Source organism: Enterobacter sp. J49, from assembly GCF_002148625.1.
GTDB lineage: Bacteria > Pseudomonadota > Gammaproteobacteria > Enterobacterales > Enterobacteriaceae > Enterobacter > Enterobacter ludwigii.
Map to the genome: position 1 here is coordinate 1 of NZ_MWPY01000019.1, position 178,398 is coordinate 178,398.

166 protein-coding genes, 5 tRNA genes, 1 rRNA gene and 2 pseudogenes are annotated in these 178,398 nt (G+C 54.4%); 95 read left to right on the forward strand and 79 right to left on the reverse strand.

The annotated features are described in order from the left end of the window. Positions 1–6: 6 nt before the first annotated feature. Positions 7–122: ribosomal RNA gene (gene rrf / locus BJP35_RS02340) — 5S ribosomal RNA — on the forward strand. A gap of 315 nt (positions 123–437) precedes the next feature. Here the strand turns inward: rrf and BJP35_RS02345 are convergent. From BJP35_RS02345 to aspA, 6 genes are all read right to left on the reverse strand, one after another. Then, positions 438–513, reverse strand: a tRNA-Phe gene (locus BJP35_RS02345). A gap of 126 nt (positions 514–639) precedes the next feature. Continuing rightward, positions 640–1,215, reverse strand: a complete 576-nt coding sequence (locus tag BJP35_RS02350) for a transcriptional regulator (protein WP_020882970.1) — start codon at positions 1,213–1,215, stop codon at positions 640–642. 49 nt (positions 1,216–1,264) lie between these two features. Then, a complete protein-coding gene (locus tag BJP35_RS02355) occupies positions 1,265–2,968 on the reverse strand; it encodes a protein-disulfide reductase DsbD (protein WP_086462884.1) in 1,704 nt (567 codons plus the stop codon). Then, positions 2,944–3,267 carry a divalent cation tolerance protein CutA gene (cutA, locus tag BJP35_RS02360; RefSeq protein WP_014168278.1) on the reverse strand — a complete coding sequence of 108 codons (324 nt, stop codon included), beginning with the start codon at positions 3,265–3,267 and terminating at the stop codon, positions 2,944–2,946. Before cutA ends, BJP35_RS02355 begins: the two co-directional genes overlap by 25 nt. A 113-nt stretch (positions 3,268–3,380) precedes the next feature. Next, positions 3,381–4,682, reverse strand: a complete 1,302-nt coding sequence (locus BJP35_RS02365; RefSeq protein ID WP_006178930.1) for an anaerobic C4-dicarboxylate transporter — start codon at positions 4,680–4,682, stop codon at positions 3,381–3,383. Positions 4,683–4,798: 116 nt separating this feature from the next. Beyond that, positions 4,799–6,235, reverse strand: coding sequence for an aspartate ammonia-lyase (aspA, locus tag BJP35_RS02370; protein ID WP_020882968.1), 1,437 nt, complete (start codon positions 6,233–6,235; stop codon positions 4,799–4,801). Between the two features lie 335 nt (positions 6,236–6,570). Here aspA and BJP35_RS02380 point away from each other — a divergent pair, with 335 nt between their 5' ends. Beyond that, positions 6,571–7,035 (forward strand): FxsA family protein, encoded by a 465-nt coding sequence (locus BJP35_RS02380; protein ID WP_032679407.1) that lies wholly within the window; start codon positions 6,571–6,573, stop codon positions 7,033–7,035. Between the two features lie 42 nt (positions 7,036–7,077). On the opposite strand, the gene yjeH is transcribed toward BJP35_RS02380, so the two are convergent. After that, complete coding sequence (gene yjeH, locus BJP35_RS02385; protein ID WP_025206269.1) at positions 7,078–8,316, reverse strand: L-methionine/branched-chain amino acid transporter; 1,239 nt, start codon at positions 8,314–8,316, stop codon at positions 7,078–7,080. 178 nt (positions 8,317–8,494) lie between these two features. Between yjeH and BJP35_RS02390 the strand changes: the two genes are divergently transcribed. The 3 genes from BJP35_RS02390 (at position 8,495) to BJP35_RS02400 (ending at position 10,955) form a co-directional block, all read left to right on the forward strand. After that, on the forward strand, positions 8,495–8,788 hold the full coding sequence (locus BJP35_RS02390) for a co-chaperone GroES (protein ID WP_003855929.1): 294 nt from the start codon (positions 8,495–8,497) through the stop codon (positions 8,786–8,788). Positions 8,789–8,820: 32 nt separating this feature from the next. Further along, on the forward strand, positions 8,821–10,464 hold the full coding sequence (groL, locus tag BJP35_RS02395; RefSeq protein WP_014168284.1) for a chaperonin GroEL: 1,644 nt from the start codon (positions 8,821–8,823) through the stop codon (positions 10,462–10,464). Between the two features lie 137 nt (positions 10,465–10,601). After that, positions 10,602–10,955, forward strand: a complete 354-nt coding sequence (locus BJP35_RS02400) for a DUF4156 domain-containing protein (protein ID WP_020882965.1) — start codon at positions 10,602–10,604, stop codon at positions 10,953–10,955. A gap of 63 nt (positions 10,956–11,018) precedes the next feature. Here BJP35_RS02400 and epmB read toward each other — a convergent pair whose 3' ends face one another. Beyond that, entirely contained in the window at positions 11,019–12,047 is a 1,029-nt protein-coding gene (epmB, locus tag BJP35_RS02405; RefSeq protein WP_086462885.1) for an EF-P beta-lysylation protein EpmB, read from the reverse strand. Between the two features lie 40 nt (positions 12,048–12,087). Between epmB and efp the strand changes: the two genes are divergently transcribed. From efp to ecnB, 3 genes are all read left to right on the forward strand, one after another. Beyond that, the gene (efp, locus tag BJP35_RS02410; RefSeq protein ID WP_014882207.1) at positions 12,088–12,654 is read left to right on the forward strand and encodes an elongation factor P; all 567 of its coding nucleotides are present in this window, start codon (positions 12,088–12,090) and stop codon (positions 12,652–12,654) included. A 58-nt stretch (positions 12,655–12,712) separates the two neighbouring features. Next, entirely contained in the window at positions 12,713–12,844 is a 132-nt protein-coding gene (locus BJP35_RS02415; RefSeq protein ID WP_025206267.1) for an entericidin A/B family lipoprotein, read from the forward strand. Positions 12,845–12,952: 108 nt separating this feature from the next. After that, positions 12,953–13,099: a lipoprotein toxin entericidin B gene (ecnB, locus tag BJP35_RS02420; RefSeq protein ID WP_014168289.1), complete on the forward strand. Its 147-nt coding sequence runs from the start codon at positions 12,953–12,955 to the stop codon at positions 13,097–13,099. Positions 13,100–13,137: 38 nt separating this feature from the next. On the opposite strand, the gene BJP35_RS02425 is transcribed toward ecnB, so the two are convergent. Next, on the reverse strand, positions 13,138–13,737 hold the full coding sequence (locus BJP35_RS02425) for a LuxR C-terminal-related transcriptional regulator (protein ID WP_014168290.1): 600 nt from the start codon (positions 13,735–13,737) through the stop codon (positions 13,138–13,140). A 262-nt stretch (positions 13,738–13,999) separates the two neighbouring features. Here BJP35_RS02425 and sugE point away from each other — a divergent pair, with 262 nt between their 5' ends. Further along, complete coding sequence (gene sugE / locus BJP35_RS02430; RefSeq protein WP_032681885.1) at positions 14,000–14,317, forward strand: quaternary ammonium compound efflux SMR transporter SugE; 318 nt, start codon at positions 14,000–14,002, stop codon at positions 14,315–14,317. Here the strand turns inward: sugE and BJP35_RS02435 are convergent. After that, positions 14,314–14,844, reverse strand: a complete 531-nt coding sequence (locus BJP35_RS02435; RefSeq protein WP_032679411.1) for a lipocalin family protein — start codon at positions 14,842–14,844, stop codon at positions 14,314–14,316. The genes sugE and BJP35_RS02435 overlap by 4 nt on opposite strands. A 98-nt stretch (positions 14,845–14,942) precedes the next feature. Further along, positions 14,943–16,088: an ACT family cephalosporin-hydrolyzing class C beta-lactamase gene (gene blaACT, locus BJP35_RS02440; RefSeq protein ID WP_086462886.1), complete on the reverse strand. Its 1,146-nt coding sequence runs from the start codon at positions 16,086–16,088 to the stop codon at positions 14,943–14,945. A 132-nt stretch (positions 16,089–16,220) separates the two neighbouring features. Here blaACT and ampR point away from each other — a divergent pair, with 132 nt between their 5' ends. Continuing rightward, positions 16,221–17,096 carry a LysR family transcriptional regulator AmpR gene (gene ampR / locus BJP35_RS02445; protein WP_086462887.1) on the forward strand — a complete coding sequence of 292 codons (876 nt, stop codon included), beginning with the start codon at positions 16,221–16,223 and terminating at the stop codon, positions 17,094–17,096. A 29-nt stretch (positions 17,097–17,125) separates the two neighbouring features. Here the strand turns inward: ampR and frdD are convergent, their stop codons facing one another. From frdD to frdA, 4 genes are read right to left on the reverse strand one after another with little or no spacing between them, the layout of a single operon-like run. Further along, on the reverse strand, positions 17,126–17,485 hold the full coding sequence (frdD, locus tag BJP35_RS02450; RefSeq protein WP_020882959.1) for a fumarate reductase subunit FrdD: 360 nt from the start codon (positions 17,483–17,485) through the stop codon (positions 17,126–17,128). Positions 17,486–17,495: 10 nt separating this feature from the next. After that, complete coding sequence (frdC, locus tag BJP35_RS02455) at positions 17,496–17,891, reverse strand: fumarate reductase subunit FrdC (protein ID WP_014168296.1); 396 nt, start codon at positions 17,889–17,891, stop codon at positions 17,496–17,498. Between the two features lie 10 nt (positions 17,892–17,901). Beyond that, on the reverse strand, positions 17,902–18,636 hold the full coding sequence (gene frdB, locus BJP35_RS02460) for a fumarate reductase iron-sulfur protein (protein ID WP_020882957.1): 735 nt from the start codon (positions 18,634–18,636) through the stop codon (positions 17,902–17,904). After that, positions 18,629–20,419, reverse strand: coding sequence for a fumarate reductase (quinol) flavoprotein subunit (gene frdA, locus BJP35_RS02465; protein ID WP_014168298.1), 1,791 nt, complete (start codon positions 20,417–20,419; stop codon positions 18,629–18,631). The genes frdB and frdA overlap by 8 nt, the downstream gene beginning before the upstream one ends. Before the next feature lie 310 nt (positions 20,420–20,729). Between frdA and epmA the strand changes: the two genes are divergently transcribed. Together epmA and yjeM are read left to right on the forward strand one after the other, a co-directional pair. After that, entirely contained in the window at positions 20,730–21,707 is a 978-nt protein-coding gene (gene epmA / locus BJP35_RS02470) for an elongation factor P--(R)-beta-lysine ligase (protein WP_020882955.1), read from the forward strand. Between the two features lie 200 nt (positions 21,708–21,907). Further along, on the forward strand, positions 21,908–23,407 hold the full coding sequence (gene yjeM / locus BJP35_RS02475) for a glutamate/gamma-aminobutyrate family transporter YjeM (RefSeq protein ID WP_047743142.1): 1,500 nt from the start codon (positions 21,908–21,910) through the stop codon (positions 23,405–23,407). Positions 23,408–23,446: 39 nt separating this feature from the next. Here the strand turns inward: yjeM and mscM are convergent, their stop codons facing one another. The 3 genes from mscM to rsgA all read right to left on the reverse strand — a co-directional run bounded on the left by mscM (position 23,447) and on the right by rsgA (position 28,908). Further along, positions 23,447–26,770, reverse strand: a complete 3,324-nt coding sequence (gene mscM, locus BJP35_RS02480; protein ID WP_025206261.1) for a miniconductance mechanosensitive channel MscM — start codon at positions 26,768–26,770, stop codon at positions 23,447–23,449. Between the two features lie 19 nt (positions 26,771–26,789). Next, entirely contained in the window at positions 26,790–27,758 is a 969-nt protein-coding gene (gene asd / locus BJP35_RS02485) for an archaetidylserine decarboxylase (RefSeq protein ID WP_047355587.1), read from the reverse strand. 97 nt (positions 27,759–27,855) lie between these two features. Beyond that, on the reverse strand, positions 27,856–28,908 hold the full coding sequence (gene rsgA, locus BJP35_RS02490; RefSeq protein ID WP_020882951.1) for a small ribosomal subunit biogenesis GTPase RsgA: 1,053 nt from the start codon (positions 28,906–28,908) through the stop codon (positions 27,856–27,858). 107 nt (positions 28,909–29,015) lie between these two features. Here rsgA and orn point away from each other — a divergent pair, with 107 nt between their 5' ends. The 4 genes from orn to BJP35_RS02510 all read left to right on the forward strand — a co-directional run bounded on the left by orn (position 29,016) and on the right by BJP35_RS02510 (position 30,076). Next, complete coding sequence (orn, locus tag BJP35_RS02495) at positions 29,016–29,561, forward strand: oligoribonuclease (RefSeq protein ID WP_025206260.1); 546 nt, start codon at positions 29,016–29,018, stop codon at positions 29,559–29,561. 215 nt (positions 29,562–29,776) lie between these two features. Next, positions 29,777–29,852 (forward strand) — tRNA-Gly (locus BJP35_RS02500). Positions 29,853–29,888: 36 nt separating this feature from the next. Next, positions 29,889–29,964 (forward strand) — tRNA-Gly (locus tag BJP35_RS02505). A gap of 36 nt (positions 29,965–30,000) precedes the next feature. Then, positions 30,001–30,076: transfer RNA gene (locus BJP35_RS02510), tRNA-Gly, on the forward strand. 269 nt (positions 30,077–30,345) lie between these two features. Here BJP35_RS02510 and queG read toward each other — a convergent pair. Further along, positions 30,346–31,485: a tRNA epoxyqueuosine(34) reductase QueG gene (gene queG, locus BJP35_RS02515; RefSeq protein WP_047743145.1), complete on the reverse strand. Its 1,140-nt coding sequence runs from the start codon at positions 31,483–31,485 to the stop codon at positions 30,346–30,348. On the opposite strand from queG, the gene nnr reads away from it, so the two are divergent. The 14 genes from nnr to rlmB all read left to right on the forward strand — a co-directional run bounded on the left by nnr (position 31,484) and on the right by rlmB (position 47,264). Further along, positions 31,484–33,007 (forward strand): bifunctional ADP-dependent NAD(P)H-hydrate dehydratase/NAD(P)H-hydrate epimerase, encoded by a 1,524-nt coding sequence (gene nnr, locus BJP35_RS02520; RefSeq protein WP_047743147.1) that lies wholly within the window; start codon positions 31,484–31,486, stop codon positions 33,005–33,007. The genes queG and nnr overlap by 2 nt on opposite strands. After that, positions 33,000–33,461: a tRNA (adenosine(37)-N6)-threonylcarbamoyltransferase complex ATPase subunit type 1 TsaE gene (gene tsaE, locus BJP35_RS02525; protein WP_020882947.1), complete on the forward strand. Its 462-nt coding sequence runs from the start codon at positions 33,000–33,002 to the stop codon at positions 33,459–33,461. Before nnr ends, tsaE begins: the two co-directional genes overlap by 8 nt. Positions 33,462–33,477: 16 nt before the next feature. Then, positions 33,478–34,815, forward strand: coding sequence for an N-acetylmuramoyl-L-alanine amidase AmiB (amiB, locus tag BJP35_RS02530; protein ID WP_014168308.1), 1,338 nt, complete (start codon positions 33,478–33,480; stop codon positions 34,813–34,815). 9 nt (positions 34,816–34,824) lie between these two features. After that, positions 34,825–36,669: a DNA mismatch repair endonuclease MutL gene (gene mutL / locus BJP35_RS02535; protein WP_047743149.1), complete on the forward strand. Its 1,845-nt coding sequence runs from the start codon at positions 34,825–34,827 to the stop codon at positions 36,667–36,669. Then, a complete protein-coding gene (gene miaA, locus BJP35_RS02540; protein ID WP_014168310.1) occupies positions 36,662–37,612 on the forward strand; it encodes a tRNA (adenosine(37)-N6)-dimethylallyltransferase MiaA in 951 nt (316 codons plus the stop codon). The genes mutL and miaA overlap by 8 nt, the downstream gene beginning before the upstream one ends. An 85-nt stretch (positions 37,613–37,697) precedes the next feature. Beyond that, complete coding sequence (hfq, locus tag BJP35_RS02545) at positions 37,698–38,009, forward strand: RNA chaperone Hfq (RefSeq protein WP_014168311.1); 312 nt, start codon at positions 37,698–37,700, stop codon at positions 38,007–38,009. 74 nt (positions 38,010–38,083) lie between these two features. Beyond that, entirely contained in the window at positions 38,084–39,364 is a 1,281-nt protein-coding gene (hflX, locus tag BJP35_RS02550) for a ribosome rescue GTPase HflX (RefSeq protein ID WP_020882944.1), read from the forward strand. Between the two features lie 56 nt (positions 39,365–39,420). Next, positions 39,421–40,683 carry an FtsH protease activity modulator HflK gene (gene hflK / locus BJP35_RS02555; protein ID WP_014168313.1) on the forward strand — a complete coding sequence of 421 codons (1,263 nt, stop codon included), beginning with the start codon at positions 39,421–39,423 and terminating at the stop codon, positions 40,681–40,683. Between the two features lie 2 nt (positions 40,684–40,685). Continuing rightward, positions 40,686–41,690 (forward strand): protease modulator HflC, encoded by a 1,005-nt coding sequence (hflC, locus tag BJP35_RS02560; RefSeq protein WP_014168314.1) that lies wholly within the window; start codon positions 40,686–40,688, stop codon positions 41,688–41,690. Positions 41,691–41,761: 71 nt separating this feature from the next. Beyond that, positions 41,762–41,959, forward strand: coding sequence for a DUF2065 domain-containing protein (locus BJP35_RS02565; protein ID WP_014168315.1), 198 nt, complete (start codon positions 41,762–41,764; stop codon positions 41,957–41,959). A 104-nt stretch (positions 41,960–42,063) separates the two neighbouring features. After that, positions 42,064–43,362, forward strand: coding sequence for an adenylosuccinate synthase (locus BJP35_RS02570; RefSeq protein WP_025206256.1), 1,299 nt, complete (start codon positions 42,064–42,066; stop codon positions 43,360–43,362). A gap of 192 nt (positions 43,363–43,554) precedes the next feature. Then, on the forward strand, positions 43,555–43,980 hold the full coding sequence (gene nsrR, locus BJP35_RS02575; protein WP_014168317.1) for a nitric oxide-sensing transcriptional repressor NsrR: 426 nt from the start codon (positions 43,555–43,557) through the stop codon (positions 43,978–43,980). Between the two features lie 38 nt (positions 43,981–44,018). Continuing rightward, positions 44,019–46,460 carry a ribonuclease R gene (rnr, locus tag BJP35_RS02580; protein WP_047743152.1) on the forward strand — a complete coding sequence of 814 codons (2,442 nt, stop codon included), beginning with the start codon at positions 44,019–44,021 and terminating at the stop codon, positions 46,458–46,460. Between the two features lie 69 nt (positions 46,461–46,529). After that, positions 46,530–47,264, forward strand: a complete 735-nt coding sequence (rlmB, locus tag BJP35_RS02585) for a 23S rRNA (guanosine(2251)-2'-O)-methyltransferase RlmB (protein WP_014168319.1) — start codon at positions 46,530–46,532, stop codon at positions 47,262–47,264. A 67-nt stretch (positions 47,265–47,331) separates the two neighbouring features. Here the strand turns inward: rlmB and BJP35_RS02590 are convergent, their stop codons facing one another. Next, positions 47,332–48,606, reverse strand: a complete 1,275-nt coding sequence (locus tag BJP35_RS02590) for an MFS transporter (protein WP_040018462.1) — start codon at positions 48,604–48,606, stop codon at positions 47,332–47,334. A gap of 194 nt (positions 48,607–48,800) precedes the next feature. Between BJP35_RS02590 and BJP35_RS02595 the strand changes: the two genes are divergently transcribed. Further along, positions 48,801–50,423 carry an isovaleryl-CoA dehydrogenase gene (locus BJP35_RS02595; protein ID WP_086462888.1) on the forward strand — a complete coding sequence of 541 codons (1,623 nt, stop codon included), beginning with the start codon at positions 48,801–48,803 and terminating at the stop codon, positions 50,421–50,423. Here the strand turns inward: BJP35_RS02595 and BJP35_RS02600 are convergent. From BJP35_RS02600 to bsmA, 3 genes are all read right to left on the reverse strand, one after another. Then, a complete protein-coding gene (locus tag BJP35_RS02600; protein ID WP_047743158.1) occupies positions 50,420–52,351 on the reverse strand; it encodes a methyl-accepting chemotaxis protein in 1,932 nt (643 codons plus the stop codon). The genes BJP35_RS02595 and BJP35_RS02600 overlap by 4 nt on opposite strands. A gap of 171 nt (positions 52,352–52,522) precedes the next feature. After that, positions 52,523–52,798: a DUF1471 family protease activator YjfN gene (yjfN, locus tag BJP35_RS02605; RefSeq protein ID WP_025206250.1), complete on the reverse strand. Its 276-nt coding sequence runs from the start codon at positions 52,796–52,798 to the stop codon at positions 52,523–52,525. Between the two features lie 148 nt (positions 52,799–52,946). After that, positions 52,947–53,276: a biofilm peroxide resistance protein BsmA gene (gene bsmA / locus BJP35_RS02610; protein ID WP_025206249.1), complete on the reverse strand. Its 330-nt coding sequence runs from the start codon at positions 53,274–53,276 to the stop codon at positions 52,947–52,949. 137 nt (positions 53,277–53,413) lie between these two features. On the opposite strand from bsmA, the gene yjfP reads away from it, so the two are divergent. Then, entirely contained in the window at positions 53,414–54,136 is a 723-nt protein-coding gene (gene yjfP, locus BJP35_RS02615) for an esterase (RefSeq protein WP_025206248.1), read from the forward strand. Here the strand turns inward: yjfP and ulaR are convergent. Together ulaR and ulaG are read right to left on the reverse strand one after the other, a co-directional pair. Next, positions 54,133–54,888 (reverse strand): HTH-type transcriptional regulator UlaR, encoded by a 756-nt coding sequence (gene ulaR / locus BJP35_RS02620; protein WP_014168326.1) that lies wholly within the window; start codon positions 54,886–54,888, stop codon positions 54,133–54,135. The genes yjfP and ulaR overlap by 4 nt on opposite strands. Positions 54,889–54,999: 111 nt before the next feature. Then, positions 55,000–56,064, reverse strand: a complete 1,065-nt coding sequence (gene ulaG / locus BJP35_RS02625) for an L-ascorbate 6-phosphate lactonase (protein ID WP_086462889.1) — start codon at positions 56,062–56,064, stop codon at positions 55,000–55,002. Between the two features lie 358 nt (positions 56,065–56,422). On the opposite strand from ulaG, the gene ulaA reads away from it, so the two are divergent. From ulaA to BJP35_RS02655, 6 genes are read left to right on the forward strand one after another with little or no spacing between them, the layout of a single operon-like run. After that, positions 56,423–57,823, forward strand: a complete 1,401-nt coding sequence (gene ulaA / locus BJP35_RS02630; RefSeq protein WP_025206247.1) for a PTS ascorbate transporter subunit IIC — start codon at positions 56,423–56,425, stop codon at positions 57,821–57,823. Positions 57,824–57,835: 12 nt separating this feature from the next. Continuing rightward, on the forward strand, positions 57,836–58,141 hold the full coding sequence (gene ulaB, locus BJP35_RS02635) for a PTS ascorbate transporter subunit IIB (RefSeq protein WP_014168329.1): 306 nt from the start codon (positions 57,836–57,838) through the stop codon (positions 58,139–58,141). 9 nt (positions 58,142–58,150) lie between these two features. Next, a complete protein-coding gene (ulaC, locus tag BJP35_RS02640) occupies positions 58,151–58,618 on the forward strand; it encodes a PTS ascorbate transporter subunit IIA (RefSeq protein WP_047743159.1) in 468 nt (155 codons plus the stop codon). A 13-nt stretch (positions 58,619–58,631) separates the two neighbouring features. After that, positions 58,632–59,282 carry a 3-keto-L-gulonate-6-phosphate decarboxylase UlaD gene (gene ulaD, locus BJP35_RS02645; RefSeq protein WP_008502901.1) on the forward strand — a complete coding sequence of 217 codons (651 nt, stop codon included), beginning with the start codon at positions 58,632–58,634 and terminating at the stop codon, positions 59,280–59,282. A 9-nt stretch (positions 59,283–59,291) separates the two neighbouring features. After that, positions 59,292–60,152: an L-ribulose-5-phosphate 3-epimerase gene (locus BJP35_RS02650; RefSeq protein ID WP_047743161.1), complete on the forward strand. Its 861-nt coding sequence runs from the start codon at positions 59,292–59,294 to the stop codon at positions 60,150–60,152. Beyond that, positions 60,145–60,831 (forward strand): L-ribulose-5-phosphate 4-epimerase, encoded by a 687-nt coding sequence (locus BJP35_RS02655; RefSeq protein WP_047743163.1) that lies wholly within the window; start codon positions 60,145–60,147, stop codon positions 60,829–60,831. The genes BJP35_RS02650 and BJP35_RS02655 overlap by 8 nt, the downstream gene beginning before the upstream one ends. Before the next feature lie 141 nt (positions 60,832–60,972). On the opposite strand, the gene yjfY is transcribed toward BJP35_RS02655, so the two are convergent. Beyond that, positions 60,973–61,248 carry a DUF1471 family protein YjfY gene (gene yjfY, locus BJP35_RS02660; protein WP_025206244.1) on the reverse strand — a complete coding sequence of 92 codons (276 nt, stop codon included), beginning with the start codon at positions 61,246–61,248 and terminating at the stop codon, positions 60,973–60,975. A gap of 341 nt (positions 61,249–61,589) precedes the next feature. On the opposite strand from yjfY, the gene rpsF reads away from it, so the two are divergent. From rpsF to BJP35_RS02685, 5 genes are all read left to right on the forward strand, one after another. After that, positions 61,590–61,985, forward strand: a complete 396-nt coding sequence (rpsF, locus tag BJP35_RS02665; RefSeq protein ID WP_014068637.1) for a 30S ribosomal protein S6 — start codon at positions 61,590–61,592, stop codon at positions 61,983–61,985. A gap of 6 nt (positions 61,986–61,991) precedes the next feature. Next, positions 61,992–62,306: a primosomal replication protein N gene (gene priB / locus BJP35_RS02670; protein WP_014068638.1), complete on the forward strand. Its 315-nt coding sequence runs from the start codon at positions 61,992–61,994 to the stop codon at positions 62,304–62,306. Positions 62,307–62,310: 4 nt separating this feature from the next. Next, positions 62,311–62,538 (forward strand): 30S ribosomal protein S18, encoded by a 228-nt coding sequence (gene rpsR, locus BJP35_RS02675; protein WP_000135199.1) that lies wholly within the window; start codon positions 62,311–62,313, stop codon positions 62,536–62,538. Positions 62,539–62,579: 41 nt separating this feature from the next. Next, positions 62,580–63,029: a 50S ribosomal protein L9 gene (gene rplI, locus BJP35_RS02680; RefSeq protein ID WP_014168334.1), complete on the forward strand. Its 450-nt coding sequence runs from the start codon at positions 62,580–62,582 to the stop codon at positions 63,027–63,029. A 150-nt stretch (positions 63,030–63,179) separates the two neighbouring features. Further along, positions 63,180–64,109 carry a DMT family transporter gene (locus BJP35_RS02685; protein WP_025205818.1) on the forward strand — a complete coding sequence of 310 codons (930 nt, stop codon included), beginning with the start codon at positions 63,180–63,182 and terminating at the stop codon, positions 64,107–64,109. Between the two features lie 45 nt (positions 64,110–64,154). On the opposite strand, the gene BJP35_RS02690 is transcribed toward BJP35_RS02685, so the two are convergent. Further along, complete coding sequence (locus BJP35_RS02690; RefSeq protein ID WP_032679427.1) at positions 64,155–64,799, reverse strand: OapA family protein; 645 nt, start codon at positions 64,797–64,799, stop codon at positions 64,155–64,157. Between the two features lie 233 nt (positions 64,800–65,032). On the opposite strand from BJP35_RS02690, the gene fklB reads away from it, so the two are divergent. Continuing rightward, on the forward strand, positions 65,033–65,653 hold the full coding sequence (fklB, locus tag BJP35_RS02695) for an FKBP-type peptidyl-prolyl cis-trans isomerase (RefSeq protein ID WP_025205816.1): 621 nt from the start codon (positions 65,033–65,035) through the stop codon (positions 65,651–65,653). A 313-nt stretch (positions 65,654–65,966) separates the two neighbouring features. Continuing rightward, positions 65,967–67,376 (forward strand): D-serine/D-alanine/glycine transporter, encoded by a 1,410-nt coding sequence (gene cycA / locus BJP35_RS02700; protein ID WP_014168338.1) that lies wholly within the window; start codon positions 65,967–65,969, stop codon positions 67,374–67,376. Between the two features lie 64 nt (positions 67,377–67,440). Here cycA and ytfE read toward each other — a convergent pair whose 3' ends face one another. Next, a complete protein-coding gene (gene ytfE, locus BJP35_RS02705; RefSeq protein WP_014168339.1) occupies positions 67,441–68,103 on the reverse strand; it encodes an iron-sulfur cluster repair protein YtfE in 663 nt (220 codons plus the stop codon). A 244-nt stretch (positions 68,104–68,347) separates the two neighbouring features. On the opposite strand from ytfE, the gene BJP35_RS02710 reads away from it, so the two are divergent. Continuing rightward, positions 68,348–69,997: a methyl-accepting chemotaxis protein gene (locus BJP35_RS02710; RefSeq protein ID WP_014168340.1), complete on the forward strand. Its 1,650-nt coding sequence runs from the start codon at positions 68,348–68,350 to the stop codon at positions 69,995–69,997. On the opposite strand, the gene BJP35_RS02715 is transcribed toward BJP35_RS02710, so the two are convergent. The 3 genes from BJP35_RS02715 to BJP35_RS02725 all read right to left on the reverse strand — a co-directional run bounded on the left by BJP35_RS02715 (position 69,994) and on the right by BJP35_RS02725 (position 72,789). Continuing rightward, positions 69,994–70,959, reverse strand: a complete 966-nt coding sequence (locus BJP35_RS02715; RefSeq protein WP_086462890.1) for a DMT family transporter — start codon at positions 70,957–70,959, stop codon at positions 69,994–69,996. The two genes, BJP35_RS02710 and BJP35_RS02715, sit on opposite strands and share 4 nt — an antisense overlap. A gap of 75 nt (positions 70,960–71,034) precedes the next feature. Further along, a complete protein-coding gene (locus BJP35_RS02720; RefSeq protein WP_047743178.1) occupies positions 71,035–71,859 on the reverse strand; it encodes an AraC family transcriptional regulator in 825 nt (274 codons plus the stop codon). 81 nt (positions 71,860–71,940) lie between these two features. Further along, the gene (locus BJP35_RS02725; RefSeq protein ID WP_047743180.1) at positions 71,941–72,789 is read right to left on the reverse strand and encodes an SDR family oxidoreductase; all 849 of its coding nucleotides are present in this window, start codon (positions 72,787–72,789) and stop codon (positions 71,941–71,943) included. An 84-nt stretch (positions 72,790–72,873) separates the two neighbouring features. Here BJP35_RS02725 and BJP35_RS02730 point away from each other — a divergent pair, with 84 nt between their 5' ends. Then, on the forward strand, positions 72,874–73,260 hold the full coding sequence (locus BJP35_RS02730; RefSeq protein ID WP_014168344.1) for a helix-turn-helix domain-containing protein: 387 nt from the start codon (positions 72,874–72,876) through the stop codon (positions 73,258–73,260). 44 nt (positions 73,261–73,304) lie between these two features. On the opposite strand, the gene BJP35_RS02735 is transcribed toward BJP35_RS02730, so the two are convergent. Beyond that, positions 73,305–75,248 carry a bifunctional 2',3'-cyclic-nucleotide 2'-phosphodiesterase/3'-nucleotidase gene (locus BJP35_RS02735; protein WP_047743182.1) on the reverse strand — a complete coding sequence of 648 codons (1,944 nt, stop codon included), beginning with the start codon at positions 75,246–75,248 and terminating at the stop codon, positions 73,305–73,307. Between the two features lie 190 nt (positions 75,249–75,438). Here BJP35_RS02735 and cysQ point away from each other — a divergent pair, with 190 nt between their 5' ends. Next, positions 75,439–76,179: a 3'(2'),5'-bisphosphate nucleotidase CysQ gene (gene cysQ, locus BJP35_RS02740; protein WP_014168346.1), complete on the forward strand. Its 741-nt coding sequence runs from the start codon at positions 75,439–75,441 to the stop codon at positions 76,177–76,179. On the opposite strand, the gene BJP35_RS02745 is transcribed toward cysQ, so the two are convergent. Beyond that, positions 76,173–76,730 (reverse strand): YtfJ family protein, encoded by a 558-nt coding sequence (locus BJP35_RS02745; RefSeq protein ID WP_014168347.1) that lies wholly within the window; start codon positions 76,728–76,730, stop codon positions 76,173–76,175. The two genes, cysQ and BJP35_RS02745, sit on opposite strands and share 7 nt — an antisense overlap. Positions 76,731–77,054: 324 nt before the next feature. Here BJP35_RS02745 and BJP35_RS02750 point away from each other — a divergent pair, with 324 nt between their 5' ends. Then, on the forward strand, positions 77,055–77,261 hold the full coding sequence (locus BJP35_RS02750; protein WP_003856054.1) for a DUF1107 domain-containing protein: 207 nt from the start codon (positions 77,055–77,057) through the stop codon (positions 77,259–77,261). Between the two features lie 78 nt (positions 77,262–77,339). Here the strand turns inward: BJP35_RS02750 and BJP35_RS02755 are convergent, their stop codons facing one another. The 6 genes from BJP35_RS02755 to BJP35_RS02780 form a co-directional block, all read right to left on the reverse strand. After that, positions 77,340–78,677 carry a hemolysin family protein gene (locus tag BJP35_RS02755; protein ID WP_047743184.1) on the reverse strand — a complete coding sequence of 446 codons (1,338 nt, stop codon included), beginning with the start codon at positions 78,675–78,677 and terminating at the stop codon, positions 77,340–77,342. Between the two features lie 193 nt (positions 78,678–78,870). Continuing rightward, on the reverse strand, positions 78,871–80,418 hold the full coding sequence (locus BJP35_RS02760) for an MFS transporter (RefSeq protein WP_047743186.1): 1,548 nt from the start codon (positions 80,416–80,418) through the stop codon (positions 78,871–78,873). A gap of 67 nt (positions 80,419–80,485) precedes the next feature. Next, positions 80,486–81,520, reverse strand: coding sequence for a Gfo/Idh/MocA family protein (locus tag BJP35_RS02765; protein ID WP_047743188.1), 1,035 nt, complete (start codon positions 81,518–81,520; stop codon positions 80,486–80,488). A gap of 12 nt (positions 81,521–81,532) precedes the next feature. After that, the gene (locus BJP35_RS02770; RefSeq protein ID WP_047743191.1) at positions 81,533–82,600 is read right to left on the reverse strand and encodes a Gfo/Idh/MocA family protein; all 1,068 of its coding nucleotides are present in this window, start codon (positions 82,598–82,600) and stop codon (positions 81,533–81,535) included. Between the two features lie 2 nt (positions 82,601–82,602). Further along, positions 82,603–83,781 (reverse strand): Gfo/Idh/MocA family protein, encoded by a 1,179-nt coding sequence (locus tag BJP35_RS02775; RefSeq protein WP_047743193.1) that lies wholly within the window; start codon positions 83,779–83,781, stop codon positions 82,603–82,605. A 16-nt stretch (positions 83,782–83,797) separates the two neighbouring features. Beyond that, the gene (locus BJP35_RS02780; RefSeq protein WP_047743194.1) at positions 83,798–84,949 is read right to left on the reverse strand and encodes a Gfo/Idh/MocA family protein; all 1,152 of its coding nucleotides are present in this window, start codon (positions 84,947–84,949) and stop codon (positions 83,798–83,800) included. Between the two features lie 193 nt (positions 84,950–85,142). Here BJP35_RS02780 and BJP35_RS02785 point away from each other — a divergent pair, with 193 nt between their 5' ends. Next, entirely contained in the window at positions 85,143–86,201 is a 1,059-nt protein-coding gene (locus BJP35_RS02785) for a LacI family DNA-binding transcriptional regulator (protein WP_047743197.1), read from the forward strand. Here BJP35_RS02785 and msrA read toward each other — a convergent pair whose 3' ends face one another. Continuing rightward, a complete protein-coding gene (gene msrA / locus BJP35_RS02790) occupies positions 86,202–86,843 on the reverse strand; it encodes a peptide-methionine (S)-S-oxide reductase MsrA (RefSeq protein WP_020882919.1) in 642 nt (213 codons plus the stop codon). A gap of 225 nt (positions 86,844–87,068) precedes the next feature. On the opposite strand from msrA, the gene tamA reads away from it, so the two are divergent. From tamA to BJP35_RS02805, 3 genes are read left to right on the forward strand one after another with little or no spacing between them, the layout of a single operon-like run. Then, a complete protein-coding gene (gene tamA / locus BJP35_RS02795; protein ID WP_020882918.1) occupies positions 87,069–88,802 on the forward strand; it encodes an autotransporter assembly complex protein TamA in 1,734 nt (577 codons plus the stop codon). Next, entirely contained in the window at positions 88,799–92,575 is a 3,777-nt protein-coding gene (gene tamB, locus BJP35_RS02800; RefSeq protein ID WP_014168359.1) for an autotransporter assembly complex protein TamB, read from the forward strand. The genes tamA and tamB overlap by 4 nt, the downstream gene beginning before the upstream one ends. A gap of 2 nt (positions 92,576–92,577) precedes the next feature. Then, positions 92,578–92,922, forward strand: coding sequence for a gamma-glutamylcyclotransferase (locus tag BJP35_RS02805; protein ID WP_014168360.1), 345 nt, complete (start codon positions 92,578–92,580; stop codon positions 92,920–92,922). 42 nt (positions 92,923–92,964) lie between these two features. Here BJP35_RS02805 and BJP35_RS02810 read toward each other — a convergent pair whose 3' ends face one another. Both BJP35_RS02810 and ppa read right to left on the reverse strand, forming a co-directional pair. Then, positions 92,965–93,258 (reverse strand): hypothetical protein, encoded by a 294-nt coding sequence (locus BJP35_RS02810; RefSeq protein WP_047743199.1) that lies wholly within the window; start codon positions 93,256–93,258, stop codon positions 92,965–92,967. A 511-nt stretch (positions 93,259–93,769) separates the two neighbouring features. Beyond that, positions 93,770–94,300, reverse strand: a complete 531-nt coding sequence (gene ppa, locus BJP35_RS02820) for an inorganic diphosphatase (RefSeq protein ID WP_020882913.1) — start codon at positions 94,298–94,300, stop codon at positions 93,770–93,772. A gap of 309 nt (positions 94,301–94,609) precedes the next feature. On the opposite strand from ppa, the gene ytfQ reads away from it, so the two are divergent. The 5 genes from ytfQ to BJP35_RS02850 all read left to right on the forward strand — a co-directional run bounded on the left by ytfQ (position 94,610) and on the right by BJP35_RS02850 (position 100,882). Then, positions 94,610–95,566, forward strand: a complete 957-nt coding sequence (gene ytfQ / locus BJP35_RS02830) for a galactofuranose ABC transporter substrate-binding protein YtfQ (RefSeq protein ID WP_020882912.1) — start codon at positions 94,610–94,612, stop codon at positions 95,564–95,566. A 124-nt stretch (positions 95,567–95,690) separates the two neighbouring features. After that, entirely contained in the window at positions 95,691–97,193 is a 1,503-nt protein-coding gene (ytfR, locus tag BJP35_RS02835) for a galactofuranose ABC transporter, ATP-binding protein YtfR (RefSeq protein WP_020882911.1), read from the forward strand. 10 nt (positions 97,194–97,203) lie between these two features. Beyond that, entirely contained in the window at positions 97,204–98,229 is a 1,026-nt protein-coding gene (gene ytfT, locus BJP35_RS02840) for a galactofuranose ABC transporter, ATP-binding protein YtfT (RefSeq protein WP_086462891.1), read from the forward strand. Then, positions 98,216–99,217 (forward strand): galactofuranose ABC transporter, permease protein YjfF, encoded by a 1,002-nt coding sequence (gene yjfF / locus BJP35_RS02845; RefSeq protein WP_020882909.1) that lies wholly within the window; start codon positions 98,216–98,218, stop codon positions 99,215–99,217. The genes ytfT and yjfF overlap by 14 nt, the downstream gene beginning before the upstream one ends. Positions 99,218–99,310: 93 nt before the next feature. Continuing rightward, a complete protein-coding gene (locus BJP35_RS02850) occupies positions 99,311–100,882 on the forward strand; it encodes a methyl-accepting chemotaxis protein (protein ID WP_047743203.1) in 1,572 nt (523 codons plus the stop codon). On the opposite strand, the gene BJP35_RS02855 is transcribed toward BJP35_RS02850, so the two are convergent. Further along, complete coding sequence (locus BJP35_RS02855; RefSeq protein WP_025205788.1) at positions 100,854–101,210, reverse strand: LysR family transcriptional regulator; 357 nt, start codon at positions 101,208–101,210, stop codon at positions 100,854–100,856. The genes BJP35_RS02850 and BJP35_RS02855 overlap by 29 nt on opposite strands. A gap of 148 nt (positions 101,211–101,358) precedes the next feature. Next, complete coding sequence (gene fbp / locus BJP35_RS02860; protein WP_020882906.1) at positions 101,359–102,357, reverse strand: class 1 fructose-bisphosphatase; 999 nt, start codon at positions 102,355–102,357, stop codon at positions 101,359–101,361. A 197-nt stretch (positions 102,358–102,554) separates the two neighbouring features. Between fbp and mpl the strand changes: the two genes are divergently transcribed. Further along, a complete protein-coding gene (gene mpl / locus BJP35_RS02865) occupies positions 102,555–103,931 on the forward strand; it encodes a UDP-N-acetylmuramate:L-alanyl-gamma-D-glutamyl-meso-diaminopimelate ligase (RefSeq protein WP_014168372.1) in 1,377 nt (458 codons plus the stop codon). 92 nt (positions 103,932–104,023) lie between these two features. On the opposite strand, the gene yjgA is transcribed toward mpl, so the two are convergent. Next, positions 104,024–104,575: a ribosome biogenesis factor YjgA gene (gene yjgA / locus BJP35_RS02870; protein WP_014168373.1), complete on the reverse strand. Its 552-nt coding sequence runs from the start codon at positions 104,573–104,575 to the stop codon at positions 104,024–104,026. Positions 104,576–104,670: 95 nt separating this feature from the next. On the opposite strand from yjgA, the gene pmbA reads away from it, so the two are divergent. The 14 genes from pmbA to BJP35_RS02940 all read left to right on the forward strand — a co-directional run bounded on the left by pmbA (position 104,671) and on the right by BJP35_RS02940 (position 116,031). Next, positions 104,671–106,023: a metalloprotease PmbA gene (pmbA, locus tag BJP35_RS02875; protein ID WP_020882904.1), complete on the forward strand. Its 1,353-nt coding sequence runs from the start codon at positions 104,671–104,673 to the stop codon at positions 106,021–106,023. 41 nt (positions 106,024–106,064) lie between these two features. Further along, a complete protein-coding gene (gene cybC / locus BJP35_RS02880; RefSeq protein WP_014168375.1) occupies positions 106,065–106,451 on the forward strand; it encodes a cytochrome b562 in 387 nt (128 codons plus the stop codon). 318 nt (positions 106,452–106,769) lie between these two features. Continuing rightward, positions 106,770–107,108, forward strand: coding sequence for a glycine dehydrogenase (locus BJP35_RS02885; protein WP_014168376.1), 339 nt, complete (start codon positions 106,770–106,772; stop codon positions 107,106–107,108). A 10-nt stretch (positions 107,109–107,118) separates the two neighbouring features. After that, positions 107,119–107,481 carry an SFCGS family glycine-rich protein gene (locus BJP35_RS02890; protein WP_003830384.1) on the forward strand — a complete coding sequence of 121 codons (363 nt, stop codon included), beginning with the start codon at positions 107,119–107,121 and terminating at the stop codon, positions 107,479–107,481. Positions 107,482–107,483: 2 nt separating this feature from the next. Then, positions 107,484–107,783: a DUF4312 family protein gene (locus BJP35_RS02895; RefSeq protein ID WP_006810338.1), complete on the forward strand. Its 300-nt coding sequence runs from the start codon at positions 107,484–107,486 to the stop codon at positions 107,781–107,783. 22 nt (positions 107,784–107,805) lie between these two features. Next, positions 107,806–108,582 carry a DUF4311 domain-containing protein gene (locus BJP35_RS02900; protein WP_086462892.1) on the forward strand — a complete coding sequence of 259 codons (777 nt, stop codon included), beginning with the start codon at positions 107,806–107,808 and terminating at the stop codon, positions 108,580–108,582. Positions 108,583–108,595: 13 nt separating this feature from the next. Then, a complete protein-coding gene (locus BJP35_RS02905) occupies positions 108,596–109,237 on the forward strand; it encodes a DUF4310 family protein (protein ID WP_014882285.1) in 642 nt (213 codons plus the stop codon). Between the two features lie 42 nt (positions 109,238–109,279). Continuing rightward, positions 109,280–110,413: an amidohydrolase/deacetylase family metallohydrolase gene (locus BJP35_RS02910; protein ID WP_047743208.1), complete on the forward strand. Its 1,134-nt coding sequence runs from the start codon at positions 109,280–109,282 to the stop codon at positions 110,411–110,413. Then, the gene (locus BJP35_RS02915; RefSeq protein WP_014168381.1) at positions 110,397–111,515 is read left to right on the forward strand and encodes a DgaE family pyridoxal phosphate-dependent ammonia lyase; all 1,119 of its coding nucleotides are present in this window, start codon (positions 110,397–110,399) and stop codon (positions 111,513–111,515) included. The genes BJP35_RS02910 and BJP35_RS02915 overlap by 17 nt, the downstream gene beginning before the upstream one ends. Further along, positions 111,512–112,252 (forward strand): KDGP aldolase family protein, encoded by a 741-nt coding sequence (locus BJP35_RS02920; RefSeq protein ID WP_047743210.1) that lies wholly within the window; start codon positions 111,512–111,514, stop codon positions 112,250–112,252. The genes BJP35_RS02915 and BJP35_RS02920 overlap by 4 nt, the downstream gene beginning before the upstream one ends. A 118-nt stretch (positions 112,253–112,370) precedes the next feature. Further along, entirely contained in the window at positions 112,371–113,507 is a 1,137-nt protein-coding gene (locus BJP35_RS02925; RefSeq protein WP_047743212.1) for a lactonase family protein, read from the forward strand. 19 nt (positions 113,508–113,526) lie between these two features. Continuing rightward, complete coding sequence (locus BJP35_RS02930; RefSeq protein ID WP_047743214.1) at positions 113,527–115,437, forward strand: transcription antiterminator; 1,911 nt, start codon at positions 113,527–113,529, stop codon at positions 115,435–115,437. Positions 115,438–115,514: 77 nt separating this feature from the next. Then, on the forward strand, positions 115,515–115,757 hold the full coding sequence (locus tag BJP35_RS02935) for a type II toxin-antitoxin system RelB/DinJ family antitoxin (protein WP_047743215.1): 243 nt from the start codon (positions 115,515–115,517) through the stop codon (positions 115,755–115,757). After that, entirely contained in the window at positions 115,747–116,031 is a 285-nt protein-coding gene (locus BJP35_RS02940) for a type II toxin-antitoxin system RelE/ParE family toxin (RefSeq protein ID WP_047743217.1), read from the forward strand. Before BJP35_RS02935 ends, BJP35_RS02940 begins: the two co-directional genes overlap by 11 nt. 3 nt (positions 116,032–116,034) lie before the next feature. Here the strand turns inward: BJP35_RS02940 and nrdG are convergent, their stop codons facing one another. The 5 genes from nrdG to BJP35_RS02970 form a co-directional block, all read right to left on the reverse strand. After that, on the reverse strand, positions 116,035–116,499 hold the full coding sequence (nrdG, locus tag BJP35_RS02945; protein WP_032679514.1) for an anaerobic ribonucleoside-triphosphate reductase-activating protein: 465 nt from the start codon (positions 116,497–116,499) through the stop codon (positions 116,035–116,037). Between the two features lie 138 nt (positions 116,500–116,637). Next, complete coding sequence (gene nrdD, locus BJP35_RS02950) at positions 116,638–118,776, reverse strand: anaerobic ribonucleoside-triphosphate reductase (RefSeq protein ID WP_020885401.1); 2,139 nt, start codon at positions 118,774–118,776, stop codon at positions 116,638–116,640. A gap of 367 nt (positions 118,777–119,143) precedes the next feature. Continuing rightward, positions 119,144–119,716, reverse strand: a complete 573-nt coding sequence (locus BJP35_RS02960; RefSeq protein WP_032679517.1) for a PTS sugar transporter subunit IIA — start codon at positions 119,714–119,716, stop codon at positions 119,144–119,146. Position 119,717: 1 nt separating this feature from the next. After that, a complete protein-coding gene (locus tag BJP35_RS02965) occupies positions 119,718–122,315 on the reverse strand; it encodes a glycoside hydrolase family 38 C-terminal domain-containing protein (protein WP_086462893.1) in 2,598 nt (865 codons plus the stop codon). 10 nt (positions 122,316–122,325) lie between these two features. Then, positions 122,326–123,723: a PTS fructose transporter subunit IIC gene (locus tag BJP35_RS02970; protein WP_071993116.1), complete on the reverse strand. Its 1,398-nt coding sequence runs from the start codon at positions 123,721–123,723 to the stop codon at positions 122,326–122,328. A gap of 179 nt (positions 123,724–123,902) precedes the next feature. Between BJP35_RS02970 and BJP35_RS02975 the strand changes: the two genes are divergently transcribed. Beyond that, a complete protein-coding gene (locus BJP35_RS02975) occupies positions 123,903–124,562 on the forward strand; it encodes a MurR/RpiR family transcriptional regulator (protein WP_014168392.1) in 660 nt (219 codons plus the stop codon). Positions 124,563–124,570: 8 nt separating this feature from the next. Here BJP35_RS02975 and BJP35_RS02980 read toward each other — a convergent pair whose 3' ends face one another. The 4 genes from BJP35_RS02980 to treR all read right to left on the reverse strand — a co-directional run bounded on the left by BJP35_RS02980 (position 124,571) and on the right by treR (position 129,653). After that, positions 124,571–125,317 (reverse strand): oligogalacturonate-specific porin KdgM family protein, encoded by a 747-nt coding sequence (locus tag BJP35_RS02980; RefSeq protein ID WP_025205757.1) that lies wholly within the window; start codon positions 125,315–125,317, stop codon positions 124,571–124,573. 134 nt (positions 125,318–125,451) lie between these two features. Beyond that, positions 125,452–127,107: an alpha,alpha-phosphotrehalase gene (treC, locus tag BJP35_RS02985; RefSeq protein WP_020885396.1), complete on the reverse strand. Its 1,656-nt coding sequence runs from the start codon at positions 127,105–127,107 to the stop codon at positions 125,452–125,454. Positions 127,108–127,158: 51 nt separating this feature from the next. Further along, positions 127,159–128,577: a PTS trehalose transporter subunit IIBC gene (gene treB / locus BJP35_RS02990; RefSeq protein ID WP_025205752.1), complete on the reverse strand. Its 1,419-nt coding sequence runs from the start codon at positions 128,575–128,577 to the stop codon at positions 127,159–127,161. Between the two features lie 128 nt (positions 128,578–128,705). After that, positions 128,706–129,653 (reverse strand): trehalose operon repressor TreR, encoded by a 948-nt coding sequence (gene treR, locus BJP35_RS02995; RefSeq protein WP_014168396.1) that lies wholly within the window; start codon positions 129,651–129,653, stop codon positions 128,706–128,708. A gap of 392 nt (positions 129,654–130,045) precedes the next feature. On the opposite strand from treR, the gene mgtA reads away from it, so the two are divergent. Both mgtA and BJP35_RS03005 read left to right on the forward strand, forming a co-directional pair. Beyond that, positions 130,046–132,754 (forward strand): magnesium-translocating P-type ATPase, encoded by a 2,709-nt coding sequence (gene mgtA / locus BJP35_RS03000; RefSeq protein ID WP_086462901.1) that lies wholly within the window; start codon positions 130,046–130,048, stop codon positions 132,752–132,754. 150 nt (positions 132,755–132,904) lie between these two features. After that, positions 132,905–135,289: a beta-N-acetylhexosaminidase gene (locus tag BJP35_RS03005; RefSeq protein ID WP_086462894.1), complete on the forward strand. Its 2,385-nt coding sequence runs from the start codon at positions 132,905–132,907 to the stop codon at positions 135,287–135,289. Between the two features lie 65 nt (positions 135,290–135,354). Here BJP35_RS03005 and ridA read toward each other — a convergent pair whose 3' ends face one another. From ridA to BJP35_RS03025, 4 genes are all read right to left on the reverse strand, one after another. Then, positions 135,355–135,741, reverse strand: a complete 387-nt coding sequence (gene ridA / locus BJP35_RS03010) for a 2-iminobutanoate/2-iminopropanoate deaminase (RefSeq protein WP_014168399.1) — start codon at positions 135,739–135,741, stop codon at positions 135,355–135,357. Positions 135,742–135,815: 74 nt separating this feature from the next. Beyond that, the gene (gene pyrI / locus BJP35_RS03015) at positions 135,816–136,277 is read right to left on the reverse strand and encodes an aspartate carbamoyltransferase regulatory subunit (protein WP_025205744.1); all 462 of its coding nucleotides are present in this window, start codon (positions 136,275–136,277) and stop codon (positions 135,816–135,818) included. A gap of 12 nt (positions 136,278–136,289) precedes the next feature. Then, the gene (gene pyrB, locus BJP35_RS03020; protein WP_014168402.1) at positions 136,290–137,222 is read right to left on the reverse strand and encodes an aspartate carbamoyltransferase; all 933 of its coding nucleotides are present in this window, start codon (positions 137,220–137,222) and stop codon (positions 136,290–136,292) included. Between the two features lie 34 nt (positions 137,223–137,256). Beyond that, positions 137,257–137,361, reverse strand: a complete 105-nt coding sequence (locus BJP35_RS03025) for a pyrBI operon leader peptide (RefSeq protein ID WP_168769597.1) — start codon at positions 137,359–137,361, stop codon at positions 137,257–137,259. On the opposite strand from BJP35_RS03025, the pseudogene BJP35_RS24800 reads away from it, so the two are divergent. Continuing rightward, positions 137,341–137,458 (forward strand): annotated as a pseudogene (locus tag BJP35_RS24800) (hypothetical protein). The gene BJP35_RS03025 and the pseudogene BJP35_RS24800 sit on opposite strands and share 21 nt — an antisense overlap. 3 nt (positions 137,459–137,461) lie before the next feature. Here BJP35_RS24800 and BJP35_RS03030 read toward each other — a convergent pair. From BJP35_RS03030 to arcA, 5 genes are all read right to left on the reverse strand, one after another. Continuing rightward, on the reverse strand, positions 137,462–137,941 hold the full coding sequence (locus BJP35_RS03030) for an arginine repressor (RefSeq protein WP_086462902.1): 480 nt from the start codon (positions 137,939–137,941) through the stop codon (positions 137,462–137,464). 80 nt (positions 137,942–138,021) lie between these two features. Beyond that, entirely contained in the window at positions 138,022–139,425 is a 1,404-nt protein-coding gene (locus BJP35_RS03035) for a YfcC family protein (protein WP_020885390.1), read from the reverse strand. Positions 139,426–139,471: 46 nt separating this feature from the next. Beyond that, a complete protein-coding gene (argF, locus tag BJP35_RS03040; protein ID WP_020885389.1) occupies positions 139,472–140,476 on the reverse strand; it encodes an ornithine carbamoyltransferase in 1,005 nt (334 codons plus the stop codon). Positions 140,477–140,566: 90 nt separating this feature from the next. After that, positions 140,567–141,478 (reverse strand): carbamate kinase, encoded by a 912-nt coding sequence (gene arcC, locus BJP35_RS03045; protein WP_086462895.1) that lies wholly within the window; start codon positions 141,476–141,478, stop codon positions 140,567–140,569. 10 nt (positions 141,479–141,488) lie between these two features. Beyond that, on the reverse strand, positions 141,489–142,709 hold the full coding sequence (gene arcA, locus BJP35_RS03050) for an arginine deiminase (protein ID WP_020885388.1): 1,221 nt from the start codon (positions 142,707–142,709) through the stop codon (positions 141,489–141,491). A 675-nt stretch (positions 142,710–143,384) separates the two neighbouring features. Here arcA and BJP35_RS03055 point away from each other — a divergent pair. The 5 genes from BJP35_RS03055 (at position 143,385) to BJP35_RS03075 (ending at position 150,295) form a co-directional block, all read left to right on the forward strand. Then, entirely contained in the window at positions 143,385–143,837 is a 453-nt protein-coding gene (locus BJP35_RS03055) for a YhcH/YjgK/YiaL family protein (protein WP_014168409.1), read from the forward strand. Positions 143,838–144,055: 218 nt separating this feature from the next. Beyond that, entirely contained in the window at positions 144,056–144,964 is a 909-nt protein-coding gene (yagE, locus tag BJP35_RS03060; RefSeq protein WP_014168410.1) for a 2-keto-3-deoxygluconate aldolase, read from the forward strand. A gap of 14 nt (positions 144,965–144,978) precedes the next feature. Further along, positions 144,979–146,946, forward strand: coding sequence for a xylonate dehydratase YagF (gene yagF, locus BJP35_RS03065; RefSeq protein WP_086462896.1), 1,968 nt, complete (start codon positions 144,979–144,981; stop codon positions 146,944–146,946). A gap of 335 nt (positions 146,947–147,281) precedes the next feature. Then, positions 147,282–148,664 (forward strand): MFS transporter, encoded by a 1,383-nt coding sequence (locus tag BJP35_RS03070; protein WP_072126504.1) that lies wholly within the window; start codon positions 147,282–147,284, stop codon positions 148,662–148,664. An 11-nt stretch (positions 148,665–148,675) separates the two neighbouring features. Further along, on the forward strand, positions 148,676–150,295 hold the full coding sequence (locus BJP35_RS03075) for a glycoside hydrolase family 43 protein (protein WP_086462897.1): 1,620 nt from the start codon (positions 148,676–148,678) through the stop codon (positions 150,293–150,295). A gap of 4 nt (positions 150,296–150,299) precedes the next feature. Here the strand turns inward: BJP35_RS03075 and xynR are convergent, their stop codons facing one another. From xynR to BJP35_RS24510, 3 genes are all read right to left on the reverse strand, one after another. Further along, positions 150,300–151,058 (reverse strand): DNA-binding transcriptional repressor XynR, encoded by a 759-nt coding sequence (gene xynR / locus BJP35_RS03080; RefSeq protein WP_025205733.1) that lies wholly within the window; start codon positions 151,056–151,058, stop codon positions 150,300–150,302. Between the two features lie 133 nt (positions 151,059–151,191). After that, positions 151,192–152,196, reverse strand: a complete 1,005-nt coding sequence (gene argF, locus BJP35_RS03085) for an ornithine carbamoyltransferase (RefSeq protein ID WP_032679528.1) — start codon at positions 152,194–152,196, stop codon at positions 151,192–151,194. Continuing rightward, positions 152,166–152,240 carry a hypothetical protein gene (locus BJP35_RS24510; protein WP_228176691.1) on the reverse strand — a complete coding sequence of 25 codons (75 nt, stop codon included), beginning with the start codon at positions 152,238–152,240 and terminating at the stop codon, positions 152,166–152,168. The genes argF (BJP35_RS03085) and BJP35_RS24510 overlap by 31 nt, the downstream gene beginning before the upstream one ends. Before the next feature lie 120 nt (positions 152,241–152,360). On the opposite strand from BJP35_RS24510, the gene rraB reads away from it, so the two are divergent. From rraB to BJP35_RS03110, 5 genes are all read left to right on the forward strand, one after another. Then, a complete protein-coding gene (rraB, locus tag BJP35_RS03090; RefSeq protein ID WP_014168417.1) occupies positions 152,361–152,786 on the forward strand; it encodes a ribonuclease E inhibitor RraB in 426 nt (141 codons plus the stop codon). A 46-nt stretch (positions 152,787–152,832) separates the two neighbouring features. After that, positions 152,833–153,591, forward strand: a complete 759-nt coding sequence (miaE, locus tag BJP35_RS03095) for a tRNA isopentenyl-2-thiomethyl-A-37 hydroxylase MiaE (protein ID WP_047356911.1) — start codon at positions 152,833–152,835, stop codon at positions 153,589–153,591. A 30-nt stretch (positions 153,592–153,621) separates the two neighbouring features. Continuing rightward, positions 153,622–154,350 (forward strand): hypothetical protein, encoded by a 729-nt coding sequence (locus BJP35_RS03100; protein ID WP_014168419.1) that lies wholly within the window; start codon positions 153,622–153,624, stop codon positions 154,348–154,350. 104 nt (positions 154,351–154,454) lie between these two features. Continuing rightward, positions 154,455–154,539 (forward strand) — tRNA-Leu (locus BJP35_RS03105). A 198-nt stretch (positions 154,540–154,737) separates the two neighbouring features. After that, positions 154,738–156,024 (forward strand): integrase arm-type DNA-binding domain-containing protein, encoded by a 1,287-nt coding sequence (locus BJP35_RS03110; protein WP_057101748.1) that lies wholly within the window; start codon positions 154,738–154,740, stop codon positions 156,022–156,024. A 391-nt stretch (positions 156,025–156,415) separates the two neighbouring features. Here the strand turns inward: BJP35_RS03110 and BJP35_RS03115 are convergent, their stop codons facing one another. The 11 genes and pseudogenes from BJP35_RS03115 to BJP35_RS03160 form a co-directional block, all read right to left on the reverse strand. Next, positions 156,416–158,434 carry an ATP-binding protein gene (locus tag BJP35_RS03115; RefSeq protein WP_057101749.1) on the reverse strand — a complete coding sequence of 673 codons (2,019 nt, stop codon included), beginning with the start codon at positions 158,432–158,434 and terminating at the stop codon, positions 156,416–156,418. Between the two features lie 15 nt (positions 158,435–158,449). Beyond that, positions 158,450–159,811, reverse strand: coding sequence for a Shedu immune nuclease family protein (locus tag BJP35_RS03120; protein WP_057101750.1), 1,362 nt, complete (start codon positions 159,809–159,811; stop codon positions 158,450–158,452). A gap of 9 nt (positions 159,812–159,820) precedes the next feature. Beyond that, on the reverse strand, positions 159,821–161,029 hold the full coding sequence (locus BJP35_RS03125; RefSeq protein ID WP_057101751.1) for a restriction endonuclease subunit S: 1,209 nt from the start codon (positions 161,027–161,029) through the stop codon (positions 159,821–159,823). A 2-nt stretch (positions 161,030–161,031) separates the two neighbouring features. Next, positions 161,032–162,510: an N-6 DNA methylase gene (locus BJP35_RS03130; protein WP_057101752.1), complete on the reverse strand. Its 1,479-nt coding sequence runs from the start codon at positions 162,508–162,510 to the stop codon at positions 161,032–161,034. 2 nt (positions 162,511–162,512) lie between these two features. Continuing rightward, entirely contained in the window at positions 162,513–164,303 is a 1,791-nt protein-coding gene (locus BJP35_RS03135) for an AAA family ATPase (RefSeq protein WP_057101753.1), read from the reverse strand. Positions 164,304–164,306: 3 nt separating this feature from the next. After that, positions 164,307–166,622: an EcoAI/FtnUII family type I restriction enzme subunit R gene (hsdR, locus tag BJP35_RS03140; RefSeq protein ID WP_057101754.1), complete on the reverse strand. Its 2,316-nt coding sequence runs from the start codon at positions 166,620–166,622 to the stop codon at positions 164,307–164,309. Then, positions 166,622–166,846 carry a helix-turn-helix transcriptional regulator gene (locus BJP35_RS03145; protein ID WP_057101755.1) on the reverse strand — a complete coding sequence of 75 codons (225 nt, stop codon included), beginning with the start codon at positions 166,844–166,846 and terminating at the stop codon, positions 166,622–166,624. The genes hsdR and BJP35_RS03145 overlap by 1 nt, the downstream gene beginning before the upstream one ends. 350 nt (positions 166,847–167,196) lie before the next feature. Further along, positions 167,197–167,607, reverse strand: coding sequence for a putative zinc ribbon protein (locus tag BJP35_RS24805; protein WP_143349614.1), 411 nt, complete (start codon positions 167,605–167,607; stop codon positions 167,197–167,199). A 7-nt stretch (positions 167,608–167,614) separates the two neighbouring features. After that, positions 167,615–167,998 (reverse strand): annotated as a pseudogene (locus BJP35_RS24810) (putative zinc ribbon protein); the annotation flags it as partial. Positions 167,999–168,232: 234 nt separating this feature from the next. Beyond that, positions 168,233–168,874, reverse strand: coding sequence for an inovirus Gp2 family protein (locus BJP35_RS03155; protein WP_057101756.1), 642 nt, complete (start codon positions 168,872–168,874; stop codon positions 168,233–168,235). 257 nt (positions 168,875–169,131) lie between these two features. Beyond that, the gene (locus BJP35_RS03160) at positions 169,132–169,365 is read right to left on the reverse strand and encodes an AlpA family transcriptional regulator (RefSeq protein ID WP_057101757.1); all 234 of its coding nucleotides are present in this window, start codon (positions 169,363–169,365) and stop codon (positions 169,132–169,134) included. A 380-nt stretch (positions 169,366–169,745) separates the two neighbouring features. Here BJP35_RS03160 and BJP35_RS03165 point away from each other — a divergent pair, with 380 nt between their 5' ends. The 6 genes from BJP35_RS03165 (at position 169,746) to BJP35_RS03190 (ending at position 174,156) form a co-directional block, all read left to right on the forward strand. Beyond that, positions 169,746–170,975, forward strand: coding sequence for a hypothetical protein (locus BJP35_RS03165; RefSeq protein ID WP_057101758.1), 1,230 nt, complete (start codon positions 169,746–169,748; stop codon positions 170,973–170,975). A 169-nt stretch (positions 170,976–171,144) separates the two neighbouring features. Then, the gene (locus BJP35_RS03170; RefSeq protein WP_057101759.1) at positions 171,145–171,723 is read left to right on the forward strand and encodes a hypothetical protein; all 579 of its coding nucleotides are present in this window, start codon (positions 171,145–171,147) and stop codon (positions 171,721–171,723) included. A gap of 138 nt (positions 171,724–171,861) precedes the next feature. After that, a complete protein-coding gene (locus BJP35_RS03175) occupies positions 171,862–172,599 on the forward strand; it encodes a DUF3944 domain-containing protein (RefSeq protein ID WP_057101760.1) in 738 nt (245 codons plus the stop codon). A gap of 19 nt (positions 172,600–172,618) precedes the next feature. After that, positions 172,619–173,305, forward strand: coding sequence for a WYL domain-containing protein (locus BJP35_RS03180; protein ID WP_086462898.1), 687 nt, complete (start codon positions 172,619–172,621; stop codon positions 173,303–173,305). A gap of 12 nt (positions 173,306–173,317) precedes the next feature. Continuing rightward, positions 173,318–173,758: a hypothetical protein gene (locus tag BJP35_RS03185; RefSeq protein ID WP_057101762.1), complete on the forward strand. Its 441-nt coding sequence runs from the start codon at positions 173,318–173,320 to the stop codon at positions 173,756–173,758. Positions 173,759–173,793: 35 nt separating this feature from the next. Beyond that, positions 173,794–174,156, forward strand: a complete 363-nt coding sequence (locus BJP35_RS03190; protein WP_057101763.1) for a hypothetical protein — start codon at positions 173,794–173,796, stop codon at positions 174,154–174,156. 244 nt (positions 174,157–174,400) lie between these two features. Here BJP35_RS03190 and BJP35_RS24515 read toward each other — a convergent pair whose 3' ends face one another. After that, positions 174,401–176,218, reverse strand: coding sequence for a hypothetical protein (locus tag BJP35_RS24515; RefSeq protein ID WP_204375255.1), 1,818 nt, complete (start codon positions 176,216–176,218; stop codon positions 174,401–174,403). Between the two features lie 272 nt (positions 176,219–176,490). Between BJP35_RS24515 and BJP35_RS03200 the strand changes: the two genes are divergently transcribed. Continuing rightward, the gene (locus BJP35_RS03200; RefSeq protein ID WP_057101764.1) at positions 176,491–177,111 is read left to right on the forward strand and encodes a hypothetical protein; all 621 of its coding nucleotides are present in this window, start codon (positions 176,491–176,493) and stop codon (positions 177,109–177,111) included. Between the two features lie 359 nt (positions 177,112–177,470). Further along, the gene (locus tag BJP35_RS03205; protein ID WP_086462899.1) at positions 177,471–178,274 is read left to right on the forward strand and encodes a hypothetical protein; all 804 of its coding nucleotides are present in this window, start codon (positions 177,471–177,473) and stop codon (positions 178,272–178,274) included. Positions 178,275–178,289: 15 nt separating this feature from the next. Here the strand turns inward: BJP35_RS03205 and BJP35_RS03210 are convergent. After that, positions 178,290–178,398, reverse strand: a 109-nt coding sequence (locus BJP35_RS03210) for an IS3 family transposase (RefSeq protein WP_143349615.1), incomplete at its 5' end; no start/stop codon positions are given.

Sequence of the window (178,398 nt, forward strand, 5' to 3'; positions counted from 1 at the left end):
AATTTGCCTGGCGGCTTTAGCGCGGTGGTCCCACCTGACCCCATGCCGAACTCAGAAGTGAAACGCCGTAGCGCCGATGGTAGTGTGGGGTCTCCCCATGTGAGAGTAGGGAACTGCCAGGCATCAATTAAAAGAACCCCGTACCGTATGGTGCGGGGTTTTTTGCTTTGGGACGCGAAATACACATCTGAATTCCCCAAAGAGTGCCGCCAGACAAGGCGAAGCCACGATACGGTAACCCCAACCCCCATCATCTCTCTTCAGGATCCCCCAAACACTTCAGATCAGTACGGAATTTAGCGTGCACAGGACCACTTTAAGCGACATGAAATACTGCAGGAACAGGTTTACGAGGATGTGACCAGAGAGTGGTTACAGGAGAGTTTATCAGACGCAGAAAAGCAAAAACCCAGCCATAGGCTGGGTTCTTTAAATAGTGGTGCCCGGACTCGGAATCGAACCAAGGACACGGGGATTTTCAATCCCCTGCTCTACCGACTGAGCTATCCGGGCAACGGAGCGCATTAAACCGCAATCGCGCCTGATCGTCAACACTATTTCGGGAAAAGCCGTTCAACTGCTTAACTTTGCGGCAATCTGACGGTTTACGCGCCGAACAGGTCAAATTCTTCAGACAGATTACGTCAGCGCACCACCCATACGACACTGTGCAAAACGCAGGATATCTTCGGCCAGACGGTGTGCTGTATCCACATCGGCCTGGCTACGGTTTACCAGCATGCGGCTCAGGCAACCTTCCAGTACCAGCTCCATCTGCTTAGCGACCATCGCCGGGTCATCCACTTCGAGCGTGGTCAGGAGTTCGTGCGTGAAATCATGCGCCGCCCGCTTTTGCTGATCCGCCAGTTGATGGATAGGATGGCCGGGGTCAGGGTAGAAGGTGCAGGCGGCAATAAACAGGCAACCCGGATAACGGTTGTTGCTTACGCATTCGCTCAGGGCGGTATAACGCGCCAGCAGCTTTTGCTCCGCAGTCAGTTCTTCATTTAACATCAGCTGCCTGCGCCAGACATCAACCTGCTGGCTGAGATAACGCAGGGCATCGTAAAGCAGCGCCTCTTTATCCGGCCAGAAGCGCATGAGTTCATCCAGAGGATAATCAATACGGTCGGCTACCATCTCAAGCGTGGTGCTGGCGATCCCTTGAATCTCAAGTAATTGCAGGGCTTGTCCCAGTACGTCTTCGCGTTGCACGGTTATCTCCTCCGTTATTCCCAACGGTTTGTCCCGTTTCAAGTGTTGTTTACGGTTGGCGATTGCGCAAATGCGCGCTGAATGCCGTCGCGTCCATAAACCCGGTTACACGCTGTGCAGGCTGCTCCTGGCCCTGTTCGTTGAAGAACAGAATGGTTGGCAGACCCAGCACGTTAAGTTGCTTCAGCAGTGCCTTATCCGCTGTACTGTTGGCGGTGACGTTTGCCTGGAGCAGAACCGTCTCTTTCAGCGCACCTTGCACCTGCGGATCGCTAAACGTGTACTTTTCGAATTCTTTACAGGCGACACACCAGTCCGCATACAGATCCAGCATGACCGGTTTGCCTTTCGCCTGCGCCAGTGCGCTGTTGAGTTCATCCACGTTCTTTATCTGGATGAAGTTCAAATGCGCCTGCGTTTGTCCCGCGGGTGTGCCAAATGCCCAGTCCTGCAGTGGCCGTACGCTCACCAGCGCGGCGGCGAGCAGGAGGATTTGCACAAGACGCATCCACGGCTTTTTCGCTGCCAGGCTTGTGATAAACGCCCAACAGAAGAAAGCAACACCGAGCATTGCCCACAGGCGCATCCCCCAGACGTCGCCGATAATACGCTCGAGCAAGAACACCGGCAGCGCCAGAATGACAAAACCAAACGCGGTTTTCACCGTCTCCATCCACGGGCCGCTCTTGGGCAGCAGACGGTTGCCAAATACCGTTACCAGAATCAATGGCAGACCCATTCCCAGCGCGTAGAGATACAACGTCCCACCGCCGAGCCACAGGTTACCGCTCTGGGCAATATACAGCAGGATCGCGCTCAGTGGCGCGGTAGTGCACGGTGAGCAAATCAACCCGGCGATGGCACCCATCACGAACACGCCGCCCGGGGAGCCACCCTGCTGACGGTTACTCATCAGCGTTAAGCGAGTCTGCAACGCGGACGGCAGCTGTAAGCTGAACAAACCAAACATCGACAGCGCCAGCACAATAAATACGATCGACAGGCCAGTCAGCACATAAGGGTGCTGAAGTGCAGCCTGGAACTGCAGTCCGGCAGCAGCAACCACGAGGCCCAGTGCGGTGTAGGTCAACGCCATACCCTGCACGTAGATAAAGGCCAGCAGCAGGGCGCGTGCGGTTGAAAGGCGTTGCTTACCGCCTAGGACAATCCCGGAGATAAGCGGATACATGGGCAGCACGCACGGCGTGAAGGCGATACCGATACCAATCAGTAAAGCCCACAAGGCGGAGAAGGGCAGCGCTGTGTGACTGTCGTCCTTCATTCCGGCGCTCTCATCTGCGGGAGGCGCAGGCATACTGTCGGCCGCTTTAACTTCGCTCAGCGGAATGACTTTGGTTTCCGGCGGATAGCAGAAGCCCGCGTCGGCACAGCCCTGATACGTGACGGTCACGGTGGCGCCTTTATCGGCCTGATTGACCGCCACGGGCACGCTTAACCGCTGGCGATAGATTTCACTTTTACCGAAAAACTCGTCTTCATGCCACTCGCCCGCAGGCATCTGAAGTGGGCCTACCTTTGCCTGAGCAGGCGTGATGCTGACCTGCTTGCGATAGAGGTAATACCCCTCTTTTATCTGCCAGGTAAGATTCAGGTCATGCTGATCTTGTTGAAAATCGAAAACAAAGGCCTGGTCGGCAGAAATAGCGTTCGAACGGCCGGGAGCGTCAAATAACCCGGCAAAAACTGATGTGCTGCACAGCAGCAGGATCAGCGTAAGGAAGCGTTGAGCCATGAGAGATAATCGTTGTCGCCGTGGACCACTGGCAATACCAGCAGTTCGGGGGTTTGATAAGGATGATGAGATTTGAGGCAGTCCAGGAGTGCCTGCTGGTTCGCCAGATTGGTTTTGAGCAACATCTGGACTTCGTACTCCTGCTCCAGTTTACCTTCCCAGTAGTAAAGGGAGGTGGCGCCAGGAAGGAGCGTCACGCAGGCTGCCAGTTTTTCGGCCAGCACTTTGGCGGCGAGATCCTGGGCAGAGGCTTCATCAGGGGCGGTACAAAGGACAACAACAGCATCAGGCGTGTTCACAAGTCGACCTCCTCATCACGAAAGTCTTCACTATATCACGCAAGGCTATTGGTCATTAATGAAACGGGCCGCAGAGCGGCCCGTTTTTAACTATTTTTACAACCCATCATTGTTTACAGCACGATGCCGCCAATGATAAAGCCGAGGATCACGCACAGCGAGATAGCCACCACGCCCGGGATCAGGAACGCATGGTTAAACACGTACTTACCGATGCGAGTCGAGCCAGTGTCATCCATCTCAACCGCCGCCAGCAGGGTTGGGTAGGTGGGTAAAACGAACAGTGCAGAAACGGCAGCAAACGAGGCAATAGCCGTCAGCGGGGTAACACCCAGCATCAGCGCCGCAGGCATCAGGGCTTTGGTGGTGGCCGCCTGAGAGTAAAGCAGGGTTGCGGCAAAGAACAGCACCACAGCCAGGAGCCACGGATAGTTGTGCAGCAGGTCGCCCGCAACGGTCTGGATATCGCTGATGTGAGCTTTCACGAAGGTATCACCAAGCCAGGCCACACCCAGTACACACACGCAGGCGCTCATACCGGATTTAAAGGTGCTGGCGTTGAGCACTTCGCTGGTGTCGATTTTACAGGTGATGCTGATCAGCGTAGCGATAGTCAGCATGAATACCACAATCGCTTCGTTACGCGGCAGGACCGGGTTTTGGATCAGACCCACGGTGTCACTGATGGCGGTTGCGTAGAACATGACCGCAACGATACCGATCAGGAACAGCAAGACAGAGCGTTTTGCATGCGGCTTCAGTTCGAAGACCTGGCTACCACGCAGTTTCACTTCACCTTTTGCCAGACGCTCCTGATAAACCGGATCGTCTTTCAGTTCGGCGCCGAGGAAGTTACACAGCACGGCGGTGATCATCACTGCAATCAGCGTCACCGGAATACAGATGGCCAGCAGCGTCAGGTAACTCACGCCCATAGGCTCAAGGATACCGGCGAAGAAGACCACCGCAGCGGAGATAGGTGATGCGGTAATCGCAATCTGGGACGCGACCACGGCAATCGAGAGTGGACGAGACGGACGGATGCCCTGCTCTTTCGCCACTTCGGTAATGACCGGCAGCGTGGAGAAGGCGGTGTGGCCAGTACCGGCGAGAATGGTCATAAACCACGTCACCAGCGGGGCAAGGAAGGTAATGTATTTTGGATGGCGGCGTAACATACGCTCCGCCAGGCTCACCAGGTAGTCCATACCGCCTGCCACTTGCATGGCTGCGATAGCGGCAATAACCGCCATGATGATTTCGATAACGTCAAAAGGGATTGCGCCGGGTTTAATCTGAAAGATAAGGGTAAGTACGAGCACCCCGAGACCGCCGGCAAAACCAATGCCGATACCCCCGAGTCTTGCTCCCAAATAAATCGCCAACAGGACGATGACGAGTTCTGCTCCAAACATAAGGACCTGCCTTGCTTATTAACAAGTTGATATTGAATTGTTGTATTTTGGTAACGCCTATAAAGAAAAAAGGCACGTCACAAGTGACGTGCCTTAAGGAAGCCTAGCCTGAACTGCTACTGTTCGCTTTCATCGGTATATCGTTTCGCTTTGTATGCCGGGTGCATCAGGTTCTGGGCCGAGAAGATATCGTCCAGCTCGGCTTCGGTCAACAGTCCACGCTCCAGAACGACTTCACGCACGCTCTTACCTGTTTCGGCGCAAATCTTACCGACGATGTCGCCGTTATGGTGGCCGATGAACGGGTTGAGGTAGGTGACGATGCCGATAGAGTTGTAGACATACCCTTCACAAACTTCTTTGTTCGCGGTGATGCCGTTAACGCATTTCTCCAGCAGGTTGTAGCAGGCGTTGGTCAGAATGTGGATGGATTCAAACATTGCCTGGCCGATGACCGGCTCCATGACGTTCAGCTGCAGCTGGCCGGCTTCAGAGGCCATGGTCACGGTTGTATCGTTACCGATGACTTTAAAGCAGACCTGGTTCACCACTTCTGGCACTACCGGGTTCACTTTCGCCGGCATGATGGACGAACCGGCCTGCAGCTCTGGCAGGTTGATTTCATTCAGACCAGCGCGTGGACCGGAAGAGAGCAGGCGCAGGTCATTACAGATTTTGGAGAGTTTCACCGCCAGACGTTTCAGGGCGCTGTGAACCATAACGTACGCGCCGCAGTCGGAGGTGGCTTCAATCAGATCTTCTGCAGGCACAACCGGCAGGTTAGAGACTTCAGCCAGCTTCTGTACCGCCAGCTGCTGGTAACCGTCCGGCGTATTCAGACGCGTGCCGATGGCGGTTGCGCCCAGGTTCACTTCCAGCAGCAGCTCGGAGGTGCGCAGCAGGTTTTTAGTTTCTTCGTTAAGCAGCACGTTAAACGCGTGGAATTCCTGACCGAGGGTCATCGGAACCGCGTCCTGCAGCTGGGTACGACCCATTTTCAGGATGTCCTGGAACTCAACGGCTTTGCGCTGGAAGCCATCACCCAGCTGATTAATGGCGTCCACCAGTTTCACCACGGAGGCATACACCGCGATACGGAAGCCGGTTGGGTAGGCGTCGTTAGTGGATTGACATTTATTAACGTGGTCGTTCGGATTCAGATACTGGTATTCACCTTTCTGATGACCCATCAGCTCCAGGCCGATGTTTGCCAGTACTTCATTGGTGTTCATGTTGACGGAGGTACCCGCGCCGCCCTGATAGACATCGACCGGGAACTGATCCATGCATTTGCCGTTGTTCAGCACTTCATCGCAGGCAGCGATAATCGCATTTGCCGCGCTTTTCGGAATGGTTTGCAGCTCTTTATTGGCCAGTGCTGCGGCTTTTTTCACCATCACCATGCCACGTACAAATTCAGGGATGTCGCTGATTTTGTTGTTGCTGATGTAGAAGTTTTCAATCGCTCTCAGAGTGTGAACACCATAGTAGGCATCCGCTGGAACTTCCCTGGTACCCAACAAGTCTTCTTCGATACGAATGTTGTTTAACATGTGAACCTTCTTTTCAAGCTGCCGATGGATTGTACTAAACACACAGTATTTATGTGGTTTTGAATATTTTCTGACCGACGATTATTCCCTCAATCAGCCAGATGTTCGAGATCATATGCTGATGATAGCGAATTGCCGTAATCTGGATCACTTATTATCGACCCGATTCCATGATAATTATTAATCTGTGAAATGAGTCACCGCTTTAAAATTTCCAGAAAAAATATCCGTGCAAACCGATTGAATTTTGGCTAACCGTCACCATTTCTTACAGACGCGTTTCGCGAACACATTCAGACAGGGGCCTGAGGGCACCTGCCACACAGGAGATGCCAGTGCGCTGGATACCATTTATTGCTTTCTTTCTCTATGTTTACATCGAGATTTCAATTTTTATCCAGGTCGCCCATGTATTGGGTGTCCTGTTAACGCTGATTCTGGTGATTTTCACTTCGGTGATCGGCATGTCGCTGGTGCGTAATCAGGGTTTCAAAAATTTCCTGATAATGCAGCAGAAGATGGCCGCAGGCGAAAGCCCGGCCGCAGAGATGATCAAAAGCGTCTCGCTGATTATTGCTGGCCTGCTGCTGATCCTGCCGGGATTCTTCACTGACTTCCTCGGCCTGCTGCTGCTTCTGCCGCCGGTGCAAAAACACCTGACCATGAAGCTACTGCCGCATCTGCGTTTTAGCCGTATGCCGGGCGGTGGATTCAGCACAGGGCCGGGTGATACTTTCGAAGGGGAGTATCAGCGTAAAGATGAACAGCGCGACCGTTTAGACCATAAAGACGATCGGTAAAAGAGGCCAGGCCCGGTAAGCGAATCGCGACCGGGCTTTGTTTTACAGGGTGCCGCGTTTCGGTAAAAACAGCCACAGCCCCGCCAGCATGCTAATCGCATACAGGCTTTTCCACCCCACCATCGCCAGCAACAGCAGGCAAAGCACGCCACCAACCACTGCCAGCGCTTTATAGCGACCTTTCAGCAGACGACAACCCGCCAGCATGCACAGCAGGTAGATCATGATGAAAATCCCGTTGGCGTACACGATCAGGGCATCAAGATTGATATTCAGCGCGTAAATACATAGCGAACTCAAGACGCAGCAGCCCAGCACGGTATTAAGCGCATTCAACGGCAGCTGACGTTTAGACAGGCGCGCAAGGCGGCTCTCTGGTTTATCAAGCGCCTGCGACCACACCAGACGCGCAAAGCTCTGGATGTAGATATTGAGGCTGGCGAAACAGGCCAGATAGCCAATAACACAGGCGACCCACAGCGCTTTCAGACCAAACAGTTGCACCACAATGCCCGGCAGCGAGGCAGCGGCCGCTTTATCCGCGGCGAACGCGTTGAAATGCAGTACCAGCACGGTACAGGCCCAGTAAACGGTACCTGCTAACAGCAGGCCAATCATCAGGGCGCGCGGGAAATCCCGTTCCGGTTGTTTAAACTCAGAGGCCAGATGGGCGAACGCCTCCAGCCCGACAAAACACCAGAACATTACCGACAGCGCAGCGAACAGCTGCGAATGGTTGACGTCACTTACCGCGGGGAAGGGGATCTCCTTCAGCGTAATATCCCCTTTCCACCAGATGGCGACAATGAGGGCCACAATCAGTATTGCAACGACGGTTTGCAGGTTGGCACTCGAGCTGGCACCCCGTGAGCCGACCCACCAGACGATGGCCAGCGTACCCAGCTCGGCCAGCAGCAGTTGCTCGTTATGCCAGCCAAACAGCGCCTGGCCAAAACCGGTCGCGATATGCAACGCTGCCGGTAGACCGACGGGAATAACAGAAAGAAATAGCCAGCCGGTGACCCGCTCCAGTCGCGGACCAAACGCCATACCGACAAAGTGCGCTACGCCGCCCGCGCTGGGGAAATGCCGTCCGAGGATGGCAAACACGACCGCGACCGGAAACACCAGCACAATCAGCACTGGCCACGCCCACAGGCTATTATTGCCGGCCACCAGAGCTGCCAGCGCGGGTACCGCAAACACACCCGTACCTAACAAGGAGGTCGACAGCAGACCCACGCCCTGCGCCAGTCCCAACTCCTGTTTTAGTCCACTCATTGACATCGCCCTGCCACGATCAAAAGAGAGGCGATGGTAACACTTTCGCAAATTTTTTTTCGTCTGCCCCTTGAAGGGGGAAAAAGCTATCCCCATCTCTCAGGGCACTAGTCGGAAAACCGCGTGCGGACCGGCGTCATCCATAACTGATAATGACTTTCTCAAAGGAGAGCTATCAATGAGTATTCGTCCGTTACATGATCGTGTGATCGTCAAACGTAAAGAAGTTGAAACCAAGTCTGCTGGCGGCATCGTTCTGACTGGTTCTGCAGCAGCAAAATCAACGCGTGGCGAAATCATCGCTGTCGGTAAGGGCCGCATTCTGGAAAACGGAACTGTGCAGCCACTGGACGTTAAAGTTGGTGACATCGTAATTTTCAACGATGGCTACGGCGTGAAATCCGAGAAGATCGACAATGAAGAAGTGTTGATCATGTCCGAAAGCGACATTCTGGCAATTGTTGAAGCGTAATTTTACGCACGAGAATTTGAGGAAATAAGAACATGGCAGCTAAAGACGTAAAATTCGGTAACGACGCTCGTGTAAAAATGCTCCGCGGCGTAAACGTACTGGCAGATGCAGTTAAAGTGACCCTGGGCCCGAAAGGCCGTAACGTAGTGCTGGATAAATCCTTCGGCGCGCCAACCATCACTAAAGACGGTGTTTCTGTAGCACGTGAAATCGAGCTGGAAGACAAGTTCGAAAACATGGGCGCGCAGATGGTGAAAGAAGTTGCCTCTAAAGCGAACGACGCTGCAGGCGACGGCACCACCACCGCAACCGTACTGGCACAGGCTATCATCACCGAAGGTCTGAAAGCCGTTGCTGCGGGTATGAACCCAATGGATCTGAAGCGCGGTATCGACAAAGCGGTTACTGCGGCGGTTGAAGAGCTGAAAGCGCTGTCCGTTCCATGCTCCGACTCTAAAGCGATTGCTCAGGTTGGTACTATCTCCGCTAACTCCGACGAAACCGTAGGTAAACTGATCGCGGAAGCGATGGACAAAGTCGGTAAAGAAGGCGTGATCACCGTTGAAGACGGTACCGGTCTGGAAGACGAACTGGACGTGGTTGAAGGTATGCAGTTCGACCGCGGTTACCTGTCCCCATACTTCATCAACAAGCCAGAAACGGGCGCTGTTGAGCTGGAAAGCCCATTCATCCTGCTGGCTGACAAGAAAATCTCCAACATCCGTGAAATGCTGCCAGTGCTGGAAGCCGTTGCGAAAGCAGGCAAGCCGCTGGTTATCATTGCTGAAGACGTTGAAGGTGAAGCACTGGCGACCCTGGTGGTTAACACCATGCGTGGCATCGTGAAAGTGGCTGCGGTTAAAGCACCTGGCTTCGGCGACCGCCGTAAAGCGATGCTGCAGGATATCGCTACCCTGACTGGCGGTACCGTAATCTCTGAAGAGATCGGTATGGAGCTGGAAAAAGCTACCCTGGAAGACCTGGGCCAGGCTAAACGCGTTGTGATCAACAAAGACACCACCACCATCATCGATGGCGTGGGTGAAGAAGCGGCTATTCAGGGCCGTGTTGCTCAGATCCGTAAGCAGATTGAAGAAGCAACCTCTGATTATGACCGTGAAAAACTGCAGGAGCGCGTAGCGAAACTGGCAGGCGGCGTGGCAGTAATCAAAGTGGGCGCGGCAACTGAAGTTGAAATGAAAGAGAAGAAAGCACGCGTTGACGATGCTCTGCACGCGACCCGTGCAGCAGTAGAAGAAGGCGTGGTAGCTGGTGGTGGTGTCGCGCTGGTGCGTGTTGCCGCTAAACTGGCTGGCCTGACTGCTCAGAACGAAGATCAGAACGTGGGTATCAAAGTTGCGCTGCGCGCAATGGAAGCACCACTGCGTCAGATCGTTTCCAACGCCGGTGAAGAGCCATCCGTGGTTGCGAACATGGTGAAAGCGGGCGAAGGTAACTACGGTTACAACGCTGCAACTGAAGAATACGGCAACATGATCGACTTCGGTATCCTGGATCCAACCAAAGTGACCCGTTCTGCACTGCAGTACGCGGCCTCTGTAGCGGGTCTGATGATCACTACCGAGTGCATGGTGACCGACATGCCTAAAGGCGACGCACCTGACTTAGGTGCTGCGGGTATGGGCGGCATGGGTGGTATGGGCGGCATGATGTAATCGTGCGCTTTACCGCTTAGAATGAGAAAAACCCCCGGGCAGAAATGCTCGGGGGTTTTTCTTTTGGTCATCTTTTTAGTATAAGGTTTACACACGGACAACATCTGCTGTCCAGCTTATTGAAAACGAGGAATAACATGCGCGTAAAAGTCTGTGCAGGGATCGTAGGAGCAGCATTGCTGCTGGCGGGTTGTAGCTCCAGCAATGAGCTGTCTGCTGCAGGTCAGGGCGTTCGCTTTGTTGAAGATAAGCCGGGTAACGAGTGCCAGTTTTTAGGCACGGCAACCGGTGAGCAAAGCAACTGGATGTCGGGTCAGCACGGTGAAGAAGGTGGATCTATGCGCGGTGCCGCTAACGCGCTGCGTAACCAGGCTGCAGAGATGGGTGGCAACGTGATTTACGGTGTGAGCAGCCCGTCGCAAGGGATGTTGTCCAGCTTCGTGCCAACGGCCAGCCAGATGAATGGCCAGGTCTATAAGTGCCCTAACTGATCTACATTGCTGATGGCGCTGCGCCCAACCCCACCGGGCGGATAAGCGTAGCGCCACCTGCCGTTATTGTTGCCGCAGTTGCAAATCCAGCGGCGTCTTACTCGGCTCACCGCCAATCTCTCGCGCCAGCTTCGGCACCATATAGCCTGAAATCAGCGTTAACAGTTCGCGCATAATCTGCCGGGCCTCTTCATCCGTGACCATGAAATGCGCCGCGCCTTGCACACGATCCAGTACGTGCAGGTAGTAGGGCATCACGCCCGCATCGAATAACGCATTACTGAGCTCCGCCAGAACCCGGGCATTATCATTCACACCGCGCAGCAACACGCTCTGGTTCAACAGCGTCACACCCGCTTTGCGCAGACGCGCCATCGCCGCACGGAATGCCTCATCGATTTCATTCGCATGGTTGATATGGTTCACCAGCAGAACCTGTAAACGAGACTGCTCAAGGCGAGATACCAGACCGTCCGTGATGCGTGCCGGAATAACAATCGGTAAACGGCTGTGGATGCGCAAACGCTTGATGTGTGGAATGGCTTCAAGCTGGGTCAACAGCCAGTCCAGTTCATGATCTTTTGCCATCAGCGGATCGCCACCTGAAAAAATGATCTCATCCAATTCCGGATGGGCGGCGATATAGTCCAGGGCGACCTGCCAGTTGCGTTTATTACCCTGATTTTCGGCATACGGGAAGTGGCGACGGAAACAATAACGGCAGTTTACCGCGCAACCGCCTTTCACCAGCAGAAGAGCACGGTTGAGATATTTGTGCAGTAAACCCGGTACCACACTGTTCTGCTCTTCCAGAGGATCGGTGCTGTATCCTGGCGCCGATATAAACTCTTCCTGCGCAGTAAGCGTTTGTTTTAATAATGGATCGTCAGGGTTTCCTTTCTCCATACGGGCAACAAACGCGCGGGGAACACGCAGGGCAAAAAGTCGCTTAGCCTCGCGGCCTGCAAGCAACTCTGGGTGCTGATCGAGGTCTAACAGACGCAGCAATTCATCAGGACTGGTGATTACATCGGCAAGTTGCGATAACCAATCTTCTCTGGACGGGGTGTTTAGGGTTACAATATGCGCCATTTTGTGGCTTAGCTACCAGTTAACAAATTTAGAGGGCCTTATGGCAACGTACTATAGCAACGATTTTCGTGCTGGTCTTAAAATCATGATGGACGGCGAACCGTACGCGGTTGAAGCCAGCGAATTCGTTAAACCAGGTAAAGGCCAGGCATTCGCGCGCGTTAAGCTGCGTCGCCTGCTGACCGGTACCCGTGTTGAGAAAACCTTCAAGTCTACTGACTCCGCTGAAGGCGCTGATGTTGTCGATATGAACCTGACTTACCTGTACAACGACGGTGAGTTCTGGCACTTCATGAACAACGAAACGTTCGAGCAGCTGTCTGCGGATGCTAAAGCGATTGGCGATAGCGAAAAATGGCTGCTGGACCAGGCTGAGTGCATCGTGACCCTGTGGAACGGCCAGCCTATCGCTGTTACCCCACCAAACTTCGTAGAGCTGGAAATCGTTGAAACCGACCCAGGTCTGAAAGGTGATACCGCAGGTACTGGCGGCAAGCCAGCTACGCTGTCCACCGGTGCAGTGGTTAAAGTTCCACTGTTCGTACAGACTGGTGAAGTGATCAAAGTAGATACCCGCTCCGGCGAATACGTATCTCGCGTGAAGTAATTTACGTCAAGACTGAAGGCGCAGCGCCCGCTGCGCCTGTTTTTTGCAGGCAGGGATGATGAACCGTACCGTTAAAATTCTGCTTCTGTTAGCGCTGTCCAGCGCGTTGCTTTCCGGCTGTAACACCACGCGTGGAATGGGGGAAGATATCCAGGATCTCGGCCATATCATTTCTCACGCGGCCAGCTAACCCCGTCTAATTTTCCTAAAAATGCGTCCTTTTCCGTCAAACGACGGGATATTGTCTATTCTTAAGTTGCTATACACAAAACAACTTTGGCTATAAAAGGAAGATATTATGGTTAAGAAGACAATTGCAGCGATCTTTTCAGTCCTGGTACTTTCTTCAGTATTAACAGCCTGTAATACCACGCGTGGCGTTGGTCAGGATATTTCTGAAGGTGGTAGCGCAATCTCTGGTGCGGCAAGTAAAGCACAGCAGTAATTGAATAAACGGTACGGAACCAGACGGGTTTCGTACCGTCAGCTTTCTGATTCCTGCAGGGATAAAAACGGTGAATAACGCGTATCCATATGCAACTTCATGCGGATATTTCGTTTATAGGTATAGACCGTTTTACCGTTAATACTCAGGTGAGCCGCAATTTTTTGATTGCTGGCACCCTCCATCCACAACGTCAGCACTTTCTCTTCCTGGCGCGTCAGCAAAGGCGCGGTTACCTTTGGCTTTTCACTGTTCGCGTGCGAAATGAGTGCGTCGTGGATAACTGTCCCCAGTTGTTCAAGACGGGCATTTTTCAACAGCGATGACCAGACCGGGAATTGCTTCAGCCAGGCGGTCATTTCACTATCCTCACCCGATTGCAGCAAAATAAAGGGCACTCTTTCGCTGGCGTTCAGTAAAGATGAGAGTGACTGAAAGGGATGTACATCCTGTCTGAACCCATGCAGGTCAGCAATAACCAGCGTCGGTTTCCATTGCAGAATGTGCTCTCTGGCGAGGAAAAGATTATTCAGGCCGGTCACAACGACGTTTTCCGGAAATAAACCGGAATGATTGAGCCATGCTTCAAACCCGGTGCGGGTGAAGTGACAACGGTCAATCAAAAGAATTTTGAACATATTATATTCGCAGTCGGCTAGTGGTTTGGCTTCCTGCCATCAGAAAGCACATCATCATAGAGAAGTCGGATGAGTGATAAATGCCTGAACTGCGCGGCATACTGCGGCTATTTCTTGCCTTAACATGTTCAGCACAAAAGGATTGAAAAAAAATCGCACGCTAACCAAAATATGAGGCGTAATCTTTGCCTTGCGGGACGACCCGTAAGCGCTTCCTTCATCGGGGACGGCCCCAACTTGCATTTAAGTTAAGGAGCCTGAAATGTCCTGGATCATTCTTGTTATTGCTGGCCTGCTCGAAGTGGTATGGGCGATAGGTCTGAAGTACACCCACGGTTTTACCCGCCTGACACCCAGCGTCATTACCCTTACCGCGATGATTGTGAGTATCGTTTTGCTCTCGTGGGCGATGCGTTCTTTACCGGTGGGGACAGCGTATGCCGTCTGGACGGGAATTGGCGCCGTGGGGGCAGCCATCACGGGGATCCTGCTGTTGGGGGAGTCAGCGAGTCTGGCGCGTATCGCCAGTCTCGCCCTGATTGTGGCCGGTATTATTGGGTTGAAGCTCAGCACCCATTAATGGGGTTGTTCTACCCAGATGAGTTTCGACACATCAAACCCTTGCCGGGTCGCGACGTCCAGCATCTGCTGTTTCATCTCAGGTGAAAGGGTTGGGGTGCGAGAGAGGATCCACAGATAGTTACGATCCGGCCCGCAGACCAGCGCGTGACGGTACTCTCTGTCGAGCGCGATCACGTTATATCCGCCATAGAACGGGCCGAAGAAGGAGACTTTGAGCGCGGCCCGTCGCGGGTCGCCGGTAAAGTACGCTTGTCCAATCGACTGCTGCCACATCTCCCGAGCCGGATTATAGCCCCGGTTGATAACCTGAATACCGCCGTCATCCATCGGGCTGTAATTTGCCGTGACCTTCTCTAAACCCCGTTCAAAACGGTGGTCAAGGCGCGCGATTTCATACCATGTTCCAAGAAAACGTTGTGCGTCGAAATTGCTGACAACGGTGACGCCGGGAGGGGGAGTAGGGGAGCTGCAGGCAACCACTAAAAACGCGGCTGTCACTGCGGCGATAACAGGCAAAATGCGCATAGGAGTTTCCTTACTGTTTTTTGTTAAGTGTAGATGACAGCAAGGAAAATGCGGGAATTTTGCAGGCCGGGTGGGCATCAGCATCACCCGGCAAGATGTTACTGCAGAGCGCTCAGAATACGGTATGCCGCTTCCACGCGTGCCGGGTTCGGGTAGCTCTTGTTCGCCAGCATAACGATGCCGAGTTCCTTCTCAGGAATAAATGCCACGTAGCTGCCAAATCCGCCCGTCGAGCCTGTTTTATGTACCCATGACGCTTTTACCGGTGGTGCAGGAGGGTTCACTTCTGCCACGGGCAACGGTGCAAGCGCTACTTTGTTGTCGCTGCCCTCCACCACGGTTTTGGCTTCTACCGGCCAGTTGAGCATCTCCCAGCCCAGGCCCTGGTACATCGAGCCTGTGCGCCAGTAGCGAGACTGTGCAAGCACCATGCCCTGCTTCAGTGAGGCATCCTGTATGCCATCGGGGGCCATGTTAGCCACCACCCAGCTCGCCATATCCTTCACGTTGGTTTTCACGCCATACGCTTCGGCGTCGAGCATGCCCGGCGAAACGTGAACCGCTTTACCGTCACGATAACCCCAGGCGTAATGCGGTTCTTCTGACTTCGGAACGTTAATCCACGTATGGTTCAGGTTAAGCGGCTTCAGGACCCGCTCTGTCATCGCCTGCTCAAAGCGCATGCCAGAAGGTTTCACCGCCAGAGCCCCAAACAGACCGATGCTGGCATTTGCATAAAGACGCGTGGTGCCTGGCGCCCACTGTGGTTGCCAGGACTGGTAAAAACGCAGCAGCGAGGCATTATCGGTAACCTCATCGGGCACCTGTAACGGCAGGCCACCGGCAGTATAGGTTGCCAGGTCCAGCATGCGAACGCCCTGCCACTGTTTGCCGGTCAGCTCAGGCCAGTATTTGGTCACCGGATCGCCCAGCGAAATTTCACCGCGAGCAATAGCATCGCCACCCAGAACGCCGGTGAAAGTTTTGCTGATTGAGCCCAGCTCAAACAGCGTTTGTGCAGTGACGGGTATGTTCGCGGCGACATCGGCCTTGCCGAAGGTGAAGTAGTGCGGCTGGCCCTGATAGATCACGGCGACCGCCATACCCGGAATAGACTGCGCTTTCATCAGGGGCGTAACGGTACGTGCCACGACCTTCGCCAGCTGTGTTTCTGACAGAGGTGCGGCTAATGCAGCGCAGGAGGTGCTGAGCAGCAGGGCGCAGCACAGGGATTTTTTCATCATCAGTTATCTTCCGTAATAGCGAGTCAAGGGAGTGTCCGGGCCCGTCAGACATACCCAGTCTGTTGGATTTGACTGTGGCTGACAAACGGTTAAATTTAGCATTAGCTGTTAATTTTTCTAACGGATGGGTCGATGACACGCAGCTATTTACCGCTTAATTCGCTTCGTGCCTTCGAAGCCGCCGCAAGGCACCTCAGTTTTACTAATGCTGCCATTGAGCTGAATGTCACCCATTCAGCCATCAGTCAGCACGTTAAGACGCTGGAACAACATCTGAACTGTCAGCTGTTTGTCCGGGTTTCGCGCGGTTTGATGCTGACGACAGAGGGCGAGAATCTGCTGCCGGTGCTGAACGATTCGTTTGATCGTATCGCCGGCATGCTGGATCGCTTTGCCAGTCATCGCGCGCTGGAGAAGCTTAAAATTGGCGTGGTGGGGACTTTTGCGACCGGGGTGTTATTCGCGCAGCTGGATGATTTCCGTCGCCGCTATCCGCATATCGATCTGCATCTTTCGACCCATAATAATCGCGTCGATCCGGCCACCGAAGGGCTTGATTACACGATCCGCTACGGTGGAGGGGCGTGGCATGGCACTGAAGCGACGTTTCTGTGTTCTGCGCCGCTGGCTCCGCTGTGCACGCCTGAAATTGCCGTCGGGCTACAAGCACCGGCGGACATGCTGAAGTTTACGCTGCTGCGCTCCTACCGACGCGACGAATGGTCGGCGTGGATGCAGGCCGCGGGCGAACTCTCGCCGTCACCAACGCATCGGGTGATGGTGTTTGATTCATCCGTTACCATGCTGGAAGCCGCGCAGGCCGGCGTGGGAATTGCTATCGCACCTGTGGGTATGTTCACTCATCTGCTGAACAGCGAACGTATCATTCAGCCGTTTGCGACACAGATTGAGCTGGGCAGTTACTGGTTAACCCGATTGCAGTCACGGACAGAAACCCCTGCAATGCGTGAGTTTGCGCAGTGGCTGGTGGGGAAAATGCAGAAATGAAAGGCCCGCCGGGAGGCGGGCCTGATGTATCAGATAGTAACCACGGCAATCAGCGTAACCACCGTCAGGATGGTTGCCAGGCCGTAGAACACCCATTTCCCGCTCGGGACATGGATTTTCAGGTCATGCATCGCGTGGTGAATACGGTGCAGGCCACACCACAGCGGCAGGACGATCATCAGGAAGATGAACACACGGCCAATAAAGCTGCTGGCAAAGGCCAGTACTCGCTCGTAACCCAGCGCATCGCCCGGAAACAGCCCCAGTGGCAGCATAATACCGACCAGCAGGATGATGACCGGCGCGATGATGGCGCTCCACATCCCCCCTGCGCCAAACAGTCCCCAGAAGACCGGCTCGTCAGAACGTTTTGGATTTGGATTAATCACAGTAGTCTCCTTACCAGAACAGTGCGACAAACAGAATGACCACAGTGACGAGGATCGTCACTCCCCATAGCCCTTTAATGACAGGCTCTGGCCCCATTTTCTCGTCTTTAATGATGATGTTCGCCGCTTTTGGCGCCAGTTCAAACCAGGTTTTGGTATGAAGCAGCGCTGCCGCGAGCACAATCAGGTTCAGGATCACGATGATGGGGTTTTGCAGGAAGCCGACAAAGCTGGCCCAGGTTTCAGGGCCATGTTTGAGGGCATAAACGCCGTACATCAGCTCCAGGCTGAACCAGACCGCCGGCACCGCGGTGCCTTCACGCAGCATATAGAAGCGATAAAACGGCAGTTTCTTCCACCAGGTGGACGGCATTGGCCGCACGTAGGCTTTGCGTTTAGTCGTCATTATGCACTCCTTAGCGTGGTTTCAGGGTGGCGATAAGAAAGTCTTTCGAGCTTTCCACTTTACCCTGCTGAATAGCGGCGGCCGGGTCGACGTGCTTTGGACAGACTTCGGAGCAGTAGCCCACAAAAGTACAGCTCCAGACGCCGTTCTGGCTGTTAAGCTGCGCCATACGTTCTTTTTTACCGTGGTCGCGGCTGTCCTCGTTATAGCGGTGCGCCAGGGTAATGGCCGCCGGGCCAATAAACTCTGGATTCAGGCCAAACTGTGGACACGCGGCGTAGCACAGACCACAGTTGATGCAGCCGGAGAACTGATGGTATTTCGCCATCTGAGCTGGCGTCTGGGTGTTCGTCCCCTGATCCGGCGTACGTGGATTGCCGATGATGTACGGCTTAATCGCTTCCAGACTTTCGATAAAGTGGGTCATATCGACCACCAGATCGCGTTCAATCGGGAAGTTACCCAGCGCTTCTACTTTGATGCCTTTGGTGTATTCACGCAGGAAAGTTTTACAGGCCAGTTTCGGCACTTTGTTGACCATCATGCCGCAGGAGCCGCAGATTGCCATACGGCACGACCAGCGGTAGCTCAGGTCCGGCGCAAGGTTATCTTTGATATAGCCGAGCGCATCCAGCAGAGAGGTTTGCTCGTCATAAGGGACTTCATAGAATGCGCTGTGCGGTGCGGTGTCCACTTCCGGATTGTAGCGCACCACTTCGATTTTCAGTTTCTGCATCTCAGCCATTCGCCTTCTCCTTCTTCTCGGCGGCTTCTGCTTCTGCGCCATACACGCGTTTAGCCGGTGGCAACGTCGTGATTTTCACGTCGCTGTAGTCCAGACGGGTGGTGCCATCCGCATCGCGCCAGGCGAGAGTGTGTTTCAGGAAATTGACGTCATCACGTTCGGTGCAGCCTTCATCAAGACGCTGATGCGCGCCGCGTGACTCTTTACGTGCCAGCGCAGAGTGCGCCATACATTCCGCCACGTTCAGGCCGTGACCCAGCTCGATGGTATAGAGCAGGTCTGTGTTGAACACGCTGGAGGTATCGGTAATGCGCACGCGCTTGAAGCGCTCCTGCAGCTCTGCCAGCTTATCCACGGTTTTTTGCATCAGCTCAGGGGTACGGTAGATACCGCAGCCTTCTTCCATCGACAGGCCCATCTCGTCGCGGATTTTCGACCAGTTTTCATTTCCTTCCTGGTTCACCAGGTTTTTCAGCCGTTTTTCGACGTCAACGACCTGGGCATCCAGCGCCGCGCTGTTCGCCTCGCCCGCGGTGGCAGCACGCTCCATCGCGCGTTCGCCCGCCATGCGGCCAAAGACCACCAGCTCCGCCAGTGAGTTTGACCCCAGACGGTTAGCACCGTGCAGGCCGACAGAGGAGCACTCGCCCACGGCAAACAGTCCTTTAATGCGGGTTTCGCACTGCTGATCGGTTTCGATACCGCCCATGGTGTAGTGGGCCGTTGGACGTACCGGAATCGGCTCTTTCACCGGATCGACGCCAACATAGGCTTTTGCCAGTTCGCAAATGAACGGCAGACGTTCCAGCAGTTTCTTCTCGCCAAGATGACGCAGGTCGAGGTAGACCACATCGCCGCGTGGCGTGGAGATGGTGTTGCCTTTGCGCCATTCGTGCCAGAAGGCCTGAGACACTTTGTCGCGCGGGCCCAGTTCCATGTATTTGTTTTTCGGCTCGCCGAGCGGGGTTTCCGGGCCCATGCCGTAATCCTGCAGATAGCGGTAGCCATTTTTATTGACCAGGATACCGCCTTCACCACGGCAGCCTTCCGTCATCAGAATGCCGGAGCCCGGCAGGCCAGTAGGGTGATACTGCACGAACTCCATATCCCGCAGCGGCACGCCGTGGCTGAGCGCCATGCCCATGCCGTCACCGGTGACGATACCGCCGTTGGTGTTGTAGCGGTAAACACGCCCCGCACCGCCGGTAGCCATGACCACTGCGTTGGCGCGGATCTGGACGAGGGTGCCTTCCATCATGTTCATCGCCACCAGACCGCGCGCCTGACCGTCATCAACCAGAATGTCGAGGACGAAATGTTCGTCAAAGCGCTGAATCTGTGGGAACTGAAGGGAGGTCTGGAACAGGGTGTGCAACATGTGGAAGCCGGTTTTATCGGCAGCGAACCAGGTGCGTTCGATCTTCATCCCGCCGAAGCGGCGAACGTTGACGCTGCCGTCCGGACGACGGCTCCACGGACATCCCCACTGTTCAAGCTGGGTCATCTCCGTAGGACAATGGTGTACAAAGTAGTCAACGACATCCTGCTCGCAAAGCCAGTCGCCCCCTGCAACCGTGTCGTGGAAATGGTATTCGAAGCTGTCATGATCCTGCGCAACGGCGGCGGATCCTCCTTCTGCGGCAACCGTATGGCTGCGCATCGGATAGACTTTTGAAATCAATGCGATTTTAGCGTTGGGATTAGCTTGTGCTGCAGCAATCGCAGCACGTAATCCAGCCCCGCCAGCGCCTATAACGGCAAGATCGGCTTGAAAAGTTTGCACGACATTCCTCCAGATTTTTGTTATTTCGCAACGCGATAAACTAAAGGTAGTTCACCCGTCCAAAAGGACGATTGCGAAAGCGTTTCCACTGCTCCTTTATGGGTAAAGCAGTATAACCGCGTGGATGTCAGGGAAATTTGACGTGTTCGATTTTTTTGCTGTTCTGTGCGGCGATTTATCGCGGTGAGTAATGAATTTCGTCGCGCAATTGTTCACCTAAATGAAATGCGCTTTTTTACTGCGCAAAATTTGTCTCCGTCCCTGGTAACGAGTAGACTTCGTGCCCTTGTCTGAAATCGGAGAAAAACTCATGAGCGAAACGGCCACCTGGCAGCCGAGCGCATCCATCCCCAACCTGCTAAAACGCGCTGCAATTATGGCGGAGATCCGCCGCTTCTTTGCCGACCGCGGCGTCCTTGAGGTGGAAACCCCGTGCATGAGTCAGGCAACGGTAACGGATATTCATCTGGTCCCGTTTGAAACCCGTTTTGTTGGTCCTGGCCACTCACAGGGCATGAATTTGTATCTGATGACCAGTCCGGAATACCACATGAAACGCCTGCTGGCGGCAGGGTGTGGCCCGGTCTATCAGCTGTGCCGCAGTTTCCGTAATGAAGAGATGGGGCGTCACCACAATCCGGAATTCACCATGCTGGAGTGGTACCGTCCGCATTATGATATGTACCGCCTGATGAACGAGGTGGACGATCTGCTGCAGCAGGTGCTGGAGTGCTCAGAAGCGGAAACGCTCTCTTATCAGCAGGTTTTCCAGCGTTACCTGGAAATTGATCCGCTCTCTGCGGATAAAGCGCAGCTGCGCGAAGTGGCGGCAAAACTGGATCTGAGCAACGTGGCAGATACCGAAGAAGACCGCGACACGCTGCTGCAACTGCTCTTCACCTTTGGCGTTGAGCCGCAAATTGGCAAAGACCGGCCGACGTTTGTATATCACTTCCCGGCAAGCCAGGCTTCGCTGGCGCAGATCAGCACCGAAGATCACCGCGTGGCGGAGCGTTTTGAGGTCTATTACAAAGGTATCGAGCTGGCGAACGGCTTCCACGAACTGACCGACGCACGCGAACAGCAGCAGCGTTTTGAGCAGGATAACCGCAAGCGCGCGGCACGTGGTCTGCCGCAGCAGCCTATTGATACCCATCTGCTGGAAGCATTGAAAGCGGGCCTGCCGGACTGCTCCGGCGTGGCGCTGGGCGTTGATCGTCTGGTGATGCTGGCGCTGGGTGCAGAACAGCTGGGCGAAGTGATCGCGTTTACGGTCGATCGCGCATAACGCATCGCATTGCCGGGTAGCGCTGTCGCTTACCCGGCTCACCTCTGATGTCAATTAACCTTTCCATTTCCGCACGACAACATTAAAAACTGCCACATTCTCTGTACGCAGGTCTTTTTCTTAATTTGCCCCTAATAGCCACAATATTAGTCTGGTCTTCTGCTACCATCCGCGCAGTTTAACTTCCTTTGGATGGCGCTATGTCCCAGTCACTTAAAAAGATGACCCTCACCGGGCTCATCCTGATGATTTTCACCTCCGTCTTTGGCTTTGCCAACAGCCCGTCGGCTTTCTATCTGATGGGCTACAGCGCAACGCCGTTCTACATCGTCTCGGCCCTGTTTTTCTTCATACCGTTTGCGCTGATGATGGCGGAAATGGGAGCGGCCTACCGCAAAGAAGAGGGCGGGATCTATTCCTGGATGAACAACAGCATCGGCCCGCGCTACGCATTTATCGGCACGTTTATGTGGTTCTCCTCGTATGTGGTCTGGATGGTCAGTACGGCGGCCAAGGTCTGGGTACCGTTTTCGACGTTTGTTTTCGGCAGCGATCATACTCAGGTCTGGTCTTTGGCCGGTCTGAGCTCCACGCAGGTGGTCGGGATTCTGGCCGTCTGCTGGATGGTGGTTGTAACGCTGGTGGCGTCTAAGGGCATCAACAAAATTGCCCGCATTACCGCCGTGGGCGGGATTTCGGTGATGTGTCTGAACCTGGTGCTGCTGCTGGTCAGCATTGCCATTCTGTGCCTGAACGGCGGACACTTCGCTCAGGAGGTGAATTTCGTTTCCTCACCCAACCCGAGCTATCAGTCCGGGCTCGCTATGCTCTCCTTTGTGGTGTTTGCCATTTTTGCGTACGGCGGTATTGAGGCAGTGGGCGGCCTGGTCGACAAGACCGAGAACCCGGAAAAGAACTTTGCGAAAGGCATTATTTTTGCCGCGATAGTTATCTCCATTGGCTATTCGCTGGCAATTTTCCTCTGGGGCGTCAGCACCAACTGGCAGCAGGTACTCAGCAACAACACCACTAACCTGGGCAACATTACCTATGTGCTGATGAAAAGCCTGGGGATGACGCTGGGACAAGCGATGAATCTGACACCGGAAGCGGCGGCAACGATGGGCGTCTGGTTTGCACGCATCACCGGCTTGTCCATGTTCCTTGCCTATACCGGCGCGTTTTTCACGCTGATTTACTCTCCGTTGAAAGCGATAATTCAGGGCACGCCAAAAGCGCTGTGGCCTGCACGCATGACGCAACTGAATACCGCAGGTATGCCCGCCAACGCCATGTGGATGCAGTGCCTGCTGGTCAGCGTGTTCATTTTGCTGGTGTCGTTTGGTGGGGATACCGCGTCAGCGTTTTATAACAAGCTGACCCTGATGGCGAACGTGTCGATGACGCTGCCTTATCTCTTTCTGAGCCTGGCCTTCCCGTTCTTTAAGGCGAAGCAGGATCTTGAGCGTCCGTTTGTGATTTTCAAAACGCGCGCCGCCACGCTGCTGGCAACCACGGTGGTGGTGCTGGTAGTGGCATTCGCCAACATCTTTACCGTTATTCAGCCGGTGATTGAGGCGAATGACTGGAGTAGCGCACTGTGGATGGTGGGCGGTCCAGTCTTCTTCTCACTGCTGGCGATGGGGATTTATGAGAATTACCGCCGACGTTCTGTGGCGTTGCTGACGGAAGTGGCGTAGCGGTCAAACATTCCCCTCCCGGAAGGGAGGGGAGAAGGGTTACAGACTTCCTGCCGGGCGTGTGCGCGCCGCTGACGTTAACGTTCTTCCCGTTTTGCGCCCGTCCAGGCTTTCCAGACGCATCTGGAACGGTGGGAACGGCATATCAATGCCGTGCTCACGGAACCCTGCCAGAATCAGCTGGTGGATCTCATGACGCAGTGGCATACGGTGTCCCATTTCGGCAGCGTAAATACGCAGTTCGAAAATCTGGATCCCCTGTTGTAGATCCACGAGGAACACTTCCGGCGCCGGGTTGTCGATCACAAAGGAACAGCGCTCCGCGGCGGTGTAGAGGATCTGAGTGACCTCTTCGCTGTTGGCATCCGACGGCGCAGGTACCGTCAGCACCACACGCGTGACGGAGTCTGACAGCGACCAGTTGATAAACTGCTCGGTAATAAACGCCTTGTTCGGCACGATGATTTCTTTACGGTCCCAGTCGCTGATGGTGGTGGCGCGCGTGTTGATCCTGGTGATGCTGCCGGTCAAATCGCGGATCGTTACCGTATCGCCAATACGAATCGGTTTTTCGAACAGAATAATCAGGCCAGAGATAAAGTTGGCGAAGATCTCCTGTAAGCCAAACCCTAACCCCACACCAAGTGCCGCCACCAGCCACTGCAGTTTCGACCATTCAATACCAATCATTGAGAAGCCGACCAGCCCGCCAAATAGCATGATCAGATATTTGGTGATGGTGGTAATTGCATATCCCGTCCCCGGGGTTAAATCGAGATGCTGCAGCAGGGCCAGCTCCAGCAGCGCCGGGAAGTTACGCACCAGCTGGGTGGTGATGATCAACACCAGAATGGCAATCAACACCGCGCCTAAGGTAATCGGCTCCAGGCTCTCCACACCTTGTACCGTGGACGTTACGTCCCACAGGGAGATGTTTTCCAGGAAGCCAAACGCGGAGTGAATTTCCGACCACAGGAAGATCACCGACAGCAGGGCAATCAGCATCAGGATGGAGCGTACCAGTCGCAGGGATTGGGTACTGATGGCATCCAGATCCAGCTCGACTTCGTCAGCTTCCGTCGTGCCTTCTGTGCTGTTGACATGGTTTGGCTCTTCCTCGCCACGCGCACGCTGGGCGAGGATCTCTGCCCGTCGGTGCTTGGCACGGTCGAACGCCAGACGGCGGCGCTGGATCAGCATCCAGCGGCGTATCACGTGATACACCACCAGAAGCAGGAACCAGATCGCCACCGAGGTTTCAAGCCTCGCCAGCAGCGCCTTGGCGGTCGCCAGGTAACCCACCGTCGCTGCCAGCATGGCAATCAGCGGTGCGCTCAGCAGCAGGTTCCAGAGCAGCCGGTTGAACATGTTGTCGCCGTTACCGGATTTATCCAGATAGAGCGGGATACCGGCGCGTTTCAGGCTGAGCGTGACAATTGCCAACGCCCCGCATATCAGCATAAAGCAGAGGCGGCCCAGCGACCCTGAGAATTCCCGGTCGTTAAGTTTATCGAACATGATCAGCGCCATAATCAGCGGCACAATCAGTCCGATGCTCATCAGGTAGTAACGCATGGCGCGTGCAACGCGATTACGCGGCCAGCCGAAGTGAGCGATGAACAAACCGTTGGGCCGCGCGAACGTGGCGCAAATCATTACCACCCACAGCAGTGGCACCGTGGCAGTGACGCCATCGCCAATGGCCACCGCGAGCGGGTAGGGCCAGGCTTCCCGCAGGCCATATCCAAGCGTCATCCACAGGACCGGTAGCGGTGAGGCGACGAGAATCGACCAGAAGACGGTGCGTAACGTCAGCCAGAAGTGATCCTGCGTAACTTTCCCCACCCGGGCGCTGGAGCGTTCCAGGAATCGGGTGAAATACCGGCGCGAGTAAATGCTGAAGCCCACCAGAATCAGTGCGGCCAGCAGCGGGAAAATGGTCTCTTTACTGGTGAGCATCATCACGCTGGCCTGGCCCAGCTGGCTGAAGGTATCCAGCGAAATAAGGCGGCGCAGATCCTGAACAATCTCAATCGGCCACGAGAAGGTCATCGGCCGCACGTCGGAGGTCCAGAAGAGATAACGGTGCGTTGCCTCATTCACCTCTTTCAGCGCATCTTCCAGTTGGCTATTAGAGACCTTGAGCTTGGTCAGTTCCAGAATCAGCGTATCCCCGCCCTGGAGCAGGGAGTTCAGTAGTTCACGCTGGGTACGCAACTGGGCTTCCAGAATGCGGTTCTGCTCGCTGGTCAGCGGCTGTCCGTCAGCCTGACGGATCTGGCGGATTTGCGGCTGTTTGTTGAGCAGATCCTCAAAGTGCAGTCGCTGCACGCGCAGCTGAGCCATTTCGGTATCCAGCTGCTGCGGTTTGGGCATTTCCGGCAGGCGTGAGACCTGCGCGCGTAACGCTTCACCCAGCAGGTTTGATGACCCCAGCCATTGGGACTGCTCACGCAGTGTGTTAAGCGCCTGGCGGACCTGCAGGGTTTGATTGGTAGCCTGGCGCTGTTGCGAGGCTACCAGATCCATACGCTGCGCCTGTTGGTTCAGCGCCGCAGAGAGCTCGCGGTTGACCTTAAACTGCTCAACGATGCCGCTGGGCAGGTTCGCGCTGTTTTCCGCCAGCAGTTCGGTGCTTTCAAGCGCACGCTCGGCTTCGCGCTGCCTCTGGCTGTTAAGCTGATTACGCAGGGCCTGCAGATATGCATCCAGCTGTTCGCTCTGCTTCTGCGCCAGCTCAGAGCGCATCCGCGACAGCTCCTGGCGGTTATTGGCGGACAGCTGCGCCAGCTCCAGTTCATCGACAAGGGCTTTGAGGCGAGCAGATTCGGCCTGCAGCCCCAGATTCTGCGCCTGCGCTTGCGGCGTGTTGCCGCTTTGCGTGCCAACGCGACGCTCAACTTCATTAAGCTGGCGGCGGGCATCGGTTTGCTGCTGGGGAAGCTGGCTGAGCGAGTCGGCAATTTCACGCGCCCGCTCCTGCTCCTGCTGAGCCAGACGGCTCTTTTCCAGAAGCTGGCTGCTGACCTGGAGGATCTCCTGATTCAGCGCATCAGAAGACATGTCCGCCGGTATATCGCGCGGTTCATCGCGCAGATTACTGAGCTGCGAGCGCAGCGTTTGCGAGAGTTTCGGGAAGTTGTCGATAACCTGCTGATATTGCTGCGCACGCTCAAGGGAGCCTTTTCGCTCCGCAAGCGCGTTCAGGGCGGACTGGAGCGACTCAACGGTCTCTGGCTGAGCGGGTTTTGCCGCTTTTGCCTGCTCCAGTTCCTGGGTTATCTGTTTTGCGTCGGGGGCTGTCGCTGCGTACGCCCCCATGCTGAGGCACCAGGCCATCAGTAGAACGATAATCGGGCGCACGTCAGCGATCCTTCTGTTATTAGCCTTCGTCTTTTTTGTCGTCAACCAGCGGGCTGGCGTCGTGCTCGGCGTCGATCTCTTCTTGGGACAACGGTGCAGGTTCTGCCACCGGCGTTACGAAGGTTTCGGTAGAGACGGCCAGCGGCTGACCCAGTTTGGTAACCGACAGGCTTTCAAGCTGTTCGGCCAGCTTAACTTTACCCGGTGCAAACAGGTTGATAACGGTTGAGCCCAGCTTGAAGCGACCCATCTCCTGACCTTTCAGCAGGGCGACAGAGCCTTCTTCTTCACCGGCAGGCCACGTCCAGCGCTTGATCACGCCTTCACGCGGTGGGGTGATGGTGCCAGCCCAGACGGTTTCAATGCTGCCGACAATGGTCGCGCCCACCAGAATCTGCGCCATAGGGCCGAATTCAGTATCAAACAGGCAGATGACGCGTTCGTTACGGGCGAACAAGTTAGGTACGTTCTGCGCCGTGAGGTGGTTCACGGAGAACAGATCGCCCGGAACGTAGATCATTTCACGCAGGATGCCGTTGCACGGCATGTGCACGCGGTGATAGTCGCGCGGTGAGAGATAGGTGGTCGCGAAGGTCCCGTTACGGAACAGATCCGCCATCAGGTAGTTACCTGCCAGCAACGCTTCCAGGCTGTAGTTATGGCCTTTCGCCTGCAGGATTTTGTCGTCTTCGATGTTACCCAGTTGGCTAATCACGCCATCTGCAGGCATCACCAGCACGTTAGGGTCCGTATTCAGCGGGCGCACGTCGTCGCGCAGTGGGCGGACGAAAAACTCGTTGAAGGTGCGGTAGCTGGCGGTATCCGGCTTCTGCGCCTCTTTCATGTCGACCTTGTAATATTTTACGAAAAGGTCGATGACCAGTTTGGTCAGCCAGCCCGCTCGTTTGCTCGCGCCCCAGCCCGCCAGGCGAGTGAGCCACAGTTTCGGCAGAATGTATTGAAGCGAAAGTTTAAATGAGTTTAACAAGGTAGCCTCCAGGCCATTGTTTTGTCGTTCCTGATCCGGCCGCAAAGCGCCGGAACCTGAAAAAAGGGGACGATTTTAGCGATGCTTAGCTTAGTTGTCAGTTATCAGAATCAGAAAAGTTTTTACGCGTTTTTACCTGATCCATGCTCTCGAGAATGCGGTGGTAGTTTTCAAAGCGGGTCTCCGCTATTTCGCCTTTCTCGACCGCTTCACGGATAGCGCAGCCCGGGTCATTGTCATGTTTACAGTCGCGGTATTTGCAAGCACCTAAATAATCATGGAATTCGACAAATCCGTTGAAGATTTGTTCCGGCTCAAGGTGCCACAAACCGAATTCACGCACGCCCGGGGAGTCAATGACATCGCCGCCGTGCGGGAAGTGATACAGGCGTGACGCGGTGGTAGTGTGCTGGCCCAGGCCAGAAACATCAGATACATCGTTGGTCACGATCTCTTGCTGGAGGCCGAGAAGGTTGTTCAGCAGGCTTGATTTGCCCACACCGGACTGTCCCGCAAAGATGCTGATGCGATCGGTAAGCGCCTCTTCAAGCGGTTTCAGACCATCTTTGGTATAGCTGGAAACCATCAGAACGCGATACCCGATGTTGCGGTAGATATCCATCTGCTCGTTGACGAAGTTCATACCGTCTTCATCGAGCAGATCGATTTTGTTGAGTACGATGATCGGTTCAACCTGCAGCGTTTCACAGGCGACAAGGTATCGGTCGATAATATTGAGCGAAAGTTCGGGCAAAATCGCCGAGACGATAACGATCTGGTTAATGTTGGCTGCGATAGGTTTAACCCCGTCGTAGAAATCGGGACGGGTCAGTACCGACGTACGCGCGTGGACCGCCTCAACGATGCCTTTTACCGTGACGCCTTCCGCCGCTTCTTTACCCGGGCGCCAGACCACGCGATCGCCGGTTACCAGAGAACGAATCGTCCGGCGGATGTTGCAGCGGTGAATCTCACCGTTGGCGGATTCCACGTCGGCGTGCATACCGAAACGGCTGATGACGATGCCTTCCATCGGTTCGCCAAACAGGTTGTCGTCGTAATCGACCTTCTCCGAAGTGGTTTTAAGACGGCGCTGGTGATTGGCATTCACACGGCGCTGCTGCCCTTTGGAGAGTTTATTTTTACTCAATCGCGCTGGCTCCTGGTCGCCCGTAAGGGGCAAAACCTCTATGATACACTCTAATTAATACTAGTTAACCTGCTACAGCCGGTTATGCGAGAAGGGTGGAAAATAACATGAGCGCGGATGAAAACAACCTGATTTGGATCGATCTTGAAATGACCGGGCTGGATCCCGAGCGCGATCGCATTATTGAGATTGCAACCCTGGTGACCGATGCCAACCTGAATATTCTGGCGGAAGGGCCGACTATCGCGGTTCATCAGTCCGACGACCAGCTTGCGTTAATGGATGAGTGGAACGTGCGCACCCACACGGGGAGCGGGCTGGTGGAACGCGTAAAGGCCAGCACCATGGGCGATCGCGAGGCGGAGCTGGCAACGCTTGCGTTTCTGAAACAGTGGGTTCCGGCGGGCAAATCACCTATCTGCGGTAACAGCATCGGTCAGGATCGCCGTTTTCTGTTTAAGTACATGCCGGAGCTGGAGTCTTACTTCCATTACCGCTATCTGGATGTGAGCACCCTGAAAGAGCTGGCGCGTCGCTGGAAACCGGAAATCCTGGATGGCTTTAAAAAGCAGGGAACGCATCAGGCCATGGACGATATCCGTGAGTCCGTGGCCGAACTGGCGTATTATCGCGAGAACTTTATTAAGCTGTAATTCAGGCGGTTGCCGGGGGCGTTGCGCGTTACCCGGCCTACAGAACGCATGAATGGTGTAAAAACGTGCAAAGCGATGAATATTCCATCACTTGAACTGAATTTCACAAAAAACGCTTTTAGGGGGGTTGCAGCTAAACGGATTTCTCGTATAATGCGCCTCCCGTAACGACAGAGAAATACACGTTACGACAGCAACAAAAGCAGTGCAAATTTGCGGGAATAGCTCAGTTGGTAGAGCACGACCTTGCCAAGGTCGGGGTCGCGAGTTCGAGTCTCGTTTCCCGCTCCAAAATTTGAAGGTGCTTCTAAAGCACAGACCACCCAAGCGGGAATAGCTCAGTTGGTAGAGCACGACCTTGCCAAGGTCGGGGTCGCGAGTTCGAGTCTCGTTTCCCGCTCCAAAATTTGAAAGTGCTTCCACAGCACGGACCACCCAAGCGGGAATAGCTCAGTTGGTAGAGCACGACCTTGCCAAGGTCGGGGTCGCGAGTTCGAGTCTCGTTTCCCGCTCCAAATTCTTATCATCTCCAGATTATCCACAGCGGAATGCTTCGTTGGGGACATTTTCTATTGCATCTGAAATACTCTTGTGAACAGAGTTATCCACAGAAGCCCTACTCAGTTACAGACCAGAAGAAAATTAGCAGGGTGAATAATATCTTCGTAACATACTGAATTTAATTAAGTAAATTTCATTTCAAAATGTTATTTAGATCACTTGACCTCATTGCCAGCCCCGATGGCGCTTGAGTTTTTATTTTTATTCACAGGCTGTGAATATATCAAGCATCCCGTACAAGCCCTTTTTCAATCACTCTCACCAGCCGTTGTTTCTTCGGCAGCTGCACCTCGACAACGCAGGCATTACGCTTCTCGATTTGCTGCGCAATCGCCCATTCTATGTGTTCATCAAGAAGTGGGTGCTCACCTCTGCGACTTTCGAGCGCCTGAATATTGGCTTCATCCCAGGGCGCATTGCCCAGCGCAACGGCGACATTTCGTAGCCAGCGCAGATGCCCAATACGCCGAATGGCGGATCCTTCGGTGACTTTCAGGAACCAGGCCTCACTCCAGGCGAAGAGCTCGATAAGCTGAGGCGCATGAAGCGCTTTACGAGGAGTGAAATCGTCTTCATCCGTAAGCTGCGAGTAACGATTCCAGGGGCAGATCAGCTGGCAGTCATCGCAGCCGTAGATACGGTTCCCGATAAGCGGACGGAATTCTTCCGGTATCGCCCCTTCGAGTTCAATGGTGAGATAGGAGATGCAGCGGCGCGCATCCACCGTATAAGGCTCAACGATGGCACCCGTCGGGCAGATGGTCATGCAGGCCACGCAGCGCCCGCAACCTTCCTCTACCGGACCATCTACCGGCAGCGGCAAATCTATGAGCAGTTCACCGAGGAAAAAGAACGATCCGGCGTCGCGGCTAAGGATAAGTGAGTGCTTACCTGTCCAGCCAAGCCCGGCTTTTTCTGCTATCGGGCGCTCAAGAACAGGCGCAGAGTCTACAAACGGTCTAAAATTCAGCGACACACAGTGCTGCTGAATAGTTTCCCCAAGTTTTTTTAAACGGTTACGCAGAAGCTTATGGTAATCACGGCCCAGGGCGTACCGGCTGACGTAACCGAGAGCGGGATTTTTTAACGTGCGAGCAAACGCCGCGTTGGCGGGCAGGTAGTTCATGCGTACGCTGATGACGCGTAATGTACCGGGCAACAGCTCGTGTGGGCGGGCACGCATCATGCCATGACGCGCCATCCACTCCATTTCGCCATGGTATTGTTTATCCAGCCATGCCTGCAGTTTCGGCTCGCTGGCGGAGAGGTCGGTATCGGTGATACCCACCTTCTGGAAGCCAAGCTCAGCACCCCACTGTTTAATTTTTTGCGCTAATTCATTGAGATCGAGGGGCTGTGACATGACGGACCATACTGTGAAGAAAAACCCCGAAAGTATACCACATTCCATCTGGCATGCGGATGACCTCCGGCACGCCGAAAAAGAGGCCGCAGACAGCCTCGGCATTACCCTGTATGAACTGATGCAACGCGCGGGCGAAGCGGCGTTTAACGTTACCCGCACGGCTTACCCTGAATCGTCGCACTGGCTGATTTTATGCGGACACGGCAATAACGGCGGTGACGGTTATGTCGTTGCCCGCCTGGCGGTTGCCGCCGGGATCCACGTGACGTTGCTGGCGCTGGAGAGCGATAAACCGCTGCCAGAAGAGGCCAGTGCGGCGCGGGAAGCCTGGCTGAACGCGGGCGGTGTTATTCATGCCACCGATATCGTCTGGCCGGAAGAGATTGATGTGATTATTGATGGCCTGCTGGGCACCGGGCTTCGCAGTGCGCCGCGCGACCCGGTTGCCACCCTGATTGCACGTGCCAATGCCCACAGCGCGCCGGTGGTGGCCCTGGATATACCTTCTGGACTGATGGCGCAAACCGGCACGACGCCTGGCGCGGTGATTCAGGCCGCGCACACCGTTGCCTTTATCGCCCTGAAACCGGGGCTGCTTACCGGTAAAGCACGGGATGTCACGGGAACGATGCACCATAACGCACTGGGGCTGGAGAGCTGGCTTGCCGGGCAGGAAACTCACGTTTCGCGCGTTGATGCTTCGCTGCTGGCACAGTGGCTACCGCCGCGCCGCCCGACGTCCCATAAAGGCGATCACGGCAGGCTGGTGATCATTGGAGGTGACCACGGCACGGCGGGGGCTATCCGCATGACGGGGGAAGCGGCATTGCGTTGCGGTGCTGGCTTAGTGCGGGTGCTGACGCGCATCGAAAATAGTGCGCCAATTATTACGGCCCGTCCGGAGCTGATGGTGCATGAATTGACGCCGCAGTCGCTTGAAGAGAGTCTCGAATGGGCGGATGTCGTGGTCATTGGCCCGGGGCTTGGGCAGCAGGCCTGGGGGAAACAGGCCCTGCAGAAGGTCGAGAATTTTCGTAAACCGATGCTGTGGGATGCCGACGCGCTGAACCTTCTGGCAATCAATCCTGATAAGCGTCACAATCGCATTCTGACACCGCACCCCGGCGAAGCCGCGCGCCTGCTTAACTGCAGCGTGGCAGAAATTGAAAGCGATCGCTTACTTTCTGCCCGGCGTCTGGTAAAACGTTACGGAGGTGTTGCCGTTCTGAAAGGGGCAGGAACCGTTGTCGCCAGCGACGAGGCACTGGGCATTGTCGATGCCGGAAATGCGGGCATGGCGAGCGGCGGAATGGGCGATGTGCTTTCCGGCATCATTGGCGCATTGCTTGGACAGAAACTTCCCCTTTATGATGCAGCCTGCGCTGGCTGCGTGGCCCATGGTGTCGCGGCGGATAAGCTGGCGGCACGTTACGGTACACGCGGAATGCTGGCCACCGATCTTTTTTGTACGCTACGGCGTGTTGTTAACCCGGATGTGATTGACGTAGAAAATGACTAATCGAGCGATTTCTTTACCTGATGAACAAGCCACGTTAGATCTTGGCAAACGCGTGGCACAGGCCTGTCAGGGGGCAACCGTCATTTATCTGTATGGTGATTTAGGTGCGGGTAAAACCACCTTCAGCCGGGGTTTTCTGCAGGCGTTAGGCCATAAAGGCAATGTGAAAAGCCCAACCTACACGCTGGTAGAACCGTACACCCTTGAAAATCTCATGGTGTACCACTTTGATTTATACCGCCTTGCGGATCCCGAGGAGCTGGAATTTATGGGGATCCGTGATTATTTTGCCAATGATGCCATCTGCCTGGTGGAGTGGCCGCAACAAGGTGCGGGTGTGTTGCCTGACCCGGATGTCGAAATTCACTTAGATTACCAGGCACAAGGGCGTGAGGCACGCATCAGTGCTGTTTCCTCATCAGGTAGTTCCTTACTGGCGCGTCTGGCCGGTTAAGCGTAGGGATGACGGGATGATTAGTCGCGTTAAAGGTTGGTTATTGGCTGCCACGGTGCTGCTGTGCGCGCAGGCCGGGGCGGCAAGCCTGTCGGATATTCAGGTGTCGAACGGCGAAAGCCAGGCCAGGATCACGTTCAGCTTTATGGGCGATCCGGAATATGCTTTTTCACAGCCAGACAGCCACAGCGTGGCGCTGGATATCAAACAAACCGGGGTTATCCAGGGGTTACCGCTCCAGTTCAGCGGCAATAATCTGGTTAAAAGCATTCGTTCCGGCTCGCCAAAAGATAGCCAGTCATTGCGTCTGGTGGTCGACCTAACCGAAAAGGGTAAAACCAGAGCGGTTAAGCAGCAAAACGGTGCGAATTATACGGTGGTCTTTACCATCAACGCTGACGCCCCTCCGCCGCCTCCGCCTCCACCTGTGGTGGCGAAACGCGTGGAAGAGCCGGTATATACCCCGCGCCCATCTGAACCGGCACGTAATCCGTTTAAAACGGACAGCGACCGCATTACCAGCGTTACCAGCAGCAATACCGTGACGCGGCCGGCGGCCAGCGCACGTCGCGCGGTCAGCGGTGATAAAGTGATTATCGCCATTGATGCGGGGCACGGCGGTCAGGATCCCGGCGCAATTGGCCCGGGCGGTACGCGGGAGAAAAATGTCACCATCGCGGTTGCCCGTAAGCTGCGGACGCTGTTAAACGACGATCCTATGTTTAAAGGCGTGCTGACGCGCGACGGCGATTACTTTATCTCGGTGATGGGCCGTTCGGATGTAGCACGTAAGCAAAATGCCAATTTCCTGGTGTCCATTCATGCGGATGCCGCGCCAAACCGTAACGCCACGGGAGCCTCAGTGTGGGTGCTGTCAAACCGTCGGGCGAACAGTGAAATGGCAAACTGGCTTGAAGAGCACGAGAAACAGTCCGAACTGTTAGGTGGCGCGGGTGATGTGCTGGCAAACAGCCAGGCCGATCCCTATCTCAGCCAGGCGGTGCTGGATTTACAATTCGGTCATTCCCAGCGCGTCGGGTATGATGTCGCCACAAATGTATTGAACCAGCTGCAGGGCATCGGGTCATTGCACAAGCGCCGTCCGGAGCATGCGAGCCTTGGCGTTCTGCGATCGCCGGATATTCCATCGATTCTGGTGGAAACGGGCTTTATCAGTAATAACGCTGAAGAACGCCTGCTGGGCAGCGACAGCTATCAGCAGCAAATTGCCGAAGCGATCTATAACGGTCTGCGTAAATACTTTGATGCGCATCCGCTGCAGTCCGCGCCACAGGGCGGTGCCGCCCAGACGGCCAGCGCAGCGCAGCCAGGTGAGATGACCGCGACCAACTAAGGAGAATTCATGCCGATTCAGGTTCTACCGCCGCAGCTCGCGAACCAAATCGCCGCCGGTGAGGTGGTGGAGCGCCCTGCATCGGTGGTGAAGGAGCTGGTAGAAAACAGCCTTGATGCGGGGGCCACCCGCATTGATATTGATATCGAACGCGGCGGCGCAAAGCTGATTCGCATTCGTGACAACGGCTGTGGAATTAAAAAAGACGAGCTGGCGTTAGCGCTGGCGCGTCATGCCACCAGTAAAATTGCCTCTCTTGATGACCTGGAAGCGATCATCAGCCTCGGTTTTCGCGGGGAAGCGCTGGCCAGTATCAGCTCCGTTTCCCGTCTCACGCTCACCTCCCGTACCGCTGAACAGCAGGAAGCCTGGCAGGCGTACGCCGAAGGGCGTGATATGGACGTGACGATTAAACCAGCGGCGCACCCGGTCGGTACGACGCTGGAAGTGCTGGATCTGTTTTATAACACCCCCGCCCGACGCAAGTTTATGCGTACCGAAAAAACCGAGTTTGGGCATATCGATGAGATCATTCGTCGCATTGCCCTGGCGCGGTTTGACGTGACCATTAACCTTAGCCATAACGGCAAAGTCATGCGCCAGTACCGCGCCGTGGCGGAAGGTGGGCAAAAAGAGCGCCGCTTGGGCGCTATCTGCGGCGTACCGTTCCTCGAGCACGCGCTGGCCATTGAGTGGCAGCATGGCGATTTGGCCATGCGCGGCTGGGTGGCTGACCCCAACGCGAGCAGCGCCGCCTTCGCTGAGATCCAGTATTGCTACGTGAACGGTCGTATGATGCGTGACCGCCTCATCAATCACGCCATTCGTCAGGCCTGTGAAGATAAACTGGGTGCAGATCAGCAACCGGCGTTTGTGCTCTATCTAGAAATCGATCCACACCAGGTGGACGTTAACGTCCATCCTGCCAAGCATGAAGTGCGGTTCCACCAGTCACGTCTGGTGCATGATTTTATCTATCAGGGCGTGCTGAGCGTATTGCAACAGCAGGCTGAACCGACGCTGCCGCTGGAAAAAGAAGAACCCGCCCCGCGCGCGTTTCCGGAAAACCGTGTTGCAGCGGGCCGGAACCATTTTGCTGAACCTGCCGTGGCGCGTGAGCCGGATGCCCCGCGTTTCTCTGCTGCGGGTAGCACACCGCGCCCAACGGGAGCGAACTATCCAAACGCCCAACCTGGCTATCAAAAACAGCAGGGAGCGTTGTACCGGAAATTGCTGGAAACTCCCGCGGTGGAGCGCAAAGCGCCTGTCGCGGTGCCAGCGCCTTCGCTGGATGGCCACAGCCAGAGTTTTGGCCGGGTTCTGACGATTATCGCACCGGATATGGCGCTGCTGGAGCGCGAAGGCCACGTGATGCTTCTGGCATTGCCGGTGGCGGAACGCTGGCTTAAACAAGTGCAGCTTACGCCGGGTGAAAACGCGGCCTGTGCACAACCGCTGCTGATCCCCGTTCGGCTAAAAATATCCCCTGAAGAAACAGGGGTACTGCGTCGCGCAGAGGCCCTGTTGGCGCAGATGGGCATTGAAATGGTGCTCGAACCACAACATGTGACCATTCGCGCAGTGCCTTTACCCTTACGCCAACAAAATTTACAAAACTTGATTCCTGAACTGATAGGCTACCTGGCGCAGCAAACGTCGTTTGATGCCGCCAACACCGCGCAGTGGATCGCCCGCCATCTGGCAAGCGAACATACGCCGTGGAGTATGGCGCAGGCCATTAGCGTGCTGGCGGAGGTTGAACGCCTTTGTCCGCATCTGGTGAAGACACCGCCAGGTGGGTTATTACAACCTGTTGATTTACAAACGGCGATGAATGCCCTGAAACATGATTGACGTAAGCAAGGCGAGCCTGCCAAAGGCGATTTTTTTAATGGGCCCCACGGCCTCCGGCAAAACGGCACTGGCCATTGAGTTGCGTAAAGTTTTGCCTGTAGAGTTGATTAGTGTCGATTCTGCCCTTATCTACCGAGGGATGGACATCGGCACGGCGAAGCCTGACGCAGACGAACTGCGTGCGGCACCGCATCGTTTGCTGGATATTCTCGACCCGGCTCAGGCATACTCCGCAGCGGATTTCCGCCGCGATGCGTTAGCCGAGATGGCCGAGATAACGGCGGCGGGACGTATACCGCTGTTGGTTGGCGGAACCATGCTTTATTTCAAGGCGTTACTGGAGGGGCTTTCACCTCTGCCATCAGCGGATCCGGAAGTAAGAGCAAAAATTGAGCAGCAGGCGGCAGAGCAGGGATGGGACGTTTTGCATAAGCAACTGGCCGAGATTGACCCGGTTGCCGCAGCACGGATCCATCCAAATGATCCGCAAAGGCTTTCCCGGGCACTGGAAGTTTTTTTCATTTCGGGTAAAACTTTAACGGAACTGACGCAAACGTCAGGAGACGCTCTGCCGTATCAGGTGCATCAGTTCGCCATCGCCCCGGCGAGCCGTGAACTGCTCCATCAACGAATTGAGCAGCGTTTTCATCAGATGTTAGCTTCAGATTTTGAAGCAGAAGTGCGGGCGCTATTTGCCCGTGGAGATTTGCATACGGATATGCCTTCCGTTCGTTGTGTGGGATACCGCCAGATGTGGTCATATCTTGAAGGCGAGATTTCATATGATGAAATGGTTTATCGAGGTGTTTGCGCCACGAGACAGTTAGCGAAGCGCCAGATCACCTGGTTGCGCGGTTGGGACGGTGTTCACTGGTTAGACAGTGAAAAACCGCAACAGGCGTTAAACGAAGTGATTGAGGTTGTTGGTGATATCGCTCACTGAATGTGTACAATTGAGTCGTATCGTGCGCAATTTTTCAGAATCGCAAGGTTCTAAGTACAAAACAAGCATATAAGGAAAAGATAGAATGGCTAAGGGGCAATCTTTACAAGATCCGTTCCTGAACGCATTGCGTCGGGAACGTGTTCCAGTTTCTATTTATTTGGTGAATGGTATTAAGCTGCAAGGTCAGATTGAATCTTTCGATCAGTTCGTGATCCTGTTGAAAAACACGGTCAGTCAGATGGTCTATAAGCACGCTATTTCTACAGTTGTTCCGTCTCGTCCGGTATCCCATCACAGCAATAACACTGGCGGCGGCACGGGTAGTAACTACCATCATGGCAGCAGCGCGCAGGGTTCTTCTTCTCCTGCGCAGGACAGCGAAGATACCGAATAAGGTTTCGGGCTGTTATCCACACGGGGAGCCAGGGATCCTGCGTTCCCCGCTGATCTTTTTTGAGGAATTTACGCTTGTTTGACCGTTATGATGCCGGTGAGCAGGCGGTGCTGGTACACATCTATTTTACGCAAGACAAAGATATGGAAGACCTCCAGGAGTTTGAATCTCTGGTCTCTTCCGCCGGTGTCGAAGCAATGCAGGTGATTACCGGTAGCCGTAAAGCGCCGCACCCAAAGTATTTTGTTGGTGAAGGTAAAGCAGTTGAAATTGCGGATGCCGTAAAAGCAACCGGCGCGTCAGTCGTGTTGTTTGATCATGCGCTGTCTCCGGCTCAGGAACGTAACCTGGAACGTCTTTGCGAATGCCGTGTTATCGATCGCACGGGTTTGATTTTAGATATTTTCGCTCAACGTGCGCGTACTCACGAAGGTAAGCTGCAGGTTGAGCTGGCGCAGTTGCGCCATCTGGCAACGCGGCTTGTGCGTGGCTGGACCCACCTTGAAAGACAAAAGGGCGGGATTGGTTTGCGCGGTCCGGGTGAGACCCAGCTTGAAACCGACCGCCGTCTGTTGCGTGGCCGTATTACCCAGATCCTTTCACGTCTGGAACGCGTTGAAAAACAGCGTGAGCAAGGACGTCGGGCGCGATCAAAAGCTGACATCCCGACGGTGTCGCTGGTGGGGTATACCAACGCCGGTAAATCCACCCTGTTTAACCAGATTACTGAGGCCCAGGTCTATGCCGCAGACCAGCTGTTTGCGACCCTGGACCCCACATTGCGTCGTATTGACGTCGCCGACGTCGGTGAAACGGTGCTGGCGGATACCGTAGGGTTTATCCGCCACCTGCCGCATGACCTGGTGGCTGCGTTTAAAGCCACCCTGCAGGAGACGCGTCAGGCGACCCTGCTACTGCACGTCATTGATGCTGCAGACGTTCGCTTGCAGGAGAACATCGACGCGGTAAACGTGGTGCTCGACGAGATCGACGCCGACGACATCCCAACGCTGTTGGTGATGAACAAGATCGATATGCTGGAGGATTTTGAGCCGCGTATCGACCGAGATGAAGAGAACAAACCGATTCGGGTCTGGCTTTCCGCTCAGACCGGTATTGGTGTGCCACTGCTTTTCCAGGCTTTGACAGAACGTCTTTCCGGTGAGGTAGCCCAGCACACGCTGCGATTGCCGCCACAGGAAGGCAGGCTGCGCAGCCGGTTTTATCAGCTTCAGGCGATAGAAAAAGAGTGGATGGAGGATGACGGCAGCGTGGGGATGCAGGTGCGTTTGCCGATCGTTGACTGGCGTCGCCTCTGTAAACAAGAACCTGCGCTGGTCGACTATATCGTCTGATCAGAAAGGGGATGCCTGAATAATTCGCCCTTGCATAACAAATATGGAGCATATACATGGCGTGGAATCAGCCCGGTAATAACGGACAAGACCGCGACCCGTGGGGAAGCAGCAATAATCAAGGCGGCAACTCTGGGGGAAATGGCAACAAAGGTGGTCGCGAGCAGGGGCCGCCGGATCTGGATGATATCTTCCGCAAGCTAAGCAAGAAGCTTGGTGGCCTTGGCGGAGGTAAAGGTTCTGGCTCTGGTGGAGGTTCCACTCAGGGGCCGCGCCCGCAGTTAGGGGGCCGCGTGGTGGGCATTGTTGCCGCTGCCGTGGTGATCATCTGGGCTGCCAGCGGGTTCTACACCATTAAAGAAGCGGAACGCGGTGTGGTCACCCGTTTCGGGAAGTTCAGCCATCTGGTTGAGCCAGGTCTGAACTGGAAACCGACTTTCATTGACGACGTGACCGCGGTGAACGTGGAGTCTGTGCGTGAACTGGCGGCCTCCGGCGTGATGCTGACCTCCGACGAGAACGTTGTGCGCGTTGAGATGAACGTCCAGTACCGCGTCACCGATCCGCAGCACTACCTGTTTAGCGTGACCAGTGCAGATGACAGTCTGCGTCAGGCCACAGACAGTGCGCTGCGCGGTGTGATCGGTAAGTACACCATGGACCGCATTCTGACCGAAGGTCGTACCGTTATTCGTAGCGATACCCAGCGTGAGCTGGAAGAGACCATTCGCCCGTACAACATGGGTATCACCCTGCTGGACGTCAACTTCCAGGCTGCTCGTCCGCCGGAAGAGGTGAAGGCCGCGTTTGATGACGCGATTGCCGCCCGTGAAAACGAACAACAGTACATCCGTGAAGCGGAAGCGTACACCAACGAAGTTCAGCCACGTGCTAACGGTCAGGCGCAGCGTATTCTTGAAGAAGCGCGTGCGTATAAAACCCAGACCGTCCTGGAAGCTCAGGGTGAAGTGGCGCGTTTCGCGAAGATTTTGCCAGAATATAAAGCGGCTCCGGAGATTACCCGTGAACGTCTTTATATTGAGACCATGGAAAAAGTGCTGAGCCATACGCGTAAGGTACTGGTTAACGACAGCAAAGGTGGAAATCTGATGGTACTGCCGTTGGATCAGATGCTGAAAGGCGGTTCGGCGCCGGCGGCAAAGGCGGATACCAGCGGTGCCAACAACCTGCTGCGTCTGCCACCTGCGGCATCCGGTAGCTCAAGCGCCACAACCACGCCTTCTTCGAACGATGGTGACATTATGGACCAACGCCGTGCTAACGCGCAGCGTAACGACTACCAGCGTCAGGGGGAATAAGGATGCGTAAGTCAGTTATTGCGATCATCATCATCGTATTGGTCGTGCTTTATACCTCTATCTTTGTGGTGAAAGAGGGCGAGCGTGGAATTACCCTGCGTTTTGGTAAAGTTCTGCGCGACAGCGAGAACAAGCCGCTGGTGTTTGAGCCGGGCCTGCACTTTAAAATGCCACTGATTGAATCGGTGAAAACGCTCGACGCCCGTATCCAGACCATGGATAACCAGGCCGACCGTTTCGTGACCAAAGAGAAGAAAGACCTGATCGTTGATTCCTACATCAAATGGCGTATCAGTGATTTCAGCCGCTACTACCTGGCAACGGGCGGTGGCGACGTTTCTCAGGCGGAAGTGCTGTTGAAACGTAAGTTCTCTGACCGTCTGCGCTCTGAGATTGGTCGTCTGGATGTGAAAGACATCGTCACCGACTCCCGTGGTCGTCTGACGCTGGAAGTGCGTGATGCGCTGAACTCCGGCTCTGCAGGAACCGAAGACGAAGTCACCACCCCGGCAGCGGATGATGCCATTGCCAAAGCGGCAGAACGCGTTCAGGCTGAAACCAACGGCAAAGTGCCGGTGATCAACCCGAACAGTATGGCTGCTCTGGGTATCGAAGTGGTCGATGTCCGTATCAAGCAGATCAACCTGCCAGCGGAAGTGTCCGAGGCGATTTACAACCGTATGCGCGCCGAGCGTGAAGCGGTAGCCCGTCGTCATCGTTCACAAGGTCAGGAAGAGGCGGAGAAACTGCGTGCGGCAGCGGATTACGAAGTGACCAAGACGCTGGCAGAATCTGAGCGTCAGGGCCGTATTCTGCGCGGTGAAGGGGATGCCGAAGCAGCAAAACTGTTTGCCGATGCCTTCAGCCAGGATCCCGACTTCTACGCCTTTATCCGTAGCCTGCGAGCTTACGAGAACAGCTTCCAGAGCAACCAGGATGTGATGGTGCTCAGCCCGGACAGCGATTTCTTCCGTTACATGAAGACGCCGGCTAACGCAACGCGATAAACTCAGGCCAGTTTGAGTATTCAAACCACCGCTCTCAACGGAGCGGTGGTTTTCTTTTATAAGGATGAAAAATGAATTCAACGATTTGGCTTGCGCTGGCCCTGGTTCTGGTGCTGGAAGGCCTTGGACCGATGCTTTATCCGCGTGCATGGCGTCGGATGATAGCCTCTCTGAGCCAGTTGCCGGATAATATTTTGCGTCGATTTGGGGGCGGACTTGTGGTTGCCGGCATCGTTATCTACTACATGTTGAGGAAAACGATTGGCTGATCAAAAAGTAATCTGGTTTGGCGTATTTTGAGGTCAAAAAGTGCTGTATATCTGAAAAAGCGATGGTAGAATCCATTTTTAAGCAAACGGTGATTTTGAAAAAAATGGGTAACAACGTCGTCGTACTGGGCACCCAATGGGGTGACGAAGGTAAAGGGAAGATTGTTGATCTTCTGACTGAACGGGCTAAATATGTTGTACGCTACCAGGGCGGTCACAACGCAGGCCATACTCTCGTAATCAACGGTGAAAAAACCGTCCTCCATCTTATTCCATCAGGCATTCTTCGCGAAAACGTCACCAGCATCATCGGTAACGGCGTTGTGCTGTCTCCGGCTGCTCTGATGAAAGAGATGAAAGGTCTGGAAGACCGTGGTATCCCCGTTCGCGAGCGTCTGCTGCTCTCCGAAGCCTGCCCGCTGATCCTTGATTATCACGTGGCGCTGGACGTAGCGCGTGAAAAAGCGCGTGGCGCGAAAGCGATCGGCACGACCGGTCGTGGTATCGGCCCGGCTTATGAAGACAAAGTTGCTCGTCGCGGTCTGCGCGTGGGCGATCTGTTTGATAAAGAGACGTTCGCTGAAAAACTGAAAGAAGTGATGGAATATCACAACTTCCAGCTGGTAAACTTCTATAAAGCTGACGCTGTTGACTACCAGAAAGTGCTGGATGACGTCATGGCGATTGCTGACATTCTGACCGGTATGGTTGTTGATGTGTCCGATCTGCTGGACCAGGCGCGCAAGCGTGGCGATTTCGTCATGTTCGAAGGTGCGCAGGGTACGCTGCTGGACATCGACCACGGTACCTATCCGTACGTCACCTCCTCTAACACCACCGCGGGTGGCGTTGCGACCGGTTCTGGTCTGGGTCCACGTTATGTGGATTACGTTCTGGGCATCATCAAAGCTTACTCCACTCGCGTGGGTGCGGGTCCATTCCCGACTGAACTGTTTGATGAAACCGGCGAGTTCCTGTGCAAGCAGGGTAACGAGTTTGGCGCGACCACCGGTCGTCGTCGTCGTACCGGCTGGCTGGACGTGGTAGCCGTGCGTCGCGCAGTACAGATTAACTCCCTGTCTGGTTTCTGCCTGACCAAACTGGACGTGCTGGACGGTCTGAAAGAGGTGAAACTCTGCGTAGGCTACCGTATGCCTGATGGTCGCGAAGTGACCACCACTCCGCTGGCTGCGGATGACTGGAAAGGCATCGAGCCAATCTACGAAACCATGCCAGGCTGGTCTGAAACGACGTTCGGTGTGAAAGAGCGTAGCGGTCTGCCACAGGCAGCACTGAATTACATCAAGCGTATTGAAGAACTGACCGAAGTGCCGATCGACATTATCTCTACCGGCCCTGATCGTACTGAAACGATGATCCTGCGCGACCCGTTCGACGCATAATCTTCGTGACTGCTGGCCTGCGGGACAACCCGCAGGCTGGATACGCGTCGCGCCATCCGGCGAACGCTCCTCGATCTCCGCTTTTTCTCCCCGTCTGTCAAATAAATTAGCCGCTTACTATCTGGCTGGTTTATCATCATTAATGAATATCTGTGCGGTTTATCCGCGTTTTCCCTTTTTCCTGAGGTTGATGTGCAGTTAACAAGTTTCACCGATTACGGCTTACGCGCGCTGATTTACATGGCGTCGTTACCCGATGGGAAAATGACCAGTATCTCTGAGGTTACAGAGGTATACGGTGTGTCCCGTAATCATATGGTCAAAATAATCAATCAACTTAGTCGTGCCGGATACGTTGCTGCCGTCCGCGGGAAGAATGGTGGGATCCGTCTCGGTAAACCGGCGCAGAGTATTCGTGTTGGGGATGTGGTACGTGAACTAGAGCCATTGTCTCTGGTGAACTGCAGCAGCGCATTCTGCCACATTACGCCCGCTTGTCGCCTTAAACAGGCACTTTCTCTGGCCGTGCAAAGTTTTCTCAAGGAACTGGATAACTACACGCTGGCCGATTTGGTTGAAGAGAATCAACCACTTTATAAATTATTGCTGGTGGAATGAAGAAAATTTCCACCGGAGCTGACAACGGAGGAACCGATATGTCACATGATCCTTTCCAGGAACGCGAAGCCGAAAAATACGCGAATCCTATCCCCAGCCGCGAGTTCATCATTGAACACTTAACAAAACGCGAAAAACCCGCCAATCGTGAAGAACTTGCCGTTGAATTAAACATTGAAGGTGAAGAGCAAATTGAAGCCCTTCGCCGCCGCCTGCGCGCGATGGAGCGCGACGGGCAACTGGTCTTTACCCGCCGTCAGTGCTATGCGCTTCCCGAACGTCTTGACCTGCTGAAAGGCACCGTCATCGGCCACCGTGATGGCTATGGCTTCCTGCGCGTAGAAGGCCGTAAAGACGATCTTTATCTTTCCTCTGAGCAGATGAAGATGTGCATTCACGGTGACCAGATCCTGGCGCAGCCGCTGGGCGCGGACCGTAAAGGTCGCCGCGAAGCGCGCGTGGTGCGTGTCCTGGTCCCTAAAACCAGCCAGATTGTTGGCCGCTACTTTACCGATGCAGGCGTGGGCTTTGTGGTGCCGGACGACAGCCGCCTGAGCTTCGATATCCTGATCCCGCCTGAAGAGGTGATGGGCGCCCGTATGGGCTTTGTCGTGGTGGTTGAACTCACCCAGCGTCCTACCCGCCGCACCAAGGCGGTCGGGAAAATCGTCGAAGTGTTGGGCGATAACATGGGCACCGGCATGGCCGTTGATATGGCGCTGCGTACTCATGAAATTCCTTACATCTGGCCGAAAGCGGTTGAAGAGCAGGTTGTCGGTCTGAAAGAAGACGTGCCGGAAGAGTCCAAAGTGGGCCGCGTGGATTTGCGCGATCTGCCGCTGGTGACTATTGATGGTGAAGATGCCCGCGACTTCGATGATGCCGTTTATTGCGAGAAAAAACGCGGCGGCGGCTGGCGTCTGTGGGTTGCCATCGCTGACGTAAGCTATTACGTGCGCCCGCATACTCCGCTGGATAACGAAGCGCGCAGCCGTGGAACGTCGGTCTACTTCCCGTCGCAGGTAATCCCGATGCTGCCGGAAGTCTTGTCTAACGGCCTGTGCTCCCTGAACCCGCAGGTTGACCGCCTGTGCATGGTCTGCGAGATGACCATCTCCACCAAAGGGCGCTTAACGGGTTATAAATTCTACGAAGCGGTAATGAGCTCCCATGCGCGCCTGACCTACACCAAGGTCTGGCATATGCTGCAGGGCGATCAGGATCTACGTGAGCAGTATGCGCCGCTGGTGAAACACATCGAAGAGCTGCATAACCTCTACAAAACGCTGGATCAGGCGCGTGAAGAGCGCGGCGGGATCTCGTTTGAGAGCGAAGAGGCGAAGTTCATCTTTAACGCTGAACGCCGCATTGAACGTATTGAGCAGACCCAGCGTAACGATGCCCATAAGCTGATTGAAGAGTGTATGATTCTGGCAAACATCTCGGCGGCACGTTTCGTTGAGAAAGCCAAAGAACCTGCGCTTTTCCGTATTCACGATAAACCGTCGACCGAAGCCATCACTGCGTTCCGCTCCGTGCTGGCTGAACTGGGTCTGGAACTGCCTGGCGGTAACAAGCCAGAGCCGCGTGATTACGCTGAATTGCTGGAGTCGATTGGCGATCGCCCGGATGCGGAAATGCTGCAGACCATGCTGCTGCGTTCCATGAAGCAGGCGATTTACGATCCGGAAAACCGCGGTCACTTCGGCCTGGCGCTGCAGTCTTATGCCCACTTTACCTCGCCGATCCGTCGTTATCCGGACCTTTCCCTGCACCGCGCGATCAAGTATCTGCTGGCGCAGGAGCAGGGTCATAAAGGTAATACGACCGAAACCGGTGGCTACCATTATTCAATGGAAGAGATGCTGCAACTCGGTCAGCACTGTTCCATGGCCGAACGTCGTGCAGATGAAGCGACGCGCGACGTGGCAGACTGGCTGAAGTGTGACTTTATGCTGGACCAGGTGGGTAACGTCTTTAAAGGCGTGATTGCCAGCGTCACCGGCTTTGGTTTCTTCGTCCGTCTGGATGAACTGTTTATCGACGGTCTGGTGCATGTCTCCAGCCTGGATAACGACTATTACCGTTTCGACCAGGTCGGGCAGCGCCTGATTGGTGAATCTGGCGGCCAGACCTATCGTCTTGGCGATCGCGTGGAAGTGAAGGTCGAAGCCGTTAATATGGACGACCGTAAAATCGACTTTAGCCTGATCTCCAGCGAGCGTGCCCCGCGTAATGTGGGTAAAACGGCGCGTGAAAAGACGAAAAAAGGGGGCAACGGCAACAGCGGTGGCAAACGTCGTCAGGCGGGTAAGAAGGTAAACTTCGAGCCAGACAGCGCGTTCCGCGGTGAGAAGAAACAGAAGCCGAAGGCCGCGAAGAAAGAGGCCCGGAAGGCGAAAAAGCCGTCCACCAAAACGCAGAAAATCGCGGCTGCCACCAGGGCAAAGCGCGCAGCGAAGAAACAGCAGGCGGAGTAATTCTCCCCCTCAACCTGACCCTCTCTCCTGCGGAGAGAGGGAAAAGAAAAGACAGAACGAGAACCATCAATGAGTGAAATGATTTACGGCATCCACGCGGTGCAGGCCCTGCTGGAGCGCGCACCGGAGCGTTTTCAGGAAGTGTTTATTCTGAAAGGGCGTGAAGACAAACGTCTGATGCCGCTGATCCACGCCCTGGAAGCACAAGGTGTCGTGATCCAGCTGGCGAACCGCCAGTTCCTGGATGAGAAAAGTGAAGGTGCCGTTCACCAGGGCATTATTGCCCGCGTTAAGCCAGGCCGTCAGTATCAGGAAAACGATCTGCCGGATCTTATCGCCGGGCTGGAAAATCCATTCTTCTTGATCCTTGACGGCGTGACCGACCCGCACAACCTTGGCGCATGTCTGCGAAGCGCAGATGCGGCAGGTGTTCATGCCGTTATCGTGCCGAGGGATCGCTCTGCACAGCTTAACGCGACGGCGAAGAAAGTGGCCTGTGGCGCAGCGGAAAACGTACCGTTGATCCGCGTCACCAACCTGGCGCGCACCATGCGTATGCTGCAGGAAGAGAATATCTGGATCGTCGGTACCGCGGGTGAAGCGGATCATACTCTTTATCAGAGCAAGATGACCGGCCGTCTGGCACTGGTAATGGGTGCCGAGGGCGAAGGTATGCGCCGTCTGACCCGTGAGCATTGCGATGAGCTGATCAGCATTCCAATGGCGGGCAGCGTGTCGTCTCTGAACGTCTCCGTGGCAACAGGTATCTGCCTGTTTGAAGCGGTACGTCAGCGCGGGGAATAAACAGCAAGGCCGTCCTGAGGACGGCCTTTCATATTTTCTGTGGGAGGGTCACCAGACGGTGAAAAACTCACTCCTCCAGTGACCGCAAATGGTCATCCTTCCTGAGCGTCATTAGCGCGAAGATACTCACTACCGCCGTCGCCATGACGTAATAAGCCGGAATATCCAGGTTGCCCGTCTCTTTAATCAGCCCGGTAATAATCAACCCCGCGCAGCCCGAGAAAAGGGCGTTCGACAGGGAATAAGCCAGCCCAAGCCCGGTATACCGTACGCGCGTCGGGAACATCTCTGAGAGCATCGCCGGCCCGGGGCCTGCCAGCATCCCCACCAGACCACCCGCAATCAGCACCACCAGCGCTTTGATGGCCAGCGTGCTGGACTCCGCCTGTAAAACCTTCAGCAGCGGCAGGGCAAGGAGCAGCAGCAACGTGGTGGCGACGATCATCACCGTGCGGCGTCCGATTTTGTCGCTCAGGATCCCGGACGGAATAATCGTCAGCGCAAAACCGATATTCGAAATCACCGCAATCAACAGCGCCTGATTAAACCCGGTATGCAGCGCCGACTGCAGATAGGTGGGCATAATCACCAGATAGGTATAACCCGCCGCTGACCAGACCATCACCCGGCCAATGCCCATCGCAATGGCGTTGAGCGTGGCGACGGTATCAGCCTGAGCGGCAACCGGCTTTTCCTGCTGCTGCACAAAGCTTGGCGTCTCTTCCATACTCACCCGCAGCCACAGCGCCACCACGCCCATCGGTAATGCCAAAAAGAACGGGATGCGCCAGCCCCAGTCATGCAGGGCTTCCGGTGTCAAAAGGGCGGAGAGCAGTGCGACAATGCCAGCGCCTGCTAACAGGCCCAGCGCGACGGTAAATGACTGCCATGCACCGTAGAGGCCCCGCTTGCCGCGTGGGGCAAACTCGGTCATCAGCGAGACGGCGCCACCATACTCACCACCGGCGAACAATCCCTGCAGGATGCGCAGCAGCGTGATAATCAGCGGGGCGGCAATACCTATGCTGGCATAGACCGGCACAATACCGATTGCGGCTGTAGCCAGCGTCATCAGCACCAGTACAATAATCAGCGTCGGTTTTCGGCCTATCCGGTCACCTATTCTGCCAAACACCACCGCGCCCAGCGGGCGGAAGAAGAAGGCGATGGCAAAAGAAGCGTAGGTGAGGATCAGGCTGGTCAGCCCCGCGTCCCCCTCAAGCTGGAAGAAGTTCTTCGCAATTACGGTCGCCAGAAAACCATAGACCGCAAACTCATACCACTCGATAAAGTTACCAATGGAGCCTGCAATTAATGCACGCTTGTGCGCGTCCGGTTGCATAACGTTCCTCACTGAAAGGGGGTAAGAATAAATTATTCAACAAAAGTGAATGCGCGAAATAGTTTATTCTTATGTTCTGTGAGCTATTTCACGAATGATATCAGCGGGATCGTCATCGTGTGACCTCACTCCCATGCAGCGTGCACGTGGCCTGTCCATACTTATCTTCATTGCCACTGAAGGAGGGAGACAGCATGCACTGGCAGACCCATACCGTTTTTAATCAACCTGCACCGCTCTCAAACAGCAACCTTTTCCTCTCTGATTGCGCTCTGCGTGACGCGGTTGTTCGCGAAGGCGCCGAGTGGGATATCGAGCTTCTTGCCAGCATCGGCCAGCAGTTAGGAACCGCGGAATCGCTGGAGCTGGGCAGGCTGGCGAACGTTAATCCGCCGGAGTTATTACGCTATGACGCCACCGGGGAGCGACTGGATGACGTTCGCTTTCATCCCGCATGGCACCTCTTAATGCAGGGACTTTGCGCCAACCGTGTCCATAACCTGGCGTGGGAAGAGGAGGCGCGCAAAGGCGCGTTTGTCGCCAGAGCTGCACGTTTTGTCCTGCACGCTCAGGTAGAAGCGGGCACGCTTTGCCCTGTCACCATGACCTTTGCTGCTACACCGCTGCTGCAACAGGCGCTGCCCGAGCCGTTCCGTGACTGGATCACGCCGTTAATGAGCGATCGTTACGATCCTCATCTTGCCCCAGGGGCGCAAAAGCGCGGCCTGCTGATTGGCATGGGGATGACAGAAAAACAGGGCGGCTCGGACGTACTCAGCAATACCACCAAAGCGGAAAAGTGCAGTGACGGCAGCTACCGGCTTATCGGGCATAAATGGTTTTTCTCTGTGCCGCAAAGCGATGCGCATCTGGTGCTGGCCCAGGCGAAAGGGGGGCTGTCCTGCTTTTTTGTTCCACGCTTTTTGCCTGACGGGCAACGCAATGCCGTACGTCTGGAGCGGCTGAAAGAGAAGCTCGGCAACCGCTCTAACGCCAGCAGCGAAGCGGAATTCCTGGATGCGTCCGGCTGGCTGCTGGGGGAAGAAGGAGAAGGGGTACGCCAGATCCTCCGAATGGGTGGGCTGACGCGGTTTGACTGCGCGCTGGGCAGCCATGGGCTGATGCGTCGGGCTTTATCCGTGGCACTTTACCATGCGCATCAACGACAGACGTTTGGTAAAAACCTTATCGACCAGCCGCTCATGCGCGATGTGCTGAGCCGCATGGCGCTGATGCTGGAGGGCCAGACGGCACTGTTGTTCCGTCTGGCCCGGGCGTGGGACAAGCGTGCCGATCCTCAGGAGGCAGCCTGGGCGCGGCTTTTCACCCCCGCGGCGAAATACAGCGTCTGCAAAGCGAGTATCCCGTTTGTGGCGGAAGCCATGGAAGTGCTCGGCGGCACAGGCTACTGCGAGGAGAGTGAGCTCCCCCGTTTGTACCGTGAGATGCCCGTGAACAGCATCTGGGAAGGGTCCGGCAATATTATGTGCCTGGACGTTCTGCGTGTACTGACGAAGCAATCCGGCATTCTCGACCTGCTTGTGGATGATTTTGCCCAGGTAAAAGGGCAGGACAGGCACTTCGATCGCAGCTGGCGTCAGCTTCAGCAAAAACTGCGAAAACCGCAGGAGGCGCAGGGACGGGAGATCACGCAACAGCTTTTCCTGCTGGGGGCCGGAAGTCAGATGCTGCGGCACGCATCGCCACCCGTGGCGCAGGCGTGGTGCCGCATGATGCTTGATACCCGTGGCGGTACGCTGATGAGCGAGCAGGTGCAAAATGACCTGCTGTTGCGTGCCACGGGCAGGGTTGGCTAACTCTTTAGCTGGAACAGGCTCACCAGTTGGGTGAGGTGTGAGCCTTTCTCACGCAGCGTGTGTGCGGTTTGTTCGCTGCGTAGGACGCGGTCGGCGTTGATGTGCGACGCTTCGCCAATGTGGGTCATGGCCAGATTAACCTGGCCTATTCCCGCGGATTGCTCGCGGGACGCATGGTTAATCTCCGTGACCAGCTTGTTGATGTTATCGATGTGCACGATGATGGAATCCATCGCCAAACGCGTTTGTTCAGACAGCGCATGGCCTTCGCTGACTTTTCTAAGCGTATCGCCGATGAGCTGTTCAATCTCCTTCACCGCGTTGGCGCTGCGTCCTGCCAGCGCGCGTACTTCCTGCGCCACCACCGCAAAACCTTTTCCGTGCTCGCCTGCGCGGGCTGCTTCAACCGCTGCGTTAAGCGCCAGAATGTTGGTCTGAAAAGCGATGGATTCAATCACGCGCGTGATGTCTTCGATTCGCTTTGATGCTTCGCGAATATCATCCATGGTAGCGACAGCGTGGGTGACCGTCTCACCACCCTGGTGTACCGCGCGCGACGTTTCGCCTACCAGCTGCTGCGTTTGCTCCATGTTGGCGGCATTTTGCTGCACGGTCGCGGCCAGTTGCTCCATGCTGGCAGACGTCTCTTCTACACTGCTAGCCTGCTTGTTAATCTGCCCGGAGATTTCTTCGCTATCGGATGCCAGCGCGTTGGTGCCCATATGGATCTCCGCTGCGGCCTCGCGCACCTGAAGAACAATTTTCTGCAGTCCCCCTCCAATACCGTTAATGGCATCGATGAGCTGACCGACCTCATCCTGGCGGGTCACGCGCAGGCTGGAGCGCAGATCGCCTGCGGCATACTGTCGGGCCAGGTGGATCACATTGCGCAATGGGCGTGTCAGTATGCGTCGTATAATGACCACAAACAGACCTGCGAAGAGCACTGACAGCACCACCCCTGCCAGCAGGAAGCGGTCGCGCATGGCGGTCACGCTTGAGAGCAGTACCGATTTATCCACTTCGCCGACAATGGCCCAGTTCCAGCCTGGCAGCGGCGTATACGCCATGGTCAGCGTGCGACCATCGGCACTGACGCGCTCCAGCGTGCCGGATTTATCACTCAACAGCTGTTGCTGGATAGCGCTATCCCACTCCGGTACTTTTCCCTCCGCGCTGGTGTGGAACAGATACTGCCCGCGCGTTTTGCCGTGGCTGCGATCCAGAACAAAGAAGTGACCGCTCTCGCCCAGTCGACGGTTGAGGATTTTCTCGCGCATGACGTTCCAGGAGTGAGTGATGTCCACACCAACAAAGATGATTGCAATGACCTGGCCGTCCGCGTTTTTAACCGGCTGGTATTGGGTGATATAGCGCTTGCCGAACAGCAGCGCCAGACCGCGATAAACCTCGCCCCGGGTGACGGCGGCAAAGGCCGGGCTAGTGGTATCCAGAACGGTGCCCATTGCCCGCTCGCCGTTCTCTTTGCGCAGCGATGTGGCGACGCGCACAAAGTCGTTACCGCTACGCACAAACAGGGTCGAGATTGCCCCTGTCCGGCTCAGAAAATCGTCTGAAAGGGTATTGTTTTCATGTAGCCCGGTTTCCCCTCCTTTCAGGAGCGGAACGTTAATCCCGTTAATCGTCTGGGTTTGAGTGTTATCAACGCTCAGTGGCTGGGGCAAAAAGGTAGTAAACAGCCGGGTATACCTCTCGACCTCTTCACTCAGGCTGGTGTTAAACATCTGCACCATATCGACCATGCCGGTGGACTGATTATGCAGGTCTTCTATCGCGAGGGCTTCAAGCTGCTGGCTGGCTTTTTGGCTGAGCAGAAAAGTGAAAAACAGAAACAGGATGGCGACACTGGCACCGGTAAGCAGCGACAGCTTTGCACCCAGACCTGCACGACGGAAAAAGTTGATCATAAATTGCTCATCATTGAAAAGGTATGGCTTTTCAACGGCAGAGCAGAGATAACGTTTACTGGTTTAGTGTAACAAAATGTTATTTAATTGTTTTTAATTGGTTTACTAAAAGATAAAAAATTTGCAAAAACGAAAAGCCACTAGAAGTAAGTGGCTTTTATCGGAGGGGGATTACGCGTAGAGAATGGCCTGTACCCGCCAGTGATCGATGTACTGATCTTCCTGCATCTGGATAATGCGATACCATGAAGCACCCTGCTCATCGGCCTTTAATGCAACGACACGTTCAACGTCCTGCGGGCTCCCCGAGATATTATTCACGGAGATCTGGCCAATTTCATTCAGGCCAGTCACACAATCAGCACTGGCAAATTCAGCTGACTGCGCGGTTGTGCTCACAAGACCTGCTGAGAGCAACAGTGTGGTCAAAGCAAGAGTTCGTTTCATCGTCAGCTCCATTTCACATGTCTCCGGTATCCGCCGGGCAATCCTTCGCGAATAAACTCACTTCCATTGTTGCGGGCATGGAGTTTATTGTGGACAGGAAAGTGTCTATGGACGCAAAGCAGTGTAAATGTCGTTCAAATGAAGACGATCATTGACGATACAGAATGGCCTGTGAGTACCACTGTCCCGTAATGATGGTTTCGTCGATCATAATGATGACGTAATAATCTGCTTTGGCGGCGACGGCTTGTGCCTTTATTGCTTCTTCCGCGTCATCCGGGGAGCCGCGAACCAGCGCAGAAACGGTACCCATACGCTGTAATCCTTCCGTCTGATTACGACGGATTTCCTGCGGGTGATCGGCCACCGGGGGAGCGGGTTGTGGCGTTCCCTGCAGCGCGCTACAGCCACTGAGCAGTAACATCAGCAATAAAGCAGCAAACCTGCGCATAACCATATCTCGTTTCCTGATAGCCATAGTGTAGTTGTCTGTGAATTTAGTTTTGGGGGAATGTTCCCGAAGTGTTAGCTGGGGCGTAATTTTCGAATGAAAATAGCGTGAAATCGTAACCCAGTTCTCAACATTATGAATCATTCATCATTACAGGGTCGACAATGATTGAAATTGAAATACGCCATCTGGGTGATCGTGAAATATTACACGCAACACCCGCCGGAAAACGTGAGGAACCACTGCCTGTTATAGTGTTTTATCATGGATTTACCTCATCGAAGCTGGTCTACAGCTATTTTGCGGTGGCACTCGCGCAGGCCGGTTTTCGTGTGGTCATGCCGGATGCACCTGACCACGGCGCACGTTTTACCGGCAACGAACAGGCGCGACTTGGGCAGTTCTGGCACATTTTGCATGGTAGCCTGACCGAGTTTGCCGGGCTGCGCGATGCGCTTTACCAGGCAGGGCTGGTGGCTGATAATCGGCTGGCCGTGGCTGGGGCATCGATGGGCGGGATGGCGGCGCTGGGGATCATGACGCACCATCCAGAAGTGAAGTCAGTGGCTTGTCTGATGGGCTCGGGCTACTTTACCTCACTGGCGAAGACGCTTTTTCCACCTCAGGCACTCACAGAGGTTGAGGCGGCGCTTGCAGAGTGGGAGGTTACCCGGGCGTTACCGCGTCTGGCCGATCGTCCTTTGCTGTTATGGCATGGTGATGCGGACGATGTGGTTCCACCCGGAGAAACGTTCCGGCTTCAGCAGGCGCTACAGCACGAGGGGCTGGATGGCAACCTGACCTGCCTGTGGGAAGCGGGCGTTCGCCACCGCATTACGCCAACGGCGCTGGACGCCACGGTGGACTTCTTCCGCCAGCACCTTTAAACGCACAGGACGTTGACACCCTGATCTTTCAGTTTCTGGAGGATCTCAGGGTTGGCACCTTTGCCGGTGATCACCATGTCTATCTGTTCAGCACGGCTGAACAGCATTCCTGCGCGTTCGCCCACTTTACTGCTGTCGACCAGCACAACGAGCTTGCCCACCACGTTAAGCATGTTTTGTTCTGCCATGGCGGTCAACATATCGGTTTTGTAGAGGCCATCCGCGGTCAGGCCTTTGCCACTGGTAAACATCCAGTGTCCGGCATAAAGACTGTTTTCGCTGTCCTGCGGGCTGAGTGTGATGGACTGGCTCTTGTTATACTGGCCGCCCATGATCACCACGCTCTCATGCTCCTGATCGATAAGATAGTTGGCGAGCGGCAAATAGTTCGTGATGATTTGTACCGGCTTTCCGCACATCTCCCGACCTAACAGAAACGCCGTGGAGCCGCAGTTGATCACCACGCTCTCGCCGGGGTTCACCAGCTGCGATGCCGCTCTGGCAATACGGACTTTTTCATCATGATTTTGCGCCTGATGAATGTTCATCGGCGTCCAGCGTGGACGCTGCTGGCTAATCGCTTCCGCACCGTTGCGGACTTTTTTCAGCTTACCGCTTTCATCCAGCTTATTAATATCCCGCCGCGCTGTTGCCGGGGAAATCCCTAAACGTTCGATCACTTTCTCAACGGTGACAAACCCTGTTTGCGCCAGGAGTTCCAGTAATATTTGATGCCGTTGCGCTTCCGTCATGAGCTATTCCGATAAGAATTGATTTTAAAAGATGATATTTGAAATAGCGTGAAATTACTAAAAGAAATATGAAACCGCCAGACACACGGGTCTGGCGATGGGCCTTAATAATCAGAGGAATGACTTGAACGGCAGGTCTGGCTCAAGAGTAAAGCAATCATCAAAGCCGCGTGGGTAGTGATACTCGAGATTGTCTTTGTCCAGCGGCCAGGTGAACTTGCCTCCTACCTGCCAGATGAACGGCTTAAAGCCATACTTCAGGCGGTCTTTTTTCATTTCCCACAGTACGCGTATCTCCTGCGGGTTGGCCTGGAAGTTTGACCAGATATCGTGGTGGAAAGGGATCACTACTTTGGTGTTCAGCGCTTCCGCCATGCGCAGCATATCGGCGCTGGTCATTTTGTCTGTAATGCCGCGTGGGTTCTCCCCGTATGAGCCGAGCGCCACATCAATCTGATGCTCATTGCCGTGCTTTGCATAGTAGTTTGAGTAGTGAGAGTCACCGCTGTGGTACAGGGAACCGCCGGGCGTTTTAAACAGGTAGTTCACCGCACGTTCGTCCATACCGTCTGGCAGTACGCCTGCGGCTTTCTGATCGGCCGGAAGGGTAATCAGTGCAGTGCGGTCAAAGGCATCCAGCGCGTGGATCTCAACGTCTTTAATTTTGACCACATCGCCCGGTTTCATGACGATGCAGCGCTCTTTCGGTACGCCCCAGCCGATCCATAAATCCACGCAGGTTTGCGGCCCGATGAACGGTACGTCATCGGCACAGTTTTGCATGACCGCTGCCGCTACGTTGACATCAATATGATCGTTATGATCGTGCGTAGAGAGAACGGCATCGATCTGGCGAATGGCGAACGGATCAAGAACAAACGGTGTGGTACGCAGGTTTGGCTGAAGTTTTTCCACGCCCGCCATGCGTTGCATCTGATGGCCTTTTTTCATCAGCGGGTTACCGTGACTCTGTTTGCCGGTGCCGCACCAGAAATCGACGCAAATATTCGCGCCACCTTCTGATTTCAGCCAGATCCCCGTGCACCCCAGCCACCACATTGCAAAGGTACCAGGAGCAACCTGTTCCTGCTCAATCTCTTCATTCAGCCAGCTACCCCATTCCGGGAAAGTGCTCAGAATCCATGATTCACGGGTAATGGTGTTCACTTTACTCATCGTTTTGACTCCTGGTTTAATCAAAAGTAATCAACTGGTGATTTGTTGTGATTAATGCTGGCACCATTTCACGCGCATTGCAACGATCAAAATGTGTAATTTTAGCTGCCTGGCATCACGGATGCTCTTCTCGCTTCTTGTTATCTTTTACCGTATTAATCATTAATTGAATGAATTATATGGAAATAATTTTATATAGCATGCCGAAGTGAAAATCATTACTAACACCAGGGAAATAATTTGCGTGATGCGTCACAAATAATCAGATTTAATCTTGTGGTGATTATTTGTGATTAATAGAGTGTTGTCACCAACCGCACAGGGATTGCCCCTCGTGTTCTCATTTCTGGAGAGAGTTATGGAGATCCTCTACAACGTCTTTACCGTGTTCTTTAATCAGGTAATGACTAATGCCCCGCTGTTGTTGGGCATCGTGACGTGCCTTGGCTATATCCTGCTGCGTAAAAGCGTCAGCGTTATTATTAAAGGCACCATTAAAACCATCATCGGTTTCATGCTGTTGCAGGCGGGTTCAGGCATTTTGACCGGCACCTTCAAACCGGTAGTGGCCAAAATGTCGGAAGTCTATGGCATCAACGGCGCCATCTCTGACACCTACGCCTCGATGATGGCCACCATCGATCGCATGGGCGATGCCTACAGTTGGGTAGGGTATGCGGTTCTGCTCGCGCTGGCGCTGAACATCATTTACGTTCTGTTGCGCCGCATTACCGGTATTCGCACCATCATGCTGACTGGCCATATCATGTTCCAGCAGGCGGGGCTGATTGCGGTTTCCTTCTTTATCTTCGGCTACCCAATGTGGACGACCATTATCTGCACCGCGGTGCTGGTCTCGCTCTACTGGGGTATCACCTCCAACATGATGTACAAGCCCACGCAGGACGTCACCGACGGTTGCGGCTTCTCCATCGGCCACCAGCAGCAGTTTGCCTCCTGGATTGCCTATAAAGTCGCGCCGTATCTGGGTAAAAAAGAAGAAAGCGTCGAAGATCTTAAACTGCCGGGCTGGCTGAATATTTTCCACGACAATATCGTCTCTACGGCGATTGTGATGACCCTCTTCTTCGGTGCCATTCTGCTCTCCTTTGGCATTGACGTCGTGCAGGCGATGGCGGGTAAAACCCACTGGACTGTCTATATCCTGCAGACCGGTTTCTCCTTCGCGGTGGCGATTTTCATTATCACCCAAGGCGTGCGTATGTTCGTTGCCGAGCTGTCCGAAGCCTTCAACGGTATCTCTCAGCGTCTGATTCCAGGTGCGGTACTGGCGATTGACTGCGCGGCTATCTACAGCTTCGCGCCAAACGCGGTGGTCTGGGGCTTCATGTGGGGCACCATCGGCCAACTGATTGCGGTGGGTATCCTGGTGGGCTGCGGCTCTTCCATTCTGATCATTCCTGGCTTTATCCCGATGTTCTTCTCCAACGCCACCATCGGCGTCTTTGCGAACCACTTTGGTGGCTGGCGCGCGGCGCTCAAGATCTGCCTGGTGATGGGGATGGTGGAAATCTTCGGGTGTGTGTGGGCAGTCAAGCTCACCGGTATGAGCGCCTGGATGGGCATGGCCGACTGGTCAATTCTGGCACCACCGATGATGCAGGGCTTCGCCTCCGTTGGCCTGATCTTTATGGCTGTCATCATCCTCATTGCCCTGGCTTATATGTTCTTCGCTGGTCGCTCTCTGCGGGCTGAAGAAGATGCAGAAAAACAAACAGCAGAAGTTTCTGCTCATTAAGGAGTTTCGATTATGACCGTACGTATCCTGGCTGTGTGTGGCAATGGGCAAGGGAGTTCCATGATCATGAAGATGAAAGTGGACCAGTTTTTAACCCAGTCAAACATCGACCACACGGTGAACAGCTGCGCAGTGGGCGAATACAAAAGTGAACTGAACGGCGCGGACATCATCATCGCCTCTACCCACATCGCCGGTGAGATCACCGTGACAGGCAACAAATATGTGGTAGGCGTGCGCAACATGCTGTCGCCAGCCGATTTTGGGCCAAAGCTGCTGGAAGTGATCAACGCGCATTTCCCACAAGATGTGAAGTAAGGACGCAACATGAAACTACGTGATTCGCTGGCAGAGAATAGCTCCATCCTTTTACAGGCCGACGCCAGCACCTGGCAGGAAGCGGTGAAACTTAGCGTAGATCTGCTGGTAAAAGCCGATGTTGTCGAGCCGCGTTATTACCAGGCCATTCTGGATGGTGTTGCAGAGCACGGCCCTTACTTCGTGATTGCACCAGGGCTGGCGATGCCGCATGGCCGCCCGGAAGAGGGCGTTAAAAAAACCGGCTTTGCGCTGGTTACGCTGAAAACACCACTGGCTTTCAACCACGACGATAACGACCCGGTCGACATCCTCATCACCATGGCGGCTGTTGATGCCAACACCCACCAGGAGGTGGGCATTATGCAGATCGTGAATCTGTTTGATGATGAGGCCAACTTCGACCGTTTACGCGCCTGCCGCACCGAGCAGGATGTGCTGGATTTAATTGATAACGCCACTGCGGCGGCAGTTTAAGAGGGAATTGAAAATGTCATTACCAATGTTGCAGGTCGCGCTGGATAACCAGACTCTGTCTCACGCTTACGAAACCACCCGCCTGATTGCGGAAGAAGTGGACATCATCGAAGTCGGTACCATTCTGTGCGTGGGTGAAGGCGTTCGCGCCGTCCGCGACCTGAAGGCACTGTATCCGCATAAAATCGTGCTGGCGGATGCCAAGATTGCCGATGCGGGCAAAATTCTTTCCCGTATGTGTTTTGAAGCCAATGCCGACTGGGTCACCGTTATTTGCTGTGCGGATATCAACACGGCTAAAGGTGCGCTGGATGTGGCAAAAGAGTTCAACGGTGATGTGCAGATTGAGCTGACCGGGTTCTGGACCTGGGAGCAGGCGCAGGAGTGGCGTGACGCGGGCATTCAACAGGTGGTTTATCACCGCAGCCGTGATGCGCAGGCCGCTGGGGTAGCGTGGGGGGAAGCGGATATCAGCGCGATTAAGCGTCTGGCCGATATGGGCTTCAAAGTGACCGTGACCGGAGGCCTGGCGCTGGAAGATCTGCCGCTCTTCAAAGGTATCCCAATTCATGTCTTTATCGCAGGCCGTAGCATCCGTGATGCCGCCTCTCCGGTAGAAGCCGCGCGTCAGTTCAAACGCTCAATCGCTCAGCTTTGGGGCTAAGGAGCGGGTATGTTGTCTAAACAAGTCCCGCTCGGCATCTATGAAAAGGCACTCCCTGCGGGGGAGTGTTGGCTGGAGCGGCTGCAACTGGCGAAACAACTCGGCTTCGATTTTGTCGAAATGTCAGTGGATGAGACAGACGAACGCCTGTCTCGCCTTGACTGGAGCCGCGAACAGCGTCTGGCACTGGTTAGCGCCATCGCTGAAACGGGGGTACGTGTGCCTTCCCTGTGCCTCAGCGCCCACCGTCGTTTTCCGCTTGGCAGTGAAGATGATGCTGTGCGTGCTCAGGGGCTGGAGATCATGCGTAAAGCCATTCGCTTTGCCCAGGATGTCGGCATCCGTGTGATCCAGCTGGCGGGGTATGACGTTTACTATCAGGACGCCAACAATGAAACGCGCCGTCGTTTTCGTGACGGCCTGAAAGAGAGCGTCGACATGGCAAGCCGTGCTCAGGTGACGCTGGCGATGGAGATCATGGATTATCCGTTAATGAACTCCATCAGCAAGGCGCTGGGTTACGCGCACTACCTGAATAATCCGTGGTTCCAGCTCTACCCTGATATCGGCAATCTGTCAGCCTGGGATAACGACGTGCAGATGGAACTGCAGGCGGGTATTGGTCATATCGTGGCGGTTCATGTCAAAGATACCCGGCCTGGTGTATTCAAAAATGTTCCGTTCGGCACCGGGGTGGTGGATTTCGAACGGTGCTTCCAGACGCTCAAACAGACAGGGTATTGCGGGCCTTACCTGATTGAGATGTGGAGTGAAACGTCGGACGACCCGGCAGCCGAAGTGGCGAAGGCGCGGGCCTGGGTCCGTGAACGTATGGCGCGGGCTGGGTTGCTGGAGGCTGAGTATGCATAAGCTTAAGCAGCAGGTCTTTGAGGCCAATATGGATCTACCTCGCTACGGTCTGGTGACGTTTACCTGGGGTAACGTCAGCGCCATCGACCGTGTGCAGGGGCGGGTCGTGATTAAGCCCAGCGGTGTGCCCTATGAGTCCATGACCGCCGACGACATGGTGGTTGTGGATCTCCATGGCAACGTGGTTGACGGAAAGTGGCGTCCTTCTTCTGATACCGCCACCCATCTGGCACTGTATCAGCGTTATCCCTCCCTGGGCGGCGTTGTGCATACACACTCGACTCATGCCACGGCCTGGGCGCAGGCAGGGCTGCCCATTCCGGCTCTTGGCACCACGCATGCAGACTACTTCTTTGGCGATATTCCCTGCACGCGGGCATTAACGCAGGCCGAAGTGGAAGGGGAGTATGAACTCAACACCGGTCGCGTCATTATCGACACGCTGGCTGAGCGTGAGCCGCTGCATACGCCGGGTATTGTGGTGTATCAGCACGGTCCATTCTCGTGGGGAAAAGACGCTCACGATGCCGTGCATAACGCGGTGGTGATGGAGGAAGTGGCGCGAATGGCGTGGATCGCCCGCGGCATCAATCCGCAGCTTCAGGGCATTGATGATTACCTTATGAATAAACATTTCATGCGTAAACATGGGCCCAACGCCTATTACGGGCAGAAGTGAATAAGTGCTCTGGAATACCGAAAAACAGTTGTAACCGGTGGTATTTCAGAGCCATTAGCAAAAAAAAGCCCCCGGGCAGGGGGCAAGTTAAACTATGGCTATGTTCTCTTTGTTGGCTTTCCTGGTGCTAGCGTTAAAGCGTTATCGGTAGATATCTGCACTGGCGTGCATATTGCCGTTGCTGCCGGGCTCACGCATCAGTATGACGTGATAATATTGTGCACCCTGAGCATCGGTCTCTTGATTGAGTGCCTGATCTGCTTCACTTTCAGTGGCGAAATTATGATTGATGTAGATTACGCCTAAGCTCTGCACATCATCCATGTTTTGGGCCTGCCGGCCGTCTATCTTGATGGCTGCCATCGCGTTTGCACTGAGCAAAAGTGCAGCCATTACGGCAAATGCGATTTTTTTCATGATATGCGCTCCACGACTGCGTGCTGTGAAAGGGGGTGTTGCTCTCCTTTTATAAATAAGGTCTCTGATTAAAGTGTAATCACTTATCCGGCGGGGATGCGTGACCATTTCTGATGCTGTTGTTCAAAAAAACAACGCTTCCTGATGTGATTAATTTTAAATCACCCACTTAGACCAGCTTTACGCTTTGTGCGAATTATTTGTGCAATCAGCTTGAGTTTCCAGGGGCGCGCAAGTATTATGACGCGTCAATTTTTCAGCCGACCTTTAACACGTTCCTTGCCTCCCCGGGCCTCGGCTGACCCAGACAGGAGGCTGAATAATCCGTAAGGAGCAATTCGATGCGTCATTACGAAATCGTTTTTATGGTCCATCCTGACCAGAGCGAACAGGTTCCGGGCATGATCGAGCGCTACTCTGCTGCCATCACTGGTGCAGAAGGTACGATCCACCGTCTGGAAGACTGGGGCCGCCGTCAGCTGGCTTACCCGATCAACAAACTGCACAAAGCACACTACGTTCTGATGAACGTTGAAGCGCCGCAGGAAGTGATCGATGAGCTGGAAACTACCTTCCGCTTCAACGATGCCGTTATCCGCAGCATGGTTATGCGTACCAAAAACGCAGTGACCGAAGCATCTCCGATGGTTAAAGCGAAAGACGAGCGCCGTGAGCGTCGCGATGATTTCGCAAACGAAACCGCAGATGATTCTGATGCTGGGGATTCTGAAGAGTAATTTCTGATGACCAACCGTCTGGTGTTGTCCGGTACCGTGTGCAGGACCCCCCTTCGTAAGGTCAGTCCATCAGGAATTCCGCATTGCCAGTTCGTGCTTGAGCATCGTTCTGTGCAAGAGGAAGCCGGCTTTCACCGGCAGGCGTGGTGCCAAATGCCCGTTATTATTAGCGGACACGAAAACCAGGCCATTACTCACAGTATAACGGTCGGTAGCGCAGTAATCGTTCAGGGGTTCATTTCTTGCCACAAGGCAAAGAACGGCCTGAGCAAAATGGTTCTGCATGCCGAGCAGATTGATTTGATAGATTCTGGAGACTAGCCATATGGCACGTTATTTCCGTCGTCGCAAGTTCTGCCGTTTCACCGCGGAAGGCGTTCAAGAGATCGACTATAAAGATATCGCAACGCTGAAAAACTACATCACCGAAAGCGGTAAGATTGTCCCAAGCCGTATCACCGGTACTCGTGCAAAATACCAGCGTCAGCTGGCTCGCGCTATCAAACGCGCTCGCTACCTGTCCCTGCTGCCGTACACTGATCGTCATCAGTAATCGGGCACGGTCCATTAATACGACTTTAAGAGGATAAGGTAATGCAAGTTATTCTGCTTGATAAAGTAGCAAACCTGGGCAGCCTGGGTGATCAGGTAAACGTTAAAGCGGGCTACGCTCGTAACTTCCTGGTTCCACAGGGTAAAGCTGTTCCAGCTACCAAGAAAAACGTAGAGTTTTTCGAAGCACGTCGCGCTGAACTGGAAGCCAAACTGGCTGACGTTCTGGCGGCTGCTAATGCTCGCGCTGAGTCAATCAACGCACTGGGCACTGTTACCATCGTTTCCAAAGCTGGCGACGAAGGTAAACTGTTCGGTTCCATCGGTACCCGCGATATCGCTGATGCAGTAACTGCAGCTGGCGTTAAAGTGGCTAAGAGCGAAGTTCGTCTGCCGAACGGTGTTCTGCGTACCACTGGTGAGCACGAAGTGGACTTCCAGGTTCACAGCGAAGTGTTCGCTAAACTGGTTGTTAACGTTGTAGCTGAGTAATTTTACTCTGCTCACGTCGAAGCGCCGGCCTTGTGCCGGCGTTTTGCTTTTTAAGGGACCAGACTCGCGCTTTTAATGCTTGTAGGGTCGCTATTCCTGGCGCATTCTCTGATAATAAAATGAAACGCAATTTTATTTATGAGATTCGACATGGAAACCGCTCTGCCCACGCCCGTATTTGCCCGTCGAAAGGTGGCCTATGCCTGCGCCACGCTCTGCTGTCTGCTTTGGGGTAGCTCTTACCCGGCCATAAAAAGCGGCTATGAACTCTTCCAGATTGCCACTGATGATATTCCCTCAAAGGTCGTGTTCGCCGGTTACCGTTTTCTGTTTGCGGGTGTGCTGCTGCTTCTCTTTGCGTTAGCACAGCGTAAGCCCATCGGCAGGTTCACGCCCGGGCAGTTTGGCCAATTGACCGTCCTGGGACTGACGCAGACGAGCATTCAGTACACCTTCTTTTATATCGGACTGGCCTACACGACAGGCGTGAACGGCTCAATCATGAACGCCACCGGCACTTTCTTCAGCGTGCTGCTGGCGCACTTCATCTACCACAACGACAAGCTCAGCTATAACAAAACGCTTGGCTGTATTCTGGGCTTTGCCGGAGTGATGCTGGTTAACTTCCACGGCGGGTTAAGCGAATTCAGCTTCGTCTGGAAGGGAGACGGGTTTGTGGTGCTGGCAGCCTTTATCCTTTCTGCCGCCACGCTTTACGGAAAACGCATCTCCCAGACCGTCGACCCGACGGTGATGACCGGCTGGCAGCTCGCTATCGGCGGCGCGGCGCTGGTGGCGGGTGGCTATCTCACGGGAGGGACGCTGGAAGTGCATAGCATGACGGCCGTCGCGGTGCTGGGGTATCTGACGTTACTCTCTTCGGTAGCGTTCGCCCTCTGGAGCGCGCTGCTGAAAGTGAACCGCGTAAGTATGATTGCCCCGTTCAACTTTGTGATCCCCGTTGCCGGGACGGTGCTGTCCGCCATTTTCCTCGGTGAAAACATTCTGGACATCAAATATGCGATTGCGCTGGTGCTGGTCTGCTCGGGAATCTGGTGGGTCAATAAGCGGAGTCACTAAGAAGGGCATTGCCGGGAGGCTGACTCGCCTTACCCGGCCGGAACATTAACGTGCTCTGATAAAACTGCCGTCAGGCTGGCGGGTAAACAGCACCTGCTGGCCATTTCCCGTATCAATCGTGAGCCCGGTGACGACGCCGCTGGCATTCTGACGTATCTGCACCAGCTGGCCGTTCTGCAAATTACTGAGCGGCTTGCCCGCGCCTTCCACCTGCGCCATGGCATACACATCGGTTGGCGGCAGATTATGGTCGCGGAACAGCTGCGCAAGGGTTTTACCCGGCTCTACGCGATAGGAACGCCACTGCTGCTCAATGCCGGTTGGCTGCTGAGCCTGTGGCTCTGCCGGGGCCGCGGCCTGTTCCTGTGGCTGTTCATCCTGAATGGGTTCCGGTTCAACAGGCGCAACCTGTCCCGGATCGTTCGTCGGGGTGACCAGTTGCGTCTGCACAGGCTGTGTGTCCGGCTGCGGTCGCGTTTGCGACTGAATATCCAGCTGGGCATTGCGGGTCACCGTCGCGGTGTCGGCGTCATCGCCACCGGAAGGAAGCAGGAAGCCCACGATCACCATCAGCGCGCCAATGATGATCCCTCTGCGATGCAGAGGCGGCAGCGGGTCCATGATGCGAAAATTGTCCGGCGCCTGCCAGATTTTCGCCAGGGTAGGTTTCAGTTCAAATCGCCCGGGCATGGCTCTCCTCCTGCTCCGCGTCTTTTTTATCCTGTGCTCCGAAGTATAGTTTGCTAACTGCCTGAACGGCGTAGCAAACCCGACATCCGTGACATTCGTTCGGGATTAATCCTGGTTCTCTCTATTGTTTCTGTTTCGTCGCGGTTTGTCACCTTAACTTCAGACAAAGTTTTACCCATAAGGGCATGGCTGATATGCTGCCCGCTACTTTAAATGTGATGGAAGGAAAACCCATGACCACCCCGACTTTTGACACTATCGAAGCGCAGGCAAGTTACGGTATCGGCTTGCAGGTAGGACAGCAGCTGAGCGAATCCGGCCTGGAAGGTCTGTTACCCGAAGCGCTGGTGGCGGGTATCGCTGATGCGCTGGAAGGCAACAACCCGGCAGTTCCGGTTGATGTTGTGCACCGTGCGCTGCGTGAAATCCACGAACGTGCTGACGCCGTGCGTCGCGCGCGTTTCGAAGAGATGGCTGCAGAAGGCGTGAAATATCTGGAAGAGAACCGTGAGCGTGAAGGCGTGAACAGCACTGAGTCTGGCCTGCAGTTCCGCGTGATCAACCAGGGCGACGGCGCAATCCCGGCGCGTACTGACCACGTTCGCGTGCACTACACCGGTAAACTGATCGACGGTACGGTGTTCGACAGCTCTGTAGCACGTGGCGAACCGGCTGAATTCCCGGTTAACGGCGTTATCGCGGGCTGGATCGAAGCGCTGACCCTGATGCCAGTGGGTTCCAAATGGGAACTGACTATCCCGCACAACCTGGCGTACGGCGAGCGTGGCGCTGGTGCGTCCATCCCGCCATTCAGCACCCTGGTGTTTGAAGTCGAGCTGCTGGAAATTCTGTAATCAGCTTTTCTTATTTCCTCTCTCCTTCGGGGGAGAGGAATATAGTGATAAAACCTATAGTTACGACGGAATCAACATTTTATCTTGCAAACGAAACTGTTGCGTGTATTTTTGTGAGCTGTTTCGCGTTGTATGAGTGATATGACACTCACTTTAAACATATTATTAACATAATATCCAAATCATAGTATTCATCCCGCCGATTCTTACCTAATATCGATGAGTCCTTTCATGGGGACCGTTATTTTTTTGACGTATTTAAAGGCCAGAAGAGCCTTAACAACACAGACAGGCATAAACAGGAAAATATCACATGGTAGATCAGGTTAAAGTCGTCGCCGACGAAGAGGCGTCGTCTGAACAGTCGCTACGGCGCAATCTCACAAACCGTCATATTCAGCTCATTGCCATCGGGGGTGCCATCGGTACCGGGCTGTTTATGGGGTCAGGTAAAACCATCAGTCTTGCCGGGCCGTCGATCATTTTCGTTTATATGATCATCGGTTTTATGCTCTTCTTCGTGATGCGTGCAATGGGTGAATTGCTGCTCTCGAACCTCGAATACAAGTCCTTTAGCGATTTCGCTTCCGACCTGCTTGGCCCCTGGGCGGGCTACTTCACCGGCTGGACCTACTGGTTCTGCTGGGTGGTGACCGGCATGGCGGATGTGGTCGCCATCACGGCCTACGCGCAGTTCTGGTTCCCTGGGTTATCGGACTGGGTGGCCTCGCTGGCGGTGATTGTTCTGCTGCTGAGCCTTAACCTCGCCACCGTTAAAATGTTCGGTGAGATGGAGTTCTGGTTTGCGATGATCAAAATCGTGGCGATTATCGCCCTGATTGTTGTCGGCCTGGTGATGGTACTGACGCACTTCCAGTCTCCAACCGGCGTTCAGGCTTCGTTCGCGCATCTGTGGAATGACGGCGGCTGGTTCCCGAAAGGCATCAGCGGCTTCTTTGCCGGTTTCCAGATTGCGGTGTTTGCCTTTGTGGGGATTGAGCTGGTCGGTACCACGGCGGCGGAAACTAAAGATCCGGAGAAATCCCTGCCGCGCGCGATTAACTCCATCCCGATTCGTATCATTATGTTCTACGTGTTCGCGCTGATTATCATCATGTCCGTGACGCCGTGGAGCTCTGTTGTACCGACCAAGAGCCCGTTCGTTGAGCTGTTTGTACTGGTTGGATTGCCTGCGGCCGCAAGCCTGATTAACTTCGTGGTGCTGACCTCCGCGGCCTCTTCAGCCAACAGTGGGGTGTTCTCTACCAGCCGTATGCTGTTTGGTCTGGCACAGGAAGGGGTTGCGCCACGCGCGTTTGCCAAACTGTCTAAGCGTGCGGTGCCGGCGAAAGGGCTGACCTTCTCCTGTATCTGCCTGCTGGGCGGTGTGGTGATGCTCTACGTGAACCCGAGTGTGATCGGTGCGTTTACCATGATCACCACGGTCTCTGCGATCCTGTTCATGTTCGTCTGGACCATCATCCTGTGTTCTTACCTGGTGTACCGCAAACAGCGTCCGCACCTGCATGAAAAATCGATCTACAAAATGCCGCTGGGCAAGCTGATGTGCTGGGTGTGCATGGCGTTCTTCGTCTTCGTGCTGGTTCTGCTGACGCTGGAAGACGATACCCGTCAGGCGTTAATCGTCACGCCGCTGTGGTTCATCGCGCTGGGGCTGGGATGGTTATTTATCGGTAAGAAACGTATGGCAGGCATGCGTTAATAAAAAAGGCCACAGATGCTGTGGCCGAATGATAACCTCAGGAAGGCGCTCTCGGGCGCCTTTTTTATTCACCTGCGAGGGCACGCGGGAACAGGACGTTGTTCTCAAGACTGATGTGTTCCATCAGGTCGTCGATCATCTCGTTAATGCCGTTGTACATCGCTTTCCACGTGGTGCACGCCTCTGGTGGCGGTGTAACGTTATGGGTAGTGTGTTTAATCACTTCCAGCAGCTCGCCTGCATCATCATGTTCGCTTTCCATGACGCTGATGGGCCCCATCGCCTGGCTGCCCATACCCTGTTTGATCATCGGGAAGAGGATTTGCTCCTCTTTCATCATGTGGCTGGAAAGCTCTTCGTGAAGCAGGGTCAGGTATTTCGCCAGACCGCGCGGTACGGAAGGTTTGTCGGCGTGAACGCGCTCCACTTTTGTCGCCTGCAGGATCAGTTCAGGCAGCTGTTCGCGGTGACGGTCATGAAAACGCACGATGATATGGTCGATGATGTCGGCAAGGGCTGCAGTGCGCCAGTCTTTCTCAATAGGCTGCTCAGCCAGTTGCGCCAGCTCCGCTTCAATGAGCCCCACATCCAGCTCTTTACGCGAGGCGGCACGTGCCAGGGTTTGCTTACCGCCACAGCAGTAATCCATATCGTATTTACGAAACAGCGCGGACGCGCGCGGGATGGAGAGCGCCAGCTCGCCAAGGGGTTGGTCGCGGAAGGCCATAGCAGTTACCTCGTCATCAATAATATAAAGTGCATTTTAAATGCATCTTTAAGGCGGCGCTATAACCCTTTAGAGGGAAGGGGAAAAGTGAGAACCAGATCACAAAAAATAATGACTTTTAACTTGCTGAATGAATGCAGGAAATTACTTTAGAAAGTTTTTTAACGTGGGGAAACAGTAAACAACTCGCCGTGCCTGCCGATATATCCACGTCAGACAAACCTGCATATAAAAAAGGCAACGCATGTTTAAACGTATAAAAGTCATTACCCTTCTTATTTCGGTGCTGCTTGTGCTCGGCATCATGCAAGTCATTTCCGCCGGCATTTTTATCAACGCGCTGAATAACGACAAAGATAACTTCACCGTCTCGCAGCTCTCAAGCCAGAATGTCGCCGAGTTTACCGATGCATGGATCAGCCTCAACCAGGCCCGCGTGACCCTGAACCGCGGCATGCTGCGTCTGCAAAGCAGCATGGCGTCTCAGATTAACGGCGGCCAGTTGAATGAACTGGTGAACACGGCGAAGAACCTGCTGGCGGATGCGCAGTCCCATTACGATAAATACTACGCTTTGCCTAATACTCCGGGTCTGGACGAGAATCTGGCTAACCGTCTGGAAGAGCAGTACCGCATTTACTCCGCCACGCTAACGCAAATGAACGTCCTGCTGGGCCAGGGCAATCTGGAAGATATGTTCAAGCAGAATGCGGAGCAGAAACAGACCGCGATGCAGAACGTGTACCGTGAATGGCGTGAAGCGCAGGCCGTCCTCACGGACAGAGGGATTAAAGACAACGAAAACGATTATAAACGTATCCTGTGGATCCTCTCTGCGGTCATGCTGCTGGTGATTGCTGTGATCGTCTCCAGCTGGATTGCGATGCGCCGCGTTCTGCTGCTGCCGCTGCAGGATGTGATTGGCCATATCCGCGCCATTGCCGCAGGGGATTTGACCCAGCCGATTCAGGCAGAGGGTAAGAATGAAATGGCAATCCTGGCGCGCAACGTTCAGGAGATGCAAACCTCGCTGGCAAACACGGTGGGCGTGGTGCGTGAAGGTGCAGACACCATTTACACCGGTGCAGGGGAAATCTCTGCGGGCAGCAACGACCTCTCTTCCCGTACCGAGCAGCAGGCTGCCTCTCTGGAAGAGACGGCTGCCAGCATGGAACAACTGACCGCCACGGTAAAACAAAACGCCGATAACGCACGTCAGGCTTCCCGTCTGGCGCTCGATGCCTCCTCAACCGCGAAGAAGGGCGGTAACGTGGTGGAGGGTGTGGTGCGCACCATGGACGACATTGCGACCAGTTCCAGCAAAATTGCGCAAATTACCAACGTAATCGACGGCATTGCCTTCCAGACCAACATCCTGGCGCTGAACGCGGCGGTGGAAGCCGCGCGTGCAGGCGAGCAGGGCCGTGGCTTTGCGGTGGTCGCAGGTGAGGTGCGTACCCTTGCCCAGCGTAGCGCTCAGGCGGCAAAAGAGATTAAAGCGCTGATCGATGATTCCGGCGAGCGCGTGAATGCCGGCTCACAGCTGGTAAACGAAGCCGGGGCGACGATGGCGGAGATCGTGAATGCGGTCACCCGCGTGACCGACATCATGGGCGAGATTGCCTCTGCCTCTGACGAGCAGAGCCGCGGTATCGATCAGGTAGGTCAGGCGGTGGCCGAGATGGATCGCGTGACCCAGCAGAACGCCTCGCTGGTAGAGGAGTCTGCGGCAGCGGCGGCCGCGCTGGAAGATCAGGCGGCACGCCTGAACGAAGCGGTGGCGGTGTTTAAAATTACCCGCAACCCGGTGGTCAACGCCGCGCCGGTGAAAAGCTACACTCCAGCGGCTAAACCTGTTGCGGCGACGTCTGAAGCGAACTGGGAAACGTTTTAACTCTCTGAAGCCGGAACGACCATCGGTTTTTCCGGCTTTGCTCTCACCGCCATCACGACCCCAACGACCAGCAATATAATCCCGCAGGCGGTTAACAGCGGCGGTACGCTCTGGCGCATCAGGAAGGTGTAAAGCAGCCCGGCCAGCGTTTCGAATACAATCAACGGCCCTAAAATCACCGTTGGCAGCTTCTGGCTGGCGATATTCCAGCACAGCGCGCCCACCCACGAGCAGAGCACCGCAATCGCCAGCATCAGCCCGACAAAGACCCACGGTCTCGGCCCGAACGGTTGAGCGAAATCCGGTTGCTGATGACCTAACCAGAGACAGGCCCCCACATAGCCTATAAGCGAAACCGGGAGCGTGACCAACGCCTGAGCCGTCGCCCACATCATCGGGTGTTTATCCGGGTTTTCCCGCAGCCAGCGCGCATTGCGCAGGGCATACCACGCCCAGCACACCACGGAAACGAATGCCAGCAGGATGCCAGAACCGTAACGCAACAGCGAGAAGTTCTCCAGCCCATGCTGCAGCTCGGCAATGTTGACGCAGACCAGCCCCACGGCGGTACACACCAACGCTGGTACCATTTTTGACCACGCCAGTTTCCCGTCGCGGTGGCTGTAAAGCAGGTTAGCGAAGACCGGGATCACCACGGGCAGCGTGCCGATAATCATGGTAGATACCGGTGCCCCGGTTCGCTGAATGGCGCTCGCCAGGCAAACATAATAGATAAGGTTGCCCATCATGGTCAGCGCCAGCGCGGTGAACCAGTCCTGTCGGCCGAGCTGACGCAAACGTGCACGACCGAGCCACGCCAGCGGGAGAGCAATCAGTCCCAGTGCCAGATAACGTCCGGTCGACTGCAGCATTGCCGGGTACTCCGGCACGATCAGCGGGCCGACAAAAATCAGTCCCCACATCAGACCCGCAAGCAGGGCATACAACACACCACTAATCATTTTTCCATCCACATCGGTTTATTCTGCGTTCAGTGTAGGAGGGGGAAGGGCGCGCGTATTGTATGAGGTTGCGCATCAGCGCTTAACGACCTGTTTCTGGTAGCGCACGGGGGTAATGCCATAGCGGCGGGTAAAGGCGCGAGTCAAATGGGACTGATCGGTCAGCCCGGTCGCGGCGGCGACTTCGGCGGCGGGCATGCCGTGTGTGAGAAACGCTTTGGCGCGCCACAGGCGGATAGCCATCAGCATCTGATGCGGAGTGACATGGAAATGCGCCTTGAACTGGCGCTGAAAATGGTAGGGGCTGAGTGAGACTACGTTGGCCAATTCGTCCAGCGTCAGGGCGTGCATGTAGTTGTCGTGCATATACTCACGAACCCGTTCGAACCGGTGTGCACCTTCCCGGGTAACCGGCGCGTGGCGGGCTAACGGCTGGAAGGTCTCGATCAGATCCAGCAGCAAGCCTTTTTGCGCCAGCGGGTCGTCCGTATGCCACAGGCCATAGATAAGCCTGCCGATTTGCTGTGAGCGCAGCGGGTCATGGCGGGTTACGTCGCTAAACCACCAGTGGCGAAGGCCGGTCACCTCTTCCAGCAGATCGGGTTCAATGTAAACCATCCGGTAGCGCCAGCCGCCATCCGTCGCCGACTCCCCGGTGTGGAGCTCGTCCGGGTTCATGGTCACGACGGATTTTTCCGCCGCGAGATGCTGGGTACCGCGATAGCGAAAGCGTTCGGCACCGGTTTCAATGGTGCCGATGCCGAAGGCTTCATGCGTATGAGGCTCAAAGGCGTAGTCAGAAATATGCGCGTGATAAAGCTCCAGGCCCGGCAAATGCGCCAGATGGCGAAAGCGCGCGCTGTCTCTCTCATCAATGAACTGTTCCGGTACGCCCTGCACGGTGAACCTCCTCATGAGTCATCTCTCCATTATCAGAGATGACCCGAGGGGATGCTACAAAAAATAACCATTTTGCAACATTTACAGGATGGCTTTAATGCTCTCTGAAAGCGGTGTGGTTGGACGCCCGATCAGTTTGCTCAGCGTATGGCTGTCGTCAAACAGACCGCCTTTAGACGCGCCCACATCGGAGTCCGCCAGCATATCCGCCAGCCCGGCAGGCAGGCCAACGCCCTTCAGCGCCGCGGCAAAATCCTTTTCGCTCATGTTCTGATACGTCACGTTTTTGCCGCTCTGTTTGCTGAGTTCGGCTGCCAGTTCACTCAGCGTCCAGGCGTGGTCGCCGGCCAGCTCGTATACGTTGCCTGCATGGCCGTCCCCGGAGATGACTTTTGCCGCGGCAGCCGCGTAATCCGCACGGGTGGCGGAGGCGATTTTGCCTTCACCGGCCGCGCCAATAAATACGCCATGCTCCAGCGCGGGCGGTGCGCTCGCCAGATAGTTTTCGGTGTACCAGCCGTTACGCAGCAGGGCGTAAGGGATGCCGGACTCCGCCAGCGCCTTCTCCGTCGCGACGTGTTCAACGTGCAGGCCCAGCGGCGATTTATCCGCATGCAGAAGGCTGGTATAGGCGATGAATTTCACGCCAGCGGCTTTGGCAGCATTAATGACGTTCTGATGTTGGGTGGCGCGCTGACCCACTTCGCTGGAGGAGATCAGCAGCAGCTTTTCTACGCCCTTAAGCGCGGAGGTCATTGTGCTTTCGTCAGCGTAATCCCCCTGACGAACGGTAATTCCCTGCTGGCGCAGGGCTTCAGCTTTTGCCGGATTGCGGACAATCGCCACAATCTGGTTTGCCGGTACGGTGTTTAACAGCTGTTTGATAACGAGCTGGCCAAGCTGGCCGGTTGCGCCGGTAATTGCGATCATGATGAATCCTCTTCGTGTTTGTCTGGTGTTGTGGCACACTAGCACCATAGCTAACTTTTAGTAAGTACGTACATAAAGGTAAGTATGAAAACAACGATACCGACACTTAGCGAACAAATGCGCGATGGCAACCTCTTCGCGGAACAGTGCCCTTCCAGAGAGGTTCTCAAACATGTCACCAGCCGCTGGGGCGTGCTGATTCTGGTGGCCCTGCGACAGGGAACCCACCGTTTCAGCGACCTGCGCCGAAAAATGGGGGGTGTCAGCGAAAAGATGCTGGCCCAGTCGCTACAGGCGCTGGAACAGGACGGGTTTGTGAATCGCGTCTCGTATCCGGTTGTACCACCGCACGTTGAGTATAGCCTGACGCCGTTAGGGACAGAGGTGAGTGAGAAAGTGGCCGCGCTGGCGGACTGGATAGAAGTGCATACGCCGCAGGTGATGGCGAACCGGGAAGAACGCGCGGCGTAAAGGCAGGCCGGGTAAGGCGAAGCCGCTACCCGGCACACACCGCGTTACTTGCTTAAATCCACCTGATAAATGGCGAAGCCAATATCATCTGTTGCAACTTTCTTCATCGGATAGTGGGCTTTATCGTTAATAAACGCCGCCGCTTTATCGGACGGTGAAGTTTCAAAACGGATGTCCAGCGGCGTGTCGCTGTGAATGGGGGCCAGGCGCCAGTTGTTGTCCACTGCCGGATGAATGCCCCCCGCTTTTTTGGACTCCGCGCTGATCCACGCCGCCAGTACCGAGCGGTTCTCGTCCGGTGAGGCAAAGGCAATATGGCTATCTCCCGTGCCGGCAAACTTGCCGCCGTAGGCGCGGTAGTTATTGGTTACCACCAGGAAGATGGCATTCGGGTCGATGGCTTTGCCCTTAAAGGTCAGGTTTTTGATGCGCTCGGCCTGCGGGTTAATGACCTGGCATTCGCCGTCATATTTTGCAGGCTGGGTAACATCAATCTGATACTCCACGCCGTCAATCACGTCAAAGTTATAGGTCCGGAACCCGTCCCAGTTAATCAGCGACTGCGGCTTGCTGCTGTGCGGATCAATCTGGTTAAACTGCCCGGCGGAGCACTCCAGCCATTCCTTCACCTCTTTACCCGTCGCTTTCACTACCACCAGGGTGTTCGGATAGAGATAGAGATCGGCGGCGTTACGGAAGGTCAGCTGGCCCTTTTCGACTTCAACGTAGCTTGCCGGGTCATTCTTACGCCCGCCCACTTTGAACGGTGCCGCGGCCGACAGCACCGGCAGTTTTGCCAGGTCCGGGTCGCCCTGAATAACGTGTTCGACATAGGCTTTTTGCGCCATGTTAACCACCTGGACAGTCGGGTCATCCTGCACCAGCGCCAGGTAGCTGTACATGTTATCCGCCGATTTACCGATCGGCTTGCTGACGAAGTCGCGGGTGGCGTCGTGGTCATGCTTCAGCACGTCGACCAGTTTTTTATCTTCGGCGGCGAGTGATTTTTTAGCCGCAGCGTCGTAAATCGGGCGCGCCTCTGCTTTTGACTGAGTGACCTTCCAGTCGCCGCCGTCGTTATTGAGGACCAGATCCACCACACCAAGGTGATCGCCCCACATGCCCGGCATCACCGACGGCACGCCATTGAGCGTCCCTTTCTCGATGTCTGCACCCTTAATGTTGGCAAAGTCCTTACCCGGGAAGACCGCGTGGGCGTGGCCGAACAGAATCGCATCGACGCCCGGGACTTCACTCAGATAATAAACGGAGTTTTCCGCCATGGCCTGATACGGATCGGCGGAGAGTCCCGAGTGCGCAACCACCACCACCAGATCTGCGCCTTTTTCGCGCATTTCCGGCACGTATTTGCGCGCAGTTTCGGTAATATCGTTAACGGTCACTTTACCGTCGAGGTTGGCTTTATCCCAGGTCATGATTTGCGGCGGCACAAAGCCGATATAGCCGATTTTAAGCGTCTGTTTTTTACCGTCCTGATCGACAACCTCGGTCTCTTTAATCAGATAGGGGGTAAAGAGCGGCTTCTGCGTCTTAACGTCGATGATATTGGCGTTAACGTACGGGAATTTCGCGCCAGCCAGCGCATCGTGCAGGTACTTCAGGCCGTAGTTAAATTCGTGGTTGCCCAGGTTGCCGACGGTATAGTCCAGGGTGTTCATCGCTTTATACACCGGGTGGATCTCGCCTTTCTTCAGCCCCTTCGCGGCAATGTAGTCCCCGAGCGGGCTACCCTGAATGAGATCGCCGTTGTCGACCAGCACGCTGTTTTTAACTTCATTGCGGGCGGCAGCGATCAAACTTGCCGTGCGTACCAGTCCGAATTTTTCCGTAGGGGTATCTTTGTAGTAATCGAAGTCCATCATGTTGCTGTGCAGGTCGGTAGTTTCCAGAATTCGCAGGTCTACCGTCGCCGCCTGTACGCTCACTGCAATCAGCGTCGCCAGGAGCGTTGCGCTAAACTTAATCATCAGAGGAGTCCTTTTTTCGATCCAGGCCACAAAAGAGTATGTATCTATAGCGTGTTGCTTACAGAAATGTGAATCCTGACAGAAAAAAGCGCCATGAAACCAGAATTGCTTCACAGATAGCGGAATTGTTCCCATTACGATATAACTAAAACAAAGAGTTAACCCCACTGCGTTAACAAAGAGGTGGAGAATGTTAGATAAGATTTGTCAGCTCGCACGGGATGCGGGAGATGCCATCATGCAGGTGTATGACGGTGCAAAACCGATGGAGGTCGTCAGCAAGGCAGATGACTCTCCGGTCACCGCGGCAGATATCGCGGCTCACAAGGTGATCCTGCAAGGGCTGCAGGCCTTAACGCCGGATATCCCGGTCCTGTCAGAAGAAGCGCCGCAGAGCTGGGACGAGCGTCAGCACTGGCAGCGTTACTGGCTGGTGGACCCCCTCGACGGCACCAAAGAGTTTATCAAGCGTAACGGTGAGTTCACCGTCAACATCGCGCTGATTGAAAAAGGCAAAGCGGTGCTTGGGGTGGTATACGCGCCGGTGATGAAAGTCATGTACAGCGCTGCAGACGGTAAGGCGTGGAAGGAAGAGTGCGGCGTGCGTAAGCAGATTCAGGTGCGCGATGCGCGTCCACCGCTGGTGGTGATCAGCCGGTCGCACAGCGACAGCGAACTGCAGGAATATCTGCAACAGCTGGGTGAACACCAGACGACCTCGATTGGTTCATCACTGAAATTCTGTCTGGTGGCGGAAGGCCATGCCCAGCTCTATCCTCGCTTTGGGCCAACGAACGTCTGGGATACCGCGGCAGGGCATGCGGTCGCCACGGCAGCCGGGGCACATGTTCATGACTGGCAGGGTAAGCCGCTGGACTACACCCCGCGCGAATCCTTCCTTAACCCCGGCTTCCGCGTCTCTATTTATTGAGCCAGCAGTTTGTGCAGCAGGGCGACAACCTGCTGCACCTCTTCCTGGGTTAATGCCCCGTCTTTCACCCACTGCACGCGGCCGTCTTTATCCAGCACGATGATTGCAGAGCTCTCTTCCTCCAGCTGCCACGCCTTACGCGTCACGCCGTTGCTGTCGACAATAAACTGCGACCACGGATAGAGTTTTTTATTGCTCTCAAGGCTTGAACGCACAAACATTCCGGAGCCAGGAATGGCATCGTCAGTGTTAACGATCGTGGTGGTCTGGTAGCGGTCGTGTGGGAATTTTGCGGCCTTGATCGCTTCCACCAGGTTGGCATTTTTCTCTTTTGCGGATGTACGACCGGCAATATGTTGTACAACTCTCACTTTGCCTGCGAGCTGCGCGCTATTCCACGCTTTGTAGCTAAACTTATCATTGTCGAGAATCAATTCTCCCCGGTCAGCAATGCCGACTGGTGGTACTCGTTGTCCTTTTTCAATCGCGTGAGCGCTAGCCCACAGGGGCAGAAGCAGGCAGGCTGCTGCAAGGATAGTACGTAGGGTCATGGTGTTTCCTTATTGTTTGCAGGTGATCCGACCACTTGGTCATACGCTTTTAATCATAAGTGCGATCAATGTGGTTTTCCCGCAATCCCGATGCCAGTTTGCGGGTGAACGCACATATCCATGAAAAAACGACGGCTTATACTGCCCTGAGTGAAGCTTTGCAAAGATTATTCTGAATAATTGTAATCAAACGGTAAATAAACTTATGCATACTGGGTAACACCGTAGTTCTGGTCTATAGTCTTTGGGCAACAAAATTTGCGCTCAGGACAGTCGGGCCGATTGTGGCACCGCAAGAGCGTATGATTCGCAGGAGATACAAGAATGAAAATTTTCCAACGCTACAACCCGCTTCAGGTGGCGAAGTACGTGAAGATCCTGTTCCGTGGACGGTTGTATATCAAGGATGTTGGCGCTTTTGAGTTTGATAAGGGCAAGATCCTTATCCCAAAAGTGAAGGACAAGCAGCACCTGTCTGTGATGTCTGAAGTCAACCGTCAGGTTATGCGTCTGCAAACTGAGATGGCTTAACCAACGTGCTATGCAGTAGTTAAAAACGCAGTTGATAAAAAAACGGCTCCCGATGGGAGCCGTTGATGTTTATGGACCTTACGCCGACACTTTATCTTCTGCGTCAGGCATCCGCGGTACCAGCACGGTCGGTTTATTATCGATACGCGTCACCAGCAACTGGTCGATGCGGTAGTTATCAATATCCACCACTTCAAACTTGTAGCCAGAGAACTTCACCGAGTCGGTACGTTTCGGGATTTTTCGCAGCATAAACATCATAAAGCCGCCAATGGTCTCGTAATTACCTGACTGCGGGAACTCGTCGATATCCAGCACGCGCATGACATCGTCAATCGGCGTACCGCCGTCGATAAGCCATGAGTTCTCGTCACGCTGCACAATCTGCTCTTCCAGACCCTGGCCAACCAGGTCGCCCATCAGCGTGGTCATCACATCGTTAAGGGTGATGATGCCCACCACCAGCGCGTATTCGTTCATGATAACGGCAAAATCTTCACCGGCCGTTTTGAAACTTTCCAGCGCTTCAGAGAGGGTGAGGGTATCCGGAACAATCAGGGTATTGCGGATCTGAACGCCGCTGTTGAGCGCCAGGCTCTGGTTGGCCAGCACGCGGTTCAGCAGGTCTTTCGAGTCCACATAACCGATGATGTGGTCGATATCTTCATTACAGACCAGGAACTTGGAGTGCGGGTGCTCGGCCACCTTTTGCTTCAGGCTCTGCTCGTCTTCGTGCAGGTCGAACCAAATCACGTTTTCGCGTCCGGTCATGGATGACGGTACGGTACGGGATTCCAGCTCAAACACGTTCTCAATCAACTCGTGCTCCTGCTTGCGCAGCACGCCCGCCAGGGCACCCGCTTCGAAGACCGCATAGATATCATCAGAGGTGATATCGTCTTTTCGCACCATCGGAATTTTAAACAGGCGGAAAATGCTGTTGGCCAGGCCGTTGAAGAACCACACCAGCGGACGGAACAGGAACAGGCAGAAGCGCATCGGGTTGATGATGCGCAAAGCCACAGCTTCTGGCGCAATCATACCGATGCGTTTCGGGGTCAGATCAGCGAAGAGTATGAACAGGCCAGTCACCAGCGAGAAGGAGAGAATAAAACTCAGTTGCTCGGAGAGTTCAGGTGAAAAGTAGCGTGCGAAGAGGCCATGAAACACCGGTGAAAATGCTGCATCCCCCACGATACCGCCCAGGATGGCGACCGCGTTAAGGCCAATCTGCACCACGGTGAAAAACATTCCCGGGTTTTCCTGCATTTTGAGTATGCGTGATGCGTTAACGTTGCCTTCGTCAGCAAGCAGTTTCAGTTTGATTTTACGGGAGGCGGCCAGCGAGATCTCGGATATCGAGAAAAATGCACTGACGGCAATGAGACAAAGTATCACTAAAATACTGTTTAACATAGTTTATCCGGCTTCAGCCAGATCCTCGGAAGGGAAGTTAATTACATTTGTGTGAAGACACATAGAACGTCAGCTCGTAGCGTTGAGCTGATTATTTCAGCGGGTAGTATAGCGTAAAGGCGTGTAAATCTGCCAGAGGTCACATTTTGGCATAAAACCGGCCGGACAGCGAAGCGCTGTCCGGTACGTACGGCTATTTTACTGCGGATAAACTGGCGTTTCCTGCCGCCCGGCGCGTGGCATCCCCTCCCCACACCCGGTCATACTCATAGCCGGTGAGCTGTTTGATCACCACGCGGGTGTTGGCGTCGCAATCGCGATAATCTCCGCCCAGCTTGCGGCGCGCAATCTCCTTCAGCAGCAGCTTGTGCGTCTCGCGGGTCAGTTTAAATTTGTAGGTCGTGAAGAAGCTCACGGCCAGAAGGGCCGCCGTCGCGAAAATCAGCAGGCCGATAATGGCTCCCAGCGCGCTTTCAGGCTGTGCGCCGCTGCCCTTCACAAACCCTGACTCCTGCAGCACCAGGCCGATGATCATGATGGCAATCGCCACGGTGCTTTTGCGGGTCAATACCATCACCCCGGCAAAAATCCCTTCGCGGCGCTGCTGCGTCACAATCTCATCGATATCAGGGATGAAACTGTAGATATTCCACGGGATGTAATAAAGACCAGAGCGGGCGGCACCGAGCAGGATAAAGACCCCCGAGAACAGCAGCGTTGGCACCTGCGTTTTGGTGAGGTAGACCGTAAACAGGAATACCAGCACGGCGAAGATACAGCCATAAGAGAGGCGCAGCGCCGCGGACGGCGTGATATTCAGCCGGTTCAAAAGTAGCATAAATCCGTACGTGCCTGGTACCGAGGCAAAGGCGGCAATGCTCAGCCAGCCCGACACTGCCGCCGCATCCTGGCTCAGACAATAAACGACATAATAGGTAAAGACCGAGCCGAAGACGTCCATCGCAGTAAACGAGAAGATATAAATAATGATATGCAGGCGGAATGCGCGGATGCGAAAGGACGAAAAGAGGTCCAGTACCAGATATTTCAGATGATTGGCTACCCCGCTGCTGCGCTGGTTATCTATCTTAAAATCGGACTCCTGATGCACATCTTTCGCTTCCCATGTGGTGTACCACGTAATAAACACCGCAAGGCAAAAAACGCAGGAAAATATCAGTCCGGTGAGCGTATAGGTAAACGGATTGTCTTTCCCGGTGAACTGCATAATGACGCCGGGGACGGAAACGGCAAGAAACCCCCCAAGCTGAGAGCAGATCATGCGCACCCCTGAAAGTCGGCTGCGCTCTTCGTAGCGGTTCGTCATTTCTGCGGCCAGCGTCTCCCAAGGCACCAGCACCATCGCCGACAGCAGTTCAATAGAGAGATAGGTTCCCAGGTAATACCAGTATCCCATATCCGTCAGCCACAGCAGGGCATACAAAAACATTAACGGGGAACTCAGTAATAAAAAGAAACGGCGACGGCCAAATTTACGGCCGAGCCAGGTACCCGCAAAATTATCAGTGATATAACCCATGATCGGGCTTAACAGCGCATCAATGACGCGGGCGATAGCAAATATAGAGCCCGCTTCAATAACAGACAGCCCGCAATAGGTCGTGTAAAAAAATAACAGCCAGGTGCCGATAATGGCGAAAGCGCCTCCGCCAAACAGATCGGTTATGCCGTAGCCAAGCGCCACGCCATAACCAACTCTACGTTCAGTTGGTTTGACCATAATAATATCCAGTGTAGGGTAATGATTAACCCGTTTTACGGGGCGTATTTTTATTAACGTCTGGAATTCAAATTACGTTCTGGTTGTTGATATTTATCCATTGTCTTGTTTGAGATGACCGATAAATAGCCTCCACAAGGGTGAGTGATTTGCCGGCGGTACGGATATCGATATAGTCTCTGTTTTCCGGATGATGAACGGCAGTATAAAACCGGTGGATCGCCTGCTGATGACCCAGCCCCCAGTAGCTTTTTACCGTGCCGTCGGGGGAATCATCGCTTGCCAGTTTTAACCGCTCACCCGGTGTGACGCGCCAGAGAGTGTTGTCATTCAGCAGCAGCGAGCCGTGTTCACAGTGGATCTCCAGCAGGAGAGGGGCGTCCGTGGTGTGGCAATTGCTGGCATAAAACAGGCCGCGGGCGCCGTTGGCGAAGTGTAGCGTGGCCATTGCGCTGTCTTCGCCTTCGGTCACGTCTGCCAGCTCACCGCTATCCACCACGCCTTTCACTCGCGTCACGCCTTCACCGAACCACTGCATCAGGTCGAGGGTATGGATTGCCTGGTTGATCAGCAGACTCCCGCCTTCTGTTGCCAGCCGACCGCGCCAGGGGCTTTGCGTGTAGTAAGCGCCCGCGCGTGACCATGTGAGTACTGCCCTGATGCTGAGCATTTTCCCCAGCTGTCCATGGCCTAACTCCTGCCGAATACGCTGGCTGGTGGGGTTGAGCCGGTTCTGATAGCACACGCCGAGCAGGCTCTGAGCCCGATCGGCGGCACGGGTGATATCAATGAGTTCACGGGTGTTCATGCCCACCGGTTTTTCGCAAAAAACATGCTTCCCGGCGGCCAGTGCCGCCAGAATCATCTCTTTATGCTCGAAGTGGGGCGTACAGATGTGTACCACGTCGATGGCATCATCCAGCAGCATTTCCCGGTAATCCTGATAAAAACGGCATTGATAGTCTTTCGCCAGCGCCAATCCTTTAACGCTGTCGATGTCGACCAGCGCACGCAGCGCGACGTTGGGCATCTGGCGCAGGGCATTGACATGGCAGCCATGAATCGCCCCAGCGCCGATGATAGCGGTATTCAGGATAGTCATCTCCGGCTCCCCTTAACCCGCCGCGTTGGCGAGCATTTGAGCCTTCACGCAGAGCTCTGCAGCCTTGAAGGCGTGCGCCTGCGTCATGGCATTTTCAGTCCGATGGAGACAGTCGAGGATCAGTTCGCCAAAGAACGGGAATCCGACCTGGCCTGCTACCGGATAACGGAACTCCCCCTCTTTATTGACGAGATAAACCACATCCTGCTCGCCGCGGGTTAAATCGACGTATTTGCGGATTTCGATGTAACCCTCGGTGCCGAGCAGCGTCAGTCGCCCGTCACCCCATGTGGACAGCCCATCCGGGGTAAACCAGTCGCAGCGGAAGTAGCCGCTGGCGCCGTTTTCGCCTTTGAGCATTGCGTCGCCAAAATCCTCAAAGGCGGGGTACTGCGGGTGTTTAACGTTCCGGACCTGGCTTGCCATCACGGTGGCATCGCGGTTGCCGGTGTAAAAAAGGAACTGCTCAATCTGATGGCTGCCGATGTCACACAGGATGCCGCCGAAGTATCGCCGATCGTAAAACCAGTCCGGCCTTCCTTCGCCTTCACGGTGCGGGCCTGTTCCCAGCGTTTGTACCACGTCGCCGATGGCACCTTGCTTTACCAGTTGACCGGCAAAGACAGCACTCTCAACATGCAGACGTTCGCTGTAGTAAACCGCGTATTTCTTACCGGTTTTTTCAACCATCGCTTTGGCATCTGCCAGCTGTTCAAGGGTGGTGAGCGGCGCTTTGTCGGTAAAGTAATCCTTCCCCGCCGCCATCGATTTCAGCCCCAGCGCACAGCGCTCAGAGGGGATGGCGGCGCCTGCCACCAGACGCACCTCGTTATCGGCGAGGATCGCCTCCAGCGAATCCGCCACTCTGGCCTGCGGATACTGCTGGATAAATTTATCCACTCTGGACGGATCGGGATCGTAAACCCATTTCAGCGTGGCGCCGGCTTCAATCAGCCCGTTACATATTCCATAAATATGCCCGTGGTCGAGCGCGGCAGCGGCAAAGACAAATTCACCTTCCCGGACAACGGGCTGAGGTTTGCCGACTGGCGCGTAGTTCATTCCGTCATGTTTATTCATCTTCAGATTCCTCGATCCAGATCTTTACCCAGGGGGATAGCGCCCACTTCGCTGAAGTTGGCCACGCTTGCGGATTTCTCATGAAAACGGGGGGCGAGGGTGTTAATCCCGCCGGTACGGTAAAACGGATCGTCACGTGGAATGGGGAGCGAGACCACGGTGCGGGTGATGGCAGATTTATAAATTGCGGTAATCAACTCCAGCGAGCGTTTTCCCTGTAATCCATCCACCAGCGGAGCCGTGCCGCGTTCAATACTCAGTAGCAGGTCGTTAATCTGCCCGGTATGCAGCGTCCACGCGAGTGTCGGCGTCTGCGCAAAAACAGCGTTGAGCTGTTCCTCCCGCTGCTGGTCGTGAGTTTCCTGAGGAAAACCGTTATCGGCACTCACGCTGGCACAGGCTTGCCAGGGGGCAGAGATGCGCGCGCGATCGCCCTGGATGACGATCTTCTGATCTTCGCCGTGATGCACCACCGAGGCGGTAAGCTGCGTGAGTGCGCCGCTGGGATATTTGAATATTGCGGCGCTGAGGTCTTCCACTTCGGCATTGTCATGCGCCACGTTGGTCATCATCGCCACCACCTCAGATGGAAACCCGAGCATCCACTGAATAGCGTCGATATGGTGAACCGCGTGATTGAGCGTGCAGCCGCCCCCCTCTTTTTCCCAGGTGCCACGCCACCATAGATCGTAATAGCAGTGGCCGCGCCACCAGAACGAATCCACCTGCGCATGGCAGATTTTGCCCGCGAGGCCGGAATCCAGCGCTGCTTTTAAGCGCCAGAAGGCATCGGTAAAGCGATTTTGCGCAATGATGGAGAGCGTTTTGCCGCTGGCCTGCTGAGCCGCAATCATCGCGTCACACTCCTCAAGCGAGGCGGCCATCGGCTTTTCACACAGCACATGGCACCCGGCCTCCAGTGCATCAATGCTGATCTGTGCGTGGACATACGGTGGGGTGCAGACATCGACGATATCGACATCTGGCTCGGATGCCAGCATCTGCTGATGGCTCTCATACACGCGGGCCTGCGTCAGGCCGTAGCGCGTTTTTTTCTCGTGCGCTTTATCCGGGTAGATATCCACCAGCGCGACAATCCGGCAGCGCTGACCAAACTGCAAATAACCCTGAATATGGTTATGTGAGATATTGCCTGTACCTACAATGGCGATATTTAGCATCGTGTCGTCTCCGGAGTTACCAGGTGCCTGAGGCATCAAGCGTCACGTTTATGGCCTCTTTAGCAACAGAGGTGCTGATGCGTTGCTGGAGCAGGCGCAAGTAGTGTTTCTCGTTGATCGGCAGTTCGACCCAGTCGTCAGTCCAGGTGGAAAGATGCATGGCATTGGAGAGCGTCAGGCCGAGGATCCCGTCCAGGCCCGGCGCAATCAGCGGTTCACCGCGCAGGATGGCGGCGCAGAAGTTTGCGGTAATGACATGATGTTCGCTGCATTCGGCGGCGACAGGAATGTCGACCTCCCAGCATTCAGGCTCCCCAAAACCGTTTTGCCAGCGGGCGTTAAACGCGGTTTCGGACTCACGTAGCCGCCAGTAGCGAAGCCGCCCCTCTTCGACGACCACTTTGCCGCGATCCCCGACGATCTCCAGGCGATTTGTCCCCGGCGTTTCTGCCACGGTAGTGATAAATACACCGGTAGCCCCATTGGCATACTCGGCATAGGCGGTGACCTCGTCTTCCACTTCAATGTCACGATGTTTGCCGAACTGGCAAAACGCGCGCAGGCGGACCGGCATGCCCACCAGCCACTGCCAGAGATCGAGCTGATGCGGATCCTGGTTGAGCAAGACGCCGCCGCCTTCTCCTTTCCAGGTCGCGCGCCAGCCGCCGGAGTTGTAGTAGCTCTGCGAGCGGTACCAGTTGGTGATTATCCAGTTAGAACGGCGGATCTCGCCCAGCTCACCGCTGTCGATAAGATCCTTAACCTTCCGGTACAGCGGGTTTGGTCGCTGGTTGTACATGATGCCAAACACCACGTCGCACTCGCGCGCGCAGGCGTTCATCTCCTGCACCTGCGCCGTATAAACGCCTGCCGGTTTTTCACACAGGGTATGAATGCCGTTACGCATCGCCAGCATCGACAGGCGCGGATGTTCGTAATGGGGCGTGGCGACAATCACCGCGTCGATAAGCCCGCTCTGGATCATCTCCTGGGCATCACTGAACAGGGGAATGGACCCCACCAGCTGGCGAATGGCCGGGTGTTTTTCCGGTGCATTGTCACAAACCGCCGTCAGGCAGGCGTCATTGACCGTACCCGCGAGTAAATAACGTGCGTGGACCGTACCGATATTACCTATACCAATAATGCCAAAACGTACCTTCTCCATGTCACACCTTAATTTCAGTTGAAAAGAAGTGATGACCGGAAAATAGGAAAGGCGAGGCGTAGCGACAATGTGTTTTTGTGAGAATACTCGCAAGGTGAATAAGTAATCTCCAGGCTTTCTGAAATTTGGTTTTAAAATCAAAAGGCTGTTTCTGCAAATATTTGCAAAAACTGATTGAGAGCGAGGTCACACTATGCCGGGCAGGTTAAAAATGGAGGAGATCGCGGCCCTCACGGGATATTCCGTTAGCACGGTGTCGAGGGTATTAAGCGGCAAGTCATATACCAGCGATAAAGCCCGGGATGCGATCGTTCGCACCGCACGAGAGCTGGGCGTGCTGGAGTCCATGGCCAGTGGACGGCTGTTGATTAACGGTATTGCCGTTTTTGCTCCGGAAAGAACCTTTCAGGGGCGCGGCGATATTTTTTATCTGGAGGTGACCAAAGGGATTGCTGAGGCCTGCTCGCCACACAATGTGTGGGTCAGCTGTTGCGGATTAGAAGAACAACACGCCGATGTAAAATTATTTATGGAAAAGGCCAGCCAGAAGAACATCAACGCGATAATTATTATTGGTACTGATGATGCCACCATATTTAAACTGGCCAGCACGCTCAATAAACCCTGCGTCTTAATTAATTCCGTGGACCGGGAGCGGGTACTGGATTCGGTATCACCCGATCACCGGGCGATTGGCTTCACCGCCATGCAGTATCTCTTTGAACAGGGGCATCGGCGGGTCCTGACGCTGACCTGCCTTCGGCGAGATACGCTTTACGCTCGTCTGGATGGCATTAAAGAGGCGTATCGCCATTTTCACGTCGGCTTTGAGCCGCAGCGTGATTTACTCGTGACGGAGTGGTTTACCGCAGACGAAGCCGAGCGGGCGCTGGATGAGTGGCTGCTGAGTCATGACAGAGCGCAGTGGCCAGAGGTGATTTTCCCGAACAGCACCAGCATGACCGAAGGTGTGGTGAGGGCATTAACCCGCCACGGGCTGCGCGTCCCGGAAGACATCTCTCTGATTACCACCGATTTTGCCTGGAATTTAGCGCACCGGCTGGAAAAACCGGTCACGGGGGTCACGGTGCCCTGCCGCGAACTGGGGATTGAGGCCGTGCACCTGCTGCAGACCCGCCTTAACAGGCCGCAGGCACCGGTTTTTAACCTGCTGTTGCAGGGAAAAGTCATGAATTATGGGTCGGTCAGTAATGCCACGCGCCACGCGGCTCGCGTGGCGCTAGACCAGTAATCAGGCCAGCTGTGGTGGCAGGCAGACGCCGATACCCCCGATACCGCAGTAGCCGTACGGGTTTTTATGCAGGTACTGCTGGTGGTCGTCTTCCGCATAGTAGAACGGTTTGGCAGAGGCGATTTCCGTAGTGACCTCGCGGTTGTCACCGGCATCGTGCATCGCTTTCTGGAAGCGCTCAAGGCTTGCGCGGGCGGCCGTCTCCTGCTCAGGAGTGAGAGGGTAGATAGCCGAGCGGTACTGGGTGCCGTGGTCGTTACCCTGACGCATGCCCTGGGCCGGGTCGTGGTTTTCCCAGAACACCTGCAGAAGTTGCTCATAGCTAATGACGGCAGGGTCATACACTACGCGTACGGCTTCGGCATGACCGGTCTCGCCAGAGCACACTTCGCGGTAGGTTGGGTTTGGCGTATACCCCCCCGTGTAACCCGCCGCGGTGCTGTAAACGCCGGGGAGTTGCCAGAAGAGACGTTCTACGCCCCAGAAGCAGCCCATGGCGAACAGGGCGATTTCCATTCCATCAGGAACGTTTGTCATTGAATGGCCATTCACGGCGTGTAAGGTCGCCACAGGCATAGGGGTGTTGCGTCCCGGTAATGCATCAGCTTGTGAAACAAGATGCTTTTTGTCGAATAAACTCACGATGGGGGCCTCCCGGGCTGCGATGTTTCGGTTAAGGTTGTCACGAAGCGTTTAATTGAACACAATAAATGCGCTGAATGAGTCTAGATTTAATCATAAGAAATATTTGGGTGTTACACCCGTTTTCAACCCGCGATGTGGGTTTTTGGCTAACAGGCCGTATTTTGCCGCGGAGCGGCACTTCATTTGCTTCCAGGGTGGAAAAAGGGATATTCAGGAGAAAACGTGACAAAAATCCGCCAGTTATGTTTGGTCAGTTTATTGCTGACAAGCGGGGTTGCCAGCGCGGCGAATGTCCGTTTGCAGGTTGAGGGGTTATCCGGGGCGCTGGAAAAAAACGTGCGTGCGCAGCTGTCGACCATCGAGAGCGACGAAGTGACGCCGGACCGGCGTTTTCGCGCGCGCGTGGATGATGCGATCCGCGAAGGGCTGAAAGCGCTGGGTTATTACGAACCCACCATTGATTTCGATCTCCGTCCGCCGCCAAAGAAGGGGCGACAGGTGCTTATTGCCCGCGTTTCACCGGGTGAGCCGGTGTTGATCGGCGGCACTAACGTCATTCTGCGCGGCGGCGCGCGTACGGACCGGGATTACCTGGATCTGCTCAGCACGCGGCCGAAAAACGGTACCGTGCTGAACCACGGTGACTACGACCATTTCAAAAAAGAGCTGACGAGCGTTTCCCTGCGTAAGGGGTACTTTGACAGCCAGTTCGACAAAAGCCAGCTGGGCATTGCGCTCGACAGGCACCAGGCCTTCTGGGATATCGATTATGACAGCGGCGAACGTTATCGTTTCGGCGATGTGACCTTCGAAGGCTCACAAATTCGTGAAGAGTATCTGCAAAACCTCGTGCCTTTCAAAAAGGGCGATTACTACCAGTCGCGTGATCTGGCGGAGTTGAACCGCCGACTCTCCGCCACCGGGTGGTTTAACTCGGTGGTTGTCGCGCCGGAGTTTGATAAATCGCGCAAAACCAAGGTGTTGCCGCTGCATGGCGTTGTTTCGCCGCGCACCGAGAACACCATTGAGACCGGTGTTGGTTATTCGACCGACGTCGGTCCGCGCGTGAAAGCCACGTGGAAAAAGCCGTGGATGAACTCATACGGCCACAGCCTGACCACCAGCGCCAGTATCTCGGCGCCGGAACAGCAGCTCGATTTCAGCTACAAAATGCCGCTGCTGAAAAACCCGCTTGAACAGTATTACCTTGTTCAGGGCGGTTTTAAGCGTACCGACCTGAACGATACCGAGGCAGATTCCACCACGCTTGCGGTATCGCGATACTGGGACCTCTCCAGCGGCTGGCAGCGCGCCATTAACCTGCGCTGGAGTCTGGACCACTTTACCCAGGCCAACGTCACCAACACCACCATGCTGCTCTACCCGGGGGTGATGATCAGCCGTACCCGCTCGCGCGGCGGCCTGATGCCAACCTGGGGCGATTCCCAGCGTTACTCCATCGATTACTCCAACACCATGTGGGGTTCCGATGTGGATTTCTCGGTGATTCAGGCGCAAAACGTCTGGATCCGCACGCTGTATGACAAACACCGTTTCGTGATGCGCGGCAACCTCGGCTGGATTGAAACCGGCGACTTCGACAAAGTTCCGCCGGATCTGCGCTTCTTCGCCGGTGGCGACCGCAGTATTCGCGGTTACAAATACAAATCCATCGCGCCGAAAGATGATGACGGCAAGCTGATTGGTGCCTCCAAGCTGGCTACCGGCTCGCTGGAGTACCAGTACAACGTCAGCGGAAAATGGTGGGGCGCGATGTTTGTCGACGGCGGCGAAGCGGTAAGCGATATCCGCCGCAGCGACTTTAAAACCGGCGCGGGCGTGGGCGTACGCTGGCAGTCTCCCGTCGGGCCAATCAAGCTCGATTTCGCCGTGCCGGTGGGTGATAAAGAAGAACACGGTTTACAGTTTTACATCGGTCTGGGGCCTGAATTATGAGTTTATGGAAGAAGATAAGCCTCGGGGTGCTGATTTTTATCGTACTGCTGCTGGGTACGGTGGCGTTTCTGGTCGGAACGACGTCTGGCCTGCATCTGCTGTTTAACGCGGCTAACCGCTGGGTTCCTGGGCTGGAAATTGGCCAGGTGACAGGCGGCTGGCGCGATCTGCGTCTGAAAAACATCCGCTACGAGCAGCCTGGCGTGGCGGTAAACGCGGGGGAATTTCACCTCGCGGTGAAGCTGGGCTGCCTGCGGGACAGCAAGCTGTGCGTTAACGATCTGTCGCTGAAAGACGTGAACGTGGCGATAGATTCGAAGAAAATGCCGAAATCGGCACCCGTTGAGGAAGAGGATAGCGGCCCGCTGAATCTCTCCACACCGTATCCGATTGCCCTCTATCGGGTGGCGCTGGATAACGTCAATGTCAAAATCGACGACACCACCGTCTCCGTCATGGATTTCACCTCCGGCCTGCGCTGGCAGGAGAAAAACCTCACTCTGACGCCAACCTCCCTTCAGGGGCTGCTGATTGCGCTGCCGAAAGTGGCGGACGTGGCGCAGGAAGAAATTGTCGAGCCGAAGATCCAGAACCCGCAGCCGGAAGAGAAACCGCTGGGCGAAACGCTGAAAGATCTCTTCTCTAAACCTGTGCTGCCGGAGATGACGGACGTTCATCTGCCGCTGAACCTGAATATCGAAGAGTTTAAAGGCGAGCAGCTGCGTCTCACCGGCGATACCGATCTGACGGTCTTCAACATGCTGCTTAAAGTCAGCAGCATCGACGGCAACATGAAACTCGACGCGCTGGATATCGACACCAACCAGGGCTCGGTTAACGCGTCAGGGAATGCCCTGCTGCGCGACAACTGGCCGGTGGATATCACCCTGAACAGTTCGCTCAACATCGACCCGCTGAAAGGCGAAAAAGTGAAGGTCAAAGTGGGCGGGGCGCTGCGCGATAAACTGGATGTCGGCGTTAACCTCTCCGGCCCGGTGGATATGGATCTGCGCGCGCAAACGCAGCTGGCGGAAGCGGGGCTGCCGCTCAACCTTGAGGTTGTCAGTAAGCAGCTCTACTGGCCGTTCACCGGCGAAAAACAGTTCCAGGCCGATGACCTGAAGCTCAAGCTGAGCGGCAAAATGACGGATTACACCCTGTCGTTCCGCACGGCGGTGAAGGGGCAAGGTGTTCCGCCAGCGACGATTACGCTGGATGCTAAAGGCAACGAGCAGCAGGTGAATCTCGACAAACTGACCGTCGCGGCGCTGGAAGGCAAAACTGAACTCACCGCGCTGCTCGACTGGCAGCAGGCGATCAGCTGGCGCGGCGAGCTGAAGCTGACGGGGATCAACACGGCCAAAGAGGTGCCAGACTGGCCATCAAAACTGGACGGCCTGATCAAAACCCGCGGCAGCCTGTATGGCGGTACGTGGCAGATGGACGTGCCGGAAATCAAGCTTACCGGTAACGTGAAGCAGAATAAGGTCAACGTTGAAGGCTCGCTGAAGGGCAACAGCTATCTGCAGTGGGTGATCCCGGGTCTGCACGTGGCGCTGGGCCGTAACACGGCGGATATCAAAGGCGAGCTGGGGGTGAAAGATCTTAATCTCGATGCCACCATTGATGCGCCAAATCTGGATAACGCCCTGCCAGGGTTGGGCGGTACGGCGAAAGGGTTAGTGAAGGTGCGCGGCACGGTAGAGGCTCCGCAGCTGCTGGCCGATATCACCGCCAGCAACCTGCGCTGGCAGGCGCTGACCGTTGCGCGGGTTCGCGTCGAAGGGGATGTGAAATCCACCGATCAGATTGGCGGTAACCTGAACCTGCGCGTGGAGCGCATTTCTCAGCCCGACGTGAACATTAATCTGGTCACTCTGGATGCCAAAGGTAACGAAAAACAGCACGATCTCCAGCTTAAGGTGCAGGGCGAGCCGGTATCCGGTCAGCTTCATCTGACCGGAAGCTTTGATCGCAAACAGGCGCGCTGGAAAGGGACGCTGGACAATACCCGCTTCAACACCCCGGTAGGGCCGCTGGCGCTGTCCCGCTCTATCGCGCTGGACTACCGCAACGCCGAACAAAAGATCAGTATCGGACCGCACTGCTGGACCAACCCGAATGCGGAACTGTGCGTGCCGCAGACCATTGATGCGGGGGCGGAAGGGCGTGCGCAGATCAACCTTAATCGCTTCGACCTGGCGATGCTAAAACCGTTTATGCCGGAGACGACTCAGGCCAGCGGCGTCTTTAGCGGGAAAGCCGATGTCGCGTGGGACACGACCAAAGAGGGGCTGCCGCAGGGTAGCGTGACGCTCTCTGGTCGTAACGTGAAGGTGATACAGGAAGTGAACGACGCACCGCTGCCGGTGGCGTTTGATACCCTCAACCTGAGTGCCGATCTGCATAACAACCGCGCGGAGCTGGGGTGGCTTATCCGTCTGACCAACAACGGTCAGTTTGACGGGCAGGTGCAGATTACCGATCCGCAAGGACGCCGTAATCTCGCCGGTAACGTTAATATCCGCAACTTCAACCTGGCGATGGCCAACCCGATTTTCTCACGTGGAGAAAAAGCGGAGGGGATGCTCAGCGCGAACCTGCGCCTGGCGGGCAATGCGCAAAGCCCGCAGCTGTTTGGCCAGATGCAGCTTAACGGCGTGGATATCGACGGCAACTTTATGCCGTTTGATATGCAGCCAAGCCAGATTGCGATGAACTTCAACGGCATGAGCTCGACCCTCGCCGGGGTGGTGCGTACCCAGCAGGGGCAAATCAACCTCAGCGGCGACGCCGACTGGAGCCAGCTTGATAACTGGCGGGCCCGTGTCGCGGCCAAAGGCAGTAAGGTGCGGATCACCGTACCGCCGATGGTACGTCTGGACGTATCCCCGGATATTGTCTTTGAAGCCACCCCAAGCCTCTTCACGCTGGACGGCAACGTGGACGTACCGTGGGCACGCATCGTGGTGCACGAGGTGCCTGAGAGCGCGGTGGGCGTCTCCAGTGACGAAGTCATGCTCAATGAAAATCTCAAACCCGTTGAGCAGAAGAGCGCCGGTATTCCGATCAACAGTAACCTCACCGTTCACGTCGGCAATAACGTGCGTCTGGATGCGTTTGGGCTGAAGGCGAGACTGACGGGGGATCTGAAAGTCGCGCAGGACAAACAGGGACTGGGTCTGAACGGTCAGATCAATATTCCTGAAGGGCGCTTCCATGCCTATGGTCAGGATCTGATTGTGCGTAAAGGTGAGCTTCTGTTCTCCGGCCCACCGGATCAGCCACTGCTCAATATCGAAGCGATTCGTAACCCGGAAGCCACCGAAAACGACGTTATTGCGGGTGTTCGCGTTACCGGCTCTGCTGATGAGCCGAAGGCGGAGATCTTCTCCGACCCGGCAATGTCGCAACAGGAAGCCTTGTCTTACCTGCTGCGTGGGCAAGGACTGGAGAGCGGCCAGAGCGACAGTGCAGCGATGACCTCGATGTTAGTGGGTCTGGGGGTTGCACAAAGTGGGCAGGTTGTGGGTAAAATCGGCGAGACGTTCGGCGTAAGCAATCTGGCACTGGACACCCAGGGCGTGGGTGACTCCTCGCAAGTGGTGGTCAGTGGCTATGTACTGCCGGGTCTGCAGGTAAAATATGGCGTGGGGATCTTTGACTCACTGGCAACACTCACGTTACGCTATCGCCTTATGCCTAAGCTATATCTGGAAGCAGTGTCCGGCGTAGACCAGGCACTTGATCTGCTCTATCAGTTTGAGTTTTAGCAATGCGAATATTTGTCTACGGCAGTTTACGAACCAAGCAAGGCAACAGTCACTGGATGACCAATGCCCTGCTGCTGGGGAATTACAATATCGAGAACTACCAGTTGTATAGCCTGGGCCACTATCCAGGCGCGGTTCCTGGGGAAGGAACAGTACAGGGTGAAGTTTATCGTATTGATAATGCTACACTTGCCGAACTTGATGCCTTGCGCACCAGGGGCGGTGAATACGCTCGCCAGTTGATCCAGACGCCGTATGGAAGTGCGTGGATGTACGTCTACCAGCGTCCGGTCGAGGGGTTAAAGCGGATTGTAAGCGGTAACTGGTTAGACAGAGACCAGTACTGAAAAAAACAACGCCACCGTCAGGTGGCGTTGTTTTTTATGGGCTTAGCTCTCTTCTGTGCTTCGGCGTCGGGTCAAAAACAGCGGAACGAAAAGCATGATGTACGGAGCAAGCAGCCATATCAGACACAGGGCGCGTGAAAAGCCGTAGTAGTTGATGCACCGCGTATTGCTTGAAATGACGGGAATAAAAAACAGTAAAAACAGCAAAATGGCATAATCGCTGCGGTAGGGGATCCATAAATAAAACAAAAACCAGGCGAGCTGGAATGTCATGATGCAGAGATACTGCCATTTGCTGTCTTTGCCGTAACAGTCAAACGCCTTTATGTAGCCCATCTTTATGCTGTGAAGAAAGAAACGTAGCATGTAAAACGCCCACAATCGCGACGGTCAGGAGTGTGCTGACCAGCAACTCAATTAAAAAATAGCTATGGGTGATATTAGTAGCACCTGAGCTCAGGGTATGCCGTTTACTCTACCCGCTGTGCATTGCAACAAAAAGGGTAGACACACCTGTCTTCATAAAGCCCTGAAGCAGACACGAAACGGGCATATTCGTCGGTAATTGTTTTAACGCAGCGAGTAGGGCAAAAGCAGGCTATTAATAGCGTTAGATAATATCAAAGACCTCTATCGGTAAATATCAGGCCATCACTCTCATAATACCCTGCAAGCTCTTCAAACAGGTCGGCTCTGCCGGGGACAAAACCTGGGGTCACAAGCTCATATATTCTGCTGGTTCCTTGAAATGGTAGCCGCTATGCCGTATTTAGCGTGCCAGTGTCGCGTCAGACGCAAGGCACAAAAAAGCCCCGACTCGCGGGGCCTTATTATTCAGCGGTAAGAATTACTTCTTCGCAGCGCGTTCGAAAGAGGAGATGATTTCCGCTTTCGCTGCTTCTGCGTTTTCCCAGCCGTCAACTTTAACCCACTTGCCTTTTTCGAGGTCTTTGTAGTGCTCGAAGAAGTGAGTGATCTGCGCTTTCAGCAGTTCTGGCAGGTCGTTCACATCTTTGATGTGATCGTACTCTTTGCTCAGTTTGGTGTGCGGAACAGCAACCAGTTTCGCATCTTCACCAGATTCGTCGGTCATTTTCAGCACGCCAACAGGACGGCAGCGAATGACTGCGCCTGGCTGCAGTGGGTATGGCGTTGGAACCAGTACGTCAACCGGGTCACCGTCCAGAGACAGGGTGTGGTTGATGTAACCGTAGTTGCATGGGTAGAACATGGCGGTAGACATGAAACGGTCTACAAACAGCGCACCGCTCTCTTTGTCCACTTCGTATTTGATAGGATCTGCGTTAGCCGGGATTTCGATAACTACGTAGATGTCTTCTGGCAGTTCTTTACCCGCAGGGACGTTGAGTAAGCTCATGTCTGTGTCCTTTAAAATGGATGGTAAACAAGTGGCAGGTATTATAGCCAACTGGCGCTGAATGTCTCCGCCTGTTTTCGTCTTCTCTCCACGTTCTCCCCACTTTTCAGACCGATTCCATGACAGGAAAATCCATAAACTCAGCTGCTTTTTTAATGGTGAAATGAAAGCGATTACAAACTTGTGATTAACGTTTTATTCACTTTTCTGAAGTGTGATGTAACGCAATTCGTTACATATTTCATTGGCTATAGTCATTTCGCAGAACATCTTTTAACCAACAATAAACACCCCTACGAGGACGTTCATATGTGGAAGCGCTTACTTCTTGTCACAGCAGTTTCGGCAGCCATGTCGTCTATGGCGATGGCCGCCCCTTTAACCGTAGGTTTTTCCCAGGTCGGCTCTGAATCCGGCTGGCGAGCGGCAGAAACCAACGTTGCGAAAAGCGAGGCCCAGAAACGCGGTATCACCCTGAAAATCGCCGATGCGCAGCAAAAACAGGAAAACCAGATCAAAGCCGTGCGGTCATTTATCGCCCAGGGCGTTGATGCCATCTTTATTGCGCCGGTCGTGGCCACTGGCTGGGAGCCGGTCCTGAAGGAAGCGAAAGACGCTGAGATCCCGGTTGTTTTGCTCGATCGTTCCATTGATGTAAAAGACAAATCTCTCTATATGACCACCGTCACCGCCAACAACGTTCTCGAGGGCCAATTAATTGGTGACTGGCTGGTGAAACAGGTGGATGGCAAGCCGTGTAACGTCGTTGAGTTGCAGGGGACCGTCGGGGCGAGCGTGGCCATCGATCGTAAGAAAGGCTTCGCGGAAGCCATCGCCAAAGCGCCAAACATTAAGATTATCCGCTCTCAGTCCGGCGACTTTACCCGCAGTAAAGGTAAAGAGGTCATGGAGAGCTTTATCAAGGCTGAAAACAACGGCAAGAACATTTGCATGGTTTACGCCCACAACGATGACATGGTGATCGGGGCTATCCAGGCCATCAAAGAAGCGGGGCTGAAGCCGGGCAAAGATATCCTCACTGGCTCTATCGATGGCGTGCCGGATATCTATAAAGCGATGATGGACGGCGAAGCGAACGCCAGCGTGGAGCTGACGCCAAACATGGCTGGCCCGGCATTCGATGCGCTGGAGAAATTCAAGAAAGACGGCACCCTGCCTGAAAAAGTGACGATCACCAAATCGACGCTCTACCTGCCTGACACCGCGAAAGAAGAGTTAGAGAAGAAGAAAAATATGGGCTACTAAGGCCTTTTCCCTCGCCCCTTACCCCGCTCCTCTCCCCTGAGGGGAGAGGGTATACAAGGGCGGGTAGACTGGCATGAACATTTCCCTCTCCCCAACCGGGAGAGGGCGAGGGTGAGGGGGAAACATGACCGACACACAACACCAGGAAATCCTCCGCACAGAGGGCTTAAGCAAGTTTTTCCCCGGTGTGAAAGCGCTGGATAACGTTGATTTTAGCCTGCGACGCGGTGAGATTATGGCGCTGCTGGGAGAGAACGGTGCGGGAAAATCGACGCTGATTAAGGCACTTACCGGCGTTTACCATGCCGATCGCGGCACAATCTGGCTAGAAGGCAACGCCATTTCGCCAAAAAACACCGCCCATGCACAACAGCTGGGGATTGGGACGGTTTACCAGGAAGTGAACCTGCTGCCGAATATGTCGGTGGCGGATAACCTGTTTATCGGCCGTGAGCCAAGACGCTTCGGCCTGCTGCGACGCAAAGAGATGGAAGCGCGGGCCACCAGGCTGATGGAATCCTATGGCTTCTCCCTGGACGTTCGCGAACCGCTGAACCGTTTTTCCGTCGCGATGCAGCAAATTGTCGCGATTTGCCGGGCGATCGATCTCTCCGCGAAAGTGCTGATCCTTGATGAGCCTACCGCGAGCCTTGATACCCAGGAAGTCGAAATGCTCTTTACCCTGATGCGCCAGCTGCGCGATCAGGGGGTAAGCCTGATCTTCGTCACCCACTTCCTCGATCAGGTGTATGAGGTCAGCGATCGCATCACGGTGCTGCGCAACGGCAGCTTTGTCGGCTGCCGCGAAACCCGCGAGCTGCCGCAGATAGAACTGGTCAAAATGATGCTGGGCCGCGAGCTGGAAACCAACGCGCTTCAGCGTGCAGGCCGCACGCTGCTCAGCGATAAACCGGTCGCGGCCTTCAGCGATTTTGGCAAAAAAGGGGTGATCTCGCCCTTTAATCTGGACGTGCGGCCCGGTGAAATTGTCGGGCTGGCGGGCCTGCTGGGTTCCGGGCGCACCGAAACCGCCGAGGTGATCTTCGGGATCAAACCTGCGGACAGCGGCAGCGCGCTGATCAAAGGTAAACCGCAGACCCTGCGATCGCCGCATCAGGCCTCCTGCCTGGGCGTGGGCTTCTGCCCGGAAGACAGGAAAACCGATGGCATAATTGCCGCCGCCTCGGTGCGGGAAAATATCATTCTGGCTCTGCAGGCGCAGCGCGGATGGCTACGCCCCATCCCGCGGAAAGAACAAAACGCCATTGCCGAGCGATTTATCCGTCAGCTCGGTATACGTACGCCGAGCGCTGAACAGCCCATTGAATTTCTCTCCGGTGGCAACCAGCAGAAGGTATTGCTGTCACGCTGGCTGCTGACTAAACCCCAGTTCCTGATCCTCGATGAACCGACGCGCGGTATCGACGTTGGGGCGCACGCCGAAATTATCCGGCTTATCGAAACGCTGTGTGCAGACGGTCTGGCGCTGCTGGTTATTTCATCCGAGCTGGAAGAGCTGGTGGGGTATGCCGATCGCGTCATCATCATGCGCGATCGTAAGCAGGTGGCAGAGATCCCGCTGGATAAACTGTCCGTTCCGGCAATCATGAATGCCATCGCGGCGTAAGGAGTTAATCGTGATGCCCCGTTCGCTTCCGCAAACCGGTGCAACCAGGCGCCGCTTCACCTGGCCTACCGGCACGCCGCAAATTATCGCGTTGCTGCTGGTGCTGCTGATCGATAGCCTGGTCGCCCCGCATTTCTTTCAGATTATCGTGCAGGATGGCCGGCTGTTTGGCAGTCCGATAGACATTTTAAACCGCGCCGCCCCGGTGGCGCTTCTGGCCATTGGTATGACGCTGGTGATCGCCACCGGCGGGATTGACCTCTCCGTTGGTGCGGTGATGGCCATCGCCGGCGCCACGGCAGCGTCCATGACCGCCGCCGGGCACAGCCTGCCGGTGGTGCTGCTGGCTGCATTAGGTACCGGGGTGCTGGCCGGATTATGGAACGGCATTCTCGTGGCGGTCCTGAAAATTCAGCCGTTTGTTGCCACTCTCATCCTGATGGTGGCCGGACGCGGTGTGGCACAGCTTATCACCTCTGGTCAGATTGTGACCTTCAACTCCCCCGGGCTGGCATGGCTTGGCAGCGGTAAACTGTTCTTCTTCCCGACGCCGATCGTTATTGCGCTGGTCACATTAGTCGTGTTCTGGCTCTTTACCCGTAAAACGGCGCTGGGCATGTTCATTGAAGCGGTCGGAATTAACATCCGTGCGGCGCGAAACGCCGGGGTTAATACACGGCTGATGGTTATGCTGACCTACGTGCTGAGCGGCATTTGCGCCGCCATTGCCGGGGTGATCGTCGCGGCGGACATCCGTGGTGCGGATGCCAACAACGCCGGGTTATGGCTGGAGCTGGATGCGATCCTGGCGGTGGTTATCGGTGGCGGATCGCTGATGGGGGGGCGGTTTAATCTGCTGCTCTCGGTGATTGGTGCGCTGATTATTCAGGGTATGAATACCGGGATCCTGCTCTCCGGTTTTCAGCCGGAACTCAACCAGGTGGTGAAAGCGGTGGTCGTGCTCTGCGTGCTGATCGTCCAGTCGCCGCGCTTTGTCAGCATCATTAAAGGGATCCGTGGCCATGATAAAACGTAATTTACCGTTAATGATCACCCTGGGCGTGTTTGTGCTGGGTTATCTCTACTGCCTGACGCAATTCCCGGGCTTTGCCTCTACCCGGGTTATTTGCAACATTCTGACGGATAACGCCTTTTTAGGCATTATCGCCGTTGGCATGACCTTTGTGATCCTCTCCGGTGGGATCGATCTCTCGGTTGGGTCGGTGATCGCTTTCACGGGCGTATTCCTCGCAAAAGCGATCGGTTTCTGGGGGATCTCGCCGCTGCTGGCCTTCCCGCTGGTGCTGGTGATGGGCTGCGCGTTTGGCGCCTTTATGGGGCTTTTGATCGACGCGCTGAAAATTCCGGCCTTTATAATCACCCTCGCCGGCATGTTCTTCCTGCGCGGCGTGAGCTACCTGGTCTCGGAAGAATCGATTCCGATTAACCATCCTGTCTACGACACGCTCTCCAGCCTGGCGTGGAAAATCCCCGGGGGCGGTCGTCTGAGCGCGATGGGGTTGCTGATGCTGGGCGTGGTGGTGGTGGGGATCTTCCTTGCCCACCGTACCCGGTTTGGTAATCAGGTCTATGCCATTGGCGGCAGCGCCACCTCGGCAAACCTGATGGGGATCTCCACCCGCAGCACCACAATCCGCATCTATATGCTCTCGACCGGACTGGCGACGCTGGCGGGGATCGTCTTCTCGATTTATACCCAGGCGGGTTATGCCCTGGCAGGGGTCGGGGTGGAACTTGATGCCATCGCCTCGGTGGTGATTGGCGGCACGTTGCTCAGCGGCGGCGTTGGCACGGTGCTGGGGACGCTGTTCGGCGTGGCGATCCAGGGACTAATCCAGACCTATATCAACTTTGACGGCACGCTCAGTTCATGGTGGACCAAGATCGCCATTGGCATTCTGTTGTTTATTTTTATCGCCCTGCAGCGCGGCCTGACGGTGCTCTGGGAGAACCGACAAAGCTCGCCTGTTACCCGTGTAAACACTTCAGTAACAGAGCCATAACACGCTGAATTTGCTTAAAGTCTAAACATTTTCCGGTAGCGGCCGATACTCTTTTTTTATGCCCAGAAATATCTCGCTACCGGAAATAATATCATGCTTAAAACGCTATCGATTCGTACCGGCTTGCTCTCTTTACTGGCCGTTATGACCCTTCTGCTGCTGATTGTCAGCGGCATTGGCATTTATGCCCTCACACAGAGTTCTTCTTCACTCCAGCGCATCAACCACCTTCAGGGTGAGCAGATGGTGCAGCTTAATTCTGGCTATACCCTGATCCTGCGCGCGCGTAATGAAGCGGGTCAGGCGGTCCGGATGATGGAAATCGGCATGCTGGATGACGCGGCCAAATCGGTGAAAAACATCAATCAGGAGATTGCCCAGGCCCGTAAAACGCTGAAAGGCGTGATCGACGGCGGGGTGGCGGATGAGCAGGGACAAAAATTGCTGGATAAGGTGGCCGCGAGCCTGGCGACCTATAACCAGCAGGGGATCAACCCGATGCTGAAAGCCCTGAACGATCAGAGCGCAGACAGCTATTACGATCTGCTGGAGAACACGCTGATCCCGGTGGCGGCGCAGTTTGATAATGATATGCAGGTCTTTCAGAAATGGAGCGAAGCGCGCGGGAAAGCGGAAGTGAAGGCCGTGCAGTCGAGTAAAAGCCGGGTACTGATCCTGATTGTGGTGGCCGCGCTGCTGACGGCTGGCATTATTGTGCTGGCGTGGCTGGTACTGCGTCACATGCTGCTCAAACCGCTTTCGGCGTCCATTGCTCAGCTGGAGAACGTGGCGGCGGGCGATTTAACCCACACGCTGAATGACCCGGCAAGCCAGGAGTTTAACCGCCTGAACGCGGCCATTGAGGGGATGCGGCAGTCTCTGATGAACTCGGTTTTACGGGTACGTGATGCCAGCTCGCAAATTGATACCGGCAGCCGCGAGCTGACGGCGGGGAACATGGATCTTGCCCAGCGCACGGAATCCACCGCGACATCGCTTGAGCAGACGGCCGCCAGCATGGAAGAGATCACCGCCACGGTGAAACTCAATGCAGACAACGCCGAGCAGGCGCACCAGCTGGCGAAATCCGTGTCTGACACCGCCGATCACGGCAGCGAAATGGTCTGCTACGTCATTGAAAAAATGCGTGATATCGCCGGCAGTTCGGCACGCATCGCCGATATTCTGAGCGTCATTGACGGCATTGCCTTCCAGACCAATATTCTGGCGCTGAACGCCTCGGTGGAAGCGGCGCGCGCGGGTGAGCAGGGGCGCGGGTTTGCCGTTGTCGCCGGTGAAGTGCGAAACCTCGCCAGCCGCAGCGCAGACGCAGCAAAAGAGATCCGTTCGCTTATCAGTGATTCTCAGACCCACGTAAACGAAGGCAGCGAGCTGGCGCAGCAGGCTGGCGAAACGATGGATGAGATCGCAACAGAAGTACTGCGCATGACCAAACTGATGCGCGAGATTGCGACCGCGTCCCAGGAGCAGAGTCGCGGCATTGAGCAGGTGAATGTTGCCGTGAATCAGATGGACGAAACCGCGCAGCAGAATGCGGCGCTGGTCCAGCAATCTTCTGCCGCGACGCGCTCGCTGGAAGAGCAATCGCGTCAGCTGATGGACGCCATGGCATCATTTAAACTGACGGCTCAGACAGCGGCATAATATTTTCCCGCCCCGGCGCATTCTGTGTCGGGGTTTTATGTGTCGCTGAATTTAATGCGCCAATATTATCGTGAATGTCGCCCATTAATATTTCCAGAGACTGGGTTAATGCTAATGCATTTTCAGTCGGCTCGAGATATAACCCTTTGCGGAAAAATAGCGGCTCGTCAAACAGCTGATTAAAGCGTTTTAATGCCAGACTCACCGCGGGGCGCGACATCTCCAGACGTACAGAGGCTTTTGCCATACTGCCGCAGCGGACCACTTCAATAAAAACAGGGATAAGATTTAAATCAATGCCGGTATTAGCACGGGAATAATTTTTCATGACGATTAGGCTCCAGGAAATATTTGTCAAACTGTTATGGAAATAATGCAGGAGCAAAACCGAATATTAAAGCGTGTTTTTTATAAACACTTATACGGTAAAATATATAAATGAAGCGGGGAGCCTGAAGGGCTCCCCGTGTTATGGGTTATGCGTCCGGATACTCACGGATAAAACGTTCAACGTCATCAACCATATGGGTGTTGCCGACAAAGAACGAACGACGCTGGTGCAGGCTTTCCGGCACGATGTCCAGAATACGCTCTTTACCGTCGCTCGCCTTGCCGCCAGCCTGTTCGGCCAGGAACGCCATTGGGTTGCATTCATACAGCAGACGCAGCTTGCCGTCAGGGTGGCTTGCCGTGCTTGGGTAGAGGTAGATACCGCCTTTCAGCAGGTTGCGGTGGAAGTCAGCAACCAGCGAGCCGATATAGCGGGACGTGTACGGGCGCTGAGTGGCTTTATCTTCTTCCTGGCAGAACTTGATGTATTTCTTCACGCCGTTCGGGAATCGGATGTAGTTGCCTTCGTTGATGGAGTAGGTATTGCCCTTCTCCGGGAAGCGCATACGTTCCTGGCTCAGGCAGAAAACGCCCAGCGAGGGATCGTAAGTAAAGGCGTGAACGCCGCAGCCCGTGGTGTACACCAGCATGGTGGAGGAGCCATAAACGACGTAACCGGCCGCCACCTGGTTACTGCCCGGCTGCAGGAAATCTTCCTCTGTCACCGGCGTGCCAACAGGCGTGACGCGGCGGTAGATGGAGAAAATGGTACCGACAGAAACGTTAACGTCGATGTTAGAGGAACCGTCCAGCGGATCCATCAGCACAACGTATTTAGCGTGTTCACACCCTTCGAAAACGACAATTTCATCTTCTTCTTCGGAGGCGATACCCGCCACGATGTCGCGCGCGCGCAGTGCAGCTTTCAGTTTTTCATTTGCGAACAGATCGAGTTTCTGTTGAACCTCGCCCTGAACGTTCTCGGCACCGCTGGCACCCAGGATATCGACCAGACCGGCCTTGTTGATATCACGGTGGATGATCTTAGCGCCCAGCTTTATTGCCGACAGCAAAGCAGTGAGTTCACCCGTAGCATGAGAAAACTCGTGCTGCTTTTCGACAATAAATTCACCTAACGTTTTCATAACACTTTCCCTGCATCTTTGTGAGTAGAGCGATTGTATGTTCACTAAAACGACTAAAGCCCAACAATCTTAACAAACATTCAAATATTAGCGCAGAGGTGAATCGCGCCAGCAATATACGGATTTACCTGAAATGCGTTTCGCTGTCGCTGACATGTGAGTAAAATGTGCGCCACATTGAAGAAGGATAGTGACGTATGCGCATTCATATATTGGGGATTTGTGGCACTTTCATGGGCGGACTGGCAATGCTGGCGCGCTCTCTGGGCCATGAAGTGACAGGTTCGGACGCCAATGTGTATCCGCCGATGAGCACGCTTCTGGAGAAACAGGGCATCTCTCTGATTCAGGGATACGATGCCAGCCAGCTGGATCCTGAGCCGGATCTGGTGATCATTGGCAACGCCATGACCCGCGGTAATCCGTGCGTTGAGGCGGTTCTGGAACGCAACATTCCGTTCATGTCTGGCCCGCAGTGGCTGCATGATTTCGTGCTGCGCGACCGTTGGGTCGTTGCCGTAGCCGGAACGCATGGCAAAACCACGACCGCCGGAATGGCGACCTGGATCCTCGAAGCCTGTGGTTATAAGCCAGGTTTTGTGATCGGGGGTGTGCCGGGTAATTTCGATGTTTCTGCGCGTCTGGGTGACAGCCCGTTCTTCGTGATCGAAGCCGACGAGTATGACTGCGCGTTCTTCGACAAGCGCTCCAAGTTCGTGCACTACTGCCCGCGGACGCTGATCCTCAACAACCTTGAGTTCGATCACGCCGATATTTTTGACGATCTGAAAGCGATTCAGAAACAGTTCCACCATCTGGTGCGCATCGTTCCCGGTCAGGGCCGCATCATCCTGCCGGAAAACGACATCAACCTGAAGCAAACCCTGGCGATGGGATGCTGGAGCGAGCAGGAGCTGGTAGGCGAGCAGGGGCACTGGCAGGCGAAAAAACTTAACGCGGATGCCTCCGAGTGGGAAGTGCTGCTCGACGGCGAGAAAGTGGGTGAGGTGAAGTGGGGCCTGGTGGGCGAGCACAACATGCACAACGGCCTGATGGCGATTGCCGCGGCACGTCATGTGGGCGTTCAGCCTGCGGATGCGGCGGATGCGTTAGGCTCGTTCATTAACGCCCGCCGTCGTCTGGAGCTGCGCGGTGAAGCCCACGGCGTCACGGTGTATGACGATTTTGCGCATCACCCGACCGCCATTCTGGCGACGCTTGCGGCCTTACGCGGCAAAGTCGGCGGGACCGCCCGCATTCTGGCCGTGCTGGAACCGCGTTCGAACACCATGAAAATGGGCATCTGCAAAGACGATCTTGCGCCATCCTTAGGGCGTGCCGATGAAGTCTTCCTGCTGCAGCCGCAGCATATTCCGTGGCAGGTGGCCGAAGTGGCCGATGCCTGCATTCAGCCTGCGCACTGGAGTGCGGATGTGGATGCGCTGGCGGATATGGTGGTGAAAGCCGCACAGCCTGGCGATCACATTCTGGTGATGAGCAACGGCGGTTTTGGTGGGATCCATCAGAAGCTGCTGGACGGTCTGGCGAAGAAAGCGCAGGCGGTCGTAGAGTAAAAAAAAGCCCGGTAGCGCTCACGCTTACCGGGCTTTTTCTCCCTCGCCCACAGGGAGAGGGGCGGGGTTGAGGGCACTCAGCGATGCTGTGCTTACTCTTCGTTTTCAGACAGCTCACGCAGATACTGGAAAATCAGGCGTGCAGACTTCGGCGGCTTGTTCGCTTCTTTCTCTTTCTGGGCATTGCGGATCAACGAACGCAGCTGCTGGCGATCGGCATCCGGCCACAGGTTCAGTACTTCCGGTACCGCATCATCACCTTGTTCAATCAGACGATCGCGGATCTGCTCAAGCTTATGGAACAGCGCAACCTGCTGGTTGTGGCGGTTTTTCAGTTTGTCCAGCGCCTGGCGGATCGGTTCAACGTCACGCTGACGCAGCATTTTACCGATAAGCTGAAGCTGACGGCGACGGCCTTCTTTCTTGATTTTCTGTGCCAGTTCAATGGCATCGCGCAGATCCTGGTCGAGCGGGAGTTTATCCAGCGCGTTTTTACCCAGTTCTACCATTTCCGCGCCAAGCTGTTTTAACTCTTCGGCGTCACGTTTAATTTCACTTTTACTGACCCAGATGATCTCATCATCTTCGTCTTCGATGTCATCACCGGGAACGTCGTCGAGCCAGTCTTCGGGCTGCTTAGTCATGTCAGGCTCCTTAAAAAAAGAGGCTAATGTTACCAGTTAAGACGCGCACTGAAAAACGGTTCTCTGTTAGACTTCAATTAACTCTCTCTTACAGTATGGCATTTGCGATGAAAGTAACCTCACAAGTTGAAGCGCAGCGTAAGATTCTGGAAGAAGCTGTCTCCACCGCGCTGACGCTCGCTTCAGGTAAATCAGATGGCGCCGAAGTGGCGGTAAGCAAAACCACCGGCATCAGCGTCAGCACCCGCTACGGCGAAGTGGAAAATGTAGAATTCAACAGCGATGGCGCTCTGGGGATCACGGTTTATCACCAGAATCGCAAAGGCAGCGCGTCATCGACCGATCTCAGCCCGGATGCCATTGCCCGTACGGTGCAGGCTGCGCTGGATATTGCGCGTTACACCTCGCCCGATCCTTACGCCGGCGTTGCCGACAAAGAGCTGCTGGCATTCGATGCCCCGGATCTCGATCTTTTCCACCCGGCGGAAGTGACGCCGGACGAAGCGATCGAACTGGCTGCCCGTGCCGAGCAGGCGTCTCTGAAGGCCGATAAACGCATCACCAATACCGAAGGCGGAAGTTTTAACAGCCACTACGGTATCAAAGTGTTTGGTAACAGCCACGGGATGCTGCAGGGCTACTGCTCAACGCGCCATTCGCTCTCCAGCTGCGTTATCGCTGAAGAGAACGGGGATATGGAGCGTGATTACGCCTACACCATCGGTCGCGCGCTGGGCGATTTGCAGTCACCTGAGTGGGTTGGCGCAGAATGCGCGCAGCGCACACTGTCCCGTCTGTCGCCACGTAAACTCTCCACCATGAAAGCCCCGGTCATTTTTGCCAATGAAGTGGCGACCGGCCTGTTTGGCCACCTGGTGGGGGCGATTGCCGGGGGCTCCGTTTACCGTAAATCGACGTTCCTGCTCGACTCGCTGGGCAAGCAGATCCTGCCGGAATGGCTGACCATTGAAGAGCATCCGCACCTGCTGAAAGGGCTGGCCTCGACGCCGTTCGACAGTGAAGGTGTGCGCACCGAGCGCCGCGATATCATCAAAGACGGCATTCTGACGCAGTGGCTGCTGACCAACTACTCCGCGCGCAAGCTGGGGCTGAAAAGCACCGGTCACGCGGGCGGCATTCACAACTGGCGAATCGCGGGTCAGGGCCTGAGCTTTGAGCAGATGCTTAAAGAGATGGGTACCGGTCTGGTCGTCACCGAGTTAATGGGCCAGGGCGTAAGCGGCATTACCGGCGATTATTCGCGCGGCGCGGCGGGCTTCTGGGTTGAGAACGGTGAAATTCAGTATCCGGTTAGCGAAATTACCATCGCCGGCAACCTGAAAGACATGTGGCGCAATATTGTTACTGTCGGTAACGATATTGAAACACGTAGCAATATACAGTGTGGTTCAGTCCTCTTACCGGAGATGAAAATCGCCGGGCAGTAATACCCGTAAAGGCGTTTTAATAATAAAAAAGGAAGTGAGCAATGCGTAAACACCTGTTAGCGATCGTCGCAGCGTCAACGCTGGTTCTTGGTTCTTCTGCGTTTGCTGCCGATCTTGAAGACGACATGGGCATCCTCAGTGAAAACCTGAAGGTGGTGCAGAAAACGGACAATGCGGCGGAAATGAAAGGCGCATTGACCAAAATGCGTGAAGCGGCACTGGACGCGCAGAAATCCACGCCGCCAAAGCTGGAAAATAAAGCGGCAGACAGCGCTGAGATGAAAGACTACCGCCACGGCTTTGACGTGCTGGTCGGTCAGATTGACGGCGCACTGAAGCTTGCCAATGAAGGCAAAGTGAAGGAAGCCCAGGCGGCAGCCGACCAGTTTGTGACCACGCGTAATACCTATCACAAAAAGTATCGTTAATTCTCGGTACGCGCTTTCCCCGTGCGGGGGCGGTTAATCGGCCCCGCATGTTTGCTCTCCGGGCATAAGAAAACCTTATCCACCTCACATATTTGCACGCCTGCCCATAATCTTTTTCGCTCCCACGCCCCCTTAATTGCCGTCAGATAGCGTGACATTCATCACGTAAATACAGTGATTTATCTATATTCAGCATATTTATGTGGCACAGATCACTGCCGGTGCTCGCCTTTCCACTTCGAAGTGGAAAACAACTCGCTACAAACAATTCCCTCCCAACGTTAGTTTTATTCCAGAGCCATTAACGGGGTAAGACGAGTGATTAACGGAGCGGTAATGAACGACGTTGGAGATCAGGCGGTGCAAACAGAGCAGCTCGCTAACACCATGCTGGCGCAGGTGTATGCCCTGCTGGCCCGGCACAACATCATCCCCAACGCAGTACAGGAACAGATGCTCACCTCTCACGTTCGCGCGATGGCGCACCGGTCCGTGACCGGCGAGCCGCTGCCGGAGGTTGAAGCCGAGCTGTTCGACGAAATTTCTCCCGATTCAATGCGGCTTGCCCGTGAAGTGGTCGCGCAGTTTGGCAACCTTCCTGATGAAGAGGCCTGGCTGCTCTCCGTTCACTTCGAAGTCGCAAAAGACAACCTTTAAGGAGCAACACATGGAACAGATTACAGTCGTGATTGGCGATCGCCTGGGTAAAGGTCAGAAAGTGGCGGCAGGTGTTGAAAAAGCCGGTGGACGCGCGGTTGTCGTGCCGGGTGTGGCGGCAGACATGAAGCTCGGTGACGTGATGAAAGCGGAAAATGCCACCTTCGGCATCTCCTTCTGCGGCAGCGGCGGCGCGGGTGCCATCACCGCACAAACCAAATATGGCTACAAAGCCAAATACGGCATGCGTTCAGTGGATGAAGGCGTCACCGCCATCAATGAAGGCTGCAATGTGCTGGGCTTTGGCTTTATGGATAAAGAAGAGCTGGGCGAGCGTCTGGTTCAGGCGTGGCAGAAGAAACACGGCGCATAAGCATGAAAGAACAGTTCACAACCACGGTGAGAGTGAAGGGCAAAGGCGACGCTAAAGCGCGCGCCTTTGCTGATGCGCTCAACCACGTTCAGGCCGCGGTGATGAAAGCCTCACCGCATATCTTACTGCGTATTGAGCCACAGGATGTGCAGGTCGTTCAGGCGCAAGAAGCGGTGCGTAAAGAAGCTTTTCTGTTCTTCTTTTTGCGCCGGGAAAGACGCACCTACAGCGTGGAGCTGGATGTGACCGTCAACGTGACTGCCATCAATCTCGACCAGGTGGATTTCGTCACGCAACGCTGATTATTCATAAAAGGGCAGACTGATGTTCTTAATTATATTAATAAAATCGCTCATCATTGGCGGCCTGGTTGGCGTCGGTGTGGGGGCCGGGGCTGCACGCATGTTTCATGCGCCTACCACTCAGGGTATGGGCGCGTTTCGTACGTTGGGGGAACTGAACTCCTGTGAAGGGGATCCGGCTTCTCACTTCTCCTTTGGGTTAGGCTTCTTCTTTAACGCCTGGGCCTCTTCCGTGGCTGCAGGTGCATTCACACAGGACGTTGACCACCGTATCATCCCGAACTGGGGTGCTGCAGCACTGATGATTAAAAACCGTAACGTCGGCGAAACGCTGCACGATCCGCGCAAAATGGCAATTGCCTGCGGCGTGATCGGCATGATTGTCGTCACCTTCCTTAACCCCCCCGCCTCTTCTGTTCCGGCTGCGCTTCAGGTGACCGCCGTGAAGGTGCTGGTGCCTGCGGCAAACCTGCTGGTCAACACCGTGATGCCGGTGATCTTCTGGCTGGCCGCCATTGATGCGGGTAAAAAATCGGGCTTCTGGGCCACCATTTTTGGCGGCGCGGCGCAGCTGATCATGGGTAACGCCGTACCGGGTCTGGTGCTGGGTATCCTGATCGGTAAGGGCGTTGAAGAGAGCGGATGGAACCACGTCACCAAAGTAATGATGGCGGCCATCGTGGCGCTGTTCGTGCTGAGCGGTTTCTTCCGTGGCTTCGACATGAAGATGATCGAATCCTTCCATCTGACCGTGCCGAACTGGCTCGACATGATCCACAACGCGCTCAGCGGTAAATAACAGGAGCCTCGACATGGAACAGAATAAAGGTTTTTGGTATGCCGACTGGTCGTTCCCGATCTTCGTTGGCCTGCTCTCTTCCGGTGTTTTCGCCGGGACGCATATGTACTACCTCTACGGCATCGGCGCGTTCAACGAAGTGGCCTTCGTGGCGATGCTGAAAGCGGGGATGGATACCGGCGTTTACGGCGCGGTGGCGGCGTTCGGTGCCAGCTTCCTGTTCGCCCGTATTATCGAAGGGTCGCTGGTCGGTATCCTTGATATCGGCGGGGCGATCCAGACCGGGGTGGGCCTCGGGGTTCCGGCGCTGCTGCTGGGCGCGGGCATCATGTTCCCGGTGACCAACTTTATCGCCGCGCTGATCACCGGCCTGGTGATTGGCCTGGCAATTGGCTACGTCATCATCCTGGCGCGTAAGTTCACCATCAATCAGAGCAACTCCACCTACGGGGCGGACGTGATGATGGGTGCCGGTAACGCCTCCGGTCGTTTCCTCGGGCCGTTGATTATCCTCAGCGCCATGACCGCCTCCATTCCTATTGGTGTCGGCTCTCTGGTGGGTGCGCTGTTGTTCTATATCTGGCAGAAGCCAATTACCGGTGGCGCCATTCTCGGTGCAATGATTCTGGGCTGGCTGTTCCCGGTCGCCCTTTAATGCCCGCGGGCGCTCCGGCGCCCGCCTTATCAGGAGATCCTCATGTTCGATTTACTCCTGCGCCGTGCGCGCCTCACCGACGATACCCTGACCGATATCGCCATTCAGGACGGAAAAATCGCGGCGCTGGGCGACATTACCGCGGCCGCCCGCAAAACGGTTGAGTTGAACGGTGAAGTGTTCGTCAGCGCAGGCTGGATTGACTCCCACGTTCACTGCTACCCGAACTCCCCTATTTATCACGACGAACCGGACAGCGTGGGCATCGCCACCGGCGTGACCTCGGTGGTGGATGCCGGCAGTACCGGCGCGGATGACGTGGACGATTTTTATGAAATCACCCGTAAAGCCTCAACCGACGTTTATGCCTTACTGAACATCTCCCGCGTGGGGCTGATTGCCCAGAACGAACTGGCCAATATGGCTAACATTGATGCGAAGGCCGTGAAGCAGGCCGTCACGCGCTACCCGGATTTTATCGTTGGCCTGAAAGCGCGCATGAGCAGCAGCGTGGTCGGCGAAAACGGCATTACACCGCTTGAGCACGCGAAAGCCATCCAGGCAGAGAACGGCGACCTGCCGCTGATGGTGCACATCGGCAACAACCCGCCCAACCTCGATGAAATTGCCGACCTGCTCAGCTCAGGCGACATCATCACCCACTGCTACAACGGCAAGCCGAACCGCATTCTGACGCCATCCGGTGAACTGCGTGCGTCCATCACCTCCGCCCTGAAACGCGGTGTGCGCCTGGACGTCGGGCACGGTACCGCGAGCTTTAGCTTTGAGGTGGCGAGACGCGCCATTGCGATGGGCATTTTGCCACACACCATCAGCTCGGATATTTACTGCCGTAACCGCATTAACGGCCCGGTAGGGTCGCTGGCAAGCGTGATGTCGAAGTTTCTCGCCATCGGCATGTCGCTGCCGCAGGTGATTGAGTGCGTCACCGCGAACGCCGCCGACGGGCTGCGTCTGACGCACAAAGGCCGTATTCAGCCAGGTCTTGATGCTGACCTGACGTTGTTCACGATAAAACGCCAGCCAACGCTGCTGGTGGATGCTGAAAATGACAGCCTGCAGGCTGAACACATTCTGGTGCCGCTTGCCGCCATCCGCGCAGGCAAGGGCTACATGACCGAACAAGGGAGCACGGAACATGCCTTCGATTTATGAGAAGTATCACTTAAAGCAAGTCATCAACACCTCAGGCCGTATGACGGCGCTGGGGGTTTCCACGCCGCGCCCGGACGTGGTGCAGGCGGCGATGGATGGCATGAATCACTATTTCGAGATGAAGGATCTGGTCAACAAAACCGGCGAATACATCGCGAAGCTGCTGGATGTGGAAGGGGCGACGGTGGTCTCCTGCGCGTCAGCGGGCATCGCCCAGTCCGTGGCGGCGGTGCTGGTCAAAGACAGCGACTGGCTGCTGGAGAACCTGCACGTCACTCCGATTGAGAACAACGAAATCGTGCTGCCGAAAGGCCATAACGTTAACTTTGGCGCACCGGTAGGCACCATGGTGGCGCTGGGCGGCGGCAAGCTGGTGGAAGCGGGCTACGCGAACGAATGCTCCGCCGATCAACTGGCGGCGGCCATCACGCCGCGTACCGCGGCCATTCTTTACATCAAGTCTCACCACTGCGTGCAGAAAAGCATGCTCAGCGTAGAGCAGGCGGCGGTGGTGGCGCGTAAGCACGATCTGCCGCTGATCGTGGATGCGGCCGCGGAAGAAGATCTTCACGTTTACTACCGCTCCGGTGCCGATCTGGTTATCTACAGCGGTGCGAAAGCGATTGAAGGGCCAACCAGCGGGCTGGTGATCGGCAAAACGCAGTATGTTGAGTGGGTGAAACGCCAGACGGCGGGGATTGGCCGCGCAATGAAAGTGGGTAAAGAGGGGATCCTCGGCCTCACCTGTGCCATCGAACACTACCTGACGGCGACCAAAGAGAGCGGCGAAGAGATGGTGGCGAAGATGACGCCCTTTATTGACGCGCTTAATACCCTTAACGGCGTGACGGCACGCGTGGTCTGGGACAGTGCCGGTCGCGATATCGCCCGTACCGAGATTAAGTTTGATGAAGCTACCACCGGTGTTGGCACCGGCGACCTGGTGACCGCGCTGAAGCAGGGCGAGTACGCCATTTATTTCCGTGGCTACAAGGCCAACGAAGGGATTATCGAAGCGGACGTGCGCAGCGTGAATGCCGATCAGCTGAACATTGTTTATCGCCGCATGAGTGAAGTGTTAGGACAGGAGAAAAAGGCATGAAACTGACCCCCAACTTTTACCGTGACCGCGTCTGCCTGAACGTGCTGGCAGGATCGAAAGCCAACGCCAGCGCCATTTACGAGGCGGCGGAAGGCCACGTGCTGGTGGGCGTGCTCTCCAAAAATTACCCGGATGTCGCCAGTGCGGTTGCCGAGATGCGCGACTACGCTCAGCTTATCGATAATGCGCTCTCTGTAGGCCTCGGCGCGGGCGATCCGAACCAGTCCGGGATGGTCAGTGAGATCGCCCGTCAGGTGCAGCCGCAGCACGTTAACCAGGTGTTCACCGGCGTGGCAACCAGCCGTGCGCTGCTGGGGCAGAGTGAATCCGTGGTCAATGGCCTGGTCTCTCCGACCGGCACCGTTGGCAAGGTGAAAATCTCCACCGGTCCGCTGAGCAGCACGGCGCCGGACGGCATTGTGCCGGTTGAAACCGCGATTGCCCTGCTGAAAGATTTTGGCGGCAGCTCCATCAAATACTTCCCGATGGGAGGCCTGGCGTGTCGGGACGAATACCAGGCAGTGGCGGAAGCCTGCGCCCGTCACGATTTCTGGCTGGAGCCGACCGGTGGGATCGATCTGGAGAACTATGAAGCGATCCTGCAGATCGCCCTTGATGCGGGCGTGAGTAAAATCATTCCGCATATCTACAGCTCGATTATCGACAAAGCCAGCGGCGACACGCGTCCGGAAGATGTGCGTACGCTGCTGGAGATGACGAAGAAGCTGGCTAAGTAGTCTTTACCCCTCACCCCGGCCCTCTCCCCAAAGGGGAGAGGGTGTAATCGTCCCCTCTCCCCTTTGGGGAGAGGGTTAGGGTGAGGGGCAAAAACCGCACAAAACCAAAGGAGCCACCATGCACACCCGTAACCTGCTTGTCGCTTCACTGTCTTTACTGGCAACCGCCGCGGTCGCCCAGACCCATTACGCCTGGGTCGGGACGTACAACCCCAACGGCGAGGGGCTGTACCGCTTTACGGTCGATCCTCACACTGGCGCGCTGTCGAATAAAACGCTGGTCAGCACGCTGCCAAACGCCGCGCAGCTCACCGTCTCGCAGGATGGTAAGACGCTCTATCTGGCGAGCGAAGTGGAGCAGGGCGTGGTGCAGGCGCTGCGCGTGGGCGATAACGGTGAACTGAGCGAGCTTAATCAGGTGGCGTCCGGCGGGGCGGGGCCGGTCTATCTCTCCCTGACGCCAAAGGGTCACCACCTGCTGGTGGCGAACTACGTCAGCGGCTCGATTGCTGTTCTGCCCGTTAATGCAGACGGCAGTCTGGGGGAGGCCACGGACACGCATCAGGATCGGGGAGAGCCGGGCGCGGCGAAACCGGTGGCGGCGGTGGAAGGCAGTTTTGCCATTAGCGATCACAATGGCCCCCATGCGCACATGATCGCCGCCGATCCGCGCGGGAAATACGTTTTTTCTACCGATCTGGGTCTGGATCGTATCTACCAGTACCGTTTTGACGATCAAACAGGCAAGCTGACCCCGAACGATCCGCCGTTTATCAGTGCCTCCTCGAAAGGGGCCGGTCCGCGGCATTTCGTCTTTACGCCGAAAGGCGATGCGTTATGGCTGATTAACGAAGAGGCATCCACGCTCACGCACTATACGCTGGATGCCCGGGGCAGGCTGCAGGAGGGGAAAACCCTCTCCGCCCTGCCACACGGCTACAAAGGCACCAGCTTTGCCGCCGGGCTGGCACTCAGTGCCGATGGCAAACAGCTGTATGTGGCTAACCGTTTGCATAACAGCATCGGGCACTTTACCGTAACAGCGGATGGCACGCTGACGCATCAGGATGATGTGTGGACGCGTGGTGATTACCCGCGCACCCTGACGCTCGACAAACAGGGGCGCTGGCTGTACGTCATGAATCAGCGCAGCGATAACATTACCCGTTTTCGCGTGGCGCAGGACGGCAAACTCAGCGCCGAGCCGGACTATACCCCGGTCGGCAGCCCATCCCAGATGGTCATTTCACCCTAAGCCGTAAGAGGACAACCCCGTGCGATTTCCGAACCAACGTTTAGCGCAACTTTTCGATCTGTTGCAAAACGAGACGCTGCCGCAGGACGAACTGGCGCAGCGGCTGTCGGTCTCCACGCGAACCGTCCGCGCTGATATCACTGCCCTGAACGCGCTGCTGGCGAGCCACGGCGCGCAGTTTATTCTCAGCCGCGGCAATGGCTATCAGCTCAAAATTGACGATGCAGAACGCTATCAGCAGCTTCAGTCCTCCCACCCGCGCGCGCTGCGCATTCCCCGCACCGGGCCGGAGCGCGTGCACTATCTGGTGGTCCGTTTTCTTACCTCCGCGTTTTCGCTCAAGCTGGAGGATCTGGCGGATGAGTGGTTTGTCAGCCGTGCGACGTTGCAAAGTGACATGGTGGAAGTGCGCGAGTGGTTCCACCGCTACAACCTGACGCTGGAAACCCGACCGCGCCACGGCATGAAGCTGTTTGGCAGCGAGATGGCGACCCGCGCCTGTCTCACCGATCTGCTCTGGGAGCTGGCACAGCAGGATAGCCTGAACCCGCTGGTGACCGACGTTGCGCTCAATGCGGGGGTGGCGGAGCAGATGGTTCCCGTGCTGCACGATGCGCTGACGCGGCATCACATTCGTCTGACTGACGAGGGCGAGCTATTCCTGCGCCTGTACTGTGCGGTGTCGGTGCGTCGCATCAGCGAGGGTTATCCGTTGCCGGAATTTCACGCAGAAGATGTGGCCGAGAATGTCCGTGAGGCGGCGAAAGACATCGCTGTGACCATTCAACAGCTGGCGGATAAAGCGCTTTCGCCTTCAGAAGAGAGCTGGCTCTGCGTTCACATCGCGGCACGTCAGATCCAGGAGATTGCCCCCAGTGCCATCAATGCCGATGACGACGAGGCGCTGGTCAATTACATCCTGCGCTACATCAATACCCACTATAACTACAACCTGCTCAGCGACGAGCAACTGCATGCGGATCTGCTCACCCACATCAAAACCATGATCACCCGCGTGCGCTATCAAATCATGATCCCTAATCCGCTTCTGGATAACATCAAGCAGCACTACCCGATGGCGTGGGATATGACCCTCGCGGCAGTGTCGAGCTGGGGGAAATACACGCCGTATGTGATCAGCGAAAACGAGATCGGTTTCCTGGTGCTGCATATCGGTGTCGGACTGGAGCGCCACTACAACATCGGTTACCAGCGTCAGCCGCGCGTGCTGTTAGTTTGCGATGCCGGGAATGCGATGGTCCGGATGATTGAAGCGGTGTTGCAGCGCAAATATCCGCAAATTGAGGTGACCCGCACGCTCACGCTGCGCGAGTATGAGCTGGCGGAACCGATCGGCGAAGACTTTGTTATCTCGACCGCCCGCGTGAGCGAAAAGTCTAAACCGGTGGTGATGATCGCCCCGTTCCCGACGGACTACCAGCTTGAGCAGATAGGTAAGCTGGTGCTGGTGGACCGAACCCGCCCGTGGATGCTGGATAAATACTTCGATGCCGCCCATTTTCGTATTATCGACAGGCCGATTGACCAGCAAACGCTGTTCCGGGAGCTGTGCGAGCAGCTCGAAGGAGAGGGGTTTGTTGGCGCGGAGTTTCTGGATTCGGTCGTGGAGCGAGAGGCCATCGTCAGCACCATGCTGGGCGACGGCATTGCGCTGCCGCACTCCCTCGGGCTACTGGCACAAAAAACGGTGGTTTACACCGTGCTGGCACCGCAGGGTATTGCCTGGGGGGATGAAACCGCCCACGTGATTTTCCTGCTCGCCATCAGCAAGCGTGAGTACGAAGAGGCGATGGCGATTTACGATATTTTCGTGACTTTCCTGCGTGAGCGCGCCATGTCACGGCTGTGCAGTTGCAATGATTTCGCCGGGTTTAAAGCGGTGGCGATGGAGAGTGTGAGCCGGTTTTGAGAGACGTTATCCAGAATTCGATGTAATGCAAATGTAATGCTAAGATGCATTACACATTCGATTTCACTGGAGGCATAATGGCCACGCTGAACGTCCGTCTGGATGACAAACTCAAAAACGAGGCTTATGCCGTGCTTGAAAAACTCAATATCACGCCAACGGAAGCCGTTCGGTTACTGTTTCAGTACGTTGCGGAGACGGGGCGTATGCCGGTGAAAACGGTCACTGTCAGCGACAGTGAAGATGAACTCATACAGACAGTCCGGGAGCGGCTGGCTAATCCGCAAAAAGGAGTTAAGGTTAGGCTGGATGACTTATGAACTCGTATTTGATCCGAGGGCGTTCAAGGAGTGGGCCAGGCTGGGTGATACCGTAAAAAATCAGTTTAAGAAGAAGCTTGCGAACGTGTTGGTGAACCCCCGGGTTGAATCGGCTCGCCTGCATGGCCTGCCTGATTGCGACAAGATAAAACTCAGATCCCAGGGTTATCGTTTGGTCTATCAGGTTCAGGACAACGTTGTGACGGTATGTGTTATTGCTATCGGTAAGAGAGAGAAATCAGCCGTTTATCATGACGTAAACAAACGGCTTTAGCGATCACCGCAAATGATGCACAACCTGGTTGCTGCTGCCGCGCCAGATCAGCGCAGGGTCTTTTAAATCCTGCACAAACTTGCCGTCAACCAGCACGTTAATCAAATCCACCACTTCCCTCTGCTCAGCATTCAGTTCTTCGAGCTTATAACCCGTCCAGACCCAGATATCCTTTCCTGCACATTCGCGGCGAATGCGTTTTATCAGCTTCAGAATGTCCGGCACGTTTTGCGGGTGAAGCGGGTCGCCACCGGAGAGTGAAATCCCCTGGCGGGGAATGCGCGTGTCGTTGAGATCGTGGATGATCCGCTGTTCCATTTCCGCGGTGAACGGCAGGCCTGAATTTACGCGCCAGGTGCTTTTGTTGTAACAGCCGGGGCATTCATGGACGCAGCCTGAGACAAACAGAGTGCAGCGGGTGCCGGGGCCGTTGACTATGTCGACGGGGTAGTATTGATGATATCGCATAAGAAGATGTCCAGAGTGTGTGTGCGCGGGTGCCCTCACCCCAGCCCTCTCCCACCGGGAGAGGGGGGAAACGTAGGTGCGCGTTCGGTTCCCTCTCCCTGAGGGAGAGGGGTAGAGTGAGGGGAAACCCCCGACGCCTTAACCGATCTGCCCATTCCCCAAATGCTTCACGCGTCGCTTAACCTCTTCCTGCTTACCGGCGTTAAACGGACGCGCATCGGGACTCCCGAGATAGCCACATACGCGGCGGGTCACCGAGACGCGAGCCGCATCGTGGTTACCGCATTTCGGGCAGGTGAAGCCTTTGCTGGTGCACTCAAACTCACCGGTAAAGCCACACTCGTAGCACTCGTCAATCGGGGTGTTGGTCCCGTAATACGGTACGTGCTGATAGCTGTAATCCCAGACATCTTCCAGCGCCTTCAGGTTGTGCTGAATGTTCGGATACTCGCCGTAGCAGATGAAGCCACCGTTCGCGACGGGCGGATACGCGGCTTCAAAGTCGATCTTGTCGTAAGGGTTCACCTTCTTCTCCACGTCGAGGTGGAAGCTGTTGGTGTAGTACCCTTTGTCGGTTACCCCTTCGACAATGCCAAATTCAGCGGTATCCAGGCGGCAGAAACGGTCACACAGGTTTTCACTCGGGGTGCTGTACAGGCTGAAGCCGTAGCCGGTTTCGTCTTTCCACTGGTCAACCGCATCGCGCAGGCGCTGAACAATGGCAACACCTTTTTCACGCAGGGCGTCGCTGTCATACATGTGCTGGTTGCCGAACAGCGCGTTGATCGTTTCGTGAATACCGATGTAGCCCAGAGAAATCGACGCGCGACCATTTTTGAAGATCTCCGACACGTCATCGTCCGCCTTCAGGCGCACGCCGCAGGCTCCTTCCATATACAGGATGGGCGCAACGCGGGCTTTCACCCCTTCCAGACGCGCAATACGGGTCATGAGGGCCTTACGTGCGAGCTGCAGACGTTCGTCCAGCAGCGCCCAGAAGGCCGCTTCGTCGCCTTTGGCTTCGAGGGCGATACGCGGCAGGTTGAGGCTGATCACGCCGAGGTTGTTACGGCCGTCGTGAACCTGTTCGCCGTTTTCGTCTTCATACACGCCGAGGAAGCTGCGGCAGCCCATCGGCGTTTTAAACGAGCCGGTCACTTTGACCACCTGGTCGTAGTTCAGGATGTCCGGGTACATGCGCTTGCTCGCACATTCCAGCGCCAGCTGTTTGATGTCGTAGTTAGGATCGCCAAACTTGTGGTTCAGGCCGTCGCGGATAGCGAACACCAGTTTCGGGAACACCGCTGTCTTACGGTTTTTACCAAGCCCGGAGATACGGTTTCGCAGGATAGATTGCTGAATCAGGCGTGATTCCCAACTGGTACCCAGACCAAAACCGAAGGTCACAAACGGCGTCTGACCGTTGGCGGTATGCAGGGTGTTCACCTCGTATTCCAGCGACTGGAACGCGTCGTAGCACTCTTTTTCGGTACGGGAGTGCGCGTAGCCCTCGGCGTCCGGGATTTGCCATTCTTCAGCGGTTTGACGGTGTTTATTGAAGCTTGCCGTGACGAACGGTGCCAGTACTTCATCAATGCGGTTAATGGTGGTGCCGCCGTAAATATGGCTGGCGACCTGAGCGATAATCTGCGCCGTGACCGCAGTGGCCGTGGAGATCGATTTTGGCGGCTCAATCTCGGCATTACCCATTTTAAAACCGTGGGTCAGCATGCCTTTCAGGTCGATGAGCATGCAGTTGAACATCGGGAAGAAGGGCGAGTAATCGAGATCGTGATAGTGGATCTCACCGCGCTCATGCGCCGAGACCACGTCGCGCGGCAGCAGGTGCTGACGGGCATAGTGTTTGGCAACAATACCGGCCAGCAGGTCGCGCTGGGTGGGGATCACTTTGCTGTCTTTATTGGCATTTTCATTCAGCAGGGCGGAGTTGGTCTGCTCCACCAGGCCACGAATCTCCTGATTAAGACGACCGCGTTTCTCACGCTGAACGTCCCGATCGTGGCGGTATTCGATATAGGCGCGGGCTAACTGCTTGTAGGGGCCCGCCATCAGCTGGTTTTCAACCGCGGTCTGGATCTCATTGATATCGACCTGGCTGCGTTCGTTCATCTGGCTGCTAACGACTTCTGCGACGGTGGCGCAGTAATCTGCGTCATCGACACCCGCTGCTTTAGCTGCACGCAGAATGGCTTCCTGGATGCGCTCTGATTTAAACGGCACTTTACAGCCATCACGTTTCATCACATGCGGTGTCATGATCACTCCATTTTTAAAAACAGGTTATCCACAGAGGTGGAGAAGTGTTCACCGGGCGTATTGTCAGCCAGGCCAGAGACTTCCCACGTTCCCAACGCGTGTTATCCACAATTCCGGAGAGCTGAGTCGCCGTCTTGTTGTTGGAATAGTAGACGATAAATACAATATGTTGGGTCGGCGTGCATTTTAAGTGCTACATATAGTGATTTGCATCAAACATGTTTGCGATTTATTTGATTCAGAACAAAGTAAAAAGACGAGAGTACAAACGACGGGCACTCCAGCGTTTGTAAAGACGAGAGGGAAAATTCTGATTAATTATTCAACAAAAACAAGCGCTCAGCAGCATGTGCCGAGCGCCAGTCGGTTAACTCACCCCGCATGCCCAGTTCAGTCCGGCCTGGAGAAAGGCTGCCGCCGCAATACTCCCGAGTATCAGCGGGATAACAAGTGAGCGCCCGGGTTCGGCGTCCGCGTTTTGTGGCGTTTCTCTGCGCAACGCGGACAGCGCTTCTTCGCCGGTGCGCGCCGCCAGAAGCGCGTTACGCACGCGCTCTTCCGCCAGCGAACTGGTCAGCGTCGTCAGCAGCTGCATATGCGTACTGCCGGCCTCGGCGTGCGGGATGGCGAGCAGAAAAACCATCCTGACCGCTTCATCGCCTTCCAGCCCCGGCCAGATAACCGGCTCATCAAAAAGCGCCAGGCAAAACGCCGCCTGCTGCACCGCGTCTGATTTACCGTGCGGAACGGCCAGCGCTTCGCCCAGCGCGGTGGGACCTTCACTTTCGCGGTGTAAGACGCTCTGGATAAAGGCGTCTTTATCGGTGATGACGTTTCGCCCGACAAGCGGTTCGGAGAGCCAGCGGATCAGCGCTTCAGGCGTGCGGCAGGGTGGGTTAATAAACACCAGTTCGGGGTGCGTGAGTTCAAGCAAGTTCATGTTAAGCCTCAATCAAAAAATCACAGGTCGCAGAAGGGGGGATCGTCGTCACCGATGGCACGTGTTCTTCCAGATAATTGAGCTGGGGACGCTCTGCCAGGTCAGCCGGAACAGGGACAGGCTGCGTCCCGGCGTTGAACACGCGGGCGATCGTGCCAGGCGATCGTTGCGCATGGGGCAGGGCAGAAAGAACGAGCGGTTCCGGTAAGGCGAATAACGAAAATTCTGCCGGCAGTGTGCGTTCGGGCAGGCGCAGCGAAAAACGCTCAAGCCGGTTATCGAGGGTATGCAGCGTTTGCCGTTGATAGGTGAAGGGGTGACCCGTCGCCTGATTCTCCAGCTGGCGCAGCGTCAGATGGTCTGCGTTATCGGCCAGCGCCACGGTGAAGGAAAAGTGCAGCGGTTTGAGCAGCTGCGCATCGGGCGTATCGACCACCGTATTGTTAATGCCAGATGCCCGGCCGGGTCGCCAGTCAAGATCGCTGCGCCCCAGTACGCCGGTTGATTTGAATAAGGTCAGGGCAATGACTGCCGGATCGCGTCCAATAACCTGAAACTCTTTCATGCCGCGGCTATTCACGACCAGCGCTTTGCCCGCTTGCGCGATAGCGATAATGCCCTCGCTGGTTTCGATATCCACGGGCTTCTCACGATAGCGCTCCTGCCAGTGAGTCTCGTCGTACCCCGTTTCGCGCTCGATTATTGAGAACGGCTGCGAGGCGAGGGAGTGACGGGTGCAAATATCGCTGTTGATCAGTAAACGCAGCCGGTGATCGCAGTGGCTGTTTACCAGCGAGCTATCAACATGCAGGTTCGGATCGTCGTGACGTAACTCGCACACTATGCGCATTGATAACGGCGCGCGGGTATTTTCCCGGCGTCCAGCGAGATCCGGCGGCAGCGACATGACCGCCTCAAGCACCATCGTTTGGCAAAGAGGGGTTTTGCTGCAGTCGATCAGCGTGAAATGCGCGCAGCGCGTCGGTTCATCGCCCGCGAGCGGCGAGAAATCATAGCTGTCTCCGGCATCCGCGCAGTCTTCAAGACTGAATAACGACGTGATGCGCCTGGCGTTGCGCTTGTCTTCAAGCACCAGCGTACCGGCCTCCAGCGTCAGTCGATAAACCGTATTCTCTATCGCCTCTCCTTTCGCGGCGCAGGTCATGGCAAACGGAGCCGGTGTGTCTGTTACGTTGACGGTGATATAGCCCACCGGCGGCAGGAGAGGCGTCTGCAGAACAACATGCCAGCGGAAATAAGGCGGAAGGTGTGTTTCGCGTTCGCCCTCACAGGTGAGGGAGATGGCCGTTCCTCCGGGTAACGTCTCGCGTTCCAGAACGTCGAAGGGCAGCGGCTGGCCCTGATACGTCAGGGTGATATTGTCGGCCCGACTGTACAGGGTGGTGTGGATCACGCAGCGGGTCGGGGTGGCCAGCGGGTTGAAAATGAGCAGGTCACCCTCCTGACAGCATGCGGCGGCCAGCGACTTCACCACCAGATTCCACAGGCTGTGACAAAGTTGCTCTGTCTGCTCGAGCCGATGAAGAATGTCGCGGTTAGTGGCATCGCTGTTGCAGCCGCCCATGGAGTCGTGGGCATGGCTTCGCAGAAGCTTCTTCCAGAGGGTGTCCACAATCGGGAGCGTGACCGGAATGCCCTGATGACGCGCCATGGCGATGGTGGGCTCCAGCTGTCGCAGGATGAACTGCTCGATGTCGGCATTTTTCTTTTTGATATCGTAACGCACAGACCCGATCGTTTTGTGAATGCGGGTGTAGCGCGGCGATTTCAGCTCACCTTCCCATAACGCCAGTTGTTCCCGTTTTGTGCGCAGCAGAGCGACGTACTGCTCCAGCGAGCTGAGGACGTAACGGTCCTGCGTGGGAGAGTGCGCGCTGGCAGCCTGCAGGATACGCGGCAGCGCCGGGTCGATGCTGACCTGATCGCCGCCGCAAGGAAGGAGGAGGTCGTCAATCTGCGACCGTGAACGCAGCAGATCCACCATCGGGTAGATCTTGCCGTGCAGATGGCTGGCCTCCGCGCGCATGTTCTTGGCCGCCCCATACCCCAGCGCCATTGCACAGGCGATGATGGTTGCACCTGACGGCGCGCGCCAGAGAAACTGGCTGTTTTTGGCCTGAGTGTCGTGGTCGATACCGCGCCAGAAAACGATGTTATCGATATTGCAGCCCTGCAAAATCGTGGGCATCTGCGCGTTATGCCCAAAGGTATCCGGCAGATAACCGACCTGCATGGCATGCCCCAGCGCCCGAGCGGCGAAGATGCCGTATTTGAGATTGCGGATAATCGATTCGCCGTGAACGTTGTAGGTATCCGTCTGGGTGAACCACGGCCCGACAAACACGCTTTTCTCCCTGACCAGTTTTTCCAGCCGGGGCCGGTAATCGGGATTGATGGCGAGAAAGTCATCCACCACCGCCATCTGCCCGTCAAGGTGATAGCACTGCCAGGCCGGATCCTGCTCCAGCGTCTCGATGACCTCCGCAAAGTTGTATGACGCCAGCACCATGCTGTCCTGGCGGGTGAAATACCACTCCTGATCCCAGTGGGTATGGGCTATAACGTGGATCTGGCTCATTGCGCTCTCCTTATCTGGCGTTCTTTGGGCTGAGATAAAGCACGCCCAGGGCGCAAATCAGTGCGCCAATAAAGACGCTTGCCAGGTACCCGACCACATTGGTCGCCAGCGGCCAGCCCCAGATAGCCGGCAGGGGCAACGTCTGCTTCACGCCGAGGGCAATCGCCACCAGCGCACCTGCGACGGCTCCTGTCATGAACACGGGGATCAGGCGTGGGTTTTTCAGGATGAACGGGATAGCGCCTTCTGAAATACCGATAAAGCCCAGCAATAACGAAGTGCTGCCAACGGTTTTCTCTTCACGGCTGAACACATCCGGCAGGCCAAAACGCCCATTGAGGAACGCGGCGAGGCCTACCCCAATAGAAGGAATCACGATGGAGAGCTCGCGGGCGGTTAAATCAAATGTCTCGCTCATGCCGTTCAGGCCGAGCGCGACCGATCCTGCCGCCTTGTTGACCGGGCCGCCGAGATCGAACGCGGTACCCGCGGCGATCATGGCCGAATAGAAGCCGCGTCCGGTATCACCCGCCGAGGTAAAAAAGACCACCATCAGCTGGTTAAGCGAACCAAAAATCGGGTTGATCAGATATTCCATTACCATCACCAGCGTAATACCGGTGATCAGCGGAACGACCAGCATGGTTTTTAGGGTGGTAAGCTGCTGTCGGACGTGAATGGCATCATTCAGCCAGCGCACCAGATAGCCGACAAAAAAGCCAATGCCAATTGCGCCGAAAAAGCCGGAGGGCATAAAGCCTTCAATATCAAAGAAGCGTTTGTAGACCTCATCTGACATGATGCCGCCGATCAGTCCGGGGATCAGCGCCGGTTTACCGGCAATGGAAAAGGCCAGATACATCGCAAAGACCGGGTACATGAACTTGATGGTCATAAAGCCCATTTTATCCAGCACGCTGAACGGCGAATGCTCAATGTTTATAAACTGCCCGGTAATTTTGGCCGTCGCCATCATCAGGCCGCCCATTACCACGACCGGTAACATATAGCTGATGGCCGCCATGATATGGCCGATAAAAATCTGGTAAGCCGAACGCTGAATGGCGTCTTCGTCCGCCACAGTGGTGACGTTTTTCTGCATGGCCAGCGCCTGACGCAGGTAGCGGTCGGTATTTTTAATCAGCTCCTGCGTGCGGGTCTGAAGGTGAGGAACGTGTTCAAAACGTTCTGCATCCTGAATGGGAACGTCGGTTGCAAGAATAATGGCCGTGGCGGAGGCAATATCCTGTTTCGTTAATCTGTTTTTTACGCCGTCGCTGCCCTGCGTTTCGACCTTGACCTCAATATTATGCTCTTTTGCCCATGCAATAATTTTACTTGCCGCCATAAACGTGTGCGCGATCCCTGTAGGACAAGCCGTTACAGCGATAATTTTTTGATTCATCATTGTAATAATTCCCTGGGTGTGAAAATAGCGAAAGTATAAAGAGAACTTAAAACAGTGTTTAAGGTTTGCTAATACTAATTACGTATCGTCATACGCTATGTTGCAATATGTGAAGCGCCTTCCAGAGACTATTTCGCTATTCTGCTAATATCATGTTGGGTTTTAACAGGACGTAATAAATGAATTCATTTCAGGGAAGTGAACGGTTGATATTTGAATACATTCAGCACCACGCACGCAATATTTCTGATATATCGGCAAAAGAGATTGCGCGTGATACTTTTACGACAACCACCTCGGTGAATCGTGTCTGTAAGAAAATGGGCTATAAAAGTTATACCGAGCTTCGCTATCGGTTTTTACGCGACCATTTTACGTCTGTCCCTGCCGAGCCTGCGATGGGGCCGCAGGCAGACGATATCGTGGTGGACGTGTCCCGGTTACTGACCCATTCCAGCCATATCTATTTATATGCACGCGGGGCATCTCTCACCAGCCTCAACTACCTGTCGCGTTTTTTGTCACTGGCGAGTCTGCCGCACCTGATTCTGAATGATATGCACCAGTTGACCCGGGTATCGAAGGGCACGCTGGTGTTGATCAGTAAATCCGGGGAGACGCAGTCGCTGATAGAAATGGCGCGTAACGCGCTGCGTAAGGGGCTAAAGATTATTGCGATTACCCGTCAGGGTTCGACGCTGGCCGGGCTTTCTACGCTGTGCTGGCCATTGTCGATTGATATGAATGCCGTCTCGTTATACCAGCGAGAGGGACAGCTGGACCTGTTAAGCGCCGTCGATCGTATCGGCTGCAGGCTTCTGCAGCACGATACGGAGTAGGCAGGCTGTCAGAGCTGTTTCACGATACCCAGACGAATGGCGTAATCATTTTCATGATTGCCATCCTGAGTAAGGTAGGTTTTATCCAGCGACACCAGTTCGACGTAAGGCGTCCAGCCGTCGTCGAGCTTGTAGTTGAACGCTACGGTGTGCTCCCAGTAGGTATCATCCCCGGTTCCCTGATCGACATTATCCTGCCAGCGGAAGCGCGGGTTATAGGACATGCCGAATTTCCCGATGTTGTACGCGAACCACAGGTCGAACTGGTGTGACTCGCGGCGGGTGTAGCCGCTGCCGTCCAGGCGTTTGTCGCTGTGCGCATCGTTAACGGTGTTATAGCGGTAGCGGGCAGACAGGTTCAGGCCGTTATCGAACGCTTTCCAGCCCTGGATGAAGGGGCGGTAATGCGTATTGCTGGCGGTAAAGACGGTCACCATCCCTGGCGCGATGGCGAACCCATTTCCCAGATCAAAACGCCAGCGCGTTTCGATTTCCTGTGCTGCCTCCGTTAACCCTTTTTCGTCCGGATTATATCGGTCGGTATCACCAAAGAACGTATCGTTATGGTTTTGCGCCGCTTCGACGGAGAAGTAAAAACCGTTATCAGCCTGATGCATCACTTTAATACGTGAATCATTTACGTCTGAGCGCGTATTATGACCAAAGCGAAGATCGACGGAGGTATTTCCGCACCATCCCTGGGTACTTAATAATAATGCGCTAATACATGTTGCTTTAATAATTGTCTTTTTCATAATGTCCTGCCGAGGTTATTTAAATGGCAGGGCTATTCTTATTTTGGCACACCGTGAAGTAAAAGTTATCGTCGTACATTTAGCGTATCGCTAAACATAAAAAAAGAGATACAGCTGGCTGTATCTCTTGAGGGTTATTCCTGTATCCACCAGATGGCTTCAAACGGGCGCAACAGCAGGTTGTCGGGCTGAGGGGGAGCATCCGCATAGTTGCTCAGTGCGACCCGCCAGGCTCCCTGTACTGACGCGGGAACCCATTGCTGGCGCTCACGGCTCAGGTTTGCCACCACCATCAGCGTCTGGCCCTGCGACCGCCGGCGATAGCACCACAGGGAAGGGTGGTCAGGCAGCAGGTCTTCATAATCTCCCCACGTCAGCACCGGCAGGGTTTTGCGCAGGCGAATCAGCGTCTGGTAGGTGTAAAACACCGAATCAGTATCGTCCAGCGCCGCACGGGCATTGACCGTCTCGTAATTGTCGCAAACGCCAATCCACGGCTCACCCTCGGTAAAGCCCGCACTGTGTGTGGCATCCCACTGCATTGGCGTGCGGCCATTATCGCGGGATTTACTCGCCAGAATAGCCAGCAATTCTTCAGGGGCGCGACCGTTGGCCCGCAGTTCAGCGAACATATTAAGGCTTTCAACGTCGCGGTAATCGGTTATACGGCTGAAGTGTGGGTTGGTCATACCCAGCTCTTCGCCCTGGTAAATATACGGGGTGCCCTGCATTCCGTGCAGCACCATGCCGAGCATTTTCGCGGCGTGGGGACGGTACTCCCCTTCATCGCCAAAGCGCGACACAATGCGCGGCTGATCGTGGTTACACCAGAACAGCGCGTTCCAGGCTTTGTTGTGCATGCCCTGCTGCCAGTGGCGGAAGAGGGTTTTCAGCGCCACGAAGTCCGGCCTGGCCAGGGTCCACTTTTCGCCGCCGGGGTAATCCACTTTCAGGTGGTGGAAGTTGAAGGTCATCGACAGCTCGCGCCCGTCGAGAGAGGCGTATTGCTGACAGTTTTCCAGCGAGGTCGACGACATCTCACCTACCGTCATCAGGTTTCGCGGGGTAAAGACGTCGCGGCTCATCTCCTGAAGATACTCATGAATGCGCGGTCCGTCGGTATAGAAACGACGGCCATCGCCCACGGCGTCATCCGGGAAATCCTGGTCTTTGGAAATCAGGTTAATCACATCGAGGCGTAAACCGTCCACGCCACGGTCGGCCCAGAACTCGCACACCTTTTTCAGTTCGGCGCGCACCTGCGGGTTTTCCCAGTTGAGGTCCGCCTGCTCGGGGGCGAACAGGTGCAGATAGTACTGCTCGCTCTCGGCGTGCCAGCGCCAGGCGTTGCCGCCAAATTTGGAGCGCCAGTTATTGGGCAGTTGTTCCGGCGTACCGTCGCGCCAGATGTAGAACTGGCGATACGGGCTCTCTTTATTCAGCGATTCCCGGAACCAGGCGTGCTGCGTTGAGGTGTGATTGAACACCATATCCAGCACGATACGAATGCCGCGTTGATGGGCCTGCGCGACCAGCTCGTCAAAATCATCCAGCGTGCCGTAGGCCGGGTCGATGGCGGTGTAATTCGCCACGTCGTACCCGTTATCTACCTGCGGGGAAATATAAAACGGCGTCAGCCAGATGGCGTCGATGCCGAGGGTTTGCAGGTAGTCCAGCCGCTGCGTGACGCCGCGTAAATCGCCGGTACCGCAGCCCGTCGTGTCCTGAAAACTCTTTGGATAGATCTGGTAGATAACGCCGTTCTGCCACCAGTGAGGAAGGGTATTCATAATGCGTTCCTGCAAATGCGAAGGGGCGCAACTGCGCCCCGAAAGATGAAGTTAAACAATCTGCAGCGCGCCCTGACGGTACTTACGCTGGTAAACCACGGTGGTGAGAGCCATTGGAACGACAATCGCGATGACCATCGCCAGGGAAAACACCTGCCAGAAAGCGGGCTGGATGGAGAGAATACCAGGCAGACCGCCGACACCGATCCCGTTCGCCATCACACCGTACAGACCGCATACCAGGCCTGCCAGACCGGAGCCGATCATCGCGCACAGCATCGGGAAGCGGTATTTCAGGTTGATACCGTACATCGCCGGTTCGGTGACGCCGAGATAGGCGGAGATGGCGGCCGGAACAGAAATCTCACGCTCGTTATGCTTGCGGCTGACCAGGATAATGCCTGTGACCGCCGAGGCCTGCGCAATGTTAGACAGCGCGATGATAGGCCAGACCGGCGTACCGCCCAGGCTCTGAATCATCTGCATATCAATCGCCAGCGTGGTCTGGTGCACGCCGGTGATCACCAGCGGGGCGTACAGGAAGCCAAACAGCATGGCACCAATCGGCGCGAAGCTGCCGGTCATCAGGTGACGTACCGCGAAGGCAACGCCGTCGCCAATCATGCGGCCAAACGGACCGATAAACGCATGGGCGAGGAAGACGGCCAGAATAAGGGAGCAAACCGGCACCACCACCAGATAGAGGTAATCCGGTACGATGCGTTTCAGGCGCGTTTCAATAAAGCCCAGCGTCAGACCGGCCAGCAAGGCTGGGATCACCTGCGCCTGATAGCCCACTTTCGCGATGGTGAACAGACCGAAGTTCCACACCTCAGGCACCTGCTGACCAAGTAAGTAAGCGTTCATTAACTGTGGAGAGACCAGCGTGACGCCCAGCACGATACCCAGAATCGGCGTGCCGCCCATTTTGCGCACCGCTGACCAGCAAATCCCGACCGGCAGATAGAAGAAGATAGCTTCGCCAATCAGCCACAGGAAGTCGTAAACGGTTTTCAGCGCCGGGTACATCTGCGCCAGGGTTTTGCCGTCGCTCATCGGCACATCACCGATAACGTTGCGGAAGCCCAGAATCAGACCGCCGCTGATCAGCGCCGGGAGCAGCGGGAAGAAAATCTCCGCGAAGTGGGAAATTAACTGCTCGTGCCATTTCATATTCTGGCGTGCAGCTTTCTTGGCTTGCTCTTTATCGGCTGAACTGTGCCCGGTTGTCGCCAGCAGAGCCTGATAGTAATCGCCCACTTCGGTACCAATGACGACCTGGAACTGACCGGCGTTGGTGAAGCAGCCTTTAACCATGGAAAGCGCTTCAATGGCTTTCGGATCGGCTTTGGCCGGATCGTTCAGCACGAAGCGCAGGCGGGTAATGCAATGGCTGACGGTCGCGATGTTTTCACGGCCGCCTACCAGGACAATCAACTGGTCGATATCTTCTTGTTTGACTTTACTCATCATGAAACCTCATGACCGATGGTGAGGGGGGTAATGACCTGAGCGCAAGCCTACTCCTTCAGCGTGACGGCGAAAATGGGAACGTTCCCGAAATTGGGCGAAGATCACAATAAACTGATAAACGGGGGTTATGAAAGGTGGGCGGGAATCACGATCTGACGCGGCTCAGCACGTCCGTTAATTTGCTCGATCAGCTGTGCAGCGGCCTGCCTGCCTGACTCGGCGTAGCCCGGATCGACGGTGATAATCTCCGGGTGCAGAAACTTCATCAGCGGCGTACTGCCTACGCTCGCGATCTGCAGTCCCTCTATGCGTTGCTCCTGAAGATATTTACTCGCGCCCAGCGCCAGGGTATCGGTGGCGCACACCAGCGCCGTGGTCTGCGGGGTCAGCACGCTGGCGACCTGCTCGTAGCCCTGTTTCATTCCCAGACCCGGCAGAGACGCGACGGCGGAAAGGTTGTGCTGTTTACAGAAGGTCAGGTAGGCCTCGTGACGCCGTTTGCCGGTGGTAACGTCCGCATGCGGTACGCCGAGGTAGCTGATATGGCGATGGCCTTTATCGTACAGACGCTGCATCAGGGTAATAATCGCCCCCTCATCGTCGTAACAGACGGAGGCAAAACCGTGGGCATCGCGCGCCAGCATCACCATCGACGCCTGCCAGGGCTTCAGCATCTCCTCTTTGATGCCGGTAAAACCGAACAGCACCACGCCGTCAATGTTGCGCCGCTGGAGCATACCCAGATGCTCTTCAACCAGCTGCGTGGAGAACTGGCTCTCCATCATGATTGGGTCGTAGCCCTGCTCATAAAAGGCGGGCAGCATGGTCTGAACGGCGAGGTTCTCGGACAGGGAATCCAGACGCGAGACGATAATGGCAACCACTTTGTCACTTTGCCCGCGCATGGCGCGCGCAGAGCGGGAAGGGGAAAAACCGTGCTGATTCATTACCGCCTCGACGCGCTCGCGGGTGCGTTCGCTGACACCGCTCTCATTGTTGAGCACACGCGATACGGTGGATTTCCCCACGCCGCTTAAACGCGCGATGTCTTTTATCGTAAGGCGGTTCTGCATGCTGTATTCCCTGTAACAATGACAACGTGGTCAGTAGAGCCTAATGCTATAGCGTGTTTTCGCTATGGGCAAAGTCTGGTTTACGTTCGGTTTATTTGCGGGGGAGTATAATACCGCCCGAATCGCCGCAAACGGTACGGTTAAATCCTTATACTGCGCGGCGGCACCCTACTTTTTTACTTACCGGAGGTGACATGGATCCCGATCCCACGCTTCTCCTGAACGGGAGCGTTCTTTCTTTCCGGTAAGCCAGCCTTTGTGCTGTCTCACCGGTATGTGAGGCAGCAACGTCCTGCACGTTCCTGCTTAAAACATTAAGTGCCTGTCAGGTACGGCCTTGCCACGCCTGCAGGAAATACTGTGTCCGCGTTTGCGGGCGCGGGGGAATGACTATGTTTAAAAATATCACCCGGCAGCTGCAGGCGATGCTGAGCCGCCACCTGCCACATCGTCTTGTTCAGCGCGACCCGCTGCCAAATGCCAAAAATATGGCCTCTGCAGCGATCCCTGCTTCCCTGAGCCAACGCTGCCTGAACGTGGCGGCGATGGATGAAAACGAAGTCTGGCGTGCCTTTGGCGGGCATCCGGAGGGGCTGAACGCGGCGGAAGTGGAAAAAATCCGTGCCGTGCATGGCGATAACCAAATTCCGGCGCAAAAACCGGCGCCGTGGTGGGTGCATCTGTGGACCTGCTACCGTAACCCGTTCAACCTGCTGCTGACCGTGCTTGGCATTATCTCCTATGCCACCGAAGATCTGTTTGCCGCCGGGGTTATCGCCCTGATGGTGGGGATCTCCACGCTGCTGAACTTTATTCAGGAGGCCCGTTCTACCCGCGCGGCAGACGCCCTGAAAGCGATGGTAAGCAACACTGCAACCGTCTCGCGCGTCATTAACGATCTCGGGGAGAACGCCTGGGTTGAGCTGCCCATCGACCAGCTGGTGCCGGGCGATCTGGTGAAGCTGGCGGCTGGCGACATGATCCCCGCGGATTTACGTATTCTTCAGGCGCGGGATCTGTTCGTGGCGCAGGCCTCGCTGACCGGCGAATCTCTGCCGGTGGAAAAAGTGGCGCGCACCCGCGACCCGCAGCAGATGAACCCGCTCGAGTGTGACACCCTCTGCTTTATGGGCACTACGGTGGTCAGCGGCACGGCGCAGGCAATGGTCATCGCTACCGCCGGCAACACCTGGTTTGGACAGCTGGCCGGGCGCGTGAGCGAGCAGGAGAGCGAACCGAATGCCTTCCAGAAGGGGATTGGCCGTGTCAGCATGCTGCTGATCCGCTTTATGATGGTGATGACGCCGATTGTGCTGCTGATCAACGGCTATACCAAGGGCGACTGGTGGGAAGCGGCGCTGTTTGCGCTCTCCGTCGCCGTGGGGTTAACGCCTGAAATGCTGCCGATGATTGTCACCTCCACGCTGGCGCGCGGGGCGGTCAAACTGTCAAAACAAAAAGTGATCGTCAAACACCTGGATGCCATTCAAAACTTTGGCGCGATGGACATTCTCTGCACCGATAAAACCGGCACGCTGACCCAGGACAAAATTGTGCTGGAGAACCACACCGATATCGCCGGCAAAACCAGCGATCGCGTGCTGCACAGCGCCTGGCTGAACAGCCACTACCAGACCGGGCTGAAAAACCTGCTCGACGTCGCCGTGCTCGAAGGCGTGGATGAAGAATCTGCCCGCACGCTTTCCGGGCGCTGGCAGAAAGTGGATGAGATCCCGTTCGACTTCGAGCGCCGCCGCATGTCGGTGGTGGTGAGCGAGCATCCGGACGTGCATCAGCTGATCTGCAAAGGCGCATTGCAGGAGATCCTCAATGTCTCAACCCAAGTGCGCTATAACGGCGACATTGTGCCGCTGGATGAAACCATGCTGCGCCGTATCAAGCGCGTCACCGATAACCTGAACCGTCAGGGGCTGCGCGTGGTGGCGGTGGCGAGTAAATTCCTGCCTGCACGCGAAGGGGACTATCAGCGTATCGACGAATCCGATCTGATCCTCGAGGGTTATATCGCATTCCTCGATCCGCCGAAAGAGACTACCGCGCCTGCGCTGAAAGCGTTAAAGGCCAGCGGCATCACCGTGAAAATCCTTACCGGCGACAGCGAGCTGGTGGCCGCCAAAGTGTGTCATGAAGTGGGGCTGGATGCGGGTGACGTCGTTGTGGGAAGTGATATTGAGCCCCTCTCCGATGATGCGCTGGCTACGCTTGCGCAGCGCACCACGCTGTTCGCCCGGCTGACACCCATGCACAAGGAGCGCATTGTCACCCTGCTGCGCCGGGAAGGGCATGTGGTGGGCTTTATGGGCGACGGCATTAACGATGCGCCCGCCCTGCGTGCGGCGGATATTGGTATCTCCGTAGACGGTGCGGTGGACATTGCCCGTGAAGCGGCAGATATCATTCTGCTGGAAAAGAGCCTGATGGTGCTGGAGGAGGGCGTTATCGAGGGACGTCGTACCTTCGCCAACATGCTGAAGTACATCAAGATGACCGCCAGTTCCAACTTCGGTAACGTTTTCAGCGTGCTGGTGGCGAGTGCGTTTCTGCCGTTCCTGCCGATGCTGCCGCTGCACCTGCTGATCCAGAACCTGATGTACGATGTCTCTCAGGTCGCCATCCCGTTTGATAACGTGGACGACGAGCAGATCCAGAAGCCGCAGCGCTGGAACCCGTCCGATCTGGGTCGCTTTATGCTGTTCTTTGGCCCGATCAGCTCCATCTTCGACATTCTGACCTTCTGTCTGATGTGGTTTGTGTTCCATGCCAACACGCCGGAACACCAGACGCTGTTCCAGTCCGGCTGGTTCGTGGTAGGGCTGCTGTCGCAAACGCTGATAGTGCATATGATCCGTACGCGTCGCATCCCGTTCATCCAGAGCCGGGCCGCGTGGCCGCTGATTGTCATGACCGGTATCGTGATGGCGCTCGGCATTGCACTGCCGTTCTCGCCGCTGGCCAGCTACCTCCAGCTGCAGGCGCTGCCGCTGAGCTACTTCCCGTGGCTGGTGGCGATCCTCGCGGGCTACATGGTGCTGACGCAGATGGTCAAAGGCTTCTATAGCCGTCGGTATGGGTGGCAGTGATTTCTCCCCTCTCCCGGCACGGGAGAGGGGTACGTTTCCTCCCAAATTCAACAACCTGTGATCTCCGTCAGCGCATTCGCTTGACGACAAAATGAGCGCATGTTAACTGAATGTTTTGCCTTTATTTGGCCCGTCAGATAAGGAACATTCATGTTACGGTACAGTCTCTTAACCGCCGGGCTGATGCTCGGCGCGTCAGCGTTTGCCGCTCCGGCAGGCGACCTTCCCCTGATGCCCTGGCCTGCGAAGGTTGAACGTCCAACGACGCAGGGCGCACTGGTACTCAGCAACACCCTTTCCGTCAGCGTTACCGGAGACGACCTCGGCGACGCGGTCAACCGTCTGCGCCAGCGCATCGCCCTGCAAACCGGCTGGACGCTACAGCCGCAGGCCGTTAAACCGGACAAGCCCACCATCCGCATTGCCATTACCAAAAAAGTGAAGCCGCAGCCGCTGCCGGACAGCGATGAGCGCTATACGCTTACGGTCGATGCCAGTGGCGTGGATATCACCGCCAACACCCGTTTTGGCGCGCTGCGCGCCATGGAAACCCTGCTCCAGCTGATACAAAACGGGGCGGAAAACACCTCTCTGCCGTGGGTCATTATTGAGGATTCCCCCCGTTTCCCGTGGCGTGGGCTGCTGCTTGACTCGGCACGACACTTTATCCCGCTGCCGGATATCAAACGGCAGATTGACGGCATGGCGGCGGCAAAACTCAACGTGCTGCACTGGCATTTGACCGACGATCAGGGCTGGCGCTTCAGCTCGACACGCTATCCAAAGCTCACGCAGCTCGCCAGCGACGGGCTGTTTTACACGCCGGAACAGATGCGCGACGTTGTGCGCTATGCCACCGAACGCGGCATCCGCGTGGTGCCGGAGATCGACATGCCGGGCCACGCCTCGGCGATTGCCGTGGCCTACCCGGAACTGATGAGCGCCCCGGGACCGTATGTGATGGAACGCCACTGGGGCGTGCTGAAACCGGTCCTGGATCCGACAAAAGCGGCGACCTATCAGTTTGCGGAGGCGATGGTCAGTGAACTGGCGGCGATCTTCCCCGATCCGTATCTGCATATTGGCGGCGATGAGGTGGATGACACCCAGTGGAAAGCGAACGCCGCCATTCAGCAGTTTATGCGCGACAACACACTGGCAGACAGCCATGCCCTGCAGGCCTATTTCAACCGCAAGCTGGAAAATATCCTCGAAAAACACCACCGGCAGATGGTGGGCTGGGATGAGATTGCTCATCCTGATCTGCCAAAAAGCATTCTGATCCAGTCCTGGCAGGGCCAGGACGCGCTGGGGCAGGTGGTGCAGAAGGGCTATAAAGGCATTCTCTCGACCGGCTTTTACCTCGATCAGCCCCAGTCCACCGCCTATCACTACCGCAATGAAATTGTGCCGCAGGGGTTAAACGGCGAGGATGTGATTGGCGACACCGACAGCGCTCAAAGCTGGACATTCACCATGCCGCGTCTAAAAGGCAAGCCGGTGGAGGGAAGCTTCACCCTGGTGAAAGGGGATTCCGGCTGGCGCGGATTTATTGATTTCACCGGGAAATCCCGTCGTGCGGTACAGGATATTGCGTGGCGCGACGACAATCAGGTGACGTTTACCGTCGATACCTGGATGGGCGAAACGCGCCCGGTGGTGTCGGTGGACAACGATAAGCTGAGCGGCTATTTCCTGGTGGGCAATGCCCGCTATCCCATTAGCGGCAAGCGGCTGGACGATATCCCCAAAGGCATCCCGCCGGTGGTACCGGACGCCGCTCATCAGGTGAACCTGCTCGGCGGGGAAGCCGCGCTGTGGGCGGAAAACGTGGTCGCACCGGTGCTGGATATCCGCCTGTGGCCGCGCACCTTTGCGGTGGCGGAGCGGTTATGGTCCGCGCAGGACGTTAACGATGTCGACAATATGTACACCCGCCTGCAGGCGATGGACAGCTGGTCGACGGTCTCGGTCGGGCTGCAGCAGCATACTCAGCAGCAGGTGCATTTCACGCGTCTGGCGAATAACGCCGATACCCTTCCGCTGCAAATCCTCGCGCAGGCAATCGAGCCGGCGCAGTATTACACCCGTCAGCACCTTAAGTTCCAGGCCGGAAATTACCATCAGTTCGAACCGCTCAACCGGTTTGCTGATGCGCTCAACGCCGAAAGTGCCACGGTGCGCCAGATGAACAAATGGGCTGACCGCCTGGTCAGCGACGCGGAAGACACGGAAAGCGCCGACGCGCTGCGCCACGTCTTCAACCGCTGGCAAAGCAACACCAGCGATGCGCTGGCATTAAGTGAAAACAGCTACGCACTGAAGGCGATTAAACCGGTTATTCAGGAGGTGGATAAGCTGGCCTCGATTGGCCTGCGGCTGACGGATCTGGTGGCGCGTCAGGGGACGCTGGATGACAACGAGATTGCCTCTATTCAGGGCGAGCTGGATAACGCGGCGAAAATACAGGATGAAGTGGTGATTGCGGCGGTGTATCCGCTGGAAACGCTGCTACGGGCGACGCGGAATCAGTAGCAAAACGCCCGGTAGCGCGTTGCCTGCCGGGCGCAAAGGCAGCCTCGGCTGCCCCTGACTGAAACTTAGCGACGTACGGCGATCGCTTCGATTTCAATTTTCACGTCTTTAGGCAGACGCGCAACTTCCACACAGGAGCGTGCAGGGAAAGTGGCGTTGTGCTCAGTGAAGAACGCTTCGTACGTGGCGTTAACGGTCGCGAAATCGTTCAGGTCTTTCACGAACACGGTGGTTTTCACGATGTCGCCCACTTTCAGACCCGCAGACTCCACGATAGCCTGTACGTTTTCCAGCGACTGACGCGCCTGCGCCGCCACGTCTTCTGGCACTTCACCCGTTTTTGGGTTCACCGGGATCTGGCCAGAGGTAATAATCATGCTACCCAGATCAACGCCCTGAACGTATGGGCCGATAGCCGCTGGTGCATTTTCCGTCGCGAGTACTTTGGTCATGATTTCTCCAGAATAACAGCTGATTAAATGTTCCCGGCCATTATAGGGAGGCCGGGATCCTTTACCAACCTCAATTAGTTGGCCAGCACCACATAATGAGAAAACTCTTTTTCGCAGTATTTGCATTTGAGTGCGATGTCATCGGCACGTTTTTTCACTGCAAAACTGGACGAAACCGGCTCAGCATGACTGATGCAGTTGCTGTTCGGGCAGACCAGCACATTTTCAATGCGATCCGGCAGATTGGGACGGGATTTACCGACCACTTCGTACTCGTCGATGCGGTTCACGGTGGCATCCGGCGCGTACAGAGAGAGCTGGTTAACCTGCTCGTCGGTCAGGAAGGTGTTTTCAATCTTGATCAGGTCTTTGCGGCCCATTTCACCCGACGGCAGGTTCAGGCCGATGGTGATGCGCTGGTCGGTTTCGGTCAGCTTGAACAGCGTCAGCAGCTTAAAGCCGATCTGAGCAGGGATGTGGTCAATCACGGTGCCACGTTTGATGGCTTCAACCTGGAGTTTGTTATCGTGTGTCATTGTCGTTTCCCCTTACAGAGCCAATTCGCGATTCAGAACCAGTGCCAGTAACGCCTGGCGGGCGAAGATGCCGTTTCCGGCCTGCTGGAAGTACCAGGCGTGCGGCGTTTTATCCACGTCGGTGGTGATCTCATCGATACGCGGCAGCGGGTGCAGCACCTTCATATTCTCACGTGCGCCGTCGAGGTCGCTGGCGCGCAGCACAAACTGTGCCTTCACGTTGGCGTATTCAGACGGATCCAGACGCTCTTTTTGCACGCGGGTCATATACAGAATATCGACGTTGCCCATCACCTCTTCGATGCTGGCATGCAGACTCCACGGGATCCCTTTTTCGTCCAGCATGTCGAGGATGTACTGCGGCATCGCCAGCGCGTCCGGCGCGATGAAGAAGAAGTGGTTGCCGTTAAATTTCGCCAGCGCCTGGGTCAGCGAGTGAACGGTGCGGCCATATTTCAGGTCACCCACCATGGCGATGTTCAGGTTTTCCAGACGGCCCTGCGTTTCCTGAATGGTGAACAGATCCAGCAGGGTCTGTGTCGGATGCTGGTTGGCCCCGTCTCCGGCGTTCAGCACCGGAATACCGCCGGAAAATTCGGTCGCCAGACGCGCCGCGCCTTCCTGCGGATGGCGCATCACAATCGCATCAACGTAGGTACTGATAACTGAAATGGTATCCGCCAGCGTTTCGCCTTTTTTACCCAGCGAGGTGTTGCTGCTGTCTGAAAACCCCACCACGCTCGCGCCGAGGCGGTGCATGGAGGTTTCGAAGGAGAGGCGGGTGCGGGTCGACGCTTCGAAGAAGCAGCTCGCAATCACCTTGTGCTTCAGCAGTTCCGGTTGCGGATTTGCCTTCAGTTTTGCCGCGGTTTCCAGAACCAGTTCCAGCTCTTCGCGGCTGAGGTCGTTTATGGAAATGATGTGTTTTTGATAAAGCGGATTCATGTTTATCTCCTGACGCCGGGCAAAAAAAAGCCCCTCAAATGAGGGGCTCTGGGAATAGATTGTGCAACGGGAAGAAAAACGGCAGGCCAGCGTCTGATTTCAGACGCGGTAAGACGTTATGTCGTACACGCTTGACCATGCTTCCTCCCGGCAAATTGTCGGGCATTATACGCAGCTCGATTTTCGGATCAAGGGGTTTAATGCACACTTTACTCAATGCAAACGGTTCTTTATGAATATTAATGCGTTCTGAGTAAATAATTAATTTGTTTATGCACCAGCGCAGTACGCTTCACCACCCGGGGAGCGACCCAGACGATACTGCTTCCGGCAACCACACCTAAAATTTCCGGTAACTGGTGATAATCCAGAATTCGCGCCACCGCACGGCCATATCCGGCCACGGTATGAACAAGGATAAATTCGCTATTATGCTCCACGCTCACCACCATTTCGGAAACGGTACGCGCGGCATCGGGGGCAGGGCGCAACTGAGGATTCAACGAATAAATCTTTAGCCCTTTGGCATTTCGAATTTTTATGACACCGAGCAATTTCAGCAGACGCGAAACGGTCGACTGGCTGATGCTGTCAAACCCTCTCTCCTGCAAATCGCGGCGGATTTCTTCCTGGGAGAGATAACTCTTTTCGGCGATCAGCTGCTGGCACACCGTTAGCTGCAGTTGTTCTCTGGGAGAGCAGTCTTCGTAATCCATCATATTTCCCATATCAGTTCCCGACATAACCGGTGGCACCGCACCGGTCCGTAGGCCGGACAGGCGCAGTGCCAGCCGGCAAATTACAACAAGGCACCCAGGCTTAACGCCACCATAATCACCACCGTCAGGATCGCCAGCAGCGGCGCAACCCATTTCAGGTAACGCACGTAAGGCACACGGGCAATCGCCAGACCGCCCATCACAACCGCTGAGGTCGGCGTGACCAGGTTAACGATGCCGGAGGCCGACTGGTAAGCCGTAACCACCAGGTCGCGGTTGACGTTAGCGAAATCAGCAAGGGGTGCCATGATCGGCATCGTCAGAACGGCCAGGCCGGACGAAGAAGGCACAAGAAATGACAGCACGACCTCAAGCCAGTACATCACGTTGATAAACGCCACCGTGGACAACCCGCTGACCAGCCCTTCCGCGCTGTGCAAAATGGTGTGGGTAATCATGCCCTTATCCATAATGACTACGATACCGCGCGCAATGCCGATAATCAGCGCGACGCCCAGCAAATCTCGCGCGCCGTTGATAAACGTCGAGGTCAGCTCCTCTTCGCTCATACGGGCAATCAGCCCGACGATAATGGCGCTGGCCAAAAATACCGCCGAGATCTCCGCCATCCACCAGCCCAGCACCGCTACGCCGTAGATCATCACCGCGAAGGCGAGGGCGAAGATCAGCAGAATGATTTTGCGCACCGGGGTAAATTCCAGCGACTGCTCGCCTTTATTGCCGAGGAAGTGGGCGAGGTTCTCTTCCTGCTTGTCTGCGACGATGGAGCATGACGGATCCAGCCGCACTTTACGGGCATAGCGCATCACCCATGCCACGCAAATGATCCAGCCGATCACCAGCAGCGCCACGCGCAGGGCGATACCGTTGGTGAACGGGATCCCGGCGGCGTTAGCGGCGATCACCGTGGCAAACGGGTTGATGGTGGAGCCGAGCGTGCCGATCCCCGCCCCGAGCAGCACGGTGGATGCAGCGACAACCGGATCGAAACGGGCGGCCAGCATCACCGGGACCAGCAGGGTATAAAAGGGCAGGGACTCTTCGGCCATGCCGTAAATGGTGCCGCCAGCCGCGAACAGCGCCATCAGGATCGGGATCATCCACTCTTCACGTCCGCGAAGGCGGGTGGTTACGCGTTCGATCCCGGCGTCGATCGCCCCGGTTTTGGTGACGATCCCGAGAAATCCCCCGATGATCAGGATAAACAGCGCGACGTCGATCGCCCCGGCCTGGCCGGAAACGGGATCGTACAGCCCGGCAATGGGGGCCATCAGTACGGAAACCAGCCCCTGCGGATGCGCCGCCACGTGCGCGTACGTTCCGGCAATCGGCACTTCTTTACCGAGGGTTTCATTCATTGCCATCTGATACTGACCGGCAGGCACGACCCAGCTCAGTGCCGCCACAACGGCAATCAGAAAAAAGAGAATGGTGTAAGCGGAGGGAAACTTGAACTTGCCCATGATGTTCTCCTGTACCCGGCGCACCCCGTGGCGCGCCGGGCGGTGATTAGTCGCCGAGTGTCGCCACCATGACCGCTTTAATGGTGTGCATGCGGTTCTCTGCTTCGTCAAAGACGATTGAGTTCGGTGATTCGAAGACCTCTTCCGTCACCTCCAGCCCTTTCAGGCCGTAGGCCATCTCGATTTCACGGCCGACTTTGGTGTGTTCGTTGTGGAACGCCGGCAGGCAGTGCATGAACTTGACGTTCGGGTTGCCGGTGGCTTTCATCACCTGGGCGTTAATCTGGTAAGGCTTCATCAGGCTGACGCGCTCGGCCCAGGCCTCTTTCGGCTCGCCCATCGAGACCCACACGTCGGTGTAGAGGAAATCGGCACCGTGTACGCCTTCCTCCACGTCGTCGGTGAGCGTGATGCGTGCGCCGGTCTCTTTGGCGATGGCGCGGCACTGCTCAACCAGCCCGGCTTCCGGCCAGAACGATTTCGGTGCGACGAGGCGGATATCCATCCCCATTTTGGCGGCACCGACCATCAGGGAGTTGCCCATGTTGTTCCGCGCGTCGCCAAGGTAGGCAAAGCTCAGGTCCGGCAGGGTTTTGCCCGGAGCATGCTCCAGCATGGTCATCAGGTCGGCGAGGATCTGCGTGGGGTGAAACTCGTCGGTCAGGCCGTTCCACACCGGCACGCCCGCATACTCGCCCAGCTCTTCCACGATGGCCTGGCCGTAGCCGCGATACTCGATGCCGTCGTACATCCGCCCCAGCACGCGGGCGGTGTCTTTCATCGACTCCTTGTGGCCAATCTGCGAGCCGCTTGGGCCGAGGTAGGTCACCTGTGCGCCCTGGTCAAAGGCTCCGACTTCAAAGGCGCAGCGGGTGCGCGTGGACGTTTTTTCAAAAATCAGGGCGATGTTTTTCCCGACCAGGGTTTGTTTTTCACGTCCGGCTTTTTTGGCGGCTTTAAGTTCGATGGCCAGGTCGATCAGGTACTGGATTTCTGCCGGGGTGTAGTCCAGCAGTTTGAGGAAATTACGGTTTTTCAGATTGATGGTCATTGGGTCGTCCCTTTTAAAATGGTGTTGTCTGGTGCCCTCACCCCGACCCTCGCCCACAGGGAGAGAGGGAAGGTGAGGGGAAAATACGGTTCAGTGGCGAATCAACGTGCCTTTCTCGCCCGCCAGAATGTCTGCCCCGTCGGCCAGCGCGCCGATCCCGGCGATGCCGTTGCAGGCCTCGACAAACTCGCGGCAGGCGGCCACTTTCGGCCCCATCGAACCGGCGTCAAACTGCATGCCCCTGAGCAGTTCCGGCGTGACCTGTGCCAGCGGACGCTGGGTTGGTTTGCCCCAGTCGAGGTACACCGCGTCGGCATCGGTCAGGATCAGCAGGGCATCGGCTTCAATCTGGCGCGCCAGCAGGGCGGCAGAGAGGTCTTTGTCGATCACCGCTTCAATGCCGTGATACCCATTGGCGTTTTCCACCACCGGCACGCCGCCGCCGCCGTTGCAGATCACCAGGTGATCGCGCTGTATCAGTGCCGTGATGGCGTCGCTCTCAACGATGCGTTTCGGCTGTGGAGAGGGAACCACCCGGCGGAAATAGCTGCCGTCGGCCTTGAACACCCAGCCTTTCTCCGCCTGCAGCGTGTTTGCCTGGACTTCGCTGTAGACCGGGCCGATGTATTTGGTCGGGTTAGTAAATGCCGGATCGGCGGCGTCCACTTCCACCTGGGTGAGCAGGACGCTCACCTCACGCTGGGGCAGATTGTTTTTCAGCGCCTGCTGGAGCATGTAGCCGATCATTCCCTGACTTTCGGCGCCGAGGATGTCCAGCGGGTAGGGGGTGACTTTGTCGTACGCGCTGTTTTGCAGCGCCAGCAGCCCAACCTGCGGCCCGTTGCCGTGAACCAGTACCACGCGCCACTGTTCCGTCAGCCCGGCGATGGTGCGGGCCGCTAGCTCGATGTTCTGGCGCTGGATCTCCGCTTCCAGCGGCTCGCCGCGTTTCAGCAATGCGTTACCGCCAAGCGCCACAACCAGAGTGGGTTTTCGTTCCATGATGGCTCCTTTAAATTCCGTCGCGTTCCAGTGGGCAGCTCATGCAGCGCGCGCCGCCGCGGCCGCGTCCCAGTTCGTCACCCGGGATAGGCAGCACGGTGATACCCGCTTTGTCATATTTCTCGTTGGTCCAGACGTTACGCTCGTAGCCAATCACCACGCCCGGGCGGATGGTCAGCACGTTATTCGCGTCATTCCACTGTTCGCGTTCGGCTTCAAAGGCGTCGCCGCCGGTGGTGATCAGGCGTACCTGATTAATGCCGAGCGCTTTTTCAATGGCGTGCAGCAGATCCGTTTCCTGGGTGCGCAGCAGGCCACCGCGGCCGTCCGGAGTGAGCGTCCAGCACTGAGCGTCTTTGCGCACCACTTCCGGGTAGACGGAGAAGGTGTCCACGTCGATGTGGGTCATGACGGTATCGAGGTGCATGCAGGAGCGGTGTTTTGGCAGTTCCACAGCGATGACGCGCTCGGCCTGGCGGTGTTTGAACAGGCTATTGGCGAGGAACTCAACCCCCTGCGGCGTGGTGCGTTCAGACATGCCGATTAACACTGCGCCGCGGCCAATGACTAATACGTCGCCGCCCTCTAACGTGGCGTGGTCGTAATTAATGTTTTCATCGCCGAAATACTTAATAAAATCGCCATCGGCAAATGCAGGGTGCCAGCGATATATGGCCCGGAGATTATTGGTTTCACGCTGGCGGGCCGCTTTGGCCATCGGGTTAATTGACACGCCGTTATAAATCCAGCACGAGGTATCGCGGGTAAATAAATGGTTAGGCAGTGGCTTCATAATAAAATCATTTGCCGTGTGGGTATCCACCACCATATTTTTAAAGGCCGCCGGAATTTCACCGTAGGTTAATCCGCCGCTTAATCTGCGTGCCAGTTCGCGGTGCGGCATATCTGCCAGCCAGCCGCGTACGTCGCCGGCAAAGGTTGGCCCGAGGCGATAGTCAGAGATTTGCGTCTCCAGCAGCCAGGTTTTGGCCTCCGCAATATCAAGCGTTTGCGTGAGAAGGTCGGTCAACAGCAGGACTTCCACACCCTGTTCGCGCAGGGTGTTAGCGAAGATGTCATGCTCCTCACCCGCCCGCTCAACCGAGAGCACATCATCGAATAGCAGCTCCTGGCAGTTCGATGGCGTTAAACGTTTCAGACTTAAATTTGGGCGGTGCAGCATAACGCTACGCAATTGACCAATTTCAGAACCGACGTAATGCTTTTCCATAATTATTCCTTTAACTGTTTTTCAGAATAAAAAGGGCATGCGCCATGTGATGTCTTTATTTACATGGCGGCTAAGCTCAATTGATTTCGAGATTTATAGTAGGCGCTTAAATAATGAATATTGTGACATCGCTCACGTGAAAATGGCTATTAAGGAGTTTGTTTTCATTTGCATGATTCGTATCAGATAATGATTAATTTGATTATATTTGCGGGTGAATAGCTAAGCAGGATCCGTTGGCATTATTTGGAGTTGTTATTATTTTGTAGAATTTAATGTTTTGACATATTTAGTTATGGTATTGATTTTAATGATAATTAAACGGCGCGCAGAATGACTATGCACTATTACCCATTAACTATTTTTGACTTAAGAAAAATCAATAAATAATTATGGGATTTAATAGCAAATTACCAAAATGATAAAGTGTGAAGTCACAGAGAGTTTTGCTATGAAGCGTATACGATCAGTAAGTTAGCATCACGGCCTGAAAGCGGAGGGCTGAGGTTATGCATAAAGACTGCATAAATGCCTGTGAGCGATTAACAGTGGAGTAACACATTTCCCGATAAACATGCGCTCGCGCAAAACTCATCGAAAAAGCGGTGGTAGGACAGTCTGAATTCTCGTATAAAAGATTAAAATGAAACGCTGTTTTATATTGAGGGTTTATTTATGATCGCTGGCAACATCCATCATCTGCAGTCCTGGCTACCTGAAGAACTGCGTCAGGCTATCGAGTACGTCAAGGCGCACGTTACCGATGCTACCCCCTGCGGCAAGCACGACATCGACGGCAACAGCCTGTTTTATCTGGTGTCTGAAGATATGACCCAGCCGTTTGCCGAGCGCCGCGCTGAGTATCACGCCCGCTATCTGGATATTCAGATAATCATGAAAGGCCAGGAGGGGATGACCTTCAGTACCCTGCCGCACGGCACGCCGGACACCGACTGGCTGGCGGATAAAGACATCGCGTTTTTGCCCGAGGGCGGGCAGGAGAAAACGGTGGTGTTAAGTGAAGGTGATTTTGTGGTGTTCTATCCGGGTGAAGTGCACAAGCCGCTGTGCGCGGTGGGCGCGCCTGCGAAGGTACGTAAAGTGGTGGTGAAAATGCTGGTGGGGTAAGCCCTGTTAGCGTAAGAGAAGGGTAAAACGTACCCTCTCCCGGTGGGAGAGGGTGAAAGCATCAGGCCGCAGCCCGTCATTATGTGATCCAGCTTATATTTTCCGCACTCCCTCATCGCCTCCCATTTACCTGCGCTTTTTCTGCGTCATAGTATGATCGTTAAATTAATGAACACTGTTCTATAATGTAGAACAAAATAATTCAGCAAGGAGATCTCATGCCGCAGACCGCGTTGTTCACGGGAATCATTCCCCCTGTCTCCACCATCTTTACCGCCGATGGACAGCTTGATAAACACGGCACCGCCGCGTTGATCGACGACCTGATCGCCGCAGGCGTCGATGGCCTGTTCTTTTTGGGCAGCGGCGGCGAGTTCTCCCAGCTAAACGCCGAAGAGCGTAAAACCATTGCCCGGTTTGCTATCGATCATGTCGATCGCCGGGTGCCGGTGCTGATTGGCACCGGTGGCACCAACGCCCGGGAAACCCTTGAACTGAGCCAGCATGCGCAGCAGGCCGGCGCCGACGGGATCGTGGTGATCAACCCATACTACTGGAAAGTGTCAGAAGCGAATCTGATCCGCTATTTCGAACAGGTGGCAGACAGCGTCACGCTGCCGGTAATGCTGTATAACTTCCCGGCGCTGACCGGGCAGGATCTGACTCCGGCGCTGGTCAAAACCCTGGCCGACTCGCGGAGCAATATTGTCGGCATCAAAGACACGATCGATTCCGTCGCCCATCTGCGCAGCATGATCCACACCGTCAAATCTGCCCATCCACACTTCACGGTGCTGTGCGGCTATGACGATCATCTGTTTAATACGCTGCTGCTGGGGGGCGATGGCGCGATCTCGGCCAGCGGTAACTTTGCTCCGCAGGTGTCGGTGAATCTGCTGAAGGCCTGGCGTGACCAGGAGGTGGCGAAGGCGGCCGAATACCACCAGGTCCTGCTGCAAATACCGCAGATGTATCAGCTTGATACGCCGTTTGTGAACGTCATTAAAGAGGCGATTGTGCTGTGCGGCCGCCCGATCTCCACATACGTGCTGCCGCCCGCGTCGCCACTGGATGAACCGCGTAAGGCGCAGCTGAAAACCCTGTTGCAACAGCTCAAGCTCTGCTGAACCGGAAGACGACGATGACCATTGAGAAAATTTTCACCCCACAGGACGATGCGTTTTATGCCGTCATCACCCATGCGGCCGGGCCGCAGGGGGCGCTGCCGCTGACGCCGCAAATGCTGATGGAATCCCCCAGCGGTAACCTGTTTGGCATGACGCAAAACGCCGGTATGGGCTGGGACGCCAACAAGCTGACCGGCAAAGAGGTGCTGATTATCGGTACGCAGGGCGGCATTCGCGCCGGGGACGGGCGACCTGTTGCGCTGGGCTACCACACCGGGCACTGGGAGATTGGCATGCAGATGCAGGCGGCGGCGAAGGAGATCACCCGTAATGGTGGGATCCCGTTTGCGGCCTTCGTCAGCGATCCGTGCGACGGACGCTCTCAGGGCACCCACGGCATGTTCGACTCCCTGCCGTACCGTAATGACGCGGCGATCGTGTTTCGTCGTCTGATCCGCTCCCTGCCGACGCGGCGCGCGGTGATCGGCGTGGCAACCTGCGATAAAGGGCTGCCCGCGACCATGATTGCGCTGGCCTCCATGCATGATCTGCCGACCATTCTGGTGCCGGGTGGGGCGACGCTGCCGCCGACCGTGGGGGAAGATGCCGGAAAAGTGCAGACCATTGGTGCGCGTTTCGCTAACCATGAGCTGTCGCTGCAGGAGGCCGCCGAGCTGGGGTGCCGCGCCTGCGCATCACCCGGCGGCGGCTGTCAGTTTCTCGGCACCGCGGGAACGTCACAGGTGGTGGCCGAAGCGCTGGGTCTGGCGCTACCGCACTCCGCGCTCGCCCCGTCCGGGCAGGCCGTATGGCTGGAGATTGCCCGTCAGTCTGCGCGGGCGGTGAGCGAGCTGGATAACCGTGGGATCACGACCCGCGATATCCTGACCGACAAAGCCATTGAAAACGCCATGGTGCTTCACGCGGCGTTTGGCGGCTCCACCAACCTGCTGCTGCACATCCCGGCGATTGCCCATGCGGCGGGCTGCACCATTCCGGATGTGGCGCACTGGACGCGCATCAACCGTAAGGTTCCGCGTCTGGTGAGTGTGCTGCCAAACGGCCCGGACTACCACCCGACGGTGCGTGCTTTCCTGGCGGGCGGCGTGCCGGAGGTGATGCTCCATCTGCGCAAGCTGGGGCTGCTGCATGAAGATGCCATGACCGTTACCGGCCAGACGGTCGGGGAGAACCTCGACTGGTGGGAAAACTCAGCGCGTCGGGCGCGTTTTCGTCAGTGCCTGCGCGAGCAGGACGGCGTCGATCCGGATGACGTGATCCTGCCGCCTGAACGCGCCCACGCGAAAGGCCTGACCTCGACGGTCTGCTTCCCGACCGGCAATATCGCGCCCGAAGGGTCGGTGATCAAAGCCACGGCCATCGACCCGTCTGTTGTGGATGACGATGGCGTTTACCGCCATACCGGCCGGGTGCGGGTGTTTGTCTCTGAAGCGCAGGCCATCAAGGCCATCAAGCAGGAAGCGATCCAGCAGGGCGATATTATGGTGGTGATTGGCGGAGGCCCGTCCGGCACCGGCATGGAAGAGACCTACCAGCTAACCTCCGCGCTGAAACATATCTCGTGGGGCAAGACGGTCTCGCTGATCACCGATGCGCGCTTCTCGGGGGTATCAACCGGGGCGTGCTTCGGCCATGTGTCGCCGGAAGCGCTGGCAGGTGGCCCCATCGGCAAGCTGCGCGACAACGATATCATTGAGATCGGCGTCGACCGCCTGTCCTTAACGGGCAGCGTTAACTTTATCGGCACGGCGGAACAGCCGCTGACGCCGGAAGAGGGGGCGCGCGTGCTGGCGTCGCGTCCGGTGCATCCTGACCTGCACGCCCATGCATTTTTGCCGGACGATACCCGCCTGTGGGCGGCTCTGCAGTCGGTGAGCGGCGGCACCTGGAAAGGGTGTATTTATGACACCGATAAAATCATCGAGGTAATTAACGCCGGTAAAAAAGCACTCGGTCTTTAATTATATTTCTGGCTCTTGTCGTCTACGGAAAATATTCCGTGGACGGCTTTTGCATGTCTGTTTTTTATTATTGCGTAAATAATCTAATTGCATGAAAAGCAAGGTCTTTAAATGATATCAGGATGTCGAGTGGCGTCACAAAAGCAAAATATCATAATTCAGAAATAAGATATGACCATTGTCGGTTAATTGAACACTTAATTACACTCTATTAACACGATGTTGTGAATTCAGCACACGAAATAAGGGTGTATTCCTGATGATGCACCGGGCATTTATTTGCCTGAATCAGGACCCTGGCGTTTGCACTGTTCCACGTACTGCCGTTGGGGGTAATGATGCAATTAACCATGAAAGATAAAATTGGCTACGGGCTGGGTGACACCGCCTGCGGCTTTGTCTGGCAGGCCACCATGTTCCTGCTGGCCTATTTCTATACCGACGTGTTTGGCCTGTCGGCGGGCATTATGGGGACGCTGTTTTTAGTTTCCCGCGTGCTGGATGCCGTCACCGATCCGCTGATGGGGCTGCTGGTTGACCGCACCCGCACGCGTCACGGCCAGTTCCGTCCGTTCCTGCTGTGGGGCGCGATCCCGTTTGGGATTGTCTGCGTGTTGACCTTCTACACGCCGGACTTCTCCGCGCAGGGTAAAATCATCTACGCCTGCATAACCTACATTCTGCTGACCCTGGTCTACACCTTCGTTAACGTCCCTTACTGCGCCATGCCGGGTGTCATCACCGCTGACCCGAAAGAGCGCCACGCGCTGCAGTCCTGGCGCTTTTTCCTCGCGGCGGCGGGATCGCTGGCCATCAGTGGCATTGCGCTGCCGCTGGTGAGCATCATTGGTAAAGGCGATGAGCAGGTCGGCTATTTCGGCGCCATGTGCGTGCTGGGGCTGAGCGGCGTGGTGCTGCTCTACGTCTGCTTCTTCACCACCAAAGAGCGCTACACCTTTGAGGTGCAGCCGGGGTCGTCGGTGTCGAAAGACCTCAAGCTTCTGTTCGGCAATACCCAGTGGCGCATTATGTGTGCGTTCAAGATGATGGCGACCTGTTCCAACGTGGTCCGCGGCGGGGCGACGCTCTACTTCGTGAAATACGTCATGGATCACCCGGAGATGGCGACGCAGTTTCTGCTTTACGGCAGCCTCGCCACCATGTTTGGTTCGCTCTGCTCATCCCGCCTGCTGGGGCGCTTTGACCGGGTGACCGCCTTCAAGTGGATTATCGTGGCCTACTCCCTGATCAGCCTGCTGATTTTCTTCATCCCGGCCGAACATATCGCCCTGATTTTCGCCCTTAACATTCTGTTCCTGTTCGTCTTTAACACCACCACGCCTCTGCAGTGGCTGATGGCCTCTGACGTGGTGGATTACGAGGAGAGCCGCAGCGGTCGCCGTCTCGACGGGCTGGTGTTCTCCACCTACCTGTTCAGCCTGAAGATCGGTCTGGCGATTGGCGGCGCGGTGGTGGGCTGGATCCTGGCGTATGTGAACTACTCCGCCAGCAGCAGCGTGCAGCCGGTCGAAGTGCTGACCACCATTAAAATTCTGTTCTGCGTGGTGCCGGTGGTGCTCTACGTGGGCATGTTCATCATGCTGTCGTTCTACAAACTCACCGACGCCCGCGTGGCGGCCATCAGCCAGCAGCTGATTAAGCACCGTGCAACGCAGGGTGACGCCGTGCCCGACGCTGCGACAGCCGCATCCCATTAACAGGAGGCAACATGACAACGATAACAAACCCGATTCTCACCGGCTTTAACCCGGACCCGTCCCTGTGCCGTCAGGGGGAGGATTACTACATCGCCACCTCGACGTTTGAATGGTTTCCGGGCGTGCGCATCTACCACTCCCGCGACATGAAGAACTGGTCGCTGGTCAGCACGCCGCTGGACAGGGTGTCGATGCTGGACATGAAGGGCAACCCGGACTCCGGCGGCATCTGGGCGCCGTGCCTGAGCTACGCCGATGGCCAATTCTGGCTGCTGTACACCGACGTGAAAATTGTCGATTCGCCGTGGAAAAATGGCCGTAACTTCCTTGTCACTGCGCCCTCCATCGAGGGGCCGTGGAGCGAACCGATCCCGATGGGCAACGGAGGGTTTGACCCGTCGCTGTTCCACGACGACGATGGCCGCAAATACTACCTCTACCGGCCGTGGGGGCCGCGCCATCACAGCAACCCGCATAACACCATCGTGATGCAGGAGTTTGACCCGCAGACCGGCACCCTTTCGCCCGAGCGCAAAACCCTGTTTACCGGCACGCCGCTCTGCTACACCGAAGGGGCGCACCTTTATCGTAAAGAGGGCTGGTACTACCTGATGGTCGCCGAAGGCGGCACCAGCTATGAACACGCGGTGGTGCTGCTGCGCTCAAAAACGCTCGACGGGCCGTACGAGCTGCATCCGGACGTGACGATGATGACCAGCTGGCATCTGCCGGAGAACCCGCTGCAGAAGAGCGGCCACGGCTCGCTGCTGCAGACCCACACCGGGGAGTGGTATATGGCCTACCTCACCAGCCGACCGCTGCGCCTGCCGGGTATACCGCTGCTGGCCTCGGGCGGGCGCGGCTACTGCCCGCTGGGACGCGAGACCGGCATTGCGCGCATCGAATGGCGCGACGGCTGGCCGTACGTTGACGGCGGTAAACACGCGCAGCTGACCGTCCCCGGCCCGCAGATAGCGGAGCAGCCCGCCGCCTCCCGGGACAGCTGGCGGGAGGATTTCGACGGCAGCACGCTTGACCCGGAGCTGCAGACCCTGCGCATTCCGTTCGACGACAGCCTCGGCTCGCTCAGCGTGCGCCCGGGGTATTTGCGGCTTTACGGCAACGACTCGCTTAACTCGACCTTTACCCAGTCGACCGTGGCACGCCGCTGGCAGCACTTCGCCTTCCGGGCAGAGACGCGCATGCAGTTCTCGCCGGTTCACTTCCAGCAGAGCGCCGGGCTGACCTGCTACTACAACAGTAAAAACTGGAGCTACTGCTTTGTGGACTACGAAGAGGGGCAGGGCAGAACGATCAAAGTGATCCAGCTTGACCACAACGTGCCGTCGTGGCCGCTGCATGAACAGCCGATCCCGGTACCGGACAGCGCAGAGAGCATCTGGTTACGGGTTGACGTCGACACCCTGGTTTATCGCTACAGCTACTCGTTTGACGGTGACACGTGGCACACCGTGCCGGTGACGTATGAAGCGTGGAAACTGTCGGATGACTACATCGGCGGGCGCGGCTTCTTTACCGGCGCGTTTGTCGGCCTGCACTGCGAAGACATCAGCGGTGACGGCTGCCACGCAGACTTTGATTACTTCACCTACGAACCACTCACGAAATAGCGGCTCAGGCCGGGTAACCCAGCGCGCGTGAGAGCTGGAGCCCGGCCTGCTGAAGCTGCTCGCGGAAGCTGGCCAGTTCGGCGTCATCCACCCGCGATGTCAGCGTCGAGAGACTCAGGGCGGCAATCACGCGGGATTCATGGTTCCACACCGGTACCGCCACGCAGCGCACGCCCTGCTCGTTCTCTTCGCGGTCGAAGGCGTAACCCTGCTCGCGGGTCTTTGCGAGGGCCTCCAGCAACGCGTCGCGGGAGGCAAGGGTGGAAGGGGTATAGGTGGTGTACTGATAGCCCTCAAGCAGGGCGTTCAGCTCGGCCTCGCCAAGCCAGGCAATCAACACCTTGCCGATGGCGGTGGCATGAACCGGCAGCCGACGACCAATGCGTGAATAGGCGATAGCCGCCAGCTTGCCTTCAATCTTCTCGATATAAACGCCTTCACGACCGTCCAGGATCCCCAGATGGGTGGTCTGCCCGGTACGCTGCGACAGCTCCGTCAGCCAGCCTTTCGCCTTCTGACGAATATCGATTGAGCCCACCACAAAATGGCCGCGCTCAACCAGCTTCATGCCGAGGCGATATTTACCGTTTTCCGGGTTCTGATCGATATAGCCGTGAAGCTGCAGGGTTTTCAGCAGCGAGTGGAGGGTACTTTTGCTCAGCCCCATCAGTTTGCTGATGTCGGTGATCTTAAGCTCGGTGGCCTGCTCGTTAAACAGGTCGAGGATCTGCAACGCACGTTCAACAGACTGAATTATCGGCATAATGCTGGTATGTCCACGCAGGAATTAAGGCGAAAACGTACCTTTTTCAGGCGGAAAAATCAATGAAGTGGCGCCGGTTTATGCCCTCTCCCGGTGGAAGAGGGCCGGGGTGAGGGCACCAGAACGCAGAGGTTCACTCCCCAAGCGTCGCTACCATCACCGCCTTAATGGTATGCATCCGGTTTTCCGCCTGGTCAAACACAATGCTCGCCGCCGATTCAAACACCTCGTCTGTCACTTCCATTCCGCCGTGCAGATCGAACTCTTTCGCCATCTGCTTACCCAGCGTGGTCTGGTCGTCATGGAACGCTGGCAGACAGTGCAGGAACTTCACGTCCGGGTTACCGGTCAGCGCCATCATCTGCGCGTTCACCTGATACCCGCGCAGCAGGGCAATCCGCTCGGCCCACTTCTCTTTGGCCTCGCCCATCGACACCCATACATCGGTATAGATGAAGTCCGCCCCTTTCACGCCGGCCGCTACCTCTTCCGTCAGGGTGATCTTCCCGCCGTTCTTCTCCGCCAGCGCGCTGCACTCCGCCACCAGGCGCTCTTCCGGCCAGCAGGCTTTCGGTGCCACGAGACGCAGATCCAGCCCGGTTAACGCTGCCGCTTCCAGCATCGAGTTACCCATGTTGTTACGCGCATCGCCCGCATAAACCAGCGTCATCTCGTTAAACGCTTTGCCCGGCAGGTGCTCCTGCATGGTCAGCAGGTCCGCCAGCAATTGCGTTGGGTGGAACTCGTTGGTCAGCCCGTTCCACACCGGCACGCCTGCATACTGCGCCAGCGTTTCGACCACGTCCTGGCCGTGACCGCGATACTGAATGCCATCGTACATCCGCCCGAGTACCCGTGCGGTGTCCTTAATTGATTCTTTATGCCCAATCTGGCTGCCGCTCGGCCCTAAATACGTGACGCGCGCGCCCTGGTCAAATGCGGCAACTTCGAAAGAGCATCGTGTACGGGTTGAGTCTTTTTCGAAGATGAGCGCGATGTTTTTGCCAGTAAGCTTTTGTACTTCCTTACCCTTTTTTTTATCGGCTTTAAGCTGAGCGGCAAGGGTCAGCAGGGAATTGAGCTGTGCAGGGGTAAAATCGAGCAATTTCAGAAAGTGTTTCTTGTACAGATCAGACATTTTATCCTCACATGGCAAATGCCACTTATTGAATTAAAATTCACTTTATATGTCTAATTATTCATTTGCAACCCCGTTTCACAAATCTTTCCAACAAAGGTGGAGGCAAACCCGTCCGTGTGTGAAAATAGAAGTATCTGCCGCACTTTAAAGAGGAATGAGCCATGGCAAACCCGGAACACCTGGAAGAGCAACGCGAAGAGACGCGCCTGATTATCGAAGAACTGCTGGAAGACGGTAGCGATCCGGACGCGCTGTACACCATCGAGCACCATTTCTCTGCTGACGATTTCGACGCGCTGGAAAAACTGGCGGTAGAAGCTTTCAAACTGGGTTACGAAGTGACCGAGCCGGAAGAGCTGGAAGTGGAAGAGGGCGACACCGTCATCTGCTGCGATATTCTGAGCGAAGGCGCGCTGAAAGCAGAACTGATCGACGCTCAGGTCGAACAGCTGATGAACCTGGCCGAGAAGTTTGAAGTGGAATACGACGGCTGGGGAACCTACTTCGAAGATCCGAACGGTGAAGACGGCGAAGAAGGCGACGACGAAGATTTCATCGACGAAGACGACGACGGCGTGCGTCACTAAGCGTTTCAGGCGGTGGCGCGTGCCACCGCTTTTTCAAGGCAGAACCATGGATTACCCGCAGATACTCGCCCCCGTTCTTACCTTCCTCCAGTGCCCGACCCCACAAGCATGGATTGATCACGCCCGCGACCCGGCGAACCTGCCGCTGCTGCTCACCGACCACATGGTGTGCGAGCTCAAGGCCGCCCAGACCGCGCTGCTGCTGGTGCGCAAATACGTCGCCGATGAAAGCGGTGCCGACGCGCTGCTCGACTGGCTCAAACCCTACGAAGCGTTCACCTTCCGCGAAGGCCCGGAACCGGATTTTGTGGCCCTGCACAAGCAGATTGGCAAAAGCGTCATGCCCAAAACCGACGATCCGTGGGGCCAGGCGCTTATCGACAGCATGGTGCTGCTGATCAAAGAAGAGCTGCACCACTTCTGGCAGGTGCGCGAGGCGATGCTGGCGCGCGACATTCCGTACGTCAAAATCACCGCCAGCCGCTACGCCAAAGGGATGCTGAAAGGGGTGCGCACGCATGAACCGCTGACGCTTATCGACAAGCTTATCTGCGGTGCCTACATCGAAGCCCGCTCCTGCGAGCGTTTCGCCGCGCTGGCCCCGTTCCTCGACGACGACCTGCAGAAGTTCTATCTCTCGCTGCTGCGCTCGGAAGCGCGCCACTATCAGGACTACCTGACGCTTGCCCAACAGGTGAGCGACGACGATATCTCACCGCGCATACAGCTTTTTGGCGAAATTGAAGCCACACTTATCTCGACACCGGACAACGAGTTTCGCTTTCACAGCGGCGTGCCGGTGTAAACCGGCATAGCGAAAAGAAAAGGATGCGAGATGAATAAAACGTGGATCCGTATAGTCGTGGTGACTCTCCTGGCCGCCGTCGTGGCGTTCTGGGTCTACTTCGACAAACAACGCCAGCACACCCCCGAACAGCAGCTTGATACCACCCTCAACGCAATGCCCGCCTGGCAGGTGATTAAAGAGCAGGAGCCTGTGCTTCATCAGCGCATTCTTGACCAGATGGCGGCCCTGCAAAAAGCCGGCGAGCCGGAGCAGAAGATTATCGACACCATCCAGCCGCAGATCCTGCATCTGCAGATGTCGCGTCTGCAAAACGCGCCGGACGCTAACGTGGTGAACTATATGACGATCAACATGGAGCAGACCGCCGCCATCCAGAAGGTGAGCGACGACGCCTGTTTCCGTTTCCTCTACCCGGCGGTAAAAGGGGGCGTCAACCCGATGCGCATGCTGGATAAAGACCTGATGACGCGGCGCATGCAGGCCGACGCCGACATGATGCGCGCGGCCTACGGCAAAAATCGCCACACCGTGACCCCGGAAGAACGCGAAGCCGCGGTGACGGATGTCCGCCCGATTATGAAAACGCTGGCCGACAAGTACGGCGAGGACATCCAGCTGCTGCAGATGCCGGAGAAGGCGGTGGGCAAAGAGAAGCTCTCCTGCGACATGGTGCAGGAGATGTGGGCGAAGGTGCTGGCGCTGCCAGAGCAGAAGTCGGCAGGCGTGATTCGGCTGGCGGTTTCCGAGGTAGAATGACAGGGCGCTGGTTTTTTGGGCACTTAGCGTAGGTTTAGCGCGTCGCCGCTTGCATGGCGGCGCGCGACAGGTATAATCCACAACGTTTCCGCATCCCCTTCAGTGCCGAAGTGGCGAAATCGGTAGACGCAGTTGATTCAAAATCAACCGTAGAAATACGTGCCGGTTCGAGTCCGGCCTTCGGCACCATCGGAACATCAATAGACGTCAACGGACGTCTTTTTTTGTGCCTGAAATCCAGTATCCGCAAGGCTTTCCTCGCTTTTTCACTCAACGTAAGTCAACCTGATTCAATCTACATCAACTTACTGATGTGGGTACAACTGCGGGTATATCCCGGTTCGATAATGTTTGTACCCACACAGAACCTTTGAAAGGATACTCATCATGGCTCTGAGTGATGTGAAGGTTCGTTCGGCTAAGCCTGAAGCAAAAGCCTATAAGCTTACTGACGGCGATGGCATGGTTTTGCTGGTTCACCCCAACGGCTCAAAATACTGGCGGCTTCGTTATCGTTTTGGCGGTAAGGAGAAGATGCTGGCGCTTGGGAAATACCCTGAAGTGTCGCTGGCGGATGCCCGAGCACGCCGGGATGAAGCCCGTAAGCTGTTAGCTAATGGCGTCGATCCCAGTGAGAACAAGAAAGCCGTTAAGGTAGAGCAGGAGCAAGAGGCGATAACGTTTGAAGTGGTTGCCAGAGACTGGCATGCCAGCAATCAGAAGTGGTCTGCATCACATAGTGCTCGTGTATTAAAAAGCCTCGAAGATAATCTCTTTGCTGCAATTGGTGAGCGGAATATCACTGAACTAAAGACCCGAGATTTACTTATTCCCATCAAAGCCGTAGAGACATCTGGACGTCTTGAGGTGGCAGCACGTCTTCAACAACGAACAACAGCAATTATGCGATTTGCCGTGCAGAGCGGTTTAATCGATTACAACCCCGCACAAGAGATCGCTGGAGCGGTCGCCACAGCTAAACGTCAACATCGAGCTGCGCTAGAGCTTAATCGCATTCCTGAATTACTTCATCGCATTGATCACTACTCCGGCAGGCTGTTAACCCGGTTGGCCGTGGAACTCACTTTGTTAGTTTTCATCCGTTCAAGCGAGCTACGTTTTGCTCGCTGGTCAGAGGTGGATTTTGATACGGCTATGTGGACGATTCCTGGTGAGCGTGAACCGTTGGAAGGCGTTAAACACTCTCAGCGTGGCTCTAAGATGAAGACCCCGCATCTTGTTCCGTTGTCGCGACAAGCTCTCGCTATTTTGGAAAAGATCAAAAGCATGAGTGGAAACCGAGAGCTGATTTTCGTTGGTGACCATGATCCGCGTAAGCCTATGAGTGAGAACACTGTTAATAAATCACTACGAGTCATGGGCTACGACACGAAAACAGAAGTATGTGGGCATGGATTCAGGACGATGGCGTGTAGTTCTCTAATTGAATCTGGATTGTGGTCGAGGGATGCAGTAGAGCGTCAGATGAGTCATCAGGAACGTAACTCTGTGCGTGCGGCTTACATCCATAAGGCGGAGCATCTGGGAGAGAGGAGGCTGATGCTGCAGTGGTGGGCGGATTATCTGGATGCTAATCGGGAAAAGGGGGTTAGTCCGTTTGATTTTTCGAAGATTGATAGAGTGAATCGACAGAGCGATAGTTCCGCTCAGTAAAATTTACTTTGTAAAGTTGGGAAGCTAAATAAAAGGACGCCTGGCCGTAAAGATGGCTAAGCGTCTTTTAGTCCTAGGGTTGATAAAGATCGATATTGTGCGATATCGATCCTTACCTCACTTTTTATTATTTTATTACAGTAACTTGTGGTCGTATATTGTGTGGCTCAGACATGAAGTCATTTTTTAGAAAAATTGATAATTCAGGCCTAAATCTAACTATGAAAAATGGAATAATTCAGTTTATCAACGTTATTGCTCCAAAATATCGATTGCTGAAGGGCTAGTGTTTTAATAAAGCAAGATGCAAGAATTTGTAATCCTGTATCACCAGTGCGGCCTGACATTAGCAATACAGCAAATTCTATTGCTCACCCCCCCCCTTACCGATTCAAGCGGAAGGCAATCCAAGCTTGTCGAAGAATGCCCGGTTACGCTCTCTGGCCGCTTTTACTAATTGATCAAAACTAATCACTTCGATATAGGCATGGGAAGGTTCGTTATAACCGAAATAGCCCATGCCATCAGATGTAATCCGCAGATTGGCTCGACGACAGCGCCGGTGCATGGATTCAGTAATGTCACAAAGCACATAACAATAGCCCGGTATTTCATTATTGCCCGGAATTGGGCGACCGGATTTTGTAGTTACTTTACCCTCGCGTATCCGCTCTAAATAACTGAGTGCTTGATCAATAGGGTCTTTATCTTCACCCTCTCGCATATCATTACGCATGGGGCGTTTGATTTCGATAATGGTAATGGCTGCAAGTGGAAAGCTGATCTGGTCGTTAACAAGAAGGGGATTATCGAATACTCTTAGGCTGAGTAAGTCTGGCTCTTTGGTTGATTCATTGCCAGTGATTGGCATCGAATTGAGCGTTTTATCAGAAGCCAAATAGTTATGAAATGCCAAGCGCTCATCGATTAGCCAAAGGTTACAAGAGTCTAGGAAAACCTCGACGGAATCCTTGCGCATAGGCATGATTAGTTCGTGAATCATATCTTCACGGGCGTACTTTCCGTCCTCTAGTCGCTCAATAGATTTTTGTAACAGATCGATAATAACCTTGCGGTGTGAAACGTAATTGGCAAGATCTGATTTCTTAAGGTCCCCTGCTTTGCGTAGGTAGTCGCCTAACCGTTCTTTATATTCTTCTACATGCTCCTTATTCTGAGGTAGCATGATGTCATGGCCTTCGCTCACCAACTGACGCTCCACTTCATACCACTGAGCATGCAGGTGTAGTTCCAGCTCTTTATCTGATTTTTCTGGGTCAACGATCAATAGCTCTTCTGCAACATAATTGGCAATGGGGCGATAGCGTGGAGCATGATTGTTGATAAAATCATCCACTCGTTTGCGGCCAGCCGACACGTTTTCTGCCAAAACATCTTGCAGGTACTCTTTGGTACGAATCAACACGGCTTCCCTAATGTCTTTGAAGCTTACTTCGTTGAGCATGTCCTCAACATCTTCAGCAATATCAAACGAGGTACGCTCACTGCGCACATGTTGATTCAGGTAGTCGGAAGATATGTAACATGTATAAGTAAACTCACCGGAAACGTCAGAAATTTTTCCGTACAGTCCAGGAATTTTTCCTTGAATGGACTCTTCTTTAACCAGTCGATTAGCTGCGCAGAGTGCCAGTTGGTGTTTTTTATTAACGGACGCACGAAATTTGATATGAGTTAATTCGAATTGGTGGTCACGAATTGTTATTGTTTCGAGAAAGGCGCTGGCATGCATATGTTCTTGGAGCAAAAGATCGAGGTCAAACACCTCGTCCGTGTCTTCTAAAAGTATCTTGGGTGCGCTTCCCTGCCGTACAAAATACCATAGAACATGTTCCAGCAGCTGATTGGCTATGGACTGGCCTTTTGCAGGGACCTGCTTTCGAAAGTTTTCATCAAAATCAAGCAGTTTTATAATAGTGCCAGGTTTTTGGTATGTGGCTTCTACAACCTTTTCATCGTGGACTCCCGATTTATCGTCGAAGCGGAATATGCGTTTTTTAAGCTCACCATCAATATCGAAAAAGTGGCTTTCCACTTCGACCAGACCAAACACTTTGAGCCACATCAGGCGGCCAACACCCCTGCACCCTTTGTCAATTTTGTGGTCAGAATCTAGGGTTTCAAATGACTTAAAGTTGGCTTCATCAAATCCACAGCCATTATCAATTATAGTGAAGCCGATAATTGGCGATTGGGATTTTGCGTCTAAATCTAGGCTGCCTTGAGTAGTGCGATTGATGCGAAGAACGATCTTCCCGTTAAGGGGGTTCTTAGTCTCTTCAATAGAATGAATGGAGTTTACCACCGCCTCAAATACTGGCATTAGGCCGTGACTCTTAGGTAATGAAGTATTCCGTAAACGGCCTTTTAAATTTGTTTGTAGACTCACGGCGCAGCCTCCTCTTTATTCATCACTATTGTCGAGAAACTCATGCAGTTGCTTTAACTTGAGTAAGAGCTCATCAAATGTAGTGATTTGTACGTTCTTCGAATTACGTCGATACATCTCAAAAGACTTCTTCTCGTCTTCATCACTCGGCATTGTGCCAATTACTAAAATACAGTGAACAGCGTATGATTCAATGTCATAAATTCGATTGTTATTCTTTATCGTTGCGATGTTTTGCTGTAGCTGATAACACTGATCGAGTACTTGTGTTACAGATCCGGTAAGTTCTGTGGAGGCGCAATAAACTGAGCCTCTGTAGGGCTTTTTGTTCAGTAGGTCGGAAGAAGGTTTTTTGATTTCAATGAGAGCTAAGTTGTTCGTTATACCATTTTTTATTAGATAGTCCGTGATTTTTTCGCCATCACCAGTCAAACGTTTGCCGCCAACACTTGCCTGGTCTGATATTTTTATTGCTGGGTAGCCGAAGGCAAGACTTAAGATAAATGGGTTCTGATTGAAGAGTTTCTGCCAGGTATCTTCTTTAGTCTTTTGGTTTAGCAAGTCTTCATAAGAACCAATCAAACGCTCTAATGAGACCAATTCGATGTCATTTTTCAACTTGGCCAAGGTGAGTGAGTCAGTTTGTTTTACTACTGATTTGTCTTCCGTAACCATACTCATTGCGGCTTGCTTGTCAGTATCCGTTATCTTGATCCGAAGCATCTTGCTAATGTGATCATTGTCGGCAAGTAACGGTTTTTGCTCAACACCCAATTGATAAGCAATATGGTTGTAGGTGGCGGCTGCCTTCGTTATACGCGCAACTTTCCGAGCTCTTTCTGTTATGCGGTTACAAGCGCGGCGCATTTCATCATAATCATACAAATTTAGATTAAAATATTCATAATCAGTACCGCCAGTTTTTTCCTTATTAATAAGAAGACATTGATACTCAGTATGCTCTTCAATGGCTGAAATTATCGCACGATATTCTTTTGTCAACCCCAAACCATAGCGAATGTCTTTGATAAAACCTGCCGGCAAAAGTTGCAAGCATTCAACGACCTCTTCTTTTGTGTAAGGTGCTGAGTGAAAATCAATTTCAATATCAATTTGATGTATTCTTTCATACTTATTTTTTAAGTATTGAGGATGGGTAGGTAAGGTATATATGGGAAAGATCGAGATAAAACCATCCTGACCGCTAAAAATTGCAATCTTACTTTTGTGCTGACTCGGAACTTTCGTATCTATTCCTGCATCTTCTAGCTCATGGGGGCTCGGAAGATAAAATATCTCCGTGCAGTTAGGGAATAATTCTTCAATCTCAATATTCAGCTCTTCAGGGCTGAAATCTTCGGGCAATAGTTTAGCCATGCTCTCTCCTTAGAGCTCGCCTTTAAAGGCGGAATCGAGAATTGATGCTTTCAGTTGCTGCATCATTGTTATTTTTTCAGAGATTTCAGCCTTCACTCTTACAGCCATTTGGTCGACAGCATTGATCTTACGCACAATGTCCCTTTGCTCTTTAAGAGGGGGAACTGGAATTTCTATTACGGATAGGATTTTTAGATTGATGTTTTTCTGTGCTGCGGCATTCGCTTTACTGTCCAGTTGCTGCTGAAGTGTTGTTAGGAAGTAATAAAGGTAATCGGTTTCTAACTCCGAAGACGAAATACCAACAACACTATCAGGAAAACATGCATCCATTCCTAGAATTGCAACATCCCCAATATTGGCTGCTATTGTTAGACAGATAGTGCCCTTTGGCCACAACTTACTTTGTTGAAACCCTTTCTCATTATAACTGTTTGAAAAAGTTGTGATGTATTTTTGTGCATTTCGTACATCACCCGTTTGTATGAACGGATAATCACCACCAAACAATGATTTGTCATTGCGAGGCCTATGCTTAGACTTTCCACGCGCCACTTCAGCAACTTCATTTAATTTTCTTAATGGCCACTTATCATCACCAGAACTAAATATATTATTGAGTTCGCTTGCATAGAGCGCATCAGCAAGCGAGGCGTTTTCCTGTAAATGCTCAATGGCGACGTCGATACGGGTGAGTAATGCATCGAGTTTTTCGACGATGCGTTTTTGTTCTGAAAGCCAGCACATCGGAACACTAACATTTTTTAGGGCTTTTAAAGGAACTCGTTGTCTACCAGTTGCGCCTTCCATTTGGCCTATTAGGAAGCTGCGAACAGAAGGCGAACGAAAGAAGTGCAACAGATACTTTGGTTCAACACACTCAAATGCATGAATTGGGTAAACTTCAGTAGTTGCGAACCCACCGTCAATTTTATCTATTAAAGCAGTTTTATTATTTTCTGTGCATGGTGTAATTTTTGCGAATAACACAGCATTGCGTTGGAATTTTGTATAACCCTTTTTTACATCATCAAAATTTCGCAACTCATAAGTATTTTTTTGGCCTGTGTCTTGATCAATGTCAGTCATGCCAACGAATGGGATCTTTCCCTCCACGTCTGGAATTGGCGTAAATCCTCGTTCAGCGCCAATCAGGGCGATTTCATCTATAGCGCGCCACTCCCAACCAACCGGTAATTGATATAAAACCTGCTCCATGCTTATTTATCCTCCAACAGATTTTCAATTTCATCCAGCAGATCAGATATCAGTTTTTCCTTGGCGCGAATTTTCTTAAGAATATCGCTTGGCGCTAAGTGTTCGGCGTCTTTCTGTTTGGCTGGGTTTTTGGCAGATAAGTCATACTCTTCAGTCAACTTGCTGGCTGAAACCGTCCACGAATTCTCTGTGGTTTCCCGTCTGCTATACAGCGCAACAAACTCTTTCAGGTGGTCATCAGTGATCGGTTTGTTCTTGGTGAGTTTTTGCTCTGGTTCGCACTCGTAATACCAGACATCGCTGGTGCCGCCGCTGCGTTCAAAAAACAACACGTTGGTTTTCACGCCGGAATACGGCAAAAAAACCCCAGCAGGCAAGCTTAAAATGGTATGTAGGTTAAAGTTTTCCAGCAGTTCTTGTTTTACCTGCTTAAATGCGCTGTTGGTTTGGAATAACACGCCTTCTGGCACTACAATCGCCGCCTTGCCCCCGCTTTTCAGGGTCTTCATAAAATGCTGTAAAAACAGCAACTCGGTTGCGTTACTTTGGATGGGGAAGTTTTGCTGAATCTGCGATTTTTCTTTTCCGCCAAACGGCGGGTTGGCCAGAATAATGCTGTAACGGTCTTTTTCCTGAATATTGCGAATATTTTGGGTCAAGGTGTTACCACGGAACAGGTTGGGTGATTCGATGCCATGAAGGATCATATTCATCATACCCATGACATACGCCAGCGAGGTTTTTTCATAGCCGAAGAAAGTATCGCGCTGAATGAAATCCCATTGCTTGGTGGAGAGTTCATTCTTTTTGCTCTTCAAGTGTTCAAAGGCTTCGACCAAAAAACCGCATGAACCTGCTGCCGCGTCGTAAATGCTCTCACCGGGCTTGGGGTCTATAGCCTGCACCATGGCGCGCACTACAGGGCGAGGGGTATAAAACTCACCCGCATAACCCCCGGCATCGCCCATGTTTTGCAACAAGCCTTCGTAGACCAAAGAAAGCTCGAATAAATCGGACTCAGACTGGAAGTTCAGGCTATCCACAATATCCAGCACTTCGCGCAGGGTATGACCTGAGGCCACTTTGTTATCCAGATACTGAAATATCGCGCCAATTTTGTAGTTGAACGACTTTGGGTCTGCGCCATTTACGGTTACGTTGGCGAAGCTTTTCAGGTATGGGAAAAGCTGACTGTTCACATAATCGGTAAGGTCATCTCCTGTTTTGGCGCGCGCCAAATCCAGCTTGCCATCGATAGTTTTGGGGCAAGCCCAGGTTGCCCAGCGGTGTTCCTTATCCAATACGGGTTGATAGTCTTTGCCGGACAATACTGCTTCTTCTTCTTTTTCGGACTCGTAATCATCGAGAAACTTCAAGAACAATACCCAGGAGGTTTGTTCTGTGTAATGCATGGCACCGCTGATACCATCGTCACGGCGCAGAATGTCGGTAATGCGACCAATTTTTTGTTGTAGTGACATGCTTAGAGTTTTCCGATAATAAAATTGTACATATTAGTGATGTCTTCGCTGATTTCGGCAGGCGGAATCAGATCGATATAGGTCTGTAGTTTGTCAGGATCTAAACCTTCGGTGGTATTAATTAGCGGGTTAATTGTATCTTTAACGTTGAGCCTGCGAATATCGTCGTTATCATTAGGGTTGTTTGGCTGTAGATGATTGCGCTGAGCAATATCACCATTGTTGATTTGACTGAGAAGATTGTGATGCGCCAAAGCAGTGTATGAGAGTAAATAGTTTTTGATTTCTCTGCGCTTCCACGCAAGTAAATATGGTGCCACCCTCATTCTTTGCGGCCACTGAACTGCATTGAGCAAGTCACGGTATATTTGTCCGTTCACTTGTACACCATTGGCCGCGTTCCAATCCAATACTGCCTCATCCCGATCGCAAATCATAAATATTTTGGTTGTGAGCAGAGGAGACTCTATCTTGCTCAGACTATGTAGCCAATCGATCTTACGTTTACCAAAGGTCTCGCTTGCCGTTGTATAGCTTGAAGACTTTTTCATAGCATACACTGTAGATAGCTGATCTATATCTAATCCTGCACGTGCTGCAAGTTTGGTAAAGATAACCCAATCGTTGTAATCGTCTAACAACGCTATATTTGGTAGCTTGCCACATACCTCAAACTCAACGGATTTTGCGCGTGAAAGTACACTCAGACGATTGATCAACTGTTTGATCTTATTGTCTTCGCTGATCCTGCCTTTTTCTACGACTTTCAGGTGCTCAATACGATTCTCTTTTGCCGAAATGGAATCGAGCAAGTGTGTCGTTGTGATTGCATGACCTCTTATGCTGTGTAGAAGCGCCCAAAGTTTTTCGACATTTTTATAGTGAAGATGAGAGTCTGCTTCGTCAAACAAGTACAATGTGCTGTCAGAGTCAAAGAGGTCAATTAGCGCATACAAAAACAGGAGTTGGTATTCGCCATCGCTAAATTGATCCAACTCAAGATTGTTGTTAAATAGGAGTTGGCAACGCGACTTATCGATAAAGTAGTTGTTATCGGCTGCTTGCGTAAAAAAAGCCACTTCCGGGTCCCAATTAGTAACCATTGCTTGGGCATTTGGCTGACCCGCTTCAACTTGATCATCCCCGGCCTGAATTTGCCTTAGGTAATCGAAGGAAACTCGGATTAACCCGTTGGCTGTGAGATTAACGGTTCGTTTTCTTAGAGGTTCCTCAAACTCGTATTCACGAGATATCAGGTTGGTAATAAAGCTTTCTAGGGAGCGAAAGTATGGCGTTCCACGTAATGTATCGGCTACACCGCTTTCTTCACGCTTAAGCGCATCCTGCACGCGAACGATGTAGTTTTTATCCACTTTAAAGGCACATTTGAAGATTGTGCTGATATCGTCTTTGTCTGGCGACTCGTTAACATAATCATTTTCAACCAGAAAAGAGCGTACCTTGCCATTCCGTTTGATTGCGGTAGCTAAAAAGATCAGCAGCTTTGACCATGATTTGTCGAAATAGAAGCAGTCAAGATTGAGGCCGCGCCCAGCATGCCTTTCTTTTTTTAAATAGGCACTGAACTTTGCGGAGTAGTTCTCATTCTGTCCGGAGGAGAAGCACACGATCTTAAGGTTTTCGTGATCTCGGCCTGTTAACCGTTGTTCAAATACTGACTGTAAGATACTGGATTTACCAGAGCCGTTCTCACCAATCAGCGTTGCGACTTTATCGATGCGTAGGGTCTGTGCATATCGATGTAATGGGTTAGGGGATAAGTTCAGTTCCATTAGTTAGCTCACGTGATAAAGCTGGTGTTGTAGTTGTTTGAATGCTGCGAGCAATTGTGCAGGTCTGCCGCCAAATGCCATGGACGCATCTTTTATAGTGCCGAGGCCGGAAAGTTCAATTAGGGTTGGCAGGCACTCTCGTGCCAATTCTGTAGTGCCGGTTTGTTCATAGCGGTTCAGGACAAAATGCAGGAATTTCTTGGCTTTTTCCTGTTCGTATTGATCGAAGAATGCGTTATTAGTCCTCACAGCCTCCACTCTTGATTTTCGGGTGGCCATGGGTTGCTCAAATGCTAAAAAAGCCAGTAGATCGAATATGTCGCATTCATCGGCCTCGAACATGCGACGCAGGGCGAATAGCTGCTCATTGTCAAAGCCTGCCTGTACCAGCTTGGCCAGCAGTTGTTGGCGCAGGTCAGGGTCTGACCAGATATCTCTGAGTTCATCGACACTTTTGAATAGTCCTGGCAATTGTTGAATTAGCCGTTCGACGAACTCCTGAATCGAGAGAGGCTTACCGCTCTCGTCGATATAGCGGGTTTCTATATCGATGACCTTGATTTCACGGTGTTTACCGAGTTTTACTTTCAGTCGTGGGCGTGGTTCGCTTGGTTCAGTTTCTGTCCTGTCTCCATCTTCTAGTGGCTCGGGGGAACAGGGCGGCGGCGTTGGTTCTCTGGTTCCGCCCGGCTCGGGAGTTTGGGGCTCTCCATCCCATTCTTCGTCATAGAAGTTATTAGTCGCACCGCGAAAATCCAAGATGGTGAAGTAGTCTTTACCATCGAACACACGGGTACCACGACCAACAATCTGTTTGAACTCGACCATTGAGCCTATGGTTCGATCCAACACTACGTTGCGCACGTTACGGGCATCAACGCCGGTAGTGAGCATTTGTGATGAGGTAATAATAGTAGGGATGTTTTTGTCGTTATCCTGAAATCTTTCCAGTAGTTCGCGACCGACCTTGCCTTCGTCACTGGTGACTCGCACACAGTAATACGGGTCTTTAACTGCTTTGTGTTTGTTGATCATGTCGCGCATGGTTAGCGCATGATTTTGGTTTTCACAGAAGACAATAGTTTTATCCAGTGGGGCGATGTCTTGCAAAATAGCTTTCGCAACCAACTCAGTGCGTTCATCTACAATGATTTTGCGATCGTAGTCTTCGATCTGATATAAATCTTGACTAGACTCGCCTTCGACGATGACATCATCTTTGGTGAGTACTAATTCATCCAAATTAGTTCTAATGCGCTTAACCCGGTATGGTGTGAGAAAACCGTCGTTGATACCGTCCTTTAGTGAATACTCATAGGCAGGCTGGCCAAAGTATTCATAGGTGTCCACGTTGTCCGTGCGTTTTGGTGTGGCAGTCAAACCCAAATGCACGGCGCAGCTGAAGTGATCAAGAATGGCTCGCCAGGAACCTGCTTCATTGGCAGCACCTCTGTGACATTCATCAATCAATACCATGTCAAAGAAATCTGTGGGATAGGCTTTATAGTAGCCATCAATGTTTTCACGTTCCGCAATCGCCTGATAGATCGCAAAAAAGATGTGTGCGTTGGTTGGCACCACGCCATTGCGCTTGCGAACTTCCTCCCCATTAATTTTAATCAAATCTTTTTCATAGGGGTTGAAAGTGTTAATGGCTTGGTCCGCAAGAATATTACGATCGGCTAGAAACAGAATCCGCGGTCTGCGCGAACCGGGGTTGTCGCGGTTCCAGCGAGCCTGAAATACTTTGTGAACGATTTGGAAGGCAATGAATGTTTTACCAGTACCAGTAGCTAATGTGAGCAAGATTCGGGATTTGCCCTCACCGATTGCGTCTGTAGCGGCATGGACTGCCAGTTCCTGGTAATAACGTGGTTGCATTGCTCCTTCCAAGTGAAACGGGATGTTTCTTAGTTCTTGACTTAATCCGGTAGTTTCACTGGTATAGCGTTTTTCTAGCTCTACTGGTGTTGGATAGAACTCAATGTAGTCGCCTTTGCCTGTTTCCAAATCGAATTCGTAGGTTTGTTTACCGTTGCTTGAATAGACGAAGCGAACGCAAAGCTTCTTAGCGTAGTCGATGGCTTGTTGCAGGCCTTTCGTAGGATGCTCGGATTCTTTTTTAGCTTCCACCACTGCCAAATAGCGACTGTCTTTATGAAGCAGATAATCCACAAAACAACGCCGCCCACGCATACCACCTATCATCATTCTACCGTCGGTGAAGTAATGCTCCCGGCTGATGTTGCTCGATAGCCAACCAGCTGAAACCAAAGCTGGATCAATATAGTTCGCTCGAGTATCTGCTTCAGAGGCCATTAGGCCGCTCCTTGGTCATTTGGGCTTGGTATCAATTCCAATAGCTCACCGACAGTGCAATCAAACAGTACGCAGATCTGCTTAATGGCATTTAGATCTACCTTTTGTGCCGTCTCTTTATAGAGCAACGTCACTGTAGCGCGGCTGAGCCCAGTTTCCCTGGCAACGTCTGCAATGCGCAATTTGTGTTCGCCCATCATTCTGGCGAGGTGGCAGCGGATCATGGCTGTGACTCTGGGTATAATGGTAACGTAAGATAATATCACGACTTACTGATTTACATAGTATTTTGTGAGTTGAAATTTAATTTTGCCGTTCAAACTACGTTTTTTTACGTTGGTAACAATTGGGCTGGCAAAGAAATGACAAATATGGGAGATCGTCGAGTTGGCTTAACTAAGGTTCCTATTAATCGATAACTCTCAGCAAATTATGACCCCTGTATCATTTGTCAAATGCCCCAAACCAATACAAAAATTATTGCGAACGACACTGCATCGTGGACAATGCTTAACCATATGTTGCATTTATATCACCCCATACGATAAGCATTGATGTAAAAAATAACTGACGCTTACCAGTTAAATCCGGCTGAAGAGGCATCAGATGATTCTTTCGCAAAGATTTCTGACGCCTTGATGCAATGCAGTCCCGAATCGCAAATGGCACAGCGCCTGTTTCCAAAGTGTTGTCGGTGGCACAGCAGGCAGAACCACCACACCATGGGGGCACATGGATTTTCCTGTATTTCTGGCAGATCAGCTTCAGCGCATAACTCCACGTGTTTCGCAGTGAGAGTACGTGGGTCATGGCGGAAGTACGCAGGCAGATGTGGCTCACGGCCGTAAAGTAACAATGGGCAGCGGCAGTGTAGACAAAAGCAGGAGCATTCTGCCGTTAGCCTGGCCTTTTCCGCTGTGATGATTCGGCCGTGTATGCTCATAGCCAAAGTCGTCAGGGACTTTTGTCTTTGATATTTCTTCATGTCAGCCTCAATACAGCGATGACAGAATGTCCGGGGTCTCCAGATCGTCTGACTCGCCGGTTAATATAAATCGTGAACAGGGGCGAGGGCTGTATACCGGCAATGCCGTCGATACGTCTTCGATACTGTAAATTCCGCTGCCGCAAATCACACAGAATTTATGCCCGTGATAATCCTGCTGGCAAAGCACGCAACGCCAGTCCTTCCCCTGATTCGTATACAGTGGGAGCTGCTCCACGATTTGTCGCAGATAAGCTAAGCGATCATGCTTTTTTCTTTCTTCTGCGATGTAGGGGCAACTCTCCGCTTTTGAAGGCGTCAGGCACATAAGGTCATGGGTAAAACACGCTTCGAGTCCATTAGATGATTTATGCAGACGAAGCTTACTGAGACAGGATGTACAAAACTAAGTTTGTTTTGGGACATCTATAGCGTTCCATGAGGTGGAGTATTTTCCAGCAGCGTTAATGGCAAGGTATTGCGGGGTCATTTGCATGATGAAACTCCTGCCTGCTTAGCAGGCGTGACAGAGCACCGCCAGAGAACGGGCTCAGGTGCAATTGAGTGAGAAAAGTGAAGCGACCATTAACGCATTCCGCTAACAGTCGGATGGGGATTCAGATCCTTAGCGAGGCTTACGACGACTGCCGATAAGCGAGGGATTATCTTGGCTGCAACCAAAGGAACGTCCGTCACCATATCGCTTGCTGGTCTCCTTGCTCAGATACAGTGCCCACTCAAATGCTCTGGAATATTGCGAGGGCTCATCCTGGTTGTTCCGCCGTTCAATCCAGATGGGTTGACCATCCGGAAACCGGACCCGTGAAGCGTACTGCGGCCAGGGGAGTGACAGCGCACTACACCAGGCCTTCTGAATCAGGTTCGCCAGGGAAGGCAATTTCCTGCTCTCAGGAGGATCAAAGCTCCCCAACTGGTGGAAGGCATCTTTGTTGAGCAGCAATACAACATGATAATGGCGGTTACCACTTTGCAGTCCGTATTCACGACACCAGATATAACGCAGTGAAGTGGGGTGGTCACAGGTGATGCCTGCCTGTCGTTTGGCGCTAAACAGTGATGCCATATGGGTTTTCAGTGAATCGATGAAGCGTGAGATAACACGCTCATCCCTGCGTCCTGTACCTTCAACAGGGAAACGTAAGTCAGCACGGAATACAGCCAGCCGGGGATACTGCTCAGTTGCCGCATCAAAGACCTGACGGGTGCGCTCTGCGTAACTGGCATTAAGCAGGTATGTTGAATTCATGGGGTTGTTCTCGAATATGGGTTTGTGTCATCTGAATGACAGGGCTATTCCCTCCAGAGGGAAATAGCCTGCTCAGATCACAAGGGGTATGTGTTTATCTGATGAGGAAGGGATATCTGTTTACTTACCTGTTTATCTCTTTGTTTATCTTTTATTTATAATAATAAACCCGCGTTTTCCTCCTGCTCAAAAGCATCGGCACGCATGCGTTTTATTCATCCGATGCCATTGTCTTCGTGGGTTTTATCACTCTGGAGTTATTTTTCTTCGGGCTGCTCCTCTTCACGTGATTCTTCGATGCGTTCTTTCAGCCATTTTTCCACCTCGCTTTTAAACCAGCGTGATGCACGACCTAACTTTATCGGCTTCGGAAACTTCTTCTCCTTGATGAGCTTGTAGAACCATTTATCTGTGAGACCGGTGAAGGCGGTGATGAATTTCATGTCGACCATCTGGTCACTGAGCAGACTGACGGGTGCTGATGCTGGCATCTGATGTACTCCCTTGAAATGACAATGTGGCGGGAGGTGTCGATAACCAGTGGAGAGGGCGACGACACTTCCTCAAGGGATTGGCAAAGCTGGTCAAGAAATACCTGGAGCTTCAGAGCGCTACCTTCTTCAGGGGATACCTGAAGCGGTATACATCGAATTCACTACTGTGAAAAAATGAGCTTTGCAGGTTTTATTATGCGATCAATGATGAGTATGTTATTGATTGGTTGAGTAAAAAAGATAATATAAAATGCATAAAAAATTCATTAATACCATCATAAAAGCATCATCATTACAGTCATTATTATTGAATGTAATCAGTCATGTTTATTACTATGTAATTATTAGGTGAGTAAACTGATGAAGGCAGGCTAAGGATGTCGAGAAATAACAAACGGAATAAAAAAGCACAAAACAGTAACCAGAGTGATGGTCTTGCGCAGGCGGTAAACAGCGCTCAGAAGGAGCTGGTTAGCACGTACCCGAACGTCCATATTCCATCCCCGGCAGATCTGGGGCTCGAACGACCTGAACCGAAAAAGATACCTGACAACAACGATATTGATACTCAATCTGCGACGGATGAAGTGCCACAGATTGATGACAGCGTGATTAATAAGTTTGATATTAGAAAGCTGAGAATGGCACTGGTGACCCTAGCAGAGGCGGGAGCTGATATGTCTGATCTCGTCTTCATTAACCCCAGCAACAGCTCTCCTGCACGGGAAAGAAATCGCTACCTTTTTATTCAGCAGCCGTACAACAATCGCCTGGAGTTAATCACGCTGGTGAAGCGCTATGCCAGACGCAGCCGTTTCAGGGATGAAGGGATGCAGGCGTTTAATCAGGCAGTGAAAGAAACATCGGCTTCCTATCTTATCGAGGAGTCAGCCCTGTCATGGCTGAAAGATAAAAAAGCAGCCTGTTGGGCGTGGTGCTATATCAAGAATCAAAACAAACCGTTCCCCTTGCCTCCCAATTCACACTTCCAGGCTAATGTCAGTGTGTATCACCCCACCTTTGTCGATTCTGAGCATATGCCTGCGGATATTCCGCCATTTTACAGCGACACCGGTATTCCTGAGCCTGAATTAAGCCCTAAAGGGTTGCTGGAAGCAGTCACTGCCTTTTTTGACCACTGGCTTGTTGAACGTCATATTAAGCACGGCGAAGCGGATAAACTCCGGCGTATGTGGGAAGCCCTGAACCAGCGGGCGGAAATGAAAAAGTCGCCTTTTGATTTCCTTGATGGCGGCAACAGTGACGCCATTGAGTGGTGCTGGTCGTATGTAACAAACAAAATGTTCGGTATAAACTGGTACAGATTCAGTGCAACATCCGACAGCGATCGCCGAGCACTCCTGGATAGCCTGTACCAGGTATGGGAATGCCCACCGGACACCCGAAAACTCTTTATACATGAACTCCGGCGAGCCTGGAGTCAGCGGAAGTTCCGGGCTGAACAAAAGCAGCGGAAATTGTTCCAGGCGTATATCGCTCCCCGGACAAAAGAGAAACTCAGCCAGCTTGCTAAAGAACGGGGGATGAAAATGAATGAAACACTTGAACGGCTCATCGAAGATGCCTACAGCCTGATGAAAAAGTAGACGTCGGCTGCTGTCCTTATACGACAGAGAGAAATGACTGTTCCTTCTCCACCTTAAAAACCGCAAATAAAAAAAACACAGACACATATCACCTTAGCGACAGCCAACAGAGGCTGTCGTTAAGGAGGTTAGTCTGGATATCAATGTCTTACGTAAGCTGTTTGACGAGATGTATACCCTGGCTGTTGAAGGCACAACCATCACCGATTCAGCAACTATGCTGGCTGCCAGCTACCGGCAGCCAGGCAAAAGCCCCCGTGATGTGGCGGAATCCCTCGTGATGTATGAATCCATCAAAGCATGTGGCTCTGGTTTTGCCTGTGGCCTGGCGGGAAGCGCGTTATTGCCACTGAGCGTAACAGCCGATGTCTGTTCTACGCTGTTTATTCAGATGCGACTATGCGCGGCGGTTGCCATCACTGGCGGGCATCGCACAGATGACCCACGGGTACGACTGCTCTGCTGGGGTGCGGTTGCCGGAGATATCTGCGCGGATGCCATCAGTGGTATTGCCACTCGCCTGTTGAATCAAGCAATGACATTACCAGAGGCTGAAGCTGCATTGCTGCCCACCATGCGCGATGGACTACGCGTCAGTTATGGCGGTCTTTCACTGAAAGAAAGTCTGTTGGTCTCTTTGTTGGGTGGGGCTGTGAGTGGCACGGCCGCCTGGCTCATCACCCGCCTGACAGGGCAACTGGCAATCCGTCTGTTTCTTCCACCACCAGCACCGCCCTGCGCAGCATAATCTTTCGTATTTCTTTTTCGGACACCACCTGTCCGCTTCACTCCATTTAACCCACTGATTTTTATGCCTCTGCGGCCATGCCCGTGCAGTCGTGTTTGTTATCGTTTTTTCCTGACGACACTGACACAAGAGAAATAGATGGCCACATATCGCGTTGACGCTGACCTGCAGTTCCTGGCGCACTGTGACAATGAGGACCTGGATTTACTGGTCAACCTCATTACCCATGACCCACGGGATAAAAGTCTGCGCTGGGCTGAAACACTTTCCGGCAGTGACAACTACAAGCGCTTTTACCCGGCCCACCGTAATTACTGGCAGGAGATAGCGGCTGAAATCCAGACCTTCGGTGCCAGCAGTATCACCAGTATGTTCAGAGGCGGAAAAGGCGTGTTGTACCGGGAAGTGTTATGCGATGTCTGTGAGCATACAGGCGTGAAATACAGGAAGGAGGAGGCAACCGAAACCATTGAGCTCTCCCTGCTGATGAAGATGCTCGAAAAAAGCCTCAGCGAAATGTCCCGGGCTGAGCTGCGGGAGTTTGCTGACAGCATGGGCACGGAACTGACCGCACCAACGGTGCCGCTGATACTGATGGCGATACAGACTGCTGTCCGGTCTTCCGGTTTTGCAGCCTATCGTCTATCGGTTGTGATGCTCAGTACGCTTGCGAAGGTGGTACTGGGGCGCACACTCCCCATCGTGACTTATCTGACCCTGACACGCTCTATCAGTGTACTGGCCGGTCCGGTTGGTATCGCCCTGAGCACCGGTTGGCTGATTGCCGATATGGCAGGCCCGGCACGGCGGGTTACGGTTCCAGCCTGCCTATTGGTCGCTTGTCTTCGTCAGCAATATCTATACAAATCACTGTAATCAACGGAAACCCTTCACTATGTCTGCGGAAGAAAAGCAGCACGATCGCATGGCATCACGGCTGGCGATCATCATCAGTCGCCTGCTGATGGGGGAACGGTTGTCAGTCAGGGGGTTGTCACAAGAGTTTCGTATCTCGGAGCGCACCCTGCGCCGGGATTTTCGTGAACGCCTGAGCTGTCTGGAACTGACATACCAGCAGGGTTGCTGGTCATTGGCCCACCAGCACGAAGGGCTGCGCACCAACCGGGACATTCTGCATTTTGCACGAGTAACCCGCACGGAACAGCTGTTCCCGGCGATGGATAACCGGCTGATATCGGTGCTGACTGACAGCTCGATAGAGCCACCTTTTATCGTCTGGCAGTCTCCACCGGAGCGCAAGCCCGGTCCCTTCGGCAGTTTCTGGCGTATCACACAGGCCATTCTGGAACGAACTCTGCTGGATCTGACCGCAGAGGGGCAGCAGTACCGCTGGTTCGCACCTTACCGCCTGATCTATTTCGAGAACGGCTGGTATCTGGTCGGAGAGCACGCCCGGCAACTGCAGGTCTTTCTGCTGGAAAGCATTACCGATGTCTGCCTGACGCCAAGGCAGTTTCTGCGCAGAAGACAGGTGAGTGAACTGACCGGTGATCCGCATTTCATTCACTCTTTGCCGCACTTCCGGTTTGTCAGGAGAGTGGTGGCTGAAACCGATAATTAAGGACACTTTATTATGAAAAAGACCGTACTTGTGCTGATGCTACTGGCGTCTTCTCAGGCCAGTGCCGCCGCTAATACGTGGACCCGCACCAGTGTGCAGGGCGTAACGGAATACCGGATACAAAACAAAAATGGCGCTGAACTGTTGCTGACCTGTTTGCCGGAAGACAATGTGTTCGTTCAGTACACATCACCCGATGGCAAAACTCTCGCCAGCGGTGGAGATGATGGACGCAGCGTTCAGGCACAGACCGACAACAGTGACACGTTTCTGATTAACGATACATTTTCTGATGCCGGGGGCAGTAACTTCGAAGCCTTCTGGAATGCAGCCAGAAAATCCCATCGTATCCATATAACGGCGACAGGACTGACCTCAACTACCTTCACCTTCAGCAATGCCGCAAAGATTCTGCCTGAGTTTGATAAATCAGGATGTCTGACCCGCATCTGAGCCTTTATTGCTCTAACAAAAATAAGGAAAAAATAATGAAAACAGCAATGAGTGCCCTCGCCGTGGCACTGATGATTTCACCTCTACTGCACGCCGCAGAGGCCCCGGTCAGGATTGGTCTGGAGCAGGTTAAAAATCCGTATTACCCGAATCTACATCAGCAGCGTGTTCATGTTCAGTCATTGACTGACAGCGTCACCATTAACAATGTTGTCGTTAACCGGGGTAATTGCCCTATTCAGAAGATGCCCACGGTCTACGCAGGTAGTAAGCCTGTAGCACTGGTACCTGCAACGTTGCCTTACGGGAAAGAGATTGCCGTCTACATTAAAGGCCCATGCAGTGTGGCAGAGATTAACGTCATCACCAGTCAGGGGGACTGGCTGATGAAGAACTAATTGTCTGCCTGATGTCTGGTCTGACAATCAGTTGTCAGACCCTGTTATTCTGTTAGTCCTTAAATAAAAGAATTTAGGTATTAATACTGCGTATTAATAGCCATATATAAACCCCTCCCCCGTATGGTCCCTCCCCTTACGAAGAATTAACCATATTATACATCTTTACTTCAGCATATTGAGTATATGCCGCTCAACGCCTTACAATTATAAGTCATGAGTCGGCTCCTCAAATCCCGCTTGTTTATTCCTGACATATTACGCACCCGAATGCTCCGACCTCAGTACACGCAGCGAAGAAGGATGATAGCAACCAATATAGCTGGACAAAGTATGGACTCGGGGTATTACCCGCTTCAATATCCCTAAATGTTTGCTCGACTGCAGCTTTGCTCAGAGATGAAGTCACAATGGCCACACGTTTTGAGGTGTGCGGGGCATTCCTGCAAATCTCCACTGCAGTCTTTAAATCAGCAGATGTGCCACGGCATGTACGTTGAATACCTGTCCTCACATTGTTATTGCTGTAAAGTCGCCCCCATCGGGTAAACTTTTTGCTCATGGCTGGAGCGGGCAATGTGAGGTTGCCTAGGTTCTTGATCGCCTGGCTTACTGAAATGTGAAATGCGCCAGCTCCGAGTGTCAGCTCACCGTGCTTTGCATGATAGAAGGTGACTCTTGGGGAAGCAGGATCCGTTCTAAACCCAACGAAATCAGCCCATTCATCACCGAGATCATCGCAGACTATGACATCATCTTCTCGAGCGATCGTCGACAGTACTGCCCCGAACGTAGAATTTGGATCGAAAGTACGATGGGCAGCAGTAAAGGAACCTTTCTCATCAGTTACGGTTGCTAACTCTGCATTACTGAAGAGATAGCCCAAGAACTGAGTGCCACCATTGACCAAAGTGTCGTCTTGATAAAGACTTCCATCTAAATAGGCAAATTTCGGCTGGTCAAACAAGACGATAAACGTGTCCTGTTTGTCGATGAACTGCTTAAGCGGGGCGCGATTATCATCCGCGCCAAGTGCGAAATGAGTGTCCTCAACGTATACATCGGCGAGCAAAGGCAGCGAAAGGCGTTTCAGAGCGATTCGCGTTTTATTGATCGCGATCTCACCTACCTCGAAACCTGTTACTGGCTGTGACACCAGCAACTTGCCATGGGCGTTTTTGGCAACGCGCAAGATATCTGTGAGCTCCGCGAGTATCAGATCAACCTCTGCCTTTGGCAGCTCTCGATAGCCCATTCCGTCACGCTTGACCAAGCGGATGATTTTGTCATCAAAGATGGCCTGTCCGAGGATGGCGGTATCAACTGCAAATTGGGTGGGGTTTGCCGCCAGATCTGATAGCTCCAACGGTCGTGCGAAAGCTGCTAGGAAAGGGGAGGATGATGGTCTTCCAGGACGAGGTTGTAAGCGTTCGATGATACGACAGGCATAATCAACTAGTTCCAAATAGCCTGCACGATCCGCACGAAGCGAGATTCGCCCAGTGCGCGGCGTCGTTGAAAAGTGTTCGTCTTCTTCAGTGAAGCTGTAACCTAACGGGGCAAATCGAGCCGAGGATGCCATACCTACATTGTTCTGAAGGTTCTCGCCTTCAAGCGTCTTGCTGCGCAATGCAAAGCGGGACAGAGTCATATGCCTGAGTCGAACCCGGGCAAATACCGAGTCCTTACTCGTCAGTCCACGGTCGACATCTTGGGCACCGATACGCTGCAAATACCTTTTCGAGAAATCAGGAGGGATATCGATCTGGGATTTGAAAATGGCAACATAATCGCGATGCTCGACTATCAGCAAATATCCGGTTACCCGGTCGATCACGCCTTTAGTGCCAGGCAGGAAAGCCGGTACCTTGTCGAATTGAAAGCACAAAGCAGACCAAATTGATGCTCCGTGGGGCTGCCGAATGAAAGAGAAAAAATTGTTGGAGGGGGAAGTTTGCGCCTTTCTGATATCCCGGAACAGTTCCGTGATCGCGACTTTCGTGATTGGAGCTTTTTGGCGGTAGAAATAGCAAGATTTGCTGGCTTGAAGTTCGTCGATCATATCCGAGTCCCTATGAAAATGGACGAAGCGAAAATCCCTCAGAATGAGATGCTAACCCAGTACCATCATTATTGTCTAGATAGTTTCTTGCGGGCAAAAGAAGGTTCGTAAGGGACAGCTCCGTGCCAGAAGCGGAACTTGAGAACTTCATAGTACGATTAATCATTATGAAGCAGGTCAAGCAAGACCAATATCACTGTTTTGAACAAATCCCCCATATATAATGTTTTGACTATAGTCTTATAAATTTATTTGCAAGGAGCGAAACCACAATGTCTAAACGCAAGCAAAAAGAATACGAAAACCCTGGCTTTGACTCAACAATCTATGTTTTTCCGCAACAAATTGCCGATACAGCGAACGCATTCCGCGAGATAGCGATTAGCCTTTCTAAAGGTCATCTTGACGCGCATGATGTCAAGAGAAATGTTATATATACTAATGCAGCTTTTGCAATTGAGCTTTATTTCAAGTCATTTCTAGTGAAAAGAGTTTCAGCACCATTCGATTGTGTTGTTGAAAATGGGGAGGTTTTTCAAGCTGAATTTGATGATGAAAACCGTGTAACTGTTTGGCACTCACGCCTAGTAGTTCCTGAAGAGTATCAAAAGCACAACTTGCAACTGCTTTTTAACGCTCTTAGCGACGAACTAAAAGAACGCGTGATGCAAGAGGTTCTGCAGGTAAGTACCTCGATCAAAACTCCGGCGGACTTACTGGAATTCTTCAACGTCGTTAAGAACTATTTTGTTGATAAGCGTTATGAGTTCCAAGATTTCATTTTTGGAGTTCCCAAAAACTCTCATGTTATCTATGTCCTAATTCCTGTCTTAAATGCCATTGGTAAAGCTCTGGCGACCCCGCCTGATGTACCTATTACAGAATTCATGTAGGCTCAGCGAAAGAAATTGATCTGCTCCCAGCTCACTAACATACCGCGATGCTTGTAAGGCTTTAATCAGCAGTGGAAATAATCGTGAACTTCCGCTCCTCGCTCATAGCAGCCTACTGCAGCATCAGCAGGCTGCTATGAGCGAGGAGCGGAAGTTGGAGTGCCAGATGTCCTCGAAAATGATGGTTCGTTTTGTAGGGAAACTGACACAACGCCTACGCTGTTTCTATGACTTTTTCAATTGGATTTATGCATGACGGTGATGCCTTCATTTCGTCAGTGCTTGCCATCTCAGGGATAGACGATTGATAAGAATGGTTTATATACTTGTGCATATCTACAGATTTTTCAGGTACTCGCATGAAAATGACACGCTTAGAAGCTATAAAGGCATGGGGTAGAGCAAGCCGTGAAGGTAAGCCTATTCCCGATGATGTTAGAAAGGTACTGATCAGCACTCAAAATGATAGCAGTCATGATTTTGGTGTAGAAGCTCCTAAAGCTAGAGTTAGTAAAGAGCAAGTAAAAAGGAATATGAACGGCAAGAAGCCGTTAGCTACATCAGATTATATCCGTAGTGCGGGAGGTGTTTTGACTCCTGAACAAATGGAAATATACAATCAAAAACGTAAGTTAGATTACCAAAAACGTAAAAACAACCCTCAACACTATTCAAAGTTAATACAAGACTTTATTTTGTCTGGGTTATCTAAAAACCAAGCAACTAAGAAAGCAAAAGCAATTATTTTAAGCGCAACCCTAGATAAACTCAATAACGATAAAAAATCTCCTGCTGTCAGAACAAACCGAATTGTTAAATCAAATACTTTACTTAATGAGGGAAAGATTAAATCTGATCCCTGGCACAGGGCAAAAGTTAAGCAAGATGAGATCAATTTATCTAAAGTCGAACAAAGACGGATCGATACAGCACTTTTAAGACGCCCTATTTCATGTATTGAATGCAAAATTGACTTTAAATCATTTGGTAGATTTGTAGATCATACTAAGGATGTTCATCATGCTAGCGTAAGTACACCTAAGTTAATTGTAGAAAATGAAGCACCTATTGACACTGTTGATATTATCATTGAGTCGCCTGTATTGCCAGCTAACGAGCTAGTAGAGCCTGTTGTTTCTATTCCTGTTACCAAAGCGCCATGAATCGCCACGGATAATCTAGACACTTCCGAGCCGTTGATAATACTGGTTTTCATATTCTGTCGGTGACATCTGATTGCTCGAACCATGCCGACGCTTACTGTTATAAAACATTTCGATGTAATCA

Bases quoted from the DNA above. Each gene is read 5' to 3' on its own strand.
- BJP35_RS03135 (WP_057101753.1), bottom strand. From the start codon at position 164,303: ATGGAACTGAACTTATCCCCTAACCCATTACATCGATATGCACAGACC.
- hsdR (WP_057101754.1), bottom strand. From the start codon at position 166,622: ATGGCCTCTGAAGCAGATACTCGAGCGAACTATATTGATCCAGCTTTG.
- BJP35_RS02600 (WP_047743158.1), bottom strand. From the start codon at position 52,351: ATGATCAACTTTTTCCGTCGTGCAGGTCTGGGTGCAAAGCTGTCGCTG.
- BJP35_RS02655 (WP_047743163.1), top strand. From the start codon at position 60,145: ATGCATAAGCTTAAGCAGCAGGTCTTTGAGGCCAATATGGATCTACCT.
- tamB (WP_014168359.1), top strand. From the start codon at position 88,799: ATGAGTTTATGGAAGAAGATAAGCCTCGGGGTGCTGATTTTTATCGTA.
- hfq (WP_014168311.1), top strand. From the start codon at position 37,698: ATGGCTAAGGGGCAATCTTTACAAGATCCGTTCCTGAACGCATTGCGT.
- ampR (WP_086462887.1), top strand. From the start codon at position 16,221: ATGACACGCAGCTATTTACCGCTTAATTCGCTTCGTGCCTTCGAAGCC.
- mgtA (WP_086462901.1), top strand. From the start codon at position 130,046: ATGTTTAAAAATATCACCCGGCAGCTGCAGGCGATGCTGAGCCGCCAC.
- BJP35_RS03025 (WP_168769597.1), bottom strand. From the start codon at position 137,361: ATGGTCAAGCGTGTACGACATAACGTCTTACCGCGTCTGAAATCAGAC.
- treB (WP_025205752.1), bottom strand. From the start codon at position 128,577: ATGAGTAAAGTCAAACAAGAAGATATCGACCAGTTGATTGTCCTGGTA.
- BJP35_RS02915 (WP_014168381.1), top strand. From the start codon at position 110,397: ATGCCTTCGATTTATGAGAAGTATCACTTAAAGCAAGTCATCAACACC.
- BJP35_RS03145 (WP_057101755.1), bottom strand. From the start codon at position 166,846: ATGATCCGCTGCCACCTCGCCAGAATGATGGGCGAACACAAATTGCGC.
- BJP35_RS02805 (WP_014168360.1), top strand. From the start codon at position 92,578: ATGCGAATATTTGTCTACGGCAGTTTACGAACCAAGCAAGGCAACAGT.
- ulaB (WP_014168329.1), top strand. From the start codon at position 57,836: ATGACCGTACGTATCCTGGCTGTGTGTGGCAATGGGCAAGGGAGTTCC.
- argF (WP_020885389.1), bottom strand. From the start codon at position 140,476: ATGACCATCAATCTGAAAAACCGTAATTTCCTCAAACTGCTGGACTAC.
- ulaD (WP_008502901.1), top strand. From the start codon at position 58,632: ATGTCATTACCAATGTTGCAGGTCGCGCTGGATAACCAGACTCTGTCT.
- BJP35_RS02770 (WP_047743191.1), bottom strand. From the start codon at position 82,600: ATGAATAAACATGACGGAATGAACTACGCGCCAGTCGGCAAACCTCAG.
- BJP35_RS02940 (WP_047743217.1), top strand. From the start codon at position 115,747: ATGACTTATGAACTCGTATTTGATCCGAGGGCGTTCAAGGAGTGGGCC.
- BJP35_RS03180 (WP_086462898.1), top strand. From the start codon at position 172,619: ATGTCTGCGGAAGAAAAGCAGCACGATCGCATGGCATCACGGCTGGCG.
- yjgA (WP_014168373.1), bottom strand. From the start codon at position 104,575: ATGACTAAGCAGCCCGAAGACTGGCTCGACGACGTTCCCGGTGATGAC.
- BJP35_RS02920 (WP_047743210.1), top strand. From the start codon at position 111,512: ATGAAACTGACCCCCAACTTTTACCGTGACCGCGTCTGCCTGAACGTG.
- BJP35_RS03205 (WP_086462899.1), top strand. From the start codon at position 177,471: ATGAAAATGACACGCTTAGAAGCTATAAAGGCATGGGGTAGAGCAAGC.
- BJP35_RS02910 (WP_047743208.1), top strand. From the start codon at position 109,280: ATGTTCGATTTACTCCTGCGCCGTGCGCGCCTCACCGACGATACCCTG.
- yagE (WP_014168410.1), top strand. From the start codon at position 144,056: ATGCCGCAGACCGCGTTGTTCACGGGAATCATTCCCCCTGTCTCCACC.
- BJP35_RS02900 (WP_086462892.1), top strand. From the start codon at position 107,806: ATGTTCTTAATTATATTAATAAAATCGCTCATCATTGGCGGCCTGGTT.
- BJP35_RS02415 (WP_025206267.1), top strand. From the start codon at position 12,713: ATGAACCGTACCGTTAAAATTCTGCTTCTGTTAGCGCTGTCCAGCGCG.
- cybC (WP_014168375.1), top strand. From the start codon at position 106,065: ATGCGTAAACACCTGTTAGCGATCGTCGCAGCGTCAACGCTGGTTCTT.
- BJP35_RS03165 (WP_057101758.1), top strand. From the start codon at position 169,746: ATGTCGAGAAATAACAAACGGAATAAAAAAGCACAAAACAGTAACCAG.
- BJP35_RS02715 (WP_086462890.1), bottom strand. From the start codon at position 70,959: ATGATTAGTGGTGTGTTGTATGCCCTGCTTGCGGGTCTGATGTGGGGA.
- BJP35_RS03155 (WP_057101756.1), bottom strand. From the start codon at position 168,874: ATGAATTCAACATACCTGCTTAATGCCAGTTACGCAGAGCGCACCCGT.
- BJP35_RS02595 (WP_086462888.1), top strand. From the start codon at position 48,801: ATGCACTGGCAGACCCATACCGTTTTTAATCAACCTGCACCGCTCTCA.
- BJP35_RS02365 (WP_006178930.1), bottom strand. From the start codon at position 4,682: ATGTTTGGAGCAGAACTCGTCATCGTCCTGTTGGCGATTTATTTGGGA.
- BJP35_RS02735 (WP_047743182.1), bottom strand. From the start codon at position 75,248: ATGATTAAGTTTAGCGCAACGCTCCTGGCGACGCTGATTGCAGTGAGC.
- yagF (WP_086462896.1), top strand. From the start codon at position 144,979: ATGACCATTGAGAAAATTTTCACCCCACAGGACGATGCGTTTTATGCC.
- BJP35_RS02750 (WP_003856054.1), top strand. From the start codon at position 77,055: ATGAAAATTTTCCAACGCTACAACCCGCTTCAGGTGGCGAAGTACGTG.
- BJP35_RS02565 (WP_014168315.1), top strand. From the start codon at position 41,762: ATGAATTCAACGATTTGGCTTGCGCTGGCCCTGGTTCTGGTGCTGGAA.
- rnr (WP_047743152.1), top strand. From the start codon at position 44,019: ATGTCACATGATCCTTTCCAGGAACGCGAAGCCGAAAAATACGCGAAT.
- orn (WP_025206260.1), top strand. From the start codon at position 29,016: ATGAGCGCGGATGAAAACAACCTGATTTGGATCGATCTTGAAATGACC.
- BJP35_RS02890 (WP_003830384.1), top strand. From the start codon at position 107,119: ATGGAACAGATTACAGTCGTGATTGGCGATCGCCTGGGTAAAGGTCAG.
- efp (WP_014882207.1), top strand. From the start codon at position 12,088: ATGGCAACGTACTATAGCAACGATTTTCGTGCTGGTCTTAAAATCATG.
- BJP35_RS02710 (WP_014168340.1), top strand. From the start codon at position 68,348: ATGTTTAAACGTATAAAAGTCATTACCCTTCTTATTTCGGTGCTGCTT.
- BJP35_RS03075 (WP_086462897.1), top strand. From the start codon at position 148,676: ATGACAACGATAACAAACCCGATTCTCACCGGCTTTAACCCGGACCCG.
- BJP35_RS02685 (WP_025205818.1), top strand. From the start codon at position 63,180: ATGGAAACCGCTCTGCCCACGCCCGTATTTGCCCGTCGAAAGGTGGCC.
- BJP35_RS02400 (WP_020882965.1), top strand. From the start codon at position 10,602: ATGCGCGTAAAAGTCTGTGCAGGGATCGTAGGAGCAGCATTGCTGCTG.
- queG (WP_047743145.1), bottom strand. From the start codon at position 31,485: ATGTCACAGCCCCTCGATCTCAATGAATTAGCGCAAAAAATTAAACAG.
- arcA (WP_020885388.1), bottom strand. From the start codon at position 142,709: ATGGAAAAGCATTACGTCGGTTCTGAAATTGGTCAATTGCGTAGCGTT.
- BJP35_RS02780 (WP_047743194.1), bottom strand. From the start codon at position 84,949: ATGGAGAAGGTACGTTTTGGCATTATTGGTATAGGTAATATCGGTACG.
- ppa (WP_020882913.1), bottom strand. From the start codon at position 94,300: ATGAGCTTACTCAACGTCCCTGCGGGTAAAGAACTGCCAGAAGACATC.
- BJP35_RS02905 (WP_014882285.1), top strand. From the start codon at position 108,596: ATGGAACAGAATAAAGGTTTTTGGTATGCCGACTGGTCGTTCCCGATC.
- blaACT (WP_086462886.1), bottom strand. From the start codon at position 16,088: ATGATGAAAAAATCCCTGTGCTGCGCCCTGCTGCTCAGCACCTCCTGC.
- bsmA (WP_025206249.1), bottom strand. From the start codon at position 53,276: ATGGCTATCAGGAAACGAGATATGGTTATGCGCAGGTTTGCTGCTTTA.
- yjfY (WP_025206244.1), bottom strand. From the start codon at position 61,248: ATGAAAAAAATCGCATTTGCCGTAATGGCTGCACTTTTGCTCAGTGCA.
- BJP35_RS03005 (WP_086462894.1), top strand. From the start codon at position 132,905: ATGTTACGGTACAGTCTCTTAACCGCCGGGCTGATGCTCGGCGCGTCA.
- yjeH (WP_025206269.1), bottom strand. From the start codon at position 8,316: ATGAGTGGACTAAAACAGGAGTTGGGACTGGCGCAGGGCGTGGGTCTG.
- aspA (WP_020882968.1), bottom strand. From the start codon at position 6,235: ATGTTAAACAACATTCGTATCGAAGAAGACTTGTTGGGTACCAGGGAA.
- BJP35_RS02570 (WP_025206256.1), top strand. From the start codon at position 42,064: ATGGGTAACAACGTCGTCGTACTGGGCACCCAATGGGGTGACGAAGGT.
- BJP35_RS02355 (WP_086462884.1), bottom strand. From the start codon at position 2,968: ATGGCTCAACGCTTCCTTACGCTGATCCTGCTGCTGTGCAGCACATCA.
- ulaA (WP_025206247.1), top strand. From the start codon at position 56,423: ATGGAGATCCTCTACAACGTCTTTACCGTGTTCTTTAATCAGGTAATG.
- BJP35_RS02765 (WP_047743188.1), bottom strand. From the start codon at position 81,520: ATGACTATCCTGAATACCGCTATCATCGGCGCTGGGGCGATTCATGGC.
- miaE (WP_047356911.1), top strand. From the start codon at position 152,833: ATGGATTACCCGCAGATACTCGCCCCCGTTCTTACCTTCCTCCAGTGC.
- rlmB (WP_014168319.1), top strand. From the start codon at position 46,530: ATGAGTGAAATGATTTACGGCATCCACGCGGTGCAGGCCCTGCTGGAG.
- BJP35_RS03035 (WP_020885390.1), bottom strand. From the start codon at position 139,425: ATGGGCAAGTTCAAGTTTCCCTCCGCTTACACCATTCTCTTTTTTCTG.
- BJP35_RS03190 (WP_057101763.1), top strand. From the start codon at position 173,794: ATGAAAACAGCAATGAGTGCCCTCGCCGTGGCACTGATGATTTCACCT.
- BJP35_RS02935 (WP_047743215.1), top strand. From the start codon at position 115,515: ATGGCCACGCTGAACGTCCGTCTGGATGACAAACTCAAAAACGAGGCT.
- BJP35_RS02895 (WP_006810338.1), top strand. From the start codon at position 107,484: ATGAAAGAACAGTTCACAACCACGGTGAGAGTGAAGGGCAAAGGCGAC.
- BJP35_RS02960 (WP_032679517.1), bottom strand. From the start codon at position 119,716: ATGAACTTGCTTGAACTCACGCACCCCGAACTGGTGTTTATTAACCCA.
- xynR (WP_025205733.1), bottom strand. From the start codon at position 151,058: ATGCCGATAATTCAGTCTGTTGAACGTGCGTTGCAGATCCTCGACCTG.
- ecnB (WP_014168289.1), top strand. From the start codon at position 12,953: ATGGTTAAGAAGACAATTGCAGCGATCTTTTCAGTCCTGGTACTTTCT.
- BJP35_RS02725 (WP_047743180.1), bottom strand. From the start codon at position 72,789: ATGATCGCAATTACCGGCGCAACCGGCCAGCTTGGCCAGCTCGTTATC.
- rpsF (WP_014068637.1), top strand. From the start codon at position 61,590: ATGCGTCATTACGAAATCGTTTTTATGGTCCATCCTGACCAGAGCGAA.
- BJP35_RS02390 (WP_003855929.1), top strand. From the start codon at position 8,495: ATGAGTATTCGTCCGTTACATGATCGTGTGATCGTCAAACGTAAAGAA.
- BJP35_RS02690 (WP_032679427.1), bottom strand. From the start codon at position 64,799: ATGCCCGGGCGATTTGAACTGAAACCTACCCTGGCGAAAATCTGGCAG.
- treR (WP_014168396.1), bottom strand. From the start codon at position 129,653: ATGCAGAACCGCCTTACGATAAAAGACATCGCGCGTTTAAGCGGCGTG.
- BJP35_RS02970 (WP_071993116.1), bottom strand. From the start codon at position 123,723: ATGATGAATCAAAAAATTATCGCTGTAACGGCTTGTCCTACAGGGATC.
- BJP35_RS24515 (WP_204375255.1), bottom strand. From the start codon at position 176,218: ATGATCGACGAACTTCAAGCCAGCAAATCTTGCTATTTCTACCGCCAA.
- BJP35_RS02755 (WP_047743184.1), bottom strand. From the start codon at position 78,677: ATGTTAAACAGTATTTTAGTGATACTTTGTCTCATTGCCGTCAGTGCA.
- cysQ (WP_014168346.1), top strand. From the start codon at position 75,439: ATGTTAGATAAGATTTGTCAGCTCGCACGGGATGCGGGAGATGCCATC.
- nnr (WP_047743147.1), top strand. From the start codon at position 31,484: ATGACGGACCATACTGTGAAGAAAAACCCCGAAAGTATACCACATTCC.
- BJP35_RS03185 (WP_057101762.1), top strand. From the start codon at position 173,318: ATGAAAAAGACCGTACTTGTGCTGATGCTACTGGCGTCTTCTCAGGCC.
- priB (WP_014068638.1), top strand. From the start codon at position 61,992: ATGACCAACCGTCTGGTGTTGTCCGGTACCGTGTGCAGGACCCCCCTT.
- pyrB (WP_014168402.1), bottom strand. From the start codon at position 137,222: ATGAATCCGCTTTATCAAAAACACATCATTTCCATAAACGACCTCAGC.
- nrdG (WP_032679514.1), bottom strand. From the start codon at position 116,499: ATGCGATATCATCAATACTACCCCGTCGACATAGTCAACGGCCCCGGC.
- BJP35_RS03120 (WP_057101750.1), bottom strand. From the start codon at position 159,811: ATGGCTAAACTATTGCCCGAAGATTTCAGCCCTGAAGAGCTGAATATT.
- BJP35_RS03160 (WP_057101757.1), bottom strand. From the start codon at position 169,365: ATGCCAGCATCAGCACCCGTCAGTCTGCTCAGTGACCAGATGGTCGAC.
- BJP35_RS02590 (WP_040018462.1), bottom strand. From the start codon at position 48,606: ATGCAACCGGACGCGCACAAGCGTGCATTAATTGCAGGCTCCATTGGT.
- ulaR (WP_014168326.1), bottom strand. From the start codon at position 54,888: ATGACGGAAGCGCAACGGCATCAAATATTACTGGAACTCCTGGCGCAA.
- BJP35_RS03130 (WP_057101752.1), bottom strand. From the start codon at position 162,510: ATGTCACTACAACAAAAAATTGGTCGCATTACCGACATTCTGCGCCGT.
- BJP35_RS03055 (WP_014168409.1), top strand. From the start codon at position 143,385: ATGATCGCTGGCAACATCCATCATCTGCAGTCCTGGCTACCTGAAGAA.
- BJP35_RS02980 (WP_025205757.1), bottom strand. From the start codon at position 125,317: ATGAAAAAGACAATTATTAAAGCAACATGTATTAGCGCATTATTATTA.
- hflC (WP_014168314.1), top strand. From the start codon at position 40,686: ATGCGTAAGTCAGTTATTGCGATCATCATCATCGTATTGGTCGTGCTT.
- BJP35_RS03125 (WP_057101751.1), bottom strand. From the start codon at position 161,029: ATGGAGCAGGTTTTATATCAATTACCGGTTGGTTGGGAGTGGCGCGCT.
- BJP35_RS02965 (WP_086462893.1), bottom strand. From the start codon at position 122,315: ATGAGCCAGATCCACGTTATAGCCCATACCCACTGGGATCAGGAGTGG.
- BJP35_RS02730 (WP_014168344.1), top strand. From the start codon at position 72,874: ATGAAAACAACGATACCGACACTTAGCGAACAAATGCGCGATGGCAAC.
- yjfN (WP_025206250.1), bottom strand. From the start codon at position 52,798: ATGAAACGAACTCTTGCTTTGACCACACTGTTGCTCTCAGCAGGTCTT.
- ulaG (WP_086462889.1), bottom strand. From the start codon at position 56,064: ATGAGTAAAGTGAACACCATTACCCGTGAATCATGGATTCTGAGCACT.
- BJP35_RS02855 (WP_025205788.1), bottom strand. From the start codon at position 101,210: ATGAAAAATTATTCCCGTGCTAATACCGGCATTGATTTAAATCTTATC.
- pmbA (WP_020882904.1), top strand. From the start codon at position 104,671: ATGGCATTTGCGATGAAAGTAACCTCACAAGTTGAAGCGCAGCGTAAG.
- BJP35_RS02850 (WP_047743203.1), top strand. From the start codon at position 99,311: ATGCTTAAAACGCTATCGATTCGTACCGGCTTGCTCTCTTTACTGGCC.
- BJP35_RS03170 (WP_057101759.1), top strand. From the start codon at position 171,145: ATGTATACCCTGGCTGTTGAAGGCACAACCATCACCGATTCAGCAACT.
- epmB (WP_086462885.1), bottom strand. From the start codon at position 12,047: ATGGCGCATATTGTAACCCTAAACACCCCGTCCAGAGAAGATTGGTTA.
- groL (WP_014168284.1), top strand. From the start codon at position 8,821: ATGGCAGCTAAAGACGTAAAATTCGGTAACGACGCTCGTGTAAAAATG.
- treC (WP_020885396.1), bottom strand. From the start codon at position 127,107: ATGAATACCCTTCCTCACTGGTGGCAGAACGGCGTTATCTACCAGATC.
- ytfQ (WP_020882912.1), top strand. From the start codon at position 94,610: ATGTGGAAGCGCTTACTTCTTGTCACAGCAGTTTCGGCAGCCATGTCG.
- BJP35_RS02435 (WP_032679411.1), bottom strand. From the start codon at position 14,844: ATGCGCATTTTGCCTGTTATCGCCGCAGTGACAGCCGCGTTTTTAGTG.
- BJP35_RS02760 (WP_047743186.1), bottom strand. From the start codon at position 80,418: ATGGTCAAACCAACTGAACGTAGAGTTGGTTATGGCGTGGCGCTTGGC.
- frdB (WP_020882957.1), bottom strand. From the start codon at position 18,636: ATGGCTGAGATGCAGAAACTGAAAATCGAAGTGGTGCGCTACAATCCG.
- yjfF (WP_020882909.1), top strand. From the start codon at position 98,216: ATGATAAAACGTAATTTACCGTTAATGATCACCCTGGGCGTGTTTGTG.
- BJP35_RS24805 (WP_143349614.1), bottom strand. From the start codon at position 167,607: ATGAAGAAATATCAAAGACAAAAGTCCCTGACGACTTTGGCTATGAGC.
- fklB (WP_025205816.1), top strand. From the start codon at position 65,033: ATGACCACCCCGACTTTTGACACTATCGAAGCGCAGGCAAGTTACGGT.
- yjeM (WP_047743142.1), top strand. From the start codon at position 21,908: ATGTCCCAGTCACTTAAAAAGATGACCCTCACCGGGCTCATCCTGATG.
- ulaC (WP_047743159.1), top strand. From the start codon at position 58,151: ATGAAACTACGTGATTCGCTGGCAGAGAATAGCTCCATCCTTTTACAG.
- BJP35_RS03110 (WP_057101748.1), top strand. From the start codon at position 154,738: ATGGCTCTGAGTGATGTGAAGGTTCGTTCGGCTAAGCCTGAAGCAAAA.
- rplI (WP_014168334.1), top strand. From the start codon at position 62,580: ATGCAAGTTATTCTGCTTGATAAAGTAGCAAACCTGGGCAGCCTGGGT.
- BJP35_RS03070 (WP_072126504.1), top strand. From the start codon at position 147,282: ATGATGCAATTAACCATGAAAGATAAAATTGGCTACGGGCTGGGTGAC.
- ridA (WP_014168399.1), bottom strand. From the start codon at position 135,741: ATGACCAAAGTACTCGCGACGGAAAATGCACCAGCGGCTATCGGCCCA.
- arcC (WP_086462895.1), bottom strand. From the start codon at position 141,478: ATGGAACGAAAACCCACTCTGGTTGTGGCGCTTGGCGGTAACGCATTG.
- BJP35_RS03100 (WP_014168419.1), top strand. From the start codon at position 153,622: ATGAATAAAACGTGGATCCGTATAGTCGTGGTGACTCTCCTGGCCGCC.
- BJP35_RS02975 (WP_014168392.1), top strand. From the start codon at position 123,903: ATGAATTCATTTCAGGGAAGTGAACGGTTGATATTTGAATACATTCAG.
- BJP35_RS03030 (WP_086462902.1), bottom strand. From the start codon at position 137,941: ATGATGGATTACGAAGACTGCTCTCCCAGAGAACAACTGCAGCTAACG.
- sugE (WP_032681885.1), top strand. From the start codon at position 14,000: ATGTCCTGGATCATTCTTGTTATTGCTGGCCTGCTCGAAGTGGTATGG.
- nrdD (WP_020885401.1), bottom strand. From the start codon at position 118,776: ATGACACCGCATGTGATGAAACGTGATGGCTGTAAAGTGCCGTTTAAA.
- ytfE (WP_014168339.1), bottom strand. From the start codon at position 68,103: ATGGCCTTCCGCGACCAACCCCTTGGCGAGCTGGCGCTCTCCATCCCG.
- yjfP (WP_025206248.1), top strand. From the start codon at position 53,414: ATGATTGAAATTGAAATACGCCATCTGGGTGATCGTGAAATATTACAC.
- cycA (WP_014168338.1), top strand. From the start codon at position 65,967: ATGGTAGATCAGGTTAAAGTCGTCGCCGACGAAGAGGCGTCGTCTGAA.
- ytfR (WP_020882911.1), top strand. From the start codon at position 95,691: ATGACCGACACACAACACCAGGAAATCCTCCGCACAGAGGGCTTAAGC.
- BJP35_RS02925 (WP_047743212.1), top strand. From the start codon at position 112,371: ATGCACACCCGTAACCTGCTTGTCGCTTCACTGTCTTTACTGGCAACC.
- miaA (WP_014168310.1), top strand. From the start codon at position 36,662: ATGATTGACGTAAGCAAGGCGAGCCTGCCAAAGGCGATTTTTTTAATG.
- rpsR (WP_000135199.1), top strand. From the start codon at position 62,311: ATGGCACGTTATTTCCGTCGTCGCAAGTTCTGCCGTTTCACCGCGGAA.
- BJP35_RS03200 (WP_057101764.1), top strand. From the start codon at position 176,491: ATGTCTAAACGCAAGCAAAAAGAATACGAAAACCCTGGCTTTGACTCA.
- epmA (WP_020882955.1), top strand. From the start codon at position 20,730: ATGAGCGAAACGGCCACCTGGCAGCCGAGCGCATCCATCCCCAACCTG.
- rraB (WP_014168417.1), top strand. From the start codon at position 152,361: ATGGCAAACCCGGAACACCTGGAAGAGCAACGCGAAGAGACGCGCCTG.
- BJP35_RS03175 (WP_057101760.1), top strand. From the start codon at position 171,862: ATGGCCACATATCGCGTTGACGCTGACCTGCAGTTCCTGGCGCACTGT.
- tsaE (WP_020882947.1), top strand. From the start codon at position 33,000: ATGACTAATCGAGCGATTTCTTTACCTGATGAACAAGCCACGTTAGAT.
- amiB (WP_014168308.1), top strand. From the start codon at position 33,478: ATGATTAGTCGCGTTAAAGGTTGGTTATTGGCTGCCACGGTGCTGCTG.
- argF (WP_032679528.1), bottom strand. From the start codon at position 152,196: ATGTCTGATCTGTACAAGAAACACTTTCTGAAATTGCTCGATTTTACC.
- mutL (WP_047743149.1), top strand. From the start codon at position 34,825: ATGCCGATTCAGGTTCTACCGCCGCAGCTCGCGAACCAAATCGCCGCC.
- BJP35_RS02650 (WP_047743161.1), top strand. From the start codon at position 59,292: ATGTTGTCTAAACAAGTCCCGCTCGGCATCTATGAAAAGGCACTCCCT.
- hflK (WP_014168313.1), top strand. From the start codon at position 39,421: ATGGCGTGGAATCAGCCCGGTAATAACGGACAAGACCGCGACCCGTGG.
- mpl (WP_014168372.1), top strand. From the start codon at position 102,555: ATGCGCATTCATATATTGGGGATTTGTGGCACTTTCATGGGCGGACTG.
- frdC (WP_014168296.1), bottom strand. From the start codon at position 17,891: ATGACGACTAAACGCAAAGCCTACGTGCGGCCAATGCCGTCCACCTGG.
- BJP35_RS02775 (WP_047743193.1), bottom strand. From the start codon at position 83,781: ATGCTAAATATCGCCATTGTAGGTACAGGCAATATCTCACATAACCAT.
- BJP35_RS02745 (WP_014168347.1), bottom strand. From the start codon at position 76,730: ATGACCCTACGTACTATCCTTGCAGCAGCCTGCCTGCTTCTGCCCCTG.
- BJP35_RS02810 (WP_047743199.1), bottom strand. From the start codon at position 93,258: ATGGGCTACATAAAGGCGTTTGACTGTTACGGCAAAGACAGCAAATGG.
- BJP35_RS02785 (WP_047743197.1), top strand. From the start codon at position 85,143: ATGCCGGGCAGGTTAAAAATGGAGGAGATCGCGGCCCTCACGGGATAT.
- pyrI (WP_025205744.1), bottom strand. From the start codon at position 136,277: ATGACACACGATAACAAACTCCAGGTTGAAGCCATCAAACGTGGCACC.
- fbp (WP_020882906.1), bottom strand. From the start codon at position 102,357: ATGAAAACGTTAGGTGAATTTATTGTCGAAAAGCAGCACGAGTTTTCT.
- BJP35_RS02425 (WP_014168290.1), bottom strand. From the start codon at position 13,737: ATGTTCAAAATTCTTTTGATTGACCGTTGTCACTTCACCCGCACCGGG.